This is a genomic window from Amycolatopsis sp. NPDC051372 (assembly GCF_040682095.1).
Taxonomy (GTDB): Bacteria; Actinomycetota; Actinomycetes; order Mycobacteriales; family Pseudonocardiaceae; genus Amycolatopsis.
The window spans coordinates 1-174,727 of record NZ_JBFBAF010000023.1; the positions used below are offsets into that span (position 1 = coordinate 1).

Annotated in this window: 177 protein-coding genes and 5 pseudogenes; 87 read left to right on the forward strand and 95 right to left on the reverse strand. The window is 71.4% G+C overall.

The annotated features are described in order from the left end of the window. The coding region (locus AB0M56_RS30895; protein WP_364182319.1) for an IS110 family transposase at positions 1-1,020 on the forward strand (1,020 nt) is incomplete at its 5' end. Here the strand turns inward: AB0M56_RS30895 and AB0M56_RS30900 are convergent. Then, positions 1,007-1,636, reverse strand: coding sequence for a class I SAM-dependent methyltransferase (locus tag AB0M56_RS30900; protein ID WP_364182322.1), 630 nt, complete (start codon positions 1,634-1,636; stop codon positions 1,007-1,009). The genes AB0M56_RS30895 and AB0M56_RS30900 overlap by 14 nt on opposite strands. Positions 1,637-1,835: 199 nt before the next feature. Between AB0M56_RS30900 and AB0M56_RS30905 the strand changes: the two genes are divergently transcribed. Continuing rightward, the gene (locus AB0M56_RS30905; protein WP_364182325.1) at positions 1,836-2,108 is read left to right on the forward strand and encodes a DUF2716 domain-containing protein; all 273 of its coding nucleotides are present in this window, start codon (positions 1,836-1,838) and stop codon (positions 2,106-2,108) included. Here AB0M56_RS30905 and AB0M56_RS30910 read toward each other — a convergent pair. The 9 genes from AB0M56_RS30910 to AB0M56_RS30950 all read right to left on the reverse strand — a co-directional run bounded on the left by AB0M56_RS30910 (position 2,091) and on the right by AB0M56_RS30950 (position 10,492). After that, complete coding sequence (locus AB0M56_RS30910) at positions 2,091-2,669, reverse strand: TetR/AcrR family transcriptional regulator (protein ID WP_364182328.1); 579 nt, start codon at positions 2,667-2,669, stop codon at positions 2,091-2,093. The genes AB0M56_RS30905 and AB0M56_RS30910 overlap by 18 nt on opposite strands. 13 nt (positions 2,670-2,682) lie before the next feature. Then, positions 2,683-3,900 (reverse strand): chloride channel protein, encoded by a 1,218-nt coding sequence (locus tag AB0M56_RS30915; RefSeq protein ID WP_364182331.1) that lies wholly within the window; start codon positions 3,898-3,900, stop codon positions 2,683-2,685. Between the two features lie 81 nt (positions 3,901-3,981). Beyond that, positions 3,982-4,404 carry a nuclear transport factor 2 family protein gene (locus AB0M56_RS30920; protein ID WP_364182334.1) on the reverse strand — a complete coding sequence of 141 codons (423 nt, stop codon included), beginning with the start codon at positions 4,402-4,404 and terminating at the stop codon, positions 3,982-3,984. A gap of 74 nt (positions 4,405-4,478) precedes the next feature. Continuing rightward, on the reverse strand, positions 4,479-5,636 hold the full coding sequence (locus AB0M56_RS30925) for an acyl-CoA dehydrogenase family protein (protein WP_364182337.1): 1,158 nt from the start codon (positions 5,634-5,636) through the stop codon (positions 4,479-4,481). 76 nt (positions 5,637-5,712) lie between these two features. Then, positions 5,713-6,447 carry an SDR family oxidoreductase gene (locus AB0M56_RS30930; protein WP_364182340.1) on the reverse strand — a complete coding sequence of 245 codons (735 nt, stop codon included), beginning with the start codon at positions 6,445-6,447 and terminating at the stop codon, positions 5,713-5,715. Between the two features lie 45 nt (positions 6,448-6,492). Continuing rightward, positions 6,493-7,671 (reverse strand): thiolase family protein, encoded by a 1,179-nt coding sequence (locus tag AB0M56_RS30935; protein ID WP_364182343.1) that lies wholly within the window; start codon positions 7,669-7,671, stop codon positions 6,493-6,495. A 137-nt stretch (positions 7,672-7,808) separates the two neighbouring features. Beyond that, entirely contained in the window at positions 7,809-8,408 is a 600-nt protein-coding gene (locus AB0M56_RS30940) for a TetR/AcrR family transcriptional regulator (RefSeq protein ID WP_364182346.1), read from the reverse strand. Between the two features lie 85 nt (positions 8,409-8,493). Beyond that, complete coding sequence (locus AB0M56_RS30945; protein WP_364182348.1) at positions 8,494-9,222, reverse strand: DsbA family protein; 729 nt, start codon at positions 9,220-9,222, stop codon at positions 8,494-8,496. 295 nt (positions 9,223-9,517) lie between these two features. Further along, the gene (locus AB0M56_RS30950) at positions 9,518-10,492 is read right to left on the reverse strand and encodes an NADPH:quinone oxidoreductase family protein (RefSeq protein WP_364182351.1); all 975 of its coding nucleotides are present in this window, start codon (positions 10,490-10,492) and stop codon (positions 9,518-9,520) included. A 109-nt stretch (positions 10,493-10,601) separates the two neighbouring features. Here AB0M56_RS30950 and AB0M56_RS30955 point away from each other — a divergent pair, with 109 nt between their 5' ends. Continuing rightward, positions 10,602-12,224 (forward strand): AMP-binding protein, encoded by a 1,623-nt coding sequence (locus tag AB0M56_RS30955; RefSeq protein WP_364182354.1) that lies wholly within the window; start codon positions 10,602-10,604, stop codon positions 12,222-12,224. Between the two features lie 94 nt (positions 12,225-12,318). On the opposite strand, the gene AB0M56_RS30960 is transcribed toward AB0M56_RS30955, so the two are convergent. The 3 genes from AB0M56_RS30960 to AB0M56_RS30970 are packed head-to-tail and all read right to left on the reverse strand — an operon-like array spanning position 12,319 to position 15,167. Continuing rightward, positions 12,319-13,611, reverse strand: a complete 1,293-nt coding sequence (locus AB0M56_RS30960; RefSeq protein ID WP_364182357.1) for an amidohydrolase family protein — start codon at positions 13,609-13,611, stop codon at positions 12,319-12,321. Then, a complete protein-coding gene (locus AB0M56_RS30965; protein WP_364182360.1) occupies positions 13,608-14,510 on the reverse strand; it encodes an isocitrate lyase/PEP mutase family protein in 903 nt (300 codons plus the stop codon). Before AB0M56_RS30965 ends, AB0M56_RS30960 begins: the two co-directional genes overlap by 4 nt. A 15-nt stretch (positions 14,511-14,525) precedes the next feature. Further along, entirely contained in the window at positions 14,526-15,167 is a 642-nt protein-coding gene (locus AB0M56_RS30970) for a GntR family transcriptional regulator (protein ID WP_364182363.1), read from the reverse strand. A 109-nt stretch (positions 15,168-15,276) separates the two neighbouring features. On the opposite strand from AB0M56_RS30970, the gene AB0M56_RS30975 reads away from it, so the two are divergent. After that, positions 15,277-15,816 carry a GNAT family N-acetyltransferase gene (locus AB0M56_RS30975; RefSeq protein WP_364182366.1) on the forward strand — a complete coding sequence of 180 codons (540 nt, stop codon included), beginning with the start codon at positions 15,277-15,279 and terminating at the stop codon, positions 15,814-15,816. Here the strand turns inward: AB0M56_RS30975 and AB0M56_RS30980 are convergent. Next, positions 15,791-16,546 carry an SDR family oxidoreductase gene (locus AB0M56_RS30980; RefSeq protein ID WP_364182369.1) on the reverse strand — a complete coding sequence of 252 codons (756 nt, stop codon included), beginning with the start codon at positions 16,544-16,546 and terminating at the stop codon, positions 15,791-15,793. The genes AB0M56_RS30975 and AB0M56_RS30980 overlap by 26 nt on opposite strands. A 279-nt stretch (positions 16,547-16,825) precedes the next feature. Further along, the gene (locus tag AB0M56_RS30985) at positions 16,826-17,569 is read right to left on the reverse strand and encodes a hypothetical protein (protein WP_364182372.1); all 744 of its coding nucleotides are present in this window, start codon (positions 17,567-17,569) and stop codon (positions 16,826-16,828) included. Between AB0M56_RS30985 and AB0M56_RS30990 the strand changes: the two genes are divergently transcribed. The 3 genes from AB0M56_RS30990 (at position 17,563) to AB0M56_RS31000 (ending at position 21,147) form a co-directional block, all read left to right on the forward strand. Further along, a complete protein-coding gene (locus tag AB0M56_RS30990) occupies positions 17,563-18,108 on the forward strand; it encodes an FCD domain-containing protein (protein ID WP_364182374.1) in 546 nt (181 codons plus the stop codon). The genes AB0M56_RS30985 and AB0M56_RS30990 overlap by 7 nt on opposite strands. A gap of 160 nt (positions 18,109-18,268) precedes the next feature. Further along, positions 18,269-18,619, forward strand: a complete 351-nt coding sequence (locus tag AB0M56_RS30995; protein WP_364182377.1) for a VOC family protein — start codon at positions 18,269-18,271, stop codon at positions 18,617-18,619. 137 nt (positions 18,620-18,756) lie between these two features. Beyond that, positions 18,757-21,147, forward strand: coding sequence for an excinuclease ABC subunit UvrA (locus tag AB0M56_RS31000; RefSeq protein ID WP_364182380.1), 2,391 nt, complete (start codon positions 18,757-18,759; stop codon positions 21,145-21,147). Positions 21,148-21,252: 105 nt separating this feature from the next. Here the strand turns inward: AB0M56_RS31000 and AB0M56_RS31005 are convergent, their stop codons facing one another. Then, positions 21,253-22,140 (reverse strand): RNA polymerase sigma-70 factor, encoded by an 888-nt coding sequence (locus tag AB0M56_RS31005; RefSeq protein WP_364182383.1) that lies wholly within the window; start codon positions 22,138-22,140, stop codon positions 21,253-21,255. A 234-nt stretch (positions 22,141-22,374) separates the two neighbouring features. Between AB0M56_RS31005 and AB0M56_RS31010 the strand changes: the two genes are divergently transcribed. Then, positions 22,375-23,232 (forward strand): lysozyme, encoded by an 858-nt coding sequence (locus AB0M56_RS31010; protein WP_364182386.1) that lies wholly within the window; start codon positions 22,375-22,377, stop codon positions 23,230-23,232. Between the two features lie 163 nt (positions 23,233-23,395). On the opposite strand, the gene AB0M56_RS31015 is transcribed toward AB0M56_RS31010, so the two are convergent. Beyond that, entirely contained in the window at positions 23,396-23,992 is a 597-nt protein-coding gene (locus AB0M56_RS31015) for a helix-turn-helix domain-containing protein (RefSeq protein WP_364182389.1), read from the reverse strand. Positions 23,993-24,099: 107 nt separating this feature from the next. Here AB0M56_RS31015 and AB0M56_RS31020 point away from each other — a divergent pair, with 107 nt between their 5' ends. After that, a complete protein-coding gene (locus AB0M56_RS31020) occupies positions 24,100-24,981 on the forward strand; it encodes an SDR family oxidoreductase (protein ID WP_364182392.1) in 882 nt (293 codons plus the stop codon). Positions 24,982-25,064: 83 nt separating this feature from the next. Here AB0M56_RS31020 and AB0M56_RS31025 read toward each other — a convergent pair whose 3' ends face one another. Beyond that, the gene (locus AB0M56_RS31025) at positions 25,065-26,078 is read right to left on the reverse strand and encodes a WYL domain-containing protein (RefSeq protein WP_364182395.1); all 1,014 of its coding nucleotides are present in this window, start codon (positions 26,076-26,078) and stop codon (positions 25,065-25,067) included. A 61-nt stretch (positions 26,079-26,139) separates the two neighbouring features. Here AB0M56_RS31025 and AB0M56_RS31030 point away from each other — a divergent pair, with 61 nt between their 5' ends. Together AB0M56_RS31030 and AB0M56_RS31035 are read left to right on the forward strand one after the other, a co-directional pair. Then, the gene (locus AB0M56_RS31030; protein ID WP_364182397.1) at positions 26,140-26,676 is read left to right on the forward strand and encodes a DinB family protein; all 537 of its coding nucleotides are present in this window, start codon (positions 26,140-26,142) and stop codon (positions 26,674-26,676) included. Continuing rightward, entirely contained in the window at positions 26,673-27,758 is a 1,086-nt protein-coding gene (locus AB0M56_RS31035; RefSeq protein ID WP_364182400.1) for a winged helix DNA-binding domain-containing protein, read from the forward strand. The genes AB0M56_RS31030 and AB0M56_RS31035 overlap by 4 nt, the downstream gene beginning before the upstream one ends. An 848-nt stretch (positions 27,759-28,606) precedes the next feature. On the opposite strand, the gene AB0M56_RS31040 is transcribed toward AB0M56_RS31035, so the two are convergent. Together AB0M56_RS31040 and AB0M56_RS31045 are read right to left on the reverse strand one after the other, a co-directional pair. Then, a complete protein-coding gene (locus AB0M56_RS31040; RefSeq protein WP_364182402.1) occupies positions 28,607-29,872 on the reverse strand; it encodes a dihydrolipoamide acetyltransferase family protein in 1,266 nt (421 codons plus the stop codon). Positions 29,873-29,906: 34 nt separating this feature from the next. Further along, the gene (locus AB0M56_RS31045) at positions 29,907-32,069 is read right to left on the reverse strand and encodes a thiamine pyrophosphate-dependent enzyme (protein ID WP_364182405.1); all 2,163 of its coding nucleotides are present in this window, start codon (positions 32,067-32,069) and stop codon (positions 29,907-29,909) included. A 105-nt stretch (positions 32,070-32,174) separates the two neighbouring features. Here AB0M56_RS31045 and AB0M56_RS31050 point away from each other — a divergent pair, with 105 nt between their 5' ends. The 6 genes and pseudogenes from AB0M56_RS31050 to AB0M56_RS31075 all read left to right on the forward strand — a co-directional run bounded on the left by AB0M56_RS31050 (position 32,175) and on the right by AB0M56_RS31075 (position 35,124). Further along, entirely contained in the window at positions 32,175-32,675 is a 501-nt protein-coding gene (locus AB0M56_RS31050; protein WP_364182408.1) for a VOC family protein, read from the forward strand. 11 nt (positions 32,676-32,686) lie between these two features. Next, entirely contained in the window at positions 32,687-33,373 is a 687-nt protein-coding gene (locus AB0M56_RS31055; RefSeq protein ID WP_364182410.1) for a GntR family transcriptional regulator, read from the forward strand. Positions 33,374-33,440: 67 nt separating this feature from the next. Then, positions 33,441-33,668 (forward strand): annotated as a pseudogene (locus AB0M56_RS31060) (helix-turn-helix transcriptional regulator); the annotation flags it as partial. Between the two features lie 254 nt (positions 33,669-33,922). Beyond that, positions 33,923-34,138: a cupin domain-containing protein gene (locus AB0M56_RS31065; protein ID WP_364182787.1), complete on the forward strand. Its 216-nt coding sequence runs from the start codon at positions 33,923-33,925 to the stop codon at positions 34,136-34,138. 89 nt (positions 34,139-34,227) lie between these two features. Further along, positions 34,228-34,785, forward strand: coding sequence for an LLM class flavin-dependent oxidoreductase (locus AB0M56_RS31070; RefSeq protein ID WP_364182413.1), 558 nt, complete (start codon positions 34,228-34,230; stop codon positions 34,783-34,785). A gap of 99 nt (positions 34,786-34,884) precedes the next feature. Beyond that, on the forward strand, positions 34,885-35,124 hold the full coding sequence (locus tag AB0M56_RS31075) for a hypothetical protein (RefSeq protein WP_364182416.1): 240 nt from the start codon (positions 34,885-34,887) through the stop codon (positions 35,122-35,124). Here AB0M56_RS31075 and AB0M56_RS31080 read toward each other — a convergent pair. After that, entirely contained in the window at positions 35,121-35,804 is a 684-nt protein-coding gene (locus AB0M56_RS31080) for a response regulator transcription factor (RefSeq protein WP_364182419.1), read from the reverse strand. The two genes, AB0M56_RS31075 and AB0M56_RS31080, sit on opposite strands and share 4 nt — an antisense overlap. Continuing rightward, positions 35,801-36,598 carry a sensor histidine kinase gene (locus tag AB0M56_RS31085; RefSeq protein ID WP_364182422.1) on the reverse strand — a complete coding sequence of 266 codons (798 nt, stop codon included), beginning with the start codon at positions 36,596-36,598 and terminating at the stop codon, positions 35,801-35,803. The genes AB0M56_RS31080 and AB0M56_RS31085 overlap by 4 nt, the downstream gene beginning before the upstream one ends. Positions 36,599-36,727: 129 nt before the next feature. Between AB0M56_RS31085 and AB0M56_RS31090 the strand changes: the two genes are divergently transcribed. Together AB0M56_RS31090 and AB0M56_RS31095 are read left to right on the forward strand one after the other, a co-directional pair. After that, positions 36,728-37,435: an ABC transporter ATP-binding protein gene (locus AB0M56_RS31090; RefSeq protein ID WP_364182425.1), complete on the forward strand. Its 708-nt coding sequence runs from the start codon at positions 36,728-36,730 to the stop codon at positions 37,433-37,435. 14 nt (positions 37,436-37,449) lie between these two features. Further along, on the forward strand, positions 37,450-39,765 hold the full coding sequence (locus tag AB0M56_RS31095) for an FtsX-like permease family protein (protein ID WP_364182428.1): 2,316 nt from the start codon (positions 37,450-37,452) through the stop codon (positions 39,763-39,765). A gap of 39 nt (positions 39,766-39,804) precedes the next feature. On the opposite strand, the gene AB0M56_RS31100 is transcribed toward AB0M56_RS31095, so the two are convergent. Then, on the reverse strand, positions 39,805-40,317 hold the full coding sequence (locus AB0M56_RS31100) for a CGNR zinc finger domain-containing protein (protein WP_364182430.1): 513 nt from the start codon (positions 40,315-40,317) through the stop codon (positions 39,805-39,807). Positions 40,318-40,418: 101 nt separating this feature from the next. On the opposite strand from AB0M56_RS31100, the gene AB0M56_RS31105 reads away from it, so the two are divergent. The 4 genes from AB0M56_RS31105 (at position 40,419) to AB0M56_RS31120 (ending at position 43,419) form a co-directional block, all read left to right on the forward strand. Next, complete coding sequence (locus AB0M56_RS31105; RefSeq protein WP_364182432.1) at positions 40,419-42,383, forward strand: Na+/H+ antiporter NhaA; 1,965 nt, start codon at positions 40,419-40,421, stop codon at positions 42,381-42,383. A gap of 47 nt (positions 42,384-42,430) precedes the next feature. Further along, positions 42,431-42,595: a hypothetical protein gene (locus AB0M56_RS31110; protein ID WP_364182435.1), complete on the forward strand. Its 165-nt coding sequence runs from the start codon at positions 42,431-42,433 to the stop codon at positions 42,593-42,595. Between the two features lie 103 nt (positions 42,596-42,698). Continuing rightward, positions 42,699-43,133, forward strand: coding sequence for a DUF6010 family protein (locus AB0M56_RS31115; RefSeq protein ID WP_364182438.1), 435 nt, complete (start codon positions 42,699-42,701; stop codon positions 43,131-43,133). 115 nt (positions 43,134-43,248) lie between these two features. Then, on the forward strand, positions 43,249-43,419 hold the full coding sequence (locus AB0M56_RS31120; RefSeq protein ID WP_364182793.1) for a hypothetical protein: 171 nt from the start codon (positions 43,249-43,251) through the stop codon (positions 43,417-43,419). 24 nt (positions 43,420-43,443) lie between these two features. Here AB0M56_RS31120 and AB0M56_RS31125 read toward each other — a convergent pair whose 3' ends face one another. Then, a complete protein-coding gene (locus tag AB0M56_RS31125; protein WP_364182441.1) occupies positions 43,444-44,022 on the reverse strand; it encodes a helix-turn-helix domain-containing protein in 579 nt (192 codons plus the stop codon). A gap of 126 nt (positions 44,023-44,148) precedes the next feature. Here AB0M56_RS31125 and AB0M56_RS31130 point away from each other — a divergent pair, with 126 nt between their 5' ends. From AB0M56_RS31130 to AB0M56_RS31145, 4 genes and pseudogenes are all read left to right on the forward strand, one after another. Continuing rightward, positions 44,149-44,883, forward strand: coding sequence for an SDR family oxidoreductase (locus AB0M56_RS31130; protein ID WP_364182444.1), 735 nt, complete (start codon positions 44,149-44,151; stop codon positions 44,881-44,883). Between the two features lie 24 nt (positions 44,884-44,907). After that, a complete protein-coding gene (locus AB0M56_RS31135) occupies positions 44,908-45,531 on the forward strand; it encodes an NAD(P)-binding domain-containing protein (RefSeq protein WP_364182447.1) in 624 nt (207 codons plus the stop codon). 8 nt (positions 45,532-45,539) lie between these two features. Then, positions 45,540-45,642, forward strand: a pseudogene (locus AB0M56_RS31140) (IS5/IS1182 family transposase); the annotation flags it as partial. A 106-nt stretch (positions 45,643-45,748) separates the two neighbouring features. Then, positions 45,749-45,889 (forward strand): hypothetical protein, encoded by a 141-nt coding sequence (locus AB0M56_RS31145; RefSeq protein WP_364182450.1) that lies wholly within the window; start codon positions 45,749-45,751, stop codon positions 45,887-45,889. On the opposite strand, the gene AB0M56_RS31150 is transcribed toward AB0M56_RS31145, so the two are convergent. The 17 genes and pseudogenes from AB0M56_RS31150 to AB0M56_RS31230 all read right to left on the reverse strand — a co-directional run. After that, a complete protein-coding gene (locus AB0M56_RS31150; RefSeq protein ID WP_364182452.1) occupies positions 45,886-46,116 on the reverse strand; it encodes a hypothetical protein in 231 nt (76 codons plus the stop codon). The two genes, AB0M56_RS31145 and AB0M56_RS31150, sit on opposite strands and share 4 nt — an antisense overlap. A 73-nt stretch (positions 46,117-46,189) precedes the next feature. Further along, positions 46,190-47,029 carry a CoA ester lyase gene (locus AB0M56_RS31155; RefSeq protein WP_364182455.1) on the reverse strand — a complete coding sequence of 280 codons (840 nt, stop codon included), beginning with the start codon at positions 47,027-47,029 and terminating at the stop codon, positions 46,190-46,192. Next, positions 47,026-48,234: a CoA transferase gene (locus tag AB0M56_RS31160; RefSeq protein WP_364182458.1), complete on the reverse strand. Its 1,209-nt coding sequence runs from the start codon at positions 48,232-48,234 to the stop codon at positions 47,026-47,028. The genes AB0M56_RS31155 and AB0M56_RS31160 overlap by 4 nt, the downstream gene beginning before the upstream one ends. Beyond that, a complete protein-coding gene (locus tag AB0M56_RS31165; RefSeq protein WP_364182460.1) occupies positions 48,231-50,192 on the reverse strand; it encodes an SUMF1/EgtB/PvdO family nonheme iron enzyme in 1,962 nt (653 codons plus the stop codon). The genes AB0M56_RS31160 and AB0M56_RS31165 overlap by 4 nt, the downstream gene beginning before the upstream one ends. Continuing rightward, positions 50,189-51,073, reverse strand: coding sequence for a ribokinase (locus AB0M56_RS31170; protein ID WP_364182463.1), 885 nt, complete (start codon positions 51,071-51,073; stop codon positions 50,189-50,191). The genes AB0M56_RS31165 and AB0M56_RS31170 overlap by 4 nt, the downstream gene beginning before the upstream one ends. Before the next feature lie 55 nt (positions 51,074-51,128). Further along, a complete protein-coding gene (locus AB0M56_RS31175; protein WP_364182466.1) occupies positions 51,129-52,469 on the reverse strand; it encodes an ADP-ribosylglycohydrolase family protein in 1,341 nt (446 codons plus the stop codon). A gap of 2 nt (positions 52,470-52,471) precedes the next feature. Then, positions 52,472-53,647 carry an ADP-ribosylglycohydrolase family protein gene (locus tag AB0M56_RS31180; RefSeq protein WP_364182468.1) on the reverse strand — a complete coding sequence of 392 codons (1,176 nt, stop codon included), beginning with the start codon at positions 53,645-53,647 and terminating at the stop codon, positions 52,472-52,474. 23 nt (positions 53,648-53,670) lie between these two features. Continuing rightward, complete coding sequence (locus tag AB0M56_RS31185; protein ID WP_364182471.1) at positions 53,671-54,948, reverse strand: sugar ABC transporter substrate-binding protein; 1,278 nt, start codon at positions 54,946-54,948, stop codon at positions 53,671-53,673. An 80-nt stretch (positions 54,949-55,028) separates the two neighbouring features. Beyond that, positions 55,029-55,856: a carbohydrate ABC transporter permease gene (locus AB0M56_RS31190; protein ID WP_364182474.1), complete on the reverse strand. Its 828-nt coding sequence runs from the start codon at positions 55,854-55,856 to the stop codon at positions 55,029-55,031. Positions 55,857-55,859: 3 nt separating this feature from the next. Beyond that, the gene (locus AB0M56_RS31195) at positions 55,860-56,831 is read right to left on the reverse strand and encodes a sugar ABC transporter permease (RefSeq protein ID WP_364182477.1); all 972 of its coding nucleotides are present in this window, start codon (positions 56,829-56,831) and stop codon (positions 55,860-55,862) included. A 142-nt stretch (positions 56,832-56,973) separates the two neighbouring features. After that, complete coding sequence (locus AB0M56_RS31200; RefSeq protein WP_364182480.1) at positions 56,974-58,014, reverse strand: LacI family DNA-binding transcriptional regulator; 1,041 nt, start codon at positions 58,012-58,014, stop codon at positions 56,974-56,976. Positions 58,015-58,299: 285 nt separating this feature from the next. Further along, a complete protein-coding gene (gene katG, locus AB0M56_RS31205) occupies positions 58,300-60,534 on the reverse strand; it encodes a catalase/peroxidase HPI (protein ID WP_364182483.1) in 2,235 nt (744 codons plus the stop codon). Beyond that, complete coding sequence (locus AB0M56_RS31210) at positions 60,527-60,982, reverse strand: Fur family transcriptional regulator (protein WP_220239390.1); 456 nt, start codon at positions 60,980-60,982, stop codon at positions 60,527-60,529. Before AB0M56_RS31210 ends, katG begins: the two co-directional genes overlap by 8 nt. 254 nt (positions 60,983-61,236) lie before the next feature. Continuing rightward, complete coding sequence (locus AB0M56_RS31215) at positions 61,237-61,992, reverse strand: TetR family transcriptional regulator (protein WP_364182486.1); 756 nt, start codon at positions 61,990-61,992, stop codon at positions 61,237-61,239. Between the two features lie 40 nt (positions 61,993-62,032). Continuing rightward, positions 62,033-62,824, reverse strand: a complete 792-nt coding sequence (locus AB0M56_RS31220) for a methyltransferase domain-containing protein (protein ID WP_364182489.1) — start codon at positions 62,822-62,824, stop codon at positions 62,033-62,035. A 77-nt stretch (positions 62,825-62,901) separates the two neighbouring features. After that, on the reverse strand, positions 62,902-63,357 hold the full coding sequence (locus AB0M56_RS31225; protein WP_364182492.1) for a GON domain-containing protein: 456 nt from the start codon (positions 63,355-63,357) through the stop codon (positions 62,902-62,904). Positions 63,358-63,448: 91 nt separating this feature from the next. Beyond that, a pseudogene (locus AB0M56_RS31230) lies at positions 63,449-63,631 on the reverse strand (hypothetical protein); the annotation flags it as partial. Positions 63,632-64,042: 411 nt separating this feature from the next. On the opposite strand from AB0M56_RS31230, the gene AB0M56_RS31235 reads away from it, so the two are divergent. Genes AB0M56_RS31235 through AB0M56_RS31250 form a run of 4 tightly spaced genes read left to right on the forward strand, consistent with a single transcriptional unit; the run spans position 64,043 to position 66,701 of the window. After that, a complete protein-coding gene (locus tag AB0M56_RS31235; protein ID WP_364182493.1) occupies positions 64,043-65,443 on the forward strand; it encodes a fatty acid desaturase in 1,401 nt (466 codons plus the stop codon). Beyond that, entirely contained in the window at positions 65,443-65,634 is a 192-nt protein-coding gene (locus AB0M56_RS31240; protein WP_364182496.1) for a ferredoxin, read from the forward strand. The genes AB0M56_RS31235 and AB0M56_RS31240 overlap by 1 nt, the downstream gene beginning before the upstream one ends. 46 nt (positions 65,635-65,680) lie before the next feature. Then, on the forward strand, positions 65,681-66,310 hold the full coding sequence (locus AB0M56_RS31245; RefSeq protein ID WP_364182499.1) for a TetR family transcriptional regulator: 630 nt from the start codon (positions 65,681-65,683) through the stop codon (positions 66,308-66,310). 25 nt (positions 66,311-66,335) lie between these two features. Continuing rightward, positions 66,336-66,701: an RNA-binding S4 domain-containing protein gene (locus AB0M56_RS31250; protein ID WP_364182502.1), complete on the forward strand. Its 366-nt coding sequence runs from the start codon at positions 66,336-66,338 to the stop codon at positions 66,699-66,701. A gap of 1 nt (position 66,702) precedes the next feature. Here the strand turns inward: AB0M56_RS31250 and bla (AB0M56_RS31255) are convergent, their stop codons facing one another. The 3 genes from bla (AB0M56_RS31255) to bla (AB0M56_RS31265) are packed head-to-tail and all read right to left on the reverse strand — an operon-like array spanning position 66,703 to position 69,109. Further along, positions 66,703-67,611 carry a class A beta-lactamase gene (bla, locus tag AB0M56_RS31255; protein ID WP_364182505.1) on the reverse strand — a complete coding sequence of 303 codons (909 nt, stop codon included), beginning with the start codon at positions 67,609-67,611 and terminating at the stop codon, positions 66,703-66,705. A gap of 11 nt (positions 67,612-67,622) precedes the next feature. Then, positions 67,623-68,186 (reverse strand): D-alanyl-D-alanine carboxypeptidase family protein, encoded by a 564-nt coding sequence (locus tag AB0M56_RS31260; RefSeq protein WP_364182508.1) that lies wholly within the window; start codon positions 68,184-68,186, stop codon positions 67,623-67,625. A gap of 20 nt (positions 68,187-68,206) precedes the next feature. Next, positions 68,207-69,109, reverse strand: coding sequence for a class A beta-lactamase (bla, locus tag AB0M56_RS31265; RefSeq protein WP_364182511.1), 903 nt, complete (start codon positions 69,107-69,109; stop codon positions 68,207-68,209). Between the two features lie 102 nt (positions 69,110-69,211). Here bla (AB0M56_RS31265) and AB0M56_RS31270 point away from each other — a divergent pair, with 102 nt between their 5' ends. Together AB0M56_RS31270 and AB0M56_RS31275 are read left to right on the forward strand one after the other, a co-directional pair. Then, positions 69,212-70,105 carry a LysR family transcriptional regulator gene (locus AB0M56_RS31270; protein WP_364182514.1) on the forward strand — a complete coding sequence of 298 codons (894 nt, stop codon included), beginning with the start codon at positions 69,212-69,214 and terminating at the stop codon, positions 70,103-70,105. Then, entirely contained in the window at positions 70,102-71,004 is a 903-nt protein-coding gene (locus AB0M56_RS31275) for a serine hydrolase (protein ID WP_364182516.1), read from the forward strand. The genes AB0M56_RS31270 and AB0M56_RS31275 overlap by 4 nt, the downstream gene beginning before the upstream one ends. Before the next feature lie 3 nt (positions 71,005-71,007). Here the strand turns inward: AB0M56_RS31275 and AB0M56_RS31280 are convergent, their stop codons facing one another. Next, positions 71,008-71,538: a TetR/AcrR family transcriptional regulator gene (locus AB0M56_RS31280; RefSeq protein ID WP_364182519.1), complete on the reverse strand. Its 531-nt coding sequence runs from the start codon at positions 71,536-71,538 to the stop codon at positions 71,008-71,010. A 56-nt stretch (positions 71,539-71,594) separates the two neighbouring features. On the opposite strand from AB0M56_RS31280, the gene AB0M56_RS31285 reads away from it, so the two are divergent. Continuing rightward, positions 71,595-73,112 carry an AMP-binding protein gene (locus AB0M56_RS31285; RefSeq protein ID WP_364182522.1) on the forward strand — a complete coding sequence of 506 codons (1,518 nt, stop codon included), beginning with the start codon at positions 71,595-71,597 and terminating at the stop codon, positions 73,110-73,112. Continuing rightward, positions 73,109-73,873: a crotonase/enoyl-CoA hydratase family protein gene (locus AB0M56_RS31290; protein ID WP_364182525.1), complete on the forward strand. Its 765-nt coding sequence runs from the start codon at positions 73,109-73,111 to the stop codon at positions 73,871-73,873. Before AB0M56_RS31285 ends, AB0M56_RS31290 begins: the two co-directional genes overlap by 4 nt. 41 nt (positions 73,874-73,914) lie before the next feature. On the opposite strand, the gene AB0M56_RS31295 is transcribed toward AB0M56_RS31290, so the two are convergent. The 7 genes from AB0M56_RS31295 to AB0M56_RS31325 form a co-directional block, all read right to left on the reverse strand. Next, positions 73,915-75,213 (reverse strand): cation:dicarboxylase symporter family transporter, encoded by a 1,299-nt coding sequence (locus AB0M56_RS31295; protein WP_364182528.1) that lies wholly within the window; start codon positions 75,211-75,213, stop codon positions 73,915-73,917. Between the two features lie 46 nt (positions 75,214-75,259). Then, positions 75,260-76,144 carry a hypothetical protein gene (locus AB0M56_RS31300; protein ID WP_364182531.1) on the reverse strand — a complete coding sequence of 295 codons (885 nt, stop codon included), beginning with the start codon at positions 76,142-76,144 and terminating at the stop codon, positions 75,260-75,262. Then, positions 76,137-76,997, reverse strand: coding sequence for an amidohydrolase family protein (locus tag AB0M56_RS31305; RefSeq protein ID WP_364182533.1), 861 nt, complete (start codon positions 76,995-76,997; stop codon positions 76,137-76,139). The genes AB0M56_RS31300 and AB0M56_RS31305 overlap by 8 nt, the downstream gene beginning before the upstream one ends. Positions 76,998-77,411: 414 nt before the next feature. Next, positions 77,412-77,885, reverse strand: a complete 474-nt coding sequence (locus AB0M56_RS31310; RefSeq protein WP_364182536.1) for a carboxymuconolactone decarboxylase family protein — start codon at positions 77,883-77,885, stop codon at positions 77,412-77,414. Between the two features lie 103 nt (positions 77,886-77,988). After that, a complete protein-coding gene (locus AB0M56_RS31315; RefSeq protein ID WP_364182538.1) occupies positions 77,989-79,824 on the reverse strand; it encodes a beta-galactosidase family protein in 1,836 nt (611 codons plus the stop codon). Between the two features lie 21 nt (positions 79,825-79,845). Continuing rightward, a complete protein-coding gene (locus AB0M56_RS31320) occupies positions 79,846-81,744 on the reverse strand; it encodes a beta-N-acetylglucosaminidase domain-containing protein (protein ID WP_364182541.1) in 1,899 nt (632 codons plus the stop codon). A 16-nt stretch (positions 81,745-81,760) separates the two neighbouring features. Continuing rightward, a complete protein-coding gene (locus tag AB0M56_RS31325) occupies positions 81,761-83,638 on the reverse strand; it encodes an alpha-L-fucosidase (protein ID WP_364182544.1) in 1,878 nt (625 codons plus the stop codon). Positions 83,639-83,926: 288 nt separating this feature from the next. Between AB0M56_RS31325 and AB0M56_RS31330 the strand changes: the two genes are divergently transcribed. Then, entirely contained in the window at positions 83,927-85,042 is a 1,116-nt protein-coding gene (locus AB0M56_RS31330) for a glycosyltransferase (RefSeq protein WP_364182547.1), read from the forward strand. On the opposite strand, the gene AB0M56_RS31335 is transcribed toward AB0M56_RS31330, so the two are convergent. Further along, entirely contained in the window at positions 85,039-85,506 is a 468-nt protein-coding gene (locus AB0M56_RS31335; protein WP_364182550.1) for a DUF417 family protein, read from the reverse strand. The genes AB0M56_RS31330 and AB0M56_RS31335 overlap by 4 nt on opposite strands. A gap of 196 nt (positions 85,507-85,702) precedes the next feature. Here AB0M56_RS31335 and AB0M56_RS31340 point away from each other — a divergent pair, with 196 nt between their 5' ends. Beyond that, on the forward strand, positions 85,703-86,476 hold the full coding sequence (locus tag AB0M56_RS31340; protein ID WP_364182553.1) for a methyltransferase domain-containing protein: 774 nt from the start codon (positions 85,703-85,705) through the stop codon (positions 86,474-86,476). A gap of 14 nt (positions 86,477-86,490) precedes the next feature. Next, complete coding sequence (locus AB0M56_RS31345; protein ID WP_364182556.1) at positions 86,491-87,096, forward strand: TetR/AcrR family transcriptional regulator; 606 nt, start codon at positions 86,491-86,493, stop codon at positions 87,094-87,096. A 178-nt stretch (positions 87,097-87,274) separates the two neighbouring features. Here AB0M56_RS31345 and AB0M56_RS31350 read toward each other — a convergent pair whose 3' ends face one another. Next, entirely contained in the window at positions 87,275-87,697 is a 423-nt protein-coding gene (locus AB0M56_RS31350) for a MarR family transcriptional regulator (RefSeq protein ID WP_364182559.1), read from the reverse strand. Positions 87,698-87,776: 79 nt separating this feature from the next. Here AB0M56_RS31350 and AB0M56_RS31355 point away from each other — a divergent pair, with 79 nt between their 5' ends. Both AB0M56_RS31355 and AB0M56_RS31360 read left to right on the forward strand, forming a co-directional pair. Continuing rightward, positions 87,777-88,709: a zinc-binding alcohol dehydrogenase family protein gene (locus AB0M56_RS31355; protein ID WP_364182562.1), complete on the forward strand. Its 933-nt coding sequence runs from the start codon at positions 87,777-87,779 to the stop codon at positions 88,707-88,709. 132 nt (positions 88,710-88,841) lie between these two features. After that, positions 88,842-90,281: an MFS transporter gene (locus tag AB0M56_RS31360; protein ID WP_364182565.1), complete on the forward strand. Its 1,440-nt coding sequence runs from the start codon at positions 88,842-88,844 to the stop codon at positions 90,279-90,281. Positions 90,282-90,356: 75 nt separating this feature from the next. Here the strand turns inward: AB0M56_RS31360 and AB0M56_RS31365 are convergent. Together AB0M56_RS31365 and AB0M56_RS31370 are read right to left on the reverse strand one after the other, a co-directional pair. Continuing rightward, positions 90,357-90,584: pseudogene (locus AB0M56_RS31365) on the reverse strand (potassium channel family protein); the annotation flags it as partial. 185 nt (positions 90,585-90,769) lie between these two features. Beyond that, positions 90,770-92,185, reverse strand: a complete 1,416-nt coding sequence (locus AB0M56_RS31370; protein ID WP_364182567.1) for a DUF2252 domain-containing protein — start codon at positions 92,183-92,185, stop codon at positions 90,770-90,772. Between the two features lie 112 nt (positions 92,186-92,297). Between AB0M56_RS31370 and AB0M56_RS31375 the strand changes: the two genes are divergently transcribed. The 9 genes from AB0M56_RS31375 to AB0M56_RS31415 all read left to right on the forward strand — a co-directional run bounded on the left by AB0M56_RS31375 (position 92,298) and on the right by AB0M56_RS31415 (position 98,262). Then, the gene (locus tag AB0M56_RS31375) at positions 92,298-93,632 is read left to right on the forward strand and encodes a diacylglycerol kinase family protein (protein ID WP_364182570.1); all 1,335 of its coding nucleotides are present in this window, start codon (positions 92,298-92,300) and stop codon (positions 93,630-93,632) included. Positions 93,633-93,723: 91 nt separating this feature from the next. Then, positions 93,724-94,176 carry a hypothetical protein gene (locus AB0M56_RS31380; protein WP_364182573.1) on the forward strand — a complete coding sequence of 151 codons (453 nt, stop codon included), beginning with the start codon at positions 93,724-93,726 and terminating at the stop codon, positions 94,174-94,176. Between the two features lie 94 nt (positions 94,177-94,270). Further along, positions 94,271-94,849, forward strand: coding sequence for an HD domain-containing protein (locus tag AB0M56_RS31385; RefSeq protein WP_364182576.1), 579 nt, complete (start codon positions 94,271-94,273; stop codon positions 94,847-94,849). Continuing rightward, on the forward strand, positions 94,846-95,337 hold the full coding sequence (locus AB0M56_RS31390; RefSeq protein WP_354874595.1) for a DUF1269 domain-containing protein: 492 nt from the start codon (positions 94,846-94,848) through the stop codon (positions 95,335-95,337). Before AB0M56_RS31385 ends, AB0M56_RS31390 begins: the two co-directional genes overlap by 4 nt. Positions 95,338-95,352: 15 nt before the next feature. Next, the gene (locus AB0M56_RS31395; RefSeq protein ID WP_364182580.1) at positions 95,353-96,654 is read left to right on the forward strand and encodes a hypothetical protein; all 1,302 of its coding nucleotides are present in this window, start codon (positions 95,353-95,355) and stop codon (positions 96,652-96,654) included. Positions 96,655-96,665: 11 nt separating this feature from the next. After that, positions 96,666-97,118, forward strand: a complete 453-nt coding sequence (locus AB0M56_RS31400) for a hypothetical protein (RefSeq protein WP_364182583.1) — start codon at positions 96,666-96,668, stop codon at positions 97,116-97,118. Next, positions 97,102-97,569 (forward strand): RDD family protein, encoded by a 468-nt coding sequence (locus AB0M56_RS31405; RefSeq protein ID WP_364182586.1) that lies wholly within the window; start codon positions 97,102-97,104, stop codon positions 97,567-97,569. Before AB0M56_RS31400 ends, AB0M56_RS31405 begins: the two co-directional genes overlap by 17 nt. Positions 97,570-97,669: 100 nt before the next feature. Continuing rightward, complete coding sequence (locus AB0M56_RS31410) at positions 97,670-97,852, forward strand: YbaB/EbfC family nucleoid-associated protein (RefSeq protein WP_364182589.1); 183 nt, start codon at positions 97,670-97,672, stop codon at positions 97,850-97,852. A 221-nt stretch (positions 97,853-98,073) separates the two neighbouring features. Continuing rightward, complete coding sequence (locus tag AB0M56_RS31415; RefSeq protein WP_364182592.1) at positions 98,074-98,262, forward strand: hypothetical protein; 189 nt, start codon at positions 98,074-98,076, stop codon at positions 98,260-98,262. Between the two features lie 189 nt (positions 98,263-98,451). Here AB0M56_RS31415 and AB0M56_RS31420 read toward each other — a convergent pair whose 3' ends face one another. Next, positions 98,452-99,000 carry a hypothetical protein gene (locus AB0M56_RS31420; RefSeq protein WP_364182595.1) on the reverse strand — a complete coding sequence of 183 codons (549 nt, stop codon included), beginning with the start codon at positions 98,998-99,000 and terminating at the stop codon, positions 98,452-98,454. A gap of 104 nt (positions 99,001-99,104) precedes the next feature. Between AB0M56_RS31420 and AB0M56_RS31425 the strand changes: the two genes are divergently transcribed. Together AB0M56_RS31425 and AB0M56_RS31430 are read left to right on the forward strand one after the other, a co-directional pair. Next, on the forward strand, positions 99,105-99,839 hold the full coding sequence (locus AB0M56_RS31425; RefSeq protein WP_364182598.1) for an SDR family oxidoreductase: 735 nt from the start codon (positions 99,105-99,107) through the stop codon (positions 99,837-99,839). Between the two features lie 41 nt (positions 99,840-99,880). Then, the gene (locus AB0M56_RS31430; protein WP_364182601.1) at positions 99,881-100,828 is read left to right on the forward strand and encodes an RNA polymerase subunit sigma-70; all 948 of its coding nucleotides are present in this window, start codon (positions 99,881-99,883) and stop codon (positions 100,826-100,828) included. Positions 100,829-100,867: 39 nt separating this feature from the next. Here AB0M56_RS31430 and AB0M56_RS31435 read toward each other — a convergent pair whose 3' ends face one another. Next, a complete protein-coding gene (locus AB0M56_RS31435) occupies positions 100,868-101,236 on the reverse strand; it encodes a YciI family protein (protein ID WP_364182604.1) in 369 nt (122 codons plus the stop codon). A 168-nt stretch (positions 101,237-101,404) separates the two neighbouring features. Next, positions 101,405-101,572 (reverse strand): hypothetical protein, encoded by a 168-nt coding sequence (locus AB0M56_RS31440; protein WP_364182607.1) that lies wholly within the window; start codon positions 101,570-101,572, stop codon positions 101,405-101,407. 136 nt (positions 101,573-101,708) lie between these two features. Between AB0M56_RS31440 and lexA the strand changes: the two genes are divergently transcribed. Continuing rightward, a complete protein-coding gene (lexA, locus tag AB0M56_RS31445; protein ID WP_364182609.1) occupies positions 101,709-102,362 on the forward strand; it encodes a transcriptional repressor LexA in 654 nt (217 codons plus the stop codon). A gap of 1 nt (position 102,363) precedes the next feature. On the opposite strand, the gene AB0M56_RS31450 is transcribed toward lexA, so the two are convergent. Then, on the reverse strand, positions 102,364-103,083 hold the full coding sequence (locus AB0M56_RS31450; RefSeq protein WP_364182612.1) for an SDR family NAD(P)-dependent oxidoreductase: 720 nt from the start codon (positions 103,081-103,083) through the stop codon (positions 102,364-102,366). Between the two features lie 95 nt (positions 103,084-103,178). Next, positions 103,179-105,485 carry a Tat pathway signal sequence domain protein gene (locus AB0M56_RS31455; RefSeq protein ID WP_364182615.1) on the reverse strand — a complete coding sequence of 769 codons (2,307 nt, stop codon included), beginning with the start codon at positions 105,483-105,485 and terminating at the stop codon, positions 103,179-103,181. A 283-nt stretch (positions 105,486-105,768) separates the two neighbouring features. Here AB0M56_RS31455 and AB0M56_RS31460 point away from each other — a divergent pair, with 283 nt between their 5' ends. The 3 genes from AB0M56_RS31460 (at position 105,769) to AB0M56_RS31470 (ending at position 107,875) form a co-directional block, all read left to right on the forward strand. Further along, positions 105,769-106,761 carry a LacI family DNA-binding transcriptional regulator gene (locus AB0M56_RS31460; RefSeq protein WP_364182617.1) on the forward strand — a complete coding sequence of 331 codons (993 nt, stop codon included), beginning with the start codon at positions 105,769-105,771 and terminating at the stop codon, positions 106,759-106,761. A 160-nt stretch (positions 106,762-106,921) separates the two neighbouring features. Continuing rightward, the gene (locus AB0M56_RS31465) at positions 106,922-107,308 is read left to right on the forward strand and encodes an Lsr2 family protein (RefSeq protein WP_364182620.1); all 387 of its coding nucleotides are present in this window, start codon (positions 106,922-106,924) and stop codon (positions 107,306-107,308) included. Positions 107,309-107,521: 213 nt separating this feature from the next. Continuing rightward, positions 107,522-107,875: a DUF1622 domain-containing protein gene (locus AB0M56_RS31470; RefSeq protein ID WP_364182623.1), complete on the forward strand. Its 354-nt coding sequence runs from the start codon at positions 107,522-107,524 to the stop codon at positions 107,873-107,875. 12 nt (positions 107,876-107,887) lie between these two features. Here AB0M56_RS31470 and AB0M56_RS31475 read toward each other — a convergent pair whose 3' ends face one another. Next, the gene (locus AB0M56_RS31475) at positions 107,888-108,457 is read right to left on the reverse strand and encodes a TIGR03086 family metal-binding protein (protein ID WP_364182626.1); all 570 of its coding nucleotides are present in this window, start codon (positions 108,455-108,457) and stop codon (positions 107,888-107,890) included. Between the two features lie 104 nt (positions 108,458-108,561). Here AB0M56_RS31475 and AB0M56_RS31480 point away from each other — a divergent pair, with 104 nt between their 5' ends. The 12 genes from AB0M56_RS31480 to AB0M56_RS31535 all read left to right on the forward strand — a co-directional run bounded on the left by AB0M56_RS31480 (position 108,562) and on the right by AB0M56_RS31535 (position 119,475). Then, entirely contained in the window at positions 108,562-108,897 is a 336-nt protein-coding gene (locus AB0M56_RS31480) for a cupin domain-containing protein (RefSeq protein WP_364182628.1), read from the forward strand. Positions 108,898-109,194: 297 nt separating this feature from the next. Further along, complete coding sequence (locus AB0M56_RS31485; protein ID WP_364182631.1) at positions 109,195-110,169, forward strand: dihydroorotate dehydrogenase; 975 nt, start codon at positions 109,195-109,197, stop codon at positions 110,167-110,169. A 56-nt stretch (positions 110,170-110,225) separates the two neighbouring features. Then, a complete protein-coding gene (locus AB0M56_RS31490) occupies positions 110,226-111,491 on the forward strand; it encodes an MFS transporter (RefSeq protein WP_364182634.1) in 1,266 nt (421 codons plus the stop codon). Between the two features lie 26 nt (positions 111,492-111,517). After that, on the forward strand, positions 111,518-112,315 hold the full coding sequence (locus tag AB0M56_RS31495; RefSeq protein ID WP_220239337.1) for an IclR family transcriptional regulator: 798 nt from the start codon (positions 111,518-111,520) through the stop codon (positions 112,313-112,315). After that, the gene (locus tag AB0M56_RS31500) at positions 112,312-112,776 is read left to right on the forward strand and encodes a hypothetical protein (RefSeq protein ID WP_364182637.1); all 465 of its coding nucleotides are present in this window, start codon (positions 112,312-112,314) and stop codon (positions 112,774-112,776) included. The genes AB0M56_RS31495 and AB0M56_RS31500 overlap by 4 nt, the downstream gene beginning before the upstream one ends. Beyond that, positions 112,773-113,246, forward strand: a complete 474-nt coding sequence (locus AB0M56_RS31505; RefSeq protein WP_364182640.1) for a hypothetical protein — start codon at positions 112,773-112,775, stop codon at positions 113,244-113,246. Before AB0M56_RS31500 ends, AB0M56_RS31505 begins: the two co-directional genes overlap by 4 nt. Beyond that, positions 113,243-114,565: a Zn-dependent hydrolase gene (locus tag AB0M56_RS31510; RefSeq protein ID WP_364182643.1), complete on the forward strand. Its 1,323-nt coding sequence runs from the start codon at positions 113,243-113,245 to the stop codon at positions 114,563-114,565. Before AB0M56_RS31505 ends, AB0M56_RS31510 begins: the two co-directional genes overlap by 4 nt. Continuing rightward, positions 114,562-115,422, forward strand: coding sequence for a dihydroorotate oxidase electron transfer subunit (locus tag AB0M56_RS31515; protein WP_364182645.1), 861 nt, complete (start codon positions 114,562-114,564; stop codon positions 115,420-115,422). The genes AB0M56_RS31510 and AB0M56_RS31515 overlap by 4 nt, the downstream gene beginning before the upstream one ends. Then, positions 115,419-116,741, forward strand: coding sequence for a dihydroorotase (locus AB0M56_RS31520; protein ID WP_364182648.1), 1,323 nt, complete (start codon positions 115,419-115,421; stop codon positions 116,739-116,741). Before AB0M56_RS31515 ends, AB0M56_RS31520 begins: the two co-directional genes overlap by 4 nt. Beyond that, positions 116,738-118,129, forward strand: coding sequence for an aspartate ammonia-lyase (locus AB0M56_RS31525; protein WP_364182651.1), 1,392 nt, complete (start codon positions 116,738-116,740; stop codon positions 118,127-118,129). The genes AB0M56_RS31520 and AB0M56_RS31525 overlap by 4 nt, the downstream gene beginning before the upstream one ends. A 110-nt stretch (positions 118,130-118,239) precedes the next feature. Continuing rightward, the gene (locus AB0M56_RS31530; RefSeq protein WP_364182654.1) at positions 118,240-118,479 is read left to right on the forward strand and encodes a three-helix bundle dimerization domain-containing protein; all 240 of its coding nucleotides are present in this window, start codon (positions 118,240-118,242) and stop codon (positions 118,477-118,479) included. A gap of 96 nt (positions 118,480-118,575) precedes the next feature. Continuing rightward, positions 118,576-119,475: a MurR/RpiR family transcriptional regulator gene (locus AB0M56_RS31535; protein WP_364182657.1), complete on the forward strand. Its 900-nt coding sequence runs from the start codon at positions 118,576-118,578 to the stop codon at positions 119,473-119,475. Positions 119,476-119,482: 7 nt separating this feature from the next. On the opposite strand, the gene proC is transcribed toward AB0M56_RS31535, so the two are convergent. Both proC and AB0M56_RS31545 read right to left on the reverse strand, forming a co-directional pair. Continuing rightward, complete coding sequence (proC, locus tag AB0M56_RS31540; RefSeq protein WP_364182659.1) at positions 119,483-120,292, reverse strand: pyrroline-5-carboxylate reductase; 810 nt, start codon at positions 120,290-120,292, stop codon at positions 119,483-119,485. Next, positions 120,289-121,281 carry a proline racemase family protein gene (locus tag AB0M56_RS31545; protein WP_364182661.1) on the reverse strand — a complete coding sequence of 331 codons (993 nt, stop codon included), beginning with the start codon at positions 121,279-121,281 and terminating at the stop codon, positions 120,289-120,291. The genes proC and AB0M56_RS31545 overlap by 4 nt, the downstream gene beginning before the upstream one ends. 178 nt (positions 121,282-121,459) lie before the next feature. Here AB0M56_RS31545 and AB0M56_RS31550 point away from each other — a divergent pair, with 178 nt between their 5' ends. The 9 genes and pseudogenes from AB0M56_RS31550 to AB0M56_RS31590 all read left to right on the forward strand — a co-directional run bounded on the left by AB0M56_RS31550 (position 121,460) and on the right by AB0M56_RS31590 (position 128,721). Next, positions 121,460-122,344, forward strand: coding sequence for a hypothetical protein (locus AB0M56_RS31550; protein WP_364182663.1), 885 nt, complete (start codon positions 121,460-121,462; stop codon positions 122,342-122,344). A 5-nt stretch (positions 122,345-122,349) separates the two neighbouring features. Next, positions 122,350-122,652: a carboxypeptidase-like regulatory domain-containing protein gene (locus AB0M56_RS31555; RefSeq protein WP_364182665.1), complete on the forward strand. Its 303-nt coding sequence runs from the start codon at positions 122,350-122,352 to the stop codon at positions 122,650-122,652. A 14-nt stretch (positions 122,653-122,666) separates the two neighbouring features. Then, positions 122,667-123,188, forward strand: a complete 522-nt coding sequence (locus tag AB0M56_RS31560) for a MarR family transcriptional regulator (RefSeq protein ID WP_364182668.1) — start codon at positions 122,667-122,669, stop codon at positions 123,186-123,188. A gap of 32 nt (positions 123,189-123,220) precedes the next feature. After that, positions 123,221-123,859 carry an HD domain-containing protein gene (locus tag AB0M56_RS31565; protein ID WP_364182671.1) on the forward strand — a complete coding sequence of 213 codons (639 nt, stop codon included), beginning with the start codon at positions 123,221-123,223 and terminating at the stop codon, positions 123,857-123,859. Positions 123,860-123,982: 123 nt separating this feature from the next. Continuing rightward, positions 123,983-125,170 (forward strand): DUF6745 domain-containing protein, encoded by a 1,188-nt coding sequence (locus AB0M56_RS31570; RefSeq protein ID WP_364182674.1) that lies wholly within the window; start codon positions 123,983-123,985, stop codon positions 125,168-125,170. A gap of 30 nt (positions 125,171-125,200) precedes the next feature. Then, the gene (locus AB0M56_RS31575) at positions 125,201-125,641 is read left to right on the forward strand and encodes a hypothetical protein (RefSeq protein ID WP_364182677.1); all 441 of its coding nucleotides are present in this window, start codon (positions 125,201-125,203) and stop codon (positions 125,639-125,641) included. Between the two features lie 88 nt (positions 125,642-125,729). Next, positions 125,730-125,975: pseudogene (locus tag AB0M56_RS31580) on the forward strand (peptidoglycan-binding protein); the annotation flags it as partial. Between the two features lie 309 nt (positions 125,976-126,284). Then, positions 126,285-126,926: an LLM class flavin-dependent oxidoreductase gene (locus AB0M56_RS31585; RefSeq protein WP_364182788.1), complete on the forward strand. Its 642-nt coding sequence runs from the start codon at positions 126,285-126,287 to the stop codon at positions 126,924-126,926. Between the two features lie 574 nt (positions 126,927-127,500). After that, the gene (locus tag AB0M56_RS31590) at positions 127,501-128,721 is read left to right on the forward strand and encodes a TetR family transcriptional regulator (protein WP_364182680.1); all 1,221 of its coding nucleotides are present in this window, start codon (positions 127,501-127,503) and stop codon (positions 128,719-128,721) included. Between the two features lie 180 nt (positions 128,722-128,901). Here the strand turns inward: AB0M56_RS31590 and AB0M56_RS31595 are convergent, their stop codons facing one another. From AB0M56_RS31595 to AB0M56_RS31610, 4 genes are read right to left on the reverse strand one after another with little or no spacing between them, the layout of a single operon-like run. Beyond that, a complete protein-coding gene (locus AB0M56_RS31595) occupies positions 128,902-129,675 on the reverse strand; it encodes an enoyl-CoA hydratase/isomerase family protein (RefSeq protein ID WP_364182683.1) in 774 nt (257 codons plus the stop codon). Beyond that, positions 129,672-131,177 carry an AMP-binding protein gene (locus tag AB0M56_RS31600; protein ID WP_364182686.1) on the reverse strand — a complete coding sequence of 502 codons (1,506 nt, stop codon included), beginning with the start codon at positions 131,175-131,177 and terminating at the stop codon, positions 129,672-129,674. The genes AB0M56_RS31595 and AB0M56_RS31600 overlap by 4 nt, the downstream gene beginning before the upstream one ends. Continuing rightward, positions 131,178-132,344, reverse strand: coding sequence for an acyl-CoA dehydrogenase family protein (locus AB0M56_RS31605; RefSeq protein WP_364182689.1), 1,167 nt, complete (start codon positions 132,342-132,344; stop codon positions 131,178-131,180). Between the two features lie 7 nt (positions 132,345-132,351). After that, positions 132,352-133,635, reverse strand: a complete 1,284-nt coding sequence (locus tag AB0M56_RS31610; protein ID WP_220239315.1) for an MFS transporter — start codon at positions 133,633-133,635, stop codon at positions 132,352-132,354. 211 nt (positions 133,636-133,846) lie between these two features. On the opposite strand from AB0M56_RS31610, the gene AB0M56_RS31615 reads away from it, so the two are divergent. After that, the gene (locus AB0M56_RS31615; protein ID WP_364182790.1) at positions 133,847-134,494 is read left to right on the forward strand and encodes a response regulator transcription factor; all 648 of its coding nucleotides are present in this window, start codon (positions 133,847-133,849) and stop codon (positions 134,492-134,494) included. Positions 134,495-134,780: 286 nt separating this feature from the next. On the opposite strand, the gene AB0M56_RS31620 is transcribed toward AB0M56_RS31615, so the two are convergent. The 3 genes from AB0M56_RS31620 to AB0M56_RS31630 all read right to left on the reverse strand — a co-directional run bounded on the left by AB0M56_RS31620 (position 134,781) and on the right by AB0M56_RS31630 (position 137,376). Continuing rightward, positions 134,781-135,149, reverse strand: coding sequence for a response regulator (locus AB0M56_RS31620; protein WP_364182692.1), 369 nt, complete (start codon positions 135,147-135,149; stop codon positions 134,781-134,783). A 61-nt stretch (positions 135,150-135,210) separates the two neighbouring features. After that, positions 135,211-136,257, reverse strand: a complete 1,047-nt coding sequence (locus AB0M56_RS31625; protein ID WP_364182695.1) for a PAS domain S-box protein — start codon at positions 136,255-136,257, stop codon at positions 135,211-135,213. Between the two features lie 156 nt (positions 136,258-136,413). Next, the gene (locus AB0M56_RS31630) at positions 136,414-137,376 is read right to left on the reverse strand and encodes an alpha/beta hydrolase (protein WP_364182698.1); all 963 of its coding nucleotides are present in this window, start codon (positions 137,374-137,376) and stop codon (positions 136,414-136,416) included. Between the two features lie 209 nt (positions 137,377-137,585). Between AB0M56_RS31630 and AB0M56_RS31635 the strand changes: the two genes are divergently transcribed. Next, positions 137,586-138,647: an NADPH:quinone reductase gene (locus tag AB0M56_RS31635; protein WP_364182701.1), complete on the forward strand. Its 1,062-nt coding sequence runs from the start codon at positions 137,586-137,588 to the stop codon at positions 138,645-138,647. Between the two features lie 162 nt (positions 138,648-138,809). Here AB0M56_RS31635 and AB0M56_RS31640 read toward each other — a convergent pair whose 3' ends face one another. Further along, positions 138,810-139,709, reverse strand: coding sequence for an SDR family NAD(P)-dependent oxidoreductase (locus tag AB0M56_RS31640; RefSeq protein ID WP_364182704.1), 900 nt, complete (start codon positions 139,707-139,709; stop codon positions 138,810-138,812). 78 nt (positions 139,710-139,787) lie between these two features. On the opposite strand from AB0M56_RS31640, the gene AB0M56_RS31645 reads away from it, so the two are divergent. Together AB0M56_RS31645 and AB0M56_RS31650 are read left to right on the forward strand one after the other, a co-directional pair. After that, a complete protein-coding gene (locus AB0M56_RS31645; protein ID WP_364182707.1) occupies positions 139,788-140,372 on the forward strand; it encodes a TetR family transcriptional regulator in 585 nt (194 codons plus the stop codon). Positions 140,373-140,529: 157 nt separating this feature from the next. After that, positions 140,530-140,961 (forward strand): DoxX family protein, encoded by a 432-nt coding sequence (locus AB0M56_RS31650; protein ID WP_364182710.1) that lies wholly within the window; start codon positions 140,530-140,532, stop codon positions 140,959-140,961. A gap of 50 nt (positions 140,962-141,011) precedes the next feature. Here AB0M56_RS31650 and groL read toward each other — a convergent pair whose 3' ends face one another. From groL to AB0M56_RS31695, 9 genes are all read right to left on the reverse strand, one after another. Further along, entirely contained in the window at positions 141,012-142,703 is a 1,692-nt protein-coding gene (gene groL, locus AB0M56_RS31655; protein WP_364182713.1) for a chaperonin GroEL, read from the reverse strand. 32 nt (positions 142,704-142,735) lie between these two features. Next, on the reverse strand, positions 142,736-143,761 hold the full coding sequence (locus AB0M56_RS31660) for an NAD(P)-dependent alcohol dehydrogenase (protein ID WP_364182716.1): 1,026 nt from the start codon (positions 143,759-143,761) through the stop codon (positions 142,736-142,738). Continuing rightward, entirely contained in the window at positions 143,758-144,504 is a 747-nt protein-coding gene (locus tag AB0M56_RS31665; RefSeq protein ID WP_364182719.1) for an iron-sulfur cluster assembly protein, read from the reverse strand. The genes AB0M56_RS31660 and AB0M56_RS31665 overlap by 4 nt, the downstream gene beginning before the upstream one ends. Beyond that, positions 144,504-145,541, reverse strand: coding sequence for an amidohydrolase family protein (locus AB0M56_RS31670; RefSeq protein ID WP_364182722.1), 1,038 nt, complete (start codon positions 145,539-145,541; stop codon positions 144,504-144,506). The genes AB0M56_RS31665 and AB0M56_RS31670 overlap by 1 nt, the downstream gene beginning before the upstream one ends. Before the next feature lie 65 nt (positions 145,542-145,606). After that, positions 145,607-145,978, reverse strand: coding sequence for a propane 2-monooxygenase effector subunit MimD (gene mimD, locus AB0M56_RS31675; protein WP_364182725.1), 372 nt, complete (start codon positions 145,976-145,978; stop codon positions 145,607-145,609). After that, the gene (locus tag AB0M56_RS31680) at positions 145,975-147,144 is read right to left on the reverse strand and encodes a toluene hydroxylase (RefSeq protein ID WP_364182728.1); all 1,170 of its coding nucleotides are present in this window, start codon (positions 147,142-147,144) and stop codon (positions 145,975-145,977) included. Before AB0M56_RS31680 ends, mimD begins: the two co-directional genes overlap by 4 nt. A gap of 61 nt (positions 147,145-147,205) precedes the next feature. Beyond that, positions 147,206-148,255 carry a 2Fe-2S iron-sulfur cluster binding domain-containing protein gene (locus AB0M56_RS31685; RefSeq protein ID WP_364182731.1) on the reverse strand — a complete coding sequence of 350 codons (1,050 nt, stop codon included), beginning with the start codon at positions 148,253-148,255 and terminating at the stop codon, positions 147,206-147,208. Between the two features lie 115 nt (positions 148,256-148,370). Continuing rightward, positions 148,371-150,023, reverse strand: coding sequence for a methane monooxygenase (locus AB0M56_RS31690; protein WP_364182733.1), 1,653 nt, complete (start codon positions 150,021-150,023; stop codon positions 148,371-148,373). Positions 150,024-150,188: 165 nt separating this feature from the next. Next, positions 150,189-150,428 carry a hypothetical protein gene (locus AB0M56_RS31695; protein WP_360595636.1) on the reverse strand — a complete coding sequence of 80 codons (240 nt, stop codon included), beginning with the start codon at positions 150,426-150,428 and terminating at the stop codon, positions 150,189-150,191. A 160-nt stretch (positions 150,429-150,588) separates the two neighbouring features. On the opposite strand from AB0M56_RS31695, the gene AB0M56_RS31700 reads away from it, so the two are divergent. Together AB0M56_RS31700 and AB0M56_RS31705 are read left to right on the forward strand one after the other, a co-directional pair. Beyond that, positions 150,589-152,424 carry a helix-turn-helix domain-containing protein gene (locus AB0M56_RS31700; protein WP_364182736.1) on the forward strand — a complete coding sequence of 612 codons (1,836 nt, stop codon included), beginning with the start codon at positions 150,589-150,591 and terminating at the stop codon, positions 152,422-152,424. A gap of 40 nt (positions 152,425-152,464) precedes the next feature. Next, positions 152,465-153,268, forward strand: a complete 804-nt coding sequence (locus tag AB0M56_RS31705; protein WP_364182737.1) for a lipase — start codon at positions 152,465-152,467, stop codon at positions 153,266-153,268. A 6-nt stretch (positions 153,269-153,274) separates the two neighbouring features. Here AB0M56_RS31705 and AB0M56_RS31710 read toward each other — a convergent pair whose 3' ends face one another. Genes AB0M56_RS31710 through AB0M56_RS31720 form a run of 3 tightly spaced genes read right to left on the reverse strand, consistent with a single transcriptional unit; the run spans position 153,275 to position 156,140 of the window. After that, positions 153,275-154,108, reverse strand: coding sequence for an ABC transporter permease (locus tag AB0M56_RS31710; RefSeq protein ID WP_364182740.1), 834 nt, complete (start codon positions 154,106-154,108; stop codon positions 153,275-153,277). Then, positions 154,105-155,016, reverse strand: coding sequence for an ABC transporter ATP-binding protein (locus AB0M56_RS31715; RefSeq protein ID WP_364182742.1), 912 nt, complete (start codon positions 155,014-155,016; stop codon positions 154,105-154,107). Before AB0M56_RS31715 ends, AB0M56_RS31710 begins: the two co-directional genes overlap by 4 nt. Next, positions 155,013-156,140 carry a hypothetical protein gene (locus tag AB0M56_RS31720; RefSeq protein ID WP_364182744.1) on the reverse strand — a complete coding sequence of 376 codons (1,128 nt, stop codon included), beginning with the start codon at positions 156,138-156,140 and terminating at the stop codon, positions 155,013-155,015. Before AB0M56_RS31720 ends, AB0M56_RS31715 begins: the two co-directional genes overlap by 4 nt. A 100-nt stretch (positions 156,141-156,240) precedes the next feature. On the opposite strand from AB0M56_RS31720, the gene AB0M56_RS31725 reads away from it, so the two are divergent. Beyond that, positions 156,241-157,374, forward strand: a complete 1,134-nt coding sequence (locus tag AB0M56_RS31725; protein ID WP_364182747.1) for a nucleotide pyrophosphatase/phosphodiesterase family protein — start codon at positions 156,241-156,243, stop codon at positions 157,372-157,374. Positions 157,375-157,381: 7 nt separating this feature from the next. On the opposite strand, the gene AB0M56_RS31730 is transcribed toward AB0M56_RS31725, so the two are convergent. Together AB0M56_RS31730 and AB0M56_RS31735 are read right to left on the reverse strand one after the other, a co-directional pair. Then, entirely contained in the window at positions 157,382-157,849 is a 468-nt protein-coding gene (locus tag AB0M56_RS31730; RefSeq protein WP_220239296.1) for a MarR family transcriptional regulator, read from the reverse strand. Next, complete coding sequence (locus AB0M56_RS31735) at positions 157,846-159,219, reverse strand: MFS transporter (RefSeq protein ID WP_364182751.1); 1,374 nt, start codon at positions 159,217-159,219, stop codon at positions 157,846-157,848. Before AB0M56_RS31735 ends, AB0M56_RS31730 begins: the two co-directional genes overlap by 4 nt. 348 nt (positions 159,220-159,567) lie before the next feature. On the opposite strand from AB0M56_RS31735, the gene AB0M56_RS31740 reads away from it, so the two are divergent. Continuing rightward, positions 159,568-160,164: a hypothetical protein gene (locus AB0M56_RS31740; protein ID WP_364182754.1), complete on the forward strand. Its 597-nt coding sequence runs from the start codon at positions 159,568-159,570 to the stop codon at positions 160,162-160,164. Positions 160,165-160,371: 207 nt separating this feature from the next. Here AB0M56_RS31740 and AB0M56_RS31745 read toward each other — a convergent pair whose 3' ends face one another. After that, positions 160,372-162,582 carry a phosphocholine-specific phospholipase C gene (locus AB0M56_RS31745; RefSeq protein ID WP_364182756.1) on the reverse strand — a complete coding sequence of 737 codons (2,211 nt, stop codon included), beginning with the start codon at positions 162,580-162,582 and terminating at the stop codon, positions 160,372-160,374. A gap of 290 nt (positions 162,583-162,872) precedes the next feature. On the opposite strand from AB0M56_RS31745, the gene AB0M56_RS31750 reads away from it, so the two are divergent. Next, the gene (locus AB0M56_RS31750; RefSeq protein ID WP_364182759.1) at positions 162,873-163,430 is read left to right on the forward strand and encodes a hypothetical protein; all 558 of its coding nucleotides are present in this window, start codon (positions 162,873-162,875) and stop codon (positions 163,428-163,430) included. 46 nt (positions 163,431-163,476) lie between these two features. On the opposite strand, the gene AB0M56_RS31755 is transcribed toward AB0M56_RS31750, so the two are convergent. The 7 genes from AB0M56_RS31755 to AB0M56_RS31785 all read right to left on the reverse strand — a co-directional run bounded on the left by AB0M56_RS31755 (position 163,477) and on the right by AB0M56_RS31785 (position 170,519). Continuing rightward, positions 163,477-164,061, reverse strand: a complete 585-nt coding sequence (locus tag AB0M56_RS31755) for a CGNR zinc finger domain-containing protein (protein ID WP_364182762.1) — start codon at positions 164,059-164,061, stop codon at positions 163,477-163,479. 164 nt (positions 164,062-164,225) lie between these two features. Beyond that, positions 164,226-165,014 (reverse strand): enoyl-CoA hydratase/isomerase family protein, encoded by a 789-nt coding sequence (locus AB0M56_RS31760; RefSeq protein ID WP_364182764.1) that lies wholly within the window; start codon positions 165,012-165,014, stop codon positions 164,226-164,228. A gap of 10 nt (positions 165,015-165,024) precedes the next feature. Further along, the gene (locus AB0M56_RS31765; RefSeq protein ID WP_364182767.1) at positions 165,025-165,918 is read right to left on the reverse strand and encodes an alpha/beta fold hydrolase; all 894 of its coding nucleotides are present in this window, start codon (positions 165,916-165,918) and stop codon (positions 165,025-165,027) included. Position 165,919: 1 nt separating this feature from the next. Continuing rightward, complete coding sequence (locus AB0M56_RS31770) at positions 165,920-167,035, reverse strand: alpha/beta fold hydrolase (RefSeq protein ID WP_364182770.1); 1,116 nt, start codon at positions 167,033-167,035, stop codon at positions 165,920-165,922. 200 nt (positions 167,036-167,235) lie between these two features. Continuing rightward, positions 167,236-168,570 (reverse strand): M14 family zinc carboxypeptidase, encoded by a 1,335-nt coding sequence (locus tag AB0M56_RS31775; protein ID WP_364182772.1) that lies wholly within the window; start codon positions 168,568-168,570, stop codon positions 167,236-167,238. Between the two features lie 111 nt (positions 168,571-168,681). Further along, on the reverse strand, positions 168,682-169,629 hold the full coding sequence (locus tag AB0M56_RS31780; RefSeq protein ID WP_364182774.1) for a pyridoxal-phosphate dependent enzyme: 948 nt from the start codon (positions 169,627-169,629) through the stop codon (positions 168,682-168,684). A 20-nt stretch (positions 169,630-169,649) separates the two neighbouring features. Further along, entirely contained in the window at positions 169,650-170,519 is an 870-nt protein-coding gene (locus tag AB0M56_RS31785; RefSeq protein ID WP_364182777.1) for a MurR/RpiR family transcriptional regulator, read from the reverse strand. Positions 170,520-170,634: 115 nt separating this feature from the next. Between AB0M56_RS31785 and AB0M56_RS31790 the strand changes: the two genes are divergently transcribed. Continuing rightward, positions 170,635-172,191, forward strand: a complete 1,557-nt coding sequence (locus AB0M56_RS31790; protein WP_364182780.1) for a gamma-glutamyltransferase — start codon at positions 170,635-170,637, stop codon at positions 172,189-172,191. Positions 172,192-172,256: 65 nt separating this feature from the next. Here AB0M56_RS31790 and AB0M56_RS31795 read toward each other — a convergent pair whose 3' ends face one another. Then, positions 172,257-173,225: a threonine/serine dehydratase gene (locus tag AB0M56_RS31795; protein WP_364182783.1), complete on the reverse strand. Its 969-nt coding sequence runs from the start codon at positions 173,223-173,225 to the stop codon at positions 172,257-172,259. 105 nt (positions 173,226-173,330) lie between these two features. Between AB0M56_RS31795 and AB0M56_RS31800 the strand changes: the two genes are divergently transcribed. Next, positions 173,331-174,727, forward strand: a 1,397-nt coding sequence (locus AB0M56_RS31800; RefSeq protein ID WP_364182785.1) for an aconitase family protein, incomplete at its 3' end; no start/stop codon positions are given.

Sequence of the window (174,727 nt, forward strand, 5' to 3'; positions counted from 1 at the left end):
GACACCCACCGCGACACTCTCGCCGCGGCCGCGGTCACCGCGGTCGGCGCAACACTGGGACATGCCGATGCCCCGGCCAGCGCCGAGGGCTACCAGCAACTGCTCGACTTCGCGCGAGCGCAGGTGCCCGGCCAGCGGTGCTGGGCCGTCGAAGGAACCAGCAGCTACGGTGCCGGACTCGCCGCCTTCCTCAGCGAACAGGGCGAACGGGTCGTCGAAGTCTGCCGACCCAAGCGTCCACCGCGGCGCGGTGGACGCAAGAGCGACGCCCTTGATGCCGTTCGAGCCGCCCGGGAAATCCTCAGCAGCGATCGCCTGATCGAGCCGCGCACCCGCGGACAGCGAGAAGCCCTGCGCGTCCTGGTGAGCACACGAGCCGGCGCGGTCTCCGCCCGCACCGCCGCCATCAACCACCTCAAAGCGCTGATCGTTTCCGCTCCCGAGAACCTACGCGCGGAACTACGTGGGCAGACCAGCGACGCACAGATCAGCTACTGCGCGAAACTGCGTGACCGTCCCGCCCAGGACCTCGAGCTTCGCACCACCATCCGGGCGATGCGCTCCACCGCCCACCGCATCCAAGCACTCAAGGCCGAGGCGAACGCACTCGAACGCGACATCGCGCGTTTGGTCGACGACGTTCACCCCGAGCTGGCACAGCTGCCCGGCGTCGGTGCCCTGAGCGCCGCTCAAATCCTGATCAGCTGGTCCCACCACGGCAGGCTTCGTTCAGAAGCAGCGTTCGCCAGCCTCGCCGGCGCCGCACCGATCCCGGCCTCATCAGGGCTGACCAACCGCCATCGCCTCAACCGAGGCGGCGATCGTCAACTCAACCGAGCACTCCACACCATCGTGCTCACCCGCAGCCGGATCGACCCCGCGACCCGCGACTACATCACCCGCCGACTGGCCGAAGGCAAGACCCTCCGAGAGATCAAACGCTGCCTCAAGCGAATCATCGCCCGCCAACTCTTCCGCACTCTCCAACAACACCACAACACCGCACCTACGACCCCTTGACGCCACATAGCAGCGTCATAGGGACACCCCCCCCGCCGGAATTGACCGCGCGCAGGACGACGTCGCGGGTGTGGTGAGTGCCCTCCGGCCCCGGCCGATTCCGGGGCCGCGACTCGTGGACCAGGATCGTCCACTCCTCGCCGAGGAGCCGCGCGATCTCGTCGGGCCGGTAGTAGCCGCCGTAGTCCACGCCCTCGTCGCCGGGATCGTGTCCGGCGACGAGCAGCGTGCCCCCGGGCGCGACCGCCGCGAGCAACCGGTGCAGCGCCTCGTGCTCCGGCCGGTGCGGCAACGGAAAGTACTGCGCCGACACGAGATCGAACACCCCGGCCGGCAACCCGACGGTGCTCAGATCGGCCCGCGTCCACGCCACCCGCCCGGCCACGTCGGCGCCCGCTGCCGCACCCCGGCGCAACGCCGTCTCCGCGACGTCCACCGCCGTCACCCGCCACCCCCGGCGCGCCAGCCACACCGCATCGGCCCCCTCCCCGCACCCGACGTCCAGCGCCTCCCCCGGCGCCAGCCCCGCGGCCTCCGCCACGAGCACCTCGTTGGGCTCCCCGCTGAACACCTGCGGGCGACCGCGGTACATCTCGTCCCAGGACTGCGTGTTCATACGCCTCGCCTTCGTCTGTCCGCCGGGCACCAATCTGCCGAGTGGGCGACCTTCTCGGCAAGCTTCATTGCCGAAACGGCAACGCCCCTCGCGATGCCCGGTAGGCTCCCGGCCGTGCCGAATTCGCTTGGGTCGAACTCGATGGGGAGCTTCAGCGCGAACTGTGGGCCGAGTTCGCCACCGAATTCGGCTTCGGGCCGTGCACGAGTCGGCCCAGTACCGGCCGCACCGCGTCACGGACATCACGGATCTCGACGGCTGGGAGTACACCCACTACCCCAACGGGGACTACCTGATCTTCGTGTCGAAAGACCTGTCGTTCGGCATCGTCGGCAACCACCACGAGAAGAGCCTGTGTTTCTTCGGTGAGGCAGCCGTGCCGGCGGCCACCGAGTTGAACCGCGGGACTCTCGGCCCTCTGCTCCGCCGTGACGGGCAGACCATGAGACAGGCCTCAGCCACCGAACAGTGACGTCACCAGGGTTTCCGCGATCGCCCGCAGCTCGTCCGGCTCGTAGCGCACCCGTTCCATCACCGCGAGACCGCGTGTGGTGCTGACGACGAGCCGGGCTGCGCCGTGGAGGTCCACGGGGGACTCGACGCCGTCGTCCAGAGTGGACAGCTTGGCGTGCACCAGAGTTTCCAGCTCGTGCAGCAGGGCCCGCACGGCGGACTCCGCGCGGGGCGACTCCGTGGCCGCTTCGATGGCGGTGCGGGTGGAAAGGCAGCCGTGGGGCGGGGTGCCGGCGGTGAAAGTCTCGATGCAGTAGTCGAAGAACGACAGGAGCGCCGCGCGTTTCGTCGGCCGGTCGAGGGCCGCGGAGGCGCCGGCGAGGAAGTCGGCTGTGTATTCGCCGAAGGCGCGCAGGAAGATTTCTTCCTTGCCGCCGTAGGCGTTGTAGAGGGAGCCGCGCTGGACGCCGGTGCCGGTGGCCAGGTCGAGCATCGACGTGGCGCGAAAGCCGCGGTCGGTGAAGACGTCGAGGGCGCGCGAGAGGGCCTCGCGCTCGTCGAACTGGCGTACGCCCGCCATGGAACCCCTTTCCCTACTCGCCGGCCAGCCTAGTCGGCTCCGGAAGATCGAAGACGCCGTGCCTCGTGAGCAGCCCGGCCAGCCAGCCCAGCGCCGTCGCCAGCACGATCGGCGGCAGCAGGTCGAGCCCGCTGAGCTCGACCGCGAGCACGACGGCCGTCGCCGGTGCCTTCGACGCCGCGGCCAGGCACGCGGCCATCCCCGCCGCCGCGCCGCCCGCGATGGGCAGCGCCGAGCCCACCGTCGCCCCGACGAACAACGCCGGCCCGATCGTCCCGACCACCCCGCCCGCCCCGACGGTCACCCCCGTCGCCACGACCTTCACCACCGCCAGCACCAGCAACACACTCAGCCCGCCCGCCGCGGCCCCCGGCTGGCCGACGCCGGCGACACCGGGCACCGCGAACACGATCAGCCCGACGGCCACCCCGCCGACAACAGCGCGGACCCAGCCTGAGCAGGCCCAGCGAACGAGAGCCCTGGGCCGGTCCGGCCGAGCAGCACCCACCGCGGCACGAGCATCGCCAGAGCCACCGGCGACAACCCCAGGTCGGCCCGGGCCATCAGCCTCGCCCATCCAGTCCTCGTCGGCAACGAAACGCCGCGAGCCGGCCACGCCGCGAACCCACCCGGACCACGCCCCACCGACGTACAACGACCACGCCAGCACCACACCGAACAACCCCGCCACCACACCACCGAACGCAGACCCGCCCACCGCGACATCCGGCAGCCGCAGCGGTTCACCCGGCAGTGCCCAGCCCGTCAGCGCGCCCGCGGCCGAGCCGATCGCCACCGCGACGAGCTCCGCCCCGCCGAGGCCCTCGACGAGCACCTCCGCCACGAGCACCACGCCCGCCAGCGGGGCGCCGAACGAAGCCGCCACCCCGCCCGCCACGGCGGCAGCCGCGACGGGACGCACCGAAGCAGGAGGCAGCCGCACCGCGCCGGCCAAAGCGGACCCCAGCGCCGCCGAGATGTGGACGACCGGGCCTTCCGCGCCACCCGAACCGCCGAAGCCGAGCAGCACGCCCGACGCCAGCGCCTTGGCGCCCGCGACACGTCCGCGCAGGGGTGAGCCCGCGAACGCCTGGCGCACCTGGGGAATCCCGCCGCCACCGGCATCCGGCACGAAGCGCACCACCGCCACGCACAGCAGCGCCCCGGCGACCGGCGCGAGCACGACGACGGCGGGCGGCGCACCGGCCACCAGCGACCGGAGCGCGCCCACCGTCTGTCCGAACGCGACAGCCGCGACCCCTGAGACCGCGCCGGCCAGGGCGGCCGCGAGTAGCAGGCCCGAGCGCACGCGTCAGGCCGCGAACAGTCGCTGGTGCAGCTCGTACGAAGCCCGCTCGACGTGGTTGTGAACCAGCTTGCCGTCCTCGATCTCCCACACGGCGGTGCCGCTGAAGGAGATGGGGCGACCGTCCGGTTCGGACCCGAGCACGCCGTTGTTGCGCCCGTGCACGTGCCACCGCGAGGCGACGCGGCTGCCGTCGTGGTTCTCGAACGTTTCGACGATCTCCAGCTCCAGGTCGTGCACCTGCTCGAGGAACGCGCCGATCCAGGCCTTGAAGTTCTCGCGGCCCTCGATGCGCACGCCCGCGTTGGTGATCACGAAGTCCTCGACCACGAAATCGTCGGCCGCGTCCGGGTTGTGCCCGTTCCAGACCTCGTTCCAGAACGATTCGACCAGCTCCGCCGAGTTCGGCACGGTGACCTCCAAAGTCATGTTTGACATTGCTGTCAAAGATAGCTCCGGGACGTGCCGGTCGCGCCTGTTTGCGAGCAGCACCACACCAACGGCTAGCCGGCGAACGCGTCGGCGAACCGGTAGCCCTCCAGCAGCTCCCGCGCGGCAACCAGGTACTGGATCGTGGGAGTGCCCTCCTCCAGCCAGTTGAGGCGCGCGTCGCGGTACAACCGCTCGATCGGGTACTTGCGGGTGTAGCCGATGCCGCCGTGCACCAGCAGCGCCCGGTCGGTGACGCGCCCGACAGCCTCCAGCCCGAACTGCTTCAGCAGCGAAGACTCGGCCGGGATCCGCTTGCCGGCGTCCCACTTGGCCGCGGCGTCGGCCAGCATGCCGCGCAGCGCGTACACGTCCGCCGCCATCTCGGCGAGGTAGCGCTGGATCGCCTGCCGCGACGCGATCGGCTTGCCGAACGTCACCCGCTCCTGCGAGTACTTCACCGAAAGCTCGAGCGCCCGCGTCGCCGTACCGAGCGAAGACGCCGCGATGAACACCCGGCTGACCTCAAGCGCCCGTTCCAGGTGCGCACCGCCCTCACCCTCGGCCCCGACCAGCGAAGACGCGGGCACCCGCACGTCGGTGAACGTCAGCTCGCCGTGCTCGGCACCCTTGCAGCCCATGGTCTCCGGCAGCGGCGCGATGGTGAACCCAGGCGCGTCCCGGGGCACGATGAGCGCGGAGACGTCCACTTCGGACGTCTTCGCGAACACCAGGAAGTGTGACGCGATGTCGGAGTTGGTGATGAGCCACTTGCGCCCGTTCAGCACGTACTCGTCACCTTCGCGACGAGCCACAGTGGACAGATCGGCGCCCGTCCCGTTGCCGGGCTCGGTGAGTGCGAATGCCAGGGACTTCTCACCCGTCGCCGCACCCGGCAGGATCTCGTTCTTCTGCGCGGCGTTCCCGATCTCCGACAACGCGTGGGCGAACGAGTTGTGGACGTGCACGATCGCCCGGATCCCGCCCTGGATCTTGGCGAACTCGGCGAGGATCGGCAGGTACTGCGCGATCGACAGGCCGGAGCCGCCGTACTCGCGCGGCACGATCAGGCCGAACGCGCCGCACGCGCGCAGCGCCGGCAGCACCACGTCGTAGGGGATCTTCTCAGTGTCCTCGATCTGGTGTTCCAGCGGGTCGAGCTCGTCCCAGATCGTGGCGAAGACGGCGTCGCGCAGCTTGCGGTAGTCGTCTTCGGGCAGGCCAGTGGTCATCGGTTCCTCCTTGAGTTCGCAGTCTCGGGTTTCACGGTCTCGGGTTTCACGGTCTCGGAATTCACGGTCTCGGAATTCACAGCGTCCAGCCGCCGTCGGCGGCGAGTACCGCGCCCGTGCAGAAGGTGGCGTCCTCGGCGAGGAACACCGCAGCGCGGGCGATCTCCTCGACAGTGCCGAAGCGGCCGAGCACGGTGGCGTCGGCGATCTTCTGCCGCGCCCCGTCGGGAATCGCGGCGGTCATGTCGGTCTCGACGAATCCGGGCGCCAGCACGTTCACGCGCACCCCTTGGGGCGCAAGCTCTTTCGCCAGCGACCGGGCGAAGCCCACCGCCGCGGCCTTCACGCTCGCGTACGCGGTGTCACCGGGGAAGCCGACCGTTCCGACGGCTGACCCGACGAGCACGACGCTGGGGTTCGCGCCCTCGGCCAGCCACGGGATCGCGGCGCGCACCAGCGCGGCCGTGCTGCGCAGGTTCTCCTCGATCACGCGCCACCAGTCGCCGGGGTCGGCGCGGGCGAGCTTGCCGCCGTGCCACACCGCGGCGTTGAGCACGAGCGAGTCGAGCCGGCCCCAGTGCCGGGCGACCTGGTCGACGAGCGCCTCGGCCGTGTCGGGCGCGGCGAGGTCGAACGCCACCGGCAGCACCCGGCCGGGCGCGTCCGCGGCCAGCTTCACGACGCGGTCCCCGCCGGAGCGATACGTGCCGGCGACCCGCAGCCCCCGGTCGAGCAGCTGCCGCGCGATGCCCTCGCCGATCCCTCGTGAAGCACCGGTGATCAGCGCGACCCTGGCCTCTTCTGCATTCATGAATTGATTGTACCGATCGGTCCAGACGGATAAGTGTGACAAAAATCAGACCCGTTCGACGATCGTGGCGTTGGCCATGCCGCCCCACTCGCACATCGTCTGCAGCCCGTAGCGGGCGCCGCGGTGTTCGAGCGCGCCGACGAGCGTGGTCAGGATCCGGGCGCCGCTCGCCCCCAGCGGGTGGCCGAGCGCGATCGCTCCCCCGTGGACGTTGAGGCGTTCGGCCTCCACCTTGGTCTCGCGCTGCCAGGCCAGCGGTACCGGCGCGAACGCCTCGTTGACCTCGAACAGGTCGATGTCGTCGACAGTCAGCCCGGCCCGCGCGAGCACGGTGCGCGTGGCCGGCACGACACCCATGAGCATGAGGATCGGATCGTCGCCCACCACGGCCGTCGTGTGGATCCGGGCGCGCGGGGTGAGCCCCAGCGCCTCGGCCTTGGCCGCGCTCATCAGCAGCACGCCGGCCGCGCCGTCGGACAGCGGCGACGAGTTGCCCGGCGTGATCTTCCAGTCGATCTCGGGAAACCGGCTCGCGGCGGCTTCGTCCACGAAGGACGGCCGCAGCCCGGCCAGACCGTCCACCGTGGTCGACGGACGGACGGTCTCGTCGGCCGCGAATTTCGGCGCCTCGGCGACCGTGACCAGGTCCGAGGCGAAGAGTGAACGCGATTCAGCGGCACGACGGTGGGATTCCGCGGAGAACGCGTCCAGCTCGTCACGGCTCAGCCCCCACCGCGCGCAGATCAGTTCGGCGGAGATCCCTTGCCCGACGAGCCCGCCGGGAAACCGCTGCACCACTCGCGAGCCGAGGTGGTCGGCGCCCTGGGCGTCGGAGTGCATCGGCACGCGCGACATCGACTCCACGCCGCACGCGATCACGACGTCGGCCGCGCCGGCCTGGATCGCGTGAGCGGCGAAGTGCACCGCCTGCTGGCTCGAGCCGCACTGCCGGTCGACCGTGGTCGCGGGCACCGACTCCGGGAACCCGGCGGCCAGCACGGCACTGCGGGCCGGGTTCACGGCCTGCTCCCCCGCTTTGGTCACGCAGCCGCCGATCACGTCGTCGACGAGCGCGGGGTCGAGGTCGTTGCGCGCGACCAGCCCGGCGAGGACGTCGGCCAGCAGGTGTACGGGGTGGACGTGCGAGAGCGCACCGCCCCGCTTCCCCTTGCCGACGGGGGTGCGCAGCACGTCGACGACGACCGCGTCGCGTGGTGAAGTCATGGGTCCTCCCGGAGTCCGACGCTGGAATCACCGGGGACGATACCTGTATAGACCGGTCGGTACAAGGATTCAGGCACACGGCTGCCCGCACCGGGAATTCGATCAGGAAAACAAGAAACGAGCCGAATGCGCCCGGGTCAGGCGCGGATTCCCTCGATCAAGGCGTCGAGGAACATGTCGGCGACCTCGTCCGGCGTCAGCTCGCCACCGGGCTCGTACCAGAGGTAGGTGTAGTTGAGCATGCCGAGGATGCCCTTCACGAGCAGCCGCGGGGTCTGGCGCAGCACCTTGGCGCGAACGCCGTTGTCCAGCGCCTGGCGCCAGTAGCCCTCGTAGCGCTCGCGCGCGGTGATCACGTGGTCGCGCCACTCGCCGGTCAGCGCCGTGTACTCGCGGAAGAACACGGCCCACTCCGAGCGGTGCTCGGCGATGTTGCGCAGCAGCCCGCGGGCCATGCGCCGCAGCAGCTCCTCGGCGGCGAGGTCCTCGTCGAGCAGCTGCTCGGCGTAGGCGTTCATGGAGTCGACCTGCTCTTTGCTGATCGAGTAGAGCACGGCCTCTTTGCTGCCGATGTAGTGGTACAGCGCGCCCCGCCCGAGACCGGCGGCGGTGCCGAGCTCGGCGATCCCGGTGCCGTGGTAACCGTTCCGCGCGAACAGCTCGGCCGCAATGCCGATCACCCGTGCCCGGTTCGCCTCGAAGCCCGTCACCGTCATCTCGCCGACGCCCGCCTTCACCCCTCGTGGACCGAACGTTCCAAGGATATCCGCCGGCGGCCCCACCCCAGCGCAAGGGCGAGGTCCCGGCAGGTCGACCGGCGTCTCACTTCTTCTGCCGACGGCTCCCGCCGTGCCAGTCCTCCTGATTGCCGGCCTCGCCGGCGCTCACGCCGAACGCCCGCAGCTGCGGCTGCTCGCGCAGGCTGCGCTTGAGCTCGGCGAAACCCGGGAAACGCGACAACGCCACGACGTGGTTCCACAGCTCGACGGCCTCGTCGTCAGAGGGCAGCCGGCTGATCACCGGGCCGAACAGCGCGGTGCCGCGCGGCGGCTCGAAGTGCAGGATCGGCGTGCCGACGTCCTTGCCCGTCAGCGTCAGGGCGACGTCGGTCTCCGCCTGGATCACGGCGTCCCAGGTGTCGTCTTCGAGCGCGTCGGCATACTCGTGCGGAAGCCCGCAGGCGTCGAGCGCTGTGGTCGCGAGGTCACGCACCCCGCGGTGCACCGCCGCGGCCGTGCCACCGGGCACGGCGTCCTGCTCGAACGTCTCCTGCCCCAGCTTCTCGTAGAACGCGCCGATCGGCTCGGGTCCGTGGTCGCGGCGGATGCGCGCGGCCACGCGCAGCAGCTTCAGCCCCGACGTGTGCGACTCCTCGTACTCCGGTGGGAAGTGCGCCGCGTAGTCGATGTGCGAGTTCAGCAGGCGCAACGAGATGAACCGCCACTCGACGTCGTACTGCTTCAGCCGCGCGACGGTGCGCACCCACTTGCTCGTCATCCAGGCGAAGGGGCAGACGGGGTCGAAGTAGAAGTGCAGATCGGGGTCGCTCATGGGACGAGCGTACCCGCCGGACGCTCCCGTACCACCCGGTCCACGCCGGGCCGAGGCGCCATGGGCCAAGACACAACCGAAGTCCGCTCGCCAGACCGGCACCTGCTTGTACCGATTGATACAAGCAGGTGCGACGTACGACGCGCTCGCCGAGTTTCCGCGGCGCTCGGTGCACTGGCGACGGTGCCGAAACCGACCGTCAGCGCTCGCCACCGAGGACCGCGCGACCGGGATGAAGTCTTTCCTCGAGAACGGCGCCGGGAAGGCGAAATTCGCTGGGCGCCGAGCACGCCCGTCAGAACGTCAAGACGCTTTTCCCCTTCGTCCGGCGGGATTCGAGGTCCAGCAGGGCCTGGGCGCCGTCGGCGAAGGGATAGGTGCGGCCGAGCACCGGGCGGACGCGGCCGGTGCTCGTGAGCACCGCGAGCGCGGCGCCGACACGGTGGATCAGGCCGGGATCGTGGGCCGCGTAGTGGCCCCAGGCGACGCCGACGGCCGAGATGTTGCGCAGGAGCAGGCGGTTGACGGCGACCTGCGGGATCCGCCCCTCGGTGAAGCCGACGACGAGCAGCCGGCCGCCGGGGCGCAGCAGCCGCAGGCTTTCGTCGAAGCGGTCGCCGCCGACGGGGTCGAGCACCACGTCGACCCCGCCGGTGCGCTCTCGGACCTGCTCGGCCCACCCATCGGCGCGGAGTACCTCCGTGGCGCCGGCGCGGCGGGCGACCTCGGCCTTGGCGTCGTCACTCACAACCGCCAGCACGCGGGCGCCGAGCGCGAGCGCCACCTGCACCGCCGCCGTGCCGACGCCGCCCGCCGCACCGTGGACGAGCACCGTCTCCCCCGGCTCCAGCCGGCCGCGCTCGGCGAGGCCGAAGTACGCGGTTTGATAATTGACCATCAGCCCGACACCGTCGGTGAAATCGAGGTTCCCCGGCAGCGGCACGACATTCGCGGCCGGGACGCCGACCGCCTCCGCGTAGCCGCCTCCGTGGCCGGTGAAGGCGACCACCCGGTCGCCCGGCGCGAAGCCCGATCCGGCGGCGGCCCGGCGCACTGTCCCGGCGACCTCGAGTCCCGGCGCGAACGGCGGGTCGGGCCGCACCTGGTAGCGCCCGTGGGTGAGCAGCAGATCGGGAAACGTCACGCCCGCGGCGCGCACGTCGACCACTACTTCCGCGTGGACTCCAGGCGCGGGCAGTGTGCCGAGCCGCAGGGCACTGGGGCCGGTGGGTTCCGTGACCACGAGGGCGCGCACTTCGCCGGTTTCCATGAATGGACAGTACTTGTTTATACCGATCGGTACAAGCATAATTGCGTGTTCAGAGACTTATTCAGACCGATCAGTCCAACACATGATCGGCAGAGGAGGTTGGGCGACGATGCTCGACGAAACAGCCACGGAAATCCCCGGCGCGGACGGGCTGGTGCACCGGCCCGTCTGTGCGCGCGTCACGATCGCGGAGCTCTACGAACGGGCCTACCGCCAGTTCGGCTCGCGCGTCGCCGTGCGGGACGGCGGCACCGCGCTCACCTACGGCGAGCTCGGCGACCGGGTGCATCGCATCGTCGGCGGGCTCGCCGCGCTGGGGCTGCGCCGAGGTGACCGCGGTGTGCTGCTGCTGGGAAACGGACACGAGTTCTTCGAATCCGAACACGCGCTGTTCGCCGGCGGGCTCGTGCGCACCGCGCTCAGCACCCGCCTGCACCCGCGCGAAGTCGTCCACATCCTCAACGACTGCGCCGCGTCCGTCGTGTTCGCCGATGCCGCGTGGGCCGAGCAGCTCGCCGGGATCCGCGCAGAACTCCCCCACCTCCGGTACGTCGTCACGGTCGCCGGCGGCCCGGGCGACACGACACTCGACGAACTGCGCGCGGCCGAACCCGCTCGGCCGGCGAAGCCCGACGCCGGCGACCCCGCGGCGATCCTCTACACGAGCGGCACGACCGGCCTGCCGAAAGGCGCCACGCTCAGCCACGCCGCCTGGGCCGCCATGGTGCGCAACGAACTCCTCGAACTGCCGCCGGCGGCCGACGACGATCTCGTACTGCACGTCGCGCCGCTGAGCCACTTGAGCGGATACGTGGCGCCGGCGTACTTCGTGCGCGGCGCCACACACCTCACCTGCGCCAAGTTCGACCCCGCGGTGGTACTGGACCTGATCGAATCCCACCACGTGACCGTGCTCCCGATGGTGCCGACGATGCTGAACCTGCTCGTTCTCGCCGCCGAGCAGCGACCCGGCGACTACTCCTCCCTGCACACCGTGGTGTACGCGGGTTCGCCGATCGCGCCGGACCGGCTCGCCCGCGCCCGCGCGGTGTTCGGTGACGTGTTCGTGCAGTTCTACGGGCTGAGCGAGCTGCCGATCCCGATCGCGTGCCTCTCGGCGCGCGACCACGCGTACGACCCGGCCGGCGCGGTCCCGGCGCGGCTGGCCTCTGCGGGCCGGGTCAGCCCGTTCGTGGAGGTCAAGCTCGTCGACGACACCGGCGCCGAAGTCGGCCACGGCGAGATCGGCGAGATCACCGTGCGCGGCGACCAGACGATGATGGGCTACTGGCACCTGCCCGACGCGACGGCCGCGACCCTCGGCCCGGACGGCTGGGCCGGCACCGGCGACCTCGGCCGCTTCGACGACGAGGGTTACCTGTACCTGGTGGACCGCAAGAAGGACATGGTGGTCACCGGCGGGTTCAACGTCTACCCGACGGAGATCGAGAACGTGGTGTCGACCGTCGCGGGAGTCTCGGAGGTCGCCGTGGTCGGCGTGCCCGACGAGACGTGGGGCGAGGCACTGAAGGCGATCGTGGTAGTGCGCCCCGGGTTCACCGTGACGGCGGACGACGTCATCACCGTGTGCGCGCAACACCTGGCCGGCTACAAGAAGCCCCGCTCGGTCGAGTTCGTCGACGAGCTGCCGAAGACCGGTTCGGGCAAGATCATGCGGCGCCGGCTTCGCGACCGGTACTGGGCGGACAGCGCCCGCAAGGTCGGCGGCTGACCACAGTGGACGCGTGGCCAGTCTCCACCGTCCACAAGGGATACAGTGGAAGGCCGGTGCCCCTCGGGCACCGGCCTTCCGCAGGCGGTGTGGCTCAGCCCTGCTGCCAGCCCTTGCGCAGCCCTTCGCGGTCGACGCGAGTGCCTTCGAGGTACACGTCGGCGATGCGGCGGGTCGCCGTGATGTCGTAGAGCGGATTCTCGTCCAGGACGACGAAGTCCGCCCGCTTGCCCACCGTGAGCGAACCGCGGTCGGCGAGCCCCAGCAGCTCGGCCGACACCTCCGTGGCCAGCCGCAGCGCCGCCGGCGGCGACAACCCGGCCGCCACCAGAGCCTCCAGCTCACGGTGCTCGGCGAAGCCGATGATCTGCGCGAGCAGGCCCGTGTCAGCGGAGAACACCAGCCGCACGCCGGCGTCGGCCAGGGCAACGAGCGTTTTCTCCATGCCGCGGTAGGCCGCGCCGGTGTCGAACAGCGGTTCCGGTGCCTTCTCGCGGATCGTCGCGCGCAAGGTCTCGACCGCGTCGTGCGGGAGGATGTCCGCGAACGCGGGCTCGTCCAGCCAGTCCTCACCCGGCGGGCGCTGGATGGCCATCGACGTGAACACCGCGACGTTGTTGTCCTTGAGCAGCGCGATGAGCTCGTCGTCGGTGCCCGTCCGCGGCAGGTGCGCGATGATGTCGGCTCCCGCGCGGATGACGGCCTTCGCCTCGTCGAGCGTGTAGATGTGCGCGGCGACGATGATGCCGTGGGCGTGCGCCTCGTCGATCACGGCCTCGTAGATCTCCGGGCCGAGCTTCTCCTTGGTGCCGTGGCGGCTGTCGAGCCAGAACTTCACGGCGTCGACCCGCTTCTCGGCCAGGCCGCGCACGAACGCGCGCACCTCGTCCGGACCGGTCGCCTCGTGCACGGCGTCGGCGGCGAAGAACGGCCCGCCGTTGGTGTCGCCCGGGGTCGGCGCGACGATTCCGGCGCCCGCGGTGAACAGCTGCGCGACGTCACGCTCGCCGAGGGCGCCGGCGCGCTGGTCGTCGCGGACGGCGAGCTCGGTGTCGTCGCGGTCGGTGCCGAGCGACTGGAACGTGCTGATGCCGTAGTACGCGAGCCGGTGCAGGTGGTCGACGACGTTGGCGCGCGAGTAGAAGCTCGCGTCCGACGTGGTGCCGCGCATGTACCCGATGTGGCCGTGCGGGTTCACAATCGCAGGGATCACCGTCTTGCCGCGCAAGGAAATCACGGTGCCGTCCACCATGGTGCCTTCGCCCACGATGTCCGCTGCCGCGCCGACCTGCCGGATCACCCCGTCGCGCACGACCAGCGCCGCGTCGTCGAGCACCTGCTGGCCGGTGATCAGGCGCGCTCCCGTGTAGACGGTCTCGTCGCTCACGCCGGCGCCGCCTGCCCACTCGCGTACCGTGCGCTGCGCTTTTCGTACTCGTCGTAGCCCATGACGGCTTCGAACGCTTGCTGCTCGGTAACGAGGTGCTTCACCGCGGCCACGTCGTTGCCTTCCCGCAGCGCGCCGAGCACCGCCGTGACGTTCTTCGACGCGGCCCCGATCACCGTGTACCACAACAGAACCACGTCGGCGCCGGCCTCGCCGTACTGCGCGATCGTGCTCGACGGCTCGTCCGAGCCCGGCACGTCGAGCAGATCCCCGGGCACCATCACGGGCACCGGGATCCGGTCCCGCACACGCTTGAGGTCGGTCGCCGAGATGGCGGGCGCGAACACCAGGTCCGCGCCGGCCGCGGCGTAGGCCTCGAGCCGGCGCACGCAGCCTTCGAAGTCGTGCTCGACCCACGCCGCGTCGGAGCGGGCGATCACAAGAAAGTCGGGATCGGTGCGGGCGTCGACCGCCGCGCGCACCTTGTTCGCCATCTGCTCCACCGAAAGCAGCCCGGCGGGCATCGACGTGTGCTTCCCACCCAGGTTGTCCTCGATGTGCACGCCGGCGACGCCCGCGTCCTCGAAGACCTTCACGGCGCGCCAGACGTTCGGGGCGTCGTAGAAACCGTTCTCCGCGTCGGCGAGCACGGGAATTCCGACGGCGTCGACGACGCGGCGCGCCTGCTCGGCGATCTCGTTCAAGGTGAGGAGCCCGACGTCGGGCAGCCCGAACGCCGACGCGGCGGCGGCGAAACTGCCCAGGTAGGTCGCGGGGTAACCGGCCTTCTCGACGAGGCGGGCGCTCAAGGCGTCGTACGCTCCGGGCAGCACCAGCGGCCCGGGTCCGGTGAGGAGGGCTTTGAACGCCTTCCTGCGCTCGTGCGGTGTGTTCGGCATGGAACTTCCTTCTCGTCAGACGAGGAAATCGCGGTAGCGGCGCAACCGCTTGCGGGCGGTTTTCATGTTGTGGCGCTTGAGCTCTTCGGCCCGGTCGGCGTCACCGCGCACGAGGGCTTCGATGATGTCGCGGTGCTCGGCGAGGCTCTCCTCCATCCGGCCCGGGGTCATGAGGATCCGGCGTCGCAGCAGGTGCGCCTGGTCCTGGATCCCGGCGAGGGTCTCGGCGAGGAAATCCTGCTCCGCCAAGCGGATCACTGTGTCGCGATAGGAGTCGATAGCCGCGAGGAACGTCTCGAGGTCACCACTGGCGGCAGCGTCGTCGAGCCGGCTCGGCGCGAAAAGCTCCTGCAACGCCTTCCAGTCCTGCGGTTCGGCCTGCTGTGCCGCGAGCCGGGCGGCAAGGCCTTCCAGTACCTCGAGGACGTCGTAGATCTCCTCCAGGCGGCCGAAGTCGACCTTCGCCACGACCGTGCCGACGTTGGGGATCCGCTCCACCAGCTTGCGTGACTCGAGCGCCAGCAGGGCCGACCGGACGGCGTTGCGGGTGGTGCCGAGTTCGGTGGCCAGCTTCACCTCCGGCAGCCGGCTGCCCGGCGTGAAGTCCCCGCGCAACAGCCGCTCCCGCAGGTGCAGTTCGACCTCTTCACTCTTCATGGCCGTCCCTTCGTGCTGCGCCCAGGGTACGAGCCTGTCGCCTGGATTGTCAACAATGCAAGCGCCACTATTGTCGCGTGGCTCTGGTCACGCTCGTTAGGGTGGAGCCGTGACGATCTTGGTGCGCAAGTCCAGACCCGCCGACCGACCGGCGATCCTCGCGCTGCTCGACAGCGCCCGCGGACTCGGCCTGCCCCCTGAGGAACGCGCCGCGCAGGGCTTCGTGCAGGGCAGCTTCGACGAAGAAAAGCTCTCCGGGTTCGACACCACCACCGGCGTCTACCTCGCCGAGGACGACGGCGAACCGGCCGGCGTCGCCCTGACGTCACCGGCGGACTCGGCCGGCGAGGGCCCGCCCGGGCGCACCGTCGAGGTCGCGCGCACCGCGGGCCTGACCGAGGGCGTGTTCCTCTACGGCCCCGTCACGGTCGCGCCGGCCCACCGCGGCCAGGGCGTGGTGCGGCTGCTGCTCGCCGCCGTGGCCGAACACCTCGCCGACCACACCGCGGGCGTGCTGTTCGTGGAGCGCGCCAACGAGAAGTCGCTGGCCGTCCACACGCACCTCGGCATGAAACACGTCGGCGACTTCGCCCACGCGGGCCGGGAGTACGCGGTCTTCTCGTTCACTCCGGCGCAGTTCCGCGCCTGACGCGCTCGCTCAGCCACTGCTCGAACTCGGCGGCGACGATGCGCTCGTCGTGCACCCCGGCCGCCTCGGCCGAGGCCAGCCACACGATGGGCGGCCCCAGCACCTCCGGCTCCAGGAAGCGGTGGCCGGCGGGCGCGTCCGGCAGCATCCCCGTGACGGTCGCGCCACCGGGCAGCAGCAGGTTCACCGTGACGCCGGTGCCGTGCACGTCCGCCGCCATCACGCGCGACAGCGACTCGCTGCCCGCGCGCGACGGGCCGTAGGGCACGAACCCGGCCCGGCTCATGGTCGTCTCGTTCACCGCGATGTTCACGATCCGCCCGCCACCCGCGGCCAGCATCCGCGGCGTCACCTCGCGCGCCACGAGGAAGTAGCCCGTCAAATTCGTCTCCACCACCTGGCGGAAACCCTCGACCGGGACTTCCCAGAACCCCCGCGGCTCGGTCATGAACCGCGGGTTGACCGTGCGCATGCCGAGCCCGGCGTTGTTCACCAGCAGGTCGATCCCACCGAGCCGCGACCACGTCTCCTCGACGGCGCGCGCCACCGACGTCTCGTCGCACACGTCCAGCTCGACCCCGAACGCCCCGGGCAGCGCGGCGGCGACCTCGCGCGCCCGCTGCCCCGACCGTCCGCTCACCGCGACGCGCGCCCCGGCCCCGGCGAGCGCGGTCGCCATCGCGAGTCCGAGGCCGCCGGTCGCGCCTGTCACCAGCACCTTCGTCTCCATCGCACCGACGCTAGGAGCTGGTGCGCGCTCCAGGTCAAGCGCGCCGCGGCAGACCGCGGACGAACGCCGGCACGACGGCCGAGCTGCCGGGCAGCACCAGGCTCACGAGCGCGGCCTGCACGCGGCCGAAGCGGCCGCTGAGAACCGTCCTAAAGGATAGCCGTCAGCAGGGGCAGCGGATCGTGAACTCCTTCTCCTGCCCCTCCAGAGTCATGACGTGCGCGTTGAGGTTCGCCCGCACGCTCCCCCGGATCTCGTTGTCGACGCGGTACAGGTCGGTCACCAGCGCTTCCCAGTCCCGGCTGCCGTCGGGCGCCCACGAGAACGGCAGCCGGGGCAGCGACCACTCGTCGGGCGGGTCCACGGCGGCGCCCGCCTCCAACGCGGCGCGGACGATGGCGCGTTGCTGCTCGGCCTCGCGGGGCCGGCGGCACGGGCAGCCGAGCGGGAAGTCGAGGAACGTCGCACGAGGGGCTTTGACCGCCGAAACCGCGCGGGGCAGCGTGGTGAGGCTGGTGGTCGGCAGGCCACGACGTTCGATCCGTGCGCCAGGACTCCGCCGGCGACGTGGCACTGCGGGCAGAACGGCACGACCAGCACGAGGTCCACCCCCATCGCGGCGAACTCGTCGACGATCCTCGGCGCGGTCCCAGTGGCGAGCTCGTCGTACTGCGAGATCGAGCCGACCATGGACACGGCGTGGTCGGCGTAGCGGCCGATCACGCCTGCGCGCTCGAGGTCGAGCATCGTGTCGCGCGGGTACGCGACGTTCGGGTCGGCCAGCGCGAACGCGCGGATCGGCGTCATGTGCGCGAACAGCACCTCCGACAGGTCCCGCTCGCGCGGCAGCAGGCGGTAGGACAGGTCGCTGCGCTGCTCCAGCCGCTTCGGGTCCGGGTAGTAGGCGCCGTACGTGACGAGCAGCCCGACGGTCGCGTCGGCCTGCGGTTTGCGCAGCGGGGTGAGCTCCGGCGCGTCGAACGTCGGCAGGCTCAGCGGCGGGATGCCCAGCAGCTGTGTCAACGCTTCGAGTCCAGCGTCGGCGTCGCGCGCGAGAGCCTGCTGCGCCTCGCCGAGCGCGACCTGGTGCAGGAGCGGCCGATGCAGGGCTTCCGCGCGTCGCGGCCCTGTCGGAGGCGGACCTGCGGGACCTCACCGAGGCCCGGCTGGAGATCGAGACGCTCGCGCTGAAACATTCGGTGCGCGGGGGCGACGCGGCGTGGCAGGCGCACGTGGTCGGCGCCCACCACCTGCTGCTCGTCGCCCGGCGCGCGGACAACCCGCAGCCCTCCGTGGCCGCCGGCAAGGCCCACGGCGCGTTCCACACCGCGCTGCTCGAAGGCAGCCGCAACCAGCGCATCCTCGCGATGGACTACCGGCTGCGCGACAAGGGCGAGCTCTACCGCCGCTGGTCCGTCGCGGAGCCGGCCGGCGCACGCGACGTCGACGCCGAGCACCGCGGCCTGCTCGACGCCGTGCTCGCCCGCGACGCCGACCTCGCGGCCGACCGCCTCGCCGCTCACCTCAAGGCGACCCACGACGTGCTCGTGAAGGGCCTCTGACGCGCGTCCACTGTGGCCGGCCCACGCACCGTCCACACCCGGGAACACACCGTTGCGGGGCTGAACCGAGCAGGAATCGAGAAGCGCTCACGCGGGCTCCGCGGTTAGCGTCGAAGACACGCACTCGAACCGCTCGAACCTACGAACCCCGGGAGCCACCATGTCCGCCACTCAGGGCATCAAGACCGTGCTGCACTCCGTCTCCGATCTGAGCAAGGCCAAGGAGGTCTACACCGCACTGCTCGGGATCGCGCCGCAGGCCGACAGCGAGTACTACGTCGGCTTCGACACCGCCGGCCAGCACATCGGGCTCGTGCCGAACGGCGGTCCGCAGGCCACGCCCTCGCCCGTGGCCTACTGGCACGTCGACGACATCGAGGCGAAGCTGGCCGAGGTGACCGCGGCGGGCGCCGTGGTGCGGGAGGAGCCGAAGAACGTCGGCGGCGGGCGGCTCGTCGCCACCATCACCGATCCCGACGGCAACGTGCTGGGCCTGCTCCAGGACCGCTGAGCCGCCGCCCGCTCCGGGTGAGCGCGCACCCGACCGGGCACGAGCACCCCGGCCGAGCTGGTTGAATCGACGCCAGCCGCTCCACCGACCCCGTCGACGCCGCACGCGCGGCCCCCGTCCCAGCAGAGGGAGACCCGATGACCAAGGCCACGGCGAAGGCCAGGCCCTCGTCCGCGCCGCAGGGCGCCGACAGCCACGACGTGATCCGTGTGCACGGCGCGCGCGTGAACAACCTCAAGGACGTCAGCGTCGAGCTCCCGAAACGCCGCCTGACCGTGTTCACCGGCGTGTCCGGCTCGGGCAAGAGCTCGCTGGTCTTCGGCACGATCGCCGCGGAGTCGCAGCGGCTGATCAACGAGACCTACAGCGCCTTCGTGCAGGGCTTCATGCCCACGCTCGCCCGGCCCGAAGTCGACGTGCTCGAAGGCCTCACCACGGCGATCATCGTGGACCAGGAGCGGATGGGCGCCGACCCGCGGTCCACTGTGGGCACCGCGACCGACGCCAACGCGATGCTGCGGATCCTCTTCAGCCGCCTCGGCAAGCCGTATATCGGTTCGCCGCAAGCGTTTTCCTTCAACGTCGCCTCGATCAGCGGCGGCGGTGCGGTGACGTTCGAACGCGCGGGGCGGACGGTGAAGGAGCGCCGCACCTTCAGCATCACCGGCGGCATGTGCCCGCGCTGCGAAGGCCGCGGCAAGGTCAACGACATCGACCTCACCGCGCTCTACGACGAGAACAAGTCGCTCAACGAAGGCGCCATCACCATCCCCGGCTACAGCATGGAGGGCTGGTACGGCCGCATCTTCCGCGGCAGCGGCTTCTTCGACCCGGACAAGCCGATCAAGAAGTTCACGAAAAAACAGCTGAACGACCTGGTGTACAAGGAACCGACGAAGATCAAGGTCGAGGGCATCAACCTCACCTACTCGGGCCTCGTGCCCGCGATCCAGAAGTCGTTCCTGTCCAAGGACGTCGACGCGATGCAGCCGCACATCCGCGCGTTCGTCGAGCGAGCGGTCACCTTCACGATCTGTCCCGAGTGCGACGGGACGCGCCTGTCGGCGGAGGCGCGCTCGTCGAAGATCGGCGAGCTCTCCATCGCCGACGCGTGCGCCCTGCAGATCAGCGACCTCGCCGAGTGGGTGAGCGGGCTGAAGGAACCGTCGGTCGCTCCCCTGCTGACCTCGCTGCGGCACACGCTCGACTCGTTCGTCGAGATCGGGCTGGGCTACCTCTCGCTCGACCGGCCGTCGGGCACGCTCTCGGGCGGCGAGGCGCAGCGCACCAAGATGATCCGCCACCTCGGGTCGTCGCTGACCGACGTGACCTACGTGTTCGACGAGCCGAGCATCGGCCTGCACCCCCACGACATCCAGCGGATGAACGGCCTGCTGCGGCAACTGCGGGACAAGGGCAACACGGTGCTCGTCGTGGAGCACAAGCCGGAGACGATCGCAATCGGCGACCACGTCGTCGACCTCGGCCCCGACGCGGGCAGCGGCGGCGGCGAGGTCGTGTACGAGGGCAGCATCGAGGGCCTGCGCAAGTCCGGCACCCGCACCGGGCGCCACCTCGACGACCGCGCCAAGCTGAAGCCGTCGGTGCGCACGCCGTCGGGCGCGCTCGAGGTGCGCGGCGCGAACACGCACAACCTGCAAGACGTCGACGTCGACATCCCGCTCGGCGTGCTCGTGGTCGTCACGGGCGTGGCGGGTTCGGGCAAGAGCTCACTCATCCACGGCTCGGTCTCGGGCGGCGACGACGTGGTGACCGTGGACCAGGGTGCGATCCGCGGCTCGCGGCGCAGCAACCCGGCCACCTACACCGGCCTGCTGGAGCCGATCCGCAAGGCGTTCGCGAAGGCCAACGGCGTGAAGCCGGCCCTGTTTAGCGCCAACTCCGAGGGCGCGTGCCCGAACTGCAACGGCGCGGGCGTCGTCTACACCGACCTCGCGATGATGGCCGGCGTCGCCACGCCGTGCGAGGTGTGCGAGGGCAAGCGGTTCCAGGCCGAGGTGCTGGAGTACCACCTGGGCGGGCGCGACATCAGCGAGGTGCTCACGATGTCGGTGGCCGAGGCCGAGGAGTTCTTCGGCGACGGCGAGGCGAAGCTCCCGGCGGCGCACAAGATCCTGCGGCGCCTGGCCGATGTCGGGCTCGGCTACCTCACACTCGGCCAGCCCCTCACCACGCTCTCGGGCGGCGAGCGCCAGCGGATCAAGCTGGCCACGAAAATGGGCGCCGACGGCGGCGTCTACGTCCTCGACGAGCCGACCGCCGGCCTGCACCTGGCCGACGTCGAACAGCTGCTGGGCCTGCTGGACCGGCTCGTCGAGGCCGGCAAGTCCGTGATCGTCATCGAGCACCACCAGGCCGTGATGGCCCACGCCGACTGGATCATCGACCTCGGCCCCGGCGCCGGCCACGACGGCGGGCGCGTCGTGTTCGAGGGCACGCCGGCCGACCTCGTCGCGAAGCGCGCGACACTGACCGGCGAGCACCTGGCGGACTACGTCGGCGCGTGATCGACGCGGCTCAGGAACCCTTCGACAGCGCGGGGGTCCTGAGCCGGTGCGCGGCCAGATCGATCCGGGTCAGCGACCGAGGACAATCCGCCGCACGGCAGCGCGTCAGTCCGTGGGCAGGGCGGCGGTGAGCTTGCCGGGGTTGAGCATCCAGAGGATCTTGTCGATGCCGTCTTCCGTGGAGGTGAAGCTGATGACGCCGTACACGGCGCCGTTGCGGCTGAGCACCGCGGCGAGCTCGCCGTTGACCTGCGTGAAGACGATGTCGGCATCCGTCCAGAAGAACGGCTGGTACGCACGGATGACCTTCGCGAGCGTGGCCGGGCCGAAGATCGCCGAGCGTGCGGCCCGGGCGACGCCGCCGCCGTCGGAGTAGCTCACCACGTCGGCGGCGAAGAGCTGCTCCAGCGCCGGCAGGTCCCCGGCCTGCGCGGCGGCGAGGAACGCGGTGAGCAGCTTCTTGCGCTCCTCCTCGCTCACGGGCTTGCGCTTCTCCGCAGCGAGGTGCTTGCGGGCGCGGCTCACGTACTGGCGCGCCGTGACCTCGGTGGTCTGGATGATCTCGGCGATCTGCGAGTACGGGTAGTCGAACGCCTCCCGCAGCACGTACGCGGCACGCTCGGTCGGCGTGAGCTTCTCCAGCAGCATCAGCACGGCGACCTCCAGCGCGGCGGCGCGCTCGGCGCCGAGCTGCGGGTCGGCCGTCGTGTCGACGGGCTCGGGCAGCCAGGGCCCGACGTAGGTCTCGCGCCGCGCGTAGGCGGTGCGCGTGGCGTTGATGGCCAGGCGCGTGGTCGTGGTCGCGAGGTAGGCAGCCGGGTTCTCGACCACCGAGCGGTCTGCCTTCTGCCAGCGCAGCCACACCTCCTGCAGCACGTCCTCCGCGTCGGCCGCGCTGCCGAGCATGCGGTACGCGATGCCGAACAGCCGCGGGCGCACCTGCGCGAAGACCTCGGCCGCATCGTCGAGAGTGGCGCTTGCGCTCTCTTCCATACCCCCGGCAGCCCTTCCGACGACGTGTGCGACTGACGCGGCCAGCTTACGCCGAGGCCGGGGCCGGCCGGTGATCATCCACCGCGATGACCGCTGTGACGTGGTGCTGCTTTGCCGGACCGGCTGTCTGTCCACAGTGGAGCATTCCACGATCGAGTGACAGAAGGCTCGCGAAGTGTCCACACCGGAGGCACGATGATCACCGGACCTGCCAGTGACAGGATCGGAGCCGGAATGCGAACAGTGCCGGGAAACGACCGTGGCGGCCGGTGGCGGCGGTCTTTGCTGATCGTCGCCGGTGTGCTGGTGCCGGGAGGGCTGCTGACGGCGCCCGCCTCGGCCGCTCCGGCAGCCGACTACTCACTAGCCGGGGACACCTACGCGGGCGCGCAGATCGCGGCGCACGAAGGGGTGCACGGGGGTCCTGACCTGGCCCGGGCCGACGTCGACCAGACACTCGGCCACGACGTGAGCGGCCACACGGGCGCTGTCGACTGGAAGGCGGCGAGCGGGTCGGGGGCGCGGTTCACCTACGTCAAGGCGACCGAGGGCACCGGGTTCGTCAACCCCCAGTTCGGCGGGCAGTACGACGGGGCGCACGCCGCCGGGATCATCCGCGGCGCCTACCACTTCGCGCGGCCCGACGTGTCCGGCGGTGCGGAGCAGGCGGAGTACTTCATCGCGCACGGCGGGGCCTGGCGCGGAGACGGCAAAACGCTGCCCGGCGCGCTCGACATCGAGTACAACCCGTACGGCGATGCCTGTTACGGCAAGAGCCCGGCCGACATGACCAACTGGATCGCCGACTTCACGCGCACCTACCTCGCGAAGGAAGGCCGCAGCGCGCTGATCTACACCTCCACCACATGGTGGAAACGCTGCACCGGCAACACGAACCGCTTCGGCGACACGGATCCGCTGTGGCTCGCGCGCTACGCCCCGCAGATCGGCGAGCTGCCGGCGGGCTGGGACAAGCAGAGCATCTGGCAGTTCTCCCGCACCGGCGGCCTGCCGGGCGACCAGAACTACTACAACGGGCCGTTCAACCGGGTTCAGGCGCTGGCGAGCGGGCCGGCCGCCGCCGCGGCCTGACCCCGGCGTGAAAGCGGGCCTGAGGTCACACGATCCGAACTCTGCCCTCCTTGTGGAGGCGCCGGAGATCGTGGTTGAGGCGGCTCCGCGCCGTCGGGCTCTCAGAGATTTCGGTCGGCGTGGCCGGCCCACCGAACTCGCCGCCCTCGAGACCCAAGCAGAGTCACGTTTTCGCCGTCGCCGGGTCTCGAAGCAGTCCAGCGCGGTCGCGGATTGCTTCGAGGGCTGTCGCGGCGTGTGACGAGAACGGTTTCGCGTGGTCGCTGGTGTTGATCCATTCGCGGAGGCCGACGCTGAATGCAAGGATCAGCATCTCGGCGGCGAGGCGCGCGCTCAGCTCGTCGACGCCGCGGTCGGTGAGTGCGGCGGCCGCCGCTGCCGTGGTTCCTGCGATCTTCAGCAGTCCCCGCTCCCGCACGTCCATGTTCGCGTCGGCAATCCGGCGCCGCTGAACGGCCCTAGGGCGCTGATCAGCTGTCATCCTCGCGTCCGCCGCGTGCAAGGCGGACAGGAGACAAGCGGGCACATCGGCTTCCGCCGGTGCGGAGCGGATCGCGTCGGTCAAGAGAATGGCGAGCTCGTCCTCTTGACCGAAGAGGATCTCGCGTTTGTCGGCGAAGTGCCGGAAGAAGGTCGCGCGATTCAGGCCGGCACGCTCGGCGATCTGCGCCACCGTCGTGTTCTCGTATCCCTGAGCGGAGAACAGCTCGAGCGCGGCAACCTCGAGTCGCTCACGCGCATCCGGCGCCCATCTGCTCATGCTCACACGATAAACGATGCGACGGCATCGCATCAGGTCCTTGACGCGACTGTGTCGCATCGCTAGCTTTGATGCGACACAGTCGCATCACTTGCAGGGAGCATCTCGTGCGCATCTTCGTCACCGGGGCCTCCGGCTGGATCGGATCCTCAGTTGTCCCCGAACTCATCGACGCCGGCCACGAGGTCGTCGGCCTGGCCCGTTCCGACACCGCCGCAGCCGCGATCGAGCAGCTGGGCGCCGAGGCCCGCCGCGGTGGCCTCGACGACCTCAAAATCCTCCGAGATGCGGCGGAAGAGACTGACGGCGTCATCCACCTCGCCTACGCCCACGAGCTCGGGCAGGTCGGCGGCGCCCCGGCCGACGCCGCCGCCATCGACGTGTTCACGAACGCGCTCGAAGGCACCGGCAAGCCGCTGCTCGTCACCGGCGCGACCATCACCGTGCCGGGCCGAGCCGCCACCGAGCACGACGAACTGGTGCCAGAGGGGCCCATCGCCGCGCGCATCAAGAACATGCAGGCCGCCCTCGCCGCCGCCGATCGCGGAGTCCGCGTGAGCCTTGTCATGATCCCGCGATCCGCACATGGCACGGGCGAGCAGCACGGCTTCATCCCCCAGCTGACCACCCGGGCAAGGACAACCGGAGTCTCCGCGTACGTGGGCGACGGGATGAACCGCTGGCCCGCCGTGCACGTCAAGGACGCCGCGACCCTGTACCGGCTCGCGATCGAGAAGGCACCCGCGGGATCGGTCCTGCACGCCGTGGGCGACGAGAGAGTCGCCTTTCGCGACATCGCCGAAGCGATCGGGCGCGGCGTCGGCGTGCCCGCGCAATCCCGCCCCGCAGAGGAGTTCGGCATGCCCCTCGGGGCACTCCTGGGCACCGACATGCCCGCATCGAGCACGATCACCCAGCAACTGCTCGGGTGGACACCGACGCACCCCGGCCTCATCGATGACATCGAAGAAGGGCACTACTTCGCCTGACGACCTGCAACCGGAGGAGCCAACGATCCGACGCCCCTCCGCATCAGAGCCATGACCTGTTTCTCAGGTGCGGCCGGTGTCCTTTAAGGATCGGTAGGCGTCATGATCGCGGCCGCTGCATCCCCAACGGCAAGAAAACCGAGGTCAGCGCCCCGGGGGGAGTTCGTGCAATGACGGTGAAAGCGGTTCGCCAACACCTCGAACGCCTCCGCCAGCTCGGGCGGGCCGACGACCTCCAGGTCCGCGTCGAACCGCCCGAACGCGGCGGCCAGCGAAACCCACGACCACGAGCCCAGCTCCAGCCGGCACCGGTCCGGGCCGGCCTCCTCGACGACGGCGTCCCCGGCGTAGCGCGACACTGCCGCGGCGGGCAGGTCGAGGATCACCGAGCCGCGGCAGGGCCAGCCGCTGCCGGAGCCCTGGAACCGGCTGGTCACGAAGGCGGCGACGCTGCCGCCGGGCAGCTCGCGCGGGGTGAACCGCGGGCCGGTCGGAGTGCGGGGCGTGAGGCGGTCGGCGCGGAAGACGCGCCAGTCGCCGCGGTCGAGGTCCCAGGCCACGAGGTACCAGAGGCCGCCGCGGGCGACGAGGTGGTGCGGCTCGACGCGCCGCGGCGCGGGGCCGGGTGGGTAGTCGAAGCGCAGCACCTCGCTCGCGTGGACGGCGGTGCCCAGCGCCGCTAGTACCTCGCTGCCGACTTGCGGCCCCGGCCGGGCCAGCGCGGTCACGCGGACGCTGTCGATCCGGTGCCGCTGCCGGGCGGGCATCACCTGGCGCACCGTCGTCAGCGCCCGCGCGGCCGCTTCCTCGATGCCCGCGCCGGCGGTGGTCGCCAGCTGCAGGGCGACGGCGAGCGCGACGGCCTGCTCGTCGTCGAACAGCAGCGGCGGCAGCTGCGCGCCGGCGTCGAGGCGGTAGCCGCCGTCGGGTCCCTTGGTCGCGACGATCGGATATCCCAGCTCCCGCAAGCGATCGACGTCACGGCGGACAGTGCGCGGGCTGATGGCGAGCCGCTCGGCCAGCGCCGCACCCGGCCAGTCGCGGCGCGCCTGCAGCAGCGAGAGCAACGCCAGGAGGCGGGCGGAGGTCTTCGGCACGGTTTCATCATGATGGAAGAAGCGGCCACATCCTGTCCGCTTCCCTTGCGACGATGACGTCATGACCGAAAAGACCGAACTCCTCGCGCAGCTGGCCCGTGCTCGGGAGACGCTGAAGACGAGCGTCCGCGACCTCACCGACGAGCAGCTGGGCGAGCGCCCCACCGTCAGCGAGCTGTGCCTCGGCGGGCTCGTCAAGCACGTCGCGTCGATGGAAGAGCAGTGGCTGCGCTTCGCGGTCGAAGGCGCGTCGGCGATGAGCTACGAGCTGCCCGACGACGTGACCTGGGCCGATTTCGCGGCCGGGACCGCGCGCGAGTATCCGAACTGGGCGATCGAGCACCAGGCGGAATTCAGCATGCAGCCCGGCGACACGCTCGCCGGCATCTTGAAGCGCTACGACGAGGTCGCGGCGCGGACCGAGGAGATCGTCGCCGCCGTGCCCGACCTGGCGGCGGCGCACCCGTTGCCGGAAGCGCCGTGGCACGAGGCCGGAGCCGAGCGCAGTGTGCGCGGGGTCCTGCTGCACGTGATCGTCGAGACCGCGCAACACGCGGGCCACGCCGACCTGCTGCGCGAAACGCTCGAAGCGTCGTGACGGTGCTGGACGGTCGCGCGCTCAACCGCGCGACGCTCGCCCGCCAGCTCCTGCTGAAGCGCGCCGACCTGCCCGCACTCGACGCCGTCGCGCACCTGTGCGGGCTGCAGGCGCAGGAACCGCAGGAACCGTTCACGGGTTTGTGGTCGCGGTTGCGGGCCTTCGAGCCGGCGGAGCTCTCGGACCTCCTCGTCGGACGGCAGGTGGTCCGGACCCATCTCATGCGCCGCACCGTCCACCTCGTCACCGCCGACGACGCCCTCGCCTGGCGCACCCGCCACGACGCGATGCTGCGCCAGCGCGTGCTCGGCGTCTACCGGCGCGAGCTCGACGGCGTCGACCTCACGGAGCTCGCCGCGGCGGGCCGCGCGGTCCTCGCCGACGGCGAACCGCGGTCCATGCCCGAGCTCGCGCGGGCCGTGGCGGACCGCTGGCCGGCGCCGGGACCACGCGCGCTGGGCGAGATGCTGGTCGCCGCGCTCGTGCCCGCGGTGCAGCTGCCGCCGCGCGGGGTGTGGCGGCAGAAGGCGGGCGTGCGGTACCTGCCGCTGTCCGCCTGGCTGGGCCGCGAAGTCCCGGCTCGCCCGGACGACGTCGTCGGCGCCGAGCTGGTCCGCCGCAACCTCGCCGCCTACGGCCCCGCCGCCACCGCCGACCTGCGCGCGTGGTCCGGCCTCGCCGGGCTGCCCGCCGCCGTCGCTTCGGTGCGCGACGAACTGGTGTCCTTCCGCGACGACCGTGGCCGCGAACTGCTGGACCTCCCCGACGCCCCGCGCCCCGCCCCGGACACCCCGGCGCCCGTCCGCTTCCTCCCCGCGTTCGACAACACGCTGCTCGGCTACTCCGACCGCACCCGCATCGTCGACGACGCCCACCGCAACCTCTCCGTCGCGGGCTCCCCCGTCCTCCTCGTGGACGGCCACGTCACGGCGACGTGGACCGTCGAGGAGGGCACGGTGGTGGTGGCGCCGCTGCGTCGGCTGACTCGCGCGGAGCGCGCGGCCGTCTGCGACGAAGGTGAGGCGGTGGCGCTGTTCCTGTCCGATGGGGAGCACCGGGGTGTCCGGGTCGAAAGCTGGTGACCCGGGGTACGAGGACCACCGGACGATGGTGACCGGCCCGGGGCGGCGTGACGACTGAGGGCAGGACGAACTCACCGCAGAACAGCACGCAGCGGACCCGCCGCCGGGTCGCCGGGGTGGCCGCGGCGACAGTGGCGGCCGCCGGGATCGTGACGGCGGTCGCGGGGGGCAGGGCCGCCGGAGCCCGCGGCCAAGCCGACCGCTTTCGTGTCCACTGAGGACAATCCGCATCCCGAGGACCGGACCACGACGGCCGCAGTGGCCGGCGATCGACGCGGGGCACCGGGACCGAGCCGGGCGACGATCGGGACGCCCGGGCGCAGGCGACCGGCGACCGGTACTACGACAGCGGTGGCGACCACGGTGGCGACAGCGGCCACGGCAGTCCGGCCGACACTGACCGACAATCCACACAGGACAGTGCCACCGCCGGAAACCCCGGCAGTGGCACTGGCCCCGTCAGTGGTGCGGCCGCTTCAGCCCGGTCAGGTCGCGCTTGACCACGGTGTTGCGGTCGCCCACGGTGTTGCCGAAGGCGAACTGCGGCCAGTAGCCCATGATCTCCTGGCGGCTGCGCTCGCTCCACTGGCGGGCGAGCGCGCTGCGGGACTTGTAGAAGTTCAGCGCGTAGCCGTGGGTGTGCAGGCGCAGGATGGAGAACCCGCCCGATTATTCCTTGGCCGCGGCCACTTCCTGCAGCGTCACGCGCGGCGCCGCCGGGCTGATCGTGCGGTGGTTGCGGTGGGTGTGGCCCGCGTGGTGCAGGAACACGCCCGGCGTCTGCGAGTACCAGTGGCCGGAGCCCGGTTCCGCCCGCCGGAACGTCGGGCGGGCGGAACCGGGCCGGGTCAGGCGACCAGCCGCAGCGGCTGTTCGAGCGCGTCGACCAGCACGCCCAGCCAGGAGGCCGCCAGCGCCCCGTCGATCGCGCGGTGGTCGACCGCCAGCGTGAGCGCGAGCTGCGTCGCCACGGTCAGCTCGCCGTCCTCCACGACCGCACCGGGTTTCCCGGCGCCCACCGCGAGGATCGACGACTGCGGCGGGTTGATGATGGCCGTGAAGTCGTCCACGCCGTACATGCCGAGGTTGCTCACCGCGATCGAGCCGCCTTCGAGGTCCTGCTGCTTGAGCTTGCCCTCGTCGGCCTGGGTCGCGAAACCCTTGACCTGGCGCGAAATCGCGCTCGGCGCCAGCTTCTCGACCCCGCGTACGACCGGAGTGACCAGGCCCCGTTCGGACGCGATCGCGACGCCGACGTCGACCGAGTCGTACTTGCGCAGCGCGTCCTCGGTCCAGATGACGTTGGCGTCGGGCACCTCGGTGTGCGCGACGGCCACGGCCCGGATGATCAGGTCGTTGACCGAGATCCGCGCCGGCGACACCTCGTTGAGCTGCTTGCGCAGAGCCAGCAGCGCGTCGATCCGCGCGGTGCGCCGCACCGAGAAGTGCGGCACGGTCTGCTTGCTCATCGTGAGCCGGCTCGCGATGGCGCGGCGGATCCGGGTGTGCGGGATCTCGGTGAACGCCGCGCCTGCCGCGGGTTCACGGCGGGCGGGGGCCAGTTCGGCCACGGGCATTTCGCGTGCCGGGGTCGGTTCAGGCTGTGGCGTCGCCGGTGCCGGCCGGTCCGCACGCGCGATCGCGTCCGCCACGTCCTTGCGCACGATGCGCCCGTTCGGCCCGGTCCCGGCCACCTCCTCGAGCCCGATCCCGGCTTCCTTCAACATCTTGCGCGCCAGGGGACTCGCGAAAATCCGCTCGCGCGAACCGTTCGACGCCGCCGGTGCCGGCCCGGACCGGGCCGGCTCGGACTGAGCCGAACCGTTCGGCGAAGCCGAAGCACCCAGCTCCGCCAGCAGCCCGCTCACGTCCTCCCCCACGGCACCCAGCACGGCGATCGGCGTGCCGACCTCCACCGTCGTCCCGCGGTCCACCAGCTGCCGTAGCACGGTCGAGCCGGCTTCGGCCTCGACCTCCACGGCCGCTTTGTCCGTCTCCAGCACGGCCAGCGCCGTGCCGGCGTCGAACGCCTCGTTCTCGGGCACCAGCCACTCGCTCAGCACGGCCTCGGTCGACCCCGTGGCGACTTCGGGCACCCGCAACAGCGTTGCCATCGTTGGAACTCCTCGCTGCCGGTCGCAGTTGCGGTCAGTCGGACAGGCGCCGCAGCGCCGCGGTCACTTCCTCGGTCCGCGCGATCGCCGCGCGTTCGAGGACCTTGCTGATGCTGGGCGACGCCTCGCCGCCGGTGACGCGCTCGATCGGCGCGTCGAGCCAGTCGAACAGGCGGCGCTGGATCTCGTCGGCGAGCTTCCCGCCGTACGAAGTGCCGATGGCGCCTTGCTCGACGATCAGCACCCGGTTGGTCTTGCGGACGCTGCGTTCGATCGTGTCCCAGTCGAGGCTCGCGCGGTCGAGCCAGCGCAGGTCGATCAGGTCGGCGCTCACACCGGTCTCGTCCAGGGCCTCGAGGCAGTGCCCGACCATGGACAGGTAGCTGATCACGGTGAGGTCGTCGCCGGTGCGGCGCAGCGCGGCCTTGCCGACGGGGATGCGGTAGTCGAAGTCGTCGACCGGCGCGGTGCCCGTGGTGGCGTAGAGGTCCACGTGTTCCAGCACCACGACCGGGTCGTCGCAGGCCAGCGCGGTGTTCATCAGGCCGACGTAGTCGAACGGGTTCGACGGCGCCACGACCCGCAGCCCGGGTGCGGAGGTGAGGATCCCGGCCGGGTCCATCGAGTGCTGCGAGCCGTAGCCGGTGCCCGCGGCGAGCTTGCTGCGCAGCACGAACGGCACGCTGCCGGCCCCGCCGAACATGTGCCGCGCCTTGGCGACCTGGTTGAACAACTGGTCGGCGGCGACCCACATGAAGTCGGCGTACATGAACTCGACGACCGGGCGCGAGCGGCCGTCGATGGCCATGCCGCCGGCGAGACCGGTGAACGCGTTCTCGCTGATCGGGGTGCCCAGCACGCGCTCGGGTGCCGTTTCGATGGCCCTCTTCGTGGCGCCGTTGGTGCCGCCCTTGAGCCGGTCGACGTCCTCGCCGAGCACGACCACACGCTCGTCGGTCTCCAGCCGCCGGGCGAGGACATCGCTGACGGCGTCGATGAACCGGCGCTCCTTCAACGCCCCGCTGAAGGACTCGGCTTCCTCGTATCGGCTTCCGTCCAGTTCGGACAGATCGCCACGCACCCCGACGTCGACGAAGGTCGGGTCCGGCCACGCGGAGTCCTTGATGCGGCGCTTGCCGTCCGGCCCGTCTTCGACGAAGCTGTCGCCGATCTCGTGCAGCGTCCGGGTGATCTCTTCGTCGAACGCCTTGAGCTGGTCGTCGTCGGCGAGCCCGCGGCGCACGACGTGGCGGCGCAGCAGGTCGATCGGGTCGCGGTCGCGCCAGGACTTCTCTTCTTCCTTCGTGCGGTAGCCGAAGGCACTGCCCGGGTACGGGCCGTTCTGGTGGAAGTAGCGGTAGACCTCGGCCTCGACGATGGTCGGGCCGTTGCCCGCGCGCATGTGGGCCACGGCCTCGCTCATCGCCAGGTGCACGGCGAGTGGATCCATTCCGTCCACCTGCCAGCTCGGGATGTGGAACCCGAGGCCGCGCGCGGAGAGCCGGGTCTCGGCCGTGACCGTGTCGACGGGCGTGGACACCGCGTACTGGTTGTTCTCGATGAAGAAGCAGACGGGCAGCTTCCACGCCGCGGCGAGGTTGAACGTCTCGAGCACCGAGCCGATGTTCACGGCACCGTCGCCGAAGTAGGTGACGGTGACCGCGTCGGTGCCGGTGTGACGCTGGTTCCACGCGAAGCCCGCGGCCTGCGGCACTCCCCCGCCGACGATCGCGTTGGTTCCCATCGCGCCGGCCTCGCGCCACTGCAGGTGCATCGACCCGCCGCGCCCGCTGCCGTAGCCCTCGGCCAGGCCGCAGATCTCGGCCAGCGTGCGGCGCAGCACCGTGCGCACCTCGTCGTCGATCGCTGGCAGCCCGGTGGGCTCCGGGGCGACGTGGCCGAAGGCCTTGGCGAGGAACTGGTGGTGGCCGCGGTGCGAGCCGTTCACGAAGTCGTCGCTGCGCAGCGGGAAGATCGAGCCGACGGCGCCGCCCTCCTGGCCGATGCTCGAGTGCGCCGGGCCGTGCACGAGACCCTGACCTGCGAGCTCCAGCACGTACTCCTCGAACGACCGGATCCACTGCGCCCGCCCGAGCAGGCTCAGCAGCAGGTCCGGCGCGGCTTCGTCCCAGTCCTCCGGCGTGGCGCGCAGGCGGATCCAAGGCGCGCCGGCGACCAGTGACTCGTGCGTGGCCATCAGGGCTCCTCATCTTCGAATGGATCCATTGCGAAAGGCTTGACGGAGACTATGCCGTAAAGTAGCCATGAAAAGCAAGCGAATGGATCCATTGGAGGTGTGCTCATGCCGATCCCCGGGGTGACGGGCGTCGACCACTTCGGCCTCACAGTGCCGGACCTCGACCAGGCCCACGAGTTCTTCACCGAGGTGCTGGGCTGCGAATACCTGTACCGGCTCGGGCCGTACGAGCACGACGACAGCTGGATGAGCGAGCACCTCGGCGTCGACGACAAAGCGGTGATGCGGCGCCTGCACTTCTACCGGCTCGGCGGCAAGGCGATCTTCGAGGTGTTCCAGTACGAGGCGCCGGAGCGCAACCCCGTGCCGCCGCGCAACTCCGACGTCGGCGGGCACCACATCGCGCTGTACGTGGAGGATCTCGACGCCGCGGTCGCCGACCTGCACCGCCGCGGCCTGCGTGTACTCGGCGAGCCGACCACCAGCAGCGGCGCGAGCGAAGGGCAGCGGTGGGTGTACTTCCTGTCACCGTGGGGCCTGCAGTGTGAGCTAGTGTCCTATCCGAACGGAAAGGCCTTCGACCACCGTCCGGAGGCGTTCGATTGAGAGGAACCGGCGTGGCCGTACCCGCGGGCGTGGCGAGCCAGCGCGTCGCCGACGAGCTGCGAGCGCGGATCCTCGACGGCCGCCTCGCCCCGGGCACGCGCATCATCCAGGACGAGCTGGCCGAGGAGCTGCGCACCAGCCGCCTGCCGGTCCGCGAAGCCCTGCGCATCCTGGAGTCCCGAGGGCTGGTGACCCTGCGCGCCAATTCCGGCGCGTGGGTCACGTCCATGGACGTGCGCGAGTGCGAGCTGTCGTACAAGATGCGCGAGCGGCTGGAACCTTTGCTGCTGGCCGAATCCGCGCCCCGGCTGTCCGATGAGGACATCGACGAGCTGGAGGCGCTCGAGGACCGCATCGAGCGGACCGACGACGTCGAGGAGTTCCTCGTGCTCGACCGGCAGCTGCACTGGACGGTCTATCGCCACCACGACGCCTACGACCTCGCCGCGATCCTCAACCGCTTGTGGGACACCACGCAGCACTACCGCCGGGCCTTCACGCGGCTGGCCGGGGAACGCCGCAGCTGGATCATCCGCGCGGAGCACCGGCTGCTCATCGAGGCGCTGCGCCAACGCGATCACGCGTCGGCCGAGCGCATCCTGGAGCTGCACATCCGGCGGACGCGCGTGGAGCTGGTGAAGCACCCGGAGGTGTTCGCGGTTCCCGTCCCGTCCCGAAGCGAGTTTAACGGTCACTGAACACCCGGCCTGGTGTCCACCAAGATTGAACGAAGGTGACCGCCTCGACCTCGAGGGAGGCGATGCTGTGCGACCGTCACAGGCGGCAGGCGATCAGGCGGATGTTCTCGCGGGGGTAGGGGGGCGGCTGCGGCAGGCGCGCACCGAGGTGGGCATCAGCGCCCGCGAGCTCGCGCGCAAGGCGGGCGTGTCGGTGAGCCTGGTGAGCCAGATCGAGAACGGCAAGGCCCGGCCCTCGGTCGCGTCGCTGTACGCGCTGGTGCAGCACCTGAACCTGACCGTGGACGAGCTGTTCGACCCCGCCGGCGAGCGGGCCGAGGCTCCGGAGCCGAAGCGCGGCCGGCCGGCCCTGTCTTCGAGCAACGGCGCAGCCGTGGCGGCCGGCGAGTTCTCGGTGCCGCAGAAGCTGATCAGCGCGCCGCTGGTGCAGCTGGGCGAGACCCGCGGCACGCTCAAGCTCGAAGGCGGCATCACGTGGGAGCGGCTCACGCCGCGTGACGTGCCCGGCGCCGACTTCCTCAAGATCACCTACGACGTCGGCGGCGCGTCGTGCCCCGAGGGCCGCGCCAGACGCACCCCGGACACGAGTTCGGGTACGTCCTCAGCGGCCGCCTCGGCGTCACCGTCGGGTTCGACACCACCGAGATCGGCCCAGGCGACTCCGTCTACTTCGACTCGGCCACCCCGCACCGGCTGTTCAACGCGGGTGACGAGCCCGCCGTCGGCGTCTGGATGGTGCACGCGCCGTTCGGCTCGCCGAAGTAAAGCCCCTCCCCGCGGAATGCTCCGTCTCGACAGTGGTCACTATCGATGATAGTCAGAATTCGTGACCACCTCGACCGGAAGGTACCGTCATGACTCGCCTGGCTTTCGGGTTCTCGCTCGTGCCGACCCTCGACGTCGGCGCGCATCGCGAGCTGGCGGTGGCCGCGGAGGAGCACGGGCTGGAGTTCCTGGGCATCCAGGACCACCCGTACGTGCCGGAGTACCTCGACACCTTCGTGCTCGCGGGCGCTCTGCTGGCCGCCACCCGCCGCATCCACGTGTTCCCCGACGTGACGAACCTGCCGCTGCGCCCGCCCGCGATGCTCGCCAAGGCCGCCGCCTCGCTCGACCTCACGTCCGCCGGGCGCTTCGAGCTCGCCGTCGGCGCGGGCGGTTACTGGGACGCGATCGAGCGCCTCGGCGTCGAACGGCGCTCGCGAGCCGAGGCCAACGCCGCGCTCGAGGAGGCCTTCGAGCTCATGCGGGCGATCTGGCGCGCCGACCGCCGGCCCCTCCACCACCGCGGCGTTCACTACACAGTGGACGGTCTCGTGCCCGGGCCCCGGCCCGCGCACCCGATCGAGCTCTGGACCGGTGCGCGGGGACCGAAGGCGCTGGCCCTGACCGGCCGAGTCGCCGACGGCTAGGCCGCGCCGATCCCGTCCTACCTGCCCTACGAGAAGTGGGGTCCGGCCCACGCGATCCTGGACGAGGCCGCGGCGGCCGCCGGCCGGCAGCCGTCGGACGTGCGGCGGATCTGCCAGGTCGTCGGCACGATCACCGACGCGCCCGGCACCCTCGATGTCGCCGCCGGCGCCGAACCCGTGCGCGGCGACGCGGCACAGTGGGCCGAGTTCTTGACGCGCTCGGCCACCGACCTGCCCTTCACGACGTTCGTCTTCTGGCCGGAGCACCAGACGATCGACCAGGTGCTGCGCTTCGCGCGAGACGTCGTGCCGGCGGTCCGGCAGGCGGTCGAGGGCTAAACCGGCGAGTCCCCGGGCGAGACCAGGCCGGTTTCGTAGGCCAGCACCACCGCTTGGGCGCGGTCGCGCAGGGACAGCTTCGCGAAGATGCGCGCGACGTGGGTTTTGATCGTCGCCTCGCTCAGGGTGAGGTCGGCGGCCAGCTCGGTGTTGGACCGGCCCCGGCCCAGCAGCGTCAGGACCTCGAGCTCGCGCGGGGTCAGCGCGGACAGGTCGCGGTGTGTCGGCGGAGCTGCCGCGGCCGGAGCCGGAGCGGCGGGCGCGGCGAACCGTTCCACCAGCCGCCGCGTGATCGAGGGTGCCAGCAGCGCGTCGCCGGTGTCGACGAGCCGGACGGCGGCCACGAGGTGTTCGGGCGTCACGTCCTTCAGCAGGAAGCCGCTCGCGCCGGCGGCGAGGGCTTGGTAGACGTAGCTGTCGAGGTCGAACGTCGTCAGCATCAGCACCTTGCAGCGCGGGTCGTCGGCCAGGACGCGGCGCGCGGCTTCGAGACCGTCCATGGCGGGCATGCGGATGTCCATGAGCACGACGTCCGGGTGCAGCTCCCGCACCAGCTCCACCGCGGCCACCCCGTCGGCCGCTTCACCGACCACGTCGATGCCGCCGGCCGTGAGGATCATGCGAAAGCCCGTGCGGACCAGGCCTTGGTCGTCGGCGATGACGACGCGCGGGGCGGTCACGAGCGCTCCAGCGGGATCCGCGCGCGCACGCGGAATCCGCCCCCGAGGCGGCGCCGCGCGTCGAGGTCACCGCCGAAGGCCGCGACGCGTTCCCGCAGCCCGAGCAAGCCACGCCCTTCCCCCTGCGAGGAGGACGCGGCGGCCGAACCGCCCGTGAGCACGCTCGGCCCGCTGTTCACCACCTCGACCCGCAGGTAGTGGTCGGTGTAGCGCACCGTCACCTCGGCCTTCCCCCCGTCACCGTGCTTGAGCGCGTTGGTCAGGGCCTCCTGGATGATCCGGTACGCCGTCAAGTCCACTCCGGACGGCAGCGACCGCGGCTCGCCCGACACGCGCACCTCCACCGGCAGCCCGGCGAACGCGATCCGGTCGACGAGCGGGCTCAGCCGCGCGAGGCTGGGCTGCGGCGCGAGGTCGGGCGGCTCCTCGCCGTCGGCGGGCGGCGCGAGCAGGCCGAGCAGGTTCCGCAGCTCCGTCATCGTGTCGCGGCCGGCGGTCTCGACCTCCCGCAGCGCCTCGACCGCCTGCGCGGGCTCGGTCTCGACCACCAGGCGCGCGGCGCCGGCCTGCACGAGCATCACGCTCACGTTGTGGCTCACGATGTCGTGCAGCTCCCGGGCGATCCGCGCGCGTTCGGCGTCGACCGCCTGCTGCGCGGCGCTTTCCCGTTCGCGCTCCAGCAGCCATCCGCGCTGCTGCAGCGCACGGGCGGCCGCGCGCCGCGCGCGAACCAGCCGCACGCCCAGCTCCACCGCGACCAGGCACGCCAATGCCGCGACCCCGAGTTCCCACACGCCCTGACTCTCCCAGGCCGCCGCGCCCGCCGCATCAACCCGGCGGCTACATCCCCAGGATGACCACGTTCGGCGGTTACCTCCCCGGACTGATGCCGCGGCGGCGACGCTGCTTCAGGATTGCGTGCTGTGACCAGTGACGAGAGCAGAGCGAACCCGGTGGTGCAGCTGATCGCCGTGCGCAAGGAGTACAGCGATTCGGTGGCCCTGGACGGGGTCTCGCTGGGGATCCGCGCGGGTGAGGCGGTCGCGGTGATGGGGCCGTCGGGCAGCGGGAAGTCGACGCTGCTGAACATGGTGGCCGGGCTGGACCGTCCGACGTCCGGGTCCGTCGTGGTCAACGGCGAAGACCTCGGCAAGCTGAGCGAGACGGGGCTCGCGCTGTTCCGCCGCAGGCGCATCGGCATGATCTTCCAGTTCTTCAACCTGCTCGACGACCTCCCGGCGCTCGACAACGTCGCTCTCGCCGCGCAGTTGACCGGGACTTCGGCCGCGCAGGCCCGCGCCCGTGCGCTGGAGCTGCTCGACGAGCTCGGCATCGCCGGGCGCCGCAACATCTACCCCGCGCAGCTCAGCGGCGGCGAACGCCAGCGCGTGGCCGTGGCGCGGGCGCTGATGAACCGGCCCGCCCTGCTGCTGGCCGACGAACCCACGGGCGCGCTCGACAGCCGCTCCGGCGAGCAGGTGATGGACCTGCTGCTCGACCTCAACCAGATCGGGCAGACGCTGCTGCTCGTCACGCACGACGAGCGGCTCGCGAAGCAGTGCGCCACGCGTGTGGTCCAGGTCGTCGACGGCCGGATCGCCGCGACCTCGGGTCTGGAGCGCTCGTCGTGAGCGCGGTGTGGCGGGTGGCACGCGCCGCCGTCCGGCGCCGGCGGGTGCAGACGGCCGTGATCGCCGTCGTGGTCGCGGTGTCGACCGGCACGATCGTGCTCGCACTCGGGCTGCTGGTGTCGGCGTCGGGGCCGTTCCAGCGGGCGCACGCGGAGCAGAACGGCGCGCACCTCGTCGTCGCCTACGACACCACGCGGGTGTCGGGCGAGCAGCTCGCCGCCACCTCCGCCCGGCCGCGCGTCGAGGCGTCGGCGGGGCCGTTCGGGCAGGTCACGCTGGATACCGCGAAGAGCGTCGCGGCGCGGACGGGCAGCCTGACCACGGTCGGGCGCGCGGACCCCGAAGGTGCCGTCGACCGGCTGGACGTGTGGGCGGGCCGGTGGGCCACCGCGCCCGGGGAGATCGTGCTGAAGTTCCCGCGCGGCTCCGACGACTTCGTGCCGCTGGGTTCGCGGATCGAGATCCCGGGCAAGCCGGTGCTCACCGTCGTCGGGTTCGCGTATTCGGTGAGCGCCTCCGCCGACGCGTGGGTGACACCGGCGCAGCTGACAGCGCTGCAGCCGACCACCGCGCAGGTGCTCTACCGCTTCACCCACGCCGCCACGGCGGCGGAGGTCGACGCGGGCCTGACTGCGGTGACAGCCGGGTTGCCGGCGAGGTCCGTGCTCGGCGAGCAGTCCTACCTGACCGTCGAGGAACGGCTCGACTCCGACGTCGGCCCGTACGTGCCCTTTCTGGTCCCGTTCGGCATCCTCGGGCTCGCGGTGGCCGTGCTGATCGTCGCCAACGTGGTGAGCGGCGCCGTGGTGTCCGGTTTCCGCGACATCGGGGTGCTCAAGTCGCTCGGGTTCACGCCGAACCAGGTGATGGCCGTGTACCTGCTGATGGTGCTCGTACCCGCCACCCTCGGCTGCGTCGTCGGGACGATCGGCGGCAATCTCGTCGCCAAGCCAGTGCTCGCCGACGCGTTCAGCGCGTTCGGCGCGGGCGACGCCGGGATCGACTCGTGGGTCGACGCCGTCGCGCTGGTGGGCTTGCCGCTGGTTGTCGTGCTGGCGGCACTGGTTTCCGCACTGCGGGCCCGCCGGCTGCCGGCGACCGCGGCGATCAGCGCGGGCAGCGGGCCCCGGTTCGGCCGCGCGCTCACGGTCCAGCGCCGGCTCGCCGGCACCCGGCTGCCACGCTCGGTGAGCCTCGGCCTCGGCGTCCCGTTCGCCCGCCCGGCACGCAGTGTGCTGACGCTGGCGGCGATCGTGCTCGGGGTCATGACGGTGACGTTGTCGATCGGCGTGACGCTGTCGGTCAACGCGTACAACACCGCGATGCGGCCCGCGCACCCCGATCGCGTCGAGTTCCTCGCCGGCCTGACCGACGGTCTCACTCTGCCCACCGACGTACCCGGCCCGCACCCGGACGCGGCACTCACCGACCCCGCCGACGAGGCGATGCTGCGGTCGCTGCCCGGTTCCGCCCGGGTCGCCGCTTCGGCGACGCGCACCGTGCATCTGCTCGGCAGCCAGGAGGACCCCTCGGTCATCTTCTCCCGCGGGGATTCGGCGGCGCTGGGACCGGAGATCCTCGACGGCCGGTGGGCGGCCCGCGCCGGGGAAGCCGCCGCGCCGTCACGGTTCCTCAACCAGCGCGGGCTCGCCCTCGGCGACACGATCACGGTGGAGCTGGGCGGAAACCGCACGCAGCTGACGTTCGTCGGGGTCACGCTGACCAACAACGACCAGGCGATCTACGCCGACTGGGCGACCCTCGACGTGCTCGCGCCGGGCACCCGCGCGGAGACCTACGACGTGCAGCTTGCTCCCGGCGCCGACCACGAGACGCTCGTGAACGCGGTGCACGCCCGCGACCCCGGGCTGGAGGCCGCTCCCCCGCGCGACGGCACGTCTTCGCAGGCCGTGCTCCTGGTCGGCAGCGCGTCGATCCTGACGCTGGTGCTCGCGATCGTCGCGGCGCTGGGCGTGTTCAACACCGTGGTGCTCAACGCGCACGAACGCCGCCGCGACCTGGGGATGCTCAAGGCGATCGGGATGACGCCGCGCCAGGTGACGGTCATGATGGTCACCTCGATGGGGGTGCTGGGCGTGGTCGGCGGGCTGCTCGGGCTGCCGCTCGGCTTCCTCGTGCACCGGCTTGTCGGGCCGGCCATGCTGCGCGCCGCCCAGTCGGACGTGTTCGGGTTCGTCATCGACGTCTACCGCGCGCCGTTGCTCGTCGCGCTGGGGCTGGCCGGGATCGTCATCGCCGTGCTGGGTGCGCTCATCCCCGCCGGGCGCGCGGCTCGCCTGCCGATCGCGACGGTGCTGCACAACGAATGAAGCCCTGGAGCGGGCCCGGTCGCCGGGGGAGGGCCCGCTTCAGTCCACTTCGGACTGTTGGGTGCGGCGGTAGTGCCGGCGCGCCTTGAGGCGGTTGCCGCACGTGGCCATCGAGCACCAGCGGGCGGTGTTGGCCTTGCTGTGGTCGATGAGGAACAGTCGGCACTCCGGGTTGGCGCACGGGCGCAGGCGGCCGGACTCGCGCAGGCCGTCCCAGGTGAGGACCGCGCGCGCCGCGGCGGCGTGGCCCGCGGGGGCGTCCAGGGTCCAGCCGATGCCGTCCGCGCCGAGGGTTGCGAGGTAGCCGACCCCCTCGACGAACCGCCCGACCGACGACGGTTCCGCGTCGCCGCGCACCACGTCCTGCAGGGTCGCGCGCAGGTCGAGCAGGGTGCGCCACTCCCCCTCCGTCGCGGGTTGCCCGTGGGCGGACAGCCAGCGCAACCCATCGTCCGCGGCCTCCAGGTCGTCGTGTGGTGCGCCGTCGACGAGTGCTGTGGTGTTCAGCAGATCGAGGACCAGGGTCTCGTCTTTCTGTACCGCTCTCTCCACCGCACTGCCCTCCGATTTACCTAACCCTCAAATTCCCTCTTGACAGGTTAGTTCTACCATGTTTGAGTTCTAACTACCACTAGCGACTTTAAGGGTTAGACATGAACGTGACGCCGATGCACCCGCGGACCAGCGAAGCCATGTCGATGTCGGAGATGAGCCAGTCCGAGATGGCGATGGGCCGGATGTCGATGTCCGGGCCGTCGTCGAGCCCGCTGCGGACGTTCCTGCGGACCGAGTCCGGCAGCGCCGGGATCCTCGTCGCGGCGATCGTGGCGGCCCTGGCCTGGGCGAACCTGGCGCCCGGCGCGTACGACGCCGTGTGGAACTGGGTGCTGAGCGTGCAGATCGGGCCGCTGAGCGCCGCGTTGCCGGTGCGCGACTGGGTCAACAGCGGCCTGATGACGCTGTTCTTCCTGGTGGTGGGGCTGGAGGCGCGGCGCGAGTTCGACCTCGGCGACCTGCGCGAACGGCGCCGCCTGATCCTGCCCGCCGTCGCCGGGCTGGCCGGCATGGCGGTGCCCGTGCTGATCTACCTGGCGCTCAACGGCGGCGGGCCCGGCGCGCACGGCTGGGGCGCGGCGATGTCGACCGACACCGCGCTGGCGCTGGGCGTGTTCACCGTGGTCGGGCGCGGTGCGCCCGAGCGGATCCGCACGTTCGTGCTCACCGTGTTCGTGGTCGACGACATCGTGGCCCTGGTGGTCATCGCGCTGGCCTACAGCGGGCATGTGGACCTCATGGCCGTCGGGATCGCCGCCGCCGCGTACGCCGGGGTGCTGGCGAGCCGCAGGCTCGACTACCGCTACCGCAAGCCCGTGTTCACCGCGCTGGCGCTGACCGTGTGGGGCGCACTGCTGACCAGCGGGATCGACCCGGTCGTGGGCGGTCTGGCGGTGGGACTCGCGACGTCGGCGTACGTGCCGAAGCGCGACTCGCTGGAGGAGGCGACCACGCTGGTGCGCCTGTTCCGTGAGCAGCCCACCGCGGAGACGGCCAGCTCGGCGAGCAAGCGGCTGAGCGCGACGCTGTCGGCCAACGCCCGGCTGCGCCACGCCTTCCACCGCGTGACGAGCTACGTCGTCGTCCCGCTGTTCGCGCTGGCCAACGCCGGCATCACCGTGAACACCGAGGTACTGGCGAGCGCGGTCACGGCACCGATCACCGTCGGGATCTTCCTCGCCTACGTGCTGGGCAAGCCCGTCGCGGTGTTCGGCACCTCGTGGCTGCTGACCCGCCTCAGCGGCGGCGCCCTGCGGCCGCAGGTCGGCTGGGCCGGCGTGCTGAGCGGCGGCGCGATGGCGGGCGTCGGGTTCACCGTGTCGCTGCTGATCGCCGACCTCGCCTTCACCGGGCGGGAGCTGGCGGAGGCGAAGCTCGGTGTCCTCGCCGCGGCGGCGGGCGCGACGCTGCTGACCTTCCTCGTGCAGAAGGTCACGGCCGCGCTGCCGGAAGAAGTGCGGACCCGCGCGCTGCTCGGCGACGCTCCCCTGCTGACCGACCTCGTCGCTCCGGTCGACCTGAGCCGCGACCACGTGCGCGGGCCGGAGGACGCCGCGGTGACCGTGGTCGAGTACGGCGACTTCGAGTGCCCGTGGACCGGCATGGCGGCGCCGACCGCGCGCGAGCTGCTGGCCGAGAACACCGACATCCGCTATGTGTGGCGCCACCTGCCCCTGCACGACATCCACCCCCACGCACAGCTGGCCGCCGAGGCGGCCGAGGCGGCGGGCGCGCAGGGCGCGTTCTGGCCGATGCACGACCTGCTGCTGGGCAACCAGACCGACCTGCACTTCGACGCCCTCGTCGGCTACGCCGAGCAGCTGGGCCTCGACGTCGACCGGTTCCGCGACGACCTGCTGCGCCGCCGCTTCGCCGGCCACGTCGAGCGGGATGTCGAGTCGGCCGACCTCAGCGGCGTGGCCGGGACCCCGACGTTCTTCGTCAACGACCAGCGCCACGACGGCCCGCAGGACCTCGCGACGCTGACCACCGTGATCACCGGCGCCCGCACCCGCGCGGCCGCTTTCGCCCCCGCGGCGGCGTTCGAGACCGCCGCGGCCTGAGCACCGTCCACAAGAGACCTGTCCACTCGGGACACCCGGAGGAAGTCATGTCCACTCACACCAGCACCAAGACCACCGCCCCGGCCGAGATCGACACCACGGGCGCGCTGAGCCCGGCGCTCGGCCTCATCCCGGGCATCTACGTCACCCGGCAGGGCGCTCGGCTGCCCCTCTGGCCACGCCGTCGACATGCCGCGCCGAAGCCGCGCTGAACCCGGTACGCAGCAGCGGATTCCCGTCGGTTGGCGGGAATCCGCTGCTGTCTGGCACGGAGGCCGGTAGTGGGCGCGCTCCGGGCTTCCTAGCGTGACGACCATGACCGAAGTGCTGCTGCCGATCGCGATCGGCCTGGTGTACGTGCTGCACTCGTCCCTGATCCCCGAGCCGCAGCGGCGGAAGTTCAACGCCCTGATGGTCGCCGGCGCGGGCGCGGCCTACCTGTCCGGCGGCGGGCTGGGAGTGTGGGAAGTGGTGTTCTGCGCCGTGCTGACGCTGGTCGCCTTCCGCGGGCTGGACTCGTGGACGTTCATCGGGATCGGCTGGCTGCTGCACACGGCGTGGGACGTCGTCCACCACCTCAAGGGCGCGCCGATCCTGCCGTTCGCGGCGGACTCGTCCTTCGGGTGCGCGCTGACGGACCCGGTGATCGCACTGTGGGGCTTCACAGGCGGGCGCAGTCCCTGGGCGTGGCTGCGCCGGAAGGCTCCGGCTTTTTCCCCAGCCGAAGTCGATCGCCCGTCCGCCCGTTGATCGTCGTCAGGCGGTCGAGGCGGTGGCTGTCGCACCGGGCTCCGTGGCGGGACCTGCCGGACCAGTTCGGGAACACGGTGTTCAAGAACTTCGACCGGTGGGCTGAAGCCGGCGTGTGAGCGAGTGCTACCAGGGCCGCAACGTCGTCGAGCGGTGCTTCAACAAACTCAAGCAACGGCACGGCATCGCGATGAGGTCAGACAAGACCGCCCGTGACTACCACGCCGCCCTCTGCCTCGCCGCCACCCTCCACCGGCTCAACACCGGGTTCAGCAACACGGCTTAACGCGGACAACTTCGACTTCTGCAGTCACCGCCGGGCTGTCGCGGGGATGGCGTTGCCGATGAGGACGGCGGCGATGGCGGCGGCGGTGGTGAACACGTCGGTGTCGAGGACTCGGGTGCGGGCGGCGGCGCCGTCCAGGAGCAGCGCCAGTTGCTCGCCGAGTTGTTCGGGATCGGTGGCGCCGGCCTCGCGGGCGGTTTCGGTGAGCCGGGCGGCAAAGGCTTTCTTGTAGTCGCGGGCGTATACGCGTGCCGGGTGCCCCGGGTCGGGGATTTCGACGGCCGCCTGGATGAACGGGCACAGGGGCGCGTGCACGTCGAACACGGCAAGGAGTCGTTCGCGAGGTGTGAGGTCGGTGCGGTCGAACACTTCGGGCAGGATGTCGGGATCGAATCGGTGCAGGCATTCGGCGATCAGCTCGTCCTTGCCGGCGAAGTGCTGGTAGAGCGTGCGTTTGGATACCTCCGCCACCGCGCAGAGCTGGTCCATGCCGGTGCAGTTGATGCCCTGATCGCGGAACAGTTGTTGCGACGCGCTGAGGATGCGCTCTCGTGCGCCCCTGCCGCGGCGCAGTCCTCGCGGCCCCTTCTCCAACTCTGTCACGTGCCCAGCGTAGCCCACTTCGGTACCGATCGGTGTGCATAGCTTGCACGCCGCGCGCCTGTTCGATACGTTAAGTACGCAGATCGGTGTACATAACATCGGCACAGCAAGTGAACTGGAGTGGTTGTGGGAAAGCTCGATGGCAAGGTCGCGGTGATCACCGGCGGATCCACCGGCATGGCACTGGCCGGCGCCAAGCTGTTCGTCGAGGAAGGAGCTCACGTCTTCATCCAGGCTCGGCGGCAGGAAGCATTGGACGACGCCGTCAAGCTGATCGGCCGCAACGTCACCGCCGTGCAGGGTGACGCAGCCGACCTGGACGACCTGGACCGCTTGTACGACACCGTCAAGCGCGAAAAGGGCTCGATCGACGTGCTGTGGGCCAGCGCCGGGACGGGCGAACCCGCCGTCCTCGGCGAGATCACCGAGGAACAGTTCCACCGCGCCTTCTGGCTCAACGCGCGCGGCACCCTGTTCACCGTCCAGAAGGCACTGCCACTGATCAACGACAACGGGTCGATCTTCATGACCGGATCCAACGCCTCACTCGGCGCCTTCCTTGGCTGGAGCCTCTACGCGGGAAGCAAAGCCGTCCAGCAGGCTTGGGCCCGCGTCTGGCTCAACGAACTGCGCGATCGCAATATCCGGGTCAACGTCCTGACCCCCGGCCAGGTCGCCACCGCCAAACAGGAAGAACTGTTCGACGAGGCCACCAAGGCCGCGTTCGAGTCCCTCATCCCCCGCGGAGAGATGGGCCGCCCCGAAGAAATCGCCACCGTCGCCCTTTTCCTCGCCTCCGACGACTCCAGCTACGTCAACGGCCTGGAACTCGTTACCGACGGCGGCGCAACCGCCATCTGACCCACACAGAAGAGAGCACACGTCATGAGCAGCATCACCCTCATCGGTACGGGAAACATGGCCCGTACCATCGGCACGCTCGCGGTGGCGGGCGGCAACACCGTCGAGGTGATCGGCCGCGACGCGGCCAAATCCGCGGCCCTGGCCAAAACCCTCGGCGGCGGCGCCACGGCCGGGACATTCGGTGCCGCCCCGGCCGGCGACATCGTCGTCCTCGCGGTGCTGTTCGACAGTGCCGTGCCTGTCGTCCGCGAGTTCCGGGACGCGCTGGCCGGCAAGATCATCGTCGACATCACCAACCCCTTCAACGCCACCGGCACCGGGCTGGCCGTCCCGCACAACACCTCCATCGCCCAGAGCGTGGCCGAGGCCGCGCCCGCGAGCGCCCATGTCGTGAAGGCGTTCAACACCCTTTTCCGCCACGTCCTGGCCCAAGGCGGCCCCGCGGACGTGTTCATGGCCGGCGACGATGCGCAAGCCAAGGCGAGCGTGTCAACGTTCATCGAGAGCCTCGGACTGCGCCCGCGGGACACCGGCGACTTGAGCATGGCCCACTGGGTAGAGGGAGCGGGCGTGTTGACGATGGGCTTGGCCCGCTACGGCGTGGGGAACTTCGACTTCTCCCTCGGCATCAACAACCTCGGCTGAGTCCGGCGGGTCGGACGCGGCCGGGCACGTACCCGGCCCGACCGCGTCCGCGGCGACAAGGCGTATTCCTCCCGCGCGATCCGCAGGCATCTGCGTGCTCGCGGCATTGTCGCGGTGATTCCCGAGCCTGTCGATCAGGCCGGGCACCGCGAACGTCGGGGGTTCTCGTGGTGGCCGCCCACCCGCGTTCGACTCGGTCGATTACCGGGGCCGCAACGTGATCGAACGTCGCTTCAACCTGCTCAAGCAATGGCGTGGTCTGGCCACCCGCGACGACAAGCTCGCCATCGTTTACCGATCCGCGGTCGTCCTGCATGCCGTGGTCACCTGGACCACGGCATTGTCAGACATTCCCTAGTCGCTGCGGCCACGCAGTGTCAGCACCACGCGGAGCACGTGCTCGACGGCCGAGGGGAAGATCGCCGCGCGCAGCTCACCGCGCGTGGCGAGGTTCTGCGACGCGAACTCCAGCATGCGATCGGGTCCCAGCCGCCGGACGACCAGCGCCGCGATCTCCTCCAGTTCGAGGTCGGGGTTGTCCAGGCGCCGCAGCGCGAACTCGACCACGAGCTCCTCGTCGGTCATGGCCCCTCCCTCCGGACTCGTCGATGCCCAGAGTAGTCGAAGACGGGGCGGGCTTTCCTGTGTTCGAGATCGCTTACGCCGGGTCCGGCTGGGCCAGCGCCAGCACCGTGCGTGCACGCTCGACCATCGCGACGTCGAGGAACGTCCCGTCGGCCAGCGCGATCGCTCCAACCCCGGCCGCCGTGGCGTCGGCGACGCGCGCGACGACTTCGCTGGCCCGCGCCACCTCCTCGGCGCTCGGCAGGAACGCGGCGCGGATCGTGGCGAGCTGGCCCGGGTGGATCGCCGTGCGCCCGCGGAACCCGAGCGCGCGCCCGGCCCGGCACGACGCCGCGAGCCCGTCGAAGTCGCGCACGTTGGTGTAAGCCGACATGGCCGGCGGCGCCAGCCGCGCGGCCCGCGCCGCCACGATCACGCGGCTGCGCGCCCACGTGAGCCCGGCCTCGTCGTCCACACCCAGGTCCGACCGCAGATCCGCCTCCCCGAGCCCGATCGACGCCACCTGCGGCGACGCGGTCGCGATCTGCAGCGCCCGCTCCACCCCCAGCGCCGACTCGATCAACGGATGCAGCTCCCGCCCCGGCAACGCCGCCGCGAGCGCCAGCACCTCCTCGGCCGCCTCCACCTTCGGCATCCGCACCCCGACCGCCACCGGCAGCCCCGCGAGCGCCGCGACGTCCGCCTCGTGCCACGGCGTACTGGGGTGATTTACGCGCACCTGCACCCGGCGCCCCTCGGGCAGCCCGGCCAGCAGCCGCACGACGTTCTCGCGCGCCTCGGCTTTGTGCGCCGGCGCGACGGCGTCCTCGAGATCCACGAGCACCACGTCGGCCTCCGACGCGAGCGCCTTCTCCACCCGATCGGGCCGGTCGGCCGGGGCGTAGAGGAAGGTCAACGGCGGGGTGGCGCTCATACCGCTCCCCCCGCCCGAAGTTCGGCGATGCGCTCGGCCGAGAAGCCCAGTTCCTTGAGCACGGTGTCGGTGTCGGCGCCGTGGGGGCGGCCGGTGAAGCCGATGACTCCGTCGTTGCCGGAAAGGCGGAAGAGCGGGCCCTGCATGAGGATGGGGCCGAGCTCGGGGTCGTCGATCTCGTGGATGGTGCCGAGGGCGCGGAACTGGGGGTCGGCGACGATGTCGGCGGCGTCGTAGATGGGGGCGACGGCGGCCTGTGCCTCCTCGAACGCGGCGACGACCTCGGCGCGGCTGCGCTGGGAGATCCAGCCGCCCACGGCGTCGTCGAGCTCGTCGGCGTGCTGCGCGCGGTCGGCGCCGCGGGCGAACCACGGCTGGTCGGCCAGGTCGGGCCTACCGACGAGCCGCACCACGCGTTCGGCCACCGACTGCGCGGAGGTGGACACGGCGACCCACTGCCCGTCGGCGGTGCGGTAGGTGTTGCGCGGCGCGTTGTTGATGGACCGGTTGCCCGTGCGCGGCTGCACCGTCTGAAGCTGGTCCCACCGCGTGATCTGCGGGCCGAGCATCGCGAGGATCGGCTCGATGATCGCGGTGTCCACGACCTGCCCGCGCCCGCTGGTGGCACGAGCCGAAAGCGCGACCATGATCGCGTAGGCCGTGGCCAGGGAGGCGACGCCGTCGGCGAGGCCGAACGGCGGGAGCGTCGGCGGGCCGTCCGGCTCGCCCGTGGTGGCGGCGAACCCGCTCATCGCCTCGGCGAGGGTGCCGAAGCCGGGGCGCGAGCGGTACGGGCCGAACTGGCCGAACCCGGTCACGCGCGCGAGCACGAGCCGCGGGTTGCGGGCGGAAAGCTCGTCGTAGCCGAGGTTCCAGCGTTCCAGGGTGCCCGGGCGGAAGTTCTCGATCACCACGTCGGCCTCGCCGGCCAACGCCAGGAACACCTCACGGCCACCTTCACTGCTGAGATCCGCGGTGATGGTCCGCTTGTTGCGCCCGAGCGTTTTCCACCACAGGTTCACCCCGTCTTTGGCGACGCCGTGCGTGCGCGACGGATCGGGGCGGCTCGGGTGCTCGACCTTGGTCACCTCGGCACCCATGTCACCCAGGTGCATCGCGGCCATCGGGCCGGCGAAGAGCGTGGACGCGTCCACCACCCGCAACCCGGCCAGGGCGCCACCGGCGGAATCCCGCGACGTCGTCATGCCGTCACCTCCCAAGCGCAGCGGAACCCGACCGTCGCGGCGCGCGCGAGACCCAATCCGGGCAGCAACAGCTTCACGCTGACGTCGGGGGCGTGGCGGCCGCCCTCGATGTACCACTCGGAGCCCTCGGCCCGGTAGTCGCTGCCGCCTTTGAGCATCACGAAGCGGGTCCGCCCGTCGGAGTGCTCGCTCTCGGTCCAGTTCCACACGGCAGGCTCGCCGCGGCTCAGGCCGCCGGTCTCCCCCGCCAGCTGCCACTCGTCCTCGGTGGGCAGCCGTCCGCCGCGCCACGCGCAGTAGGCGCGGGCGTCGTCGAGGTCCACAAAGGTCACGGGCTCGTCGGGATCGCTCGGCACGCCGTCGATCCAGTGCGCGAGGAACCGGTGCCCGTACGCGGGCCGGTAGCCGGTGGCGGTGAGGAACTCGGCGAACTGCGCGTTGGTGACCTCGGTGGCCGCCACCGCGACCGGGGTCGCAAGCGAGCCGTCACGCTGGAGGGTGCGGGCGTCGTGCAGCCGCGGCGGGAGGGGCTTCCACTCGTCGACGTAGGGCGCGCCCTGGTACATGCCGGTTTCGCGGGCCTGGTAGCGGACGGTCAGCACGTACGGCCCGGCCGGCACCGTGACGGCGTCGCCTTCGGGCTCACCCTGTGTCCTTTGTGGACTGATCCGTTCCGCGACCCGGTGCGGGAAGCGGGAGTGGCCGTCGTGGGGCGCGGACTTCACCGCGTCGAGCAGTTCCGGCAGCCACACGGGTTCGGGAGTGCCGTCGGCCAGGTGCAGCACCGCGCCGATGCCCCGGGCGGGCACGCCACCGAGCAGGTCGAGGACCTTGCCGGGCCCGGCGGGCAGCAGCTCACCGGTGTAGTCCGTCTCGCCGCGGTTGACGAATGTCCACAGTGTCACACCGTCGAGCTCCCAGCTGGACGCGTAGACGCCGGCGGCCTCGGCCTCGGGCGTCAGCTCGGCAAGCGGGGTCCACTCGCCGCCCAGCAGCAGGTCGCCGGCCGCGCGCTGCACGGTCACCATGCGCCGCGCGGTCGCGGCGTCGCGGGCCGACCAGCCGACCCACACGCCGAACACGACTTCCCACACCATCACGCCGACGCCGTTGAGCCACGCCGACTGGAGTTCCTCGGAGTGGTCGCGGTGCCAGCGGCGCACGTGGTGCTGCATGTGGCGCCGCTCGTACCAGTGCGCGCGCAGCACGCCGGGCACGGGCGAGTCGGCGAAGAAATGTGCCCACGACGCCGTGTGGTCGGCGATGCGCTCGACCGGCAGCTTCGACTCGCCCTCCAGCACAATCCCGGGGCGCGCGGCTTCGAGCCGTTCGACGAAGCCCGGCTCGGCTTTCTTGAGCGTGTCGAGGAAGACGCCGTCGGCTTCGAAGTCCGCGACGAGGGCCGCCAGCTCGGTGAGGTCGTCCGCGCCGCGGCGGGTGCCCACGTCCCACGGGTTGTAGTCCACGAACACGTGCAGGCCGGCGTCGTGCAGCGCCGTGACGAGCTCGGCCAGGCCGGGGACGTCGCGGTAGTAGTCCCACTGGTTGCGGTCGTCGAGGCCGATCACGGGGTAGGCGTGCCAGAGCACCACGGCGTCGAGGCCGCCGAATCGCTCGCGGGCGTCGGCGAGGAACCCCTCGGGCGTGAACTTGTGCTCGGCGAAGGAGTACAGCAGCTCGTCCCACAGCCAGACCTGCGCGACGGTGTGGCACCGGGCGGCCCACGCGGCGCCGGTGCGCTCGTAGGCCTCGCCGTTGTAGTCGTGGCGACGGCGGGAATCCTCGCGCCACTCGCGCAGGCGGGCGCGCCACGCGGGCCGGTCGGCGGGGTCGCTCGGCGCGGCGAAGATCTTGGCTTCGTCGAGCGCCGCGAGCTGCTCGGCGGTGAGCGGGGTCAGAGCGACCTCGGCCGGCCGGTCGATCGGGCGCGGCACGAGCGGGTCGAACGGGGTGGTCATCGCACCTTTTCTCCGGCCGCGAAAGCCGCGACCTCTTCAGCGGTGGGAACGGCGCCCTGCGCACCGGGCCGCGTGACGGCGAGCGCGCCGGCCACGCACGCGATCCGCGCGGCGTCGGCGAGCGCCCGGCCCTCGGCGAGGCCCGCGGCGAGCACTCCGCAGAATGTGTCGCCGGCCCCGGTGGTGTCCACTGTGGTCACCCGGATCCCGGGCACTCGCACGGGTTCCCGGTCGCGTTCGGCGACGAGGCAGCCGTCGCCGCCGAGCGTGACCACGACGGCGGGCACACGGCCGAGCAGGGTTTCGAGGCCGCCGAGGTCGGCGGCCTCGTGCTCGTTGACCACGAGCACGTCGAGCGCGGCCCAGACGTCGGCCGGCAGCTCCCGCGACGGCGCGGCGTTGAGCACGAGCAGTGCGCCCGGCTTGCGCGCGGCCGCGGCGGCGCGCACGACCGCGAGCGGGATCTCCAGCTGTGCCAAGACCACGTCGGCCGCCGCGATCCGCGCGGCTTCCACCTCGCCGATCCGCACGCGCTCGTTCGCACCCGGCGCGACGACGATCGCGTTCTCGCCGTCCGGCGACACGGTGATGAACGCCGTGCCCGTGGCCGCTTTTGTCCGTGCGACAAGGTCGGTCCGCACACCCGCGCCGCCCAGCGACAGCAGGATCAGGTCCCCGGCCTCGTCCTCGCCGAGCGCGCCCACGAACGTCGTGTGCGCTCCCCCGGCCAGCGCGGCACCCACCGCCTGGTTCGCACCCTTGCCGCCGGGGCTGCGCCGCAGCCGCCCGCCGAGGATCGTCTCCCCGGCCCGCGGCGGCCGCGGCGCGTCGACGACCAGGTCGACGTTCGCCGACCCGACCACCACGACACTTCCCCTCATGACACACGCTCCCGGCAACCCACGATCCCTGCCGGGACCGCGAACCGGCGCGCCCTCACGACACACGCTCCGCGAGCGCGACCGTCCGAGCCGCCAGGTCGGTGATCTTCTGCTCGCCGCCCGGCAGGGACGTCGCGATGCGGCCGTCCAACGGCGTCACCCACTGCTCGCCGATTCCCGGCACGCCGCGCAGAGCGCCGACCACACCGCCGACCGTGGCGGCGGCCGAGTCGGTGTCCCAGCCCGCCGTGACGGCGATGGAGACGCTCGGGCCGAACTCGCCGGCGCCCTTGGCCAGCGCGTAAGCGATCACGGCCGCGTTGCCGAGCACGTGAACCCAGTGCAGGTCGCCGTAGGCGGCGTGGAGGCGGTCGAGGCCGGTGCGGAGGTCACCGGACGAAGCAGCCGCACGGCCGAGGCGCACCGCCTCGGCGAGGCGGCTGCCCGGCGGGATCACCGTGGCCGCGGCATCGAGCACCTCGTCCACGGTGTCGCACACCATCGCCGCCGAGGCCAGGGCCGCGGCCCACATGGCGCCGTAGACACCGTTGCGGGTGTGGCTCAGGCGGGCGTCGGTCCACGCGAGACGCGCGGCCGCGCGCAGGTCGCCAGGGGAGACCCAGCCGAACACGTCCGTGCGGATCAGCGCACCGATCCACTCGCGGAACGGGTTGAGGTGCGTCGCGGTCTCGGGCACCGGGCGGGCGTCGAGGATGTTGCGGTAGGCCGCCCGCTCGGCCGTGAACACGCGCCCGGCCGGGAGGTTGTCGAGCCACAGCTGCGCGACGTCCTCGGTGGTGAACCCGCGCCCGCGCGTCTCGAGCAGCGTGAGCGCGAGCATCGGGTAGTTGAGGTCGTCGTCCTCGGGCATGCCGTGGATGTTCTCCTCGAGCGACGTCGGCGCCGAGCGCTTGTTCCACGGCCACCTCGCCGCGACGTCCGCGGGCAGCCCGACGGCGGTGAACCACTTCTCGAGCGGCCACCGGCCCGTGGCGCGCAGGATCTCCTCGATGCCCTCACGCGGGATCTTCTCCACCGGCTTGCCCAGCAGGCACCCGGCGGCCCGCCCGGTCCACGCGCCGAGCACCCTGCCGTCGCGCAGGCCCGACGGCAGGTCCGGCGCGGCCGGCAGCGTGGCGACGATCGCGTCCCACTCGTCCGGCTCGTCGGGCGCCGGCGAGGCCGGGACGGCCGCGAGCTCGCCGAGCAGCGTGCGCGCCAGTGCCCGCAGGGCGGGCGGCGCCGGATTGGGCCCGGCGCCGCTCACGGCGGGGACGGGGTCGCCGCCCGCCGCCACCCAGCGCATCCGCACGTCCGCCGTGTCGCGACCCTCCACAGAGGACTGGACGAGCTCGTGCGCCAGCAGGTCCTCGGGCTGGGCCCAGGTCAGCCTCACGCTCAGGCCTCCGAAACGAGTGCCGACAGGGTCCCGTCGAGCGCCTTGACCCGGGCCTGCGCCCGCTCACGGTCGGCCCGCATGATGTCCGCCGCGGCCGAGGCCAGCAGCCGGCCGGTCGCCGCAATGTCCATCTTGCTGGCCTCGCTGATCGGGTCGAGCCACTCGGCGGGCACCACGCCGGTGCCGCCGAGCGCGGCGCAGATCGCCCCGGCCATGGCGGCGATCGAGTCCGCGTCGCGGCCGTAGTTCACGGCCGCGAGCACGGCACCGCGGAAGTCGCCGCGGTGCGCGAGCACGAAGGCCAGCGCCGCGGGCAGCTCCTCGATGGACTTGGTGCGCGACGGGCGCCGCGCGTCCATCGACATCCGGCGGTACTCCGGGCCGACGGAGTCGAACGGCGCCACGACCTCCCGCACCCGACGGGCCAGCGCGCGTTCCTCCTCGTCGGAAGTCGGCGCCGCGGCCGTCGCACCGAAGGCCGCCACGACCGCGCGAAGCGCTTCCGCGGTGCCGTCGTGCGCGAGCTCCAGCGCCGCCGCGGCGACGTCGTCGAGTGTCGCGCCCGGGGCGGCCGCGGCCGCGATCATGGCCGCCAGCACGCCGGCCGCCTCGCGTCCGTAGCTGGCCTGGTGCGCGCCGGTGAGGTCGATCGCCTCGGCGTAGGCGCCGCGGGGGTCACCCGCGTTGACCACGCCGACCGGTGCGATGTACATCGCCGCACCGCAGTTGACGACGTTGCCCACACCGGCTTCACGCGGGTCCACGTGTCCGTAGTGGAGCCGCGCGACGATCCACTTCTCCGCCAGGAACACCCGCTGCAGCAGCAGTGCCGTGGATTCGAGCTCCGGCACCCACCGCGGCTCGCCGATCATCAGCGGCACGAGGTCCTCGGCCATCGCGAACGCGTCGAGGTGGTCGCGGCGCTTCGCATACACCTCCACGAGCGCCTGTGTCATGAGGGTGTCGTCGGTGATGTGCCCGTCGCCCTTGTGGTAAGGCGCGATGGGACGCGCCTCGCGCCAGTTCGGGTACCAGGGCCCGACGATGCCGGTCACGCGGCCGCCGTGGCGTTCTTCGATCTGCTCGGGGGTCCACCCTTCGACGGCACCGCCGAGGGCGTCGCCCACGGCCGAGCCGGTGATCACCGCGACCGCCCGGTCTTCCAGCCAGGTCAAGAGAATCCGCTCCAGTCCGTACTTCAGTTGGTGGTGACGCTCTTCCAGCCGTTCTGCAGCTGGGTGGCGAGGCCGTTCGCGTCGATCTTCTGTCCGAGGAACTGCTGGTACGCCGGCGTGGCGATGGTGTCCTTCCACTGCGGGTACTTGCTCGCGAACAGGTACGGCGCCGACGTGATGTACTGGCCCGAGGCGAGGATCTGGTCCCAGCCGGTCTTCCCGGCGAGCTTCGTCGCGAGCGCCTGGCGAGCCGAGTTGGTGGGCGGGATCAGGGCGTCGGCCTCGTTCATCGCGGCCAGGTTGTCGGTGTTGGTGAAGTAGTCGATGAAGTCCGCGGCTTCCTTCACGTGCTTGGAGTCCTTGTTCACCGACAGCGTCTGCGGGCTCGCGGCCTGCGCGGGGCCGGCCGGGCCCGCGAGCGGGGGCAGCACGACCCAGTCGAAGCCCTTCGGCGCGTCCTTCGCGATGTTCGCGGCCTGGTAGGAACCCTGCACGGTCATCGCGATCTGGCCGGCGTAGAACGGCGCGAGCGCCTTGGAACCCGACTGCGTGAGCGTGACGGGCAGGATCGACTTGTCCTGGTACGCCATCTCGTTCACGAGCTTGGGCAGCGCCTGCTCGCCCTCGCCCACCGTCAGGTTGGCCTGGTCACCGGTGCCCTGGAAGTACTTGCCACCGAAGCCCGGGGCCAGCGCGACGAACGCGGCGGTCGGGCTCGACAGGCCCCAGCCGAGGCCGTACTTGCCGCCCTTGGTCGTGGCCTTGGAGATCTGGCGCAGCTGGTCCCAGGTCATCGTCTTGCCGGTCGGCACGGTCACGCCGGCCTGCTGCAGCAGCTTCTTGTTCGCGAAGACCACATAGGACTGCACCTCGGTGGGGTACGCGACGACCTTGCCGCCGAACGTCACCGAGTCCAGCACGCCCTTCTGGAAGTCGTCGCGCTTGGCCTGCGACAGGTACGGCGTGAGGTCGGCGAGGTAGTCGTCCTCGGCGAACGGCTCGATGCCCGCCGCCTCGTAGTGCACGATGTCCGGCGCGGTGCCGGCGTTGAACTGGGTGATCAGCTTGTCGTAGACGCTGTCCCAGCCGGCCTGCACGATCTTGACCTGCACGTCGGGGTGCGCGGTGTTCCAGGAGCCGACGATCTTCTGCGTCTCGGCGATCGCGGCCGGCTGGTCGGACAGGGACTGGAACGTGAGGGTGACGGGGCCACTCGCGTCGCCGCTGCCGCTGCCGCACGCGGCGACGAGCAGGGCGGTGACCATCAGGCTGGCCGCGGCCAGCAGGCGTCGTGTCTTCATCGACCGACCTTTCGGGGATTTCTGTTGGGGGAATGGGATTTCGGGGACTTGCGGTTCCGGGCTCGCCGGCGGGTACGGGGTCATCCCTTCACCGCCCCGGCCATGAGCCCGCTGGTCAGCTTCCGGCGCAGGATGCTGAAGAAGACGATGCTGGGGATCGCCGCGAGCACGGCGCCGGCAGCGAGCGGTCCGAGGGCCGTTCTGCCCTCGCCGCCCACGAACGTGTTCAACGTGATCGGCAGCGTGTAGTTCTCCGGCGACTGCAACAGCACCAGGGCGAAGAAGAACTCGTTCCACGAAGACACGAAGCTGAACATCGCCGTCGCCACGACGCCGGGCATCAGCAACGGGAAGACGATCGTGCGCAGCACGGTGAACCGGCTCGCGCCGTCCATCGCGCCCGCTTCTTCGAGCTCCGTGGGGATCGCGGCCACGTACCCCTGCAGCATCCACAACGCGAACGGCAGCATGTACGTGGTGTGCACGAGCGTGAGCCCGACGAGGTTGTCGGCCAGCCCGAGCGTCCGCAGGATCAGGAACAGCGGCAGGATGATCAGCACCACCGGGAAGACCTGGCTCACCAGGATCCAGCCGACGCCGGCGATGCGGACCTTGCCCTTGAGCCGGGCCAGCACGTAGGACGCCGGCACGGAGATGATGATCGACAGCACCGTCGAGGCCAGCGCCACGAGCAGGCTGTTCCACGCCGAGTGCAGAAGTCCTTGGCGCGTCAGGGCTTCGGTGTAGTTCTCCCAGTGCCATTCCTGCGGCAGCAGGTTGACCGTGAGCGAGTTGAGCTCACCCGAGGATTTCACCGAGGCCGACATCAGCCACAGCAGGGGGAACCCGAGGAACAGGATGTAGAGCGCCAGGGCCACGTACTGGGCCGGACGAACGAGCAAGCGCATGGCTCAACGCCCCTTTTCCGCGCGGTCTTCGGTGCGGAACTGCGACCGCAGGTACACGGCGAGGATCAGCACCACCACGATCACGACGACGAGTCCCATCGCCGCGGCGTAGCCGATCTCGCGGTTCTTGAAGGCTTCCAGGTAGATGAACAGCACCGGGACCATCGTCTTGCCGCCCGGCCCACCGGCGGTGAGCACGTAGACCAACGAGAACGAGTTGAAGTTCCAGATGAAGTTGAGCGAGGTGATCGACGTGACGATCGGGCGCATCGCCGGCCACGTCACGGCCGTGAACTTCCGCCACGCGCTCGCACCGTCGACCGCCGCCGCTTCCAGCAGCTCGCCGGGGATCTGCTGCAGCCCGGCCAGAAGCGTCACCGTGGTCTGCGGCATCCCGACCCACACGCCGACGACGATCACCGCCGGCAGCGCCGTGGAGAAGTCGCCGAGCCAGTTGATGTCACTCGGCAGGCCGACCGCGCCGAGGAACGCGTTGAGCGGTCCGCCGTTGGCGGAGTAGATCATCTGCCACATGATCGCCACGACCACGGGCGGCATCGCCCAAGGCACGAGCGCGAGTACCCGAGTGAGCCCCTGCAGCTTCAGGCCGGAGTTGAGCAGCAGCGCGAGGCCCATCGCCGCCGCGAGCTGCAGCAGCGTCACGCCGACGGTCCAGATCATGCCGATCCGCAGCGAGTCCCAGAACAAGGCGTTGCCACCGAGGCGCGCGAAGTTGTCGAGGCCGGCGAAGCTGTAGTCGGGGTGGCGCACGAGGCGGGCGTTGGTGAAGGCGAGGAACACGCCGACCACGAGCGGGGCCACACTCAGCACCAGGATCGGGATCAACGACGGCAGCACCAGCGCGATCGCCTCACGCCGGCGCGTGCGCGCCATCGGCTTCACGCGCTTCTTCGACCGCGGGGCCGGGGGCTGCGCGGCGCCGCGCTTCGGCTCGGTCAGCGACGGGGTCGTCATCGGTCACCTCGCTCGGTTCCGGTCGTCCCGGTGGTCACCGTCGGGTCGGTGGTCCCGGGCGCCGGCCGTTCGTCGGCGGAGGGCCGGCCGGCAGCCGGGCCCTTCTTCATCGGCACAAGCCGCATGAGTACAAGCCGCACTGTCATCGCGCACCCCGTTCGGTGGCCGTTGTGGTGGATTCGCGCACCACGAGCTCCGCGCCGACCGACACCTGCTGGGCCGGCTGGTCGGGGTCGTCGGCGAGCTGCAGCATCAGCCGGGCCGCGGCGCGCCCGCGTTCGCTCGCGCCGAGAGACACGCTTGTGAGGCTGGGCTGGAAGACGCGGCCGATCTCGGTGTCGTCCATGCCGGTCACGGCGACGTCCTCGGGCACGGACAGGCCCAGCTCCCGCACGGCCCGGATGGCGCCGATGGCGAGCAGGTCATTGGCCGCGACGAGCGCGTCGAGCTGCGGTGCGCCCTCGGGCACTCGCGCCAGGATCCGGCGGGCGGCCTCGAGGCCGGCGCCGACGGTGAAGTCCTCGGCGGTCTCGCGCTCGATGTGCTCGGCCGCGAGGTCACCGGCGTTGACCGCGGCGTCGAAACCGCGCTGGCGGGAGGCACCCGGCGTGGTGTCGACCGGACCGTTGAGGAAGCCGATGCGGCGGCGCCCGATGGCGCGCAGGTGGCGCACCGCTTCGCCGATCCCGCCCGCGGAGTCGGTGGACACGGAGCTGATGCCGCGGTCGTCCATCGCGCGCCCGATCACCACGACCGGCACGGGAGCCTGCTGGATTTCGGTGATCAGGCCGTCGTCGGTGCGCAGCGGGCTCACGATCATGCCGTCCACGAAGCCGCTGCCCAGGCTGCGCACCAGCTCGATCGTGGAGTCGGAGGTGTCCCCTGTCGACATGACGACCACCCGGTAGCCGTGGGGCGCGAGCACCTCGTGGATCGCCCGCATCATCTCGACGTAGACCGGGTTGCCGATGTCCGCCACCGCGAACGCGACCTGGAACGTCTTCTTCATCCGCAGCGACCGGCCGATCGCGTCGGCGCTGTACCCGAGCTCCTCGGCGGCGGCCCGGACGCGCTCGACCATCGCCTTGCTCGCGCCCGCCCCGTGCAGCGCACGGGAGGTCGAGGCCAGGGACACCCCGGCGCGCTCGGCCACCTGGATCAGCGTGGCCCGTGTTGACGTCATCGTCGCTCAAACCTCGGTAGTGGTCTGTGTCGGCTCACGATTTTGAAACGTTTCCAAGTTCGCGATCCGAGAGTTGGAAACGTTTCCAACGGGATTAATCACGATAGTGCACCCCGCAGAGCCGCCGTGTCAACCAGCGGTACACCACACCGTGATCTGAGAGCCCACACGACAGCCGCGACCTGCGGCTCGGCGGTTTTCCGGGCACAAGAAAGGGGGCGGAGACCCGCGGTCCCCGCCCCCTTCTCCGACGTCACCGGGAGCCCGAGGGCCCCCGCGTCACACTCAGATCAGGTCGTACCGGTCCAGCATCATGACCTTGTCCCACGCGGCCACGAAGTCCTTCACGAACTTCGTCTTGGCGTCGTCCGCGGCGTAGACCTCGGCGACGGCGCGCAGCTCCGAGTTCGACCCGAAGAGCAGGTCGACCCGGCTGCCGGTCCACTTGACCTCGCCGGTGGCGCGGTCGCGGCCCTCGAAGGCCTCGCCGTCCTCCGACACCGTCTTCCACTCCACGCCCATGTCGAGCAGGTTGGCGAAGAAGTCGTTGGTCAGCACGCCCGGCGTCTCGGTGAGCACGCCCTGCTTCGACGCCTGGTAGTTGGCGCCCAGCACGCGCAGGCCACCCACGAGCACGGTCATCTCGGGCGCGCTCAGGTCGAGCAGGTTCGCGCGGTCGATGAGCAGGTACTCGCTCGGCAGGCGGTTGCCCTTGCCGCGGTAGTTGCGGAACCCGTCGGCCTTCGGCTCGAGCGGCACGAACGACTCGGCGTCGGTCTGCTCCGCCGTCGCGTCGGTGCGGCCCGGGGTGAACGGCACGGTGATCTCGACGCCCGCGTCCTTCGCGGCCTTCTCGACACCCGCGGCGCCGCCCAGCACGATCAGGTCGGCCAGAGAGATCTTCTTGCCACCCGACTGGGCGCCGTTGAAGGCCTCCTGGACACCCTCGAGCGTGGTCAGCACCTGCGCCAGCTCGTCGGGGTTGTTGACTTCCCAGCCGCGCTGCGGCTCGAGGCGCAGGCGGGCACCGTTGGCGCCGCCGCGCTTGTCACCGATGCGGAACGTCGAGGCCGACGCCCACGCGGTGGAGACGAGCTGCGCCACGGTGAGGCCCGAGTCGAGCAGTTTGGCCTTGAGGTCCGCGACGTCCGCGTCGGTGACCAGCTCGTGGTCCACGGCCGGCACGCGGTCCTGCCAGATGAGGGCCTCGTCCGGGACCAGCGCGCCGAGGTAGCGCTGGACCGGGCCCATGTCGCGGTGGGTCAGCTTGTACCAGGCGCGGGCGAAGGTGTCCGCGAACTCCTGCGGGTTCTCGTAGAAGCGGCGCGAGATCGGCTCGTAGATCGGGTCGAAGCGCAGCGCGAGGTCCGCGGTCAGCATGCCGGGCGCGCGGTTGAGCTCACCGGTCTCGGGGTCCGGCACGGTGTTCGCGGCCGCGTTGTTCGCCGGCTTCCACTGGTTCGCGCCACCGGGGCCGGTTTCGAGCTCCCATTCGTAGGTGAACAGGTTGTGGAAGAACCAGTTGCTCCACTTGGTCGGGGTCGGGGTCCAGGTGACCTCGATACCGCTGGTGATCGCGTCGCGGCCCTTGCCCGAGCCGAAGCTGTTCTTCCAGCCCAGGCCCTGCTCCTCGAGCGGCGCGCCCTCGGGCTCGGCGCTGACGAACTCGTCGGCGTCGGCGGCACCGTGGGTCTTGCCGAAGGTGTGGCCTCCGGCGATCAGCGCGACGGTCTCTTCGTCGTTCATCGCCATGCGGCGGAAGGTCTCGCGGATGTCGCGGCCCGAGGCCACCGGGTCCGGGTTCCCGTTCGGGCCCTCGGGGTTGACGTAGATCAGGCCCATCTGCACGGCGGCCAGCGGCGCCTCGAGCTCGCGGTCACCGGTGTAGCGCTCGTCGCCCAGCCAGGTGCGCTCCGGGCCCCAGTACACGTCCTGGTCGGGCTCGTACACGTCGGCGCGGCCACCGGCGAAGCCGAAGGTCTTGAAGCCCATGGTCTCCAGGGCGCGGTTGCCCGTGAAGACCATGAGGTCGGCCCACGAGATCTTCTTGCCGTACTTCTTCTTCACCGGCCACAGCAGACGGCGGGCCTTGTCCAGGTTGCCGTTGTCCGGCCAGCTGTTCAGCGGCGCGAAGCGCTGCATGCCGGCGCCCGCGCCGCCGCGGCCGTCTTCGATGCGGTAGGTGCCGGCGCTGTGCCACGCCATGCGGATCATGAAGCCGCCGTAGTGGCCGAAGTCCGCGGGCCACCAGTCCTGCGAAGTGGTCAGGACCGCGTCGACGTCGCGCGCCAGCTCGTCGAGGTCGACGGTCTGGAACTCCTTGCCGTAGTCGAAGTCCTCGTCCATGGGGTTCGCCACGGCCGAATGCTTCCGGAGGATCGAGAGGTTCAGCTGGTTCGGCCACCAGTCACGGTTGCTGCCGCCCTCGGTGGGGTGCGCGAAGCGCCCCGTGTGGACGGGGCACCCGCCCGCGCTCTCCACGTTCATCTCGCCGACTTCGGCGTTGGGGGTGTCAGACACGGGAATCCTTCCGGGAATCAGTGTGGGTAACGGTGTTGCAGTCGGGGCACAGGCCCCAGTAGATGACCTCGGCCTCGTCGATGACGAAACCGTGGTCATCGGACGCGGTCAGGCAGGGCGCGGCGCCGACCGCGCAGTCGACATCGGCGATCGCACCGCACGACCGGCACACGACGTGGTGGTGGTTGTCCCCCACCCGTGCCTCGTATCGCGCGACCGAGCCCTCGGGCTCGATCCGCCGCACGAGACCCGCGGAGGTCAGGGCGCCCAGGACGTCGTAGACGGCCTGGTGGGACACCTCGCCGAGATCCGCGCGCACGGCACCGATGAGCGACGCGGTGTCGGCGTGGGGATGATCGTGCACCGCGGACAGCACCGCCATCCGAGGACGCGTCACCCGCAGAGCCGCTCCGCGTAGCATGCGCTCGAAGTCCGAAGTCGTTGGCACGCCTGGCAGTGTGCCGCAGCTTCTGGAATCAATCAAGAATTACTCGCCGTCGTGAACCTGCCGGATGACCCGCTCCCACCGTCACACGCTGCGGGGTCGCCGTAAACTTACAGTCACAGAAACTTCGCGCGAACCCCGGGTGAGCGTGCGAGTTTCCGCCTTTGGCGGCCACTCTGGACGTTGGGGCGCCGGAACTCGTGCGGCGCGAAGTCCGTGCCGGTTTCGTACTCGCCGGTCTTTTCCCGGCCGGGGCTTCACCCCTGTGGTCTTGTGGCGGCGTCCTTCGAGGTGTCCTTCACCGCCGGACGCCGGGTGCGCGCGAAGCTGCCGAGGCCCGACTCCAGCAGCCGGGCGGCGCGCAGCACGTCGGTGGTCACGGCGCCGCGGATCCGTGCCGGCGTGCGGCCCGCGTCCACGTGCTTGGCGAGGCTGCCGAACTGCACGCGCCACAGCCCGACGAGCGCCGTCGCGGCGAGCTGGGGCTCCGGGTCGGCGGTGGCCAGGCCCGCGCGCACGGCCAGCAGCTGCGCGGCGCCGTCGGCGAGCTCGTCGAGGACATCGCGCTGGTAGGCGGCCAGCGCCGGCGTGGAGCGGATCAGCTCGCCGTAGCGGCGGAACCCCGCTCCCGCGGCGCGGCGGTCGCGCTGGTCGGCGAGCCAGCCGGTGACCGCGGCCAGCTCGCCGGCGAGGATGCGCAGCACGGCCTCGACGGGCGTGCGGGCCGGGTCGCCGAGCTCGGTGCGCATAGCGGCGAGGGTCGCGTCGGGCCGGTCGAGGATGAGGGATTCCTTGGCGGGGAAGTAGTTGAAGACGGTCTTCTCTGACACGCCACCGGCCTGTGCGACGTCGGCGACGCGCACGGCGTCGAAGCCGCGCGCCAGGAAGAGTTCCGTGGCGGTGTTGAACAGCAGGCGACGCGTCTCGCGCTTCTTGCGCTCGCGCACGCCCTCCGCGGGAACCTCGTCCCGCGGGGTCCGCAACGCCGCCCAGTCGACCCGCCGTCCGCCCACGAAACCGAGAATAGCTTGAGAACACGGGATTTCCGGCGAGTCAGCGGTGCGGCACGCTGCCCCGCACAGCCCACGCCCGCGCGGTCAGGGTGATCGTGCCGTCCGCGGCGATCGGCAGCCGGGCGCGCAGCAGGTCGCGCAGGGCTCGGCGGTGGTCTTCGGACAGCTGCACGGCGTAGGCGGGCGCCGGGCCCTGGCCGCCGAGGAACGGCAGCCAGTAGTCGTCGAAGCCGGCGAACGCGGTGCGGACGCCGATCGCGCGCACGACCACGCCCGTCAGGCCCGCCTCCGTCCACAGTCGACTCAGCGGATCCGGGCGGCACAAAGGAAAACGGCGGCCTTCGTCGAGGTCCGCGACGACCGGGTCGAGCTCGGCCGCGGCGTCCCAGAACCAGCGCATCAGCTCCATGCCCTCGGCGTAGTCCCACACGTATGCGGTCACCACTCCCCCGGGCTTCACGGCCCGGACCCAGTCGGCGACCGCCCGGTGCGGGTCGGGCACGAAGTTGAGCGCCAGCCCGCTCACGGCGGCGTCGAACGCGTCGGCGGCCACGGGCAGGGCCTGCGCGTCGCCGACCACGAAGGCCGCCCGCGGGTCGGCGGCCAGCCGGCGGGCGTGGGCGACGAGCGGCGAGGCCTGGTCGACGCCGAGGACGCCGGCCGGATCGGCCGTGGCCAGCACCGCCGACGCCAGCGCACCGGTGCCGCAGCCGACGTCGAGCCAGCGCGCCCCGGGCGGCACGATCGTGCCGTCGAGGAAGGCCGCGGCGACGCGGCGGCTCCACCGTCCGACGTACCGCTCGTAGGCCTCGCCCGAGGACCAGTCGCTCATCGTCCGAACCTACGCCGCCGGCCGGGCACCCGCGCCCGGGCGAACCGCGTGGCACGGCCCACCCGGATCGGCCGGGCTCAGGCGAGGTTCACGCACGCCCGGCCGAGCAGCACGTCGACCAGCGTGTGGGGGCCGCACGCGAGCTGGAGGTGGAAGTCGGGAACGGCAGGGTTGACGGGGTTGTAGATGGCGGGCGCCGGAGTGATCGAGCCGCAGTAGCCGCCACCCGCGAGGTCGGCGCTGCGGCCGTCGGCGCTGAGGGTGGCGCCGCCCTCCGGTTCGAACCCGCCGACGACCCACGTGGCGGCCAGCACGAAGGCCGTGCCACCGAGATCGACCCGGCCGACGCCACTGGCCGCGTGGTCACACGACCCGGCCACCGCGTAAGGCATGGACTCGATGACGAAGGGCCCCGGCTGCACGGCCGATCCGGTGCTGGTGGCGAACGTGACGTCGTTGATGTCGACCAGCAGGGTCGCCGGGTCGATCCGCACCCGGGTGAACGTGGTGCGGACATTCGTGCCCCGTGTCACGCCACCGACTGTGTATTGCGAGAAGTTGGGGGGTGAGCGTGATGTATTCCCGCGGCGTCCCGGCCATGTCGTGACAATAGACGGGAACGAGGTGGGACCCGGTGTTCAGCACATAGTTCCCGTCGCCCGCGATCGGCAGCAAGGCGCGGATCGCGGCACAACTGCTCGTGCCGGCCGCCACCGGCGGTTGAGCCGCCGGCTGCGCCGACGCAGGCGTCACGGCAAGCCCGGTGAGGACCAGAACTGCAACCGCGACAACAATTCTTCGAAACATGAAACCTCATTCCCTCGAGGATGTGGCTGAATGATTAGACGGCGAAAAATCGAATCGGGCGATAGACCATGCGGGTAACCCCCGAAGAGGCCGAGCCACCACCGAAGCCGAATTACGACATTCGAGAACCGGACTGACGCGTTCGGCGGCAATTCACCGGGCTTACGCGACGAAATACTCGCGAATGAGCACTCAGCCCAGGTGCACCGGAATGGGCCGCGGAGAAATTCACCTCGAACGGATGAGGGGTCACAGTGGACGCGGTACACCCGGGGCGGACAGTGCGGTCACAACCCGGCAGCGGTCACGCGAGCCGTACTTTACATTTCTCTTCGACTTGTCAAGCTGGGTGTACATCACTTACCGTCTTGTCAACCACGTCGGACAGCGTCGTTGACGGAGGAGGACGAGATGAGCGAAGTCGCGGGGACGGTGCCCGCCGGTTCGACCGAGTCTTGGACGGACCGCAAGCGGTACCTGTGGCTGATCGGGCTCGTGGTGCCCTCACTCGCGTTCCTGGCGATCGGGCTGCACGCGGCCACCGGCTGGGGCGTGTGGTTCTGGGTCGGGCCGATCGTGATCCTCGTGATCGTGCCCGTGATCGACCTGGTCGCGGGGCTCGACCGCGGCAATCCGCCCGACGACGTGCTCGAACAGCTGGAAAACGACCGCTACTACCGCTGGATCACCTACCTCTTCCTGCCGATCCAGTACGTCGGGTTCGTGGCGGCGTTCTGGCTGATCGGGCGCGGTGACCTGAGCGTGGTGGACAAGATCGGGCTGGCCGCCTCCATCGGGTGCATCGGCGGGATCGGCATCAACACCGCCCACGAGCTGGGGCACAAGAAGGAGAGCCACGAGCGCTGGCTGTCGAAGATCGCGCTGGCGCAGAGCTTCTACGGCCACTTCTACATCGAGCACAACCGCGGCCACCACGTCCGCGTGGCCACACCCGAGGACCCGGCTTCGAGCCGCGTCGGCGAGAGCTTCTACCGCTTCTGGCCGCGTACGGTCGGCGGCTCGCTGAAGTCGGCGTGGCGACTGGAGCGCAAGCGCTACGCCCGGCGTGCGAAGCACCCGTTCCGCATCGGCAACGACGTGCTCAACGCGTGGCTGATGTCGGCCGTGCTGTGGGCCGCGATGCTGGTGTGGCTCGGAGCCGGGATCCTGCCGTACCTGCTGATCCAGGCCGTGGTGGGCTTCTCGCTGCTGGAAGTCGTGAACTACATGGAGCACTACGGGATGCTGCGCCGGCGCGTGGGCCCGCCGGATCGCCGCCGCCACGAGCGCGTGGACCCGAGCCACAGCTGGAACTCCAACAACATCGCCACCAACGTGCTGCTCTATCACCTGCAGCGCCACAGCGACCACCACGCCAACCCCACGCGCCGCTACCAGACGCTGCGGGACTTCGCCGAATCGCCGGTGCTGCCCACCGGGTACGCCGGGATGATCGTGCTGGCGCTGGTGCCGCCGCTGTGGCGACGCGTGATGGACCCGCGCGTGCTGGCCCACTTCGACGGCGACATCTCCCACGCCAACATCCAGCCGCGCAAACGCGGCAAGGTTCTGGCCCGGTACGGCACCCGCGTGACGGCCGAAGCGCCGATCACCGCCGACACCCGCGGCGACGCGGCCGAAGGCGGGATGTGCCCCGGTTGCGGCTATGTCTACGACGAACAGCGCGGTGATCCGCGCGAGGGTTTCCCGGCCGGCACGCCGTGGTCGGCGATCCCGGACTCGTGGTGCTGCCCCGACTGCGGCGTACGCGAGAAGGTCGACTTCGTGGCTCCAGGAAGGGTGGGTGCGTGATGCGGATCGAGGCGAACCGCGAGTTGTGCGCCGGGTTCGGCATGTGCGAGGCGATGGCGCCGGACTTCTTCGAGGTCGGTGACGACGGCACGGTGGTGCTCCTGGAGGAGAGCCCCGCCGAGCGGCACCGCCTGGACGTGACGGCCGCGGCCGACGCGTGCCCGGTGCTGGCGCTGAAGGTGCGGGACTGAGGATGCGTTCTCCAGCTTGCCGGGACCACACGGGAGGCGGCCTAGGATGACGATCATGAGCGGGGCACTCCGGGCCGCACCGCCCGAGGGCGGCCAGCACCGGCAACCGATCGTCACCGCGGCCATCGAGCTGACCGCGAGCGAGGGCTGGTCGGCGGTCACCATGGCGCGGCTGGCCGAGGCCGTGGGCGTCAGCCGCCAGACCGTGTACAACGAGGTCGGCTCCAAGGCTGCGCTGGCCGAGGTGATGATCTCCCACGAGCTGGCCCGCTTCCTCGCGGTCGTGCGCACCGCGTTCGACCGGCATCCCGGCGACCTGGTCGAGGCGATCTACGAGGCCATCCGCGCCGTGCTCGATCTCGCCGACGACAACACGCTGCTGCGCGCCATCGCGTCGGCGACCCACGGCACGGACACGGAACTGCTGCCGCTGCTGACCACGCGCGCGGGCTCGCTGCTGACCGAGGCGAAGACGATGCTGGTCGAGCGCGTGCGCACGTACGAGCCGCCGCTGGACGACGAGCAGATCACCGTGGTGATCGACCTCGTGGTGCGCACCGTGCTCAGCCACGTGATGCAGCCGTCCGACACGCCCGCCCGTACGGCCGACGCGCTGGCCTGGGTGGTCGGGCGCGTGCTGGGCACGTCGGCGGCGCGGCCTATGCGCCGCGGCTGACCGGCGGCTGGGGCATGATGGACCCGTGGAGTCGACCAGGGTGGACCGCTGGCTGTGGGCCGTACGGCTGGCGAAAACGCGCTCGAACGCCGCGGCCGCGTGCCGGGGCGGGCACGTGCGCGTGAACGACCGCCCGGCCAAACCCGCCACCACCGTGGTCCCCGGCGACGAGGTCCGCGCCCGCATCGGCCAGACCACCCGCGTTGTCGAGGTCGTCCAGGTCATCCAGAAACGCGTCGGCGCGCCCGAAGCCGCGAAGTGCATCATCGACCGCACTCCGAAGCCGCCCCCGGAGGCCGCGATCCCGGTGGCGCACCGCGAGCGCGGCGCGGGCCGTCCGACGAAACGGGAACGCCGGGTGCTCGACGAGTTCCGGTCGCGCTGGAGCTGAGTCAGCGCAGCATTTGGGCGACGTACTTCGCGGCTTCGGCGATCAGGGCGTACCGCGGTTCGTCGTCGTAAGCCGTGCGGTCCGACATGATCGCGAAGACCAGTGGGGCTGCGCCCGGTGGCCTGAGGACGGCGACGTCGTTGACCCGGCCGTAGTCGCCGTGGCCGGTTTTGCCGATCACGCGCCATTCGGCGGGCACGCCCGCGCGGATGGCCTGCGCGCCCGTGGTGCTGCGGCTCAGCCAGTCCTCGACAAGCGCGCGCTTGGTTGCGGGGAGCGCCTTGCCGAGCACGATCGTTCGATGGTCGGCGGCGAGCGCCCGCGGGGTGGTGGTGTCGCGGGGGTCGTCGACGGGATCGCGGTTGAGGTCGGGCTCGTACTGGTCCATGCGGCTGGTGGCGTCACCCAGGCCACGCAGGTACGCCGTGAGCCCGGCCGGGCCGCCGGCGTCGCGCATCAGCAGGTTGCCGGCCGTCCCGTCGCTGTACCGGATCGCGGCGTCGCACAGCTGCCGCACGCTCATCCCGGTGCCGGTGTGTTCCTGGGTGATCGGGGAGACGGAGTTGACGTCGGCTTTCGTGTAGTGGATTTGTGTGTCCAGGTAGGACAGTGGGTGGTTTTGCAGCACGGCGGCGACCGCGAAGGTCTTGAAGGTGGAGCAGAAGGCGAATCTCTCGTCTGGCCGGTAGTCCAGGGTGGCTCCACTGCCGGTGGCGAGTGCGTGGATACCCAGGCGGGCACTGTACTTGCGTTCGAGCGCTTCGAGTCGCGCGGTCGGCGGTGGGGTTGTTGTCGTTTTCGGTGGTGGTGCGGGGCTCGGTGGTGGGACCGGGTTCACGCAACCGGCGATCGGTGCCGCGAGCACTCCGGCGAGCAGGGCCCGCCGGGTCATGCGACGTCGGTCCGCCACGGGAATTCCCCTCATGTTTCCGATTCCGCCAGGGAAAACCCGGGGTGCGGGACTCGGCGTGGGCGGCCCTCGGGATGGTATTCGAAGTGCCACCATTCGTTGTCGTAGACGCGGTACAGGTGGTGAGCCGCGCCGTGGAGTTCGAGCCAGTGGGCGCCGTCGCGGGGGCGGATGTCGAGGGCCGTGCCGGTGACGTGGCGGGAGTTCGCCGGGGGCAGGGCACGCCTGCGGGCCCGGGCCACCGAGCCGGTGCGGCGGACCTCCGCGGTGAAGAGGCGGTCCTGGGTGCCGGCGTCGCGGTGGCCGGAGGTGAGGCCGAGGAGGGTGCCGTGGCGCCAGAGGGCGGTGGTGCGGGCCGCGACGAAAGCCGCGTGGGTGCCGGGTGACAGCCCGGTGAGGTCCTCGGCCGGGAAGCGGATCCTGAGCGCCCAGGAGCAGGCAACGGATCGCCCGAGGCCCGGAGCCACCAGGGAGGCCAGTGGCCACAACACGAAGGCGAGCAGACGGGTGATCACGCGGTAGCCGACGTCACGCCGCCGGCCCGCGGGGTCCCCAGTGGACAGGCTAAACCTCATGACTCCCCCAGGAGAACGTCTCATCCCAGCGCCTTCACCGCGGCCGCCGCGGCGCGGGCGACGAGGGCGTCGTCCGTGGGGGCGTCGGCAGCGGGGCGGTCGGAGAACACCACGAAAACGATCGGCGCGCGGCCCGGGGGCCAGGCGATCGCGATGTCGTTGCGGGTGCCGTGGTCGGCGGTGCCGGATTTGTCGGCGACCTGCCAGCCGGCGGGGACGCCCGCACGGACGAGGTGGGTGCCGGTGGTGCTGGCGCGCATGGTGTTCGTCAGGACCGTGCGCAGGGGCGCGGGCAGCGTGTCGCCGAGGACCACCGTGCGCAGCGACCGGGCCCAGGCGCGCGGGGTGGTCGTGTCGCGCAGGTCGCCGGGGGCGGTTTCGTTGAGGGTGGGTTCGATGCGGTCGACATGGGTGGTGGTGTCGCCGATCGAGCGCAGCCACGTGCTCAGCGCGGCCGGCCCGCCGAGCTCGCGGAAGAGCATGTTGCCGCCGGTGTTGTCGCTGTAGCGCAGGGCGGCGTCCATGATCGCGCTCAGCGTCATGCCGGCGCCCGCGTGCTTCCGGGTGATCGGCGAATCCGCGACGACGTCACTCGGGCCGTACTTGATCACGCGGTCGAGCCCCGCCATCCCCACCTTCTGCAGCACGGCCGCGGCACTGAACACCTTGTGCGTCGATGCGTAGGCGAAGCGCTCGTCGGCGCGGTAGGCGACTTCGTGACCCGAGCCGGTGTCCACGACGTACACGCCGAGCCGGGCGCCGAAAGACCGCTCCAGGTCGTCGAAGTCGTGGTTCGAGACCGTCGGCGAAGCGGAGGTGGCGGGCGGTACGGCGGGCGGCAGAGCCTGCGGAGCCGGCGGCGCGCCACATCCCGCCAACGCCACCACAGCCACCGCCGCCACCACCACAGACTTGCTGAACACCGGGTCCCCCCTTCGGAAGTGATCGACATCCGCAGTCTCACCAAGGCCGCTCATGCTGTCCAAGACAGAAGTGGGCACTTCCATGCGCAATGGGCATACAGTGTGGTCGTGGACCTGATCGGAAGCTGCCGCGCGTTCGTCGGCGTGAGCGAAACCGGGAGCTTCACGGCGGGGGCGGCGGTGGCCGGGATCCCCCAGCCCGTGGCGAGCCGCCGGATCGCCGCGCTCGAACGCCACCTCGGCGAGCGCCTCTTCGACCGCGCGACGCGGCGGGCCCAGCTCACGCCCTTCGGCCGCGACATGCTGCCGTCCGCGCGGCGCCTCGTCCACCTGGCCGACGCCATGGAGCACGACGCCAAGCGCGCCAAACTGCGTCCCCTGCGTCTCGCCGTGCCCGACACCTGCCCGACCCGCGACCTCGCCGAGCTCGGCGCCGAGGCCCGCGCGCTCGGCATTTTCCTCGAGTTCCGCCCGGCGCCACCCGGCGAGCGGGCCGAGCTCGTGCGCACGCACGAGGTGCGCGCCGCCCTCGTCGCAGTGCCCGAGACCGATGCCGTGTGGACGGTGCCGCTCGGCGTCGCCGCCACGGAACGCCAGCAGCTCCCACCCGTGGTCCACCTCGAGACGCTGCGCGCCGGCCGCGCCACCAAAGCCGAGCGCCGCCGCGTGTGGATCCAGCCCGAGGACGACGTGCCCCACATCCGCGACCGCGTGTTCCGCGTCCGCGACGCCGTGGGACTGCGACCCGCCCAGGTCTCCGTCGCCGGTTCCCTGACGGCCGCCGCGGCCGCCGTCTACGGTTCGGCCGACCTGCTCCTGTGCTCCCCCACGCAGGCCACCGAGCTCGGCCTGGGCTGGCGCCCCCTCGGCAACGGCCCCCTCGCCCGCGGCTTCGACGTCGCCGCCGCCCTCGGCGAAGACGCCCACCACCTGCGCACCCGCCTGCGCCCCGCCATCGCCCGCTGCCTCGGCGCCCCCGACGAGGAGAACGTGTGAACACCGAATCCCTGCTCCGCGACCTCCGCGAGGAACTCGACGACGGCGGCCTGCGCGGTTCGTTTCTCGTCCGCGACCTCCACACCGGCCAGGAGATCGGCCTCGACGCGGACCTGGAGTTCCCCAGCGCCTCGCTGGTCAAGGTGCCGCTCGCCGCGGCGACGTTGGAGCGCATCCGGCGGGGTGAACTCGACGGCGCGACGCAGCTGGAGGTCGAACCCGGGCGGGTCACCACGGCCGGGCCGGCCGGGCTGGCGCGCTTCCGCCACCCGGCGCGCGTGGCGATCGACGATCTGCTCTACCTGAGCGTGGCGGTCAGCGACGGCACCGCAGCCGACGCGTTGTTCGAACTCACGCCGCCGGCCGAGGTCACGCGGATGCTGCGCGAGTGGGGCATCGACGGTGTCTCCGTGCGGCACGCGACGGCGGAGCTGGCCGACACCCCCGCGGAACGGTTCGAGCCGGGCGAGGTGCACCTCGCCCACGCGCTGGCCATTCGCGCCGGCACGGCCGGGCGGGGGCACCCGGTGTCGCAGCTGGACGTCAGCCGGGCCAGTGCCGGGTCGGCGCGGGCGTATGTCGCACTGCTGGAGGCGTTGTGGCGGCCGTCCAAAATAGACACCGAGGTGGCGGCGCGCACGCGGGATCTCATGGCCCACAACCTGCTGCGCCAGCGGCTCACGCCGGATTTCGGGTCCGACTCGACGAAGTGGTCGGCCAAGACCGGCACGCTGCTGAACCTGCGGCACGAGGTCGGCGTGGCCGAGCACGCCGACGGGCAGGTATTCGCGGTGGCCGCGCTCACCGAGTCGCGGGTGCCGGCGGCGATCCAGCCGGAGGCGGAGATCCTGATGGCTCGGGTCGCCCGCACGATGCGGGACCACCTGCGGTCGCGCTGAAACTCAGCCCAGGCGGTCGAACCACCGGTCCACGACGGCGTCGGCGACCGTGGTGTCGTCGCGCAGGATGCTGGTGAGCGCGAGGCCCCGCAACACCATCAGCAGCGATTCGTAACCGACGCGATCGTCTCCTGTGGACTCGAACGCCGACCGCAGCTCCCGCCCCAGCTCGCGTTCCGCGGGCAGCAACGCCGCCCGCAACGCCGGATCGGTCCGCGCGCCGAGCCAGAGTTCCAGCCCCGCCAGGAACAACGGCCCCGACATCGCCTCCCGCAACGCCGTCACCAGCTGCCGCCGCGAATCCGCGCCGGCGAGCCGAACCTGCGCCAGCTGCTGCTCGGCGATGTAGTGGATCGCCGCGACGAACAGGTCCGCCTTCGAGCCGAAGTGGTGCAGCAGCGCACCCCGCGACACCCCCGCCCGCTCCTGCACGCGCTGCGTCGTCGTGCCGGCGTAGCCGAAGTCCACCAGGCACCTGACGGTGGCGTCCAGCAGGGTCTGGTGAGTGCGCGCTCGTTGTTCGCTGCGGGTCACCCGGGTAGCCTACCGTTCTCGTTGACAGTCCAGACGGACTGTGAAAACCTCCGGGCATGCTCGCTGTGGAGTTGGTGCGCCGGGGTGCCCAGCGCTTCGCGGATCGCACGGCCGTGGTCATCGGCGACCGGGAGTTCTCCTTCGCCGAAGTCGACGAGCGCGCCAGCCGCCTCGCCAACGCCCTGCTCGCCGCGGGCGCCGACCGCGGCACGAGAGTGGGGCTGCTGGTCGACAACGGCGAGTGGTCCATTCCGCTCGACTTCGCCTGTCTCAAGGCCGGCGTGACCAGGGTGCCACTCAACGCCCGCCTCGCCGTGGCCGAGCAGACCCGGATGCTCGCCGAATCCGGCGTGGCCCTGCTCGTGTACAGCAAGCCGCTGGCCGAACGGGCCGCGACACTCGCCGAAGCCCTCGACGGCCTGCGACTGGCCGGGCTCGGTGACCGGCAACGCGCCCAGGACCTCGACCTCGTCGACGAACTGGACCGCGTTCCGGCGGCCGATCCGCGCGTCCCGGTCGCCCCGGACGACGTCATGCTCGCCCTCTACACGTCCGGCACCACCGGCACGCTCAAGGCCGCGCAGCACACCCAGGCCGGCTACGCCGCGATCACCGCCAACATCCTCGCCAACCTCCTCTCCCCCGACCGCGACTCGGCGATGCTGCACGCCGCGTCGCTCATCCACGCCAGCGGGACTTTCGTGCTGCCGTACTGGATCCGCGGCGGCCGCGCGGTCGTGCTGCCGGGCTTCGACCCCGAGTCCTATCCGGACTCGATCACCCGGCACCGCGTCACCGACGTCAACCTCGTGCCGACGATGCTCGGCCTGCTGCTCGCCGGGTCCACTCTGGACTCGGCAGCCAAGCTCGACACCATCGTCTACGGGGCCAGCCCCATGCCGAAGCCGCTGATCCAGGAAGCGCTGGACCGCTTCGGGCCGAAGTTCGTGCAGTACTACGGCCAAACCGAGGCTCCGTTGTGCCAGACGGTGCTCGGCAAAGCCGACCACCTGCAGAGCGACCTGCTCGGCTCATGCGGCCACCCCGCCGTCGACGCGGAGCTCCTGCTGACCGATCCCGACGGGAGTCCCGTGCCACACGGGGAGATCGGCGAGATCCGCGTGCGCGCGCCGTTCACGATGAGCGGGTACCTCGACGCGCCCGAGCTCACCGCGCAGACGCTCGTGGACGGCTGGATCCGCACCCGCGACCTGGCCCGCGCCGACGAGCGCGGCTACCTGTACCTGGTCGACCGCGCGAGCGACATGATCGTGACCGGCGGCTACAACGTCTACCCGCGCGAGGTCGAGGACGCGCTGGCCACGCACCCGGCCGTGGCCGAGACCGCCGTGGTCGGCGCGCCCGATCCGACGTGGGTCGAGGCCGTGACGGCGTTCGTCTCCCTGCGCCCGGGAGCGACAGTGTCCGAAGAGGACTTGCGCACGCACGTGCGCGGCCGGCTCGCCGGGTACAAGGTGCCCAAGAGCGTGCACGTGGTCGATGCGATCCCTAAGTCGGCGGTGGGCAAGATCCTGCGCCGCGCCCTGCGTGATCCCCTGTGGGAGGACCGATGAACGTCCTGGTCGAGAAGCGCGACCCCGTCACGATCGTGACGATCGATCGGCCCGAACGGCGCAACGCCGTCGACCGCGCCACGGCCGAGGCACTCGCCGGCGCGTTCCGCGCGTTCGACGCCGACGAGGACGCCTCCGTCGCCGTGTTGCAGGGCGCCGGCGGCACGTTCTGCGCGGGCGCCGACCTCAAAGCCGTCAGCGAAGGCCGGGGCAACCGCACCGAACCCTCGGGCGACGGTCCGATGGGACCGACGCGGCTGCGTCTGACCAAACCCGTCATCGCCGCGGTCAGCGGCCACGCCGTGGCAGGCGGGCTGGAGCTGGCGATCTGGTGCGACCTGCGCGTGGCCGACGAAACCGCTGTGTTCGGCGTGTTCTGCCGGCGCTGGGGCGTGCCGCTGATCGACGGCGGCACCGTGCGGCTGCCGCGCCTGATCGGCCAGAGCCACGCGCTGGACTTGATCTTGACGGGCCGCCCGGTCGCCGCCGACGAAGCGCTGCGCATGGGCTTGGCCAACCGCGTCGTCCCCGCCGGCCAGGCACTCGAGGCGGCGGTGGAACTCGCGAACAGCCTCGCCGCGTTCCCGCAGACCTGCCTGCGGGAGGACCGCGCGTCGGTGCTCGAACAACACGGCGCCACCGAAGAATCCGCCCTGGCCAACGAGTTCGGCCACGGCCTGGTCTCCCTGTCGAGCGACACCGTCGCCGGCGCCACCCGCTTCGCCCACGGCGCCGGCCGCCACGGTTCGTTCGACGCCTGAACCCGGGGCGGGGCACTGCGCGCAACCCCGCCCCGGATTCGTCACGCCGCGACGTAACCGGCGTCGAGCTCCCGATGGAGTGTCACGCGGTCGATCGCCTTCTCCCACTTGCCCACGACGAGTGTGGCCACGCAGTTGCCCGCGATGTTGGTGAACACGAACGCGGCCGACAGGACACTGTGGACACCCAGCACCAGCGCGATGCTGCTGACCGGGATCGTGTGCGTGGCCGCCAACGTCAGCGCCAGCACCGCGATGGCCGAACCCGACACGCCCGCGCCGCCCTTGGACGTCAGCAGCAACACGAACAGCAGGCCCAGCTGCGCTTGCCAGCTCAGGTCCGTGCCGGTGGCCTGAGCCAGGAACACGCTCACCGCGGCGAAGTACAGGCACGTGCCGTCGTGGTTGAAGCTGTACGCGGTGGGCAGCACGAGCCCCACCACCGGCTCGTCCACGCCCAGCTTTTCGAGCTTCGCCGTGAGCTGCGGAAACACGCTTTCCGACGAGCTCGTGCCGAGCACCAGCACCAGCTCCGCGCGGAAGTAGCGCAGCACCTTCCACAGGCTGACCCCGGCGTAGTGCGAGACCGGCCAGAGCACGAGGACGAAGAACAGCACCACGATCAGGTAGAACACCCCGACCAGCTTGCCCAACGGCAACAGCGTGCTCAGCCCGTACTTCGACACCGTGAACGCGATGGCCCCGAACGCGGCGAACGGCGCGAGCCGCATGACCTTCTTGATGATCCAGAACAGCGACTGCTGCACGGTGCCGACGATGTTCAGCACCGGCTGCGCCTTCTCGCCCAGCGCGGCGAGACCGCAGGCGAACAGGACCGAGAACACCAGGACCTGCAGGATCTCGCCCTTGGCGAACGCGTCGACGGCCGACGTGGGCACGAGGCTCACGAGGAAGTCGTCGAAGCCCTCCGACTTGGCCGGCGCCGCCGAAGCCGGCGCGTGCAGTGACGACGGGTCGATGTTCATGCCGATGCCGGGCTTGAGCACGTTGACCACCACGAGACCGATCACCAGTGCGATCGTGGTGATCACCTCGAAGTACACAATGGACTTCACCGCGATGCGGCCGACCTTGCCGAGGTCGCGCACACTGGCGATGCCGTGCGTGACCGTGCAGAAGATGATCAGGCCGACGACCATCTGGATGAGGTGGATGAAGATGTCGCCGAGGAAGTCGACGTGGTGGCCGACCGAGGGCGCGAGCGCGCCCACGAGCACGCCGGCGACGACGCCGGCGAGGACCTGGAAGGTCAGGTCCTGGTAGAACGGCTTGCGCTTGCGGGTCTGCCCGGGGGCGCCCGCGGACGTGGTTTCGCTCATCGTCTTCCGGTTTCTCCGTTGAATCTCCGGTGGGGAAAGCTGGGGGCTAACCGAGGATCCGGCGCGCCGGCTCGAACACCTCGTCGGCGTCGAGGCGGCGCGGTAGCAGGCCTTGTTCGAGGCACGCCTCCACGATCAGCTCGATCGGCCCGCTCAGCCGCTCGAAGCCGAACACCGTGGGGACCGGCGCGCCGTCGGGCCGCGAGACGGTCGCGTCGGCGCGGCGCAGCAGCTCGTACGCCTCGCGGACCGCGCCGGGGTCGCGGCGGCTCACGGACTCCCCCGCGACGACCATGTGGTTGATCGGCATGAAGCCGTGCTCGCGCCACCACTGCTCGTCTCGCGCGGCGGCGTCGGGGATCACCCGCACGAACTCGTCGCCTTCAGGCAGGTCGTTGCCGAGGATGGTGGCGTCGATGCGGCCCTCGCGCAGGAGGTCGGGCAGGCTCGCTTCGCCGACGCCGTGCTCGACGAAGTCCGGGTCCTCGTACTCGGCGACGTGGGCGCCGTCGCGGGTGAGCCAGTGGATGTCGCGCGAGGCGAGGCCGAAGTCCTCGGTGAGGTGCGCGCGGACCCACATGCCGGTGGTTTGGGTGAAGGCGCGCACGCCGATGCGCTTGCCCTTGAGCTCGGCCGGGTCCACCGGGCGCGACGCGTGGGCGATGAGGCAGCCGCGCTGGAACCGCGACGCGACCACGGCCGGCAGCAGCACCACGGGGCGGCCGTACGCGATCGCCTGCAGTGCCGTGACGATGGCCAGCTCGCTCAGGTCGTAGGCCTCGTCGCGCACCATCGGGGCGAACGCCTTGTGCACCGGCGAAACCGCGGTGAAGTCGAGCTCGACCGACGGGCTGGTGACCTCACCGTTCTTGAGCGGCCGGGTGTGCGGGTAGTCCGCGAGGACGGTCCGCAGGATCGTGGGCTCAGGCACGGCTCGCACCCTTCAGCGACGGGTAGAAGGCGGCGGCGGTCCCGCCGAAGATCTGGTCGAGGTCGGCTTCGGGCAGCACCGAGACCGTCTCGCGGGCCTCGGCCAGCAGGTCGGGCAGCACGCCGTCGGCCGCGGGGAAGTTGGAGCCCCACGCGATGCGGGCGGCGCCGTAGGCCGAGACCAGGTCCGTGAGGAAGTCTTCGGTCGTGGACGCGCCCTTCGCCGACGCGGCCAGCGCGCGGTGGGTGAGCTTGAGGTGCACACCGGGGTAGGCGGCCAGGTCGAACAGGTCCTTGGCCAGGCGGTACGGACGTCCGTCGGACAGGTCGGGGCGCGCGCAGTGGTCGAGCAGCACGCGCACGCGCGGAAAACGGTCGAGGATCTTGCGCAGCTTCGGCAGACCCTGGATCGTCATCTGCAGGCACACCGGGATGTCGTGCTTCTCGGCGTGGGCCCAGGCGGGGAACGAGTCCTCGTGGCCGAGCCAGTCGGCCTGGCCGGGCATGGTCGTGCCGGTGGTGAACAGGCGGAAGCCCGAGAGGCCGAGGCCCTGCCAGTGGTCGATCTTTTCGACGGCGTCGGGAGCCATCGCGTCGATCGAGTAGACGCCCGCGAAGCGGTCGGGGTGGCGGCGCAGCGCTTCGGCGACGTAGCGGTTGTCGTGACCGTACACCGTGGACGCCTGCACGACCACCGCCTGCGCGATGCCCGCCGTGTCGAGGGCCCGCACGAGGCCGTCGATGTCCACCGGGTGCGCCTTCGACCACTCGCTCTGCTTCCCGCCGATGGGGTCGACCGGGTACTGGCCCGCGTCCGGGGAGATGACGTGGGTGTGCGAGTCGATGATGTCCATGTGACCTCCTGTGAACCGGCGGTTCGGCGCAGCACCGGATCCTCGGCGACCCGGCTCGGAGCCCGCGCGCTCCGGCAGACGGGGACCATACACGATTGTTAACAATCTCGTACAAGATTGTGGGGACGATTTCGTTGGGGATCACAGTGCGCGGCGCCTCGTGAGCGCCGCGCGAGCCGGTTCCCGGGGAATCCGTGCAGGTGGGAGGGTGCGGGACGGGTGACCGTCCTGACAAGTGAGGGTGGCTGGAGACTCAGTGGCGCGGACGGTGGGACGGCGACACGCGGGAGGGTTCGCCTGTGCTGGACACGGGGGACAAAACCGAGCGATCCGGCCTCGGACAGCACAACGCCCCAGGCTCCGGAGGTCCGGTGCCTGGGGCGTCGTGGCGGTGGGAGCGGCGGCGAGCCGGGGTCAGCCGAACATGCCCACCTCGTAGTGGCCCGCCGGCTGCTGGGTGATGACGTTCATGCGATTGTAGGTGTTGATGAGGGCGATGAGCATGGTGAGGCCGGTGAGCTGGTCCTCGTCGTAGTGTTTAGCGGCCTGCTGCCAGACCTCGTCGCTGACGCCGCCCGCGGCGTCGGCGATCCGAGTGCCCTGTTCGGCCAGCTCGAGGGCCGCGCGCTCCGCGCCGGTGAAGACCGTGGCTTCGCGCCAGGCCGCGACGAGGTTGAGGCGCGTGGGCTCTTCGCCCGCGGCCACAGCTTCCTTGTAGTGCATGTCGGTGCAGAAGCCGCAGCCGTTGATCTGGCTGGCGCGCAGCTTCACGAGCTCCTGCGTCGCGGCGGGAAGGCCCGAGTCCGAGATCGGCTTGTTCGCCGCGTTGAGGTACTTCATGAACTTACCGGCGACCGCGTTCTCGAAGAGGTTGAGTCGTGCTTCCACTGGTCTGCTCCTTCGCCCTTTTCCACTGGTTACGCACTCTTGACGGGTGGGCGCGCGAAGTTGTGACACGAGTGAATGTGACCTGCATCTCAGCGGCCGGGTCTCACCCCAGATCGGTCTCCGCGCGGATCTCGAGCGTCTCCCCCGGCTGGTGCAGCTCCAGCACCACGAGCTCGTTGCGCCCCCGCCGCCACAACGGCGCCGGGGCGTAGAGAGTCCGTTGTGGACCGCGGCTCCAGTAGCGGCCCAGGTTGAAGCCGTTGAGCCAGACGATGCCCTTCTCCCAGCCCGGCAGCGCGACGAACCCGTCGGCGGGCGCCCCGATCGTCACCGTGGCCCGGTGGAAGGCCGGACCCACGCCCGGAGCATCCGCGGTGAAGTGCACTGTGGACAGATCGTCGAGCGGCAACGGCCGGATTTCCCAGCCGAAGAGCTTCTGCTGGGTGTTCATGGCGACCCACCCGTCGATGCCCTTGCGGTCGGCGAGGTACGGGCCGTAGTTGATCCGGCCCATGGTGTCCACGAGGATGTCGAGCTGGTTCTCCGCTTCCTCGAACACGAGGTCCACCGTGGCGTCGGGAGTGTTGCGGTCGAGGACGCCGACCTGCTTGCCACCGGCGAAGACCAGCGCACGGTCGGCGAGGCCGTGGATGCTCAGGGTGCCGTTGTGCGGGCCCTGCACCTTCGTCCGGTAGTGGATGAGCCCCGTGACCTGGCCGAGCTTCTCCATCGGCAACGGCTGCGGCGAGCGCACGACCTTCGACAACGCGGGCAGCGACTCCAGCAGCGACGCCGTCGCGTCCGGCTTCACCGTCTGCGGCGCCAGCCGCGGTGAACGGCCGGGGATCGGCCCGTCGGGCAGCTTCGTGTACTTGCCGATCACGGCCCGCAGCGCGGTGAACTTCGCGCCGAGGTCGCCCGCCTCCCCCACCGGCGAGTCGTAGTCATAGCTCGTGACGGTGGGCTGGTAGGTCGTGCCGGAGGTGTTGGCCCCGCTCGTGAAACCGAAGTTCGTGCCGCCGCACGCCATGTACAGGTTCACCGACGCGCCCGAGGCGAGCACCGTGTCGATGTAGCCCGCCATCTGCTGCGGGTCGCGGGTGTTGTGCTGCTCGCCCCAGTGGTCGAACCAGCCGTCCCAGAACTCCGCCATCATCACCGGCTTGCCGGGCTGGAACTTCTTCAGCGCTTCGAGACTCGGCACCGGATTGCCGTCGCCCGTGCCGACTTCGAGCGTGCCCGGCAGCGAGCCGAAGCGCATGAAGAAGTCCGACGCGCCGTCGGCCGCGAACAGCAGGCTCGTGCACCCGCGCGAACGGAGGCTGTCGCGCAGGTGCGCCAGGTACGAGGTGTCGTTGCCGTAGCTGCCGTACTCGTTCTCGATCTGCACGGCGATCACCGGCCCGCCGCGGTGCGCCTCCAGCGCGGCCAGGCGCGGCACGAGGTGGTCGTACCACGCGTCCACGGCCTTGAGGTACTTCGGATCGGCGCACCGGAGTTCGAGGTCGCGGTCGGCAAGCAGCCACGCGGGCAGGCCGCCGAACTCCCACTCCGCGCAGATGTACGGGCTCGGCCGCACGATCACCCGCAGGCCCACCTCGCCGGCGGTGCGGATGAACTTCGGCAGGTCGCGCCGGCCGCTGAAGTCCGGCAGGCCCGGCTTCGGCTGGTGGAAGTTCCACGCCACGTACGTCTCGACCGTGTTCAGGCCGAGCGCCCGCAGCCGCTCCAGCCGGTCGCGCCACTGGTCGGGGTGGATGCGGAAGTAGTGCACGGCACCCGAGATGATCTGGAACGGCTTGCCGTCCAACAGGAACTGCTCGCCGGACACGGTCAGTCCCCCACGACCCGCCGCGTCGGCGGGCCCGGCGAACACCGTGCTCGCCACGGCCAGCCCGGCGACCCCGCCGAGGAAACTCCTCCTGCTCACTGCACTCACGAAGCTCTCCGTCCTTCGGGGTCAGCCGAGCGTCGCGGCCCGGGCCTGGGTGATGAACGCGTCGAGGACCCCGTCGCCGACGAGCGCCTGCCGCACCCCCCATCGGTTGGTGTCGCCCGTCTTCACGGCCTGGGCCCGCGCGACGAGATCGTCGGCGGACGCGGTGAGCCGCTGCGCCGCCTTGGCGTCACCACGCCCGGCGGCCGCGAGGGCGTCGAGCTGGTCGACCATCGCGCCACCCCACAGAGCCGTCGCGTCGAGCCACGGCGAAGCCTCGTCGACGAACGCGCTCTCCACCCGGCCGCCGCGGATCACCTTCGCGGCATCGCGGATCTGCACCGCGTACTCCCGCAGGTCGGCCACCCGGTGGTCGCCCGCGTTCCACCGCTGCCAGAACGCCTTCGTCTTCGCCGCCAGCACCGGGGCCTGCGGCTGCCACGGCGTCGGGCCGAACGTCGGGGCCAGGTGCTCGAGGTCGGCGAACACCTGCAACGCGGCCGTGGCCCGGGCGTCGCCGCCCGCGAGCCGCGCAAGCGCTTGCGGCCACGACCGCTCCGGCGAGTACCCCGCGTCGTTCCACGCGAAGTCCGTGGCGCCGAACTCGGCGACCTCGCTGGCCGCCTCCTGGTTCATCGGGTTGGCGACGATCCCGTTGAGGTACTGCGAAAGCCCGGCCTCGCGCTGGGCGTAGGGCGCGAGCAGCAGGCGGCCGGCGGATTGCTCGTAGTCGTTCACGGGGTAGTTGTCCCAGAGGAACACTTTACGGCCGTACACAGTGGACACCTGCTGCGCCTCGTCGGTGGTGACGCTCGGCGGCACCACGTCCGTGCCGGTCCACTGCACGACCACCGACGGGTCGAGGTTCTCGCGCAGCTCGGTCTTGTACGGCGAGTCCTTGAGGTCGCTGTACTCGGTGGGCACCGTCTGCAGTGGACGGGCACCGTCGTGGGTCTCGACGAAGCCACTCGTGATCGCGTTGAGCAGTGACACCTGGGCCTTGCCCGCCGCGGCCTGGCCGGGCGCGCCGAACGCCGTCTGGTCGGCGGCGCAGTTCCACTTGGTGTAGGAGATGTCGTCGAACGGGATCGAGAACGACCGCACGCCGAGGTCGTACACCGACTGCAGCTTCGCCTTCACCGCGGCGAGATCGTCGGGCGAGGAGAAGCAGATCGACACGCCGGGCGAGAGCGCGTAGGTGAAGTCGACGTGGTGCTCGGTCGCCGACCGCACCAGCTGCCCGAGGGTGGCCAGCTCGTCGGCGGGGTAGGGATCGCGCCACTGCGCGCGCAGGTAGGCGTCGTCCTTGGCGCTGTAGACGTAGGTGTTGGCCTTGACCTCGCCGAGGAACGCGATCTGCCGCAGCCGGTCGGCGGTGCTCCACGGCGGGCCGTAGAAGCCCTCGATCGACCCGCGCAACGCCATGTTCGGCCAGTCGCGCACGGCCACGCCGCTGATGGCCCAGCCGTGACCGGACCGGACGAACAGCTGCCGCAACGTCTGCGCGCCGTAGTACTGGCCCGAGCCGTCGCGCCCGGCGATCACGATCTCGCCGCGCGTGGTGGTGAGCGAGTAGCCCTCGGCCTGGGCCGGTGCGGTGGTGCCGGCGCCGAGGCGGACGACCAGCGCGTGGCCGTGACGGGGTTCTCCGGCCACTGTGGTGACCTTGCGCGCGCCGTGCTCGCGGAACAGCGTGGTGACGAGGTCTTTCGCGGCGGCGTCGGTGGTGCCGTCGATGACGAGCACGACTTCGTCGGGCACGGCGACGTCGGCCGAGTCGCGGGCGAGTGACTGCGGTGTGGGCGTGACGACGGGTAGCGGCTGGGGGTGGTCGGGCGCGGCCGCCGCGGGCTGCGTGACGAGCGCGGCGAGCGAAACCCCGGCCGCGAGCACGGCGGCCAGGTGGCGCTTTCGTGAAGTCATCAAGGGATCCCTCGGGTCAGGCGGCCGGTGCCACGGTGCGGTACAGGGCGAAGGTCGAGAGGTACGGCGTGGCCCGCGCCTGGGTGATCACCACGCGCAGGTGGCTGGTCGTCACGGGTGCCGACAGCGTGACCAGGCGGCTGTAGCCGATGGTGGTGACGGTGCCGAGCGTCTGCCACGCGCCGTCGACCTCGGCCTGCACGGTCGCGCCCTCCACGTGCTGGCCGCGGCTGATGTCCTCGCCCAGGCGAATCTGGTCGAACGACGCGGGCCGGGCGAGCGGCACGTCGAGTGTGCCCGCGAGCGCACCGTGCGGTGGGGTCCAGGACGTCGTCAGCGAACCGTCGGTGACCGCGGCGACGGCCTTGTCGCCGGGCCGCGCGTGGGCCTGGTTCACCTGCGTGGCGGCGACGGATTGGCCGAAGGCAGCCAAAGCCGCGACGTCCGCGGGGGCGAACTCGCCGTCCGGGCCGGGTGGCACGTTCAGCAGCAGCGAGGAGTTGCGGCCCACTGTGCGCCGGTAGATGTCGACGAGTTGCGCGGCGGTTTTCGGCTGCTCTCCCGCGTGGAAGAACCAGCCGGGGCGGATCGAGACGTCGGATTCGGCCGGCGCCCACTGCAGGAAGCGCACGGACGGGTCGGCGAGCACCTGGCGCGAGCCGAGGTCGGTGGCCGTCGCGCCGCCGAGGAACAGTTCCTCGTTGTGCGCGGTGTTCGGGTCGCCGGTCGTCGGCAGCGGGCTCCACTCCGTGGTCCGCGCCTGGCCGGCCTCGTTGCCGACCCAGCGCACGCCGGCCGGCCCGGCGAACGTGACGGTGTTCGGCGAAAGCGCGTGGATCATCGAGAACCAGGTGGTGAAGTCGTAGTTCTCGCTGACGCCGCGGTCGCGCCACGGGTTGGCGCCGTCGAGCCACAGCTCGTCGATCGGGCCGTACTGGGTGAACAGTTCGTAGAGCTGGTTGAGGTAGTAGGTGTTGTAGTCGTCCTCGTTCACTCTGAAGCGCGGCAGCTTCCCGGCGGCCAGCGCGGCGGCTCGGTCGTCGTGCGCAACCAGCGTGGGGATCGTCCGTTCGGTCACGGCACTGCCGGTGCCGTAGCGGCCCTGGCCCTGCGGGGCGCTCGCGCGGTCGTCGTAGGTGGCCTGTTCCTCGATGGACAGCGACTGGCCGGCGGCGACCTTCGCCTCGATCCGCTTGACCTCGTCGGCGAAGAAAGTCGCGGGCAGCTCGGCGCCGTCGGCGGGCGAGAGGTAGACGCCGACCTCGAGACCGGCCTTGCGCGCGGAATCCACGTAGTCGCGCAGGATGTCGCCGCGCGGGTTGGTGCAGCCCGCGTCGCGCGCCTGCCAGAAGGCGGACGGGTCCTGCGAGTGCGTGGCCTGCGCGGCTTGTCGGGCGGCGTCGGCCTTCGGGTCGGTGCAGCCCGCGCTGAGCCACCACGGGCTGGCGACGACGGAGTGGTCGGTGTAGCGGGTCGGGTAGAGCACGAAACCGTCGTGGTGCTTGGCGGTGAGCATCACCTGCGTGACGCCGGCGGCCTTGAGCGAGCGCATCCACTGGTCGGTGTCCACGGCCGGTGGCGCGAACGTCGACTCCTTCTCGGCGCCCGAACCCCATTCGCGGTCGGTGAAGGTGTTCATGCCGAAATGCGTGAACGCGGTGACGGGCCGCTGCTGCCAGGCGAGCTGGCCGGGCCGTGGCACGACGGCGGCGGCCTTGGCCAGGACGCGGTCCATGCCGTCGCACGGCTGGACGGTCATGATCGCCGCGGTCTTGATCGGTCCGGTGCAGCCGCGGTCCGGCTGTGCGGCGGCACCGGGCGTGGCCGTGGATCCGGCCACGGCGAGGGAAAACAGTGCGGCCAGAACGGCGTTCCGGCGCGTCGAGATCGGCACGTGCTCCTCCTGACGGGTCCGCGCGGCCGCGTGCCCCGGTGGCGGCCGCCGAAGAGCGGGTGGATCGCCCAGCACACTAGGTGCGTGATCCATCGGATGTCTAGACCTACTCGGAGGAGGTGCGCTCGGCTGTCCGTTCCCTGTCTTCCCGCGGAATCTGCGTTTGTACCTGGTTGACGCCGTTCACTCGGGACTGAGTTTCCAGCAAGAGAGAGGTCAGTCGTCCGATGGGTCTTGACCGATGCTGTCGTCGAGCCAAGGCCTGATCGCGGCGCTAGGATCCGCGGAGTGCTGACGGTGCTCGGGTGGCTCACGCTCGTGGTGTGGCTGGGACTCGCCTTCGGCCACGGCTGGTTCTGGCGAACGGACCAGCGGTTGCCGCCGTTGGCGCGGCCGGCCGAGTGGCCGTCGGTGGCGGTAGTGGTGCCCGCGCGCGACGAGGCGGCCGTGCTCCCGACGACGTTGCCCGCTCTGCTCGCGCAACAGTATCCGGGCGAGGCACGCGTGATCCTCGTCGACGACGACAGCTCCGACGGCACCGGCGACCTCGCCCGGCGCTTCGGCGGTGCACCCGGCACGTTACCGCTGACCGTGGTGACGCCGGATCCGTTGCCGCCGTGCTGGACGGGCAAGCTGTGGGCGGCCGCGCGTGGCGTCGCCGAGGCGGGCGCGGTGGATTTCGTGCTGCTGACCGACGCGGACATCGAGCACGGCCCGGGTTCGCTCGAAACCCTCGTGGCGGCGTGCGGTGAGCACGACCTCGTGTCGCAGATGGCCGTGCTGCGCACCGCAACGCCGTGGGAACGGCTGATCGTGCCGGCGTTCGTGTACTTCTTCGCGATGCTCTACCCGTTCCGGCGCGTGAACAACCCGCGCTCGCGGGTGGCCGCGGCCGCCGGCGGGTGCGTACTCCTGCGCCGCTCGGCCCTCGAACGCGCCGGTGGTCTCGCGGCCGTCCGCGGCGCCGTGATCGACGACGTCGCCCTGGCCCGCGCGGTGTCCGCGGCGGGCGGGCGGACGTGGCTGGGGTTCGCGATGAACGTCCACAGTGTCCGGCCGTACCCGCGGCTTTCCGATCTGTGGCAGATGGTGGCGCGCACGGCGTACACGCAGTTGCGACACTCACCGCTCGTGCTGGCGGGCACCGTGGTCGGCCTGGCTCTGGTGTTCCTCGCTCCCCCCGTGCTGACGTTCGCCGGCCCGTCGTGGCCGGCGCTGGCGGCGTGGGTGCTGATGGCGGCGACGTTCGTGCCGATCGCGCGCTACTACCGGCAGTGGCCGGTGCTCGGCGCGCTGCTGCCGGTGACGGCGTTGCTGTACACATTGATGACGCTCGATTCGGCGCGCCGGCACTTCACCGGCCGTGGTGCCGACTGGAAGGGGCGGAACTACTCGTCCACTTAGGACTCCTCAAGGTTCAGCGACCGGCCCAGGGTCCAGATCGACGCGCCGAGCAGCACCACGTCCTTGAGCAGGAACTGGCCGACCGGCGACAGCGCGGGGAAGCCGCCCGCGGCCGCGTCGCCGACGCCGGGGGTGGTGAGGAAAAAGCTGAGCGTGGTCAGGAAAATCAGGATCCCGAGCGCACTGCCCACAGCGGAAACCCGGGGCGCCCACGGGCCGGCGGCGATGAGAACGGCCGCGGCGAACTCGACCGCGCCGAGGACGATCGCGAGGGGTTGCGGGTCCAGAACGTGGTTCGTCCAGCTCAGGAACGGGCTGTGCGAGACGTACTGCTGGATGCGCATGGCTTCCGACGCCGTCAGCTTGAGCACCGCAATCCACGCGACGACCAGCACGAGCCCGTAGCGCACGCCGAGCCCGCCCACGGCCTCGGCGTGTCGTCCCAGTGTGACCCGAGAAACCACGGGCTCCCCCTTCGTCGTGATCGGATGTCCGGCCGACGGTAACCAAGATCAGCTCAGAGGCCGAGGTGGCGGAGCCTTACGAATCGCTGACGTGATCATGACCGTCCACATCGGACCGGTTGACAGTCTCCGGCACCGCGGGTCATGATGAACACTTGTTCATGAACGTGTGTTCACAACGCTCGAGGAGGAGCTCATGACCGGGATCGTCAACACGGCGCAGGCGGAGGCGTGGAACGGCTACGAGGGTGGGCACTGGGCGGAGCACGCCGATCGCTACGACGCGGTGAACAGTGGGTTCAACCCGTTTCTGCTGGCCGCGGTCGGTCCGGGCGACGACGTGGTCGACCTCGGGTGCGGCACCGGGCAGCTGACGCGGCTCGCGGCGGCGCGGTCCGGGTCCGGCCGGGTGCTGGGCGTCGACCTGTCCGGGCCGATGCTCGCGACGGCACGGGCCCGGAGTGCCGCGAACGTGATGTTCGAGCAGGGTGACGTGCAGGTTTTCCCGTTCGCCGAGGGCTCGTTCGATGTCGCGTTGAGCCGGTTCGGGGTGATGTTCTACGCGGATCCGGTGGCGGCCTTCGCCGGCGTGCGCCACGCGCTTCGGCCGGGCGGGCGACTCACGTTCGTGTGCCTGACCGAGCTGGCAGGAACCGACCTCGGGACCGTGTTCGGCGCACTGGCGCCACTGCCTTCGGGCAGCGGGCCGACGTCGCTCGCCGATCCCGCGCACACGCGCTCGGTTCTGGCGGAGGCGGGGTTCCACGACGTCACGTGCACGCGGGTCGAGGCCGACCAGGTCTGGGGCCGCGACGTGGCCGACGCGGCGGAGTTCATCGCCGGCTGGGGCCCGGTCCGGCATCATGCGCGGGGCGCCGAAACTGCGCTGGTGGAGGCCTTGCGCCCGTTCGCCGAACCCGGCGCCGTGCGGCTGCGGGGCGCGGCGTGGCTCGTCACCGCCACCCGGTGAATACGATGGCGGTGATGTCACCGAGAACAGCAGCCGCCCTGCGCGACGGGGACCGCAGCCTGCGCGAGCACCTCATCGCGACAGCCGGCGCGCTCATGGCCGAGGAAGGCGCGGCGAAGCTGACCGTCCGCGCGATCGCCCGCCGCGCCGGCGTCGCGGACGGCGTGCTGTACAACCACTTCGCCGACAAGGAAGAACTCCTGGCGCACGCGCTGCGCGCCCACGTCCGCGACGCCGAACGCGAGCTGGGCGACCTGCCGGCTCCCGGCGAAGGCACGGTCGAGGCCAATCTGCGCGCGCACCTCACCTACGGGCTCGCCCTGCACCACGCCATCCTCCCCACGTTCGCCGGCCTGCTCGCCCACCCGGCGGTGCTCACGCGCTTCGCGTCCCTCACCGCCACGGGAACCGAATGGCGCGACCGCCTGCTGACCTACCTCCACGCGGAACGCGACCTGGGCCGGCTCTCCCCCGCCGCCCGCCTCGACGCCGCCGCGGCCCTGCTCGTCGGCGCGTGCCACGAGACGGTGTTCTCCGCCCTGGTCCCCCACACGGGCCCGACCCCGGCACCGTCGGTCGACGACGTGGTGGCGACGGTGCTCGAAGGCATCGGCGCCTGAGGATCAGCGGCCGACTCATCGCGGCTCGCCGCCTCGGCAGTGCCTCCGGACAGCGAGACCCGAGCCGAGCGCATCCCCGCGCGCCGGCAGCCACTCGCGGCACTGCGCCGCCCATCCAGTCGGGCTCGTCGCGGCGGTCCAGCGGCAACCACCGGCAAGTCGGTTCCCGCGACGCGCGTCATCCCGCCGCGGCCACCACGAAACTGGCCAGCTGAGCCAAGCGGGAACGTTGCACCTCGGTAAGTCCTGCGGTCAACGCCTCCAGCCGGCGCCCCACCTCCGCCGCACCCTCGCGTGCCAGGGCGTGCCCCTCGGACGTGAGCGACACGAGCACGCCGCGGCCGTCGTGCGGGGCCGGGTTGCGCTGGACCAGGCCACGGCGTTCGGCGCGGGTGACGAGGCCCGTGGTGCTCGACTTGTCGAGCTCGAGGTGCCGCGCGAGCTCCTGCATGCCCGGCGTGCGGTCGCGCAGGATGCCGAGCAGGCGCAGCTGCACGAGCGACAGTCCGTGCTCGGCGGCGACGTGGGCGAGCTCGCCCTGGACCAGGAAGGAAAGCTGCGCCAGGCCGTCGACGATGCCCAGGTCCAGTGGTTGCTCCATGGGCGACAGCGTACTTGACGTAGTACGTGGCGCAAACTAATTTGGTTTGTTCCACGTACTAAACCGAAGGAGAACCGCCGTGTACGCAGCTGTCGTGCGGTCGTTCGAACGGCCGCCCCGCTACGAAGAGTTCGACACGCCCGAAGCCGCCGGCGGGCACCTGCTCGCGGAGGTGCTCGCGGCCGGCCTGCACCCACGCGTGCGGTCCGGCGCGGGCGGCACGCACTACACCAGCGACGGGCGGCTGCCGATGGTCCCGGGTGTCGACGGGGTCGGCCGGCTGCCCGACGGGCGACGCGTGTACTTCGTCGCGGGCGACGACGTGCCCGGGACGATGGCCGAGCGCGCGGTGGTCGATCCGCGGCGCGCGGTGGAGCTGCCCGCCGGCGCCGACGCCGTGGTGGTCGCGGCCGCGATGAACCCGGCGATGTCGTCGTGGGTGGCGTTGCGGCGACGGGTCGATTTCGAGCCGGGGCAGAGTGTGCTGGTGCTCGGCGCGACGGGCAACGCCGGGCGGCTGGCGGTGGAGGTCGCGCGGCACCTCGGGGCGGGCGAGGTCATCGCGGTCGGGCGGGATCCGCGGCGGCTGGAGCTGCTCACCTCGCTCGGTGCGACCCACGTCGTGGCGACAGCAGAAGCGGACAAGCTAGCCGCTGACGTCGACGTCGTGCTCGACTACACCTGGGGCGCCCCGGCCGAGCTCGCGATGCGGGCACTCGTCACCCACCGCGCCGAGCGCAGCAAACCGCTGGCCTGGGTGCAGATCGGCTCCCCCGCCGGCGCCGACGTCACCCTGCCCTCGGCCCTGCTGCGCGCGGCGAACCTGCGGATCATGGGCAGCGGTCAGGGTTCGCTGACCGCCGCCGGCATCGTCGCCGAACTGCCGTCCCTGCTCGACGAGCTCGCGGCCGGCACCTTCACCACCGCCGCGAGGGCCGTCCCGCTCGCCGACGTCGAGAGCGCCTGGACGGCCCCGTCCGACCCCGGCGAGCGGATGGTCTTCACACCCTGAACCCTCGGGCGGCCCCAGTGCCCGCCCGGTGCCGGCGTCCGGCGAGCCGGGCTCCGGCGGGTCATCCGCAGCAGGTGATGCCGTCGAAGACGCGGGTTCGCAAGGTGGGGCATCGAGGAGAGGGGCCCCCCGATGGCCACGGGATCGAAGAGCGTCTCCGCTTCCGCCGTCGTGGTGCCGCTCGCGCTCGGGCAGTTCATCGCGAGCTACGCGGCGACGAACATGAACGTGGCGATCAGCACGATCGCCGACGACATCGGCACGTCGGTCATCAGCATCCAGACGGCGATCACGCTGTTCACGCTCACGATGGCCGCGTTGATGATCCCCGGCAGCAAGCTCACGGACTTCCTCGGCCGCAAGGTCTGCTTCATCGCGGGCCTCGTGATCTACGGCTCGGGCGCGCTGCTCTCGTCGTTCGCGCAGGGCATCGGGCTGCTGATCGTGGGGTACTCGCTGCTGGAGGGCATCGGGTCGGCGCTGCTGATCCCGCCGATCTACATCCTGGTCACGGTGGTGTTCGAAGACGTGAGCGCCCGCGCCCGCAACTTCGGGATCGTGAGCGGGGCGGCGGGGCTCGGCGCGGCGGCGGGGCCGCTGCTGGGCGGTCTGATCACGAGCTACCTCGGCTGGCGGGCGTCGTTCCTCTTGCAGGTGGCCGTGATCGTGCTGATCATCGTCCTCGCCTTGCGCATCGTCGACCCGCCGATCGCCGAGCGCCCGCCGCACTTCGACGTGTGGGGCGCGGTGCTGTCGGCGGCCGGGCTGTTCTTCGTGGTCTTCGGCGTGCTGCAGAGCTCCACCTACGGGTGGCTCAAGTCGCGGGAGGACTTCACGATCGGTGGCACGGCGGTGATCCCGAAGGGCGGCATGTCGCCGGTGTGGATCTACGTCGCGATCGGGGTCGTGCTGCTGGCGATCTTCTTCCTGCACCTGCGGCGCGTGGAGCACGCGGGGCGCGCCCCGCTGTTCTCGCTGAAGATCTTCCGCAGCAAGGCGTCGAACCTCGGGCTCGTCACCCAGGTGCTGCAGTGGCTGGTCATGCAGGGCGCATTCTTCGTGACGTCGGTGTTCCTGCAGCAGATCCGCGGCTTCAACGCGATCGAGACAGGGCTGGTGCTCGTGCCCGCCACCATCGGCATCCTCGCTTCGTCGGCCCTCGCGGGACGGATGTCGCGGCGCCACTCGTTGCGCAGGCTGATCCGGGCCGGCTTCAGCTCCACGACCCTGGGCCTGGTGCTGATGCTGGTGCTGGTCCGGGAAGACTCGAGCGTCTGGACGTTCACGCCCGGGCTGTTGCTGATGGGCATCGGGGTCGGCGTGATGCTGACGGCGTCGGTCAACCTCGTGCAGTCGAGCTCGCCGGAAGAGGCGCAGGGCGACATCTCGGGCGTCTCGCGCAGCGTGTCGAACCTCGGCTCGTCACTGGGCACGGCGCTGGTCGGCTCCGTGCTCGCCGGCGCGGCCGTCCCGGGCAACGGGCCGTTCGGCATCGCCCTGATCATGCTCGTGTGCCTCGGCCTCATCGGGGTGGTCACGGCGCTGCTGATCCCGAAGCCCGCCAGGCGGTAACCGCGAACGGCTGCGCTGCACGGCCGTCAGGAGCACCCGCAACGCGACGCCGACCACCAGAAGGTTCGCGATCATCTGCGCCGTGACCAGCAGTCGCGCGGCCTGCGTCACGGGCACGATGTCGCCGAACCCGACCGTCGCGAACACCGTGACCACGAAGTACAGCGAGTCGGTGCGATTCAGCGGCGCGCTGAAACTCTGCGGCACGTTGTACTGCAGCACGTAGTAGACGTTGGCGAACACCAGCAGGAACAGCGGCACCACCAGCGCCAGCGCCTGGATCCCCTGCAACGCCGGGCGCATGGAGCGCAGGATCACGCGCGCCTCGACCACGACCAGGACCACGACCAGCGTGACCCCGACGACGAGCCCCACGATCGTCCAAGCGTCGAGCTGCCGGTCCACCGGGAGCAGGTAGTACACGGCGATGAGCGTCGCCACCGTCAGCACGGGGCGCAGCACACCCGGGCCGAGCAGCTGCCGCGCCTTCACCGCCCGGACTCGGCCTTGACCGCACCCGTCTTGATGGCCTCGGTCAACGCCGCGTGGTCCTTCTCGTTCTGGTCGGCGTAGTCGCGCGTGAACTCGGCGATCGCCTGGTCGAACGAGTCACCGGAGCCGACGTAGGCGCCGATCGCGACGCTGTCGCCGGTGCGGGCGTGGGCGCGCGCGAGCGTCCACGCGCACAGCATGCCGTAGGTGCGCAGGTCGTGCGGGTCCATCGTCTCGACGTTGGCCGAGCCCTTCCAGTCGCGCAGCTGGCGCAGGTAGAAGTCGCGCGGGCGGTCGTCGGCACCGGTCACGTGGACCCAGCCGAGGAAGATGTCGCTCACCGTCTGCATCAGCCGCTGGCCCACGACCACACGGCGCCCCGCGTTGTCGTAGTCGCTGGGCCCGGCGAACTCCTCCAGCACCGACGGGCCGGCTTCCTTCGCCTGCAGGAACAACGGGTCGCGGTCGTCGTTGCCGAGCAGCAGGACCATCCAGCACCGCGTGCCGACGCTGCCGACACCCACGACCTTGTGCGCCATGTCCACGATCCGGTAGCGGTCGAGCAGCACGCGCCGCTCGGGTTCCAGTGTGGCGCGGTAGGCCTGCAGGATCGAGTTCAGCTGCTTGCGTACCTCGTCCACCGCCTTCTTGGTGTGCGCCATCTCCTCCAGGGGCAGCACGATCGGCGGGTCGGGCTTGATCTGCACGTTGCCGTCGGTGACCGACGTGAAGCGGCGCAGGGCGCCGAGGTTGTCGTGCGCCTGAGCCGAGGCCATGCCCTTCTCGATCATCCGGCGCCGGCGCCCGCCCAAGCGATGGGCGTACAAGGCCTCCACCTGACCGACGTCGGCGTGCGCGTACCAGACGTCGAGCGCGGTACGCTCGCCGAACTCCCGCATCGCTTTGCGGTACTGCGCGATCGTCGCGACCACCACACCGCGGCACTGGCGGGCGGAGAACCCGTTGTGCCGGCTCGCGATCTCGAGGCTCGCCGCGAGGCGCTTCACGTCCCACTCCCACGGCCCGGGCAGGGTCTCGTCGAAGTCGTTGATGTCGAACACGAGCTTGCGTTCCGGCGAGGCGAACACGCCGAAGTTGATCAGGTGCGCGTCGCCGCAAGCCTGGACCCGCAGCCCGCTCACCGGCGTGCCGGACAGGTCGCTCGCCATCGGCAGCGCGGCACCGCGGAAATAGGTGAACGGCGACACCGCCATGCGCCCGTAGCGGATCGGCAGCAGCTCCTCGACCCGCGATTCGTCCTGGCGCGCGAGCAGTTCCAGCGGATCCGGGCGGCCGCGTTCGCGCGTGAACCCGGCGTGGCTCGACCGCGGAGCGGCCGCACGGGCCGCCTTGCCCCGCGCGATCCGGTCTTCCCGGGATTCGGCCGTCGAACGTCGTGAGGTGAGCACCATCGGGGCAGCTTCACCCGCCGGCGAGCGCCTTTCCTCCCCCGCACGGGGTGAGACGAAGCATCATCCGGACGGGGTGACGACACGGGGCCGCCCGCCCACGCAGGGTCGGCGCATGACCGGCCCTGCTCCGTCGCTGGCCCGGCGCGCGTGCGCTCTGGGCGCCCTTCTCGCGCTGGCCGCCGCGATCGTCGTGGCGGTCATCGCCGCGGTCAGGAGCCCGGGGCAGCTGGTGCTCGCCGTCGTGCTGCTGGTGATCGCCACGATCGCGGCCTGGGCCGCGCTGGCCCGCCACGGGCTCGCGCGGATCGTGCTCACCATCGTGGCGGTCCTCGCGCTCGCTGCGATCGCCCTGCTGCCGGACCTGCGCACATTCGTGGTGCTGCCGCTGGTCCTCGGGCTGACGATGCTCGCGGCCCTGGCCGCCCGGGTGGCGATCGGCCGCGACCTGGCCCGGCGGGTGCGGGCCGACCGCGTCGGGCCCGCGCGCCACGGCGTGCTGCTGATGAACCCCCGCTCCGGCGGCGGGAAGGTGGCGCAGTTCGACCTCGAACGCGAGGCGCGCGAACGCGGCATCACCCCTGTCGTGCTGCGCCGCGGCGACGACCTGCGCGAGCTCGCCGAAGAGGCCGCCAACCACGCGGACGTGCTCGGGATGGCCGGCGGCGACGGTTCCCAGGCGCTGGTCGCCGACGTCGCGCGCCGCCACGGGCTGCCGTATGTGTGCGTGCCCGCCGGCACGCGCAACCACTTCGCCCTCGACCTCGGGCTCGACCGCGAGAACGTGACCGCCGCCCTCGACGCGTACGGCGAAGCGGCCGAGCACCGCATCGACCTCGCGCTGATCGGCGACCGGGTGTTCGTGAACAACGCTTCGCTCGGCGTGTACGCCACGGTGGTCCAGTCTCCGGGCTACCGCGACGCCAAGGTGTCGACAGTGGCCGGTCAGCTGCCGCAGCTGCTGGGCCCCGACTCCGAGCACTTCGACCTCCAGTACCGCGTGCCCGGCGAGGACAACCGCCCGCCGGCCGACATCGTGCTCGTGTCCAACGGCGCCTATCGCCTCGACCGCCTCAGCGGCTTCGGCTCGCGCGAACGGCTCGACAGCGGCTCGCTCGGCATCGTCACCGTGAGCGTCGACCGGGCGCGCGACCTGCCGGCGCTGGTCACCGCGGAGCTCACCGGCCAGCTCGCCCGCTACCCCGGCTACCGGGAGTGGCAGGCCGAGGAGTTCGTGGTGAGCTCGGGACAGTCCCTTGTGGACATTGGCGTCGACGGCGAGGCGCTTCGGCTGGAACCACCACTGCGGTTCCGCACGCTGCCCGGCGCGCTGCGCGTCCGCGTGCCGCTGGACGCGCCCGGCATCGCCCCAGCGGCGGCCTCACCCAAGGGCATGGGCGAGGCGCTGCTCGTGCTGTTCCGCGTGCTCGCCGGACGGCCGGCCCGCTGACGTCCGGAATGGAGGGCTTCATCCGCACCGGGCGAAGCGCCCGCGAGCCCGGCCGTCGAAGATGTCCGCGGCCAGGAGAAGGGACCCGACCATGAGCGATCACGCTGTGCGCCCGGCCGCACCCGCGCAGGAGTTGCCTGCCGACGAGGAGTCCGGCTGGGCCCGCTGGATCTTCTTCGGTGCCACGATGATGCTCCTGCTCGGGAGCTTCACCCTGGTCGAAGGGCTCACGGCACTGCTCGACCCGCAGTACTACGCCGTGACCGCGCACGGGACCCTGCTGTTCAACCTCACCGGCTGGGGCTGGGTGCACCTGGTGCTCGGCGTGGCCGCGGTGGTCACGGGGCTCGGGCTGTTAGCGCGGGCGAGCTGGGCCCGTTACCCCGGCATCGCGATCGCCGGGCTCAGCGCCTTGGCGCACCTGACTTTCCTGCCCGCCGCGCCGTTCTGGGCGCTGGTCGTGCTCACCCTCGACGTGCTGGTCATCTGGGCGCTGGTCGCACATGCCCCCGACGCACTCCGAACCCGCCCCAGCCGCCGCTGAACCGGCGACGCGCCCTCGAGGCCCGCTGATCGCGTGGGCCTGGCGCCTCGCGCAGCGCCACCTTTCGCACGAACTGCCCCGGCGGTGGCAGCACGTGCAGGGAGTCGCGAAGTGCGGGCGGCAGGTCGGGCCGAGCCTGCTGCGCGCCGGCGAGGAAGAGCTGCTCGTGGCGGCCGCCCTCCTGCACGACATCGGCTACGCGCCCGGGCTCGTCGTGTCCGGCTACCATCCGCTCGACGGCGCCCGGTTCCTCGTCGCGGTGTCGGCACCGCCCCGGCTGGTCAACCTTGTGGCCCAGCACTCGGCCGCCCAGTTCATCGCCGAGGAGCGCGGGCTCGGGGCCGACCTCGCCCGCTACCCGGACGAGCGCACCGTGCTGCGCGACGCCCTGTGGTTCTGCGACATGCGCACGACCCCGGACGGCCGCCCGACCGACTTCGCCGAGCGCATCGCCGGCATCCGCGCCCGCCACAGCCCCTGCTCACCCCTCGTGCGCGCGCTCGACGCCGGCGCGCAGGCCGCCCGGCACGACGCGGTGCGGCGCACCGAGCTGCGGCTGGGGGCCGCGGCGGTGCGGCGGCGGGTCTCACCCCGCAGGGGCGAGGCGGACGGGGCCGCGCCGGGCGACGGTGGCGTCGGCGCAGCCCGCGAACCCGACAGGAGAGCACGATGACGACGCTGACGGTGTGGAAGTTCGACAGCCCCGACGGAGCCGACAACGCGGTGGACACCCTCCGGAGCCTGGCCAAGCAGGAACTGATCGCGATCCACGACGCGGCCACCGTGTCTTGGAAACCCGACGCCAAGAAGCCGAAGACCCGCCAGCTGCGCAACCTCACCGCCGGCGGCGCGATGAGCGGGATGTTCTGGGGCATGCTGTTCGGCCTGATCTTCCTGATGCCGCTCATCGGCGCCGCCATCGGCGCGGCCACCGGCGCGCTCGCCGGATCGCTGACCGACGTCGGCATCGACGACGACTTCATCAAGTCCGTACGAGACAAGATCACCCCCGGCACCTCGGCCCTGTTCCTCATGTCCAGCGACGCGGTGGTCGACAAGGTGAAGGCCGCGATCGAGGCCGGCGGCCACAAGCCGGAGCTGCTGCAGTCCAACCTGTCCGCAGAGCAGGAAGCCGCTCTGCGGGAGATGATGTCGAGCTGATCGGACCGGCCGGTCATGTCGGAGCGCACAGACCACTTCACCGAGCCGACCGCGGACGAGCGGGCCGAGCTGGAACAACTGCGGCTCGAAGTGGCCCGGCTTCGGGCCACCCGCGAACGCCGCCACGTCAGCTGGCGGCCGATCGTGTCCTCGATCCTCATCGTGCTCGGCTGCATCCTCGCGCCGCTCGCGCTCGCGTCGGTGTGGGTGAACAACCAGATCTCCGACACCGACCGGTTCACCGCCACGATGAGCCCGCTGATCCGCGACCCGGCGGTGCAGGCGGCCGTGACCGACCGGGTCACCGAGGCGATCTTCACGAACATCAACGTGAAGGCCATCGCGACCGACGCCGTCGGCGCGCTCGCGGCCCAGGGTGTCCCGCCGGCCGTCACCGACCGGCTGGAGGCCCTGACCGGTCCGCTCGCGTCGGGCGTGCAGAGCTTCGTGCACGGCCGTGTCGCGACCCTCGTCGCCAGCGACCGGATCGCGCAGACCTGGGACCGCGTGATCCGAACAGCCCACCAGCAGGCGGTCGCTGTGCTCGACGGGTCGGCGTCGGCCATCGCGATCCAGGGCGACAAGGTCGTGCTCGACCTCGCGCCGTTCATCGACGACGCGAAGCAGCAGCTCGCCGCCGACGGGCTCACCATCGTGAACCGCATCCCCGAGGTCCACCCGACGATCGAGGTCGCCGACGCGGCCGGCCTGGTGAAAGCGCGCTCGTGGTACACCACCTCGGACCGGCTCGCGACGTGGCTGCCGTGGATCGCGATCGTGCTGCTCGCCGCGGGCGTCTACGTCGCCCAGCACAAACGGCGAGCGCTCATCGGCGCCGCGCTCGGGTTCGCGTTCAGCATGCTGGTCCTCGCGATCGGGCTCGCGATCGGGCGCACCATCGTCGTCGACGCGGTCCCGAGCCGCTCGGCGGCGCCGGTCTCGGCGGCGTTCGACATCGTGCTGCGGTTCCTGCGCGACGGTCTGAGAACCCTGTTCGCGGTCGGGATCGTGGTGGCGCTCGGCGCCTTCCTCGCCGGTCCTTCGTCGACCGCCGTGCACATCCGCCAGGGCGTGGTCAAGGGACTGACGTGGCTGCGTTCGCGCAGCGGCCTGCGCGCCACCGGCCTCGGCAAGTGGGTGCACTCCTACCGCGTGGCCCTGCGCGCCGGTGCCGTCGCGATCGCCGTGCTCGTGTTCCTGTTCCTCGATCGGCCGAGCGGGCTCGCGGTGCTGCTGATCGCCCTCGTGCTGCTGGTGGTCCTCGCCGTGATCCAGTTCCTCGACGTCCCCGGCGACCGGCCGGCGGCGACCGGCTGAAAGGGGACGCCGTGAACGACGAGCCCGACCGCGTCGGTGCGGTGCTGGGGCTGGGCGCGGTGGCGCTCAAGGCCGGCTGGTGGGCGTCCACCCCGCTGCGGCGGGCGGGCTGGGCCGTGCTGACGGCCGCCGTGCCCGAGGACGTGGCGCGCCGCGCGGTGCGGGACGTGGTGACCGCGGCCGCCGCGGTCGTGCTCGACGCGGTCGACGTGCCGAAGCTCATCGGCGAGCACGTGGACCTCGACGCCGTGCTCGCCGAGGTCGACGTGGCGGCCGTGGTGTCCACACTGGACTTCGGTGACCTCGTGGCCGCGATGGACCTGCCCGAGGTCGTGCGGCAGTCCAGCGGAACCGTTGCGGGGGAAGCGATCCGGGGCGTGCGGGGTGCCGGGGTGAACGCCGACGACGCCGTGGCCCGCGTGGTCGACCGCGTGCTGCGGCGCCGTGGTGACCGGCCCGCCTGAGGGGCCGGCGGGCTTCGTCACGCGCCTGGTCGCCGCCGTGCTCGACGCGGCCGTGACCGGGCTGCTCACGGTCGGCGGCTACCTCGCGGTGGTGGCGGCGCTGTTCGCGGCGTCGCCGCTGTCGTTCCGGTGGCCCGCGGCACCGCCGGCACTGGCCGGCGGGATGTCCGCGGCCGTCGCGATCGTGTACCTCACGGTCAGCTGGGCCACCATCGGCCGCAGCTACGGCGGCGCGCTGCTCGGCCTCCGCGTCCTGGGCCGCGGCCGGCACCTGGGCTGGGTCCGCGCCGCGGCCCGGGCGCTGTTCTGCGTGGTCTTCCCGATCGGGCTGCTGTGGGTGATCGTGAGCCCCCACCGCCGGTCCCTGCAGGACGTCGTCCTCCGGACGACGGTCGTCTACGACTGGGAGACCGACGGCGGAGCGCGGGTGTCCACAAAGGATGTTGTATAGGTCGTTATACGATCCGGCGGCCGGAAGGTGCCACGCCCCCTCACCGGGCCGCCCGCGCACGCCAGGCTTCGTCGCGACGGCCCCACGAGCGGAGGCTGCGATGGACGAGAACCGGGTGCTGAGCTACGAACCGGTCGCGGTCGAGCGGCCGGCCGAGGAGGTCCGCGGGATCCAGCGCGAGCTCGCCGCGGTCGTCGAGGAGGCCGAGTCCGGCGACGGCCTGGTTTTCGTGAAGGTGGCCGCGCGCGGTGACGTGGTGGAGCTCGACCTCGCTCCCCGCTGACCGGAACCGAAGGGAGACAACGAACATGGCATTCGACTCCGACGGCGCGCACCTCGACGGCGACGGCATCCGGACGGCGATGAAGCGCGCAGCAGCTGAGTGAGCAGGCCGCCCGGATCGCGCACGGGGTGGAGGCCCTCGCCGACGCCGGCTACGCCGCGATCGCCGGCTACGCGCTCGCGGACACTGCCCTCCGCGACGCGTTCGGGCAGGAGTGAGCCGTGGCCATCGCGGAGCCCGACAACGAGCTGTGGGCCGCCGTCAAGCAGCTCGCGGACGCGTGGCCGCCCGACGACGAGGACGACGTCACCGAGCTCGCCGCAAACTGGCGCAGGGCGGGGAAACCGGCGGGCCCAGGCGGGCACCGAGCCGGCCGACCAGCGCCGGGCTCCGGAGCGCGCCTGGCGTGACGAGGCCGGCGGTGCGATGGGCCGGAGCATGGCCGCGCACGCCGTGACGCTCAGGAACAGCAGCAGAGCGCCCGAGCAGCAGGCCCAGCTCGCCGATCGCTACCCGCGGACACTCAAGGAGGTCACGACGGCCGTCGCGCAGACGATCGCGGTCAACCCGACGCTGTACCTGCAGCTGGCGAACCCGGCCTACGGCGCCGCGGGGAAGGCCAGGCAGCGGCAGCTCGTGACAAGGTGGCCGAGGTGCTGCAGGCGCTCGTCGCGGGAAAGACGCAAGGCCTGCACGCGCCGGCGCAAGCACCGTACGCCGACACACTCCTGGGCAAGGTCGGTGACGTCGCGGGCATGGTGGCCACCGTCGCGGGCGGGCCGGTCCTGATCCCCGGCGTCGGCGTGGCCGCGCTGCCCGTCGCGGTACTGGCCGGCGCGACCGCGCTCGCCGCGCGCGCGATCGACATGATCGGCACCGACAGCTACGACGACCCCAACGCCCGACTCGGCCTCGGCGGCGACACGATCGGCCGCCTCCCCGGCACCCGGGGGGTCGGCGAGGCCGCCGCCGGCGCCGCGAAAGCCGCGGGGCCGTTCGACAAGGTCAGTGCGGGCGTCGACCTCACCGCCCAGGTTCCGGCCGGCGTCGACCTGTTCACCGACCACGATCTCGTCGACAAGGCCAAGGACGGCGCGGGTGGCTTCGGCCTCGAGAAGACGATTCTCACGGAGGCGCGGAACCTGCACCGCCGAGCCTGCTGTGACCCAAGACACAGCAACAGGCCGACGGTTTTCGCGGCGCTGGGCGGTCTTGATGCGGACCGAGTTCCCTCACCACCCGGGAGTGTCCGATGTCTTTCCAGACCGCCGTCGTCACCGGAGCCGGCCGTGGGTTCGGGCGCGCGATCGCCGTCGCGCTCGTGGCCGCCGGCACGCGCGTCGTCGGGATCGCGCGCAGTGAAGAAGATCTGCTCGCCGTCCGCGACGAGGCCGGCGACCTCTTCACGCCCTTGGCCGCCGACGCGACCGACGAAACGCTGGCCGCGGCCGTGCTCCGCGACTACCGGCCCGATCTGCTCGTGCTCAACGCCGGCGCGACGCCGCACATGGCGCCGGTGCAGGACCAGACCTGGGAAACCTTCAGCCGCAACTGGCACACCGACACGCGGCACGTCTTCGAGTGGACGCGCGCGGCGTTGCGCGAGCCGCTCGCGCCCGGCGGCGTGGTCGTGTCGATGTCGAGCGGTGCGGCGCTGGCCGGGTCGCCGCTCAGCGGCGGTTACGCGAGCGCCAAGGCCGCGGTCCGCTACCTGCGCGGCTACGCGGCCGACGAAGCCGAGCGCGCCGGGCTGGGCCTGCGTTTCCTCACGCTGCTCCCCCAGCTCACGCCGACGGCCGGCGTGGGCTCGGCCGGCGTCACCGCCTACGCGGCCCGCCAGGGCGTGGCCCGCGACGCGTTCATCGACAGTCTGCAGCCGGTGCTCACGCCGGAGCAGGTGGCCAAGGCCGTGCTGGAGCTGGCGGCCGACGAGACCGCCGGGCCGGAGCACGTGGTCGGCGGTGCCGGCGTGCGCCCGCTGCCGTGAGCGGCCTCTACAGTGGACTCCCGCGCACCACGGGAGAGGCCATGCCGTCGAACGCTGAGTTCAGCGCGCTGACCGAGCCGTTCCGGCCGGAGCTGCTCGCGCACTGCTACCGGCTGCTGGGCTCGATCCACGACGCCGAGGATCTCGTGCAGGAGACGTATCTGCGGGCCTGGCGGGGGTTCGGCGGATTCGAGGGCCGGTCGTCGGTGCGGCGCTGGCTGTACAAGATCGCCACCACCGCCTGTCTGACGGCGCTGGCGACCCGGGCCCGGCGGCCGCTGCCGTCGGGCCTGGGCGCGCCGGCCGACGACCACCGGGTGCCGGTGGCCTCTCGTGAGCCGTTCCTCGCCTGGCTCCAGCCGGCCCCCGAGTTCGGCGCCGGGGACCCGGCCGTGGCCGCCGCGGCGCGGGCCGGGGTGCGGCTCGCGTTCATCGCCGCGCTGCAGCTGCTGCCCGCGCGGCAGCGGGCGGTGCTGACGTTGCGCGACGTGCTGGCGTTTCCCACGGCCGAGGTCGCGGAGCTGCTCGACACGACCACCGCGGCCGTCGACAGTGCCCTGCGCCGCGCGCGGACCCACCTCGCCGAGGCCGGACCGATCGAGGACGAGATGACCGAACCGACCGGCGAGACCGACCGGGCGCTGCTCGAGAACTACGTGGACGCGTTCACCCGTGCCGACGCCGAAGCGCTGGTCCGTCTCCTGCGCGCCGACGTCGAGCTGGAGATGCCGCCGATCCCGACATGGTTCACCGGCCGCGACGCCGTCACGGGGTTCCTCGCCGCGCGCGTGCTGCGCCCGGGCCGCTGGCGGATGACGCCCACGCGCGCCAACGGCCAGCCGGCCCTCGTCGTGCACCACCGCACCGGCGACGGACCCGACGAGCCGTACGGCGTGCAGGTGCTCACCGTGCGCGGCGGGCGCATCGCGCGCATCACGTCGTTCAACGACCCGGCGCTGGTGCCGGTGTTCGCTCCCTCGTACCGGTGACGGGCCGGTCCGCCCGCGGCGGGCGGACCGGCCAGGGCGTCACGCGGTGGGGAGTTCGTCGAACTCGACGACCTGGCGCACCTCGACCTCGATCTCGTCGTCGAAGAGCGCCGCGTAGGTCTTCGCGTACTCCACTGCCTCCTCGCGGTTCGCGAAGTTCAGCAGCGCGAAGCCCCCGATGACCTCCTTGGCCTCGGTGAACGGGCCGTCGGTGGCCTTGATGGCACCGCCGCGCGTCTTGCGCACGAGCGCGCCCTTCTCCGACGGGTGGACGCCCTCCGCCGTGATCAGGATGCCCTTCTCGGCCGAGTCCTGGATGAACTCGCCCATCTTGGCGATGAACTCCTGGCTGGGGTTCCACGCCGACGAGTCGCTCTCCGACAGCCGGTGCATCATGAGAAACCGCATGTCCGCTCCTTTGTCCCTCGGGCCGGGATCCGGATTCTTCCCGGAAGCGCTGACCGGCCCACACCGACGCGTCGAACGGCCCCGCTCACGATTCGACAAACCCATCGGGAAGATTTTCGACGACCTCGTGGCCGGGGACCAGCCGAGCCCGGACCCCGGCCACGAGCGTCACGAAACCGCAGGTACGCGCACGTCGGTCGTCTGCCCGGGCTTGATCTCGAACCAGGTGCCGGTGCCGAAGGCGCACGACATGTTGTCCGACGACACCGACCCGTGCCGGGTCGGATCGACGATCGCCAGGCAGGCGTCGCCGACCGGGGCGCCGGTGGCGTGCACGTCCCCTCCGCGGACGCTCGGTCGTTTTCCGCACGCACGAGGCGGTCCGGTCGGTTGCTTCCCCGGCCGGGCAAACTTTGCCGACGCACCGGACCGGTCCCCGGCGCGCGCGGCGCCTACCTCTACGATTCGGCGGGTGACCACCTACGACGACACCTTCGACCATCTCGACGCCTCGTCCCTGCCGCTTCGCCAGCAGCAGATCCTGGTCACGATCCGGGATTGGGTGGTCCGCCACGGTTACGCGCCGAGCAGCCGCGAGCTCGGCGAGGCCGTGGGGCTGCGGTCGTCCTCGTCGGTGTCGAAGCACCTGGCGAGCCTGGAGGACAAGGGTTACCTGCGGCGCAGCAGCTCGATGTCGCGGCCGATCGACGTGCGCGCGTTCCTCGGCACGGCCGAGCCGCAGCGGGGTGAGGACTCCGTGGCGGTGCCGGTCGTCGGCCACATCGCCGCCGGCACGCCGATCTCGGCCGAGGAGCACCTCGACGAGATGCTGCAGCTGCCGCGCGGGCTCACGGGCCGCGGCAATGTCTTCGGCCTGCGCGTACGCGGCGACTCGATGATCGACGCCGCGATCTGCGACGGCGACATCGTGGTGGTGCGCCAGCAGTCCGAGGCCCACTCGGGCCAGATCGTCGCCGCGATGATCGACGAGGAGGCGACGGTGAAGGTCTACCGGCGCCGCAACGGCCACGTGTACCTCGAGCCCCGCAACCCGGCCTACGACGTGATCGACGGCGACCGGGCCGTGGTGCTGGGCACGGTCGTGTCGGTGCTGCGCAGCATGTGAGTCACCGCATGAACAGGCCGCCGTTGATGTCGAACGTGGCCCCGGTGATGTACCCGGTGTTCTCGCCGCACAGGTAGCCGACGAGGTCCGCGACCTCCTCGGCGCGCCCGAACCGGCCCACGGGGATCGCGGCCTCGGCGGCTTCGAGCTGCCCGGCGTCCAGCTCGTCCATCACCGGTGTCCGCGTGGCCGCCGGAGCGACGGCGTTCACCGTGACGCCCGAGGCCGCGAGCTCCTTCGCGAACACCTTGGTGAGCACCAGGACCCCCGCCTTCGACGACGCGTAGTGCGCGCCCGCGACCAGCCCACCCTGCTGCCCGGCCAGCGACGCGAGGTTGACCACGCGGCCCCACCCTCGCTCGCGCATGGCCGGCGCGAGCTCGCGCGTGAGCAGGAAAACGCTGCGCAGGTTGGTCGCCAGCACGTCGTCCCACTCGGTCACCTCGATGTCCCACACCGACCGGCTCCGCGTACGGGCCGCGTTGTTCACGAGGATCTCCGGCTCGCCGAACGCCCGCCGCACCTGCTCGGCGACGGCTCGCACGGCCGTGGGGTCCCGCACGTCGACGGCAAACGCTGCTGCCGTGGCGCCGGAGGCGTCGAGCTCCCGCGCCTTCGCAGCCGAGCTGACGGGGTCGATGTCGAGCAGCGCAACGCGGTGGCCGAGCCCGTGCAGCCGCTCCGCGACGGCGGCCCCGATCCCGCGCCCGGCCCCGGTCACCACGGCAGTCCTGCGAGTGTCCACTGTGCCCTCTCGTGGTCGGCGTCGTCGGACTCGGAAACCATCCTGCCCGAGACCCGCCGGCGGCGCCCGGGTCAGGCCGGCAGCCCCCACGGAGTGCTCGGTCCGTTCGAAGCCACCGGCCGCACCGCGAAGTCCGGCCGGTCGCCCGCGCGGTACACGAAGGCCTCCTCGCCGCGCGCGAGCTCGACCTGCACGTCGCCGTTGGGCAGGGTGCGCCAGCGCTTCGCCCGGCCCCGCGCGTCGGTGACCTCGAGCGCGCCGTCGATGCCCGGCCGCAGCACGCAGGGGGCGCCGGCTTCGCTGTGGACCTTCAGCCAGCGCGTTTTGCCGCCTTCGCGGGCGGCGCTGAGCAGGAACGCGCCTTCGGTGCGGAAGTCACGCACGGAGATGTCGCCCCACGTCGCGGGGACGGCGGGGAACAGCCGCAGGACACCGCTCCAGCTCTGCACCAGCATGTCCTGCATCGACTTCACCGCCGAGAGCGGCGTCTCGATCACGGGGCCGGACTCCTCGTACATCGTGTTGGGCTGAATGAACCGGCTCTGCAGCTGGTCGAGGTAGGCCGCGGCCTGGTCGCCGCGTCGCATCGAAGCCGAGATCGACGCGGCGCCGGTGAAGGTGTAGCCCTGCAGCGCGCCCTCGAACCCGACCCAATGCGCCAGCGACTTCTCGATCAGCGCGCGGTTCTCCGGCTGCTCCCAGGTGATCTCGTACAAGGGGTAGACCTGCAGCAGGTGCGAGTAGTGCCGGTGCGACTTCGCGAACGGCACGCCGGCGCCGATCATGTAGCCGTTCCCGTCCACGGCGTAGGGCGCGAGCGTCGCCAGCACCTGCCGCCAGCGCGACACGAGCGGGTCGGCGACGCGCAGCTCACGCGCCGTGTCGAGCAGGGTGCGACAGCCCCAGCGCACGAGCGCGAGGTCGTAGGTGCAGTCCGGGGCGTTCACGCCGTACTCGGGCGAGAACGTGGGCGGCAGGTGCAGCTTTCCGTCCGGGCCCGGCGCGAGGAAGTGCAGGTAGTAGTTGATCGCCTTGCGCAGCAACGGGAACAGCGTGTCGCGCAGCAGGCGGTGATCAAGCGTGTGCCGGTAGGACAGCCACACGTTGTGCAGCGCCCACGTGAGGTCGCCGACCTCCGGGGTCGGGGTGTCCTGGCCGGGCACGCCCACGGGGAAGCCGCTGTTCGCGTCGGAGACGCCGTTGGACAGGGTCATGTCGGTGGTGCGCGGGATGCCGGCGGAGTCGCCCTGGTACGGCGCGCCCACCTGGCTCGACAGGTGCCCGCGGTACTGGTCCAGCGCCCGGCTCACGGCGTCGAGCTCCAGGTGGTTCGAGCCGTGGATGAGCCAGTACTCGAGCTGCACGTTGAGGTTCCACCACGTGGCCGGCCACGGCGTGTTCTCCAGCCACGGGCCCGAGGTCGCCATCACCGGCGCCTCGCGCCGCGCGGCCGAGGCGATCTTGTAAAGCTGGATCCAGTAGAAGCTCTGCAGCCGGGTGTCCGGAATGGACACGAAGCTGCGCCGGTAGTAGTCGTGCCACCAGCCGCGGTGCTCGCGCGTGAGCGCGCCGAACCCCGCCGCCGTGCGCACGGACCACAGCGCCCGTGCGGCGGACGTGCGGTCGGGGTGCGACCAGGCGACCGAGGTGTAGAGCGTCCGCGCGCCGCCGCGGGTGACCTCCCGCCAGGCGGTGACGTGCTCGCCGCCGGCGAGCAGCGGCTGCTCGGCGACGTGGCTGTCGCCGACGGCGCGGATCGTCGCCGGCGGGTTCGCGACGTAGCCCTCGGGCGGCGCCTTCTTCCAGACGGGGTCGGCGCGCGGGCTCACGGCCTCGGCCGGGTGGAAGACCCAGCGGAACCCGCGTTCACCCTCGGTCGGGCGCACCTCGACCGCGAGCACCGGCTGTCCGGTATGGACGATCGCGCGCAGCGCGAGGCTGCCCGCGGCCGTCGTGATCGTGCCGGTGAGCTCGGCGTTCCACAGGTCCAGACGCCAGTCGACGCCGGTGATCGCGCCGACGGGTTCGAGCGTGAAGTACCCGATCGGCAGCCGGGCGAGGCCGAACAGCGAGCCGTACTGCGGCCGGTGGTCCTGCACCTCGCTGTGCTGCACGTTGAAGCGCACCGCGTTCTTGCCCGGCTCGGCGTAGATGCCCGAGCCGAGGAAACCGTTGCCGAGGAACGGCCCCTCCGTCCACGCGGCCGGCATCCGCTGCCACCGCAGGTCCGCGGTGGCGAGGAAGGTGGCCCAGTCGAAATCGTCGCTGCCCGGCGGCGGGTGGCTCGCGGCCGAGGCGACGGCCGGGCCCAGCCCCGCCGCGCTCGCCGCGATCCCGGCGAGCGCGCCGCCGAGGACTGTTCTGCGGGAGACGTCCATGTCTGCGACCTCCAGAGGATGGCGGCGGCGGTCGACCCAAAACATAGGATGTCTGACCTCTGTTGTCGAGACCTCTGCCCAAGTTCGTGGCAAGGCAACCCGACTGGAGCACCATGACTCGGGCGACCTGCTAGAGCCCCTTCATCGATTCATCGGATGACTACCGCGTGGTGAGCCGGCCGGGAAGAGCAGGAGCCGCAGGGGCGCAGGTCACAGCCGGGCGCGGCGGGCCCGGCCCTACAATCGTGGCCAGCCGCGCCGCGGCGGTGGGCGGAGGAGAACCGTGCGGATCACGATCCGGGATGTCGCACGGCGGGCAGAGGTGTCGGTGGCCACGGTGTCGCGGGCGCTCGGCTCGCCCGACCGCGTCAGCGAAGCCACGCGCGACCGGGTGCTGGCGGTCGTGCGGGAGCTCGGCTACCGGCCGAGCCCGGCGGCGCGCAGCCTCATCACCGGCAAGACCGGCGCGATCGCCATCGTGGTGCCGGATCTGGGGAACCCGTTCTTCACCGGCGTGCTCAAGAGCGTCCAGGCGCGGGCGCGCGAGACCGGCCACGCCGTGCTGGTCGGCGACAGCGACGAGGACCCGGCCACCGAGCAGGAGCTGGTGCGCACGCTGGCGAAGCAGGCCGACGGCGTGCTGCTGTGCTCGCCGGGAATCGACGACGCCACCATCACCGAGCTCGACGGCCTCACGTCCCTGGCGCTGCTCAACCGCCGCGTGGCCGGGATCGGCGCCACGGTGATGGACAGCGCCGGCGGGATGCGCGAGGTCGTGGCGCACCTGGCCGGGCTCGGGCACCGGCGCTGCGCCTACCTCAACGGCCCCGACAGCTCGTGGTCCAACCACGAACGGCTGCGCGGGCTGCGTCCGGCCGCCGCGGAGCACGGCATCGAGATCGTGGAGCTCGGGCCGTTCGCTCCGCGGTACGAGGACGGCGCGCCCGCCGCCGACCAGGCGCTCGCCGCCGGAGTCACCGCGGTGCTCGCCTACAACGACGTGATGGCGCTCGGCGTGCTGGCGCGCCTGCGCGACCGCGGGGTCGACGTGCCGGGCGAGCTGAGCGTGACCGGCTTCGACGACCTCGTGTACGCAGCGGTGTCCGCTCCGCCGCTCACCACCGTCGCCATGCCGCTGGCCGCGGCCGGAAACCACGCGGTGGACCTGCTGCTGGCCCATTCTGCCGCCGACCCGGCCGGCCGGGTGGTCACGGAACTGCCGACGCGGCTCGTCGTGCGCGCCACCACCGCCCGCGCGCCCGGGTACCACCGCTGACCATTCCCCGCATCCGAGGGGAAATGTCGGAAAATAATCGGGACCGACACGGGATTTCGGTCACTCCCAATACTGCGTTCCACTGTGGATCGATGTTACAGTTCTTCACAAGCCACGGAAAACGCGGCTTCCGGAAACGTTCGAGGAGGATTCACCCGCCATGGCGCACAAGGTCCTGGTCCAGATGGTGGACGACATCGACGGCGGGGTCGCGCACCAGACCGTGCCCTTCGGCCTCGACGGCGTTCAGTACGAAATCGATCTCTCCGACAAGAACGCGGGAACTCTGCGTGAAGAGTTCGCCCGCTACATCGCCGCCTCACGCCGGACCGGCGGCCGCAAGGTCCGCCGTGGCGCCGGTTCGGCCACGCCGACGCCCGAGGACCGCGAACGCTCGCGCAGCATCCGCGCGTGGGCCGCGGACAACGGGTGGAGCATTTCCGAACGCGGCCGCATTCCCACCGACGTGGTCACCGCCTACGAAAACAGCCGCGCCTCAAGCTCGAAGTCACGCGCCCGCGGTGGTCGCACAAAGGCGAAGGCCTAAAACTGATCCGGCGAAGACGTGCGGCCATTTTCGCCGATCCGCCGCACGCCTCGCCGGAAACGTCCCCACCGTATCCGAAAACCGCAGATCACCGGCAGCTGCCCGTGAACCACCGCCGCCGCGAGGGCCTTGACAGTCCGTCGCGGCGGTTCGTACGTTCCGACCGGGAGCCGCGGACCTTCCCCGACGTCCGCCTCGGAGAGGGGCTCGCGGATGAGTTTCACCGAGTCGTTCGAGACCGTCGCCTCCGTGATCGAAGGCCTCGGCGTCGGCATCATGGCCCTCGGCCTCGTGGTTGTGCTGGTGCGCTTCGTCGCCGACGCCACCCGGCACCGCGGCAGCTACGACCAGCTGCGGGTGCACCTCGGCCGCGTCATCCTGCTCGGGCTCGAGATCCTGATCGCCGGTGACATCATCCGCACCGTGATCGTCGACGCGTCGCTGGAGAACGTGCTGGTCCTCGGCTTGATCGTGCTGATCCGGACCGTGCTGAGCTTCGCGCTCGAGGTCGAGATCTCCGGCGCGTGGCCGTGGCAGGCCAAGCGGGGGCCGCAGCCGCCCGCCTGACCTCGCCGGCGCTCAGGCCGCGCGGCCCAGGAACGCCAGCAGCCGCGTGGTCTCGTCGGCGTCCGCCGGCGGCGTGAGCTCGGGCCCGAAGAACTCCGGCCGCTGCAACGGAATCGACCGGACCCACTCGCCCGTCGCCTGCACCACCGCCGGGTCGAGCGTGACCGTGAGACCGACGGCCTGCGCGATGTCCCAGGTGTGGACGAGCGCGTCGGAGACGAACGCCGGCAGCAGCGTCGTGAGCGGCGCACCCCCGGCGTCGTCGATCGACGTGGCCCGCGCGAGCCCGTCACGGGTCAGAGCCGGGGCGGTCGCCTCGAACGCCCCGCGCCACTCCCGCGCCGGATCCCCGGCGCAGAGCACCCCGGGGTTCGGCGCGCCGGGTTCCCCCGCGGTCTCCGGGTAGTCGGCGCCGGTCACCCAGGCCGACAGCCGGTGGCGGCCCCACAGCACGTGGCCCACGATGTCCCGCACCGTCCACGCCGCGCACGGCGACGATGCGTCCCATCGCTGCGCCGGCACCTCGGCCACCACCTTGCCGAAGCCGTCCTGGGCCACGAAGTACTGCTCCACAAGATCCACAGCTTGCTCCCTTCACGGATGTCCTGGCCTTACGACCACCGGCGGACGGCGAAACAGACCGAATCCGGTCCCGACTTCGCCGGCCCGGGGCTACCGTGGTGGGAATGACCGATTCGACCAGCACCGAAGACCAGACGGCCGCGCTGACGCGCAACGTCGAGGGATACGAGGTCGGTGCGAGCGTGTCCATCATCCGCGAGAGCACCGACGTCGCCGGGTCCGGCCCGCGGCTGCACCGCCACCCCTACCGCGAGACGTTCGTGGTCCAGCGCGGCCGCGCCCTGTTCACGATCGGCGACACCGAGCGGGAAGGCCGGGCGGGCGACGTGCTCGCGGTCCCCGCCGGGGTAGCGCACAAGTTCGTGGTCCTCGGGCCCGAGCGCTACGAAGCCGTGCACATCCACGAGAACGACCGGTTCGTCACGGAGTGGCTCGAGTAGACACCGTCCACTCGCGACGGCGCCAGGGCTCCGTACCCGTGTTCGCATTCGCACATTTGTCGGCGCGGGCCACAAGCGGCCGCCGAAATCGCCGAATCCGGCGCTGACCTGCAGAACCTTCCGGTATCGCGGAGGGCCCTTTTCCACCTCGCGGAAACACTCCGTGCTCACGCCGCCGTGTCGTGAAAACCGGCTCTGACCTCCGGCGACGGGCGGGGCCGCCGCTGCCTTGACACCGCGCTGGGCCGGACTCATCCTCACTTCTCTGTTTCCGTTCGATGGAGGGTGTGATTCCGCATGACGGAGGTGCTAGACCGGACGACCGGCCGCGACGACCGCGACCGGCTGTTCGCCACCGCGCCCGGATCGGCCGTCGACCTCTCGGTGCCCCTGGGCCCGCTCACGCTCGCCAACCCGGTGATGCCCGCGTCCGGCTGCTTCGGGCCCGAGCTCGGTCCCCTGCTGCCGGTGCGGGAGCTCGGCGCCGTCGTGACGAAGACCGTGTTCGCGCAGCGCCGCTCCGGCAACCCGTCGCACCGGCTGACGGAAAGCGCGCTCGGCATGCTCAACAGCGTCGGCATCCCCAGCCCGGGCACGAGCCGGTTCGTGCACGACGTGCTGCCGCGCTACCGCGAGTTCGGCGTCCCGGTGATCGCCAGCGTCGGCGGGCTGACCGTGGCCGAGTACTGGCAGGTCGCCGACGAGCTGGCCGGCGCGGAGTGCGCGGCCTTCGAGGTCAACGTGTCCTGTCCCAACCTCGAACACGGCGGGCTCGCCATCGGCGCCGACCCCGCGGCGGTCGAGGCCGTCGTCGCCGGTGTGGTGGCGCGCACGGAACTGCCGGTGCTCGTGAAGCTCACGCCCGGCGTCACCGACATCGGAGAGATCGCCCGCGCCGCCGAGCGGGCGGGCGCGACCGCCGTGACCGTGAGCAACACCTTCCCCGCCCTGGCCGTCGACGTACGCTCGCGACGCGCGGTGCTGGGCAACGGCGTGGGCGGCCTGTCCGGCCCGGCCGTGAAACCGCTCGCGCTGCGGCTGGTGTGGCAGGCGGCAAGTGCCGTCGACATCCCGGTCGTCGGCTGCGGCGGCATCAGCAGCGCCCGTGACGTCGTCGAGTTCCTCATCGCCGGCGCCACCGCCGTGCAGGTCGGCACCGCGACGTTCACCCGCCCCTACGCGATGGCCGAGATCGTGCGCGACCTCACCCGCCACTGCGCCGAGCTCGGGGCGGGCGCCGTCCACGAGCTCATCGGAACCCTGCGCACCTGACCACTTCCCCCCAGTCTTTCCCCCTTCCCCCAACGCCGTGAGGAGAGCTCCACACCATGTCCGACGAAACCCTGGCCGGCAGCACCGCACCACCCGCCACGTCCGAAGACACCCCCGCCGCCAAGGCCACCACGCGCTACGCCCGCAAGGCGGTGTTCGCGTCTTCGCTCGGCTACGCGATGGACGGCTTCGACCTGCTGATCCTCGGGTTCGCCCTCTCCGCCATCTCCGGTGACCTCGGGCTGGGCGGCGCCGAAGCCGGATCGCTGGCCACCATCACGCTGATCGGCGCCGTGGTCGGCGGGATCGCGTTCGGGATCCTGTCCGACCGCATCGGCCGGGTGAAGGTGCTGACGTACTCGGTGATCTTCTTCGCCGTGTTCACCGGGCTCACCGCGATTTCCACGAGCTACTGGGAGATCGCGGTCTTCCGGTTCCTCGCCGGCGTCGGCATCGGCGGCGAGTTCGGCATCGGCATGACGCTCGCGGCCGAAGCGTGGCCGGCGAAGAAGCGCGCCCGCGCGACGTCGCTGGTCGGGCTCGGCTGGCAGGCCGGGGTGCTGCTCGCGGCGCTGGTCTCCGCTCCGGTGCTCAACGCGTGGGGCTGGCGCGGGCTCTTCCTGCTCGGCGCGTTCCCCGCGATCGTCGCCATCGTGTTCCGCTCGCGGCTGCACGAGCCCGAGCAGTTCACGCGCCACCGCGAGCTCCAGCAGGGCAAGCCGAAGGTGCCGCTCAAGCTGCTCGTGGCCGACGGACCCACCACCCGCGCGACGATCGGCGTCCTCGTGCTCACGTCCGTGCAGAACTTCGGCTACTTCGGCATCATGATCTGGCTGCCCACCTATCTGTCCACGCAGTTCGGTTACAGCCTCACGAAATCCGGGGTGTGGACCGCCGTGACCGTGGTGGGCATGGGCGTCGGAATCCTCGCGTTCGGCGAGGTCGCCGACAAACTGGGGCGCCGCAAGGCCTTCTGGCTCTTCCAGGCCGGTGCCGCCCTCTCGGTGCTCGGGTACAGCCAGCTGTCGTCGCCGTGGGCGCTGATGGTGGGCGGCGCGATCATGGGCGCGTTCGCCAACGGCATGATCGGCGGCTACGGCGCCCTGATGGCCGAGCTCTACCCCACGGCGATCCGGTCCACGGCGCAGAACGTGCTGTTCAACCTCGGCCGCGCGGTCGGCGGGTTCGCGCCGATCGTGGTCGCGCTCGTCGCCGCGAGCTACGGCTTCGTCTTCGCCATCGGCGTGCTGTCCGTGATCTACCTGCTCGACATGGTCGCGATGATCTTCATCCCCGATCGTCGCGCCGAGCAGCTCGCCTGAGCGGCACGGTCGAACAAAGGAGAACCATGCAGGTCGTCATCCGCGCCTTGTCCGTGCTGCGGGCCCTCGCGACGAAGGGCAAGGGCGCCACGCTCCAGGAGCTGCACGAGGAGCTCGACATCCCCGTGGGCAGCGCGCACCGCGTGCTCACCACGCTGATGGAGGAGAACTTCGTGACCCGCTCCCCCACCAACAAGCGCTACTTCCTCGGCCCGGCCGCTCGTCAGCTCGGCGAGCCGGCGCCGCACCGGACGGCACTGCTGGCCAACCCGCACCAGGCGGTGGTCGACGCCGCGGAAGCGAGTGGCGAGACGGTGTTCCTCACCGAGCTCATCGGCGCCCGCGCGGTGTGCGTCGCGCTGGTGGAGGGCCGCCACCCGCTGCGGCTGTTCGTGCGCATCGGGCAGGAAATGCCGCTGCACGCCGCCGCGTCGAGCCGTTCGCTGCTGGCCTACCTGCCGGAACCCGCGGCCCGGCGGGTGCTCGAAACCCAGTCGCTCGACGCGTTCACCCCGGACACGCCGACCACAGTGGACGAACTCGTGGAGCACCTCGCCCTGGTGCGGGCCCGCGGGTACGACATCTGCGACGACGAGCTCGACCGCGGCGTCTGGGCAGTGGCCGCCCCGATCTTCACCTCCACGGGTGCGGTGGCCGCGAGCGTCACGCTGGCCGCGGCCGGCAACCGCATGCGCGAGGGCACCGCGCGCACGGTGGCGACGGACGCCGTCCTCACCGCCGCGCGGGAACTGTCCGCAGAGCTCGGTTTCGCCGGCGCCGAGCCCACCACGGCGGTCGGCGGACCGGCGAGGAGCGCCCGATGAGCCTCGAGGACGACCTGGCCACGGCCACCGACACCACCACCGTGTTCCTCGACGCCGAGCGGCGGCGCGGCGAGCTGCGCGCGGATCTCACGGCGATCGGCGCCGCGTTCACCACGCGGCCGTCGATCCTGCGCCGGGCGGCCGCGCTGCTCGCCGAGGAACTGCCGACGGCGACCGATCGGCTGGTCACCACGGGCACGGCCGACGCCGTCGCGGTCACCACGGCGCTCGCGTTGCACACCGGTCTGCCGTTCGCGGTCGACGCCGGCGAGGTGCACCGGGGCGACCGCGTCGCCGTCGTGACGCCGATCGCCGACGACCCGGCCGACGCCACCGCCGCCGCGCTGGCCGACCGTGTGCGCGCGGCGGGCGCCGAGCCCGTTGTCGTGCTCAGCGTGCTCGCGGCCGACGGCACCCCAACCCTCGCGGGCACTCGAACCCCTTCGGAGAACCTGTCATGACCACTCCCGTCCAGGACGCCGGCGCCGCGGTGCGCAAGCTCGGCGTCAGCCCCGACACCTACGGCCCCTCGCTCGACACGCCCACCGATCCCGCCGCCACCGAAGTCGTCGGCGCGGCGCTGGTGGAGCTGCTCACCAAGCAGACCGTCGACCAGGTCGCGGTGTGGCACGGCGCCGACGACGCCGTGCTCGCCCACGTCGTCGCCCGGCAGCTGGGCGCCACGGTGACCCGCGCGTCCGAGCTCGAAGGCGTGGTCGGCTTCCACCCGCCGGTCACCGCCGGCACGCGGATCGCGCTGGTCGGCACCGCGTGGGAACCCGCGCGGCTGCGGACGCTGCTCAACCTCGCCGCGACCGCGCGCGCCGAAGTCGTCGCGGTGGCGGCGGTGCTGGCCACGCCCGCGCTCGCCGAGGTGACGGGCACCCCGACGGCGGCGCTGCTGACCGAGCTGCCGGGCGAGCCACGATGACCGCGTCCACCCCGTCCACCACGTCCACAGCGTCTACTGTGGACACCCGGCTGCGCGCCGACCCGGACCGGATCGCGCACTGGCTCGACACGTTCGCCGCACTGTCCGAACCGGACTCCGGGCCGGGCGTGACCCGGCTCGCGCACACCCCGCTCGAACGCCGAGCGCACGCGTTGTTCGCCGAGCACGTCAGCGGGCTCGGCCTCGACGTGCGCACCGACGCCGTGGGCAACACGATCGCCGAACTCCCCGGCACCGTGGCCGACGCGCCCGCGCTCGGCACCGGCTCGCACCTCGACAGCGTGCCCAACGCGGGCGCGTTCGACGGGATCGCCGGCGTGGTCGCGGCCATGGAGACCGCGCGGCTCTACACCGAGCACGACGTGCACCTGGCCCATCCCGTGCGGTTCGTCGTGTTCGCCGCGGAGGAGGGCGCGCGCTTCGGCCAGGCGTGCACCGGCAGCCGGGTCGTCGCCGGGCTCACCGGCGTCTCGGACCTCGAGACCAAGTTCGACGCCCAGGGCACGAGCCTGGCCGACGCGATGCGCTCGGTCGGCCTCGACCCCGCGGGCGCGGCCGGCGCGCGCTGGCGCCCCGCGGACTGGACCGCGTTCCTGGAGCTGCACATCGAGCAGGGCAGCGTGCTCGAGTCGACGGGTCTGCCGCTCGGCGTCGTCGACCTCATCTCCGGCAGCACCCGGCTGCGCCTCGACCTCACCGGCCGCGCGTCGCACACCGGCGGCACGCCCATGCACCAGCGCGCCGACGCGCTCGCCGCGGCCGCCGAAATCGTGCTCCTGATCGAAGCCATCGCCACCGACAGCCGTCACCACGGCACCCGCGCGACCGTCGGCCGGCTCGACTCCGCGCCCGGCTCCATCACGACGATCGCCGGACAGGCGCAGCTGCACGTCGATGTCCGAGACGTCGACAGTGACCGCCAGCGCCAGACCGCCGCGGAGATCGTCGAGCGCGCCCACGCCCTCGCCGCGCGCCGCGGGATCGGTTTCGCCGCCCGCACCCTCGCCGACGCGTCCCCCGTGCTGCTGCCCCGCCGGATCACCGACGTCGTGGCGGCCACGTGTGCCGAGCTCGGCTTCGCGCACCGCGTGCTGCCCAGCGGCGCCAGCCACGACGCGCAGATGGTCAACCACGTCACGCCGACCGGCATGCTCTTCGTGCCCAGCCGCGATGGCGTGAGCCACAGCCCCGACGAGTGGACCGACCTCGCCGACGTCGTTGTCGGCACCGAAGTGCTCGCCCACAGCCTCGTCCGGCTCGACACCGCGTTCCCCGTCGCGGGATCGGAGCAGTCATGACCACCACCGAAACCCGGGCCGTCCGCGACCACGTGACGCCCCTGCCGGCGACCGGCGCCGTGCTCCCGACCCCGACGTGGCACCACGCGGAAGTGCTGGAGCACCGTCGCGAAGCCGACCGCTACCAGTACCTGCGCCTGCACGCGCCGAGCATCGCGCGGACCGCGACGGCCGGGCAGTTCGTGATGCTCACCGCCGCGCGCCAAGGAGAACCCAGCCCCGTGCTGCCCCGGCCGATGGCGATCTACCGCCGGGACGCCGAGGCGGGCACGATCGAGGTCGTCTACGGAGTGGTCGGCGACGGCACGCGCAAGCTCACCACGTTCTCCGCCGGCGAGACGATGCTCGTGGTCGGTCCGCTCGGCCGCGGGTTCCACGTGCCCGCCGACACCACGCGGGTGCTGCTGGTCGGACGCGGCATCGGCACCTGCTCGCTCACCACCGTCGCGCAGGACCTCGCGGGCAGCGGCACCGAGCTGATCGCCGTCACGAGTGGACGGACGCCGGAAGCCGTGATCGGCGCGGACTTCTACCACGAGTGCGGCGCCGAGCGCGTGCTCACCGTGACCGATGCCCAGGGCACCAGCGAGATCGAGCGCCTGCGGGCGGAGTTGACCTCTACTTTGGACAGTGCGCCGCCGCAGCGGATCCTCACGTGCGGCTCCGACCGGCTGGCGTGGCTGTGCCGCGAGCTGGCCGACCGCTGGGGCGCCGAGGTGCAGGTGTCGCTGGAAGCACACATGGCGTGCGGCCTCGGCTACTGCCACGGCTGCGCCACCGGAACCCGCGGCGGGCCCGAGGAATCACCGTTGATCTGCAAGGACGGCCCCGTGTTCCGGCTGGAGGACACGGCATGAGCCCGCTCACGCAGACCCCGCTCGGACACGCGGTGCTCACCGGCGTGGCCCCGTTCGGCGGCACCCCGATCGACCTCGTGGTGCGCAACGGCCGCATCGCCGAGCTGCGTCCCCGCGGTGGCGCCGACGAGCCGAACCGGTTCGACGCCGACGGTCTCGTGCTGCTGCCCGCGTTCGTCGACCTGCACACGCACCTGCGCGAGCCCGGCGGCGAGGACGCCGAGACCATCGCCACCGGCACCGCCGCGGCGGCGGCCGGCGGGTACTCCGACGTGTTCGCCATGGCCAACTGCAGCCCGGTCACCGACTCGCCCGAGAGGATCCGCCACGTGCTCGACCTGGCCGAGCGCACCGCGTCCTGCCGCGTGCACGCCGTCGGCGCGATCACCGAAGGCCTTGCCGGCCAACGCCTCGCACCGCTGGAAGCCATGGCCGCGGCCGGCGCGCGCCTGTTCTCCGACGACGGCCGCTGCGTCGACGATCCCGTGCTGGTGCGCGACGCCCTCGAGGTGACCAAGCGGACCGGCACGGTGCTCGCCCAGCACGCCCAGTCCGGGCCGCTGGCCGGCGCCGGCCAGATCAACGCGGGCCGCGCGGCCGAGCGCACCGGGCTGCCGCCGTGGCCGGCGACGGGCGAGGAAACCGTGGTGGCGCGCGACATCGTGCTCGCCGCCGACGCCGGGGCGCCGCTGCACGTCTGCCACGTGTCGACGGCGCGCTCGGTCGCGCTCGTGCGGTGGGCCAAGGAGCAGGGCTGGGCCGTGACCGCCGAGGTCACGCCGCACCACCTGCTGCTCACCGACGGAGAGGCTGCGAGCGCGGACCCGAAGTTCAAGGTCAACCCTCCTCTGCGCTCCCCCGGCGACGTCCGGGCGCTGCGGGCCGCCTTGCTCGACGGCACGATCGACGCCGTCGCCACCGACCACGCGCCGCACCCGGCCGAGGCGAAGGCCGCCGACTGGTGCGGGGCGCCGTTCGGGATGACCGGGCTGGAGACGGCGCTGGCCGTGGTGTCCGAGGTGCTGCACACCGGCCGCGGCGTCGACTGGGCGCTCGTGGCCGACCGCATGGCCCACGCCCCGGCGCGCATCGGCGGCATCGCCGCGTCCGCCGGCCGCCCGATCGCCGTCGGTGAGCCGGCCACGTTCACCCTCGTCGACCCGCGGGCCGGCTGGACGGTCGCCGCGGCCGACACCGTGGGCCGTTCGCACAACACCCCGTTCGGTGGCCTGTCCTTCACCCACCGGCCCGTGGCGACGGTCGTCGCCGGGGCCGTGACCGCCGATCGCGGCGGGTTGTTCACCAGGAGTGCCCGATGACCACCACCCGCACCGAAGCAGACCTGCTCGGCGAGCTGGCCGTGCCCGCCGACGCGTACTACGGCGTGCACACCCGCCGCGCCATGGCCAACTTCCCGATCAGCGGCCTGCCGCTCTCGACCCACCCCGAGCTCGTGGTCGCGCTGGCGCGCGTGAAGCACGCGGCCGCGCTGGCCAACCACGACGTCGGCCTGCTGCCCGAGGACAAGACCGCCGCGGTCGTCGCCGCGTGCGAGGAGATCGAGGCCGGCCGGCTGCACGAGCAGTTCACCGTGGACGTGATCCAGGGCGGCGCGGGCACGTCGTCGAACATGAACGTGAACGAGGTCGTGACGAACCGGGCGCTGGAGCTCCTCGGCCACCCGCGCGGGGACTACGCGCGGCTGCACCCGATCGACGACGTGAACCTCGGCCAGTCGACGAACGACGTCTACCCCACCGCCGTGAAGCTCGCGGTGCACGCGGCCGCGACCGAGCTGCTCGACGCCATGGCCGAGCTGCGCGGCGCGCTGCACGAGAAAGGCCGCGAGTTCACCGACGTCGTGAAGATCGGGCGCACCCAGCTGCAGGATGCCGTGCCGATGACGCTGGGCCGCGAGTTCACCGCGTTCGCCGTGACACTCGGCGAGGACGAGCAACGGCTGGCCGAAGCACTGACGCTGCTGACGGAGATCAACCTCGGCGGCACCGCGATCGGCACGGGGCTCAACGCGCACCCCGACTACGCGCGCCTGGCGTGCGAGCACCTCGCGCGGCTCACCGGCACGCCGCTCGTCACCGCCACCGACCTCGTGGAGGCGACGGCCGACGTCGGGGTGTTCGTGCAGCTGTCCGGCGTGCTCAAGCGCGTGGCGGTGAAACTTTCCAAGACCTGCAACGATCTTCGCCTGCTGTCCTCGGGCCCGCAGGCCGGGTTCAACGAGCTGCGGCTGCCGAAGGTGCAGGCCGGGTCGAGCATCATGCCGGGCAAGGTCAACCCCGTGATCCCCGAGGTGGTCAACCAGATCGCGTTCGAGGTGATCGGCAACGACACCACCGTCACGCTCGCCGCCGAGGCCGGGCAGCTGCAGCTCAACGCGTTCGAGCCGATCATCGCCCACTCGCTGCTGAAGTCGCTGCACCATCTGCGTACGGGCGCGCAGACGCTGGCGCGCCGCTGCGTCACCGGCATCACGGCCAACACCGAGCATCTGCGCCGGCAGGTCCGCGAGTCCATCGGCCTCGTCACGGCGCTCAACCCGGTGATCGGCTACGAAGCGGCGAGCGCGCTGGCGAAGCAGGCTTCGGCCACCGGCCGCTCGATCCACGAGCTCGTGGTCGACGCCGGCCTGCTCACCTCCGAGCAGCTCGACACGCTGCTGGGCCTGCCGGCCGCCACCGCGGGCTGACGCCCCAGGACAGCACCGCCGGCTGACACCGTCGCGACGACCTTCGTTTACCTTTCGTTTACCTGGGTGTACTGCAATGAAACCTCCATCGGGTGACACCAGGAGGCTTCATGAGCGCGCAGACCCTCGGAGCCCTGGTCCCCGAGCAGCCCGGCACCCGGCCGGACACCCCGTTCGGGCACCTCGAAGACCGCCTCACCCGCGACTTCGCGACCGTCGGCGCCGAGTCCGTGCACGACCTCGTGGAGCGCGAGCGGGCCCGCTTCAACCACGCGCCGATCCAGGCGTTCGTGCCGATCCTGGTCGAGCGCGCCGTACGGGCCGCGTTGGGCAGCCGGCAGCTCGCCTGAACGCGGCGTTGGAAACTCAGCACCGGGCCACCGTCCACTGTGCACTGACCGTCCGGTGCGGCGGAGCGAAACCGCTGCTCGGTAGGCTGTCGGGTCGTGACCGCCCACGACGACCAGTCCGACTCGCTCAGCGCTCGTGTCGAGGAACGGCTCGCCGGGCTGTCGCCGGCCGAGCAGCGCGTGGCCGAGTACCTGCGCAGCCACCAGCAGGCGATCCTGCTGTCCACGGCCGGCGACCTCGGCGTGCTCAGCGGCACGAGTGACGCGACGGTCGTCCGCGCCGTGAAGGCCCTCGGCTACTCCGGCCTGCCGGAGCTCAAGCGCATGGTGGGCCGCTACGTCGTCGGCGACACCAACCCGGCCACGCGCCTGCGCGAGCGCATCGAGCGGACCGGCGGCGACACCGACGCCCTGCTCGACCAGGTGCTGACCGAGTCGGTCGAGCGCCTCACGGAGACACGCCGGCTGCTGGCCGACCCCGAGTTCACCGCGGCCGTCGACCTGCTGGACTCCGCGGCCGAGGTCCTCGGGTACGGCCTCGGCCCGTCCGAGCTGCCGATGCAGTACCTCGTGACCCGCCTGCACCGGCTCGGCCGGCGGGCCTGGAGCACGTCGGCCACGGGGTTCCGGCTCGCCGACGACCTGTTGCGCCTCAAGGAGAACGACGTCGTGGTGCTGTGCGTGCCCGACCGGCTCCTGCACGACGTCAAGACACTCGTCGAGCACGCGCGCTCGGTCGGCGCGCGCGTGCTGCTCGTGACCAACTCCTTGCGGCCCACGCTCGGCGACCAGGTCGACGTCGTCCTCACGGCCGTGCACTCCGTGAGCGGCCTGACGCACGAGGGGCTCGGGGCGACGCTGGTCGTCGACTGCCTAACGGCCGGGCTGGCGCGCAAGGACCCAGCGGCCGTTTCGGACAACATCGACCTGCTGACCGCCTTGCGCACCGCCCTGGTGCCCCGCGACATGCGAGCGCGCCGGCCCGGCCGGGAGTGACCCGGGCTCAGCGTCCCATCTCGGCCGCCCGGTCGCGGGCCGCCTCGATCGCCGCCATCACCGCCGCGCGCACCCCGCGTTCCTCGAACTGCCGGATCGCGGCGATCGTCGCCCCGCCCGGGCTGGTCACGGCCGCGCGCATGCGCACCGCGTCGGCGTCCGGGACGTGGAGCATCTCGGCGGCGCCTGCGGCGTTGGCCTTCACGAGCTCCTCGGCCAGCGGGCGCGGCAGGCCGAGCAGGATCCCGGCTTCGATCAGCGCTTCGGTGAGGAAGAAGTAGTACGCCGGACCGCTGCCCGACAGCGCGGTGATGGCGTCCATGCGGGTTTCCGCGACCCGCACGACCTTGCCCACCGGGTCGAACAGCGACTGCGCGTAGTCGAGCTCGGTCTCGCCCGCGTACGTGCCCGCGCTGATCGCCACCACCCCACGGCCGACGGAGACGGGCGTGTTGGGCATGCAGCGCACGACCGGCGGCTTGCCCGGCAGCAGCGCTTCGAGGCGCGAGATGCGCACCCCGCCGACGGCAGAGACGAAGAGCTGGTTGTCGTTCACGTCGTCCGCGACCGCGGCGAACAGGTCGTCGACGTGGTACGGCTTCACCGTGAGCAGCACGGTTTCCGCCGTGCGGATCGCGGGCCCGGCGTCCGCCGTGGTGGCCACGCCGTAGCGCTCGCGCAGGTATGCCGCGCGCTCCTCGGCGAGCTCGACCACGACGACCTCGGCCGCCGTGAACCTCGGTTCGGTGCCGGCGAGCAGTCCGGCGAGCAGCGCCTCGCCCATGTTGCCGCCGCCGATGATGGCCAGTTTCGTCATCGCAGGGTGAACCCCGTTCCCAGTTCGTCGGCCGGGTCGAGCGTGAACACGCTCTCGCCGGCCAGGTGTGCGGTGCCTTCGATCTCCGTGGCGACGCTGCCGTCCGCAGCGGTCGAGAGGATCCGGCCGGTGAAGGTGGTGCCGATGATCGAGCCGTGGGTGAGCACGTCGCCCTCGCGCAGCCGGCCCTCGGCCGCGAGCAGCGCCAGCCGAGCGGAAGTGCCTGAGCCACAAGGGGAACGGTCGACCTGACCGTCGGCGAACACAGTCACGTTGCGCTGGTGCGGCCCGGTCGCGGTGTCGCCGAGGTCGTCGTAGAGGATCACGCCGTAGACACCGCTGAGCCGGCTGTCTCCGGAATACCGCGCCCATTCGGTGCCGCTGAGCGCGGCCTTGACCTCGCGGCCGGCGGCCACGAGCTCGGTGTGGTGCTCGGGGACCACTTCGAGGCCGAACGCGGAAGCCGGCACGCACGCGTAGATCGCGCCGCTGTAAGCGAGATCGACCTTGACCGGCCCGCTTTTCGCGGCCACCTCGACGTCGCGGCCGAGCACGGTCGTGTCGACGTTGCGGAAGGCCACCTTCCGCACCTCGCCGCCTTCGCACGTCACCGCGGCCGTGACGCGGCCCGACGGGACGTCCATCGGCACCTCGGTCACGCCGTCGGCCACCGCTTCGACGCGGCCGGTGCGCACGGCCCACGCGCCGAGCGCGATCGTGCCGTGCCCGCAGGCGGTGGAGTAACCCTCGCGGTGCCAGAACAGCACGCCGAACAACGATCCCTCGGTTTGCGGCGGCACCAGGAAACAGCCGTACATCGCCGAATGCCCGCGCGGCTCGCGCACCAGCAGCTCGCGCACCGCGTCGATGCCCGGCGTCGACCGCGCGGCCTCGCGCCGTTCGAGCACTGTCGCGCCGGGGATCTCCGGCGCCCCACCGATGACGATGCGGAAGGGCTCCCCCGCCGTGTGGTAGTCGGTGACGGTCACCGCGTCCACTGTGGACCGTCCAGGCTTGTAGCGTTCATGACAGCTGACAGTACATGGTAGTTTTCACTACGGGAAGAGGTGTGCGCGCGGTCACGCCCCACCTCGGCCGCAATACTATTCGTGCACGAATAGTTGAACCGAACATGAAGACTTCCGTGCTCGCCCGGCACCGCTGGTAGTGCGGGGCGGCCACAGGATCTCGCTGCTGCTGGTGCTCGTGTTCATCGGCCTCTACGTCGGGTTCCAGCGCAGCCCGCGGCCCTACCAGGTGCCCGTCGCGGTGGCCGGGACCCAGCTGCAGACGCAGCTCGCCGGGGCGGCCGGGCCGGCCGTGGCCGTCGTGCCCGTCGCCGACCAGGCGGCGGGTGAGGCGCTGCTGCGCCACGGTGACGCCGTCGCGACGCTGGCGGACCAGGCCGGGCACCTGCGGCTGGACGTCGCCGGCGCGAGCGGTGCCACGACCGTGTCCGCGGCCGAGAAGCTGGTGAGCGCGTTCGCGCAGCACCGGGGGCAGCCGCTGGTGATCACCGATGTGCTGCCGCTCTCGGCGTTCGACAGCAAGGGGATGTCGGGGTTCTACGTGGCCTTCGGCGTCACGCTCGCGTCGTTCGCGCTGGCGCAGAACCTCCTCGCGGCCGCGCGGCGCGTCCGGCTGCGCCACCGCATGGCGGCGCTCGCGGGGGTTCGCGGTGCTGTCCGGGATCGTCGCGGCCACGCTGGCCGGGCCGGTGTTGGGCGCGCTGCCCGCGCCGTTCGCGCCGCTCGCGCTGACCCTCGGCCTGCTCTCGGCCGCCACGGCACTGGCGACCAAGGCCCTGGGCACGTGGTTCGGCGCGATCGGCATCCCGATGTCGACGCTGCTGCTGCTCACCGTCGGCAACTCGACCAGCGGTGGCGTGCTCGGGGTGAACCTCCTGCCGGAGCCGGCGCGGTGGGTGTCGGCCGTGCTGCCCCCTGGTGCCGCGGTGCGCGCGCTGTCGGACCTCGACTACTTCCACGGGCGCCCACCTGCTTGTGCCGGTCCTCACGCTGCTGGCGTGGTCCGCGGGTGCCGCCTTCCTGAGCCACGTGCGAGAACGCGGCCGCGCCACAGCCGCGGAAGCGGAACAGGCCGTGCCGGGCGGGGAGATCTCGGGTCGCGTCAGCCCCGCGGCGGTCCTCGTCGTGACGGACCCACAGGGCGCCGTCACGGCGCGATCGGACACCGACGGCCGCGGCCGGTTCCACCTGACCGGCCTGGCCCCCGGTGACGTGACGCTGACCGCCGTCGCCGAAGGGTTCCTGCCGCAGACGTGGGCGCTGACGGTGCCGGCGAGTGGCGGCGCGACCGTGGACCTCGCCCTGGCGCCCGCGTTCGCCCGCGCCGCATGAGGCAGCCTTGAGCCATGGACACCGGATCGGACCACGACACCGAGGGCGGCGAACGCCCGCTCGACGACGCTCCGCTGTACCTGCTGCGCCAGGCGCTGCGCACCTACACCGCGCGCTGGCAAGAGACCGTGCGCGAGCTGACGCCGCCGCAGTACGTCGCCTTGCGGGTGTTGCGGTCCTCCCCCGATCTCGACCAGGCGGCGCTCGCCGAGGCGACGCGTATCGACACGGCCACGCTCACGCCGTTGCTCGCGCGGCTCGAGGAGCGCGGCTACGTCGTGCGGCGCGTCGACCCGGGCAACCGCCGCCGCAAGCTGTTGCGGGTCACCGAGGGACGGGGCCGGAGTGCTGCGCCGGGTCGCGCCGCTGGTCGCCGAGACCGAGGACACGGTGCTGGGAGAGCTGAGCACGGGGCAGCGCAAGGCGTTCACCGACGTGCTGCGGAGGATCTCGCACGCTTGAGCGATGTCCTTATCGGTGGGGTTCGTGGCCGGTCCGGCCACTGCGCGCAGCGGCCCGCGCGCGAGAGGCTGTGAGGACCACCCCCGCTTTCAACCAAGGAGTCGTGATGACCGAGACGATCGCCGGGATCACCGTGCCGGACACGGAGCTCGTCGCCGAGGTGACGTCGCTGATCCGCGAGGAGTCCACCGAGCTGCTGTTCAACCACTCGCGCCGCGTGTTTCTGTTCGGCAGCCTGCAGGCGCGCGCCCTCGGCATCGACCCCGACCCGGAGCTGCTGTACGTGGCCGCGCTGTTCCACGACACCGGTCTCGTGCCGCCGTGGCGCAGCGAGCAGCAGCGCTTCGAGATCGACGGCGCCGACCAGGCCCGGGAGTTCCTGCTCGCGCACGGCCGTCCGGCCGCCGACGCCGACCTGGTGTGGACGTCGATCGCGCTGCACACCACGCCGGAGGTGCCCTACCGGATGGCGCCCGAGATCGCCGCCACCACCGCGGGCGTCGAGACCGACGTGCTCGGCCTGCACCTCGACCGCATTTCCGCCGACGACCGCGCGGCCGTGACCGCGGCGCACCCGCGGCCGGACTTCAAGCGGCAGATCCTGCAGGCGTTCAAGGATGGGTTCGCCCACCGTCCCGACTCGACGTTCGGCACCGTCAACGCCGACGTGCTGGAGCACTTCGTGCCCGGCTTCAAGCACACCGATTTCGTCGACGTGATCGAGAACTCCGCCTGGGCGGAGTGACCCTTCCGGGCCGCCGCCGCTCGCCAACGCGGCGCGGCGGCGGCCAAAACGCTTGCGCGGTCACCACGATCGCTGTCATGATCGCGGTATGTCTGATGGAAAGGGCGTGCTCGCCCTCGCGCGATGACCGCGCCTCGCGGGCCGGGAGCCCGCGCTCTGGAACACCCTGAAATCCTTGACCCGCCACGGGTTCGGTGGCAGCTCGCCGAGGCCGCCCGAGCGGAATGGCTCGGCCACGCCCTGTCCTGCGAGCCCGCCGACCGGCCGGCCGCGGAAGCGGCGATCAGCGCGCTCTACGAGCTCGTCGATCAGCCTCCCCCGACGTTCGTGTGGGTCGATTCCCCTGGTGCGGCAGCGAAACTCCTACCACCGAGCCGGCCACTGTCAGCTGGGTCGCCGACCTGGCTGGAAAGCCGCCTGGCCAGCTCGTTGTCGGATCTGCGCGCCCGGTTCAACCGCAGGATCCGTTTCTCCGACAACTCGTGGCGACCGTCCGTCCTGCCCGAAGATCCCTCGGAAGCGCTCGATCGCGGCTCCCTCGACTCGTTGCTGGACTCAGGCATCCACAGGTCGGTCCGGCGCAGCATCCTCGATTCCGTCGCCGGCACGATCAAGGCCGAACTGCGCGCGCCGACCGGGATCGGCTGGTACGGCCAGCACGAAGCCCACTGGGTGGCGCACTACGACGCCCACCGCCGGCTCGGTGTCCACTTCGGACGCGAGCCTGAGCGGATTTTCGATCTGTGGTCCGAAACCGTGCGCTCGTGCGGTTGGTGGTGGCCTCGTGACGACGTGTGCGTGGTCACCGAGCGGCCGGTGGTGGTCCGCACCGAACCCGTGCCCGGCTCCGCGTACGGCGAGGTGCGAACGCATGCCGCCGACGGACCGGCCATCGCCTACCCCGACGGCTGGCGCGCTCATGCGTGGCACGGCACGCCGGTGCCGGCGTGGGTGATCGAAGACGTGACGGCCGAAGCCGTCAACACCGAACGCAACATCGAGGTCCACCGGTGCGCCGTCGAGCGCCTCGGCTGGGACGGCTACATCGAACGGGCCGGCCTCACGTTCGTCGCGCGAGCACCGGACCCGGGCAACGGGGACGCCGAACTGCTGCTCTACGACGTGCCCCGCGCGCCGGGCATGATCGCGCGCCGGCTGCTGCTCACCGTCAACGGATCCGTGGAACGCGACGGCACGCGCCGCCGCTACGGACTGTCCGTGCCGCCGTGGTTCGACGACCCCGTCGACGCCGCCGGCTGGTCCTACGGGCTCACCGGAGCCCAGTACACCGGTTTGCTGCGCCGCACCTGACCCTTCCTCCGAGACCCCAAGGTGACCACAATGGACCTCGCACAACTGCTCGACCGCTCCGGCCTCGACGTGCTGGAGCACCTCGAACGCCAAGTCGCCGTTCCCGTGCTCGACGGGCTCCAGGCCCAAGGCGACCTGATCGTGATCCCGCACGCCCTCGTGGCCCGTACCGTCGAACTGCGCACCAACGCGTGGTGGCAGACCGTGCCGCACGGCGGTGTCGAACTGGTGCGCGGTGTGGACGGGCGCAATCCGCACACACTGGTGGCCGATCCCGACACCTGCCAGTGGAGTCCGTCGATCCGCGACCCGTTGAACCTGGGCATCGCCCTCTTCGAGAACTCCGCGCCCGCGTACCTGATCCACCCCGAGCACGGCGGCAGCGGCGTAGCGCCGGGCCGGTGGCTCGTGCGCCGCCAGCAGGAGCGCGGCGTCACCCTCGCCGTGAACCGGCTGCTGATCGCCGACTGAACCCGGCCTGAACCTTCGAGTTGTACGTCCCTTGTATCCCGTTCCATGATTCTTTGCCCGGATTCATCCGCGGACGAGAGGAACAGGGATGCTCAGGAAGGTCGCCACACTGACTGCGCTCGCGGCGGTGGCGCTCGGCGTGGCCGCACCGGTTTCGGCCGGTGCGGCCACGCAGGCGCTGCCCGCGGCGAGCATGGAGGCCGTGCTCAAGGCCGCGCAGATCGACCCGCGCCGCACCGACAGCACGCAGACCCCCGGCGCGCACGACAGCGTGCTGCTGGTCGAGCAGGCTTTGCAGGCCAAGGGGCTGCTCGACGCGAAGTACGTGGACGGAGTACCAGCGCGGCTGACTGCGGCGTCCTCGCCGGTTCGGCAAGAGCCGGCGAGGACGTGCCGTGGTGGCACCCGCACCCCGGGCGGTGGTTGTATCGGGATCATCGGCTACGGGGGTGTTGCATGGCGAACAAGGCGTTCCGGTTCGGAGTCGTCGCGGCGGCCGACGGCAGCGGCGCGAAGTGGCAGGCCACGGCGCGGCGTGCCGAGGAGCTGGGCTACTCGACGCTGCTCTCACCCGACAACCTCAACCTGCCATCGCCGAACAGCGTCGCTGGCGATCGCCGCGGCGGTCACCACCAAGTTGCGGGTGGGGTCGTTCGTGCTGGCCAGTCCGCTGCGCACGCCGCGCGCGGCCGCGTGGGAGGCCCACAGCCTCACGCAGCTCACCGACGGCCGCTTCGAGCTCGGCCTCGGCACCGGCCTGCCCACGATGCGCCAGGCGGCCGACGAGCTGGGCCTGCCCTACGGCTCCGGCCAGGACCGGCTCGACCAGGTGTCCGAGACCATCGACCACGTCCGGCGCCTCGACGGCGCCGCGCACACACCGGTGATGATCGCGGCCGGCGGCCCCAAGGCCCGCCGGCTGGCCGCGGCGAAGGCCGACATCGTCGCGCTCGCCGGCGGCGCGCTGACCACGCGCGCCGAGATGGCCGGCCACGTCGAGGAGATCCGCGCGGCCGCGGGTGCGCGCGCCGACGACCTCGAGCTGTCGCACAACATCTTCGTGGTGGGCGACGAAGCGCCGCCGTGGATCAGCCGGTTCCTCGGCGGCCTCGACGCGAAAACCCTCATCGAGCGCGATTCGCTCACCGTGCTCACCGGGGACCTCGACACCATGGCCGCCGAGCTCGAACGCCGCCGCGACGAGCTGGGGGTGTCGTACTTCACCGTGAACAGCGCGTTCGTCGAGGAGTTCGCCCCGCTCGTGGAGCGGCTCACCGGCAAGTGACCACGAGGTCTGGGGTCCACTTCGGACTCGAGGTGGTGAAAACCTCGTGACCGTGGTGTCACCTGCTGTGCGACCGGAGAGACTGCGAAGGGGACGAACTCGAACCGAACACCATCGACCTGACCACCCCGCTCGGAGCTTCGAGCAGTCCGGCGGAGACCACCGAATCGTCATCGGAACCCACCGAAACGACGGCTGAAACCACCACCTCGACGACGTCGGGCTGAGCGCGACCGCGGGGCTCGCGCTCCTGGCCGCAGGCGTCGTCTTGCTGCTCCTGACGCGGTCCTGCGCGCCGGGATCTTCTGCGCCCTGGTCGCCCCGCTGCTGATCGCCGCGGGCGGCGAGGCGGTCTACGGCTTCCGGGTCCTCATCCGCCTGAGCGCGGGCACCCCGCACGTGGTCGGCGAGCGACACCACATTCGTCGTGCCACTCGACGTTCAGGTGCGCGTGCAGGTCCAGTTCCAGAACCAGCAGCCCTGGTGGCGCCTCGGCGAAGCCCGGTTGTGGAAGCTATCCCGGCGCGCGCCCGCTAACCTGGTGGGAAGGGTGCTGACGCGATGAGGAGAACGAGTGAGCCGGGCGGAAGTTCGCGGGACGAAGCGGCAGTCCTCGCCGTCCGCGCGTCCCAACCGCCGCGCCGAGCTGCTCGCGGCCGCGGCCCGGCTGTTCCGCGAACGCGGCTACGGCGGGGTCTCCGTGGCGGACATCGCCGAGCAGGTCGGCATCACCGCCGGCGCGGTGTACAAGCACTTCCCCGACAAGCGCGCGCTGCTCGCCGAGCCCATCCGGGAGATGGTGCTCACCTGGCGCAACCGCGAGGTGCTCGCGCTGGCCCAAGGCGGCGAAACCGACGAGGTGCTGCGGCGGCTGGCGACCTCGGTGGTCGGTGTCGTGCTGGAGCGCCCGGACGTGGTGCGCCTGTGGCACCAGGAGGCCCACTACCTCACGAGCGAGGTCCGCGAAGAGCTGGTGGCCGTGCGCGTCGAGGGTGTCGGCCTGTGGCTGCGGGTGCTGGTGGACGCACGGGCAGAACTGACCACGAGCCAGGCGGAGTTCCGGATCCGCGCCGCGCTGGGCCTGCTCAACAGCGTGCCCGCGCTGCCGCGGCGGCGCCTCTCAGCCCACGCGGCGACGCTGGAAACCGTGCTGCTGGCCACGTTGCTCGCGCCCGAACCGCCGAAGAGCCTGCCGGAAATCCGCGTGGTGGACCGGGAGTCACCGGCCGCGGCGGAGAACACGCGCAGCCGCGCGATCCTCGACGAGGCGGCGAGACTGTTCCGCGAACGCGGGTACCACGCCGTGGGCATCGACGACATCGCCGCGGGCGTGGGCATCGCGGGACCGTCGATCTACAGCCACTTCCCGAGCAAGGCGGCCGTACTCACCGCCGTGGTCGAGGAGATCGCCGACGAGCTGTGCTGGGGCGGCGCGCTGGCGATGGCCTCGGACGGGACTCCGCACGAGGTGCTCGAACGGCTGGTGACCACGCACGTCCGCACGGCGATCGCGAAGAGCGACCTGATCGCGGTGTGGATGACCGAGGAGCACCATGTGCCCGAAGACCTCGGTGAAGCCGTGCGCCGCGACCGCAAGCGCTACCTGGACTACTGGGTGGGCGCGGTGCTGGCGGTGAACCCTGGCGTGGAGGAAGCGGTGGCCGAGACCGCAAGCCTCGCGGTGATGGAGCTGATCGACGCCGTCGCGCGGTCGAGGCGGTTCGCGGCGGTGCCGGAGCGTCCCGAGTGGACAGTCGGACTCGCACTGGCGGCCCTGACGAGCGTGGCGGTCTGACGCGGACCCTCTGTCTTGAACAGACACAGTGGACGAACACCGTGGACGGACACCGATGGCGGGGTAGACCCTCCCCCTCCGGAAAGTCCTTCCCCGCCATCGGTGTTTCAGCCGGTCGCCCTTCGGCTTCTCCAGCGGCCGCGCCCGTCCGGTTCCGCGGCCACAGGTTCTGCGCGCGGCTCAGCCGCTCGCGCGCTCGGTGCCCTTCCAGCGGTCGGAGCCCTTGCGCGCGAACGACCACAGCTGCGCGCTCTGCTCCAGCGGCACGGCCGCCGGCCAGCTCAACGCCGGCGGGCCGACCTCCGCCCGCAGGCTGCGGATCGCCGCCCGAGTGAGGGCCGGGTCGCTGCCACCACGAGCCGCGAGCGCGAGGGCACGGGGCTCGACCTCCTCGTCGGGCCGCGCCTCGTAGGCGAGCCCGAGCTCCACAGCGCGGCGGCCGTCCACCGACTCGCCCAGCACGCCGAGCACCGTCGCGGCCTCCGGCGTGACGACCCGCGTCAGCAACGTGTAGTGCCCACCGCCAGGGTGCACCCCCAGGCGCGTGAAGCCGGATGCGAGCACCGCGTCTTCGGCGACGACGCGCACGTCGGCGGCCAGCGCGAGGTTCATCCCGGCGCCCACGGCCCCGCCGCGCACGGCGGCGACCGTCGGCACCTTCAGCGCGCCGAAGCGGAGGAACGCGTCGTAGATCCGTTGTGTGGCGCGGATTCCCTCGTCCGAAGCCGGTGCGGCCGAGATCGCCGCCAGCTCGTCGCGGTCGCCGCCCGAGCAGAAGTACCCGCCGGCGCCCTGGATCACGGCCGAGCCGATCGTGAGGTCGGCATCGATGCGCTCGCAGGCGTCGATCAGCGCGCCGGCCAGCGCGCCGTCGATGGCGTTGCGCTTGCGCGGCGCGTTGAGGGTGAGCACGGCGACGCCGTCGGTCACCTCGAACAGCACGGGTTCGGTCATGGGCGGGCTCCGCGGAGGTCGACGTCGTCGGATTCGTGCGTGCGCAGCAGGGCCGAGCGGACCTTCTGCGTCGCCGTCTTGGGCAGTGCGGGACGCACCGAGATGTAGCGCGGCCACGCGAACTTCGGCAGCTTGCCGTCGAGGAACGCGGGCAGCCCGAGCGGGTCGAACTCGCCGCGCGGCACCACGACGGCGCGGACCTCCTGGCCCACGACCTCGTCGGGCACGCCGACCACGGCCACCTCGTCCACCGCCGGGTGCCCGGCGATCGCCGCCTCGACGTCGGCCGGCCGCACGTTCTCGCCGGCTCGGCGGATCATGTCGTCGGCCCGGCCGTGGAACACGAGGTAACCCTCGTCGTCGACCGCGCCCATGTCCCCGGTGTGGAACCACAGGTTGCGGAACTTCTGCAGCGTCAGCTCGGCCTTGCCGTGGTAACCGTCGAAGAGCACGAAGGCCTCACGCGGGCGCACGCAGATCTGCCCCGGCTCGCCGGGTGCCACGGGCACGTCGTTCACGTCGAGGATCGCCAGGTCCATGTCGGGCCGGACGGTACCGCAGGTCCCGCGGCGGCGCTGCCCGGAGCGGTTGGCCGTGACCCAGCCGCCGGTCTCGGTCATGCCGTAGAGCTCGTGGACCTCGACGCCCACGTGGTCCTCGATCGTGGTCCACAGCCCGACCGGTGCGCCGCCGCCGGTGCAGAAGCGCAGCTTGTGCGGCGGGATGTGCTCGGGCAGCTTGCGCACGAGCATCGCCAGCATCGTGCCGACGTAGGTGAATCCCGTGGCCTCGTACCGGATCGCCTGGTCCAGGAACTTCGCCGGCTCGAACTTCTCCAGCAGCGCCAGCGAAGCACCGGTGGCGATCGCGGTCATCACCGCGTACACCTGCGGGTTGGTGTGGAACAGCGGCAGCGCCACCATGATCCGGTCGTCGGCGCGGATCCCGATCGCGTCGGCCAGTTCCCGGCCGCCGGCGAGGAACGCGCCGTCGGAGAGCACCGCGCCCTTGGGCGGGCCGGTGGTGCCCGAGGTGTAGAGCAGGCTGCTCTCGGCGTCGAGTTCCGCCTCGTGCATCGGGTGCGGCGCCAGGCCGGCCACGGCGTGCTCCAGCTCGTCGGCTGTGGTGAAGCCCAGCGTGTGCCCGGAGTCGAAGCCCGCGTCGGCGACCAGCCGTGCGATGCTCGGGGTGTCGCCGACGGCGAACTCGATGCCCGCGTCGGCCACGACCTGGCGGATGTGCGCGCCGGTCGCCTGGTTGTGCAGCGGCACGCACGTGGCGCCGAGCCAGCGCAGCGCGAACCACAGGTAGGGGAACGTCGGCGTGTTGCCGCAGGCGAGCAGCACGCGATCGCCGGCCCGCACACCGTTGCTCTGCAGCAGCGTCGCGGTGCGGGTGACCACGTCGAGCAGCCCGGCCCAGCTGATCACCTTGTCGTCCTGCAGCAGGAACGGCGCGTCACCGCTGGTCTCGCACCGCTGCTTCAGTGTTGCCGCGAACATCTACCGATCCTCCACCCTGACGGCCTTGACCAGGCTCTTCGCGACGGTGTTCTTGAGCACCTCTGCCGATCCCCCGGCCACCTCGTACGCCTTCGCGTCGCGCAGGTACCGACCGAACGGCTGGGTCTCGCGCGTGCCGTGGGCACCGCACACCTGCACCGCCGTGGAGGCGACCTTCGTGGCGAGCGAGGCCGCCAGCAGCTTCGCCGACGAGGACGAGCGCGCGATGTCGCGGCCCGCGTCGAGGTCGCGCGCGGCTTCGTAGGTGAGCAGCCGCGTCGCGTCGATCTGCGCGGCCAGCTCGGCGAAGTACCACTGGATCCCTTGGAAATCCAGGACCTTCGTGCCGAACGCGGAGCGCTTGTCCACGTACCGCAGCGCGCCCTCGAACGCCGCGCGCGCGATGCCGAGGCTGATGCCCGCGGCGAGCGTGCGCGAGTTGGCGAGGGTGACCATCACCTGCTTGAGGCCGCGGCCCTCGGTGCCGATCAGGTGGTCGGCGGGCACCTCGACGTCTTCCAGCACCAGGTTGACGTGCGGGCCGTTGCGCAGCCCGAACGTCTCAGCCTCGTGGCCCTGGTAGCTGGACACGCCCGGGGTGTCCTTGGTGACCGCGAACGTCGAGACCCCGACATCGGTCTCGGCGAGCACCACGAACAGCTCCGCGGCCGCGCCGGAGGTGATGAAGGCCTTCTCGCCGTTGAGGACCCAGCCCTTGTCGGTGCGGTGGGCCTTGGTGTCGAGCGTGCGGATGTCGCTGCCGTGCCCGTCCTCGGTCAGCGCGAACGACGCGGGCAGCCCACCGGCGTAGCGCGGCAGGTAGCGCTCCTTGAGCGACTCCTCGCCGTAGCGCTCGATGCAGCGCTGGCTCTGGAAGATCGTGATGAGCGAGATGCCCAGGATCGCGCTCGCGACCGAGAGCTCCTCCAGCACGGCGAGCAGCTCGGTCATCGGGCGGCCCTCGCCGCCGTAGCGCGGGTCGAGCGTCATCGAGTTCCAGCCGCGTTCGGCGGTGAGCCGCACGAGGTCGAGCGGATAGCGGTCGTCGCGATCCAGCGCGTCCGCGACCGGGGCCACGTGCTCGCGCGTGAACTCGCGGGCCTCGAGCGCGAGGCGCTCGTCGACGTGGTCCCTCCAGAGGTGCTGCAAGTCGTTCCCCTTCCTCATTCCCGACTCATTCCACAGCTGTGATGGCCCGGCCGGAGCGGTCGGCCAGGAACAGCGCGGTGATCATCATCAGAGCCACGGCGAACAGGCCGGTCGAAATGCCGCCGCCGAGGCCGTAGCGGGCGGCGAGCAGGCCGACGATCCCGGGCCCGAAGCTCGCGATCCCGCGGCCCACCGAGTAGCAGAAGCTCGAGCCCGTGGCCCGGATCGGCGTGGCGAACAGCTCGCCGAACCACGTGCCGAACACCGCGAAGTAGCCCAGCCCGAACGAGATCACGAAGTACATCGCGATCACCGCCCCGGTCGCGGCGCCGGTGGCGATCAGCACGGCGAAGGCGATGAACGCGACCAGCTGCACCGAGGCGAAGGCGAGCAGTGCCTTGCGCCGGCCCCACCGGTCGCCGAGCGCGCCGGCCGCGATGTAGGAGACGAGCGAGATGGCGGCACTGACGTAGAGCACCGTCTGCGTCGGTCCTGCGCCCAGGTGCAGGCCGGTCTTGAGGAAGGTCGGCATCCAGGACGAGTAGACGTAGTAGGAGTACTGCGCGCCGAACACCACGACGGTGCCGAGCACGACCATCTTCAGCGCGTTCTTCTTGAACAGCATTGCGAGCCCGGCGGTCGCGGACTCCCGTGCGACGACAGTGCCGGCCTGCCGGCCTTCGGCCTTGGCCCGCTGCAGCTCCAGCCACTGCTTCGACTCCGGGCAGGCGAGCCGGATCGCGACCGCGGCGAGCGCCGGCAGCGCGCCGATGGCGAACGCCCAGCGCCAGTTGGGCACGGCACCGGCGACGAAGATACCGATCGCGTACGCGGGCCAGATCGCGGCCTGCACCATGCCGCCCGCGAGGCCGCGGCGCTTGGGCGACCACGCCTCGTTCAGCAGCGCGAAGCCGATGGCCCACTCGCCGCCGATCCCGATCCCGGCGATCATCCGGCACACCACGAACAGCCCGAAGCTCGGCGCGAGCGCGCCCAGCCCCGTGCCGATCGCGAACACCCAGATCGTCCACGTGAGCACGCGACGGCGGCCGAACCGGTCGGCCAACGGGCCGAACAGGATGCCGCCGATCGCGGTGGCCGCGAGCTGCGCCGTGAAGACCGCGCCCACGGCGGCCGTGGAGACGCCGAACGTCTTCCCCACGTCGCCGGCGACCAGCGACAGGATCACGAGGTCGAAGTACTCCATCCCCCAGCCGCTGACCGCGGCCGCGATGATCAGACCGCGCTCTCTTCGGGTGTAGGCGGACCCGGCCACGCCGGCCGGGGCGTTGGTCGCCACTTCGGACATGGGCCACCTGCTTCTTTGCGGGAGGTGAATACTGGTTAGGCGGACGGTAACTCGTCGTTAGCCGAAACTCAAGGGGGCGCGCCACGTCGATCCGGGGGGCGCAGCAGCCGGTCACCGCACCGGCACGCGCTGCACTCGCGCCCGGGCGCCCGGGTTCCACGGGCAGGCCCGGACGGGCGCGCCCCTGTACCGTGAGCCGGTGGCTGAACGGATCCGGGTGGTCGTCGGCGAGGACCAGGCCCTGGTCCGGGAAGGGATCGTGCGCGTCCTCGAACGCGCCGGCTTCGAGGTCGTCGCCGTGGCCGCGGACGCGCCGGACGTGCTGCGGCAGGTCCGGGCGCGCCGGCCCGACGTGCTGATCACCGACATCCGCATGCCCCCGGACCTGACCGACGACGGGTTGCGCGCGGCGTTGGAGATCCGGTCGTCCGAGCCGGGCGTCGGGGTGATCGTGCTCTCGCAGTTCCTGGAGGACCGCTACGCCTTCGAGCTGGTCGGCGACCGCGCCGAAGGCGTCGGGTACCTGCTCAAGGAGAAGGTGGCCGACCCGGCGGTGCTCGTCGACGCCGTGCGGCGCGTCGCCGAGGGCAACACGGCTCTCGACCCGGACGTGATCGCCCGGCTGGTCGGGCGCAAGCGCGTCGGCAGCCCCCTCGACGACCTGACCCCCCGCGAGCGCGACGTCCTCGCACTGATGGCCGAGGGCCACTCGAACGTCGGCATCGCGGAGAAGCTCGTGGTCACCGTGCCGGCGGTGGAACGCCACGTGACGGGGATCTTCAGCAAGCTCGGGCTGCACCAGTCGGCGAGCAGCCGGCATCGGCGGGTGCTCGCGGTGCTGCGGTACCTGCAGAACTGACGTCCCTTGGTGGCAGGGCGCCGGAAATGTCGGTTGCGTTTGCGATCCCGCGTCCGGACAGTCGATCGTGAGGGTGAGGGCGGGCGTGCCTTCCCGCCCGCCCTCGCCGGAGTCAAGCCGCTGTGGGACGAGGAGCCGGAGCTGATCCAGTCCGGTGTGGACGATCACGGGGAGACGGGGGAACGGAGTCACGACCGCGTCGCCGAAACACTGGTCTTGCTGTCGCGGCCCGGCCTCGCTGGAGCGACGAACCGTTCGACGAACGAGGCTGACCAGGCGCCGGCCGTCAGGCGGCCGAAAAACCGAACAACGCCGCCAGGTCGGCGGTCGCCAGGTGGTCCTTGGCCACGAAGCCGACGATCCCGAGTGCGGCGAGGTCGGCGGCGACGAAGCCGGGTGGCTCGGTCGAGGTCACGAGGATGCGGGGCGCCGGGCCGGGGAGCACGGCGAGCGCGCGGGCGGCCGAGAGGCCGTCGCCGTCGGGGAGGTGGAGGTCGAGGAGCACGCAGTCGGGGTGGTGGGCGCGCACGGCTTCCCTGGCTTGCGCCGCGTCGGCCGCCTCGGCGACGACCTCGAAGCCCCGAGCGGCCAGCAGGCGCCCGGCCGCGCGCCGGAAGCCGGTGTCGTCGTCGACGATCAGGGCGGTGGGCGACATCGCTCAAGGGTCCCCGCCCGCACCCGGCCCCGCCATGGGGGTGTCCCCACAGTTCGGGTGCTCAGAGGGGAAATTCCGCGCGCAGCACGGTTCCGGCGCCGGGTGGGGAGGACAGCGTGAGCCGGCCGTCGAGGGCGTCGACGCGATCGGCAAGCCCGGCGAGCCCGGAACCGGATCCGCCCGCGACGGCTCCGCCGACGCCGTCGTCGCGCACCTCGACCGTGAGCAGGGGCCCGCTCGCTGCCAGAGTCACCGTGACCTGCGACGCGCGCGAGTGCTTGACCGCGTTCGTGAGGGCTTCGGCGGTGACGAAGTAGGCGCACGCCTCGACTCCCTCCGCGAGCTCCGCCTCGACGGAGCCGGTCACCACCACCGGCAGGGCCGCGCGCGAGGCGAGGGTCTCGACGGCGAAGCGGAGCCCGCGCGCGGACAGGACGGCCGGGTGGATCCCGGCGGCGAGCTCCCGCAGCTCGCTGATGGCCGCGCGCGTGTGCTCGACGGCTTCCTCGAGGAGCCCGGGCACACGGTCCGGGGCGGCGGCGAACTCCTCACGGGCGAGCTGCAGGTCGATGAGCAGGGCGACGAGCCGTTGCTGGGCACCGTCGTGCAGGTCGCGGGCCAGCTGCCGGCGGGCCGCAGTCGCGCTCTCGACGATGCGCCGTCCGGTGGCGCGCGACTCGGCCGCGCGGATCTGCGCCGCGTCACGCTCGCGTACCGCCTGCTCGGCCGCACGGCGCTGCGTGGTCTCCTCGAACGCGAGCACCGCGCCGCGGCCGCCGGGCAGGTCCAGCGGGGCCGACCACCACTCGATCGGGAACATCGAGCCGTCCCGCCGGAAGAACCAGTCTTCGTCCCTGTGCACGGTTTCCCCGGCCTGGCGCGACCGCAGCATCGGGCACTCGGAAGCCGGGAACGGCGAGCCGTCGGGGTAGTGGTGGTGCACCGTTTCGTGGCTCTGCCGCCCGCGCAGCTCGGCCAGGTCGTCGTAGCCCAGCAAGGCCACGGCCGCGGGATTGGCGAAGACGATCGCCCCGCCGTGGTCGATCACCCAGACCGGCTGCGGAACCGTGTGCAGGATCAGCTCGAGCACTTCACGGGGAGATTCCACGGCACCCTCCCGACGGTGTCGGAGGCCTTCACCGTACCCACGCTCGCGGCGGCGTGGTCACCCTCGCCGAGCCGCGAGCCGCGGCCCGGCCATGAGGGGGGGGAATGGCCGGACCGCGGGTGCCGCCGCTGTGCGGGGGGGCGGCGGCACGCCCTGTCAGTGCAGGGCCTCCCGCAGGACCGCGATCGCTTGCGCAGCCGCGGCCTTCGCCGCGTGCGTGTCCCGGACCGGGTCGAGCATCATGAAGTCGTTGAGGATGCCGTCGTAGCGCGCTGTCGTCACGGCCATGCCCGCGTCCCGCAGCTTCGCCGCGTAGGCCTGGCCTTCGTCGCGTAGCACGTCGTCGTACTCGTCGACCAGCAGGAACGCGGGCGGCGGCCCGGCCGGCCGGTCGAGGCTCGCTTGCAGTGGTGCGGCGGTGATCTGCCGGCGTTGGGCGGGCTCGGGGAGGTAGGCGTCCCAGAACCAGGCCATCGCCTTCGCCGCCGGACAGGGACCGTGTTCGAACCGGCGGTACGAGCCGGTGTCCATGCCCGCGTCGGTGACCGGGTAGTACGTCGAGTGCTGCACGAAGGTGACGACGCCGCGTTCCTTCGCCATCAAGGCCGGCGCGGCGGTCATGTTCCCGCCCACGGAGTCGCCCGCGACGGCCCTGTATGCCTCCTCGATGCCCTTGCCGGCGCCCTCGCGACCCATCCGCTGCGGGTTCGCGTAGGCCGGCTCGATCGCCACCGGGTAGCGCGCCTCCGGCGACGGGGTGTACTCCACGAACACCACTGCGGCGCCGACGCCGGTCGCGAGCTCGCGCACCAGCCGGTCGTGGGTGCCGGCGTTGCCGAGGATCCAGCCGCCGCCGTCCACGTAGAGGATCACCGGCAGAGTGCCGTCGGCGCCGTCGGGTTTCACGATCCGCACCCGGACATCGCCGACGGCGGCGGACACTGTGAGCCGCTCCTCGTCGACGGCGGGCTTCGCCACGCCGCCCGACTGCAGGCCGTCGAGCACCTTGCGGGCCGCTTCGGGGCCGAGCTCGTAGCGGAACGGCGGGTTCGCTGTGGCGCCGGCCAGTTCCTGGGCCGCTGATTCGAGGCGCACGTCCGGCTTTTCGAGGGCGGCCATGGTTCTCTCCTCCGTCAGCGGTCCGGGTGTGGGCTCGTGCCTTCAGCCTTGCGCGTGGAAGGCCGCGGAGCCATCGAGCAGCCACCACGGCCGGTCAGCGGCCGGTGTGGGGTAAACCCCACGCCACAGCGCCGGGCGAGGCGGCCCCGGCGGGAGGAAATTCCGGCGGCCGCGGAATACGCCCGCGGGGGCGCGGGCTTGCACGAGAGATGAAGGCTGTCACGTTCACCCGCCACGGCGGGCCGGAAGTGTTGTCGCTGTCGGAGCGGGAGGTCCCGGAGCCCGGCACCGGCGAGGTCCGGGTGCGGATCGTGGTGTCGGCGGTGAATCCCACGGACTGGAAGTCGCGCCGCGGCCCCGGTGAGCTCGCGGGTCCGGCCGTGCCCAACCAGGACGGCGCGGGCGTGGTCGACGCCGTCGGGCCGGGTGTCACGGAGTTCACGCCGGGCGACCGCGTGTGGGTGCTGCTGGCCGCGGCCCACTCCCCCGCGTCCGGAACGGCGCAGGAGTACACCGTGCTGCCGGCCGAACGGCTCGTGCGACTGCCCGACGCGGTCGGCTTCGACGAGGGTGCCGGGTTCGCCATCCCCGCCCTCACGGCGCACCGCGCCCTGACCGTCGCCGAGGACGGGCCGACGCGGCTCGCCCCGGGCGCGCTCGCGGGCCGCACCGTCCTGGTCACGGGCGGGGCGGGCGCCGTCGGCAACGCCACGATCCAGCTCGCCCGCTGGGCCGGCGCGACGGTGCTCACCACCGTGAGCACCGAGGCCAAGGCCGCGGTGCTCACCACCGTGAGCACCGAGGCCAAGGCCGCGCTGGCCCGGGCGGCCGGCGCGGACCACGCGCTCCGCTACACCTCCGGCGACCTGGCGGCCGAGATCCGGGCGATCGCCCCCGACGGCGTGGACCTCGTGGTCGAGGTCGCCGCCGGCACGAACGCCGGGCTGCACGCCGAGGTCCTGCGCACCCGCGGCACCGTCGCGGCCTACGGCGACGACCGCGGCACCGGCAAGATCACTCTCGATTTCGGCCGCAACCTGTGGCTGAACTCGCGCTACCAGTTCCTGGTCCTCTACACCGTCGGCCTGGACAAGCTCCGCGCCGGCGCGGAGGACGTCACCGCGGCTCTCACCGACGGCGCCCTGCGCTTGGGCGAGGAGCGCGGCCTGCCGCTGCACCGCTTCCCCCTGGAGCAGACGGCACAAGCCCACGAAGCCTCGGAGAACGGCACGACGGGCAAGATCCTCATCGACGTGACACCTGCGTCCTGAACCCTTGCCGCGAAACGCCGGTCACCGGGCCGCCCCGGTGACCGGCGTTTCCCGCGCCACCACGCCTGGGGCCGCCACTCCTGGTACCTTGCCCGTCACGGTCACGGTCGCGGTGCGGAAAGACAAACCGCGCGTCGGGCGCCACCCGGCGCCGATCACGCGTCAGAGCGCGGTCACGAAGTCCGGGTCCACGCCCGTCAGTTCCGCGCTCAGGTCCCACAGCCGACGGCCGGTCGCGGAGTCCGCGAGCGGTCCTTTCGGAGTTTCGAGGCGCGGTTTTCCCCGCAGGCCGAAGAACCGCGGGCCCCACAGCTGTCCATTGCGGACGGACGGGTCGAGCGCCGCGTGCACGGACGGCCGGGCGCCCGCGTGTTTTCCTTGCAGCAGCACGCCGGCGGGCACCGCGCGGAGCAGCTGCCCGGTGGTGCGTGAGTGCATCGGCGGTCGTGAGGGAGTCAGGGCGTTCAGGGCGCCGCCGGGGTGGACCACGACGCTGAGGGCACCGCTGTCCGCCTCCTCGAGACGGCGGGCAAGCTCGAAGCCGAACAGCATCTGAGCGAGCTTGGCGCGCTCGTAGGTCTGCTTCGGCGCGAAGGCGCGGGTGCTCTGCAGGTCGTCGAGGTCGAGGTGAGCGGAGCGGGCCGTGAAGCTGCCCGTGGTCACCACACGGCCGGCCGACAACCGGGGCCACAGCAGGGCCGTGAGGGCGAAGTGACCGAGGTGGTTGGTGCCGAACGTCAGCTCGTGGCCGGCCGGGGTCTCTCGCCGCTTCGGACCTTCGAGGAGCACCCCCGCGTTGAGGACGGCCACGTCGAGCCGCGGCATGTCCAGCGCGTCGACCGAGGCTTTCAGCGAGGCCAGGTCGGCGAGGTCGAGGCGCACGGAGGTGACCCGAGCGCCGGGCACTCGCGCCTGGATCGCCCCGATCGCGGAGGCGGCCTTCGCGGGGTCGCGGCTGCCGAGCACCACGGCGGCGCCGGTCGTGGCGAGCTGCTCGGCGACGAAGTAGCCGATGCCGGCGTTGCCGCCGGTCACCAGCGCGATCGTCGACTGGTTGGCCATGGCGTGCCCTCATTTCTGTAGTCACTCTTATTTCATAGTAACTACAATTTCAGAGTCGCTTCAGCTATCGTGAGCCTCATGCCCGCCACCCCCGGTCGACGCGAACGCAAGAAGGCCCGCACCCGCCAGGCGCTCGACGACGCCGCTGCGCGCCTGTTCCTCGAGCACGGCTACGACCACGTCACCGTGGCGCAGATCGCCGAGGCGGCCGACGTCTCCGTCGCCACGTTGTTCGCCCACGTGCCCGACGGCAAGGAAGCCCTGATCTTCGACGACGGCACCGAACGCCGTGAAGGTCTCGTCGCCGCCGTGCGCGAACGGGAAGCGGGCGAGTCCGTCCTCGCCGCCCTGCGCCGGTTCTTCGCGAACCGCGGGCCGTTCGCCGCCGAACTGCCGCCCGAGTACGAACGCAAGCGCACCCTGATCGTCACCACGCCGGCCTTGCGCGGGTACGCGCGCAAGCTCTGGGTCCAGAGCGAAGCCGCGCTGACCGAAGCGATCGCCGAGGCGAGCGACGTGCCCGCGACCGACATGGCGACCAGGGCATTGGCCCGCTACGTGCTGGAGATCCCCGACCTCACCGGTACCGAGCCCGACCCCCTCGCCGCGATGCACGCCGTATTCGATCTCCTCGAGTCCGGCTGGCCACCGCGGCACGCCTGAGCACCCCCGAACGCGCGAGGCCACACTTTCGCAGGTACCGCGTCGGACGTCACAGCCGGTATACCTGGTCCCACGCACAAATAGGTCTGGACCATTACGGCAGCCGACCGGGGTGTCGGCCCCGCCGCGCCCCGGCACCGTCCTTTGTGGAGGTACCATGCACCGGCTGGACGCGATCCGCGACCACGCGATCGGACTGTTCCGCATCGTCGTGGGATTCCTCTTCGCGTGCCACGGCGTGAAAACCCTCTTCGGACTCCTGGGCGCCCACGCCCCCGCGCAGGTCGGCTCGTGGCCCGGCTGGTGGGCGGCGCTCATCCAGCTCGTGGCGGGCACGCTGGTGTTCCTCGGCATCGGCACCCGCGCGGCCGCGCTGATCGGCTCCGGGTCGATGGCCTTCGCCTACTTCACCGTCCACGCGCCGAACGACGTGCTGCCGATCCAGAACGGCGGCGAGCAGGCCGCATTGTTCTGCTGGACGTTGCTGGTGGTCGCGTTCACCGGACCCGGCCGGTTCGCGCTCACCGGGGCACTCGCGGCTTTCCGTGCCACTCAACGGGAAGACCCCCGCGCACCCGTACGGGGGTGAGGTGCGCGGGGGTCAAGCAACCCGGATCAGCTGCGTGGTCGAAACGGAGATCAGCCGACCGACGGCCCCATCCCGAGCGACTGTGGAGTGCTCGCGTCGGGCGAGGGCTGGTGCAGGCCTTCGTCGAGCGGCCCGAACTCGGTCATCAGCGCCGCGCTGCCGCCCCACGGCGTCTGCTCCTCGGCGATCAGCGAGTTCGTCGTCAGCAGCAGGCCGGCGACCGAAGCGCCGTTCTGCAGCGCCGAACGGCACACCCGCAACGGGTCGATGATGCCGAGCTCGACGAGGTCGCCGAAGCGTCCGACCAACGCGTCGAACCCTTCGTCGTCGCCGAGCTTCCGGGTCTGCTCCACGATCTCCTCGGCCGCGTACCCGGCGTTGCTGGCGATCAGCATTGCCGGTGCGCTCAGCGCGCGCCGCACGATGTCGGCGCCGATGGCGTAGTCGCCTTCGAGGTCGAGACCGGTCAGCACCTTCTCCGCGTGCAGCAGGGTCGCGCCGCCGCCGGCGACCACACCCTCCGCGATCGCGGCCCGGGTGGCCGAGAGCGCGTCCTCCACGCGGTGCTGCAGCTCCTTGAGCTCGGCCGGCGTCGCGGCGCCGACGCGGATCACCGCGACCTTGCCCGTCAGCGCGCCGATCCGCTCGGTCAGCACGTCCTCGTCGACCCCGAACTGCGCGCGGTCGCGCTCGGCGCGCAGCTGGCCCACGCGGAACTCGACGGCCTCGGCGGAACCCGCGCCCCCGACGATCTGGGTCGCGTTCTCCGTCACCCGCACCTGCTTCGCGCGGCCGAGGTGCTCGAGTTTCATCGTCTCCAGCGAGAACCCCGAGTGCTTCGACAGCACGGCCCCGCCGACCACGGCCGCCAGGTCCTCCAGCTTGTGCAGCCGGCGGTCGCCGAAGCCGGGCGCACGGATCGCGACGGCCTGGAACGTGCGGTTCACGTGGTTGTGCACGAGCATCGACAGCGCCGTGCCCTCCACGTTCTCCGCGATCAGCACGAGCGGGCGCGGGTTGCGCATCACCTTGTCCAGCACCGGCATCAGCTGCTGCACGTTGCTGATCTTCTCGCTGCACATGAGGATGTACGGGTCGTCGAGCACCGCTTCCAGGCGCCCGGGATCCGTGACGAGGTACGGCGAGAGGTAGCCGTTGTCGAACTCGAAGCCCTCCACGAACTCCACCGACATGCCGATGCGCGGCGACTCCTCGATCGTGACGACGCCGCTCTCCCCCACGGTGTGCAGCGCCTTGGCGATCACCGAGCCGACGGCCCCGTCGTCGTTGGCGGAGATCGCCGCGACCCGCGCGTAGTCCTCTTCGGACTTCACCGGGTGCGCCATCGTCTCCAGGTGCTCGACGAGCCGGCCCACCGCCGCGTCGATACCGCGCTTGACGAGCACGGGGTTGCCGCCGTGGGCGATGGCCCGCATTCCCTCGCTCACGATCGCCTGCGCGATCACGGTCGCGGTCGTGGTGCCGTCGCCCACCACGTCGTTGGTCTTGATCGCCGCTTCCTTCACCAGCTGTGCGCCCATGTTCTCGAACTGGTTGCGCAGGTGGACTTCACGCGCGATCGTCACGCCGTCGTTGGTGACCACGGGCGAACCGGTGATCTTCTCGATGATCACGTTGCGCCCCTTGGGGCCCAGCGTCGATTTCACGGCCTCCGCGAGTTTGTCCACCCCCGCCACCAGCAGGTCGCGGGCTTCCGAGCCGAAGCGAAGTTCCTTGGCCATGCTGCTCCTCCTGTGTGATGGGACCGGATCGGCTAGGGGACGAGAATGGCGCGGCCCCGCACGCGGCCGGCGTCGAGATCGGCCAGCGCGTCGAGTGCCGCGTCGAGCGGGTACTGCCTGGTGTGCAAGGTGACCTTGCCCGCCTGCGCGAGCACCATCAGCTCCACGAGGTCGTTGTAGGTGCCCACCAGATTGCCCACGATGTTGCGTTCCGTGGAGATGATGTCGATCGTCGGCACGTCGATGTTGCTGCCGTAACCGATCACGAAGTGCGAGCCGGCACGGCGCGTCATGGCGAACGCGTCCTGCTGCGCGCCCTGCTCGGCGACGAAGTCCAGCACCACCTCGGCGCCGTGGCCACCGGTCAGGTCGAGGACCGCGTCGACGTGGGTGCCGTCGGCGACCACGGTGTGGTCGGCCCCGAGCTCCGCGGCGAGCTTGAGCGCCTCGACATTGCGGTCCACGACCACCACGGTCGTCGCGGTGAGCGCCCGCAGCGACTGGATGCCGATGTGCCCGAGCCCGCCCGCGCCGTTGACGACGCACACCGTGCCCGGGGGCAGCAGCGGCACCGCCTTGCGCACGGCGTGGTAAGCGGTGATGCCGGCGTCGGCCAGCGCCGCGACGTCCTCGGGGCGCGTGTCCGGGTCGAGCTTGATGCACGCCCGCGCCGAGGTGAGCAGGTACTCGGCCATCCCGCCGTCGGTGTCGATGCCGGGGAAGGCGTTGTTCTCGCAGTGCATGTCGTTGCCGGCGCGGCAGGCGTGGCACAGCCCGCACGTCGGCGTCGGGTGCAGGATCACGGTGTCGCCGACGGCCACGTTGGTCACCGCCGAGCCGACCTCGTGCACCCAGCCCGCGTTCTCGTGCCCGATCGTGTAAGGCAGCGCGACGCCGGATTTCGCGGCCCACTGCTCCTCGATGATGTGCAGGTCCGTGCGGCACACACCGGCCCCGCCGATCTTCACCACCACGTCGAGCGGCCCGGCGGCCTTCGGCTCCGGCACTTCTTCGAGGACGGGCTGCTGGTGGTAAGCTTGCAACCGGACCGCCTTCATGGCGTCTCCTCCGTTTCGGGAATGCTGCTGGCCTCCGGGTAGCGGGCGCGCAGCATCCCGCGGCACACCCCCGAGTTGGCGTCCTGGCTCACGCGCGTGAGGCGCGCGACCCCGAGGTGCCGGTGCAGCTCGGGCGCCGGCACGGCCTGGCCCGTGCCCGGGTCCAGCACGAGCGGGTCCGCGTCACCGCCGGGCAGGCCCAGCTCACGGCGGCGCTCCCGCAGCCGTTCGCGATCCGGCGTCGGCGGCGCGTCGGCGAGCGTGAGCTCCGCCAGGCGTTCCCGGGCCACGCCGCCGGACACCATCGACCGGCACACGCGGTCGGTGCCGGCGAGCACGGCCTTGCGCAGGAAGTCGGCGCGCAGGCTGTCGAGCTCGTCGGCCGCCTCGTCGCCGAAGGAACCGACGAAACCGGCCCGCGCCGCCACCCCCTTGTTGATCACGTCGGCGGCGAAGTGGTCCTTCAGGCGGACCACGGCGCGGCTGACCCCCGGCACCGCCGAAACGGCGTCGTAGGAGTCGGCCACCATGAGGAACGCGAAGTTCGGTGCGCAGAAATACGTCGGCAGGCACAGCTCGACGACCGCCTCCCCACCCGGGTCCACTGTGGAGCTGGCCACGAAACCCAGGTCGGTCAACGGCCGGTCGAGCTCGGGATCGCGCACGGTCCCCAGCGCCGACCAGACCGCCGCGGTGATCGCGGCGGTCTGGTCGGTGCGCGCGCCGGCGGAACCGGGCGCCATCACGGCGACGGAACCCCTACTGCCTCGACGGTCTTGGGTGCCTTGAGGTCGAGCCCCTCGGGCACTTCGAGGCCGTACAGGCGGGCCGCGTTGAGGCCGAGGATCTTCTTCTTGGTCTCGACCGTGAGCTTCCCGTAGTCGGAGAACTCCTCGCCGTCGGGCATCTGCCAGTCGACGAAGCCTTCCACCTGCCACTTCGGCTCCCAGATGGCGTAGTCGGCGCCGAAGAGCATCTTGTCCTCACCGACCCAGAACAGCAGCTCTCCCATCACCTTCGCGAAGAACCGCGGCCGCGCGTGCATGAGCCCGCCGATGACCACCGACAGGCCGGCGTAGACGTTGGGCTCCTGCGTGGCCATGAAGCAGAAGTCCTCGATCCGCGGCAGCCCCACGTGCTCGACGATGAAGTTGAGCCCCGGGAAGTTCGTGGCCGCGTAGTCCACGTCCTTCACGTCGAACGCGTCCTTGTCCAGGGGCCAGATCGTCGGTCCCTTGTGGACGTGGATGTTCTTCACGCCGAGCTCCTGGCACTTCTCCAGGTAGCGCGAGGCCTCCGGGTCCCTCAGACTCCAGCCGCGCGAGTCGCCGTGCCACTCGGCGGTGTAGAGCTTCGCACCTGTGCAGCCCCAGCGCTTGACTCGCTCTTCCAGTGCCTTCAGACCCGGCTCGCCATCTCGCGGGTCCCAGTTCGTGTTGACCACGAACCGGCCCGGGTACTTCTCCGCCAGCGCCCCGTTGGCCTCAGTGGTGTTGAACCCTTCGCGGTACCACTGCCGCAGGCTCGTGGGCTGGAAGATGGCGACGTCGACGTGGCCGGCGTCGAACAGGTCGTACATCATCGTTTCTTCGTCGTACTTCTGGAACTTCTCGATCGGCCAGTGGGTTTCGGCCGGGCCGAGGCTCTGGTACGCGTGGAAGCACTCGATCCAGCCCTTCGCGTACTCCTCCTGACCCGACACCCAGTTGGCGGGGCTGGCATCCCAGAAGTGGGTATGCCCGTCGACTACGAAGTACTTTTCGCCGTCCTTTTCGTACACGGTGCTCCTCCCGGACTGAATCGAGTGCTCTCCCGAGTTGTGCTGTTGTGTTGCGATCGGTGCCGTTACTTGCGCGCCACGAGGTCGAAGTCGAGGTACTCGGCCGCGTCCTCGGGGTTGGCGAACATGATCGTGCGGTCGTCGAGGTGGACCATGCGCCCGTAGTGGGTGGACATGCTCTCCTCGAACTCCGCCGAGTCGAACCAGCCCTCCTCCTCGCCCGCTGCCTCGTCCACCTCGGCGAAGATGAGGTCCATGCGGCCCATGGCGTCCACGCGGATCATCGAGGGCAGGGGCGTGACGGTGACGTTGTCGAGTTTGCCCACCACCTCGGCGATGATCGCGCCGACCTGGTTGTTCATCAAGGTGAAGCCGCACATGTTCGACGCGGTGTTGTCGGACTTGAACGGGCTTTCCGCGGTTTTGAAGACAGTCACTGGCTCAGCTCCTTCGGTGCCTGCAGACCCAGGTCGGACAGGATGCCGCCGAAGCGGCTCTTGGCGCGGTCGAGACCGTCTTCGAACCGCATGGGCTTCGCGTCGGGCTGTGACCACAGCGGCTGCATCGTGCGTGCGGCCGAGAGGCACTTCGGCACCCACGCCGCGAGCCACTGGTCCATCAGCGCGCGGTTGTGGTCGGCGAACTCGCTGTCGTTGACCAACAGCTCGAACATCGCCTTCGTGTAGCGCAGGTCGCGTTCGGAGAAGTCGAACTCCTCGGCACCGATCAGCGTCGGGGTCACGAAGTCGCCGTTCGCCGGTGCCGCCTGCTGCACGAGCCGGCTGCGGAACAGCTCGCCCACGAGCGGCTCGAACACGATGTTCGCGGCGAAGATCGCCTCGCACCAGTCCCAGATCTCCGTGAGCGCCTCCGCGGTCTCCCGCACGCCCTGCCACGCGGGGTCCTGGTTCCACGTCGCGAGGTGCGCGTTGCCGTCGAAGCCCTCGATCTCCTCGGACAGCGTGAGGTTGTACAGCGCCAGGTCCTGCGCCGCGCGGATGCGGTGCATGCTGTTCACGGAGATCGCGTTGTTGTGCATGTTGGTGGGAGCGCGGCGGTTGGCGTTGGCGAACAAGTAGAGCCCGAGGCCGTGGTCCACGTGCATCCACGCGCCGATGTGCTGCGACACGAAGCTGACCCAGTTGGGGTTCCACTGCTCGAACGCCTTCGACTGCCGTGCCGCGTCGATGTTCTGGTTGAGCTGGCGCACCACGTTGGCGTTGTAGCGGTAGAGCGTGAGCTCCCACTCCTCGTTGGGGTCGCGGAACTCGTGCCAGCCGTGGGCCGGCCACGGGTAGCCCTGGCCGCCGGAGCCGGGGCTGCGCACGGGCACGGGCCGGTCGGAACCCCAGGCCTTGAGCGCGGTCCACTCCAGCGGGTAACCGCCCTTGCCGTCGGCGAAGCCGTACAGCCAGCCCTGGCTCAAGTAGTGCCGCGGGTCGGGCTGCACCTCGACGGTGACGTCCTCGTAGTGGCTCTGCTTGCGCTTTTTCGGGGTGTAGTAGTTGAACTGCCTCGCCTCGGAGTCCGGGAACTCGCGGGCGCCCGCCTCGGCATCGGTGAAGACGGGCTTGGGAACGCTGCGTTCAGCCGTCGTTGTCATGGGTTCCAATTCCTTCGCGTCGGGCACTGGCCTCGTCGTTGCGTCGGTTTCCCAGCCGGACTCACGTCTCGTCCGCATCGCCGGTCGTGGTGAACTTGTCGTAGTAGATCCGCTTCTCCGGCACGCCGAGCGCCGGCAGCAGTTCCAGGGCCGCCTCCACCATGGGCGGCGGCCCGCACACGTAGACGTCGGTGCGGCCCAGGTCGGTCTCGAGCCGCCGCACCACGTCGGTGATCAGGCCGGTCTCGCCGTCCCAGTCCTCACCTTGTTCGGGTTCGGACAGGGCCGGCACGAACCGGAAACCCGGGATCTTGTCCTCGAGGGCCGTCAGCTCGCTCTCGAAGCACAGGTCCTTCTTGCGGCGGGCGCCGTAGTAGTAGGTCGCCTTCCGCTCGATGCCGCGCTCGGCCATGGACCGCAGCAGCGAGAGGATGGGCGCCATGCCGGCGCCGCCACCGAGGAACACCAGATCCCGCTCGGGCGCGTCCCGCAGGGTGAAGACCCCGAACGGACCCGACACGTCGAGCCGGTCCCCGACCGACACCGCGGTGTCCAGGAAGTGCGAGAACAACCCGTCCGGGTAGATCCTGATCACGAACTCCAGCAGCCGGGAGTCCCGGCCGGGGGTGTTCGCCATCGAGAACGACCGGGTGGCCTCGTGTCCTGGGACCACGAAGTCGACGTACTGGCCGGGGAAGAACTTGAACGACTCGGCGTCGATGAGCCGGACCACGAGCCGGCGCAGGTCGTGCGTGACCTCCTCGAGTGAAACCACCTCCGCGACCGCCTCCTGAATCGGCAGTCCGGAGTGGATCATCTCCTCGTCGTAGTTGAGCAGTTCGATCGTCAGGTCCTCGTACGCGTGCGCCCGGCACAGCAGCGTGAAGCCCTCCTCCTTTTCGAAGTCGGGCAACGCGAACGTGGAGTACCGGTCGTGGTCGACGTCGTCGCCGTCGAGGATGAACGACTTGCAGGAGGCGCACTGCCCCTCCTTGCATCCGTGCATGAGCATGACGCCCTGCTCGGCAGCCGCTCGCAGGATGTTCTGGTCCTCGTCGACCTCGATCTCGATGCCGACCGGTTCGAAGCGGACGTGGTGCTTGTTTCCCATCGCTTCCCTGCCTGAACGCCGGAGTTCGCACACATCCCGGGTCGCCACCGTCGGCGATCGGGTACCACCGTCCAGGCGGCACCCGATCGCCGGCGGAGACCGGTCATCTGTCCGATCAGGACGCGGCCCTTGCGGGCCGTCCCGCCGGACCCTGGCGGTTGTAGTCGTCCTGGAACGCGGCCCGCTGCTCGGCGGTCATCTCGTTGAGCAGCACGTTCGGGCTCTGCAGCGGCGGGCACCGGCGCAGGTGGTCCAGCGTCCACATCTTCTTCGGGTCGAGGTCGAGGTGCGGCTGGGCGACCAGGGTCTTGCCGTCGTCCCGGACGTAGCCCATGTCGGACACCACATCGGCCCAGTTCCAGCCGTGGTAGAGCGTCTCCCACTCGCGGGACCCGATGAGCTGGCCCATGTTCGGGGTCTCGCGACCCTGGTACGTGGGCCGGAACGCCTCGACGTCGGTCCACCGGCAGGCTTCGTGGCAGTACGTCCGCCACTGCCCGTCGACCTCCGCCATGACCATGTCCTCACGCACGAGGCAGGGGACCATGCAGGTCCAGCACCGGTTCGGGTAGACGTAGTCGACGTCTTCCAGCGCGATCGGGTTGTGCCCGTTCGGCACCGACAGGCGGCTGTAGTTCTCCCACCACTTGCCGTACTTGTCGTACCAGCCCGGGTACTTGTACTCGAACCACTCGAAGTCCTCGTCCGTCATCGGGTCGATGCGCCAGTAGTTGGCGAGCCACCCGGTGGCGAAGAACTGCGCGACTTCGTGCACGTAGCCCTTGTCCCAGATCTGCTTCCACGCTTCTTCGATCAAGTCGTGCGGAATGACCAGACCGTACTTCTCGAGCGGGACGAGATAGCTGCGGTAGTAGTCGTCGTAGATCCACCGGCGCCACATCTCCGCGTAGCTTTCCCGGTCCTTGCGGCGGTCCTTCGTGCCGTACTCGATGAAGGTGCCGATGGCCGCGTCGACCACCCGGTGGTTGTTCCACCACGCGTAGCGCAGGTCGCGCTCGAGCAGCTGGTGGTTGCTTTCGTCGGAAAGTGCCATCAACAGCGTGGCGTAGCCGTTGCTGATGTGGCGAGATTCGTCGGACTGAACCGAGTGGAACACCGTCGGCAGCAGGTAGTCGCCATTGGCCGCGGCCTCGGCGGGCATGGCGACGAACAGCGTGTTGGTAAACGCCGTCTCGGCCACGATCGTGAGGTAGATGCTCGCCGCGGTGATGGCGTCACCGGTGATGAAGCCCTCGGCGAACTGCCGGCCGATCGTGCCGCAGTAGTCGTTCTGGAAGTTGCGCAGGCTCGAGTTGAAACCCGCCGGGTCGATGTAGTTGTTCATGTACAGGCGCTTCAGGTTCTGCTGGATCGTCGAGTGGCGTACCTCGTCGATCATCTGGATCGCCTGGCCGTTGTGCAGTTCCGGGTTCGGCACCGTGCGGAACAGCAGCGGCATGGCCCGCGCCGCGGAAATCTCCGGCAACGGGATGATGGACAGGAACAGCTTCTGCCACTCCAGCCACCGTTCCTGGACCTGCCGGAACATGTTGCCTCGGATGGCGCCGTCCTCGGCCCCGTATACGCGGTGGTCCTTTTCTTCCTGCATCGGGAAGTAGGAACGGAGCACCTGCTTGAGCGGGTCCTTCTTCTTGGCCTTGTGGAACGTGTAATCGGTTCCGTAGTGCGACACCGGCTGGTGGTACACCGGTTCCCACGACAGCTCCTGGATCTTCTGGTGGGCTTTCGCCACGCTCTGGCGGCTCATGGTCTCTCCTTACCCGTCGCGCCACGACGGCTGCTGGCGCGCCCTGCCCGAACCGCGGTACCCGGTTCACCCGGTCGGACCGGGGCGTGAAGTCCTGCGAACATGATTAAGGGGGCGGCCCGCCGAACCGCGAGTCTCAATACGAGACAAGCCGCGGAGATTTTTTCAGTCGTCCTCCATCATCGCGGCCCGGAGCGCGGCCAGCTGTGACTCCTTCTCGTGCTGCAGCCGCACGTCGCCCTCGGCCGTCGGCGTGATCCCCAGCGCACGCAGCAGTTGCGCGGCCGGCTCACCGGGCGGGCCGCCGGAGCCGAGCGTCGGGTGCAGTCCGATGTCCACGAGGTGGCGGAACACCAGGTCGACAACCGTCCAGGGGTTGTACGTCTCCTCGGTTTGTTCATCCATTCGGGTCCTCCTGCGCGCTCGTCCGGACTCCCCCATGAGAACCCCACGCGCGCGAGGAGCGCGTCTCAAGGTGAGACCCGCGCTGGACACGTGTCCTAAGCTGGGCACGACCCGGTACTGCGACACAACGACGTGGGCAGCGACAGGAGGTCGAGCCGTGGTGAAGAGTCCACCCGCCCGCCAGGTCGCACCGAATCCGGCCGCGATCCTGCCCGACGAAGACGGTCTGGCCAGGACCCGGATCCGCTTTCTGACGTCGGAAACCGTTGAGCCGGACCAAGTCCGCGAAGCGATCCTCGCTTCGTGGTGGCGGTCGCGGCACTTCCGCGTGCCCGCCGATCGCATCGACCTGCCCTACCTCGGCGAGGTCAACCTCGACACTCCCTTGATCCACAGCGCGAAACTCGTCATGCAACGGCTCGGCGACCAGCTGGACGGGCAGCCGATCAGCATGATCCTCGCCGACCCCACGGGAACCGTGCTGAGCCAGCGCACCGGAGACACCGACCTGCACCGCCACCTCGAACGGGTGGAACTGGTCCCCGGCTTCAGCTACGGCGAGAAGTTCGTGGGCACCAACGGCATCGGCACCGCGCTCGAGGACGACCAGCCGACGCACGTGTTCGGCCACGAGCACTACGCCGAGCACCTGGAGAACCTCGCGTGCGCGGGCGTGCCGATCCACCACCCGATCTCCGGGAAGATGATCGGCGCCGTCGACCTCACGTGCTGGCGCAAGGACGCGGGCGGGCTGCTGATCGCGCTCGCGCGCAGCACCGCCGAGCAGATCCAGCAGGCGCTGCTGACCCACAGCAACCTGCGCGAGCTGATCCTCTTCCAGTCCTACCTGCAGGCGTGCCGCCGCACGACCGGCATCGTGATGGCGTTCAACGACGACATCGTGATGATGAACGACAGCGCGCGCCAGCTGCTCAACTCCGCCGACCAGTCGATCCTGCTCGGGCACGCCGCGCAGGCGCTTTCGGAGTACCGGCGCAACACCGCGACCGTCACGCTCTCGGGCGGCGGCAAGGTCAAGATGCACTGCCGGCGCGTGCCGGGCCAGCACGAGGACGACGTCGTGGGCGGCGTGCTCTCGGTGAAGCTGATCGTCTCGGAGGCCGAGTCGAGTGGCGTGCCGGTGCCGATGCTGCCGATGTTCCTGCCGGGCCTGGTCGGTTCCGCGCCGTCGTGGCTGCGCTGCACGCACGACGTCGACGCCGGCTACAGCCGCGGCGAGTGGCTCGTGCTCGCGGGTGAGCCGGGCACCGGGAAGCTGAGCCTGGCGAAGGGCGTGCACCAGCGGCGCAACCCGACCGGCCGGCTGCACACGCTCGACGCGCGCGAGGCGGCGGAGGACGACTGGCTCTGCGACCTCCGGCGCGACCTGATCGACGATCCGGTCGACACGCTCGTGGTGCAGCACCTGGAGTCGCTCAGCGGCGAGAAGCTGAAGGCGTTCTCCGCTGTGCTCGAAGAAGTGCGTACCGCGTACGGCGCCAACGCGCCGTGGCTCGCGGTCACCCTCGCCCCGGAGGCCGAGACGACACCGGACCTGGCCGAGTCGCTGGCGTTCTTCCCGCGCACGGTGACCGTGCCGCCGCTGCGCCGCCACATCGACGACCTCACCGAGCTCGTGCCGTTCTTCCTCGCGAAGCTCTCGCGCGGCAGCCGGCTCTCGTGCTCGCCGACGGCGCTGCACCTGCTGATGCGCGCCGACTGGCCGAGCAACACCGCGCAGCTCTACCAGGTGCTCAAGAAGGTCGCGCAGCACCGGCGGCTCGGCGCGATCCAGCCGAGCGACCTGCCCGCCGAGTATCAGGCCATCGCGAAACGACCGCTGAAGGGGCTCGAGTCGATCGAGCGCGACGCGATCGTGCGCGCCTTGGAGGAGGCCCACGGCAACAAACCGCGCGCGGCGCAGCTGCTCGGCATCTCGCGCGCGACGATCTACCGCAAGATCCACGAGTACGGCATCGTCACGCCCGACCACTGAGTTCACGGGGGTCCCGCACGCCGGGGATCATCATGGAGCCATGAGGTGGCCGGGGGTGCGAGGGCTGAGCCCGCGGCGACGGCTGCTCGTCGCCGGGGTGGCGCTCGCGGTGGTGGCCGCCGGCGTGGTCACGGCGGTATCCGTCGGCGGGAGTTCCGGCCTTCCCCGCGAGGGGAGCCCCGCGCAGGACACGCCGGGGCCGGTGCTCCTGGTGCCCGGCTACGGCGGTGGCCGGGACTCACTCGAACAGCTGGCCGACCGCATCCACCGGGCCACGGGCCGGGACACCGACGTGCTCACCCTCCCCGGCGACGGCACCGGCGACCTCCTGCAGCAGGTGGACGTGCTGACGGACGCCGTCGAACGCGCGTATGCCGGCGGAGCCCCGTCGGTGGACGTGATCGGCTACTCGGCGGGCGGGGTCGTCGCGCGGCTGTGGGTCGCGCGCGAGGGCGGCGAGCACCAGGCGCGGCGCGTGATCACGCTCGGCGCGCCGATGCACGGCACCACACTCGCGACCGCCGGCGGAGTGCTGGCGCCCAGCGCGTGTCCCACGGCCTGCCGCCAGCTCACGCCCGGCAGCGCGCTGCTGCGGCAGCTGCCGCCGATCCCGCCGGGCCTGCCGTGGCTTTCGGTGTGGACGCGGCTGGACCGGACCGTGACGCCGCCGGAGTCGGCGCGCCTCGACGGCGCGGTGAACGTGGCGCTGCAGCAGGTGTGCCCCGCCGACACCGCCGCGCACGGCGACCTGCCGACGGACCCGGCCGTGACCGGTCTCGTGCTGAACGCGATCGGCACCGCGCCGCTGAGCACCCCGGCCTCGTGCGCGGACCTCGGCAAGTGACGCCGGTCAGCTGGTGACGTCCTTGGTGGCGAAGTTCGCCCACGCGGCGCCGAAGAACACCACGATGTAGGCGGCCTGCAGCAGCAGCCCGCGGTCGATGTTGTGCCACAGCACGGGATCGCGGAAGAAGTCGAGCCACGAGAGCCAGTAGTGCGTAGGCAGGTACGGCTTCACCGGCGCGGCCGCGTCGAGCGTCTCCAGCACCGAGCTGGTGATGAGCACGGCCAGCCCGCCTAGCGCGGCCCCGAGCGCCGAGTCCGCGAGCGTCGACAGGAACATCGTGATCGCCGCGAACCCGAGCATCGACAACACGATGTAGGCCACGGCCCCCAGCAACCGCAACGCGAGCGACGACGAGCTCAGCGACGTGCCCGACAACGTCACGACCTGGGTCGCCTGGCCGCCGGCCCCGACCTCGCCGCCCGTGCCGAACAACAGGATCCCGATCACCAGCGACGTGAGGACCACGATCGCGATCGCCGCCGTCACGTACACCGCGAGCGCCACGAGCTTTGCCGTCAAGAGGCGCGTGCGCCCGGCCGGGCGCGCCAGCAGGTACCGCAACGTGCCGCCCGAGGCCTCCCCCGCCACGGAGTCGCCCGCCACCACCGCCACCGCGATCGGCAGGAACAGCGGCAGCACCAACGCGAGCGCGGCCGCCGGGTACAGCGACCCGTCGCTCACCACCGCCGACAGGAACGCCCCGCCCTGCCCCGGCGGCGGCGCGAAGTCCGCGGTCGCCAGGAACACCGCCACGATCGCCGGCAGCAGGCACAACAGCAGCACGCTCACCCACACGCGCGGCCGCAACGCGAGCTTGCGCAGTTCGACGCCGATCACCGCGTGCCTCCGAAGCGGTCCGAACCCTGGCCGGTCACCTCGAGCACGACCTGTTCCAAAGTGCGGTGCTCCTCCCGCAGGTCGCTCACGCGCACGCCCGCGTTGACGAGCCGGGTGTTGAGTTCCGCGGCGTCGGCGTAGCGGACCACGAGGTGTTCGCCGTCGCGGTGTTCGAGGTGGCCGTCGAGCACGGCGGCGGCCGCGGCGGGGTCCGGGGTGCGCAGGAGGACGCGGCCGGTCGCGGCGCGCAGGGCGGCGACTTCGCCGTCGAGCACCAGGCGGCCGTGGTCGACGATACCGACGCGGGTGCACAGCTGCTCGATCTCGGCGAGCAGGTGGCTGGAGAGGAACACGGTGGTGCCGTCGCGGTTGAGCTCCAGCAGCAGCTCGCGGATCTCCTTGATGCCCTGCGGGTCGAGGCCGTTGGTGGGCTCGTCGAGCACCAGCAGCCGCGGGCGGTCGAGCAGGGCGCCGGCGAGGCCGAGACGCTGGCGCATGCCCAGCGAGTACGCCTTGACCGGCCGCCCGTCGACGCCGGCGAGCCCCACGCGCTCCAGGGCCTCCTCGATGCGCCGCCGCCGGGTCCGCCTGCCGCGGTGGCGGCCGGCGGCGTCGAGCAGCGCCAGGTTGCGCCGGCCCGACAGGTGCCCGTAGGCGGCCGGGCCTTCGACGAGCGCGCCGACGTCGGGCAGCACGTCGGCGAGCCGCTTCGGCACCGGCTGCCCGAGCAGCTCGATCTCGCCGCTCGTGGCGTAGACGAGCCCGAGCAGCATCCGCACGAGCGTGGTCTTGCCGGACCCGTTCGGGCCGAGGAAGCCGTAGCGGTCGCCTTCGCGGACCTCCAGGTCGACCGCGTCGACGGCCACGGTCCGGCCGTACCGCTTGGTCAGCCCCCTCGTGACGATCATCGGCCGCTCCGGCGCAGCGTGGCCAGATCGGCCGCGGCCGCGGCGAGCACCGACGGCGCGACCAGCCCGGCGAGCAGGTAACCGCGCCGCGAGCTCGGCGGGCGCACGATCGCGAGTGACAGCGGCGTGACCGACAGCTGCACGGCTGTGCCCTGCCGCAGGGTGATCGCGGTACCGCCCGCTTTGCCGGCCGCGTCCGCCGCGCCGTCGGCGACCGCGCGCGGCACGGCGACCACGGCGAACGTCGCGAGCCCCGAGCCGTAGAGCGCGGCGCCCCGCACGCCACCGAAGTTCGCGGTGCGCACCGGCCGGCCGCCGAGCGTCGGGGGGAGGCGGACGCGGCCCAAAGCGCCCAGCGCCTTCGTCAGGTCCGGCGCGTTGGTGGCCGTGAAGCCGCTGCCCGGCGCGGGCACCGGCGTGCTCACGACAGGTGCGGTCTGCTCGACGTCCTCGAACTCCGTCTTGAGCATCGGCGCCTGCTGGCCGCGCGCAGTCACCTCGACGCGCAGCGGCAGCCCGCTCCCCGGATCGGCCCACACGTCGACGCCGCCGATCGTCGTCTCCGGATCGGCGGGCACCAGGCGGAACCCGGCGGCCGGGATGCCGGCGACGTTGCGCGGCGGCAGCGCGCTCACCGGGTCCGTGGGTGCGGACCGCAGCGCCCACCGCGCCAGCTCCGGCGGCAGCAGGTCACCCGCGCGCGGCAGCCGAACGGCCGGGTCGCCCGTCAGCTGGGTCAGCATGTTCGCCCCGTAGTCCCAGGTGTATTCGCCTTCGGGCAGGTGGTAGACGTCGTGCTCCCCCGTCGTGGTCAGCACCGCCACGCGGTAGCGGTCGGGCCCGGCGTACCAGGCACGCGTGGTCGTGGTGGTGGAGAACAGGGCGGACACGTCGGCGAGGTCCGGCAGCTCGGGGATCGCCAGCGAGCCCCGGCTTTGCGCCAGCCCCTGATACGGCTTCGCGGCCGAACCCAGCACCAGGTCGCGCAGGTGCCCGGCGTCGGCGGCCGGCCCGGCGGGGCGCAGCGCCGCGACGAGCGACGGCAGCGCCACCAGCGCGATCGCCACGACGGCGACCACCGCCCAGCGACGACCGCGTTCACGTCGCACGACGGACACCGGCATCACCTCTGAGTCCCCTTCTACGGTCCCTTTGTACGCCACGAAACCGCGTGGCCCCGTTTCCGAATCCTTACGCCGGTCCTGTCGCCTTAGGGTGAGGCGCATGGAAGATCTCGCGCAGCGGTACGCGGCGGGCACCCTCGCCGACGTCGTCCCCTCGGCGCTCGCCGGGCTCGGCGTCGACGGTGAGCGCAACCCGCTCGGCCTGCCCGCCGCCGACCGCGTGTGCGTGCTGCTCGTCGACGGGCTTGGCTGGACCTCGCTCCGAGCGCACGCCGATGCCGCGCCCTTTCTGGCGCAGCTGTCCGCCCGGTCGCTGACGGCCGGCTTCCCCAGCACCACCGCGACCAGCGTCGCGTCGCTGGGCACCGGCCTGACGCCGGGCGAGCACGGCGTGGTCGGGTACGCGTTCGCGGCCGGACGCGACGTGCTCAACGTCCTCGGCTGGCGCCGCCACACCGGCGGCAAGCCGATCGACCTGCGCGATCGCGTCGTTCCGGAGGAGCTGCAGCCGCGCCCGACGGCGTTCGAACGCGCGGCAGGAGCGGGCGTCGCCGTGCGCGTGGTCGGGCCTCGTGACCAGCGCGACAGCGGTCTCACGCGGGCTGCGCTGCGCGGCGGGCAGTTCCAGGGCGTGCACGCGCTCGGCGACCTCACCGCGGCCGTCGCCGAAGCGCTGAAACACCCGCGGAGTCTCTGCTACGCCTACCACGCCGACCTCGACCTGCTGGGCCACGTCCACGGCCCCGGCAGCACTCCGTGGCTCTACCAGCTGTCCTACGTCGACCGCCTCGCCGAGACGATCGCCGGCAGCCTCCCGGCCGGCGCGACGCTGATCGTGACGGCCGACCACGGCATGGTCACCGTCGGCGAGCGCGTCGATTACGACGCCGAACCCGTGCTGCGGTCCGGCGTCCGCACCGTCGCCGGCGAGGCCCGCGCGCGCCACGTCTACACCGTCGAGGGCGCGGCACGCGACGTGCGAGCCGCGTGGCGCGAAACCCTCGGCGAACGCGCGTGGGTGCTGGGCCGCGAAGAGGCCGTCGCCGCGGGCTGGTTCGGCCCGCGCGTCGCCGGCGCCGTGCTCCCCCGCATCGGCGACGTCGTCGTCGCGGCCCGCGGGTCCACCGCCGTCGTCCGCACCGAAGCCGAGCCGCGGCTGAGCCGCATGACGGGCCAGCACGGCTCGGTGACCGACGAAGAACTGTTGGTACCGCTGGCGATCGCCCGCGCCTGACCGTCCGTCAGGGACGCTCGGTGTGCGGCGCGCCGGTCTCGGCGAGCTGGTCGATGGCGCCCACGAGCTCGGCCAGCGCCGGAATCGCCGACGCGATGAGGTGCCGCCACGCCGGATGCAGCCGGTCGATCGCCGCGGCGAGGATCTCGGCGTTGTGGTGCTTGTAGCGATCCACGGCCGCGCGCCCGCTCTCGGTCAGTTCGAGCTCGACCGTCCGCCGGTCCTCGCTGCCGCTGGTGCGCGTGACGAGATCACGCGCTCGCAGCCCGGTGACCATGGTCGTGACGGAGTTCGGCGCGAGCTTCAGCAACTGCGCGACGCGGCTCGGGCGGGCGCCGGGGTTCTCGGCCAGGCACGAGAGCAGTTCGAGCTGCGCGACCGACAGCGTGTTGTCCGGGTCGGCCGTGCGGGCGGCGCGGCGCATGGCGCGCCGGAGGCGGGCGACGACGTCGGCGAGGTTCGGCTCGGGCGTCATACGGTGCGGGGTGCGCGAGGGCCGGCGGCGAGACCCGTGCCGGCGGCGAGCACGGCCGCCACGGCCAGTACGGCGAGCGCGAGCGAGCGGCCGCTGGTTCCCCCGGTGTGCAGGCACAACGTCACGAGTGCCACGCCCAGCGCCGTGCCGAGTCCGCGGGCCATGTTCACCAGACCTCCTCCGGTGGCCGACATCCGGGTGGGGATGGCGCCCATGACGGCCGAGTTGTTCGCCGGGATGAACACTCCCAGACCGAGCCCCACCACGAACAGCGACACGCCTGTTTCCCACGGACCGGACACCCCCACCAGCACCGCGCAGCCGACCGCCGCCAGCGCCGCTCCGGCGCCGATGCGAACGCGGGAGCCGAGGCCCGCGGGCAGCACGCGATCGGCGGCCACGGCGGCCACCGCGAACCCGGCGGGCAGGCTCGTGAGCACCGCGCCCGTCGCGCCGTGCGCCCCCAGGACCTGCGGCAACAGCGCCAGCGGCCCGAACAGCACGAGGTACCCGCACAGCGCGCCGGCCAGGCCGAACGACACGACCGGCGGCCGCAGCACCGCCAGGCGCAGGATCGGGCTCGCGGCCGAGTTCTCCCGCAGCACGAACGCGGCGGCCGCCACCACACCCGCCACGAACAGCCCCGGCACGGCCCAGCCGGGCAGCGCCAGTCCCGACAGGCCCGAGATCGCCAGCAGCAGCGCGGTCGACGCCGTGGCCAGCAATGCCACGCCCGCGCCGTCGAAGCGACCCAGCGGCGTGCGCTCGCGGGTGCGCGGCAGCAGGTACCGCCCGGCGATCAGGCCGACGACGCCGACCGGCGCGTTGACCAGGAACACCCACCGCCAGCCGACGGTGTCCACGAGCAGGCCGCCGACCGCCGGCCCGAGCGCGAGGCCGAGCGCCTGCGCGGCAGCCTGCACCCCGAGCGCCGCACGCATCTTCTCGCGGCGCACGCTGCCCACCACCAGCGCGACGCTGTTGGCCTGCAGCATCGCCGCGCCGAGCGCCTGCACCACCCGGAACACGACGAGCCACGTCAGCGTCGGCGCGAGCCCGCACGCGATCGACGCCGCGGTGAAGACGCCGAAGCCGTAGACATAGGTGAGCTTGCGGCCGTACGCATCCGCGAGCCGGCCGACCGCGGCGAGCAGCCCCACCAGCGTCAGCAGGTAGGCCAGCGACACCCATTGCACGGCCGCCAGCGGCTCGCCGAAGTCGCGCTGCAGTGCCGGGAACGTGAGCGTGACGATGCTCGCGTCCAGCTGGCCCATGAACGCGCCGAAGCACACCGCGCCCACCGCGAACCAGCCCGCGAGCCGGTGCTCGCGCACCACCCGCGGCCGTGGCCGCTCCACCAGCACCGCCACGACAGCCCCTTTCGCCGATATTTCGTTCTTCTACAGAACTACCTACGACGAAGGTTCGCCAGCCCAGCGCGATCAACACCACACAACTACCTCAACAACAGAACGACCGACGCAACCCACCAGCGAGACCGCGTCGGTGTTTCGTCGGGGCGGTTCGATCGGCCGCCAGGCCGATCCGACCGCGCCGACGAAACATCGACTCAAAGGCGATCTCGCACGTCCTGGCGGAGCCGGGACCAAAAATTGAGCCGGGGCTGACGATCCTGTCGCACATTGAGACACCCACCCGTGCCGAGGTGCGGTGTGATGGCGGCAACACTCGTACCGGCAGGACAGGAGCGTCCCGGGATGTCCCAACCCACGGCACCGGTCAAGAACGCGCGCCAGCTCAGGACTCCGCTGGCGCTCGCGCTGGCCGACCTCGCGGCGATCTTCGACGACCTGCAGTTCACGCTGCGCTGTTGCGAACGCCTGGTCGTCGAGCTCGAACGCGGCGAGGCACAACGCGACCCCGTGCTGATCGAATCGCTGTGGGTCTCGGCCCTGAACTCCTACGCGCGCTGCTTCCGCCCCGGTGAACGCGGCATGGGCCTGACCGAAGACGACCTCAAGGCCACCGGTGTGCAGGGCGAGGTGCTCGAGTGGCACGGGCTGCTGCGCAAGATCCGCAAGCACCTGGTGCTCGGCGAGGCCAACCCGCGCGAGGTCTACTCGATCGGCGTCTCGCAGGCGGCCGACGGGAGCCCCGAGGGCATCGTGATCACCTCGGCGGTCCACCCGCTCGTCGACGATCTCACCGTCCGCCAGACCGGCCGGCTCGCCTTCGAGCTGAGCCGCCTGCTCGACGAGCGCATCAAGGAGCACCAGAAGAAGGTGTTCGCCGCCGTCGAGGAGCTGCCGAAGGGCAAGCTCGACGAGCTGCCCGACATCGAGATCACCAGCTGAGCCGCGGCCGTCCCGGCTGAGGCCGGCTGTTTCGGCCACGTGACACGCGGCCGGGAAACGCACGTGTCCTTCGGGCAGTCCGCCACGAGAAACGGGCACTCCACCGCTGTGGCGGGTGCGCCGCGGCGGGCCCGGGCGATGACCTGGTGTGGGCGCGGGTGCGCGAGCCTTCCCTCGCGCACCCGCGCCCTTGCCATTCCTCGGGCGTCAGCCGGTGATGCTGTCCGAACCGTCCTCGAGGTGGCCCACGTAGCGACGCGACCAGGACTTGTCGCCGTCCAGGGTCACGGTCACGTCGTACCAGCCGTGGTCCGAACCGCACGGGTCGACCGAGTGCAGCGTGCGGCCGTGCGCGGACACGCGGTAGGTCTTCGGGCGGTCGTCCGAGTACTGGTTGTGCTTCACGGTGAAGGTGACCGGCCGCGAACCGTTGTTCTCCAGCTCCAGCAGCAGCCGCGGCCGCGAGCCGAAGCCGAGGATGCCGTCGAAGTAGGCGGCGGTGACCTGCGCGGTCTGACCCGCGGCGTCGAGGTCGCCGGTGAACTGACGCAGGAACCGGTTCGGGCCCACCACCGTGATGTCGTAGCGGTTGCCGGCGAGTTGCACCGAACCCGGCACGGTCTTGTCCCAGATCGTGCTCGACGGCGCGACCGTGTACTGGCCCGGGAACTTCGCCGGGTAGTCCTTGAGCGACGGGGTCGCCTGGGTGTTGTCGTACACGGCGAAGTGGCTGGCCTTGCGCACGTGCTTGCCGTTGTTGCTGAACGACAGCTTCGCCTGCGTCACGCCGTTGGCACCGGAGAACCCGTCGAGATTCGCGTTCGGCTGGTACGGCAGAGCGCGGGCCTTCTTGGTGCCCGCCTCCTGCTTCGGCATCTTGTTCGTGGTCACCGGCGGCTGGTACGAACCGCCGGCCGGGTCGCCGATCACGGTGGTCTTCGGCAGCCGCGGCAGGCCGTACACCGGCGAGTGGAAGTCGAACGAGCCGGTGAGGTCACCGCACACGCTGCGGCGCCACGCGCTGATGTTCGGGCAGTGCGCGGTTTTGCCGAGCGCCTCGGTCCATTTCTCCAGGAACTGGATCACCGAGGTGTGGTCTGAGACCTCCGAGGTCACCCAGCCACCGCGGGTCCACGGCGAGATCAGCAGCAGCGGCACGCGGAAGCCGAGGCCCACGGGCATCGGCTTCGTGAGGCCGGCACTGGCGAGCGCACCGGTGGCCTCGAGGTAGAACTCGTCTTCGTCGGCGCCGGGTGCGGGCACGGGCGGCGGCACGTGGTCGAACTGGCCGTCGTTCTCGTCGTAGTCGATGATCACGAGCGTCGAGTTGAAGACCTCGGGGTCGGCGTTGAGGGCCTCGAGGACGTTGTTGACGTAGTAGGCACCGTCGTTCGGCGAACCGTCCGGGTGCTCGGAGAAGGCCTGGTTCGTGACCATCCACGAGACCTTCGCCAGCTTGCCCGCGACCACGTCGGCGCGCAGGGCGTCGGTGAGGTTGTCGGCGTTGGCGCTCAGGCCGGTGTGCGGCTCGGGGACGATCGCCACGCCGTTGTCGTAGAACACGTTGCCGGGCGCGGCGGTGCCGCCCTGCGACGGGTCGAGCTTGGCGAAGGTGTCGAAGTACTCGACGCCGTTGTCACCGTAGTTGTCGGAGCCCTGGTAGACCTTCCAGCTGTAGCCGGTCTTCTGCAGGGTTTCGGCGTAGCTCTCCCACAGCAGGTGCTTGCCGAGCTCGTCGCCACCGTTGAAGGCCACGTAGTCGCCGTGCTTCTTGGCGGCGTTGATCGAACCGCTCCACAGGTAGGTGCGGTTCGGGCCGGTCGCGCTGAGCACGGAGCAGTGGTAGGCGTCGCCGACGGTGTAGGTGTCGGCCAGCGCGTAGTGCCACGGGATGTCCGAGCGGTCGAGGTACCCGAGCGTGGTCGGGCCGCCCTTGGCGTAGTACCAGCCGTTCATGAGGCCGCCGTACCAGGCGCCGTGCTGGTCGTCCCAGCTGTGCGAGGTGCCGCCGTAGCCCTGCGCACCGACCTCGGAGGTGGGCGGCTGGTGGCTGGCCGGGTACTGCGACACCTTGGCGTCGGACAGCTTCCACGGGAACTGGGTACCGCCGGCCGGGGTGGTGGGCGCCGTCGTCGGCTGCTGGAACACCGAGTTGCCGCCGGGCAGCGTGATCGCCGAGCGGTCGCCGAAGCCTCGAACGCCCTTCAGCGAGCCGAAGTAGTGGTCGAAGCTGCGGTTCTCCTGCATCAGGATCACCACGTGCTTGATGTCCCGCAGGTCGCCGTACCGCTTCGACGGGACGGCCGGCCGGGGCGACGCCTTGGCTTCGTTGGCGGCCAGCCCGCCGGCGCCGACGACCGCGGCACCGGTGACCGCCGCGGCAGCGCCGAGGAAACCTCTTCGGGAAAGATCGGACATGGGTGAGAACCTCCGGTAACGGCCGGCACGCGCGAGAGAGCCCGTGGGACGGCCGAAACCTACGGTCGCGGAACTGGTTCGGGGCGAACTCGACCTGAACACTCCCCGACGGGCGTCGGAACCGTGGCCGGGCTCGTCCGACCGGCGCAGTCCACACCGGACAGAGCGGACAGCCGGCCACCGCGAGGGCACCCGTGCGTCACGGGTTGATCACAGCCGCAACGCGGGGCGCGCACAGCCGTCTTTGCCCGCGACAGCAAGCTTTTCGCGAATCCTGGGGGAATGATCACATGACGCGGACAACCGTGTTCAGAGGCGCTCTCGCCGCCGCTTCCGTCTCGGCGGCGATGCTCGCCACCGCGTGCTCGGGTGCGCCCGCCGCACCGCCGGCACCGGTTCCGTCAGCCCCGTTGTCCCCCTCCGCGGCCCCGAGCGCGACGCGGGGCCCGTCTTCTTCCACGCAGCAGCCGGGCCAGTCCCAGCAGCCGGTAGCAGCGGCCGCGGCCGGGCTGACGTTCCCGGGCAAGAGCCTCGAAGTGCGGTTCACCCGCTACGACCGCGCGAGCGGGATGGCGGAGTTCTTCCTGGTCACGCTGGCGCCGAACGGCGGGGCCGGCCCGCGCCTCGTCGACGTGCCGGGTCCGCACCGGCTGCCGCTGGCCCCGAACGCGACGATCGAGTCCGTCGACCGCGCCGGCTTCCCGTTCGAGACCTGCCCGCCGACCGAGTGCTCGACCGGGATCGAGTTGCAGAGCGTGCTGAGCCAGTACAGCGGCAGCGGGCTTTTCGCCGACGCCGCTGTGAACGCCGCCGACCAGATCACCGACATCCACGAGATGCCGTACTGACCCGCAACGGGTGCCCGGGCCTACCGGACCGGGCACCCGTTGCGGGTCAGGTGCCCTGTTGGGTACGCCGGCGGGCGCGGTAGGCGCGCAGGTTGACCGCGTTGCCGCAGATCTGCACGTTGTGCCACACGCCGCTGTTGTTGCGGGAGCGGTCGTAGAAGGCGACCGCGCAGCGCTTGTTGCGGCAGGTCTTCAGGCGCCGCCAGCGGTCGGCGCGCTGCGCCTCCAGCACCTCGATCAGCACGATCGACGCCACGCGCCGCCAGCCGGTGCCGCGCGGCTCGGGCCGGATCCAGCCGTCGGCGCCGGGCTGCAGCAGCACGGGCGCGCTGTGCAGCAGGGCCGCGCCGGATTCGGGGTCGTGGTCGGTGAAGTCGCGCAGCTCTTCGCGCAGGTCGCGCAGGCGCTCGACGTCGTCGCCGGACAGCTCGACGCGTTCGGCCGGGCGTTCGGTGGCCCCCGCCCACCGCTCCAGCGCGCTGTCCAGCCACTTCTGCGCGTCGCCGACCTCGGCGAGCAGGTCTTTTTCGCGGGGCTTGCCGGCCGAGAGCGTGTTGAGCAGGTCGTGCACGAAGCCCAGCCCGCCCGGGCTCACCTCGAGCTCGTAGCGATCCGTCGCCGGCCAGTTCATCCGTACTCCTCCCGGCAGAGCCATCACATCGTCAACTCTGTCGGCTTGACTATACCGCCTCCGAGCTGCACGCAAGACAGAAACGGCATTCCGCCCCGCGCGACGCAGGCGGACGGCATTCGGCTGCGTCGCTGTCCTTGAAAGCACCCCGCCCCTTGAACAACTCAGTGCCCGTCGAACGTCAGCACCGGCCGCGGCTGCCCCGCCTTGTACGCGGCGATCGCCGACGCCAGGCCGCGCCGCACGTCGTCGGTCTCGAACAGCGGCATCGAGAGGTCGAACAGCACCTGGTCCGCGGCCGCCGTGCCACCGACCTCCCACGTGCGCAGCAGGGCCTTGTGCACGGCGTGCGCCCGGGTCGGGCCCTGCGCCACACGGCGCGCGAACGCCAGCGCCTCGGTGAACACCTGCTCGTCCGGCACGACCCGGTTGACGACGCCGGCCTCGGCCATCACCGCCGCCGGCACCGGTTCTGAGGTGAGCGCCCACTCCATCGCCCGCGCCCGGCCCGCCCGCGCGGTGACGCGGTGGATCCCGCCCAGCAGCGTCACGATCCCCAGCGTCTGCTCGGGGTGGCCGAACCGGGCCGACTCGCCGGCGAAGAGCACGTCGGCCCGCAGCGCCAGCTCGAAGCCGCCGCCGAAGCACAACCCGTGCACCGCGGCGATCACCGGCACCGGCAGCTGCTCGAACGCGTTGAAGGCGCGCAGGAAGTGCTCGAACGACGCGCGCAGCTCGCGCCCGTCCTGCCCTTCCCACGGCACGATGTCGCCGCCGTAGCTGAAGTCGGGGCCTTCGGCGCGCAGCACGACGGCGCGGACGCCGCTGCCGGTGATCTCGTCGACGGCGGCCACGAGCTCCGTCGTCATCGGGACGCCGATGCGGTTCTGCGGCGGGTTGTCGAGCGTGAGCACAGCGACGTCGCCGTCTCGCGACAGGGAAAGCTGGGGCACGGCGGGCTCCTCAGAACAGGTGCTGCTCGAACCAGGACCGCGCGGCGGCGCTGGAGCGGGCAAACTCGGCGACGTACGGGTCGAAGTGCCCGCCCGGGATCAGTTCGAGCCCCTTCGGCTGCAGGGCGCGTTCGTACGCGGCGAGCGCCAGGTCGGTCACGGTGATCGTGTCGTTCAACGCGACGACCAGCAGCAGCGGCGTCGGCGACACACGGCTGACCCACGCGCCCGGCTCATACATCCGCGCGGCGCGCGTGGAGCGCACGGTGACCTGGTTCTCCCAGATGCCCTCGGGGATGTCCTGCAGGTAGAACCCGACCGCGTCCGGCGCGCGGTAGGAGGCCGGCACGGCCGGGTCCGCGCTCACGATCGTCTGGCTGCGCGGGGGTTCACCCCGCCCGACGGCGCGGTCGTCCTCGGCGAACGCGCGCTCCAGCGCGGCGACGCCGTCCGGCGGCACGCGGCGCCGGCCCTGCTCGACCCCGCTGATCGTCGGCACCTGCGCGACCACTGCCTTGAGCCGCCGGTCGGTGGCTCCCAGCACGATCGCGTGGCCGCCGGCGTAACTGGTGCCCCACAAGCCGATCCGCTCCGGGTCGACCTCGGGGCGGGCTTCGAGGAAGGTGATGGCACGGCGCCAGTCGGCGATCTGGCGCCAGGGGTCCACGTCCTGGCGTGGGGTGCCGTCGCTGGCGCCGAACGTGCGGTGGTCGTGCACCAGCACCACGAACCCGGCGTCGGCGAACGCCTCGGCGAAGGGCTCGAGGCCGTGCTCTTTCACGCCGGCGTAGCCGTGGGCCATGGTGATGGCGGGCCGCGGCCCGGGCGCGTCCGGCACGAACAGCCAGCCGCGCAGGGTCACGCCGTCCTCGCCGGCGAACTCGATGTCGCTTCGTGTGGTCATGTCAGGCCTCCTGGTGGAAGTGGGCGCCCGGGAGGTCGGGCAGGCGCCTGCCCAGCTCCGCGGAGAACTTGAGCGCGCCGCCGAGCGGGCGGTGGTGGATGGCCGCGTGCACGATCCGGCCCGCGTCGTCCTTCGTCAGCACGGTGACGCCGAGCAGGGTCGCGCCGCCGAAGGCCACGGCCTCCCACTCGAGGTAGGTGCGCGCGCCGGACTCGGTCTGGTGCGTGAACTTCAGCGACTCGTAGATCCCGCTGGCGGCGGCCATCACGCGCTGCACGTTCTCCCGGCCTTCGACGGGCTCGAGCAGCGTGCCGGCTTCGAGGACCACGTCCTCGGCAAAAGTCTCGCCGAACGCGTCGGCGGTCTTGCGCGAGAAGCCCGCGGCCCAGCCGCGCGCCTGGCCACCGGCGAAGCGCGCGATCAGCTCGGCGAGACGGGCGGGCGCCTCCGCGTGCGTCCAGTGGCCCGCGCCGCCGACCACCTCCGTGACGGGCGCGGCGAAGCGGGGTGCGACGGCGCCGGCCACGAGGTCCGCCGTGACGAACGGGTCGTCCCCGCCGCGCACGATGAGCACCGGACCCGGGTACCCGCTCGGCGCGTGCCCTTCCGGAGCGCCGTTGTTCCAGCAGGAGGCGAACGCGCGCACCACCTCGGGACGCAGGCGCAGGCCGGCCGCGCCGATGCGTTCGGAGGTCTCGGCGCTCAGGTTCGGCGAGAGGTTCGCCCGCGCCGCGCGCTGCGCCTCGGCTCCGGCCTCGCCCAATGAGCGGAACGGTTCGACGGCCTCGTCGGGCAGGCGAGTGCCCGCCAGGGGCACCGGGTTCACGAGCACCAGCCCGCTGGTCAGCTCGGGCCGTGCCGCCGCGACCAGCTCGGCCACGGCCGAGCCCATGCTGTGCCCCACCAGCAGGAACGGGCCACCGATTGCGTCCACAGTGGACAGAACGTCAACCGTGAACCGGTCGTAGGTGAACGGCCCGGCCTCCGTCGCACGGTCGCCGCTGCCGGCAAGGTCCACGGCCACGTACTCGCCGTCGGCCGGGAGCGCCTCGACGACCCCGTCCCAGACCCGGCGATCGTCGAGGAACCCGTGCACGAAGACGGTCGGTTCGGCCATGGATCTTCCCCGATCAGGTCGTCCCGGCGTCGGCGACTGCCGGTGAATGACCTAAGCGTAGACTGTTAGCCTCTGTCGTGTCAGGAGTCAGAAAAGGTGACTCCGACCACAGATCACAGTGCCGGCGTCCGGAAGTGCCCGGTTTCAGGCCGTCTTGGTGCCGAGTTACGACAGAAGTGAACGGAGATGGCAGCTCATGCTCACTGCCGGTACGGCGCGGCGGCCGCCTGCGCGGCGGTGATGAACGCGCCCTTGTTCTTCGGCCAGAACGTGCTGTCCACACAGGAGTACTTCGGCAGGAACCCGCCGCACGTGCCGCTCGACGCACCGACCTCGAAGGTGAAGCTCGCGACGCCGAGGGTGCCGTAGGTGAAGTCGTCGGTCGTGCCGCTCGTGTCGTAGCCGACGGTCTCGCGGTTGGTGCCCACGAGGTAACCGTTGGAGGCGGTGAACTTCGCACCCAGCTTGCGGTACTGCGCGTCGTTGGGCGAAGTCGCCTGGGTGAAGCCCCACGGGATCACGATGTCGTTGCCGTAGCTGTGCAGCGTGATCATCGTGCCACGCGCGGTCGCCGGCGCCGGGTCGTTGTTGCCGGTGCCGCGCTGCACGGGGTAGATCGCGCGGAAGAACTTCTCCAGCGCCTGGGTTTCCGGCTCCGAACCGGCGCTCGCGCCCTGGTAGGTCTCGGCGCACGGCGAGTTCGAGTCCCCGCCCCACTGATAAGAGGAGTTGCGGTTCACGTCGATGCCGACGTTGGTGCCGGAGCAGCCACCGCGGGCGTTGTCGGCGTTCTTGCGCTGCAGCTTGGGCGAGTTGCCACCCGAGGCCACGATGTCCACGCCGTCCGGGTTGGCGATCGGGATCACCCACACCTCGGTGGTGTCCAGAGTGGACTTCGCGGTCGAGTCGCTCGCGTAACCGTCGGCGAGGTAGTCGATCCAGCGCCACGCGAGTTCGCCGGTCGAGATCTCGCGCGCGTGGACCTGGGCCATCAGCACGAACTTCGGCTTGGCCGAGGTCGTGGACAGCGTGCAGTCGCCGGCCTGCTTCTTGCTGAGACAGATGGCTTTCAGGTCGTGGCCGCCCTGGCCCTTGGTCTTCTTCCAAGACGGGCCGAGCGTGTACACGGTCGCGAGGTCCGGGTGCGCCGAGGCGACCTGGGTCAGGTGCGCTTCCTGCGCGGCCACGGTGCGGTAGCCGCCGTAGAAGGTGTCGGCCGCGGCCGCACGCGCTGACGCGGCGGGCACGTCCTTGTAGACGGTGTCGAAGTACGACGGCTGATATCCCAGCGTCCGCAGCTTCCGGGCCACGGCCTGATCCCCCACGACGTACGCGGCCTCGCGGTCGGACTCGGCGACGTCGAACCCGGCGCGCGCGAGCCCCGCCACCTGGTCCGCGGTCACCGGCACCCGCCAGAACACCGGCGCGCCGGACCCCGGCACGGCGGCCGTGGCGCCGGCGGGGCCCCCGGACAGGCCCGCCACCAGCACTCCGACCGCCGCCAGCGCGGCCTTCCACGACGACCTGACCTTCATCGGGGCTCCTCACGGATGCATCAGGGGACGGACCAACGGTGACCGTCTCGCAACGCACAGTGTGGCGGCCCGGGACAAACCCGGCACACCCACGAAAGTCGGAACTCCCGATCAGCCCTCCGTGAGGATCGTGGCAAGCAGCTCGGCCGCGATGTTGCGCCCGGATACCACGAGCACGATCGGCCGGTCGAGCGGGACCAGGCCCGCCCGCAACGCGGCCAGGGCCGCGGCCGACGAACCCTCCGCCACCAGTCCCGCCGTGAGAGCGAACTCGCGGACCGAGCGGCGGATCGCGGGCTCGTCCACGTCGACCAGCTCGACGCCGGCCTCGCGCACGATGTCCGGCGTGATGGTGCCCGGCTCGAGGTTGCCGACCAGCCCGTCGGCGATGGTGTCCCCCACCGGCACGGTCACGAGGTGTCCCGCCGCGACCGCCGCGGACACGGCGTGGCACGCCGCGGACTCGACGCCGACCACGCGCACGTCCGGTTTCGCGCGACGGGCGCCGAGAGCCGTGCCGGCCAGCAGCCCGCCTGAACCCGTGGGCACGACGATCGTGAAATCCTCGTCGAAGCTGTCGGCGACCTCGCCGACGAGGGTGCTCTGGCCGGCAATCACGTACGGGTCGTTGTAGGCGGACACGAACTTCATCCCGCCGGCCGCGAGCTCCAGGGCCTTCGCTTCCGCGCCGTCGTAGCCGCCCGGCGCGAGCACGAGGTCCACCGGGTAGGTGCGCAGCGCCGAGATCTTGGCCGGGGAACCGTCTTCGGGAACGACCACTGTGGACTGCGCGCCGAGCAGCCGCGACGCGTGCGCGACGCCGAGCGCGTGGTTGCCCGCCGACGCCGTGACGACCGGGGTGCCGTCGGCGGCGTACGCGGTGAGGGCGGTGACGCCGCCGCGGACCTTGAACGAGCCGGTGGGCTGCGCGCCCTCGTACTTCAGGAACACCGGCACGTCGAGTCCGGCGGAGTGAAAGGGCAGGAGCGGGGTCGGCGCGAGGTGACGTGTGACCGTTTCCCTTGCCTGGTCGAGGATGGCGTCGGCGATCAGGGGCATGGCTCTCCTTCGGGGACGGGTCAGGCTTCCGGGGCGAGTTCGCGGCGCAGGCGGGTGAGCAATTCGTAGGTGTCGACGGCGGGGTCGCGCCCGACGGCCATCGTGGCGAGCACGAGCATGTCGGCCAGCAGCATCCCGCCGAGCGGTTCGGCGGTGAGCCCGCCCGCGGACGCCTCGTCGCGCAGGACGACGTCGACAGCACTGGTGAGCTCCTCGCCGAGGTTCTCGGTCACGAGGATCAGCCCGGCCCCGGCGGCGCGGGCGTGCGCCACGAGCAGCTCCAGCTCCGGCAAGGCGCGGCCGGGCGCGAAGATCACCACGGCGTGGCGGGCCGAGAGGCTGAGCAGGTCGTCGGCGAGGGTGAAGCCGGTGGCGCCGGAGAAGACCGCGAACTTGCCGATGCGGTTGAGTTTCAGGGCGAGGTAGCGGGCGCTCAGCTCGTTGACGCCCCAGCCGTAGCAGAAGACGGTGGCCGCGGGAGCGATGAGCTGCAGCGCCTTCGCCAGCGCGGCCGGGTCGGTCTTGCGGCCGAGCCCGGTGATCCGCTCGCGGGCGTCGCCCAGGACCCGTTCCGCCGTGGCAGAGAAGTCTCGCGCCGTGCGGGAGAGCTGGAGGCGTTCGCTGATCTGCGGCGGCGCGGTCGTGGTGAAGTTTGCGCCCAGCGCGGCTTTGAGGTCCGGGAGACCGGCGTACCCGAGCCGGCGCGCGGTGCGGACGACCGTGGCGTCGCTCGTGCCCGTGGTGCGGCCGATGTCGCCGGCGGTGGCCAGCATGATCCGCTGCGGCGGCGACGCGACGAGGTACCGCGCGACGACGCGTTCGGTCTTGCTCAGCCGGGTCCACTCGTGGTTCACCCGGCTGGCGAGGGTGCGCGGTTCTGAAGTATCCAATTCAGCTAGTGCCGTTTCTGTCGTCACTGCTACAGTGACCGCAGCTTACCCCGCCGGGCCGGGACTGCCCCGGGCCTCGCCGCGCACACCCGCCCGCCGCGCAGAAGGAGCTGCTTTGTCCCCGATCACCGGCGCCATCGCCTCGCCGCACACCCTCGCCACCCGTGCGGGGGAACAGGCCTTCCGCGCGGGCGGCAACGCCATCGACGCGGCGCTCGCGGCCGCCACGGCACTCACCGTCGTCTACCCCCACAACACCGCTCTCGGCGGTGACCTCGTGGCCCTCGTGCGCACCCCCGACGGCTCGATCACCTGCGTGAACGCGACCGGCACGGCGCCGGCCGCCCGCGACCTCGCCGCACTGCGCGCCCGCCACGGCGAGCGGCTGCCGGAACGCGGGCCCGACACCATCACCGTGCCCGGCGCGGTACGCGGCTGGGAGGCGTTGCGCGGTCACGGAGCCGCGCTGGACTGGTCCGCGCAGTTCGCCGCCGCAATCGGGTACGCGGCCGAAGGCGTCCCCGTGGCGCGCTCGCTCGCCGCCGCGCTCGTGACGGACCGGGCGCTCCTCGACGCCGATGCCGGCTCGCGCACGGTGTTCGGTGCGTCCCTTCGCGAAGGCGACCTGCTCGTGCAGCCACGTCTCGCGGATTCGCTGAGCGCGATCGCAGCCGGCGGGCCCGGCGAGTTCTACGAAGGCGCCGTGGGCGCGGCTCTGGCCCGTGGTCTTCAGGCCCTCGACTGTCCACTCACGACAGCCGACCTCGCCGGGTACGTGGCCAGGGACACGGCCGCGATTTCCGCACCGCTCGGCGGTTTCCGCGTGCACACCAGCCCGCCCAACACGCAGGGCTTCGCGCTGCTGCGGACCGTGCGGGCCCTCACCGAACTGGGCTTCGCCACCACTCCGTGGACGGCCCCGGCCGCCGTACTGGGCCGGCTGTTCCACGATGGCACGCGTGTGCGAGACACCCTGCTGGCCGACCCGGCCTTCGCCGCCACGGACGTGGCGAACGACGGGTTCGCCGAGCTGATCGCGGGACTGCGAGACCCGCGCCCGGCCGATGTGGTGGCGGCTCCCTCGATCCCGCGCGGTGACACCGTGGGCGTGGCGGCGGCCGATTCGTCGGGTTACGCCGTGTCGATCATCCAGAGCGTGTTCGACAGCTTCGGCGCCGCCGTGCTGGAACCGGAGACCGGCATCATCCTGCAGAACCGCGGCACGAGCTTCTCGCTGGATCCCCGCTCCCCCAACGTCATCGCGCCCGGCAAGCGGCCCAAGCACACGCTGATGCCCGTGCTCGTCACCCACGAGGACGGCCGCGTCCGCTGGGTCAACTCGACGATGGGCGGGCACGGCCAGCCGCAGATCCACGCGCAGGTGCTGCTGCGGCTGCTCGCCGGCGACTCGCCGGCCGAAGCCGTGAGCGCGCCGCGCTGGGTCGTCGGCGCGCGGGCCGAGGGCCAGGCCTCCGACACCGTGCACCACGAAGCCGACCTCGCGCCCGAGTCCGTGGCGGACCTCGCCGCCGACGGCTTCCCGCTGCGGGAAGTCCCTGCGCGCACGGAGTTCCTGGGCCACACCAACGTCGTCTCGCTCGCGCCGGACGGCACCCTCACGGCCGGCAGCGACCCCCGTTCCGACGGCTCCGCCGCCGTGGTCCCGGAGTGACCGGGCGCCTGCGGCCCGGTTGAAGGGCCCCGGTGGCGAGCCGCCGGCCCGCCACCCTGCCCGGCTCACTCCTGCGCGAGAGCCATCGCGCCCAGGAACGTCTCGAGCGCCACGTTCCGTCCACAAAGGACGACCGCGACCTTCTTGCCCCGGTACTGCTCGGCCGTGCGGATCAGGCCCGCGACCGCGACACCGGCGGCGCCTTCGACGATCCAGCGCTCCCCCTCGGCGATCTTCCGCATCGCGCGGGCGATCTCCGGCTCGGTGACCGTGACCGTCTCGTCGATCACTTCCTGGCAGATTCCGAACGTGACGGAGCCGGGCTCCACCGCGCCGGCCGAACCGTCGGACAGCGTGGGGAACTCCGGCGTCTCGATGATCTCGCCGGCCTTCAGCGAGTCGAGCATGCAGGTGGAGGCCTCGGGCCACACGCCGACGACCTTCGTCCGCGGGCTCAGCTGCTTGAGCGCCGTGCCCGTGCCGCCGATCAGGCCACCGCCCCCGGTGCAGATGAACACGGCGTCGAGGTCCGGCGCCTGCTCGGCCAGCTCGACGCCGAGCGTGCCCTGGCCCGCGACGGTGTCGAGGTCGTTGTAGGGCGCCACATACGGCTTGCCGAGGCGCTCCGCCTGCCGGCGCGCCTCCTGCTCGGCGCCGAGCGCACCTCCCTCGACCACCACGAGCTCGGCCCCCATCGCCCGGATCGCGGCCATCTTGGCCGGCGTGGTGTAGGAGGCGACGTACACCGTGACCCCGACGCCGGCGAGGTTGCCGGCGCGGGCCACGCCCTGGCCGTGGTTGCCGGTCGACGCGGTGATCACACCGGTCTGCTTCGCGCTCTCGCCGAGCACGCGGATCTTGTTGGCCGACCCGCGCACCTTGAACGAACCGGTGGGCATGAGGTGCTCGGTCTTGAGCCACACATCGCATTCGAGCTCGTCCGACAGCAGCCGGCTGCGTTCGAGCGTGCTCACCGGCACCTGCGGGCGGATGCCCTGGTGCGCGTCGAGAATGCGGTCGAAGAGGGTGGGCACGCTGGGCTCCTCGGGGATTCGGGGACGGGCCCCGGACGCTCCGCCAGGGCCACTGGTCTCACTTCCGAGCTTATTATAGCCTATAAGCTGTATGGAAGGAGTGCCTTGAGCACAGCGCCGAATACCGCCGCGCCGAACACCCCGGCGCCGAGCACCGCAGCCACCTCGGGACCCGACAGCTTCGGGAGCCTCGCCCGCCTCGACCTCGGCGGCGAGAGCTACCGGGTGCACCGCCTCGACGCCGTCCCCGGCTCCGAGCGGCTACCTCTGAGCCACAAGATCCTGCTGGAAAACCTCCTGCGGCACGAAGACGGCCACACCGTCACGGCCGAGCACATCACGGCTCTGGTGCACGGCGGGTCCGACGCGGCCCACGACGTCGTCGCCTTCTCCCCGTCGCGGGTCTTCCTGCATGACACCAACGGCGTGCCCGTGCTCACGGACCTGGCCGCGCTGCGCGACGCCGTCGCCGCGGCCGGGGGCGATCCCCGCGGCGTGCGCCCGCGGATCCCGAGCCACCTGACCGTGGACCACTCCGTGGCCACGGAGGTCTCCGGCCGGGCTGACGCCCTGCGCCGCAACGTCGAGATCGAGTACACCCGCAACGCCGAGCGCTACCGCTTCCTCAAGTGGGGCGAGACGCTCGACGGCGTGCACGTGGTGCCGCCCGGCACCGGGATCATGCACCAGATCAACCTCGAGTACCTCGCGAGCGTGGTGGAACGCCGCGACGGCTGGGCGTTCCCGGACACCTGCGCCGGCACCGACTCGCACACGACGATGGTCAACGCGCTGGGTGTGCTGGCGTGGGGTGTCGGCGGCGTCGAGGCGGAGGTGGCGCTGCTCGGCCAGCCGTTGAGCATGCTGGTGCCGCCCGTGGTCGGGGTGGAGCTCACGGGTGAGCTGGGCCCCGGCGTGACCGCGACCGACCTCGTGCTCACGGTCGTGGAAACCCTGCGCGCGCACGGCGTGGTCGGGAAGTTCGTGGAGTTCAACGGCGACGCCGTGGCGCGCATCCCGCTCGCGCACCGCGCGACGATCTCCAACATGTGCCCCGAGTTCGGCGCCACCGCGGCGATGTTCCCCATCGACGCCGCGACGACCGGCTACCTGCGCCTCACCGGCCGCACGCCGGACCACGTCGCCGCCGTGGAGAAGTACGCGAAGGAACAGGGCCTCTGGCACGATCCTTCGGCGGACTTGCGTTACGACGAGCGCCTGCGGATCGACCTCTCCACTGTGACGGCTTCTCTCGCCGGCCCCCGGCGCCCCCAGGACCGTGTGCCACTGTCCGCCGTGCCGGCCAACGCCACGGCCGCGATCGCGCACGTGCACGCTTCCCGCCGTGAGCGAGAACCCAACCCCGCCGACTCAACCCACCCGCGAGATCGCGCCGGCTTCCGGATGGGGCAGTCCGAGCGGCCCCCGGCCCCGCTCACGCACATGACCGGCAACGCCGCCGCGCTTGGCGCACTCCTCTGCGGCAACAAAGTAGTGCTCCG

Coding starts and splice junctions, on each gene's coding strand:
- AB0M56_RS30900 (WP_364182322.1), bottom strand. CDS start 1,636: ATGAACACGCAGTCCTGGGACGAGATGTACCGCGGTCGCCCGCAGGTG.
- AB0M56_RS30910 (WP_364182328.1), bottom strand. CDS start 2,669: ATGGCGGGCGTACGCCAGTTCGACGAGCGCGAGGCCCTCTCGCGCGCC.
- AB0M56_RS30920 (WP_364182334.1), bottom strand. CDS start 4,404: ATGACTTTGGAGGTCACCGTGCCGAACTCGGCGGAGCTGGTCGAATCG.
- AB0M56_RS30925 (WP_364182337.1), bottom strand. CDS start 5,636: ATGACCACTGGCCTGCCCGAAGACGACTACCGCAAGCTGCGCGACGCC.
- AB0M56_RS30930 (WP_364182340.1), bottom strand. CDS start 6,447: ATGAATGCAGAAGAGGCCAGGGTCGCGCTGATCACCGGTGCTTCACGA.
- AB0M56_RS30935 (WP_364182343.1), bottom strand. CDS start 7,671: ATGACTTCACCACGCGACGCGGTCGTCGTCGACGTGCTGCGCACCCCC.
- AB0M56_RS30945 (WP_364182348.1), bottom strand. CDS start 9,222: ATGAGCGACCCCGATCTGCACTTCTACTTCGACCCCGTCTGCCCCTTC.
- AB0M56_RS30950 (WP_364182351.1), bottom strand. CDS start 10,492: ATGGAAACCGGCGAAGTGCGCGCCCTCGTGGTCACGGAACCCACCGGC.
- AB0M56_RS30955 (WP_364182354.1), top strand. CDS start 10,602: ATGCTCGACGAAACAGCCACGGAAATCCCCGGCGCGGACGGGCTGGTG.
- AB0M56_RS30965 (WP_364182360.1), bottom strand. CDS start 14,510: ATGCCGAACACACCGCACGAGCGCAGGAAGGCGTTCAAAGCCCTCCTC.
- AB0M56_RS30970 (WP_364182363.1), bottom strand. CDS start 15,167: ATGAAGAGTGAAGAGGTCGAACTGCACCTGCGGGAGCGGCTGTTGCGC.
- AB0M56_RS30980 (WP_364182369.1), bottom strand. CDS start 16,546: ATGGAGACGAAGGTGCTGGTGACAGGCGCGACCGGCGGCCTCGGACTC.
- AB0M56_RS30995 (WP_364182377.1), top strand. CDS start 18,269: ATGTCCGCCACTCAGGGCATCAAGACCGTGCTGCACTCCGTCTCCGAT.
- AB0M56_RS31000 (WP_364182380.1), top strand. CDS start 18,757: ATGACCAAGGCCACGGCGAAGGCCAGGCCCTCGTCCGCGCCGCAGGGC.
- AB0M56_RS31005 (WP_364182383.1), bottom strand. CDS start 22,140: ATGGAAGAGAGCGCAAGCGCCACTCTCGACGATGCGGCCGAGGTCTTC.
- AB0M56_RS31010 (WP_364182386.1), top strand. CDS start 22,375: ATGCGAACAGTGCCGGGAAACGACCGTGGCGGCCGGTGGCGGCGGTCT.
- AB0M56_RS31015 (WP_364182389.1), bottom strand. CDS start 23,992: ATGAGCAGATGGGCGCCGGATGCGCGTGAGCGACTCGAGGTTGCCGCG.
- AB0M56_RS31030 (WP_364182397.1), top strand. CDS start 26,140: ATGACCGAAAAGACCGAACTCCTCGCGCAGCTGGCCCGTGCTCGGGAG.
- AB0M56_RS31040 (WP_364182402.1), bottom strand. CDS start 29,872: ATGGCAACGCTGTTGCGGGTGCCCGAAGTCGCCACGGGGTCGACCGAG.
- AB0M56_RS31045 (WP_364182405.1), bottom strand. CDS start 32,069: ATGGCCACGCACGAGTCACTGGTCGCCGGCGCGCCTTGGATCCGCCTG.
- AB0M56_RS31050 (WP_364182408.1), top strand. CDS start 32,175: ATGCCGATCCCCGGGGTGACGGGCGTCGACCACTTCGGCCTCACAGTG.
- AB0M56_RS31070 (WP_364182413.1), top strand. CDS start 34,228: ATGACTCGCCTGGCTTTCGGGTTCTCGCTCGTGCCGACCCTCGACGTC.
- AB0M56_RS31105 (WP_364182432.1), top strand. CDS start 40,419: ATGAACGTGACGCCGATGCACCCGCGGACCAGCGAAGCCATGTCGATG.
- AB0M56_RS31110 (WP_364182435.1), top strand. CDS start 42,431: ATGTCCACTCACACCAGCACCAAGACCACCGCCCCGGCCGAGATCGAC.
- AB0M56_RS31115 (WP_364182438.1), top strand. CDS start 42,699: ATGACCGAAGTGCTGCTGCCGATCGCGATCGGCCTGGTGTACGTGCTG.
- AB0M56_RS31135 (WP_364182447.1), top strand. CDS start 44,908: ATGAGCAGCATCACCCTCATCGGTACGGGAAACATGGCCCGTACCATC.
- AB0M56_RS31150 (WP_364182452.1), bottom strand. CDS start 46,116: ATGACCGACGAGGAGCTCGTGGTCGAGTTCGCGCTGCGGCGCCTGGAC.
- AB0M56_RS31155 (WP_364182455.1), bottom strand. CDS start 47,029: ATGAGCGCCACCCCGCCGTTGACCTTCCTCTACGCCCCGGCCGACCGG.
- AB0M56_RS31160 (WP_364182458.1), bottom strand. CDS start 48,234: ATGACGACGTCGCGGGATTCCGCCGGTGGCGCCCTGGCCGGGTTGCGG.
- AB0M56_RS31165 (WP_364182460.1), bottom strand. CDS start 50,192: ATGACCACCCCGTTCGACCCGCTCGTGCCGCGCCCGATCGACCGGCCG.
- AB0M56_RS31170 (WP_364182463.1), bottom strand. CDS start 51,073: ATGAGGGGAAGTGTCGTGGTGGTCGGGTCGGCGAACGTCGACCTGGTC.
- AB0M56_RS31185 (WP_364182471.1), bottom strand. CDS start 54,948: ATGAAGACACGACGCCTGCTGGCCGCGGCCAGCCTGATGGTCACCGCC.
- AB0M56_RS31190 (WP_364182474.1), bottom strand. CDS start 55,856: ATGCGCTTGCTCGTTCGTCCGGCCCAGTACGTGGCCCTGGCGCTCTAC.
- AB0M56_RS31195 (WP_364182477.1), bottom strand. CDS start 56,831: ATGACGACCCCGTCGCTGACCGAGCCGAAGCGCGGCGCCGCGCAGCCC.
- AB0M56_RS31200 (WP_364182480.1), bottom strand. CDS start 58,014: ATGACGTCAACACGGGCCACGCTGATCCAGGTGGCCGAGCGCGCCGGG.
- AB0M56_RS31220 (WP_364182489.1), bottom strand. CDS start 62,824: ATGAGCGACTGGTCCTCGGGCGAGGCCTACGAGCGGTACGTCGGACGG.
- AB0M56_RS31235 (WP_364182493.1), top strand. CDS start 64,043: ATGAGCGAAGTCGCGGGGACGGTGCCCGCCGGTTCGACCGAGTCTTGG.
- AB0M56_RS31240 (WP_364182496.1), top strand. CDS start 65,443: ATGCGGATCGAGGCGAACCGCGAGTTGTGCGCCGGGTTCGGCATGTGC.
- AB0M56_RS31245 (WP_364182499.1), top strand. CDS start 65,681: ATGACGATCATGAGCGGGGCACTCCGGGCCGCACCGCCCGAGGGCGGC.
- AB0M56_RS31260 (WP_364182508.1), bottom strand. CDS start 68,186: ATGAGGTTTAGCCTGTCCACTGGGGACCCCGCGGGCCGGCGGCGTGAC.
- AB0M56_RS31285 (WP_364182522.1), top strand. CDS start 71,595: ATGCTCGCTGTGGAGTTGGTGCGCCGGGGTGCCCAGCGCTTCGCGGAT.
- AB0M56_RS31290 (WP_364182525.1), top strand. CDS start 73,109: ATGAACGTCCTGGTCGAGAAGCGCGACCCCGTCACGATCGTGACGATC.
- AB0M56_RS31295 (WP_364182528.1), bottom strand. CDS start 75,213: ATGAGCGAAACCACGTCCGCGGGCGCCCCCGGGCAGACCCGCAAGCGC.
- AB0M56_RS31305 (WP_364182533.1), bottom strand. CDS start 76,997: ATGGACATCATCGACTCGCACACCCACGTCATCTCCCCGGACGCGGGC.
- AB0M56_RS31320 (WP_364182541.1), bottom strand. CDS start 81,744: ATGACTTCACGAAAGCGCCACCTGGCCGCCGTGCTCGCGGCCGGGGTT.
- AB0M56_RS31340 (WP_364182553.1), top strand. CDS start 85,703: ATGACCGGGATCGTCAACACGGCGCAGGCGGAGGCGTGGAACGGCTAC.
- AB0M56_RS31345 (WP_364182556.1), top strand. CDS start 86,491: ATGTCACCGAGAACAGCAGCCGCCCTGCGCGACGGGGACCGCAGCCTG.
- AB0M56_RS31350 (WP_364182559.1), bottom strand. CDS start 87,697: ATGGAGCAACCACTGGACCTGGGCATCGTCGACGGCCTGGCGCAGCTT.
- AB0M56_RS31360 (WP_364182565.1), top strand. CDS start 88,842: ATGGCCACGGGATCGAAGAGCGTCTCCGCTTCCGCCGTCGTGGTGCCG.
- AB0M56_RS31370 (WP_364182567.1), bottom strand. CDS start 92,185: ATGGTGCTCACCTCACGACGTTCGACGGCCGAATCCCGGGAAGACCGG.
- AB0M56_RS31375 (WP_364182570.1), top strand. CDS start 92,298: ATGACCGGCCCTGCTCCGTCGCTGGCCCGGCGCGCGTGCGCTCTGGGC.
- AB0M56_RS31380 (WP_364182573.1), top strand. CDS start 93,724: ATGAGCGATCACGCTGTGCGCCCGGCCGCACCCGCGCAGGAGTTGCCT.
- AB0M56_RS31390 (WP_354874595.1), top strand. CDS start 94,846: ATGACGACGCTGACGGTGTGGAAGTTCGACAGCCCCGACGGAGCCGAC.
- AB0M56_RS31395 (WP_364182580.1), top strand. CDS start 95,353: ATGTCGGAGCGCACAGACCACTTCACCGAGCCGACCGCGGACGAGCGG.
- AB0M56_RS31410 (WP_364182589.1), top strand. CDS start 97,670: ATGGACGAGAACCGGGTGCTGAGCTACGAACCGGTCGCGGTCGAGCGG.
- AB0M56_RS31425 (WP_364182598.1), top strand. CDS start 99,105: ATGTCTTTCCAGACCGCCGTCGTCACCGGAGCCGGCCGTGGGTTCGGG.
- AB0M56_RS31430 (WP_364182601.1), top strand. CDS start 99,881: ATGCCGTCGAACGCTGAGTTCAGCGCGCTGACCGAGCCGTTCCGGCCG.
- AB0M56_RS31435 (WP_364182604.1), bottom strand. CDS start 101,236: ATGCGGTTTCTCATGATGCACCGGCTGTCGGAGAGCGACTCGTCGGCG.
- AB0M56_RS31455 (WP_364182615.1), bottom strand. CDS start 105,485: ATGGACGTCTCCCGCAGAACAGTCCTCGGCGGCGCGCTCGCCGGGATC.
- AB0M56_RS31465 (WP_364182620.1), top strand. CDS start 106,922: ATGGCGCACAAGGTCCTGGTCCAGATGGTGGACGACATCGACGGCGGG.
- AB0M56_RS31470 (WP_364182623.1), top strand. CDS start 107,522: ATGAGTTTCACCGAGTCGTTCGAGACCGTCGCCTCCGTGATCGAAGGC.
- AB0M56_RS31480 (WP_364182628.1), top strand. CDS start 108,562: ATGACCGATTCGACCAGCACCGAAGACCAGACGGCCGCGCTGACGCGC.
- AB0M56_RS31485 (WP_364182631.1), top strand. CDS start 109,195: ATGACGGAGGTGCTAGACCGGACGACCGGCCGCGACGACCGCGACCGG.
- AB0M56_RS31490 (WP_364182634.1), top strand. CDS start 110,226: ATGTCCGACGAAACCCTGGCCGGCAGCACCGCACCACCCGCCACGTCC.
- AB0M56_RS31495 (WP_220239337.1), top strand. CDS start 111,518: ATGCAGGTCGTCATCCGCGCCTTGTCCGTGCTGCGGGCCCTCGCGACG.
- AB0M56_RS31500 (WP_364182637.1), top strand. CDS start 112,312: ATGAGCCTCGAGGACGACCTGGCCACGGCCACCGACACCACCACCGTG.
- AB0M56_RS31505 (WP_364182640.1), top strand. CDS start 112,773: ATGACCACTCCCGTCCAGGACGCCGGCGCCGCGGTGCGCAAGCTCGGC.
- AB0M56_RS31510 (WP_364182643.1), top strand. CDS start 113,243: ATGACCGCGTCCACCCCGTCCACCACGTCCACAGCGTCTACTGTGGAC.
- AB0M56_RS31515 (WP_364182645.1), top strand. CDS start 114,562: ATGACCACCACCGAAACCCGGGCCGTCCGCGACCACGTGACGCCCCTG.
- AB0M56_RS31520 (WP_364182648.1), top strand. CDS start 115,419: ATGAGCCCGCTCACGCAGACCCCGCTCGGACACGCGGTGCTCACCGGC.
- AB0M56_RS31525 (WP_364182651.1), top strand. CDS start 116,738: ATGACCACCACCCGCACCGAAGCAGACCTGCTCGGCGAGCTGGCCGTG.
- AB0M56_RS31530 (WP_364182654.1), top strand. CDS start 118,240: ATGAGCGCGCAGACCCTCGGAGCCCTGGTCCCCGAGCAGCCCGGCACC.
- proC (WP_364182659.1), bottom strand. CDS start 120,292: ATGACGAAACTGGCCATCATCGGCGGCGGCAACATGGGCGAGGCGCTG.
- AB0M56_RS31560 (WP_364182668.1), top strand. CDS start 122,667: ATGGACACCGGATCGGACCACGACACCGAGGGCGGCGAACGCCCGCTC.
- AB0M56_RS31565 (WP_364182671.1), top strand. CDS start 123,221: ATGACCGAGACGATCGCCGGGATCACCGTGCCGGACACGGAGCTCGTC.
- AB0M56_RS31570 (WP_364182674.1), top strand. CDS start 123,983: ATGACCGCGCCTCGCGGGCCGGGAGCCCGCGCTCTGGAACACCCTGAA.
- AB0M56_RS31575 (WP_364182677.1), top strand. CDS start 125,201: ATGGACCTCGCACAACTGCTCGACCGCTCCGGCCTCGACGTGCTGGAG.
- AB0M56_RS31595 (WP_364182683.1), bottom strand. CDS start 129,675: ATGACCGAACCCGTGCTGTTCGAGGTGACCGACGGCGTCGCCGTGCTC.
- AB0M56_RS31600 (WP_364182686.1), bottom strand. CDS start 131,177: ATGTTCGCGGCAACACTGAAGCAGCGGTGCGAGACCAGCGGTGACGCG.
- AB0M56_RS31605 (WP_364182689.1), bottom strand. CDS start 132,344: ATGAGGAAGGGGAACGACTTGCAGCACCTCTGGAGGGACCACGTCGAC.
- AB0M56_RS31610 (WP_220239315.1), bottom strand. CDS start 133,635: ATGTCCGAAGTGGCGACCAACGCCCCGGCCGGCGTGGCCGGGTCCGCC.
- AB0M56_RS31620 (WP_364182692.1), bottom strand. CDS start 135,149: ATGTCGCCCACCGCCCTGATCGTCGACGACGACACCGGCTTCCGGCGC.
- AB0M56_RS31630 (WP_364182698.1), bottom strand. CDS start 137,376: ATGGCCGCCCTCGAAAAGCCGGACGTGCGCCTCGAATCAGCGGCCCAG.
- AB0M56_RS31635 (WP_364182701.1), top strand. CDS start 137,586: ATGAAGGCTGTCACGTTCACCCGCCACGGCGGGCCGGAAGTGTTGTCG.
- AB0M56_RS31640 (WP_364182704.1), bottom strand. CDS start 139,709: ATGGCCAACCAGTCGACGATCGCGCTGGTGACCGGCGGCAACGCCGGC.
- AB0M56_RS31645 (WP_364182707.1), top strand. CDS start 139,788: ATGCCCGCCACCCCCGGTCGACGCGAACGCAAGAAGGCCCGCACCCGC.
- AB0M56_RS31650 (WP_364182710.1), top strand. CDS start 140,530: ATGCACCGGCTGGACGCGATCCGCGACCACGCGATCGGACTGTTCCGC.
- groL (WP_364182713.1), bottom strand. CDS start 142,703: ATGGCCAAGGAACTTCGCTTCGGCTCGGAAGCCCGCGACCTGCTGGTG.
- AB0M56_RS31660 (WP_364182716.1), bottom strand. CDS start 143,761: ATGAAGGCGGTCCGGTTGCAAGCTTACCACCAGCAGCCCGTCCTCGAA.
- AB0M56_RS31665 (WP_364182719.1), bottom strand. CDS start 144,504: ATGGCGCCCGGTTCCGCCGGCGCGCGCACCGACCAGACCGCCGCGATC.
- AB0M56_RS31680 (WP_364182728.1), bottom strand. CDS start 147,144: ATGACAACGACGGCTGAACGCAGCGTTCCCAAGCCCGTCTTCACCGAT.
- AB0M56_RS31685 (WP_364182731.1), bottom strand. CDS start 148,255: ATGGGAAACAAGCACCACGTCCGCTTCGAACCGGTCGGCATCGAGATC.
- AB0M56_RS31690 (WP_364182733.1), bottom strand. CDS start 150,023: ATGAGCCGCCAGAGCGTGGCGAAAGCCCACCAGAAGATCCAGGAGCTG.
- AB0M56_RS31695 (WP_360595636.1), bottom strand. CDS start 150,428: ATGGATGAACAAACCGAGGAGACGTACAACCCCTGGACGGTTGTCGAC.
- AB0M56_RS31705 (WP_364182737.1), top strand. CDS start 152,465: ATGAGGTGGCCGGGGGTGCGAGGGCTGAGCCCGCGGCGACGGCTGCTC.
- AB0M56_RS31715 (WP_364182742.1), bottom strand. CDS start 155,016: ATGATCGTCACGAGGGGGCTGACCAAGCGGTACGGCCGGACCGTGGCC.
- AB0M56_RS31720 (WP_364182744.1), bottom strand. CDS start 156,140: ATGCCGGTGTCCGTCGTGCGACGTGAACGCGGTCGTCGCTGGGCGGTG.
- AB0M56_RS31725 (WP_364182747.1), top strand. CDS start 156,241: ATGGAAGATCTCGCGCAGCGGTACGCGGCGGGCACCCTCGCCGACGTC.
- AB0M56_RS31730 (WP_220239296.1), bottom strand. CDS start 157,849: ATGACGCCCGAGCCGAACCTCGCCGACGTCGTCGCCCGCCTCCGGCGC.
- AB0M56_RS31740 (WP_364182754.1), top strand. CDS start 159,568: ATGTCCCAACCCACGGCACCGGTCAAGAACGCGCGCCAGCTCAGGACT.
- AB0M56_RS31745 (WP_364182756.1), bottom strand. CDS start 162,582: ATGTCCGATCTTTCCCGAAGAGGTTTCCTCGGCGCTGCCGCGGCGGTC.
- AB0M56_RS31750 (WP_364182759.1), top strand. CDS start 162,873: ATGACGCGGACAACCGTGTTCAGAGGCGCTCTCGCCGCCGCTTCCGTC.
- AB0M56_RS31755 (WP_364182762.1), bottom strand. CDS start 164,061: ATGAACTGGCCGGCGACGGATCGCTACGAGCTCGAGGTGAGCCCGGGC.
- AB0M56_RS31765 (WP_364182767.1), bottom strand. CDS start 165,918: ATGACCACACGAAGCGACATCGAGTTCGCCGGCGAGGACGGCGTGACC.
- AB0M56_RS31770 (WP_364182770.1), bottom strand. CDS start 167,035: ATGGCCGAACCGACCGTCTTCGTGCACGGGTTCCTCGACGATCGCCGG.
- AB0M56_RS31775 (WP_364182772.1), bottom strand. CDS start 168,570: ATGAAGGTCAGGTCGTCGTGGAAGGCCGCGCTGGCGGCGGTCGGAGTG.
- AB0M56_RS31780 (WP_364182774.1), bottom strand. CDS start 169,629: ATGCCCCTGATCGCCGACGCCATCCTCGACCAGGCAAGGGAAACGGTC.